At 60.9% G+C, this 226398-nt stretch carries 220 protein-coding genes, 1 tRNA gene and 1 pseudogene (1 of these 222 cut by a window edge); 107 read left to right on the top strand and 115 right to left on the bottom strand.

Annotation, left to right across the window (positions count from 1 at the left end; translation table 11 throughout):
* From J3P97_RS06470 to J3P97_RS06430, 9 genes are all read left to right on the top strand, one after another.
* A protein-coding gene (locus tag J3P97_RS06470; RefSeq protein WP_434673714.1) for a phage tail protein crosses the window boundary here: on the top strand, positions 1-1818 show its 3' portion. The gene continues 150 nt to the left of window position 1, outside the view; the window shows 1818 of its 1968 coding nt (coding positions 151-1968); the start codon falls outside the window, past its left edge; its stop codon occupies positions 1816-1818.
* An 8-nt stretch (positions 1819-1826) separates the two neighbouring features.
* Positions 1827-2246: an ATP-binding protein gene (locus tag J3P97_RS06465; protein ID WP_434673713.1), complete on the top strand. Its 420-nt coding sequence runs from the start codon at positions 1827-1829 to the stop codon at positions 2244-2246.
* A gap of 125 nt (positions 2247-2371) precedes the next feature.
* Positions 2372-3544, top strand: a complete 1173-nt coding sequence (locus J3P97_RS06460; RefSeq protein WP_434673712.1) for a phage tail sheath protein — start codon at positions 2372-2374, stop codon at positions 3542-3544.
* A gap of 49 nt (positions 3545-3593) precedes the next feature.
* Positions 3594-4109, top strand: coding sequence for a phage major tail tube protein (locus J3P97_RS06455; protein WP_434673711.1), 516 nt, complete (start codon positions 3594-3596; stop codon positions 4107-4109).
* Positions 4110-4164: 55 nt separating this feature from the next.
* The gene (locus tag J3P97_RS06450; protein ID WP_434673710.1) at positions 4165-4509 is read left to right on the top strand and encodes a phage tail assembly protein; all 345 of its coding nucleotides are present in this window, start codon (positions 4165-4167) and stop codon (positions 4507-4509) included.
* Positions 4510-4517: 8 nt separating this feature from the next.
* Positions 4518-4637, top strand: coding sequence for a GpE family phage tail protein (locus J3P97_RS06445; protein ID WP_076383311.1), 120 nt, complete (start codon positions 4518-4520; stop codon positions 4635-4637).
* A complete protein-coding gene (locus J3P97_RS06440; RefSeq protein WP_434673709.1) occupies positions 4630-7455 on the top strand; it encodes a phage tail tape measure protein in 2826 nt (941 codons plus the stop codon). Before J3P97_RS06445 ends, J3P97_RS06440 begins: the two co-directional genes overlap by 8 nt.
* 6 nt (positions 7456-7461) lie before the next feature.
* Positions 7462-7902 carry a phage tail protein gene (locus J3P97_RS06435; RefSeq protein ID WP_434673708.1) on the top strand — a complete coding sequence of 147 codons (441 nt, stop codon included), beginning with the start codon at positions 7462-7464 and terminating at the stop codon, positions 7900-7902.
* Complete coding sequence (locus tag J3P97_RS06430) at positions 7899-9188, top strand: phage late control D family protein (RefSeq protein WP_434673707.1); 1290 nt, start codon at positions 7899-7901, stop codon at positions 9186-9188. Before J3P97_RS06435 ends, J3P97_RS06430 begins: the two co-directional genes overlap by 4 nt.
* 308 nt (positions 9189-9496) lie before the next feature.
* On the opposite strand, the gene J3P97_RS06425 is transcribed toward J3P97_RS06430, so the two are convergent.
* The gene (locus tag J3P97_RS06425; RefSeq protein WP_434673706.1) at positions 9497-9853 is read right to left on the bottom strand and encodes a helix-turn-helix domain-containing protein; all 357 of its coding nucleotides are present in this window, start codon (positions 9851-9853) and stop codon (positions 9497-9499) included.
* Between the two features lie 103 nt (positions 9854-9956).
* Between J3P97_RS06425 and J3P97_RS06420 the strand changes: the two genes are divergently transcribed.
* From J3P97_RS06420 to J3P97_RS06365, 12 genes are all read left to right on the top strand, one after another.
* Positions 9957-10157 (top strand): DNA-binding protein, encoded by a 201-nt coding sequence (locus tag J3P97_RS06420; RefSeq protein ID WP_434674513.1) that lies wholly within the window; start codon positions 9957-9959, stop codon positions 10155-10157.
* A 29-nt stretch (positions 10158-10186) separates the two neighbouring features.
* Positions 10187-10660 carry a YmfL family putative regulatory protein gene (locus J3P97_RS06415; protein ID WP_434673705.1) on the top strand — a complete coding sequence of 158 codons (474 nt, stop codon included), beginning with the start codon at positions 10187-10189 and terminating at the stop codon, positions 10658-10660.
* Between the two features lie 77 nt (positions 10661-10737).
* The gene (locus J3P97_RS06410) at positions 10738-11019 is read left to right on the top strand and encodes an ogr/Delta-like zinc finger family protein (RefSeq protein WP_434673704.1); all 282 of its coding nucleotides are present in this window, start codon (positions 10738-10740) and stop codon (positions 11017-11019) included.
* The gene (locus J3P97_RS06405) at positions 11019-11393 is read left to right on the top strand and encodes a hypothetical protein (RefSeq protein WP_434673703.1); all 375 of its coding nucleotides are present in this window, start codon (positions 11019-11021) and stop codon (positions 11391-11393) included. The genes J3P97_RS06410 and J3P97_RS06405 overlap by 1 nt, the downstream gene beginning before the upstream one ends.
* 64 nt (positions 11394-11457) lie before the next feature.
* Entirely contained in the window at positions 11458-11691 is a 234-nt protein-coding gene (locus J3P97_RS06400; RefSeq protein ID WP_076383305.1) for a hypothetical protein, read from the top strand.
* A 2-nt stretch (positions 11692-11693) separates the two neighbouring features.
* Positions 11694-14498, top strand: coding sequence for a toprim domain-containing protein (locus J3P97_RS06395; protein ID WP_434674512.1), 2805 nt, complete (start codon positions 11694-11696; stop codon positions 14496-14498).
* Between the two features lie 40 nt (positions 14499-14538).
* Entirely contained in the window at positions 14539-14847 is a 309-nt protein-coding gene (locus tag J3P97_RS06390; protein WP_434673702.1) for a hypothetical protein, read from the top strand.
* A gap of 37 nt (positions 14848-14884) precedes the next feature.
* A complete protein-coding gene (locus J3P97_RS06385; protein WP_434673701.1) occupies positions 14885-15022 on the top strand; it encodes a hypothetical protein in 138 nt (45 codons plus the stop codon).
* Positions 15023-15091: 69 nt separating this feature from the next.
* On the top strand, positions 15092-15355 hold the full coding sequence (locus tag J3P97_RS06380; RefSeq protein ID WP_434673700.1) for a hypothetical protein: 264 nt from the start codon (positions 15092-15094) through the stop codon (positions 15353-15355).
* A gap of 278 nt (positions 15356-15633) precedes the next feature.
* Entirely contained in the window at positions 15634-16329 is a 696-nt protein-coding gene (locus J3P97_RS06375) for an HNH endonuclease signature motif containing protein (RefSeq protein ID WP_434673699.1), read from the top strand.
* Positions 16322-16555: a hypothetical protein gene (locus tag J3P97_RS06370; protein ID WP_186655062.1), complete on the top strand. Its 234-nt coding sequence runs from the start codon at positions 16322-16324 to the stop codon at positions 16553-16555. Before J3P97_RS06375 ends, J3P97_RS06370 begins: the two co-directional genes overlap by 8 nt.
* A 27-nt stretch (positions 16556-16582) precedes the next feature.
* On the top strand, positions 16583-16765 hold the full coding sequence (locus tag J3P97_RS06365; RefSeq protein WP_189674036.1) for a helix-turn-helix transcriptional regulator: 183 nt from the start codon (positions 16583-16585) through the stop codon (positions 16763-16765).
* Here J3P97_RS06365 and J3P97_RS06360 read toward each other — a convergent pair.
* Both J3P97_RS06360 and J3P97_RS06355 read right to left on the bottom strand, forming a co-directional pair.
* Positions 16762-18000: a tyrosine-type recombinase/integrase gene (locus tag J3P97_RS06360; RefSeq protein WP_434673698.1), complete on the bottom strand. Its 1239-nt coding sequence runs from the start codon at positions 17998-18000 to the stop codon at positions 16762-16764. The genes J3P97_RS06365 and J3P97_RS06360 overlap by 4 nt on opposite strands.
* Positions 18001-18488: 488 nt before the next feature.
* Positions 18489-18965 (bottom strand): Lrp/AsnC family transcriptional regulator, encoded by a 477-nt coding sequence (locus J3P97_RS06355; RefSeq protein ID WP_434673697.1) that lies wholly within the window; start codon positions 18963-18965, stop codon positions 18489-18491.
* 144 nt (positions 18966-19109) lie between these two features.
* Here J3P97_RS06355 and J3P97_RS06350 point away from each other — a divergent pair, with 144 nt between their 5' ends.
* From J3P97_RS06350 to J3P97_RS06340, 3 genes are all read left to right on the top strand, one after another.
* Positions 19110-19739: a LysE family translocator gene (locus J3P97_RS06350; RefSeq protein WP_434673696.1), complete on the top strand. Its 630-nt coding sequence runs from the start codon at positions 19110-19112 to the stop codon at positions 19737-19739.
* Positions 19740-20014: 275 nt separating this feature from the next.
* Entirely contained in the window at positions 20015-20230 is a 216-nt protein-coding gene (locus tag J3P97_RS06345; RefSeq protein ID WP_434569512.1) for a type II toxin-antitoxin system HicA family toxin, read from the top strand.
* Entirely contained in the window at positions 20231-20641 is a 411-nt protein-coding gene (locus J3P97_RS06340; RefSeq protein WP_434569513.1) for a type II toxin-antitoxin system HicB family antitoxin, read from the top strand.
* A 146-nt stretch (positions 20642-20787) separates the two neighbouring features.
* On the opposite strand, the gene J3P97_RS06335 is transcribed toward J3P97_RS06340, so the two are convergent.
* Positions 20788-20934 (bottom strand): hypothetical protein, encoded by a 147-nt coding sequence (locus J3P97_RS06335; RefSeq protein WP_434569514.1) that lies wholly within the window; start codon positions 20932-20934, stop codon positions 20788-20790.
* A 176-nt stretch (positions 20935-21110) separates the two neighbouring features.
* Here J3P97_RS06335 and J3P97_RS06330 point away from each other — a divergent pair, with 176 nt between their 5' ends.
* The gene (locus J3P97_RS06330; RefSeq protein ID WP_305496244.1) at positions 21111-21515 is read left to right on the top strand and encodes a low affinity iron permease family protein; all 405 of its coding nucleotides are present in this window, start codon (positions 21111-21113) and stop codon (positions 21513-21515) included.
* A gap of 51 nt (positions 21516-21566) precedes the next feature.
* On the opposite strand, the gene J3P97_RS06325 is transcribed toward J3P97_RS06330, so the two are convergent.
* The 3 genes from J3P97_RS06325 to J3P97_RS06315 form a co-directional block, all read right to left on the bottom strand.
* Positions 21567-22475 (bottom strand): SDR family oxidoreductase, encoded by a 909-nt coding sequence (locus J3P97_RS06325; protein ID WP_434569516.1) that lies wholly within the window; start codon positions 22473-22475, stop codon positions 21567-21569.
* A 78-nt stretch (positions 22476-22553) separates the two neighbouring features.
* Positions 22554-23057 carry a DUF4142 domain-containing protein gene (locus tag J3P97_RS06320; protein WP_305496246.1) on the bottom strand — a complete coding sequence of 168 codons (504 nt, stop codon included), beginning with the start codon at positions 23055-23057 and terminating at the stop codon, positions 22554-22556.
* Between the two features lie 348 nt (positions 23058-23405).
* Complete coding sequence (locus J3P97_RS06315; RefSeq protein WP_434603032.1) at positions 23406-24755, bottom strand: diguanylate cyclase domain-containing protein; 1350 nt, start codon at positions 24753-24755, stop codon at positions 23406-23408.
* Between the two features lie 233 nt (positions 24756-24988).
* Here J3P97_RS06315 and J3P97_RS06310 point away from each other — a divergent pair, with 233 nt between their 5' ends.
* Positions 24989-26008 carry a DUF4917 family protein gene (locus tag J3P97_RS06310; RefSeq protein ID WP_434673695.1) on the top strand — a complete coding sequence of 340 codons (1020 nt, stop codon included), beginning with the start codon at positions 24989-24991 and terminating at the stop codon, positions 26006-26008.
* 164 nt (positions 26009-26172) lie between these two features.
* Here the strand turns inward: J3P97_RS06310 and J3P97_RS06305 are convergent, their stop codons facing one another.
* The 5 genes from J3P97_RS06305 to J3P97_RS06285 all read right to left on the bottom strand — a co-directional run bounded on the left by J3P97_RS06305 (position 26173) and on the right by J3P97_RS06285 (position 30561).
* Positions 26173-26754, bottom strand: coding sequence for a DJ-1/PfpI family protein (locus J3P97_RS06305; RefSeq protein ID WP_434673694.1), 582 nt, complete (start codon positions 26752-26754; stop codon positions 26173-26175).
* A gap of 219 nt (positions 26755-26973) precedes the next feature.
* Positions 26974-28191 (bottom strand): class I SAM-dependent methyltransferase, encoded by a 1218-nt coding sequence (locus J3P97_RS06300; RefSeq protein ID WP_434569521.1) that lies wholly within the window; start codon positions 28189-28191, stop codon positions 26974-26976.
* Between the two features lie 289 nt (positions 28192-28480).
* Positions 28481-29098, bottom strand: coding sequence for a TPM domain-containing protein (locus J3P97_RS06295; protein ID WP_434673693.1), 618 nt, complete (start codon positions 29096-29098; stop codon positions 28481-28483).
* A 27-nt stretch (positions 29099-29125) separates the two neighbouring features.
* Positions 29126-29863 carry a TPM domain-containing protein gene (locus J3P97_RS06290; RefSeq protein ID WP_434673692.1) on the bottom strand — a complete coding sequence of 246 codons (738 nt, stop codon included), beginning with the start codon at positions 29861-29863 and terminating at the stop codon, positions 29126-29128.
* A gap of 89 nt (positions 29864-29952) precedes the next feature.
* Positions 29953-30561: a LemA family protein gene (locus J3P97_RS06285; protein WP_305496253.1), complete on the bottom strand. Its 609-nt coding sequence runs from the start codon at positions 30559-30561 to the stop codon at positions 29953-29955.
* Positions 30562-30821: 260 nt separating this feature from the next.
* Between J3P97_RS06285 and bglX the strand changes: the two genes are divergently transcribed.
* Positions 30822-33113, top strand: coding sequence for a beta-glucosidase BglX (gene bglX, locus J3P97_RS06280; RefSeq protein ID WP_434673691.1), 2292 nt, complete (start codon positions 30822-30824; stop codon positions 33111-33113).
* Positions 33114-33245: 132 nt separating this feature from the next.
* Here bglX and J3P97_RS06275 read toward each other — a convergent pair whose 3' ends face one another.
* The 5 genes from J3P97_RS06275 to J3P97_RS06255 form a co-directional block, all read right to left on the bottom strand.
* The gene (locus J3P97_RS06275) at positions 33246-34403 is read right to left on the bottom strand and encodes a phospholipase D-like domain-containing protein (RefSeq protein ID WP_434569525.1); all 1158 of its coding nucleotides are present in this window, start codon (positions 34401-34403) and stop codon (positions 33246-33248) included.
* A 1-nt stretch (position 34404) separates the two neighbouring features.
* On the bottom strand, positions 34405-34995 hold the full coding sequence (locus tag J3P97_RS06270) for a YceI family protein (protein WP_434673690.1): 591 nt from the start codon (positions 34993-34995) through the stop codon (positions 34405-34407).
* 117 nt (positions 34996-35112) lie between these two features.
* On the bottom strand, positions 35113-35424 hold the full coding sequence (locus J3P97_RS06265) for an amidase (protein ID WP_434603023.1): 312 nt from the start codon (positions 35422-35424) through the stop codon (positions 35113-35115).
* Positions 35421-36515 (bottom strand): serine hydrolase domain-containing protein, encoded by a 1095-nt coding sequence (locus tag J3P97_RS06260; protein WP_434673689.1) that lies wholly within the window; start codon positions 36513-36515, stop codon positions 35421-35423. Before J3P97_RS06260 ends, J3P97_RS06265 begins: the two co-directional genes overlap by 4 nt.
* 183 nt (positions 36516-36698) lie before the next feature.
* A complete protein-coding gene (locus J3P97_RS06255; protein ID WP_434673688.1) occupies positions 36699-37571 on the bottom strand; it encodes an acyl-CoA dehydrogenase in 873 nt (290 codons plus the stop codon).
* A gap of 151 nt (positions 37572-37722) precedes the next feature.
* On the opposite strand from J3P97_RS06255, the gene olsB reads away from it, so the two are divergent.
* Both olsB and J3P97_RS06245 read left to right on the top strand, forming a co-directional pair.
* Positions 37723-38478, top strand: coding sequence for an L-ornithine N(alpha)-acyltransferase (gene olsB / locus J3P97_RS06250; RefSeq protein ID WP_305496260.1), 756 nt, complete (start codon positions 37723-37725; stop codon positions 38476-38478).
* Positions 38478-39272 carry a lysophospholipid acyltransferase family protein gene (locus tag J3P97_RS06245; RefSeq protein WP_434673687.1) on the top strand — a complete coding sequence of 265 codons (795 nt, stop codon included), beginning with the start codon at positions 38478-38480 and terminating at the stop codon, positions 39270-39272. Before olsB ends, J3P97_RS06245 begins: the two co-directional genes overlap by 1 nt.
* Positions 39273-39389: 117 nt before the next feature.
* Here the strand turns inward: J3P97_RS06245 and J3P97_RS06240 are convergent, their stop codons facing one another.
* Positions 39390-39974 carry an ACP phosphodiesterase gene (locus tag J3P97_RS06240; protein ID WP_434603020.1) on the bottom strand — a complete coding sequence of 195 codons (585 nt, stop codon included), beginning with the start codon at positions 39972-39974 and terminating at the stop codon, positions 39390-39392.
* 152 nt (positions 39975-40126) lie between these two features.
* Between J3P97_RS06240 and J3P97_RS06235 the strand changes: the two genes are divergently transcribed.
* Genes J3P97_RS06235 through J3P97_RS06225 form a run of 3 tightly spaced genes read left to right on the top strand, consistent with a single transcriptional unit; the run spans position 40127 to position 42695 of the window.
* Complete coding sequence (locus J3P97_RS06235) at positions 40127-40429, top strand: ArsR/SmtB family transcription factor (RefSeq protein ID WP_014336977.1); 303 nt, start codon at positions 40127-40129, stop codon at positions 40427-40429.
* A gap of 17 nt (positions 40430-40446) precedes the next feature.
* On the top strand, positions 40447-41613 hold the full coding sequence (locus J3P97_RS06230; RefSeq protein WP_305496263.1) for an MFS transporter: 1167 nt from the start codon (positions 40447-40449) through the stop codon (positions 41611-41613).
* A 32-nt stretch (positions 41614-41645) separates the two neighbouring features.
* Positions 41646-42695 carry an alkene reductase gene (locus J3P97_RS06225; protein WP_434569533.1) on the top strand — a complete coding sequence of 350 codons (1050 nt, stop codon included), beginning with the start codon at positions 41646-41648 and terminating at the stop codon, positions 42693-42695.
* Positions 42696-42939: 244 nt separating this feature from the next.
* Here the strand turns inward: J3P97_RS06225 and J3P97_RS06220 are convergent, their stop codons facing one another.
* Positions 42940-43572 (bottom strand): TetR family transcriptional regulator, encoded by a 633-nt coding sequence (locus J3P97_RS06220; RefSeq protein WP_434673686.1) that lies wholly within the window; start codon positions 43570-43572, stop codon positions 42940-42942.
* Between the two features lie 265 nt (positions 43573-43837).
* On the opposite strand from J3P97_RS06220, the gene J3P97_RS06215 reads away from it, so the two are divergent.
* The 4 genes from J3P97_RS06215 to J3P97_RS06200 all read left to right on the top strand — a co-directional run bounded on the left by J3P97_RS06215 (position 43838) and on the right by J3P97_RS06200 (position 51558).
* Positions 43838-44995, top strand: coding sequence for an efflux RND transporter periplasmic adaptor subunit (locus J3P97_RS06215; protein WP_434569534.1), 1158 nt, complete (start codon positions 43838-43840; stop codon positions 44993-44995).
* A 3-nt stretch (positions 44996-44998) separates the two neighbouring features.
* Positions 44999-48163: an efflux RND transporter permease subunit EmhB gene (gene emhB, locus J3P97_RS06210; protein ID WP_434569535.1), complete on the top strand. Its 3165-nt coding sequence runs from the start codon at positions 44999-45001 to the stop codon at positions 48161-48163.
* Entirely contained in the window at positions 48160-49617 is a 1458-nt protein-coding gene (gene adeC / locus J3P97_RS06205) for an AdeC/AdeK/OprM family multidrug efflux complex outer membrane factor (RefSeq protein WP_434569536.1), read from the top strand. Before emhB ends, adeC begins: the two co-directional genes overlap by 4 nt.
* A gap of 687 nt (positions 49618-50304) precedes the next feature.
* The gene (locus J3P97_RS06200; RefSeq protein WP_434673685.1) at positions 50305-51558 is read left to right on the top strand and encodes an OprD family porin; all 1254 of its coding nucleotides are present in this window, start codon (positions 50305-50307) and stop codon (positions 51556-51558) included.
* A gap of 209 nt (positions 51559-51767) precedes the next feature.
* Here the strand turns inward: J3P97_RS06200 and pcaC are convergent, their stop codons facing one another.
* From pcaC to pcaR, 11 genes are all read right to left on the bottom strand, one after another.
* Positions 51768-52160, bottom strand: a complete 393-nt coding sequence (gene pcaC / locus J3P97_RS06195; RefSeq protein WP_434673684.1) for a 4-carboxymuconolactone decarboxylase — start codon at positions 52158-52160, stop codon at positions 51768-51770.
* A 10-nt stretch (positions 52161-52170) separates the two neighbouring features.
* On the bottom strand, positions 52171-52986 hold the full coding sequence (pcaD, locus tag J3P97_RS06190) for a 3-oxoadipate enol-lactonase (protein WP_434673683.1): 816 nt from the start codon (positions 52984-52986) through the stop codon (positions 52171-52173).
* 12 nt (positions 52987-52998) lie between these two features.
* Positions 52999-54363, bottom strand: coding sequence for a 3-carboxy-cis,cis-muconate cycloisomerase (locus J3P97_RS06185; RefSeq protein ID WP_434673682.1), 1365 nt, complete (start codon positions 54361-54363; stop codon positions 52999-53001).
* A 69-nt stretch (positions 54364-54432) separates the two neighbouring features.
* Entirely contained in the window at positions 54433-55728 is a 1296-nt protein-coding gene (locus J3P97_RS06180; protein WP_434569541.1) for an MFS family transporter, read from the bottom strand.
* A 217-nt stretch (positions 55729-55945) separates the two neighbouring features.
* On the bottom strand, positions 55946-56512 hold the full coding sequence (gene pcaG, locus J3P97_RS06175) for a protocatechuate 3,4-dioxygenase subunit alpha (RefSeq protein WP_305496274.1): 567 nt from the start codon (positions 56510-56512) through the stop codon (positions 55946-55948).
* Position 56513: 1 nt separating this feature from the next.
* The gene (gene pcaH, locus J3P97_RS06170) at positions 56514-57218 is read right to left on the bottom strand and encodes a protocatechuate 3,4-dioxygenase subunit beta (RefSeq protein WP_434569543.1); all 705 of its coding nucleotides are present in this window, start codon (positions 57216-57218) and stop codon (positions 56514-56516) included.
* Positions 57219-57255: 37 nt separating this feature from the next.
* Positions 57256-58458 (bottom strand): 3-oxoadipyl-CoA thiolase, encoded by a 1203-nt coding sequence (pcaF, locus tag J3P97_RS06165; RefSeq protein ID WP_434673681.1) that lies wholly within the window; start codon positions 58456-58458, stop codon positions 57256-57258.
* Entirely contained in the window at positions 58459-59238 is a 780-nt protein-coding gene (locus tag J3P97_RS06160; protein ID WP_420764441.1) for a CoA-transferase subunit beta, read from the bottom strand.
* Positions 59235-60095, bottom strand: a complete 861-nt coding sequence (locus J3P97_RS06155; RefSeq protein WP_434569545.1) for a CoA transferase subunit A — start codon at positions 60093-60095, stop codon at positions 59235-59237. The genes J3P97_RS06160 and J3P97_RS06155 overlap by 4 nt, the downstream gene beginning before the upstream one ends.
* 303 nt (positions 60096-60398) lie before the next feature.
* Positions 60399-61745 carry an MFS transporter gene (locus tag J3P97_RS06150; protein ID WP_305496279.1) on the bottom strand — a complete coding sequence of 449 codons (1347 nt, stop codon included), beginning with the start codon at positions 61743-61745 and terminating at the stop codon, positions 60399-60401.
* A 109-nt stretch (positions 61746-61854) separates the two neighbouring features.
* On the bottom strand, positions 61855-62697 hold the full coding sequence (pcaR, locus tag J3P97_RS06145) for a pca regulon transcriptional regulator PcaR (protein WP_305496280.1): 843 nt from the start codon (positions 62695-62697) through the stop codon (positions 61855-61857).
* 16 nt (positions 62698-62713) lie between these two features.
* Between pcaR and J3P97_RS06140 the strand changes: the two genes are divergently transcribed.
* The 3 genes from J3P97_RS06140 to J3P97_RS06130 all read left to right on the top strand — a co-directional run bounded on the left by J3P97_RS06140 (position 62714) and on the right by J3P97_RS06130 (position 65277).
* The gene (locus J3P97_RS06140) at positions 62714-62974 is read left to right on the top strand and encodes a hypothetical protein (RefSeq protein WP_434603007.1); all 261 of its coding nucleotides are present in this window, start codon (positions 62714-62716) and stop codon (positions 62972-62974) included.
* Positions 62975-63240: 266 nt separating this feature from the next.
* The gene (locus tag J3P97_RS06135) at positions 63241-63441 is read left to right on the top strand and encodes a hypothetical protein (RefSeq protein ID WP_434569547.1); all 201 of its coding nucleotides are present in this window, start codon (positions 63241-63243) and stop codon (positions 63439-63441) included.
* Between the two features lie 360 nt (positions 63442-63801).
* Positions 63802-65277 (top strand): inorganic phosphate transporter, encoded by a 1476-nt coding sequence (locus tag J3P97_RS06130; protein WP_305496282.1) that lies wholly within the window; start codon positions 63802-63804, stop codon positions 65275-65277.
* Between the two features lie 252 nt (positions 65278-65529).
* Here the strand turns inward: J3P97_RS06130 and ccoM are convergent, their stop codons facing one another.
* From ccoM to J3P97_RS06115, 3 genes are all read right to left on the bottom strand, one after another.
* A complete protein-coding gene (ccoM, locus tag J3P97_RS06125) occupies positions 65530-65646 on the bottom strand; it encodes a cytochrome c oxidase subunit CcoM (protein WP_030139315.1) in 117 nt (38 codons plus the stop codon).
* Between the two features lie 144 nt (positions 65647-65790).
* The gene (locus J3P97_RS06120; RefSeq protein WP_434569548.1) at positions 65791-65952 is read right to left on the bottom strand and encodes a hypothetical protein; all 162 of its coding nucleotides are present in this window, start codon (positions 65950-65952) and stop codon (positions 65791-65793) included.
* Between the two features lie 88 nt (positions 65953-66040).
* Entirely contained in the window at positions 66041-66382 is a 342-nt protein-coding gene (locus J3P97_RS06115; protein WP_434569549.1) for an aspartate-semialdehyde dehydrogenase, read from the bottom strand.
* 248 nt (positions 66383-66630) lie between these two features.
* Here J3P97_RS06115 and rapA point away from each other — a divergent pair, with 248 nt between their 5' ends.
* The gene (gene rapA, locus J3P97_RS06110; protein WP_434673680.1) at positions 66631-69477 is read left to right on the top strand and encodes an RNA polymerase-associated protein RapA; all 2847 of its coding nucleotides are present in this window, start codon (positions 66631-66633) and stop codon (positions 69475-69477) included.
* Between the two features lie 836 nt (positions 69478-70313).
* Here rapA and J3P97_RS06105 read toward each other — a convergent pair.
* From J3P97_RS06105 to J3P97_RS06090, 4 genes are all read right to left on the bottom strand, one after another.
* A complete protein-coding gene (locus J3P97_RS06105; RefSeq protein WP_434603005.1) occupies positions 70314-71156 on the bottom strand; it encodes a cache domain-containing protein in 843 nt (280 codons plus the stop codon).
* Between the two features lie 132 nt (positions 71157-71288).
* Complete coding sequence (locus tag J3P97_RS06100) at positions 71289-72170, bottom strand: ATPase (RefSeq protein ID WP_434603004.1); 882 nt, start codon at positions 72168-72170, stop codon at positions 71289-71291.
* A gap of 107 nt (positions 72171-72277) precedes the next feature.
* Positions 72278-73270 carry an NAD-dependent epimerase/dehydratase family protein gene (locus J3P97_RS06095; RefSeq protein ID WP_434673679.1) on the bottom strand — a complete coding sequence of 331 codons (993 nt, stop codon included), beginning with the start codon at positions 73268-73270 and terminating at the stop codon, positions 72278-72280.
* 55 nt (positions 73271-73325) lie between these two features.
* Complete coding sequence (locus tag J3P97_RS06090) at positions 73326-74225, bottom strand: LysR family transcriptional regulator ArgP (RefSeq protein ID WP_434574266.1); 900 nt, start codon at positions 74223-74225, stop codon at positions 73326-73328.
* Positions 74226-74317: 92 nt separating this feature from the next.
* Here J3P97_RS06090 and J3P97_RS06085 point away from each other — a divergent pair, with 92 nt between their 5' ends.
* The 4 genes from J3P97_RS06085 to J3P97_RS06070 all read left to right on the top strand — a co-directional run bounded on the left by J3P97_RS06085 (position 74318) and on the right by J3P97_RS06070 (position 79629).
* Positions 74318-74920, top strand: a complete 603-nt coding sequence (locus tag J3P97_RS06085; protein ID WP_434603003.1) for a LysE/ArgO family amino acid transporter — start codon at positions 74318-74320, stop codon at positions 74918-74920.
* A gap of 174 nt (positions 74921-75094) precedes the next feature.
* Positions 75095-75691, top strand: coding sequence for a superoxide dismutase (locus tag J3P97_RS06080; RefSeq protein ID WP_127929573.1), 597 nt, complete (start codon positions 75095-75097; stop codon positions 75689-75691).
* A gap of 397 nt (positions 75692-76088) precedes the next feature.
* Entirely contained in the window at positions 76089-78140 is a 2052-nt protein-coding gene (locus tag J3P97_RS06075) for a putative bifunctional diguanylate cyclase/phosphodiesterase (RefSeq protein ID WP_434569555.1), read from the top strand.
* Between the two features lie 145 nt (positions 78141-78285).
* The gene (locus tag J3P97_RS06070; protein WP_305496291.1) at positions 78286-79629 is read left to right on the top strand and encodes an imelysin family protein; all 1344 of its coding nucleotides are present in this window, start codon (positions 78286-78288) and stop codon (positions 79627-79629) included.
* Positions 79630-79896: 267 nt separating this feature from the next.
* Here J3P97_RS06070 and J3P97_RS06065 read toward each other — a convergent pair whose 3' ends face one another.
* The 3 genes from J3P97_RS06065 to J3P97_RS06055 all read right to left on the bottom strand — a co-directional run bounded on the left by J3P97_RS06065 (position 79897) and on the right by J3P97_RS06055 (position 82044).
* Positions 79897-81132 (bottom strand): RNA polymerase sigma factor, encoded by a 1236-nt coding sequence (locus tag J3P97_RS06065; RefSeq protein ID WP_434673678.1) that lies wholly within the window; start codon positions 81130-81132, stop codon positions 79897-79899.
* An 85-nt stretch (positions 81133-81217) separates the two neighbouring features.
* On the bottom strand, positions 81218-81562 hold the full coding sequence (locus tag J3P97_RS06060; RefSeq protein WP_434569558.1) for a YciI family protein: 345 nt from the start codon (positions 81560-81562) through the stop codon (positions 81218-81220).
* Positions 81563-81618: 56 nt separating this feature from the next.
* Entirely contained in the window at positions 81619-82044 is a 426-nt protein-coding gene (locus J3P97_RS06055; RefSeq protein ID WP_434673677.1) for a YybH family protein, read from the bottom strand.
* A 140-nt stretch (positions 82045-82184) separates the two neighbouring features.
* Here J3P97_RS06055 and J3P97_RS06050 point away from each other — a divergent pair, with 140 nt between their 5' ends.
* Positions 82185-82673 carry a GNAT family N-acetyltransferase gene (locus J3P97_RS06050; RefSeq protein WP_434673676.1) on the top strand — a complete coding sequence of 163 codons (489 nt, stop codon included), beginning with the start codon at positions 82185-82187 and terminating at the stop codon, positions 82671-82673.
* Positions 82674-82687: 14 nt separating this feature from the next.
* On the opposite strand, the gene J3P97_RS06045 is transcribed toward J3P97_RS06050, so the two are convergent.
* Both J3P97_RS06045 and J3P97_RS06040 read right to left on the bottom strand, forming a co-directional pair.
* The gene (locus J3P97_RS06045; RefSeq protein ID WP_434673675.1) at positions 82688-83176 is read right to left on the bottom strand and encodes a GyrI-like domain-containing protein; all 489 of its coding nucleotides are present in this window, start codon (positions 83174-83176) and stop codon (positions 82688-82690) included.
* 79 nt (positions 83177-83255) lie between these two features.
* A complete protein-coding gene (locus J3P97_RS06040; RefSeq protein WP_434673674.1) occupies positions 83256-83918 on the bottom strand; it encodes a LysE family translocator in 663 nt (220 codons plus the stop codon).
* Between the two features lie 208 nt (positions 83919-84126).
* Here J3P97_RS06040 and alaC point away from each other — a divergent pair, with 208 nt between their 5' ends.
* Positions 84127-85344 (top strand): alanine transaminase, encoded by a 1218-nt coding sequence (gene alaC / locus J3P97_RS06035; protein WP_434569563.1) that lies wholly within the window; start codon positions 84127-84129, stop codon positions 85342-85344.
* Positions 85345-85462: 118 nt separating this feature from the next.
* On the opposite strand, the gene J3P97_RS06030 is transcribed toward alaC, so the two are convergent.
* Together J3P97_RS06030 and J3P97_RS06025 are read right to left on the bottom strand one after the other, a co-directional pair.
* A complete protein-coding gene (locus tag J3P97_RS06030) occupies positions 85463-86815 on the bottom strand; it encodes a GntP family permease (protein ID WP_305496305.1) in 1353 nt (450 codons plus the stop codon).
* Between the two features lie 92 nt (positions 86816-86907).
* Positions 86908-87441: a gluconokinase gene (locus J3P97_RS06025; protein WP_434569564.1), complete on the bottom strand. Its 534-nt coding sequence runs from the start codon at positions 87439-87441 to the stop codon at positions 86908-86910.
* Positions 87442-87657: 216 nt separating this feature from the next.
* Between J3P97_RS06025 and J3P97_RS06020 the strand changes: the two genes are divergently transcribed.
* Entirely contained in the window at positions 87658-88689 is a 1032-nt protein-coding gene (locus J3P97_RS06020) for a LacI family DNA-binding transcriptional regulator (RefSeq protein WP_434602997.1), read from the top strand.
* 434 nt (positions 88690-89123) lie between these two features.
* Positions 89124-89543 (top strand): GNAT family N-acetyltransferase, encoded by a 420-nt coding sequence (locus J3P97_RS06015; RefSeq protein WP_434673673.1) that lies wholly within the window; start codon positions 89124-89126, stop codon positions 89541-89543.
* A 121-nt stretch (positions 89544-89664) separates the two neighbouring features.
* On the opposite strand, the gene def is transcribed toward J3P97_RS06015, so the two are convergent.
* From def to J3P97_RS06000, 3 genes are all read right to left on the bottom strand, one after another.
* Entirely contained in the window at positions 89665-90204 is a 540-nt protein-coding gene (gene def, locus J3P97_RS06010; RefSeq protein ID WP_434569567.1) for a peptide deformylase, read from the bottom strand.
* Entirely contained in the window at positions 90201-91151 is a 951-nt protein-coding gene (locus J3P97_RS06005; RefSeq protein ID WP_434569568.1) for a YihY/virulence factor BrkB family protein, read from the bottom strand. The genes def and J3P97_RS06005 overlap by 4 nt, the downstream gene beginning before the upstream one ends.
* A 171-nt stretch (positions 91152-91322) precedes the next feature.
* Positions 91323-91514, bottom strand: coding sequence for a CsbD family protein (locus J3P97_RS06000; protein ID WP_305496312.1), 192 nt, complete (start codon positions 91512-91514; stop codon positions 91323-91325).
* Between the two features lie 195 nt (positions 91515-91709).
* Here J3P97_RS06000 and J3P97_RS05995 point away from each other — a divergent pair, with 195 nt between their 5' ends.
* A complete protein-coding gene (locus J3P97_RS05995) occupies positions 91710-92087 on the top strand; it encodes a hypothetical protein (RefSeq protein WP_305496313.1) in 378 nt (125 codons plus the stop codon).
* Between the two features lie 88 nt (positions 92088-92175).
* Here the strand turns inward: J3P97_RS05995 and fadD1 are convergent, their stop codons facing one another.
* Positions 92176-93867: a long-chain-fatty-acid--CoA ligase FadD1 gene (gene fadD1, locus J3P97_RS05990; RefSeq protein ID WP_434602995.1), complete on the bottom strand. Its 1692-nt coding sequence runs from the start codon at positions 93865-93867 to the stop codon at positions 92176-92178.
* Between the two features lie 372 nt (positions 93868-94239).
* Positions 94240-95928 carry a long-chain-fatty-acid--CoA ligase FadD2 gene (gene fadD2 / locus J3P97_RS05985; RefSeq protein ID WP_434569571.1) on the bottom strand — a complete coding sequence of 563 codons (1689 nt, stop codon included), beginning with the start codon at positions 95926-95928 and terminating at the stop codon, positions 94240-94242.
* A 224-nt stretch (positions 95929-96152) separates the two neighbouring features.
* Here fadD2 and J3P97_RS05980 point away from each other — a divergent pair, with 224 nt between their 5' ends.
* A complete protein-coding gene (locus J3P97_RS05980) occupies positions 96153-97097 on the top strand; it encodes a lysophospholipase (protein ID WP_434673672.1) in 945 nt (314 codons plus the stop codon).
* A gap of 40 nt (positions 97098-97137) precedes the next feature.
* On the top strand, positions 97138-97608 hold the full coding sequence (locus J3P97_RS05975) for a MaoC family dehydratase (RefSeq protein WP_003227420.1): 471 nt from the start codon (positions 97138-97140) through the stop codon (positions 97606-97608).
* Positions 97609-97773: 165 nt separating this feature from the next.
* Here the strand turns inward: J3P97_RS05975 and J3P97_RS05970 are convergent, their stop codons facing one another.
* The 4 genes from J3P97_RS05970 to J3P97_RS05955 form a co-directional block, all read right to left on the bottom strand.
* Entirely contained in the window at positions 97774-98637 is an 864-nt protein-coding gene (locus J3P97_RS05970; protein WP_434602993.1) for an efflux RND transporter periplasmic adaptor subunit, read from the bottom strand.
* A gap of 10 nt (positions 98638-98647) precedes the next feature.
* Positions 98648-98854, bottom strand: a complete 207-nt coding sequence (locus J3P97_RS05965; protein WP_249873604.1) for a DUF1656 domain-containing protein — start codon at positions 98852-98854, stop codon at positions 98648-98650.
* Positions 98841-100841 carry an FUSC family protein gene (locus tag J3P97_RS05960; RefSeq protein WP_434569574.1) on the bottom strand — a complete coding sequence of 667 codons (2001 nt, stop codon included), beginning with the start codon at positions 100839-100841 and terminating at the stop codon, positions 98841-98843. Before J3P97_RS05960 ends, J3P97_RS05965 begins: the two co-directional genes overlap by 14 nt.
* A gap of 202 nt (positions 100842-101043) precedes the next feature.
* Positions 101044-101508: a PA2169 family four-helix-bundle protein gene (locus tag J3P97_RS05955; RefSeq protein WP_186709209.1), complete on the bottom strand. Its 465-nt coding sequence runs from the start codon at positions 101506-101508 to the stop codon at positions 101044-101046.
* A gap of 206 nt (positions 101509-101714) precedes the next feature.
* Here J3P97_RS05955 and J3P97_RS05950 point away from each other — a divergent pair, with 206 nt between their 5' ends.
* Together J3P97_RS05950 and J3P97_RS05945 are read left to right on the top strand one after the other, a co-directional pair.
* On the top strand, positions 101715-101951 hold the full coding sequence (locus J3P97_RS05950; RefSeq protein ID WP_305496320.1) for a DUF3820 family protein: 237 nt from the start codon (positions 101715-101717) through the stop codon (positions 101949-101951).
* 16 nt (positions 101952-101967) lie between these two features.
* Positions 101968-103155, top strand: a complete 1188-nt coding sequence (locus J3P97_RS05945) for an aminotransferase class V-fold PLP-dependent enzyme (protein WP_434673671.1) — start codon at positions 101968-101970, stop codon at positions 103153-103155.
* 231 nt (positions 103156-103386) lie between these two features.
* Here the strand turns inward: J3P97_RS05945 and J3P97_RS05940 are convergent, their stop codons facing one another.
* From J3P97_RS05940 to zwf, 3 genes are read right to left on the bottom strand one after another with little or no spacing between them, the layout of a single operon-like run.
* Positions 103387-104052 (bottom strand): bifunctional 4-hydroxy-2-oxoglutarate aldolase/2-dehydro-3-deoxy-phosphogluconate aldolase, encoded by a 666-nt coding sequence (locus tag J3P97_RS05940; RefSeq protein ID WP_283556083.1) that lies wholly within the window; start codon positions 104050-104052, stop codon positions 103387-103389.
* 17 nt (positions 104053-104069) lie between these two features.
* Positions 104070-104783: a 6-phosphogluconolactonase gene (gene pgl, locus J3P97_RS05935; protein ID WP_434569576.1), complete on the bottom strand. Its 714-nt coding sequence runs from the start codon at positions 104781-104783 to the stop codon at positions 104070-104072.
* Entirely contained in the window at positions 104770-106242 is a 1473-nt protein-coding gene (gene zwf / locus J3P97_RS05930; protein WP_305496323.1) for a glucose-6-phosphate dehydrogenase, read from the bottom strand. The genes pgl and zwf overlap by 14 nt, the downstream gene beginning before the upstream one ends.
* 196 nt (positions 106243-106438) lie before the next feature.
* Here zwf and J3P97_RS05925 point away from each other — a divergent pair, with 196 nt between their 5' ends.
* On the top strand, positions 106439-107299 hold the full coding sequence (locus J3P97_RS05925) for a MurR/RpiR family transcriptional regulator (RefSeq protein ID WP_171061416.1): 861 nt from the start codon (positions 106439-106441) through the stop codon (positions 107297-107299).
* Between the two features lie 128 nt (positions 107300-107427).
* On the opposite strand, the gene J3P97_RS05920 is transcribed toward J3P97_RS05925, so the two are convergent.
* The 11 genes from J3P97_RS05920 to edd all read right to left on the bottom strand — a co-directional run bounded on the left by J3P97_RS05920 (position 107428) and on the right by edd (position 121138).
* Positions 107428-108282: a D-hexose-6-phosphate mutarotase gene (locus J3P97_RS05920; RefSeq protein WP_434673670.1), complete on the bottom strand. Its 855-nt coding sequence runs from the start codon at positions 108280-108282 to the stop codon at positions 107428-107430.
* A 271-nt stretch (positions 108283-108553) separates the two neighbouring features.
* Complete coding sequence (locus J3P97_RS05915; protein WP_434569578.1) at positions 108554-109900, bottom strand: carbohydrate porin; 1347 nt, start codon at positions 109898-109900, stop codon at positions 108554-108556.
* Between the two features lie 131 nt (positions 109901-110031).
* Positions 110032-111192, bottom strand: a complete 1161-nt coding sequence (locus tag J3P97_RS05910) for an ABC transporter ATP-binding protein (RefSeq protein WP_434569579.1) — start codon at positions 111190-111192, stop codon at positions 110032-110034.
* A gap of 2 nt (positions 111193-111194) precedes the next feature.
* The gene (locus J3P97_RS05905) at positions 111195-112040 is read right to left on the bottom strand and encodes a carbohydrate ABC transporter permease (RefSeq protein ID WP_030139359.1); all 846 of its coding nucleotides are present in this window, start codon (positions 112038-112040) and stop codon (positions 111195-111197) included.
* A complete protein-coding gene (locus J3P97_RS05900) occupies positions 112033-112941 on the bottom strand; it encodes a carbohydrate ABC transporter permease (RefSeq protein WP_030139360.1) in 909 nt (302 codons plus the stop codon). The genes J3P97_RS05905 and J3P97_RS05900 overlap by 8 nt, the downstream gene beginning before the upstream one ends.
* A 144-nt stretch (positions 112942-113085) precedes the next feature.
* Positions 113086-114387: an ABC transporter substrate-binding protein gene (locus tag J3P97_RS05895; RefSeq protein WP_434602988.1), complete on the bottom strand. Its 1302-nt coding sequence runs from the start codon at positions 114385-114387 to the stop codon at positions 113086-113088.
* 116 nt (positions 114388-114503) lie between these two features.
* The gene (locus J3P97_RS05890; RefSeq protein ID WP_434673669.1) at positions 114504-115763 is read right to left on the bottom strand and encodes an AGE family epimerase/isomerase; all 1260 of its coding nucleotides are present in this window, start codon (positions 115761-115763) and stop codon (positions 114504-114506) included.
* A gap of 225 nt (positions 115764-115988) precedes the next feature.
* Entirely contained in the window at positions 115989-117458 is a 1470-nt protein-coding gene (locus tag J3P97_RS05885) for an ATP-binding protein (protein WP_434625656.1), read from the bottom strand.
* Positions 117448-118179, bottom strand: a complete 732-nt coding sequence (locus J3P97_RS05880; protein WP_042730801.1) for a response regulator — start codon at positions 118177-118179, stop codon at positions 117448-117450. Before J3P97_RS05880 ends, J3P97_RS05885 begins: the two co-directional genes overlap by 11 nt.
* Before the next feature lie 176 nt (positions 118180-118355).
* Positions 118356-119315 carry a glucokinase gene (locus J3P97_RS05875; RefSeq protein ID WP_434569582.1) on the bottom strand — a complete coding sequence of 320 codons (960 nt, stop codon included), beginning with the start codon at positions 119313-119315 and terminating at the stop codon, positions 118356-118358.
* Positions 119312-121138 (bottom strand): phosphogluconate dehydratase, encoded by a 1827-nt coding sequence (edd, locus tag J3P97_RS05870; RefSeq protein WP_434569583.1) that lies wholly within the window; start codon positions 121136-121138, stop codon positions 119312-119314. Before edd ends, J3P97_RS05875 begins: the two co-directional genes overlap by 4 nt.
* A gap of 230 nt (positions 121139-121368) precedes the next feature.
* On the opposite strand from edd, the gene gap reads away from it, so the two are divergent.
* The 6 genes from gap (at position 121369) to J3P97_RS05840 (ending at position 130491) form a co-directional block, all read left to right on the top strand.
* Positions 121369-122370 (top strand): type I glyceraldehyde-3-phosphate dehydrogenase, encoded by a 1002-nt coding sequence (gene gap, locus J3P97_RS05865; protein WP_305496333.1) that lies wholly within the window; start codon positions 121369-121371, stop codon positions 122368-122370.
* 178 nt (positions 122371-122548) lie between these two features.
* Positions 122549-123976, top strand: a complete 1428-nt coding sequence (locus tag J3P97_RS05860) for a di-heme oxidoredictase family protein (RefSeq protein WP_434569584.1) — start codon at positions 122549-122551, stop codon at positions 123974-123976.
* Positions 123977-124005: 29 nt separating this feature from the next.
* Positions 124006-125070 carry an imelysin family protein gene (locus tag J3P97_RS05855; protein ID WP_305496335.1) on the top strand — a complete coding sequence of 355 codons (1065 nt, stop codon included), beginning with the start codon at positions 124006-124008 and terminating at the stop codon, positions 125068-125070.
* A gap of 2 nt (positions 125071-125072) precedes the next feature.
* Positions 125073-126170, top strand: coding sequence for a DUF1513 domain-containing protein (locus J3P97_RS05850; RefSeq protein ID WP_434673668.1), 1098 nt, complete (start codon positions 125073-125075; stop codon positions 126168-126170).
* Positions 126171-126302: 132 nt separating this feature from the next.
* A complete protein-coding gene (locus J3P97_RS05845; RefSeq protein WP_434673667.1) occupies positions 126303-127451 on the top strand; it encodes an efflux RND transporter periplasmic adaptor subunit in 1149 nt (382 codons plus the stop codon).
* Positions 127452-127464: 13 nt separating this feature from the next.
* Positions 127465-130491 (top strand): multidrug efflux RND transporter permease subunit, encoded by a 3027-nt coding sequence (locus J3P97_RS05840; protein WP_434569586.1) that lies wholly within the window; start codon positions 127465-127467, stop codon positions 130489-130491.
* A gap of 169 nt (positions 130492-130660) precedes the next feature.
* Here the strand turns inward: J3P97_RS05840 and J3P97_RS05835 are convergent, their stop codons facing one another.
* From J3P97_RS05835 to colR, 5 genes are all read right to left on the bottom strand, one after another.
* Positions 130661-130888, bottom strand: a complete 228-nt coding sequence (locus J3P97_RS05835; RefSeq protein ID WP_305496339.1) for a hypothetical protein — start codon at positions 130886-130888, stop codon at positions 130661-130663.
* Positions 130885-131598, bottom strand: a complete 714-nt coding sequence (locus J3P97_RS05830; protein ID WP_434673666.1) for a lipopolysaccharide kinase InaA family protein — start codon at positions 131596-131598, stop codon at positions 130885-130887. Before J3P97_RS05830 ends, J3P97_RS05835 begins: the two co-directional genes overlap by 4 nt.
* Positions 131599-131603: 5 nt before the next feature.
* Positions 131604-132272, bottom strand: coding sequence for a class I SAM-dependent methyltransferase (locus tag J3P97_RS05825; RefSeq protein ID WP_434569588.1), 669 nt, complete (start codon positions 132270-132272; stop codon positions 131604-131606).
* 123 nt (positions 132273-132395) lie between these two features.
* Positions 132396-133673, bottom strand: a complete 1278-nt coding sequence (locus J3P97_RS05820) for a sensor histidine kinase (RefSeq protein WP_305496342.1) — start codon at positions 133671-133673, stop codon at positions 132396-132398.
* Entirely contained in the window at positions 133663-134346 is a 684-nt protein-coding gene (gene colR / locus J3P97_RS05815; RefSeq protein ID WP_030142512.1) for a two-component system response regulator ColR, read from the bottom strand. The genes J3P97_RS05820 and colR overlap by 11 nt, the downstream gene beginning before the upstream one ends.
* Positions 134347-134666: 320 nt before the next feature.
* Here colR and J3P97_RS05810 point away from each other — a divergent pair, with 320 nt between their 5' ends.
* Positions 134667-135410, top strand: coding sequence for a phosphatase PAP2 family protein (locus tag J3P97_RS05810; protein ID WP_434673665.1), 744 nt, complete (start codon positions 134667-134669; stop codon positions 135408-135410).
* Between the two features lie 185 nt (positions 135411-135595).
* Here the strand turns inward: J3P97_RS05810 and groL are convergent, their stop codons facing one another.
* From groL to J3P97_RS05790, 4 genes are all read right to left on the bottom strand, one after another.
* On the bottom strand, positions 135596-137239 hold the full coding sequence (gene groL, locus J3P97_RS05805; RefSeq protein WP_434673664.1) for a chaperonin GroEL: 1644 nt from the start codon (positions 137237-137239) through the stop codon (positions 135596-135598).
* Between the two features lie 53 nt (positions 137240-137292).
* Positions 137293-137586 carry a co-chaperone GroES gene (locus J3P97_RS05800; protein WP_003204913.1) on the bottom strand — a complete coding sequence of 98 codons (294 nt, stop codon included), beginning with the start codon at positions 137584-137586 and terminating at the stop codon, positions 137293-137295.
* Between the two features lie 261 nt (positions 137587-137847).
* Positions 137848-138324: an FxsA family protein gene (locus tag J3P97_RS05795; protein ID WP_434602980.1), complete on the bottom strand. Its 477-nt coding sequence runs from the start codon at positions 138322-138324 to the stop codon at positions 137848-137850.
* Positions 138325-138390: 66 nt separating this feature from the next.
* A complete protein-coding gene (locus J3P97_RS05790; protein WP_434569591.1) occupies positions 138391-139122 on the bottom strand; it encodes a HugZ family protein in 732 nt (243 codons plus the stop codon).
* Between the two features lie 150 nt (positions 139123-139272).
* On the opposite strand from J3P97_RS05790, the gene J3P97_RS05785 reads away from it, so the two are divergent.
* Positions 139273-140031: an SDR family oxidoreductase gene (locus J3P97_RS05785; RefSeq protein ID WP_434673663.1), complete on the top strand. Its 759-nt coding sequence runs from the start codon at positions 139273-139275 to the stop codon at positions 140029-140031.
* A 160-nt stretch (positions 140032-140191) separates the two neighbouring features.
* Here the strand turns inward: J3P97_RS05785 and apbC are convergent, their stop codons facing one another.
* Positions 140192-141286 carry an iron-sulfur cluster carrier protein ApbC gene (apbC, locus tag J3P97_RS05780; RefSeq protein ID WP_434602977.1) on the bottom strand — a complete coding sequence of 365 codons (1095 nt, stop codon included), beginning with the start codon at positions 141284-141286 and terminating at the stop codon, positions 140192-140194.
* A 311-nt stretch (positions 141287-141597) separates the two neighbouring features.
* Between apbC and metG the strand changes: the two genes are divergently transcribed.
* The 8 genes from metG to J3P97_RS05740 all read left to right on the top strand — a co-directional run bounded on the left by metG (position 141598) and on the right by J3P97_RS05740 (position 148372).
* Complete coding sequence (metG, locus tag J3P97_RS05775) at positions 141598-143643, top strand: methionine--tRNA ligase (protein ID WP_434602976.1); 2046 nt, start codon at positions 141598-141600, stop codon at positions 143641-143643.
* A gap of 129 nt (positions 143644-143772) precedes the next feature.
* Positions 143773-144345, top strand: coding sequence for an Rnf-Nqr domain containing protein (locus J3P97_RS05770; protein ID WP_434569594.1), 573 nt, complete (start codon positions 143773-143775; stop codon positions 144343-144345).
* Positions 144342-145346 carry an electron transport complex subunit RsxB gene (rsxB, locus tag J3P97_RS05765; protein WP_434673662.1) on the top strand — a complete coding sequence of 335 codons (1005 nt, stop codon included), beginning with the start codon at positions 144342-144344 and terminating at the stop codon, positions 145344-145346. The genes J3P97_RS05770 and rsxB overlap by 4 nt, the downstream gene beginning before the upstream one ends.
* Complete coding sequence (locus J3P97_RS05760; protein ID WP_434673661.1) at positions 145333-146319, top strand: RnfABCDGE type electron transport complex subunit D; 987 nt, start codon at positions 145333-145335, stop codon at positions 146317-146319. The genes rsxB and J3P97_RS05760 overlap by 14 nt, the downstream gene beginning before the upstream one ends.
* Positions 146316-146927 (top strand): RnfABCDGE type electron transport complex subunit G, encoded by a 612-nt coding sequence (locus J3P97_RS05755; protein WP_434673660.1) that lies wholly within the window; start codon positions 146316-146318, stop codon positions 146925-146927. The genes J3P97_RS05760 and J3P97_RS05755 overlap by 4 nt, the downstream gene beginning before the upstream one ends.
* Positions 146920-147447: an Rnf-Nqr domain containing protein gene (locus tag J3P97_RS05750; RefSeq protein ID WP_434673659.1), complete on the top strand. Its 528-nt coding sequence runs from the start codon at positions 146920-146922 to the stop codon at positions 147445-147447. The genes J3P97_RS05755 and J3P97_RS05750 overlap by 8 nt, the downstream gene beginning before the upstream one ends.
* On the top strand, positions 147444-148082 hold the full coding sequence (gene nth / locus J3P97_RS05745; RefSeq protein ID WP_434569599.1) for an endonuclease III: 639 nt from the start codon (positions 147444-147446) through the stop codon (positions 148080-148082). Before J3P97_RS05750 ends, nth begins: the two co-directional genes overlap by 4 nt.
* Positions 148083-148189: 107 nt before the next feature.
* Positions 148190-148372 (top strand): PA3496 family putative envelope integrity protein, encoded by a 183-nt coding sequence (locus tag J3P97_RS05740; RefSeq protein WP_135846865.1) that lies wholly within the window; start codon positions 148190-148192, stop codon positions 148370-148372.
* 54 nt (positions 148373-148426) lie between these two features.
* On the opposite strand, the gene J3P97_RS05735 is transcribed toward J3P97_RS05740, so the two are convergent.
* From J3P97_RS05735 to J3P97_RS05725, 3 genes are all read right to left on the bottom strand, one after another.
* On the bottom strand, positions 148427-149053 hold the full coding sequence (locus J3P97_RS05735) for a response regulator transcription factor (protein WP_305496355.1): 627 nt from the start codon (positions 149051-149053) through the stop codon (positions 148427-148429).
* Positions 149054-149569: 516 nt separating this feature from the next.
* The gene (locus J3P97_RS05730; RefSeq protein ID WP_003204943.1) at positions 149570-150787 is read right to left on the bottom strand and encodes an argininosuccinate synthase; all 1218 of its coding nucleotides are present in this window, start codon (positions 150785-150787) and stop codon (positions 149570-149572) included.
* Between the two features lie 128 nt (positions 150788-150915).
* Positions 150916-151923, bottom strand: coding sequence for a flagellar protein MotY (locus tag J3P97_RS05725; protein WP_434569601.1), 1008 nt, complete (start codon positions 151921-151923; stop codon positions 150916-150918).
* Positions 151924-152115: 192 nt separating this feature from the next.
* Between J3P97_RS05725 and pyrC the strand changes: the two genes are divergently transcribed.
* Together pyrC and rnt are read left to right on the top strand one after the other, a co-directional pair.
* Positions 152116-153162: a dihydroorotase gene (gene pyrC / locus J3P97_RS05720; protein WP_434569602.1), complete on the top strand. Its 1047-nt coding sequence runs from the start codon at positions 152116-152118 to the stop codon at positions 153160-153162.
* On the top strand, positions 153159-153836 hold the full coding sequence (gene rnt, locus J3P97_RS05715) for a ribonuclease T (protein ID WP_039591753.1): 678 nt from the start codon (positions 153159-153161) through the stop codon (positions 153834-153836). The genes pyrC and rnt overlap by 4 nt, the downstream gene beginning before the upstream one ends.
* A gap of 209 nt (positions 153837-154045) precedes the next feature.
* Here rnt and J3P97_RS05710 read toward each other — a convergent pair whose 3' ends face one another.
* Positions 154046-154648, bottom strand: coding sequence for a peroxiredoxin (locus tag J3P97_RS05710; protein WP_434569603.1), 603 nt, complete (start codon positions 154646-154648; stop codon positions 154046-154048).
* Positions 154649-154952: 304 nt separating this feature from the next.
* On the opposite strand from J3P97_RS05710, the gene J3P97_RS05705 reads away from it, so the two are divergent.
* Positions 154953-155171, top strand: coding sequence for a bacterioferritin-associated ferredoxin (locus tag J3P97_RS05705; RefSeq protein ID WP_003178704.1), 219 nt, complete (start codon positions 154953-154955; stop codon positions 155169-155171).
* A 199-nt stretch (positions 155172-155370) separates the two neighbouring features.
* Positions 155371-155844 carry a bacterioferritin gene (bfr, locus tag J3P97_RS05700; RefSeq protein ID WP_186635709.1) on the top strand — a complete coding sequence of 158 codons (474 nt, stop codon included), beginning with the start codon at positions 155371-155373 and terminating at the stop codon, positions 155842-155844.
* A 195-nt stretch (positions 155845-156039) separates the two neighbouring features.
* Here the strand turns inward: bfr and grxD are convergent, their stop codons facing one another.
* The 3 genes from grxD to J3P97_RS05685 form a co-directional block, all read right to left on the bottom strand.
* The gene (grxD, locus tag J3P97_RS05695; protein ID WP_305496358.1) at positions 156040-156381 is read right to left on the bottom strand and encodes a Grx4 family monothiol glutaredoxin; all 342 of its coding nucleotides are present in this window, start codon (positions 156379-156381) and stop codon (positions 156040-156042) included.
* Positions 156382-156480: 99 nt separating this feature from the next.
* On the bottom strand, positions 156481-158589 hold the full coding sequence (locus tag J3P97_RS05690; RefSeq protein ID WP_434569604.1) for a molybdopterin oxidoreductase family protein: 2109 nt from the start codon (positions 158587-158589) through the stop codon (positions 156481-156483).
* A 123-nt stretch (positions 158590-158712) separates the two neighbouring features.
* The gene (locus J3P97_RS05685; protein ID WP_305496360.1) at positions 158713-159000 is read right to left on the bottom strand and encodes a hypothetical protein; all 288 of its coding nucleotides are present in this window, start codon (positions 158998-159000) and stop codon (positions 158713-158715) included.
* Positions 159001-159403: 403 nt separating this feature from the next.
* Between J3P97_RS05685 and argF the strand changes: the two genes are divergently transcribed.
* Complete coding sequence (gene argF, locus J3P97_RS05680; protein WP_305496361.1) at positions 159404-160324, top strand: ornithine carbamoyltransferase; 921 nt, start codon at positions 159404-159406, stop codon at positions 160322-160324.
* A complete protein-coding gene (locus J3P97_RS05675) occupies positions 160321-161430 on the top strand; it encodes an ABC transporter ATP-binding protein (RefSeq protein WP_434673658.1) in 1110 nt (369 codons plus the stop codon). Before argF ends, J3P97_RS05675 begins: the two co-directional genes overlap by 4 nt.
* A gap of 138 nt (positions 161431-161568) precedes the next feature.
* On the opposite strand, the gene J3P97_RS05670 is transcribed toward J3P97_RS05675, so the two are convergent.
* Together J3P97_RS05670 and ybaK are read right to left on the bottom strand one after the other, a co-directional pair.
* A complete protein-coding gene (locus J3P97_RS05670; protein ID WP_434673657.1) occupies positions 161569-162351 on the bottom strand; it encodes a PhzF family phenazine biosynthesis protein in 783 nt (260 codons plus the stop codon).
* Positions 162352-162535: 184 nt separating this feature from the next.
* Positions 162536-163006: a Cys-tRNA(Pro) deacylase gene (gene ybaK, locus J3P97_RS05665; protein ID WP_305496364.1), complete on the bottom strand. Its 471-nt coding sequence runs from the start codon at positions 163004-163006 to the stop codon at positions 162536-162538.
* Between the two features lie 323 nt (positions 163007-163329).
* Between ybaK and J3P97_RS05660 the strand changes: the two genes are divergently transcribed.
* The 11 genes from J3P97_RS05660 (at position 163330) to J3P97_RS05610 (ending at position 175968) form a co-directional block, all read left to right on the top strand.
* Positions 163330-164181, top strand: coding sequence for an MIP/aquaporin family protein (locus J3P97_RS05660; protein WP_434602968.1), 852 nt, complete (start codon positions 163330-163332; stop codon positions 164179-164181).
* Positions 164182-164257: 76 nt separating this feature from the next.
* Positions 164258-165763: a glycerol kinase GlpK gene (glpK, locus tag J3P97_RS05655; protein WP_305496365.1), complete on the top strand. Its 1506-nt coding sequence runs from the start codon at positions 164258-164260 to the stop codon at positions 165761-165763.
* A 96-nt stretch (positions 165764-165859) separates the two neighbouring features.
* Positions 165860-166615: a DeoR/GlpR family transcriptional regulator gene (locus tag J3P97_RS05650; RefSeq protein WP_434569608.1), complete on the top strand. Its 756-nt coding sequence runs from the start codon at positions 165860-165862 to the stop codon at positions 166613-166615.
* Between the two features lie 319 nt (positions 166616-166934).
* A complete protein-coding gene (glpD, locus tag J3P97_RS05645) occupies positions 166935-168473 on the top strand; it encodes a glycerol-3-phosphate dehydrogenase (protein WP_434673656.1) in 1539 nt (512 codons plus the stop codon).
* 446 nt (positions 168474-168919) lie between these two features.
* On the top strand, positions 168920-169834 hold the full coding sequence (locus J3P97_RS05640; protein WP_434569609.1) for a glutamate/aspartate ABC transporter substrate-binding protein: 915 nt from the start codon (positions 168920-168922) through the stop codon (positions 169832-169834).
* A gap of 188 nt (positions 169835-170022) precedes the next feature.
* Positions 170023-170769: an amino acid ABC transporter permease gene (locus J3P97_RS05635; protein ID WP_434569610.1), complete on the top strand. Its 747-nt coding sequence runs from the start codon at positions 170023-170025 to the stop codon at positions 170767-170769.
* Positions 170769-171440 carry an amino acid ABC transporter permease gene (locus tag J3P97_RS05630; RefSeq protein WP_014339892.1) on the top strand — a complete coding sequence of 224 codons (672 nt, stop codon included), beginning with the start codon at positions 170769-170771 and terminating at the stop codon, positions 171438-171440. The genes J3P97_RS05635 and J3P97_RS05630 overlap by 1 nt, the downstream gene beginning before the upstream one ends.
* Complete coding sequence (locus J3P97_RS05625) at positions 171437-172171, top strand: amino acid ABC transporter ATP-binding protein (protein WP_014339893.1); 735 nt, start codon at positions 171437-171439, stop codon at positions 172169-172171. Before J3P97_RS05630 ends, J3P97_RS05625 begins: the two co-directional genes overlap by 4 nt.
* A 215-nt stretch (positions 172172-172386) precedes the next feature.
* Positions 172387-174288 (top strand): sensor histidine kinase, encoded by a 1902-nt coding sequence (locus J3P97_RS05620; RefSeq protein WP_434673655.1) that lies wholly within the window; start codon positions 172387-172389, stop codon positions 174286-174288.
* Between the two features lie 44 nt (positions 174289-174332).
* Positions 174333-175613 carry a sigma-54-dependent transcriptional regulator gene (locus tag J3P97_RS05615; RefSeq protein WP_305501337.1) on the top strand — a complete coding sequence of 427 codons (1281 nt, stop codon included), beginning with the start codon at positions 174333-174335 and terminating at the stop codon, positions 175611-175613.
* A gap of 25 nt (positions 175614-175638) precedes the next feature.
* A complete protein-coding gene (locus J3P97_RS05610) occupies positions 175639-175968 on the top strand; it encodes a GlpM family protein (protein ID WP_187293334.1) in 330 nt (109 codons plus the stop codon).
* 9 nt (positions 175969-175977) lie between these two features.
* On the opposite strand, the gene J3P97_RS05605 is transcribed toward J3P97_RS05610, so the two are convergent.
* The gene (locus J3P97_RS05605; protein ID WP_434673654.1) at positions 175978-176592 is read right to left on the bottom strand and encodes an NAD(P)-dependent oxidoreductase; all 615 of its coding nucleotides are present in this window, start codon (positions 176590-176592) and stop codon (positions 175978-175980) included.
* A gap of 194 nt (positions 176593-176786) precedes the next feature.
* The gene (locus J3P97_RS05600; protein ID WP_434673653.1) at positions 176787-177665 is read right to left on the bottom strand and encodes an MBL fold metallo-hydrolase; all 879 of its coding nucleotides are present in this window, start codon (positions 177663-177665) and stop codon (positions 176787-176789) included.
* 112 nt (positions 177666-177777) lie between these two features.
* On the opposite strand from J3P97_RS05600, the gene J3P97_RS05595 reads away from it, so the two are divergent.
* The 8 genes from J3P97_RS05595 (at position 177778) to J3P97_RS05560 (ending at position 187998) form a co-directional block, all read left to right on the top strand.
* On the top strand, positions 177778-178683 hold the full coding sequence (locus tag J3P97_RS05595; protein WP_434673652.1) for a LysR family transcriptional regulator: 906 nt from the start codon (positions 177778-177780) through the stop codon (positions 178681-178683).
* 195 nt (positions 178684-178878) lie between these two features.
* The gene (locus J3P97_RS05590; protein ID WP_434602964.1) at positions 178879-180387 is read left to right on the top strand and encodes a sigma-54-dependent transcriptional regulator; all 1509 of its coding nucleotides are present in this window, start codon (positions 178879-178881) and stop codon (positions 180385-180387) included.
* 454 nt (positions 180388-180841) lie between these two features.
* The gene (gcvH, locus tag J3P97_RS05585) at positions 180842-181225 is read left to right on the top strand and encodes a glycine cleavage system protein GcvH (RefSeq protein ID WP_434561638.1); all 384 of its coding nucleotides are present in this window, start codon (positions 180842-180844) and stop codon (positions 181223-181225) included.
* A gap of 11 nt (positions 181226-181236) precedes the next feature.
* Positions 181237-184086, top strand: coding sequence for an aminomethyl-transferring glycine dehydrogenase (gene gcvP / locus J3P97_RS05580; RefSeq protein WP_434673651.1), 2850 nt, complete (start codon positions 181237-181239; stop codon positions 184084-184086).
* 191 nt (positions 184087-184277) lie between these two features.
* On the top strand, positions 184278-185654 hold the full coding sequence (locus J3P97_RS05575; RefSeq protein WP_434569617.1) for an L-serine ammonia-lyase: 1377 nt from the start codon (positions 184278-184280) through the stop codon (positions 185652-185654).
* Between the two features lie 31 nt (positions 185655-185685).
* Positions 185686-186810: a glycine cleavage system aminomethyltransferase GcvT gene (gene gcvT, locus J3P97_RS05570; protein WP_434673650.1), complete on the top strand. Its 1125-nt coding sequence runs from the start codon at positions 185686-185688 to the stop codon at positions 186808-186810.
* A 392-nt stretch (positions 186811-187202) separates the two neighbouring features.
* On the top strand, positions 187203-187415 hold the full coding sequence (locus J3P97_RS05565) for a cold-shock protein (protein ID WP_003227496.1): 213 nt from the start codon (positions 187203-187205) through the stop codon (positions 187413-187415).
* A 94-nt stretch (positions 187416-187509) separates the two neighbouring features.
* Positions 187510-187998 (top strand): RDD family protein, encoded by a 489-nt coding sequence (locus J3P97_RS05560; RefSeq protein WP_434569619.1) that lies wholly within the window; start codon positions 187510-187512, stop codon positions 187996-187998.
* Positions 187999-188214: 216 nt separating this feature from the next.
* On the opposite strand, the gene nadA is transcribed toward J3P97_RS05560, so the two are convergent.
* Positions 188215-189273, bottom strand: a complete 1059-nt coding sequence (gene nadA, locus J3P97_RS05555; protein WP_305496382.1) for a quinolinate synthase NadA — start codon at positions 189271-189273, stop codon at positions 188215-188217.
* A 316-nt stretch (positions 189274-189589) separates the two neighbouring features.
* On the opposite strand from nadA, the gene J3P97_RS05550 reads away from it, so the two are divergent.
* The 6 genes from J3P97_RS05550 to J3P97_RS05525 all read left to right on the top strand — a co-directional run bounded on the left by J3P97_RS05550 (position 189590) and on the right by J3P97_RS05525 (position 196610).
* Entirely contained in the window at positions 189590-191332 is a 1743-nt protein-coding gene (locus tag J3P97_RS05550; protein WP_434673649.1) for a copper resistance system multicopper oxidase, read from the top strand.
* A 43-nt stretch (positions 191333-191375) separates the two neighbouring features.
* Positions 191376-192245, top strand: coding sequence for a copper resistance protein B (locus J3P97_RS05545; RefSeq protein WP_434674511.1), 870 nt, complete (start codon positions 191376-191378; stop codon positions 192243-192245).
* A 53-nt stretch (positions 192246-192298) separates the two neighbouring features.
* A complete protein-coding gene (gene copC / locus J3P97_RS05540; protein WP_434673648.1) occupies positions 192299-192685 on the top strand; it encodes a copper homeostasis periplasmic binding protein CopC in 387 nt (128 codons plus the stop codon).
* Positions 192686-192740: 55 nt separating this feature from the next.
* Positions 192741-193601 (top strand): copper homeostasis membrane protein CopD, encoded by an 861-nt coding sequence (gene copD / locus J3P97_RS05535; RefSeq protein ID WP_434674510.1) that lies wholly within the window; start codon positions 192741-192743, stop codon positions 193599-193601.
* Positions 193602-193873: 272 nt separating this feature from the next.
* On the top strand, positions 193874-195061 hold the full coding sequence (locus J3P97_RS05530; RefSeq protein ID WP_434673647.1) for a cyanate transporter: 1188 nt from the start codon (positions 193874-193876) through the stop codon (positions 195059-195061).
* A 97-nt stretch (positions 195062-195158) separates the two neighbouring features.
* Positions 195159-196610, top strand: a complete 1452-nt coding sequence (locus J3P97_RS05525) for a hypothetical protein (protein WP_434673646.1) — start codon at positions 195159-195161, stop codon at positions 196608-196610.
* Positions 196611-196780: 170 nt separating this feature from the next.
* Here the strand turns inward: J3P97_RS05525 and J3P97_RS05520 are convergent.
* The 18 genes from J3P97_RS05520 to J3P97_RS05435 all read right to left on the bottom strand — a co-directional run bounded on the left by J3P97_RS05520 (position 196781) and on the right by J3P97_RS05435 (position 210489).
* A tRNA-Lys gene (locus J3P97_RS05520) sits at positions 196781-196856 on the bottom strand.
* Positions 196857-196919: 63 nt separating this feature from the next.
* Entirely contained in the window at positions 196920-197612 is a 693-nt protein-coding gene (queC, locus tag J3P97_RS05515; protein ID WP_305496390.1) for a 7-cyano-7-deazaguanine synthase QueC, read from the bottom strand.
* Between the two features lies 1 nt (position 197613).
* The gene (gene queE / locus J3P97_RS05510; RefSeq protein ID WP_434602956.1) at positions 197614-198261 is read right to left on the bottom strand and encodes a 7-carboxy-7-deazaguanine synthase QueE; all 648 of its coding nucleotides are present in this window, start codon (positions 198259-198261) and stop codon (positions 197614-197616) included.
* A gap of 166 nt (positions 198262-198427) precedes the next feature.
* Positions 198428-199261 carry a tol-pal system protein YbgF gene (ybgF, locus tag J3P97_RS05505; RefSeq protein WP_434569627.1) on the bottom strand — a complete coding sequence of 278 codons (834 nt, stop codon included), beginning with the start codon at positions 199259-199261 and terminating at the stop codon, positions 198428-198430.
* 6 nt (positions 199262-199267) lie between these two features.
* Positions 199268-199765, bottom strand: coding sequence for a peptidoglycan-associated lipoprotein Pal (gene pal, locus J3P97_RS05500; RefSeq protein WP_003178634.1), 498 nt, complete (start codon positions 199763-199765; stop codon positions 199268-199270).
* Positions 199766-199817: 52 nt separating this feature from the next.
* Complete coding sequence (gene tolB, locus J3P97_RS05495) at positions 199818-201119, bottom strand: Tol-Pal system beta propeller repeat protein TolB (protein WP_370870988.1); 1302 nt, start codon at positions 201117-201119, stop codon at positions 199818-199820.
* Positions 201116-202195: a cell envelope integrity protein TolA gene (gene tolA, locus J3P97_RS05490; RefSeq protein ID WP_434673645.1), complete on the bottom strand. Its 1080-nt coding sequence runs from the start codon at positions 202193-202195 to the stop codon at positions 201116-201118. Before tolA ends, tolB begins: the two co-directional genes overlap by 4 nt.
* Positions 202195-202647 carry a protein TolR gene (gene tolR, locus J3P97_RS05485; RefSeq protein WP_162488970.1) on the bottom strand — a complete coding sequence of 151 codons (453 nt, stop codon included), beginning with the start codon at positions 202645-202647 and terminating at the stop codon, positions 202195-202197. Before tolR ends, tolA begins: the two co-directional genes overlap by 1 nt.
* A 23-nt stretch (positions 202648-202670) precedes the next feature.
* A complete protein-coding gene (tolQ, locus tag J3P97_RS05480; RefSeq protein WP_305496399.1) occupies positions 202671-203366 on the bottom strand; it encodes a protein TolQ in 696 nt (231 codons plus the stop codon).
* Positions 203356-203823, bottom strand: a complete 468-nt coding sequence (gene ybgC, locus J3P97_RS05475) for a tol-pal system-associated acyl-CoA thioesterase (protein WP_030140799.1) — start codon at positions 203821-203823, stop codon at positions 203356-203358. The genes tolQ and ybgC overlap by 11 nt, the downstream gene beginning before the upstream one ends.
* Positions 203824-203951: 128 nt before the next feature.
* The gene (ruvB, locus tag J3P97_RS05470) at positions 203952-205013 is read right to left on the bottom strand and encodes a Holliday junction branch migration DNA helicase RuvB (RefSeq protein WP_003178599.1); all 1062 of its coding nucleotides are present in this window, start codon (positions 205011-205013) and stop codon (positions 203952-203954) included.
* Positions 205014-205622, bottom strand: coding sequence for a Holliday junction branch migration protein RuvA (ruvA, locus tag J3P97_RS05465; protein ID WP_434569629.1), 609 nt, complete (start codon positions 205620-205622; stop codon positions 205014-205016).
* A 115-nt stretch (positions 205623-205737) separates the two neighbouring features.
* A complete protein-coding gene (gene ruvC / locus J3P97_RS05460; RefSeq protein WP_305496403.1) occupies positions 205738-206262 on the bottom strand; it encodes a crossover junction endodeoxyribonuclease RuvC in 525 nt (174 codons plus the stop codon).
* Positions 206263-206414: 152 nt separating this feature from the next.
* On the bottom strand, positions 206415-207161 hold the full coding sequence (locus J3P97_RS05455) for a YebC/PmpR family DNA-binding transcriptional regulator (RefSeq protein WP_434673644.1): 747 nt from the start codon (positions 207159-207161) through the stop codon (positions 206415-206417).
* A gap of 117 nt (positions 207162-207278) precedes the next feature.
* The gene (gene aspS, locus J3P97_RS05450; RefSeq protein WP_434625739.1) at positions 207279-209054 is read right to left on the bottom strand and encodes an aspartate--tRNA ligase; all 1776 of its coding nucleotides are present in this window, start codon (positions 209052-209054) and stop codon (positions 207279-207281) included.
* 75 nt (positions 209055-209129) lie between these two features.
* A complete protein-coding gene (locus J3P97_RS05445; RefSeq protein WP_003178589.1) occupies positions 209130-209351 on the bottom strand; it encodes an FmdB family zinc ribbon protein in 222 nt (73 codons plus the stop codon).
* Positions 209352-209469: 118 nt separating this feature from the next.
* On the bottom strand, positions 209470-209811 hold the full coding sequence (locus J3P97_RS05440; RefSeq protein ID WP_434673643.1) for a ribbon-helix-helix domain-containing protein: 342 nt from the start codon (positions 209809-209811) through the stop codon (positions 209470-209472).
* Between the two features lie 204 nt (positions 209812-210015).
* On the bottom strand, positions 210016-210489 hold the full coding sequence (locus J3P97_RS05435) for a Dps family protein (protein ID WP_305496408.1): 474 nt from the start codon (positions 210487-210489) through the stop codon (positions 210016-210018).
* Between the two features lie 397 nt (positions 210490-210886).
* On the opposite strand from J3P97_RS05435, the gene J3P97_RS05430 reads away from it, so the two are divergent.
* Positions 210887-211492: a cold-shock protein gene (locus tag J3P97_RS05430; RefSeq protein ID WP_186611670.1), complete on the top strand. Its 606-nt coding sequence runs from the start codon at positions 210887-210889 to the stop codon at positions 211490-211492.
* Between the two features lie 70 nt (positions 211493-211562).
* Here J3P97_RS05430 and J3P97_RS05425 read toward each other — a convergent pair whose 3' ends face one another.
* Both J3P97_RS05425 and J3P97_RS05420 read right to left on the bottom strand, forming a co-directional pair.
* Positions 211563-211769 (bottom strand): SlyX family protein, encoded by a 207-nt coding sequence (locus J3P97_RS05425; protein WP_217861372.1) that lies wholly within the window; start codon positions 211767-211769, stop codon positions 211563-211565.
* Between the two features lie 3 nt (positions 211770-211772).
* Positions 211773-212198 carry an HIT family protein gene (locus J3P97_RS05420; RefSeq protein WP_434602953.1) on the bottom strand — a complete coding sequence of 142 codons (426 nt, stop codon included), beginning with the start codon at positions 212196-212198 and terminating at the stop codon, positions 211773-211775.
* An 818-nt stretch (positions 212199-213016) separates the two neighbouring features.
* Here J3P97_RS05420 and J3P97_RS05415 point away from each other — a divergent pair.
* Entirely contained in the window at positions 213017-214372 is a 1356-nt protein-coding gene (locus tag J3P97_RS05415; protein WP_434602952.1) for an OprD family porin, read from the top strand.
* 92 nt (positions 214373-214464) lie between these two features.
* Here the strand turns inward: J3P97_RS05415 and J3P97_RS05410 are convergent, their stop codons facing one another.
* Both J3P97_RS05410 and J3P97_RS05405 read right to left on the bottom strand, forming a co-directional pair.
* The gene (locus J3P97_RS05410) at positions 214465-215307 is read right to left on the bottom strand and encodes a mechanosensitive ion channel family protein (RefSeq protein WP_305496415.1); all 843 of its coding nucleotides are present in this window, start codon (positions 215305-215307) and stop codon (positions 214465-214467) included.
* 146 nt (positions 215308-215453) lie between these two features.
* Positions 215454-215939 (bottom strand): YajQ family cyclic di-GMP-binding protein, encoded by a 486-nt coding sequence (locus tag J3P97_RS05405; RefSeq protein WP_003205057.1) that lies wholly within the window; start codon positions 215937-215939, stop codon positions 215454-215456.
* Positions 215940-216082: 143 nt separating this feature from the next.
* On the opposite strand from J3P97_RS05405, the gene J3P97_RS05400 reads away from it, so the two are divergent.
* From J3P97_RS05400 to J3P97_RS05390, 3 genes are read left to right on the top strand one after another with little or no spacing between them, the layout of a single operon-like run.
* On the top strand, positions 216083-217000 hold the full coding sequence (locus J3P97_RS05400) for a putative 2-dehydropantoate 2-reductase (RefSeq protein WP_434673642.1): 918 nt from the start codon (positions 216083-216085) through the stop codon (positions 216998-217000).
* Between the two features lie 46 nt (positions 217001-217046).
* On the top strand, positions 217047-219083 hold the full coding sequence (locus J3P97_RS05395; protein WP_434625749.1) for a sensor histidine kinase: 2037 nt from the start codon (positions 217047-217049) through the stop codon (positions 219081-219083).
* A gap of 2 nt (positions 219084-219085) precedes the next feature.
* Positions 219086-219667: a cob(I)yrinic acid a,c-diamide adenosyltransferase gene (locus J3P97_RS05390; RefSeq protein ID WP_434673641.1), complete on the top strand. Its 582-nt coding sequence runs from the start codon at positions 219086-219088 to the stop codon at positions 219665-219667.
* 123 nt (positions 219668-219790) lie between these two features.
* Here the strand turns inward: J3P97_RS05390 and J3P97_RS05385 are convergent, their stop codons facing one another.
* From J3P97_RS05385 to secA, 4 genes and pseudogenes are all read right to left on the bottom strand, one after another.
* Positions 219791-220735, bottom strand: a complete 945-nt coding sequence (locus J3P97_RS05385) for a Nudix family hydrolase (RefSeq protein ID WP_434674509.1) — start codon at positions 220733-220735, stop codon at positions 219791-219793.
* A 90-nt stretch (positions 220736-220825) separates the two neighbouring features.
* Positions 220826-221365: pseudogene (locus tag J3P97_RS05380) on the bottom strand (glutathione S-transferase family protein); the annotation flags it as partial.
* 134 nt (positions 221366-221499) lie between these two features.
* Positions 221500-222717 carry a bifunctional glutamate N-acetyltransferase/amino-acid acetyltransferase ArgJ gene (gene argJ / locus J3P97_RS05375; RefSeq protein ID WP_434653534.1) on the bottom strand — a complete coding sequence of 406 codons (1218 nt, stop codon included), beginning with the start codon at positions 222715-222717 and terminating at the stop codon, positions 221500-221502.
* Between the two features lie 125 nt (positions 222718-222842).
* The gene (gene secA / locus J3P97_RS05370; protein ID WP_305496429.1) at positions 222843-225584 is read right to left on the bottom strand and encodes a preprotein translocase subunit SecA; all 2742 of its coding nucleotides are present in this window, start codon (positions 225582-225584) and stop codon (positions 222843-222845) included.
* 307 nt (positions 225585-225891) lie between these two features.
* Between secA and J3P97_RS05365 the strand changes: the two genes are divergently transcribed.
* On the top strand, positions 225892-226347 hold the full coding sequence (locus J3P97_RS05365; RefSeq protein WP_053124648.1) for a DUF721 domain-containing protein: 456 nt from the start codon (positions 225892-225894) through the stop codon (positions 226345-226347).
* Positions 226348-226398 lie beyond the last annotated feature (51 nt).

Here is a 226398-nt window from a genome sequence, read left to right as displayed (position 1 = left end):
CAGACGCACCTGATCAACGAGCGCCGGCGCGCGCCGCTGAATCAGCTTAAGGTTGACCCAGCCAACCCAAACATCATCATTGCCGAACAGGTCATCCCCGAAAACATCGGTGGCTGGTGGATTCGGGAGGTGGGGCTGTACGACGCCGCCGGTGACTTGGTGGCTGTTGCTAACTGCGCGCCGAGCTACAAGCCGTTGCTGACACAAGGCTCAGGCCGTACACAAGTTGTGCGAATGAACCTGATCGTCAGCAACACGGCGAATGTCGAACTGAAGATCGATCCCTCAGTTGTTTTAGCGACACGTCAGTACGTTGACTCCAAAATTCTTGAAGAGCTGTACAAGCTCGACAGCAAGCAATCGGTACGCGTAGCCACCACGGCGAACATTGCATTGACCGGGCTGCAGATCGTAGATGGCGTAATGTTGGTTGCAGGGGACCGTGTTCTGGTGAAGAACCAGGCGGCCGCCAAGGACAATGGTATCTACATTGCCGGCGGCGCCGCATGGCAGCGTGCTCCGGATGCTGACAGCAATGCCGAAGTAACGTCAGCAATGATTTTGTCAGTCGAGCACGGCGCTACGCTGGCCGACACTCGATGGCAGTTGGTAACGGATGGGACGATTGTCCTTGGAACCACGTCGCTGACCTTTCAGAACATCACCCAGGGGTTTGCAACCATCAATTCCCCGGCGTTGGTGAACCCCACAGCAAACACTCCGCCTCAGTTTGATAATACGAAGGCGCTGGCCACTTCCGAGTTTGTAAAGAGGATGGGGTTCGAATACGGGGGCTACACCAACTACGTGGCGACGACGACGCTAACCGCCGCCGACATTGGCAAGGTGGCTGCGTTTGGTAGCGCTGGGTCAGTAACCGCCACTCTCCCAACTGGTGGTTTAATTCCACGGGGGGCAGTGGTCAAGATCCTGTGCACCATGGGCACGGTAACGGTAAAGGCCGCATCTGGCGATTCAATCGATGCCATTAGCTTCGTCGGCAACATCTCCATGGCTCAAGGTGATACCGCCGAGTTTATTCGTATCGACTCGCTGTGGCGGTTAATGGGCGGTAGTGTCTCGCTGAAATACGCGGGCGTCATGTCTGGCCCTAACTGGACCACCCCGGCCCAATTTGACAACAGCAAATTGTTGGCAACTTCAGAGTTCGTACAGCGCGAAAAGGGCAGTTTTGCCAGTAGTGCCGGTATCGCCGGTGGAAACGTCGTCCTGACAGCGGCGCACGTTGGCACACGGATTGAAATGTCCGCCAACGGTACGCTGACAATGCCAAAGGCAAGCACGCTGCCCAAGGGGTCGTCGATTCTGATTACGACTTCCAGCGCAGTCGACGCGGCCAAGTTGGCGCTGGTGGCAGGTGACACTCTGGCTATCAATAACGTTTCCGTCTCATCGCCTTACACCATGTCCATGGGGTCGGACATCTTACTGGTGTCGGACGGTGCGATGTGGAGGGCCCACGCCAGCCTTGAGTGTTTGCGATCATCCCCATTGTTTGCGGCCATTTTGGGAAGTAACGGCCACCAAGTTTTGCCCAGCGGCTGGATATTCAAAATTGGACACGCATCAACGGACACCGCAACGGGAACAGTGCCGGTAACGTTCCCCGTCGCATTCCCTAATGCCTGTATGTATGTGGGCGCTATATATGCCGGGGCCAGTACGGCGCCGAATCCAGCCGTTTGTCAGGCAGGAATACCGACCCGTACAGGTTTTACGGGATACATAACTAACGTGACTAACAACACCGCAGCTGTCACCGTGGGCGGTTACAACTGGCTAGCCATCGGCTATTGAGGTTTTCTATGTTCTCTAAATGGATTGAAGAAGACGGTCGATTTGCCTTCGAGGTGATTGATAACGGGGGCATCGAAATATCTGAAGAGGATCACGCGGCACTATTTGAGCCGCGCCAGGTGATCAAGATCATTGGACGGGGGGTGGATGGCCGTCCAGAACTGCAAGATCCGCCACAGCCGACGGCAGATGAGCTCGCCGTCATTGAACGGGCCTGGCGAGATAACCAGCTGTCACTGACTGACGGCGTGGTTACGCGTCATCGTGACGAACTGGAAGACGGTTCAGAGACCACTCTTACAGCAACCCAATACACTGAGCTCCAAGCATATCGGCGTGAACTGCGCACCTGGCCTGAGTCGGGAGAGTTTCCGCTAAGGGAACACCGCCCTATCCCGCCAGCTTGGTTGGGTAGCCACCTCCAATAACGCCAAACCGGGCGTTCCTCTATTCCTATGCCTGTATCGCTGGTCCCTACAAACCCGCGCGCTCGTCCAATCGACGCGCGCGCGTCACCCTGCGTTTCATAGTCACCCACGCGCAGGTTTCCCCCATGGCCACTGATTACCACCACGGCGTCCGAGTTGTCGAAATCAACGAAGGCACCCGCCCGATCCGCACCGTCGCAACCGCCGTTGTCGGCATGGTCTGCACCGCTGAAGATGCTGACCCTATTGCGTTTCCGCTCAACCGTCCTGTTCTGCTTACCGATGTTCTTACCGCCAGCGGTAAGGCAGGTGTGAAAGGCACGCTTGCCAAAAGCCTGGACGCCATCGCTGACCAGGCCAGCCCGGTTACCGTCGTCGTTCGTGTTGCCGAAGGGCAGGACGCGGCCGAGACCACTACCAATGTGATCGGCGGCGTGACCGCTGGTGGTCAGTACACCGGGCTCAAGGCTCTACTGGCTGCAGAAGCGCAACTGGGCGTGCGACCGCGCATCTTGGGTGTACCAGGTCTCGACTCGTTACCCGTGGCCACCGAGCTGGTCCTCACAGCGCAAAAGCTACGCGGATTCGCCTATGCCAGTGCCTGGGACTGCAACACCGTCTCGGAGGTCATTGCCTATCGGGAAAACTTCGGCGCCCGCGAGCTCATGACCATCTGGCCCGACTTCGTGAACTGGGACACCACCCTGAATGCTGATGCGCCGGCGTCGGCGATCGCTCGCGCCCTGGGCCTGCGCGCCAAGCTCGATGAGCAGGTGGGTTGGCATAAAACCCTGTCCAACGTGGCCGTGAACGGCGTGTCCGGACTGAGCCGGGACATCTACTGGGATCTGCAGAACCCTGCCACCGACGCGGGCCTGCTGAACGCAGCTGACGTCACCACGCTGATTCGTCGTGACGGCTTCCGATTCTGGGGCTCGCGCACCTGCAGCGACGATCCTTTGTTCGCCTTCGAAAACTACACCCGTACCGCTCAGGTGCTGGCCGACACCATGGCCGAGGGCCAGTTCTGGGCGGTAGACAAGCCGATGCACCCGAGCCTGGTCCGCGACATCGTCGAGGGCATCAACGCCAAGTTCCGGGAACTGGTGCGCTTGGGTTACCTGATCGGTGGCGAGTGCTGGTACGACGAAGCGGCCAACGACAAGGACACCCTCAAGGCCGGCAAGCTCTACCTGGATTACGACTACACGCCAGTGCCGCCACTGGAGAACCTGGGGCTTCGCCAGCGCATCACCGACCGCTACTTGGTCGACTTCGCCAGCCGCGTCAACGCCTGATATTCATTCATCCGCGCGGCGATGGCCGCGCCAGTAGGAGAGCGCCGATATGGCTCTGCCCAAAAAGCTCAAGAATATGAACTTGTACAACGACGGCGTCAGCTACGTCGGGGCATGCAAGAGCGTCACCCTGCCCAAACTCGCTCGCAAGCTCGAAGCCTTCCGGGGTGGTGGCATGGACGGCGGGGTCAAGGTCGACCTGGGCCACGGGGATGACGGCATCCAGCTCGAATGGACGCTCGGGGGTTGGGATCTGACGGCGCTGCGTCAGTACGGCGCCGTATCTGCCAACGGCGTGATGCTGCGTTGGGCAGGCTCCATCCAGCGCGACGACACCGGCGAAGTCTCGGCAGTCGAGGTGGTCGTGCGCGGCCGGCATGAAGAGATCGACATGGGCGACTCGGAAAGCGGCGAGGACACCGAACACAAGTTCACCACCACCTGCAGTTATTACAAGCTGACCATCGATGGCAATGAAGAGATCGAGATCGACTTGCTGAACTTCATTTTCAAGGTCAACGGCACCGACATGCTGGCTGAACACCGCAAGGCCATCGGCCTGTAAACGAACCTCACCCGCCGGCACGTCCGGCGCACTCGCTTAATGAAAGGACCGCAGCATGAAAACCCCAGAAAAAGACGAAACCGTAACCGCCATCGTTGAAAAAAACCCGAATCGTCCAGTCATCACCCTGGACACCCCGATCGTCCGAGGTTCGACCGAAATCACCGAAATCACGCTGCGCAAGCCGGTTTCCGGCGAACTGCGCGGCGTCACGCTGACCGATCTGCTGCAGATGGACGTGCTTGCGTTGCGCAAGGTCTTGCCACGCATCACCACGCCGACTCTGAACGATCACGAGATCGGCAACATGGACCCGGCCGACCTGGTGCAGATGGCCACCGAGGTCGCCGGTTTTTTGCTGCCGAAGTCGGCGAAGGTGGATGCATCCCTCGTTGCGTAGATGACGCCATGGCGGATATCGCCGTGATTTTCCACTGGGGGCCGGCGGAAATGGATCCGCTCCCCCTGACCGAACTGATGGACTGGCGCGAGCGCGCTCGCAAGCGAAGTGGGGCGAAAGATGACTGACAAGCTGCGGCTGGAATTTCTGCTGTCGGCGATCGACAAGGTCACCGCGCCCCTCAAGCAAATCAGCGCTGGCAGCAACGCTACGTCTCGCGCCTTGAAAGCGGCGCGGGACCAGCTCAAAGAGCTCAACGCCCAGCAGTCCAACATTTCCAGCTATACCAGGCAGCGGGAAGCGGTCCGCCAGTCATCCGAGGAATTGGCCCGGGCACAGGACAAGCTACGCGGCTTGCGCGAGCAGCTGCAGAAGATGGACGCGCCCTCTGCGGCCTTTCAAAAGTCGTTCGTCAACGCCTCGGCCGCTGTTGAAAAACTAACGAATAAACACAACGCTCAGCGATCGGAGCTGCAGCGCCTGATACCCCTTATAAAATCCACCGGTGCAGACACCCGTAACCTGGGGACCACCGAGCGGCGCTTGAAGACAGAGATCGAGGCGGCCAACAGAGCCATCCAGTCGCAGAAAGATCGGCTTACCGCGCTCGCCAAACAGCAAGAGCGCGTCTCGCGGGCGCAGAGAAACTATGCCAAAGGTCGAGAGCTTGCCGGCAATGCGGCTGTCGCCGGCGCGAGCGCCGGTGCCGTGGGGGCCGCCACGGGCATGCCTATCCTCGGCATGGTCCAAAACTATTCCCGCTTCGAAGACGCCATGGCGGGAGTCGCCAAACAGGTCGAGGGCGCCAGAGATGGGAACGGCCAACTTACCCAGACGTATTACGAGATGGCCACCGCTATCAAGAAGATGGCTGAAACCATCCCCATGGCGACCACCGATATCGCCGCCCTGGTCGAGGGCGGCGCGCGCATGGGCATCCAGGGCAAGGATGACCTTCTGGAGTTCGCCCGCGTCGCGGCAACTGCCGCAACGGCCTTCGACCTGCCGGCGGAGGAAGTGGGCGAGAACCTGGCGCGGATCGCGAACCTCTACAAGCTGCCGATTAAAAACGTCAGTCAGCTCGGTGACGCGATCAACTTCCTCGACGACAACGCCATGTCGAAAGGCGCGGACATCATTGACGTAATGCAGCGCACGGCGGGCATCACGGCATCAGTAGGCATGTCCTTCAAGGACGCCGCTGCTTTGGGTTCGACCTTCCTCACCCTGGGCGCGTCTTCGGAGATAGCGGCAACGGCTACAAACGCCATGATTCGTGAGCTCGCGATCGCCACCCAACAACCAAAGCGGTTCGTCGCGGGTCTGAAGTCGATTGGCCTGGAAGCGAAGGCTGTCCAGGACGGCATGTCCAAGGACGCTACGGGCACCATCAAGGCCGTACTCGCTGCCGTTAATAAGCTTCCAAAAAATAAACAGCTTGGGGTAATGACCCAGTTGTTCGGTAAAGAATATGGGGACGACGCGGCGAAACTTGCCGCCAACATGGATGAGTATCGTCGCCAGCTGGAGCTGGTGAATGGGGCGGACAACGCGCCCAAGCGCGACGGATCGATGCAACGCGAAGGTGATATTCGCGCGGACCAGCTCTCTGCTCGATGGGAGATGTCCCAGAACCGCATGTTCAATTTGAGCAGCGCCCTGGGCGCCACGCTGCGTCCAGCGCTGATCGAGCTGATCACCGGCTTCAACGGCGTCCTGGAGCGCGTGAACGCGTGGGCAGCGGCAAACCCAGGCATGGTCCTGGGGATCCTGAAAGTTGGCGCCGGCATCGCCGCTTTGTCGATCGGCTTCAGCACGGTCGCACTCGCCCTTGCGACTACTCTCGGACCGTTTCTCGCCGTCCGTTATGGACTGTCATTGATCGGGATCCGCCTGCCCTCTCTGATCGGTTTGCTGTTCAACTTGGGCTCGAAGGTTCTGCCCATTGTCGGCCAGGCGTTCCTATGGATTGGCCGGCTATTGATGGCGAACCCCATCGGACTGGCGATAACGGCAATAGCGGCCGCTGCGTATCTGATCTACGCCAACTGGGACAAGGTGAAGGCTTATTTTGCAAGCGCCTGGGCCGAGATCAAGCTTGGTTTCAGTGGAGGGATCAGCGGCATCCTGCAGACGCTGGTCAATTTCAGCCCCATCGGCTTAATCTATCAGGCCTTCTCGGCGGTGATGAATTACATGGGCGTCGAGCTACCGGGCCGATTCACGGAGTTCGGCGGCATGATCATCGCCGGACTGGTCAACGGCATCACCAATGCCATGGGATCGGTAAAGACCGCCATTTCAGACGCCGGCAGCAGCACCGTTGACTGGTTTAAGGAGAAACTCGGCATCCATAGCCCTTCCCGCGTGTTTGCCGAGCTCGGCGGCTTCACCATGGCGGGATTGGCCCAGGGAGTTGCGGAAGGTCAGAAAGGACCGATGGAAGCTGTCAAGGCCGTGGGCGAACTGATGACCCAGGCGGGAACCGTGACCATCGGCGCCATCACCAACGCTGGGGCTTTGCTGAACCCGGCTTCTGCTGTACCAGGTGTGGCTGCAGCAGCCCTGACACCGGCCGCAGCTTTGCCCGCAGCAGCAGCTGCTGCAGCACTGAAGCCCGCCGCATCCGTTCCGGGAGCGAAAGCTGAAAGCGGTGGCATGCTCGAATCAATCCTGGGTCTGGGCAAACAACTGGCCCAGGCAGGCGCGATGGCGGTCGGTATCGGCGGCGCCCACCAGGCGATTGCGGTGGATAACCGTCCTCCAATCGCCCCTGCAGTAGCCCCAGCTGCGGTGCAGATGGCACCCGAACAGATCGTGATCAACATTCATCCCGCCCCGGGCATGGACGCCGCCGCGATCGCGCGAGCTGTGTCTGCCGAGCTCGACAAGCGCCGGCATGCGAAACAAGCCAAGGGTCGCAGTGCCCTTTTTGACCAGGAGTAAACGGACATGATGATGTCATTGGGTATGTTCATCTTCAGCCTTGAAACTCTGGCCTATCAGGAGCTGCAACGGCAGACAGAATGGCGTCACGGCACGACCTCGCGCATCGGTACCAACCCATCACGTCAGTTTCTTGGTCGCGGGGATGACTCCATCAGTCTGCCCGGGTTGCTTCTGCCTGCACTCGCTGGAACCCCGCTCAGCCTCGACACACTTCGTGCCATGGCCGATACGGGCAAGGCATGGCCCTTGATCGAGGGCACCGGCCGGATCCTGGGTATCTGGGTGATCGAGAACATTACCGAGAACAAGACCCTGTTTTTCCCGGACGGCGCAGCGCGTCGCATTGAATTCACCATCTCGCTTAAACGGATCGATGACGGCCGCGTCGACCTGCTCGGTGCGGGCATAAGTACCGCTGGCAACATCTTGAGGAACATCCTGTGATCGACCAGGCGCTGAGCCGCATCGACAGTTATCTGAGCGACGCGCAGGCATCCCTTCGCGAAGCCAGGGCCTACCCTCGGCCGACCTGCCGGCTTGTCGTAGACGGGCGCGACATAACAGGGGCGATCGAGAAGCGCCTGATCAACATTGAACTGACCGACAACCGCGGACTCACGGCGGACCAGCTCGATGTCACGCTTTCCGATCATGACGGTCGTCTGGTGATACCTCCCAAAGGCGCGACCCTGCGCCTATGGCTTGGCTGGAGCGATACCGGGTTAGTCGACAAGGGTACATACATAGTCGACGAAACCGAGCACAGCGGCGCGCCGGATCAGTTGAACATCCGGGCACGTAGCGTGGATCTGAGCGCTGGACTGAAAGTGAAGCGGGAGCGAAGCTGGCACGACGAAACGATAGGAACCGTCGTGCAGGCCATTGCCGGTGCTTACGGCCTGGGTCCCTTGGTCAGCGCAGCACTAAGCGCCATCCAGGTGGTACATCTGGACCAGGCCAACGAGTCAGATGCAAACCTGCTTTCACGCTTGGGACAAGAGCACGATGCGATTGCCACAGTGAAAGCGGGCAAGCTGTTGTTCATGCCGATCGGCAACGCCACCAGTGCCAGCGGCTTGGCATTGCCACATATCACCCTCACCCGCCAGGACGGCGATCAACATCGATTCCTTCAGGCGGATCGGGACAGCTACACGGGGGTGCGGGCGTTCTATTACGACGTCAACAGTGCTGAAAAAAAGGAGGCGATCTCCGGAGGCGGCAGCAACATTAAGGATTTGCGCCATTCCTATTCGGACCAGAAAAGCGCTCTGGTGGCGGCCCGTGCCGAATGGAACAAGCTGCAGCGAGGAAATGCGACGCTCAGCTACTCCCTGGCACGCGGTCGGCCAGAGTTAACGCCGGAGCTCACCTACTCGCTGATTGGCATCAAGCAGGAGATCGCGGACGTGGTTTGGCTGGGCGGGAACGTAAAGCACAGCTTCACGCCGGACTCGTTCACGACGAGCTTAGAGCTGGAGTCGATGTTGCCGGATGGAGACGAGGTCGCTGGCCTGGCGGACGACAGCCGCGATTACACAGGGATTGTGGCGTGGTACCGAGACAAGAAAACCGGCAAGCAAATAAAGATCACCGAGGGGGATCAAAGCAAGCCAAAGCGCCTGACACACCTGTACCAGAGCAAGAAATCGGCAGAACGTGCAGTGAAAAGGGAGTACAAGCGGCTGCAGGCCAAGAACGGGAAGAAAAACACAGGCACCCCGACATGATGAGCCGGGGTGCGGTGAGTTGGCCGGAGGCTAATCCGTTCGCGCCATCATTTCCGCAATGCGGTGTAGGTGTTTCTGATCCGTCTCTGACATTTTGCGGTACATGCTCAGCAAGATGCGCTCCAGCTGCGTCAACTGAAGACTGGAAGGCTCCTTGCTCCGAACGTCCTGTTCAAACTGCTCCAAAGCGCCTCGATCCAACATGCTCACTACTCCTAAAAGACGCAGAGGATCGGCTAAATCGCGGTTTTCTGAAGCCTCAGGTGAGCATTCTTTCGTATGGCTGCGGTAAAGAAAGTGACGCAGGCTCACTCCAGGGGGAGCGTGCCCTGAGATTCTCTCGCCGCCGCTTCTGCCAAGCCGGTGGCCACTCGATGAACCACCACCTGGTCGCCAGGACTGAGCGAGCGGAAGCAGCTCAGCACCTCATTTTCGATAGTGGTATGCGTCCTAGCAGCCGTATCCCTCCGACCAAAAAGCACATACATCACGTCCACACCAACTTTCGAAATTGCCAACAGGTAAGCCGTGTCTGGCCTCTGCCGATCGTTCTCGTAATTGCCTTGGGAGTTGCGTTTCACACCGCCTATGTCGGCGAACTCATTCTGATTGATACCAAGTCGGTCGCGCTCTTCCCGGAGCCGCTCACCCAAAGTTTTTTCCAAGGAATCTCCGCTCACACAAATTTTTGGCACGTGCCGCTTTACACAGCCAAATTCTTGGGCATAATGATGGCACACACAACACGATTGAACACACATGAACACTATGCCCGTCCTCCTTACAGCCGAGCAAGCCCGCGCCGAACTTGATCGCAACGGCATAACCATTGCGCAGTTCTGCCGGGTACACGGCTTGAACAAAAATTTGGTCAGCGATTTGTTGAACGGTCGCAAGAAGGGCGTGCGAGGCGAGGCCCGACGAGCAGCTGTGCTCCTCAGAATCAGAGACGGCGTGATCTCAAATTAATGGCAGACGGCCCGGCGAGAAACCAGAAGATGAAACGCACCGTTCTAGAAACCCGCAGGCAGGTCGTAAGCGCAGTGATCTGCGCCTACCCAGGCGGCCGTGATTGCGCGGCTCCGCGTTTGGGCATGTCGGTAAAGAAATTCGACAACCACGCCTACGAGAACGCAGGCAGCCGTCCGCTTACCGACGAGCAGATTTGCTTACTGGAATCACAGACCGGGACCACTCACCTCCCCGACTTTGTCTGCAACCTCTACGGCGGGGTTTTCGTTCCGGTTGTTGAAGCAGAACAGCTCGACAATCTCGACCTGTACGCCCGATCGATCAACACAGCAGTAAAGCGTGGCCTCGTCGACGCCATCATTTCCAAGGCGCTGCAGGACGGCGTCATCCAGGACGACGAGGTGCAAGCCATTCTTGCGGCGCACCGTGCACACGTAGCAGCCAGACATGAAGAGATCACCGCAGTGATCGTTCTGCACCGGGAAAACCCGGGCAGTTAGGAATCGCAACAGGCGCTGGAAGCGTCGACATTTTTTCGGCATCAGCCGAAGGCCGCGGCTAGCGGCGGGGAGAAAAAGTGAGCACTTACAAGCTGGTATGTCCGCACTGCCGGGAGCGAATGCGTATCCGCACCAGTGAAGGCACGCATATTTTTTTGCGTATTGCCTATCTGCAATGCGTCAACGAAGCCTGCGGTTGGTCAGTACGGGCTCAGTTCGAAATGACCCATGAAATGAGCCCTTCGGGTATGCCAAATCCATCCGTTTGCTTGCCGGTGGCCCCTGTCGCAATTCGCCGGCAAGCGATGAAAAAGGAAGGCGAGCAACAGATGGACCTACTTGGACTGGAGACGGCCTGATGAACAATTTGATCAGTGAGCAAAATCCCGAGCGTGAGTATCGCGCCGCCATGCAAGACGCCGCGCGTTGCTACATGCAGCGCCACCAGGCAGAACACCTGGGCAACGATCAGCAGCTGTTTACCCGAACGGTCGCCTACCTGCAGACGACTCTTGAGGTGCCCGTCTTTCTTGCCGAGAACCTGACGGGCTTGGCATACGGACAACTGCGTGCCGGCGCTGGCCAGCGACGCCTTGATCTCAAAAGCAGCAGTGAATCGGTTGCGATCCTTTCCGATCCTGCCAGCGGAAAATCTTTCGCCATACCCGTCGCGCTGATCTTCCAACACCTGGTCGACGCCTCAGGGGCGCGACCAAAAACCCCAAACAACTGACCGAATCGCTCCACCGTTTGCGTGTGGGTTTGGGTGAATTGCGCCCGAAATCAGGGAAAAAGCCATGAGCACAGCACTTTCCATCCAGATGAGCCTGAGCGAAACCCTCGCCGAAGCCTTGCTACAGGAGCTCCGTGAGCGCCTGCGCCTGGGCATCCAGGAGCATTGGTATTCGGATGAATTTCGTCGCGTTCCTGATGGCATGCGCACCGGCGCCATTCTCTCGGCCTACCCCGCTCTGGCGGCTCAAAAGACAACACTCGGCGCCCTCCAGGTCGCCATCAGAAAGCAGGCATGAAGATGGAAGAGAAAATCCGGGCCGACGTACTGACCCGACTTGAATTCGACTACGGCCTGAAACACCGGGTCGGCACCGACTTCATGCGAGGTGGCACCTGCCCGGCCTGCAACAAGAAAGAGCTGTATTCGAACTTCAATAATCCGTGGTTCATCAAGTGCGGTCGCGAGAGCAAATGCGCTCAGCAGTGGCATGTCAAAGAGCTCTATCCCGATCTGTTTGACGATTGGAGCAAACGCGCCCCGGCCACCGAGGACAACCCCAACGCTACAGCACGCGCTTATCTTGAGTTTGCCAGGGGCTTTCGTTTCGACCTGGTACAAGGGACGTTCACACAGGAGTATTTCTACGATCCGGACCTTGGAATCGGCTCCGCGACCGTGCGCTTCCCCCTGCCAAACGGTACCTACTGGGAGAGGCTGATTGATAAGCCCCACCGCTTTGGTAAGAAGAAAGCTCGTTTCACCAAAGGTGGAGGCGCGAAGGGGCACTGGTGGTGCCACCCCCGTATAGGCCTGTCCGACACTAAAGAAATTTGGATCGTAGAGGGGGTATTCGATGCCATTTCCTTGATCCACCACGACATAGACGCGGTCGCCGCAATGTCGTCAAACCAGTTCCCGGAACAGTCGTTGCGCGCGCTGGCCACCGAACGGGCCGGCGACCTGCCGAAGCTGGTCTGGGCCCTGGATAACGAGCCAAGTGCGCACCGCTACACGCGTAAATGGGTGGCTATGGCCCGGGCCATGGGTTTTACCTGTGAAGCGGCTCAGATCCCGCAGCGCGATGGTCGCAAAGTGGATTGGAACGACCTCCACCAGCGGTGGGGCTTCATCGATGACGTGGATGCACGTCGCCGGCGGATCGATGCGGATGTAAAGGAAGCCAGGCACCACGGCGCACTGCTTATTGCGGAGAGCGCGTCCGAGAAAGCACTGCTCATGTATACCTGGCGCGAGCGCGAAGAGTTCCACTTTGGCTTCGATTCCCGGCTGTACTGGTGGAAGCTAGACATCAGCAAGTTCAATAACGCCATGCAGGCATTGGAGAACAGCGACAACCACGAAGAGCAGCTGCTGAACGAGAAGGCGCAACGCGAGAAGGCGCTGCGCATGTCCGGCTGCGTCATCGAAATCGCCAACTGCTACCCACAAGCGCTGTATTTCCAACGCAACGAGATCACCGACGAGTCCTGGTACTTCTTCCGGGTCGACTTCCCTCACGACGGCGGCTCAGTGAAAAACACCTTCACCGGTGGCCAGGTCGCAGCGGCGAGCGAATTCAAAAAACGCCTGCTCGGCATGGCCGCCGGCGCGGTGTTCACGGGCAGCGGCCAGCAGCTCGACAAGATCATGAAGGACCAGCTGTTCGCGATCAAAACGGTCCAGACGATCGACTTTGTCGGGTACAGCAAGGAATACGGCTGCTATGTGTACGGCGACCTGGCCGTGAAAGATGGCCAGGTGGTCGACGTGAATGACGAAGAGTTTTTCGAGTTCGGCAAGCTGCGCCTGAAAACCCTGCAGCGCGCGGTGCCGGTGCGGATCCAGCGCGACCCCAAGGAATACAGCGACGAATGGGCAAAATTGCTTTGGACCTGCTTTGGAGCCCAGGGCGTTGTCGCGCTGACCTTCTGGTTCGGCTCACTATTCGCCGAGCAGATCCGCGCCCGCTACCAGTCCTTTCCCTTCCTGGAAGCCACCGGCGAGGCTGGAGCCGGTAAGACCACCCTGCTCAACCTGTTGTGGAAGCTGCTCGGCCGCGCCGGCTACGAAGGGTTTGACCCATCGAAATCCACCAAGGCCGGCCGCAGCCGGTTGATGGGCCAGGTCTCCGGCATGCCGGTGGTACTGCTTGAATCGGATCGCAGCGGCGACGACAAATCCCATGCGAAGAATTTCGAATGGGACGAGCTGAAGGACTATTTCGGCGGCGGCACCCTGGCGACCAAGGGCGTAAAAACTGCCGGCAACGAAACCTACGAGCCACCGTTCCGAGGCACGATCGCAATCAGCCAGAACGCGCCTGTAATTGCCTCCGAAGCCATCATGACGCGGATCGTTAAGCTCCATTTTGTGCGGCCGAACGTAACTCCTGAAAGCAGAGCCGCGGCTGATCAACTCACCGCCCTGGACGGCAATAAGCTCAGCCACTTCCTATTGCAGGCGGTGAGGCGTGAAAGTGACGTCATGGCTACGCTCGCCGACAAGATTCCAGGCCATGAGGCTCGCCTGCGGCGGCTTCACACCCACTGCATCAGCTGCGACGCCGAATATCCCGCCACCAACGAAAAGGCCGCTTGCCAGCACTGCGGCAATCAGCTGAGAGGCTATATCCGCGTCGAGCGCATCGTTAAGAACCACGCCCAGCTGCTCGGCCTGGTTGACTGTATTCGCTCGTTGGTACCGCTGAGCGATGCCCAGATCAGCGCCACCCAGCGCTGCATCGTCTCGATGGCCATCGAACGCCAGAGCTCGATCAGCGCAGACCATCCGGTTGTTGCCGAATTCTGGGAAGTCTACGAATACCTGCAGGGCCTCGACGCCGAGGGCCCGGTGGTCAACCACAGCAAAAAAGACAACATCATCGCTATCAACCTCAACGAGTTCGTCGAAAGGGCGGCAGAACACCGGCAAAAATTGGCCGATGTCAGCGAGCTGCGTGATCGCCTGAAGGAATCCCGCTGCCGCAAGTTCCTGGAATCGAACAAGGCCGTTGATAGCGCGGTGCGTGCCTATCAGGCGACTCGGAACAACAACACGATCACCAAGTCCCCCACCGTTAAGTGCTGGATTTTCCAGGCGTAGGGCTGCAACCCGCGTCGAACAGCCCTGAAAGGAGAGAACCATGCAGATTCAAATCATCGCCGGCACTGATCGGAGCGACGCGAAGGGATTGCAAGAACGTGTATCCGAATTGCTCAGCGAGCTTGGGAACGACCATCGCAAAACGGTGCAAGCCGACGCCTACGGCGCCAACGGTCTAGTCGACATTTTGGAGGTCAGGGCTACGGACGGTCAGCGCGAAATCATGGTGCTGAACTGCTCAAGACGTCAGATCCAGGCGGTGCTGGACTGGCAATCATGCGTCGAGGACGCCAATGAATTTGAAGACCTGGTGCTGTACCTGGTGCGACTACCAGACAGCGACCTGTAACGCCGGCTGCAACCGGCACCCTTGAAAGGAGAGAACCATGCGAGACACAGAACAACTTGAACAAACCGGACGCGACGCCCTGCTCGGGCAGTTGATCGGCGCGGTCGTGACGATGGCGTTGATCGCCATCGTTGCGGTCCAGGTGCCTGACTTGATGATCTGGATCCTCAACTAACCATCCGAAAAGGTCGGTGCCATGGGGCTGCAACCCCATGGCACCTGCCACCCCTGAAAGGAGAGAACCATGCAAGATCAAGCCCTCAACGGCGGCGCTGCCGAGGCTACCATGAACACGATTAGCATCGGAGACCAGGTCACCTACGTGAAGATGACGGCGACTGCCGGCGGCTACGCCCTTTCCGTCAAAGAAGCCAAAGTAATCGAGCTCAATGGCACCATTGCAAAACTTCGAAGCCGCAACGGCCGCACCAGCATCCAGCCGCTTCACAAGCTCACTGCGGCTGGCCAGCGAAACGCGCTGACCCGTGCATTGCTGGGGGACGCATGATGGCTGTGCAACTCCCTGGCTTCGTAGAATCAGCGTTAGCGGAGGTATCCAATGCCTGAATCGACCACCCGTCTGCGTCCCACCATGGCCAGCCACCGTCTTGACCTTCCCAGCATTTGCGACATTTGCGGGCTTGCTCGATCGATCCGGCGACACGAACGCTGCAGCAAGCAACGTCAGCAACGGAAAACAGAAGAATGGGCTGCCTTGATGGCGGAAAAGCTCGCCGCGAGAGTGGCAAAAGGTGACCGCCGGTCGAGGCATTGAGGATCTAAACCGTGAATACCATCGCACAACAAGCTTTAGAGCGAGCCAGAGCACGCTCTGCCAGCAACCCTTTGCAAAAGCAATCCAACCGCCGGCGTTTCTGGACGACATCCGAAGAGTCGCGGCTGGGGTCGCTGTACGCCACCACCCCGATGTCACAGCTGGTTGAAATGTTTGGCCGTCCGAAGTCCGCAATTTATGGCAAAGCGAAAGAGCTCGGCCTAAAGCGCAGCGCTGAGTTCTTGGCTAGCGAACATTCAGGCCGGCTACGTCGTGACGGCAACATAGGCACGGCGACGCGCTTTCAAAAAGGACATGGCACCTGGAACAAAGGAAAGCCGTTCGTAGCAGGTGGCAGATCCACAGAGACACAATTCACCAGTGGACACCTGCCACACAATCATGTGCCTATCGGCACAGAGGTACTGGCCTCGGACGGGTATCTGAAAATTAAGGTGGCCGAGCCCAACAAATGGGAGTGGACGCACCGTCGCAATTGGGAGGCAGTGCATGGCGCTATTCCAAAGGGCATGGTGCTGGTCTTCAGAACCGCGGACCACACGAACTGCTCTGTCGACAATCTGGAACTGATCACGCGGCGCGAACTGATGAGCCGCAACACGATTCAGCGATTCCCACCAGAGCTCAAGCAAACCATCCGTCTGCTGGGCAAACTGAAAAGAACGATCGAGGCCACCAATGAATAACAAAATGACCGATCTGAGAAATCATCTGTTTGCCACGTTGGAGGCGCTCCAGGACCAAGACAAACCGATGGAGATCGAGCGAGCCAAAGCAATAGCTGAAGTGGGAAAAGTCCTCGTTGACTCCGCGAAGGTTGAGGTGATGTTTCTTAAAGTGATGGATGGCGAGGGGCACAGCACCGGTTTTATTGAGTCGGAAAAACCTCTACCAGCGCTGCAAGGGAGATAGTCGAAGGTGAGTAAGCTGGATCGATTTATGAGGGAACGGGATGTAATCGCCGTTACATCCCTGTCACACGCAACGCTTTGGCGGGCAATGAAAAGCGGACGATTCCCACGCCCGGTTTCGATTTCTCCCGGCCGAGTCGGATGGCGAGAATCTGCAATCGTCGCCTGGCAGCAAAACCCCACAGAATGGAAACCAACTGAGGCCGCTTAAGCGGCCTCATTATTTGGCAGTGTTCCCGTGATTACGTTCTTCTGCAGCCAAAGTGACCACCGCTGCAGGCCGGACTTTTTCTCTTTGAAGTAGGTGTACCGATCGTAATGTTTTGATCCAACATCGCCGAACGCATGCCCTTGAATGCGATCCTTCAATTCCTTATCGAGCCCCGCTACGCCCATCAGGGTTTTGCATGTGCGGCGAATGTCGCGCAGGGTGAAAGGACCGTTGAATTTCTCGGTGTGACGGCCGTAGAGCTTTGTAACCGCCCGGGACAGCGATTGGGTGTGCAGCGCCTTACCATCTGCCTTGCCTATGAAGGGATAGGCACTGGATTCGCTGACTTCATCCATCACCTTCAGACTTTGGCGCATCAGTTTGTTGAACGGCACGACGTGTAAAGACCGCTCCCCCTCGATACCCTTGCCCCCGCTTTTCCCCTTTCTATTCCGGATTATCAGGTGATCCTTGAGGTAGTGGCGCCGCTCGGTTGCCAAAACTTGCTCCGGCCGCTGGCCACCGGATGCGATCAGGAATTTCAGCAGCTCGGATGTCACCAGGCTCAAATGCTCCGGTAATAACTGCCAGAGCGTCGCCAGCTCCTCCGTAGAAAGGGCCCTATCACCAGGCTGTTCCCAGTCGTCCTGAACCGGCACGCTGGCCACCGGGTTACTCACCAGGCCAAACCGCACCTGGACCTTGAGATAACTGCGCGGGTTGTATTCCTGCTCCAACCCCACCTGGAAAGCTGCATGCAGCTGTGACCTGACGCGATTGCAATAAGTGGTAATGCCGGCGTCGATCATCTTTACGATGATGTTGCGAATCTGGACGGGACCAATGAGGGAGGCTGGCTTGCTGACCAGGTCCGGGAACGGATCTGTCACATAGTGCTTGAGAGACCACTTAACATCGCCGGCCGATGCAGCTCCCTCGGTTTCGAGCTTCTTCACATACTGATCAAGCAGATCCTGGAACGTACCAGGTGAGGCTCGCACTCCTTTTTCCTCACGGCATTTATCCCGGGCGATCGTGAGTTTCATTTCCGGCCAAGTACCGAGCTTGGTCATTTTCTTTTTACCAGCGACATGACGTTGGAAATAGAACTCTTTGGTCCCGCTGGGCCGGACCTTAAGCACGAGCACCCCTTCGCCTTTCGCCGTGCGGCCATCTGAGATGACGAAGTCCCTTTCGCGAGGTTTGAGCGCCTGAATCTGCTTTTCCGTGAGCATTGGTGACAGTTCCTGGTGACAGTCGGCCTGATCTAAGGTGATAGCGCGTGAAACAACACGATTGAACACCCCTCTCTGAGAGCCGCGATTCTACTGGGCTACAGACCGAAATTGATATCCCCTGTGACACCCTGAGACTGCACTAGTAAAAGCTTCCCAAGCTGATAACGAGGGTTCGATTCCCTTCACCCGCTCCAATCGAATTCTGGTCCCGCGTCGTGATGGTTTTGACGGGGGATAAAAAAACCGGCTCCTGGTGGCCGGTTTTTTTTGGCCTGATTTTTTGGTTGGCGATGATCTGGAATGAACAGGTCAGCGGCTTTATCCGAAGGCTGTTGCGAGACGTTGCGCACCCTTGACACCGGACCGTTGCAGGAAAGACAGATCATAATCTCAAGAACGAGGGACTCCCGTGGCGAGGGAGCTTGCTCCCGCTTGAGTGCGAAGCGCTCACAAGAGTGGCTGCTTTCGGCATTGCAGCAACAGCCTCACTCCCCCGCCAAATGCCCCAACGGCAACGGGCCCGGAGCCTTCACCGTGTTGATCGCAAAATTACTGCGAATGTCACTTACCCCCGGCAGCTTCAGCAGCTTGCCCGTGACAAATCGGTCATAGGCCCGCAAGTCCGGCACCACCACTTGCAGCAGGAAATCCGACTCGCCTGACACCAGGAATGCCGAGATCACTTCGGGTAGCGCGGTCACCGCCAGGCGAAATGCCTCGGCTCGTTCATCGGTGTGCCGTTCGACCTTGATGCCGACAAAGATCGTCATACCGAGGCCCACTTCATCGCGATCCAGGATGGCTTGATAGCCGCGGATCACTCCCGCTTCCTCGAGCATCCGCACGCGGCGCAGGCATGGCGAGGGGGACAGGCCGATTTCTTCGGCCAGTTGTACGTTGCTCAGCCGGCCGTCCCGCTGCAGTGCAGCGAGAATTTTTCGGTCGAAGGCATCTAGTTTCATGTTTGGCACTTTCCAATTGGATGGCTCGGTTGCTCGGCAGGTTATGCCAATTCCAAGAGCTTTAGAAGCTGATTACGCAAGCACCTGCCCTACCCTTCAGCCATAGACTGGCCTCTCTAATCCATTGATTGCGGGGGTCATGCAATGACAGAGCTCTGGTTGTTTTTCATGGCGTTAACGGTGGCGTATCTGTTGCCCGGGCCGGACATGATCCTGGTGCTGCAAACCGGCGCCCGTCAGGGCAAGGCTGCGGCGCTGGCGACGGCGGTAGGCTTGGGGATTGCCCGGGCATGTCATGTCGCGCTGGCGGCAATGGGGCTCTCGGTGTTGTTCAAGACAGCGCCCTGGACCTTTGATGTAGTGCGCCTGGCCGGGGCTGCGTATCTGGCGTGGATCGGGTTCCAGTGTTTGCGGACCACGTTGGTGCCAAGCTTTGAAGGAGCTGACGCCGAGGTCGGAAAGCGACAGTGGTACCAAGCGATACAGCGCGGCCTGCTGACCAACCTGCTCAATCCCAAGGCGCTGCTGTTTTGCTCAGTGTTGCTACCGCAGTTCATCGACCCACAGGGCGGGCCGGTGCTGGGGCAATTCGCGATGCTCGGTTTGGTGCTGGTCGGCGTCGGCCTGCTGTTCGACAGCGCCTACGCACTGGTGGGCGTCGTGCTCGGACGCTGGCTTCAGCGATCGCCTTCGGCCCAACGTGTGCAGCAGTGGTTGTTTGGCAGCCTGCTGATTGGGTTTGCGGTACGGCTGACGTTTGTGCAGCAGTCGTAGGTCCTGTGGATATGTCTGCGAATCGCTGAAACCGGGGCTGCTTCGCAGCCCAGCGGGAGCAAGCTCCCTCGCCACGGGTTGCGATCCCCCAAATGTTCCTTGCGTCTCACATCTGGAAATAGACCCAATTCGACTCTCCGTCGCCTTGTCCTGCGCCGCTTCTAGACTTCAGGACGTAGATCCCACTCGATCCCGGTCGTCGCTAACGGTGGTTATAGTGTTGATCATTTCTTTCCAGTAGGTATAGTACCTACCACACACACCACGGAGGTGTTGTGAACAGCCGATTCCTGATAAGCCAGATTGTTGCGGATGGTTGGTACCTGGTACGGATCCGAGGCAGTCACCACCATTTCAAGCACCCGACCAAACCGGGACTGGTTACGGTTCCTCATCCCAAGAAGGATCTGCTCAAGAAAACGGCCATCAGTATCTTGCAACAGGCCCTGCTTCAGACGGCCAGTTGCCCAGCTTCCCCGGAGGACGATTGAATGCTTTACCCGATTGCGATTTCCATGGGCGATGAGCACCACGCCTGGGGCGTTGAAGTGCCGGATATCCCTGGTTGTTTTTCCGCAGGCGATGATCTGGACGATGCCATGGCCATGGCGCGCGAGGCCATCGAAGGGCACTTTGAAATTCTTGCCGAAGATGGTTCGCCCATTCCGCCGGCCAACACCGTGACGCTGCACGCGGCCAATCCGAAATATGCCGGGTGCGCTTGGGCATTGGTGGACATTGATGTGACCAGATATCTGGGCAAGGCGCAGAAACTCAACATCACCCTGCCCGGCTACCTGCTGAACCGTATCGATGAATATGTGCTGCATCATCCGGAGGAAAAAAGCCGGTCAGGCTTCCTGGCATCGGCGGCACTCAAGGTTTTGCAACAAGGACGCTGAGCAATACCTGCCGAAACACAAGAACCTGTGGGAGCGAGCCTGCTCGCGAAGGCGTCGGATCATCAACCTAAATTGACTGTTCCACCGCATTCGCGAGCGGGCTCGCTCCCACAGGTTTGTACATAGCCCGGCCTGGGCTATGTCATTTATTTGCTCTCTGACTTGGATTCCTGCATCTGCACCGAAGACTTGGTGCCGTCGGTGTTGTCCTTGGTCTCGTTATCCGAATTGTCAAAGCAGCCCTGCAGTGCGAACAGGCAACAGGCGAGGCAGAAGGTGCGGGTGAGGTTCATGGTGTTCTCCGTCGATGAAGGCTTTAAGGAGTGACCATCAGGCAGAGCAAATGGTTGCGCCAGTCTTCGTCCCGAACGATGAACGTCGACGGAGGTTCGGATTGAAATGTAAGTAGAATTTTCGCCGCTTCGTTGCTGTCACACCAGACAGGTGCATCCACTGAGGAAACACGGCAATGACGTTCGCAAAGATTGCTCAAAAACTGGCCCTGTGGGCAGGAAGTCCCAAGACCTTTCTCGGAGCTATTGTGTTGTTGGCGCTCTGGGCCGCCAGCGGACCGTTCTTCGGTTTCAACGACACCTGGCAACTGATCATCAATACCTCGACCACGATCATCACCTTCCTCATGGTTTTCCTGATCCAGAACACGCAAAACCGCGATACCGATATCCTGCATCTGAAAGTCGACGAATTGTTGCGCGCGACCAAGGACGCGCAGAATGCAATGCTCGGTCTCGAGTCGCTGGACCTCAAGCAACTGGAAGCGTTGCGCAAGCGCTACCAGGACATGGGCAAAGACGAGGCCAAGAGCCTTGACGGCGTGGAACAGGAAAACAAGGTCGACCTGAACCAGTGCTGAAAGCAGATGCGCGAGCGTTGTTGCAACGCTCGCGCATCCGAATGCCGCGCATCAGGGCAACGGATTCCCACCCGTCACGCCAAACACTTCTCCGGTGATATAACTCGACTCCTGCGAGGCCAGCAGCACGTACAGCGGCGCACATTCCGCTGGCTGCCCCGGACGCTTCATCGGAACCTGGGAGCCGAATGTAGGAATCTTCTCCCTAGGCTGTCCGCCGCTGGGTTGCAGCACCGTCCAGATCGGCCCCGGAGCCACGGCATTGACCCGGATTCCCTTGCTGATGACCTGTCCGGCCAACGCCTTGGTAAACGCCACGATCGCCGCTTTGGTGGTGGCGTAATCGAGCAGCGTCGCGGACGGATCGTAGGATTGGATCGACGCGGTATTGATGATCGTCGCCCCGGCCGGCATCAGCGGTATCGCGGCCTTGCAGATCCAGAACATCGCGTAGATGTTGGTTTTCATGGTGTCGTCGAATTGCGCGGTGGTGATGTCCGCAATGTCCTTTTGCGCTTCCTGCTTACCGGCGACGTTGACCAGGATATCCAGGCCATCGAGCTCCTGCTGCGCCATCTTCACCATCTGGACGCAGAACGCTTCGTCCTTGAGATCTCCCGGAATCGCAATGGCCTTGCGGCCTTCGGCCTTGATCAGCTCGATGACTTGCTGCGCGTCGCGTTCCTCGCTGGGCAGATAGTTGATAGCTACATCGGCGCCTTCGCGGGCATAGGCAATGGCCGCCGCGCGACCGATCCCCGAATCGCCGCCCGTGATCAGCGCCTTGCGCCCCTCCAGGCGACCGAAGCCTTGATAGGTTTTTTCGCCGTGATCGGGCTGTGGTTCCATGTCCTGGTCAATGCCGGGAGGAGATTGCGGCTGGTCGGGGAATTCCGGACGAGGGTATTGGGTCAGTGGATTCTGCATCGCGTATTGGTTGGGTTCTCGGCGTGTAGACATCGAGGTTCTCCTTTTCGGCGGGCAAAACAAGCCGGGACGCTGGCGTCCCGGTCCTGAGGTAAAAACAGGTGCGGCAAATCAGCGACTGGCCTGCAGCGCCCTGGCCATCTCGAGATGCGTCTGCAATTTGGGCAGGGTTTCGTCGGCGAACGCCTTGATCTCCGGCACGTTGGTGGTCTGGGCCTGTTGCTGGATCTGCTCGATGGCTTCCTCAGTGGCCTTGACCTGGCTGGCGGCATACGCCGCTTCGAACGACTCGCCCTCGGCCACTTGCGGCATCAAGGTCTTGGCCTTGTCCGCGACTTCTTCCCGGGGCGCGACGGGCAAGTCGAGCTTCTTGGCGATTTTCGCCAGGTGTTGGTTGGCGGTAGTGCGGTCGTTGATCACCATGATGGTGTAATCCTTGACCTCCCTTGATTCCGCCTTCGAATGTGCGGCACGGCTGGCTTCGATGTCAGCCATGCCTTTGGCGGATGCATCGTTGATGAATTCGGCAGGTGACTGGGCCCAGGCACTGCTGGCACCCAGGCCCATCAGCACGACAACACTGGTGGTGCGTAAAAAGGTGGCCATCCGGCTCATGGTCACGCCCTCCTCTGATAGAAAGTTGCGACAGGGTTTCCCCCGCCGCTGAATCAGAACCACCGTTGAATATTCAGCGAGCCGTGCGATCCGGCTTGCGGCCGATCTCAGCCTTCAGCGGACTTTTATCGACACTCGCGGTGGTGGTTCTCCCACTTTTGCGACCCGCTTCAGACACCTTCGTTCGATCATGAGCAGTGTTTCCCGGATAAATGTTGCTTGACCCGCGCATGCTCGAGCCCTCCGTATTGCATGAATGATGGGCATGCCTGCCCCGTATTTCATTTGAAATGAGTCGGCATTCAAGGTTTGGAAAAAGCGCTGGCGCGACGACGAACGGTGAGGTGGTCAGATGCCGAAGGCCCGGTGATTGTGGCGTTTGGCTGCGTACATCGCCTCGTCGGCGTGGCGGAACAAGGTGATGTCTTCCGTGCCGTGTTCGGGGAAACACGCCACGCCAATGCTCGGTTCGATGCTCAGGCAATGACCGTCCAGCCGCAGCGGCTGGGCCAGCGCGTGACGAATCTGCTCCTGCACCCGGTCGGCGTCTGCCACGCTCTGGATGCTATGGAGCAGCACCACAAATTCATCGCCACCGATGCGTGCGACGGTGTCGGTGTCACGTATGCAACCCTTGAGTCGGCTGGCCACCGCTTGCAGCAGCATGTCGCCAACGGCATGGCCGTAGGTGTCGTTGATCTGTTTGAAGCGATCCAGATCGATGTAGAGCAATGCCATCCGCCCCGATGCAACACGGGCCGTGGTCAACGCGGCCTTGAAGCGGTCACGCAGCAACTCGCGATTGGGTACCTGAGTGAGCTGATCGTACTGCGCCATGTGCTGCAACCGGGTATGCAGTTGCTGGCGCTCGATGGCAATCGCAATCTGCACGCAAACATACTGCAGCAATTCCTTGTCCTGCTCGGTGTAGCGCTCGTTATCCGCCGCGCTCTTGACGATCAACGCGCCAATCGTGCCGCTCTGCGAATTCAGTGGCACACCCAGCCAGCACGGCGCGTCCGGTTTCGCCACGAGGTCGTGCAGCTCCACGGGCAACGAGCTGGAGCCGGGCGTCAGCAGGATCGGCTGGCCGCTGCGTATGACTTCGGCACACAAACGCCCGATGGTCGTACCCGGCAGTTCCGGCTGCCGCTCCCGGTCGTCGACGTGATAGGGAAAGTTGAGCTGGGCACATTGCTCGTCATACAACGCCACCGAAAAATTCAGTGCTGGCAGCCACTCGCCGATTATCAAATGGATACGTTTGAACAACGCCAGCAGGTCGGCAGCCGCATGGGCGGCCTCGGAGATCGCGTACAACGCGGCCTGCCGAGACTCCGCCAGCTTGCGCTCGGTGATGTCCCGCGCCACGGCGATCCGCAATTGGTCAGGCTCGGACCAGCGCGCCGACCAGAGGATATGGACGACCCCACCGTCCTTGCGCAGATAGCGGTTCTCGAAATTGAGCTTGGGCTCTCCACGCATGACTTCGCGCGCCGCGTCAAGGGTCCGCTCGCGGTCGGCAGGGTGGACCATATCGATCATCGAACGGCCGATCAGCTCCTTCGGCGTGTAGCCAAAGATCCGCTCGCTGGCGGCACTGACAAACACGAAACGCCCCAGGGCGTCGACGGCGCACACGGCATCCATCAGCAGATCAAGGTAACCGGCCAGCGGCGTGGAGTTTCGAATATCCATGGCACAGAAGCCATCCGGGAATGCAGCAATGAACGAACCGGGAAATCGCCAGGCCAGCGCGCGCCCTGAATACCGGTGAGGATAGCCCAGGCGCCCGATCCGCCGCAGTAAACCGCTCGACCAGAACGCCTTAAAGGTTATCGGCCGGTCACGACGTATCTTGATCTGGCTCAAGACTGGGTCGTGATAAAGTCGGGTCCTGCCCTTTGCCACGTTTTGAGATGACCTTCGCAATGACCGATTTCCAGGAATACGACGCCCGGCTCGACAATTGGGAGACGTTGCGCACCAACACCGCTTTCAGCGGCCTGCTGGTGGGCAATGGCGCGAGCCGCGCCGTGTGGGACGATTTCGGCTATGACTCGTTGTTCGAGAACGCCCGCACCGTCGAGGAAAAACCACTGAGCCCTTCGGAACTGAGCGTCTTCGATGCGCTGCAGACCCGCAGTTTCGAGCAGGTACTGGGCGCGTTGAAAACCACCAGCCGGGTCAACAAGGCCCTGGCCGTCAGCTCCGCCGCCCCGCGCAATCGCTATTACGCAATCAAGGAAGCCTTGATCAACACCGTGCACGCGGTGCATATCCCCTGGCGACTGGTGCAACCCTCGACCCTGGGAAGTCTCAATCAGGAGCTGGGCCGCTACCGCACAGTGTTCACCACCAACTACGATCTGCTCAGCTATTGGGCGATCCAGCATACGCCCGAGACCCTGACCGATCTGTTCCTGGGTGCCGATCACAGCTTCGATCCGAGTCGGACCAGTACAGACAAGCCGCGTCTGTTGTATCTGCACGGCGGCCTGCATTTGGTGCGCAACCAGGACGGCACGGCACGCAAGCTCGCTTCCACCGAAGGCACGCTGTTGGGCAGTTTTGCCATCAACAACACCCTCAAGACCCTCGACGACGTGCCGCTTTTTGTCAGCGAAGGGCCGAGCCAGGACAAACTCAAGACCATCCGCAGCAGCGATTACCTGTCGTTCTGCTACGACCAGTTGCTGCACCACGACGACAATCTGTGTCTGTTCGGCCATGCCTTGGGCGAGCAGGACAGCCATATCGTCCATGCCCTGCGCCAAGCGGCGCCGAGGACGGTGGCCGTCTCGATTTACCCGCGCAGCCAGGCGTTCATCCAGCATCAGAAGCGGCATTACGCCAGATTGTTCGAGGGCCTGGACACGCAACTGCGCTTCTTCGATGCCAAGACCCACCCACTGGGCGATCCGAAGCTGGCGGTGCCGGTGGAGGTCTAAATCCGACGGGGCGGCGCAGAACCGTGGCGAGGGAGCTTGCTCCCGCTCGACTGCGAAGCGGTCGCCATTTACGCGATGGGACCGCTTCGCGCTCCAGCGGGAGCAAGCTCCCTCGCCACAAGAGCTCACTCTATCGGACGAGTGCGGCGCGTAGCCCCTGGCTTCTACAAGGTAATGGCCGTGCCCAGCAGCGTCAGGAACCCCGCCAGCCAGTTCGGATGGGCGGGCCACGCCGGTGCCGTGGCCAGGTTGCCTTGGACATGGGCTTCGGTCACTGGAATATTGATGAACGTCCCGCCGGCCAGGCGCACCTCCGGAGCACAGGCCGGATAGGCACTGCATTCGCGCCCTTCCAGGATGCCTGCCGCCGCAAGCAATTGCGCCCCATGGCACACCGCGGCGATCGGCTTGCCCGCCAGGTCGAAATCGCGCACCAGTTGCAGGACGCTTTCATTCAGGCGCAGGTATTCCGGCGCACGACCGCCCGGTACCAGCAGTGCGTCATAGTCGCTGGCCTGGACGCTGGCGAAATCATGGTTGAGGGCAAACAGATGCCCTGGCTTCTCGCTGTAGGTCTGGTCGCCTTCGAAATCATGGATCGCGGTGCGCACCGTCTGCCCGGTGGTTTTGTCCGGGCACACCGCATGCACTGTGTGGCCGATCATCTGCAGGGCCTGAAAAGGCACCATCACTTCATAATCTTCGACGTAATCGCCGACCAGCATGAGGATTTTCTTCGCGGCCATGGCATGGGCTCCTTTGGGATGCGTGGGGGGAACGCATTAAAGGTAGTCCGCAGCAGCGATCTCCCGAGATTAACTGACGGATTGCACCTTCAGAAATGGCGAATGAACCTGTGGGAGCGAGCCTGCTCGCGAAGGCGGTGTGTCAGCTCAGTAACTACTGGCTGAAATAATGCTTTCGCGAGCAGGCTCGCTCCCACAGGGTTCGGGGCGGGCAAACTGTCAGGCGAGGTAGCCGTCAGCCCGCAGCAGCGTTTCCAGGCAATGTTCGGTGATGTGGTAAAACGCCTTGAGCTCTTCGATCCTGGCAAGAAGTTCGGCAGGATCCACCGGCTCGGCGCGCTTGACCGCCAGGATCATCTTGTTCTTGTTGGTGTGGTCCAGGGAGATGAACTCGAACACCTTGGTCTCGTAGCCACAGGCTTCGAGGTACAGCGCCCGCAGGCTGTCGGTGACCATTTCCGCCTGTTGGCCCAGGTGCAGGCCATATTGCAGCATCGGCTTGAGCAGCGCCGGGCTCTGGATCTGCAGGCGGATCTGCTTATGACAGCACGGCGAGCACATGATGATCGAGGCCCCCGAGCGGATGCCCATGTGGATCGCGTAGTCGGTGGCGATGTCGCAGGCATGCAGGGCGATCATCACGTCCACTTCACGCGGCGCGACGCTGCGCACGTCACCGTGCTGGAACTCCAGGCCCGGATGCTCTAGCCGCGCGGCGGCTTCGTTGCACAGCTTGACCATGTCCTCGCGCAATTCGACGCCTGTCACCAGCCCCTCGGCCTGCAAGGTGTTGCGCAAGTAATCATGGATGGCGAACGTCAGGTAGCCCTTGCCCGAGCCGAAATCCGCGACCCGCACCGGTTTGTCCAGCGCCAGCGGCGAAGACGTCAACGCGTGGCTGAAGACTTCGATGAACTTGTTGATCTGCTTCCACTTGCGCGACATCGCCGGAATCAGCTCGTGCTTGTGGTTAGTCACGCCCAGGTCGGCGAGGAACGGCCGGCTCAGATCGAGGAAGCGGTTTTTCTCACGGTTGTGCCCCGCGGACGGCACTTCCCGCAGCTGCTGGGGCTTGCTCTTGAACAACGAGCTCTTGCCCTTCTTGCTGTACTCCAGCTGCGCCTCGTCAGTGATTGCCAGCAGATGTGCGTTCTTGAACGAGGCCGGCAACAGCGCGGCGACCGTCTCAACGCCTTCGACCAGCGGGAAATTCTTGGTGATGTCGCGCGTCTTGTAGCGGTAGACGAAGGACAGGCACGGCTGATCCTTGACCGTCAGTTGCTTGATGATCAGCCGCTGCAGATCGGCTTCGTCACCGACGTATTTGGCCAGCACGAGCTTGATGAAGGCGTTCTGCCCAAGGCTGGCCTGCAACAGCTCGATGAACTGGGCGTGGTGATCCGGCGCGGGACGGGCGGAAGTTGCAGTGACGGACATGGAAAAGCGGCCTCGGGGCGGGCGGATCGGGAATGGCGGGTATTTTAGGGGGGATGGGAGGCCAGGGCACGGGGAATTTCCCCAACGGTGCAAAAGCGAGAATCCATCTTCATGGTCAGCCAGGCTTTCGTGGCGAGGGAGCTTGCTCCCGCTCGACTGCGAAGCAGTCGCCTGACTCCAGGCCTGACTCAACCTTCAGACCGATGGGGAGCGCTTCGCGCTCCAGCGGGAGCAAGCTCCCTCGCCACAAAGGCGCTCCCGCCACAACGGTGTCCGGCAGAAAATAGTGTCAACCGAGCACCACCAACCGATTCGGCAACTCATTGCGCGCATGGGTCACCGGCACATGCGCCTTGAGCAGTTCGCCGCAGGCTTCAATGCACGTCACAAAGCCTTGCAACGTCTGGCCCTGGCGAACCTGCTGGGTAAATGCCGCGACAATCGCCTCCCAATGCTTATTGTCGAGTCGCTTGGAAATGCCCTCGTCCACCAGGATTTCCACATACCGCTCGGCCTCGCAAACGAAAATCAGCATGCCTGTGCCGTCCACCGTATGGTGCAGGTTCTGCTCGAGAAATTGCCGGCGCGCCAGGTTCGACGCTCGCCAGTGACGTACTGAGCGAGGGATCAGGTACGTGGTGATAGCAGGCAGGCGAAACAGCAGGCACAACCCGATGAAACTGCCCCACTGCACCAACAGCAAGCTGTGCGTGGTCAGCCAGCCCGTCAGGTAATGCGCCACGCCGGGCACCACCAAGGCCAGCAGGCTGGCCCAGAGCAGTGGGATGTAGGCGTAGTCGTCGGCGCGGGCAGCGAGCACCGTCACCAGTTCGGCATCGGTGTCGCGCTCGACCCGGGCAATGGCCTCGGCCACCTTGCGTTGTTCGAGTTCAGTCAGTAATGCCATGTCAAAAATGCCTGCTCATTATTATGCTCACCAGCCGCCCGACGAACCGCCGCCACCAAAACTGCCACCGCCACCGCTGAAGCCACCGCCACCGCCGCCGCCGAAACCGCCACCGCCGCTTCTGGAGCTGCCACCGCCGGAACCGCCACTGCTCGGCAGGATACCAAGCACCTGGCAAACGCCTATCGTCAGGATGAGCAGCATCGCCAGGAAGATTATCAGCCCCGCATGCCGGTCGATGAAGTCGCCCTCACCCTGCCCTCCCACGTCATACGCAGGGGCTGGCTCATCCAGCGGACTGCCGCCCAACACCACAAGCATCGCCGCGACGCCGTCGCTGATGCCCTTGTTGAAATTTCCCGTCTTGAATGCCGGAGTGATGACTTGATTGATGATGACCGAGCTCTGGGCATCGGTCAGCCGATCTTCCAGGCCGTACCCCACTTCGATCCGCAGTTTACGGTCATCGCGGGCGACGATTAGCAGCGCGCCGTTGTTTTTATCCTTTTGCCCGATGCCCCAGTGGCGGCCTAGTTGGTAACCGAAGTCTTCAATGCTGGCGCCCTGCAGGTCCGGCAGGGTGACGACAACCACCTGTTCACTGGTGGCCTGCTCATGGGCCTTGAGTTGCGCATCGAGTTGCGTGCGCACCGAGGGCTCCAGCATCTGGGCGGTGTCCACCACCCGCCCGGTCAATGCCGGGAACTTCAATTCGGCCTGGGCCGTAACTGCGAACACCCAGAGCAACAGCACAAGCAGCGTCAAGCCCCAAGCTCCAAGCCTTGAGCTGCAAGCAGAAGCAGTACGCGTTGCCTGAGCTTGAAGCTTGCAGCTTGAAACTTGAAGCTGCTTCATCAGAATTTCACCTCAGGCGCTTTTTCGGCATTCGGGCTGGTCGCCTCGAAGGTTTCGCGGATCGGCAAGTCGCTGTACATCACGCTGTGCCACAGGCGGCCGGGGAACGTGCGGATTTCGGTGTTGTACTTCTGCACCGCCAGGATGAAGTCGCGACGCGCCACGGCAATGCGGTTCTCGGTGCCTTCGAGTTGCGATTGCAAGGCCAGGAAGTTCTGGTTGGCCTTCAGGTCCGGGTAGCGCTCGGACACCACCATCAAGCGGCTCAACGCCCCGCTCAACTGGTCCTGGGCTTGTTGGAACTGCTTGAGTTTTTCCGGATTGTCCAAGGTATTGGCATCGACCTGGATCGAGGTGGCCTTGGCCCGCGCTTCGATGACTGCGGTCAGGGTTTCCTGCTCATGCCGGGCATAACCCTTGACGGTTTCCACCAGGTTAGGGATGAGGTCGGCGCGGCGTTGGTATTGGTTCTGCACCTGGCCCCAGGCCGCCTTGGCCTGCTCGTCCAGCGTCGGGATGTTATTGATGCCGCAACCGGCCAACAGCGTGGTGAACAGCATCAGGGCCAGCATTTGCAGGCCGCGAAGGTGGTTCAGTCGTGGATTCATCGGATCGAGCGCTCCCTTGCATTGCATTAAAAAAACACCGCCACCTATCTTACCGGCGTCTGGGGCATAATCGCCGCCGCACTGGATTGAATCGGGTCGATGGGCTAAAAGATGCCCGGTGCGAAACTTAGTTCATCCCCATGGGTTCGAAAGTGTGCTGCATTTATCCGGATACACCCGAACAACAATAGCCGCTCCTCACATTCAGGCTGACCGGCGTGTCCTGTTCACCGCCCTTTAGGCTTGCGAGAAAACCATTCATGAAGAAGCTGTGTCTGCTGGGCCTGTTTGTCACCCTGGCCACTCAACCTGTATTAGCCGACAACCTGCCAGCCCCCATAGATAACAAGGACGCTTTCATCAGCAACCTGATGAAGCAAATGACCCTCGAGGAAAAGATCGGCCAACTGCGCCTGATCAGCATCGGCCCGGAAATGCCCCGGGAGATGATTCGCAAGGAAATCGCCGCGGGCAACATCGGTGGTACGTTCAACTCCATCACCCGCGACGAAAACCGTCCGATGCAGGACGCGGCCATGCGCAGCCGGTTGAAGATCCCGATGTTCTTCGCCTATGACGTGATCCATGGCCACCGGACCATTTTCCCGATTCCCCTGGCCCTGGCTTCAAGCTGGGACATGGACGCCATCTACCGCTCCGGCCGTATCGCGGCCAAGGAAGCGGCGGCCGACAGCCTGGACATCACCTTTGCGCCGATGGTGGATATTTCCCGCGACCCGCGCTGGGGCCGCACCTCCGAAGGTTTCGGCGAGGACACTTACCTGGTGTCGCGCATTGCCGGGGTGATGGTCAAGGCATTCCAGGGCAGCGGCGCCAACGCCGCCGACAGCATCATGGCCAGCGTCAAGCACTTCGCCCTGTATGGCGCGGTGGAAGGCGGCCGGGACTACAACACCGTGGACATGAGCCCGGTGAAAATGTACCAGGACTACCTGCCGCCCTACCGCGCCGCTATCGACGCCGGTGCAGGCGGGGTGATGGTCGCGCTGAACTCCATCAACGGCGTGCCGGCCACCGCCAACACCTGGCTGATGCACGACCTGTTGCGCAAGGAATGGGGCTTCAAGGGCCTGGCCGTCAGCGACCACGGGGCGATTTTCGAGTTGATCAAGCATGGCGTCGCCCGGGACGGTCGCGAAGCGGCAAAACTGGCGATCAAGGCCGGCATCGACATGAGCATGAACGACTCGCTCTACGGCAAAGAGCTGCCAGGACTGCTCAAGGCTGGCGAAATCGAGCAGAGCGATCTTGATAACGCGGTGCGTGAAGTGCTGGCCGCCAAGTACGACATGGGCCTGTTCAAGGACCCGTACCTGCGCATCGGCAAGGCCGAGGATGACCCGGCCGACGTCTATGCCGACAGCCGCATGCATCGCGCCGATGCCCGTGACGTGGCGCGCCGCAGCCTGGTCCTGCTGGAAAACCGCAACCAGACCCTGCCCTTGAAGAAGACCGCGAAGATCGCCCTGGTCGGTCCGCTGGCCAAGGCGCCGATCGACATGATGGGCAGTTGGGCCGCCGCCGGTCGCCCGGCCATGTCGGTCACCGTGTACGACGGCATGGCCCGTGCGCTGGGCGGCGAGTCGAAGCTGATCTACGCCCGTGGCGCCAACATCACCGGCGACAAGAAGGTGCTCGACTACCTCAACTTCCTCAATTTCGACGCACCGGAAGTGGTGGATGACCCGCGCCCGGCCCAGGTGCTGATCGATGAAGCGGTGAAAGCCGCCAAGGAAGCCGACGTGGTCGTGGCCGCCGTGGGCGAGTCCCGTGGCATGTCCCACGAGTCCTCGAGCCGCACCGAGTTGAACATCCCGGCCAGCCAGCGCGAGCTGATCAAAGCCCTGAAAGCCACCGGCAAACCCTTGGTGCTGGTGCTGATGAACGGCCGTCCGCTGTCGCTGCTGGAAGAACAACAGCAAGCCGATGCGATCCTGGAAACCTGGTTCAGCGGCACCGAAGGCGGCAACGCCATTGCTGACGTGCTGTTCGGCGACTACAACCCGTCGGGCAAGCTGCCGATCACCTTCCCACGCTCGGTCGGGCAGATTCCTACCTACTACAATCACCTGAGCATCGGCCGGCCGTTCACGCCGGGCAAGCCGGGCAACTACACCTCGCAATATTTCGACGACACCACCGGCCCGCTCTACCCGTTCGGCTATGGCTTGAGCTACACGACGTTCAACCTGTCGGACATGGCCTTGTCGTCCACCACGCTGAACAAGACCGGCAAGCTCGACGCCAGCATCACCCTGGAAAACACCGGCGAGCGTGACGGTGAAACCGTGGTGCAGCTGTACATCCAGGACGTGACCGGCTCGATCATCCGTCCGGTGAAAGAGCTGAAGAACTTCCGCAAGGTGATGCTCAAGGCCGGCGAGAAGAAAGTCATCCACTTCACCATCACCGAAGACGACCTGAAGTTCTTCAACGCCCAGCTCAAGTACGCCGCTGAACCGGGCAAGTTCAACGTGCAGATCGGCCTGGATTCCCAGGACGTGAAGCAGCAGAGTTTCGAATTGCTCTGAGCCAGCCGCACCGCAATGCCCCTGTGGGAGCGAGCCTGCTCGCGAAGGCGATCCTTCAGTCACTGCATCATTGACTGTCGGACCGCTTTCGCGAGCAGGCTCGCTCCCACAGTTGTATCTGTGGTGTCTGGACTAACCCCGTCGATCCAGCAGATTCACCACCAGCCGGTCCACCCATCCCCACAACCGTTGCTTGACGCGCTTCCACAGCGGCCGACGCTGCCAGGCGTCGAGACTCACTTGCAGGCTTTGGTCGAAATCGCGCTCAAAACTGGCCGCCACGGCCTTGCTCAGTCCTGAGTCCAGTGCTTCCAGATTGGCCTCCAGGTTGAAGCGCAGGTTCCAGTGATCGAAATTGCACGAGCCGATGCTGACCCAATCGTCCACCAGCACCATTTTCAAATGCAGGAAACATGGCTGGTATTCATAGATCTTCACACCGGCCTTGAGCAGGCGCGGGTAATAACGGTGGCCGGCGTAGCGCACGGAGGGGTGATCGGTGCGCGGGCCGGTCAGCAGCAGACGCACATCGACGCCCCGAGCGGCGGCCTTGCGCAAGGAGCGACGCACGTTCCAGGTCGGCAGGAAATACGGCGTGGCCATCCAGATACGTTTCTGGCCGCTGTTTAACGCCCGGGACAGTGATTGCAGGATGTCGCGGTGCTGGCGGGCGTCGGCATAGGCCACCCGGCCCATACCCTCGCCCACCGGCGGAACACGGGGCAAGCGCGGCAAGCCGAAATTGGAAGCCGGTTTCCAGGCCCGACGATGGCGGTTGGCGAGCCACTGGCGGTCGAACAGAAGCTGCCAGTCGAGCACCAGCGGGCCGACGATTTCCACCATCACCTCGTGCCAGTCGCTTTGGTCTTCCAAAGGGTTCCAGAATTCGTCGGTGACCCCGGTGCCGCCGACCACCGCCAGGCGCTGATCGACCAGCAGCAGCTTGCGATGGTCGCGGTAAAGATTGCGCACCCAGCGACGCCAGCTCAGGCGATTGTAGAACCGCAGCTCCACACCTGCCTCGACCAGGCGATTGCGCAGGCCCAGGGTAAACGCCAGGCTGCCGTAGTCGTCGAACAGGCAGCGCACGCGAACACCCCGCTCGGCGGCCTGGACAAGCGCCTGGACCATCGCCTCGGCGCAAGCGCCCGCCTCCACCAGATACAGCTCCAGTTCCACCTGCTCCTGGGCGCGGGCGATTTCCACCAGCATGCGCGGAAAGAACTGCGGACCGTCGATCAGCAACTCGAAGCGATTGCCTTCGCGCCAAGGGAATACCGGACCGCTCATGTCAGCGCGCCGTGAAGATCAGCACCGCATTCACCGGCACCGACAGGCTGATAGTCGACAATCCGGCCAGTGCGCGCAGCTTTTCCAGGCCCGGCGCCAGGCCGAAATCCGCCGCGTTGAGCACCACCGGCTCCAGGGTCACGACCTGGAAGCGTCGCTCATCCAGGCGCGTCGCCAGCAGTTGCACGTTGTATTCGTGCTGCTTGCCATGCAGGTCCACCGTTACCGGCAGGCGCAGCTCCAACTGTGCGCCGTTGGCCAGGTCCTGGATCGGCATCAAGTCAAGCTGCGCGGTGACGGTGGCTTCGGCAAACTGCTTGATCTCGAACAGCTCGGCGCGCATGCGTTCGTCCCGCAGCGGGACGCCGCTGTTAATGGACTCCAGCTCGACCTCCAGCCGCGCCAGGCCCTTGGGCTGGACCTGGCCATGAAGCACCAGAAAGCGCTGGACCTCGGACACATTGCCGTTTTTGCTGCTGATAAACGAAAGCCGCGACGATTCGCCGTCCAGGTACCAATCGGCCTGGGCCGGCAATGCGGCGCAGGCCAGCAGCAACGTGATGACAGCGTGGGGGAGAAACCGCTTGAACATACAGACTCGGAGGGCAGAGAAACCTGTGGCGAACCTTAACCGGGACGAGGGCGATTGCAAACTGTCGGTTTCGACAACTGCCTTGGCTCGCCACAAAGGCAGTCCTTGAATCAGCATTCAGGGTTCCAACCGGCACCCCTGCCGCTCGCCGATCCAGCGCGCACTGTGGCTACGCCCCAACCCGCTGACGGTGACGCGTCTGGCTTCAACGGTCTCGAAAAAATCGCTGACGGGAACCGACTGCTTCACGTAGCCCCGGCAATACTCGGCTGGCTGCCGCATCACATAGCGGCACGAGCAATACTCCTTGGCGGTGTACGCGCTGATAATGCCGGGAAAGGCCTGCAGGGCCACCCGTTCCAGCCAGACCCAACCGAACAGGGCAATGAGCAGCACCGACGCCAGGCTGAGCAACACGTTGCGTCTCATGGTCGTACCGCCCCGGCGAAGGCCGCCATGGCGCGCTTGAGCAATTCGTTGTGGCGGTAGCTGCCGTCGCGGTCATCGCCGTAGCGCACGATCACTAGCCTGGCGCTGGGAATGATATACAGCGCCTGGCCCCAGTGACCGAGCGCGGCAAACGTATCCGGCGGTGCGTCAGGCCATGGGCGGAGGGTGGCGTCGGCACCGCGATTGAGCCACCAATGCCCGCCAGGCACGGCTTCGTCCTGTCCCGCCTGGAAACCGGCGAAAGGCTCGCGATTGAATGCTATCCAGTCTTTCGGCACCAGTTGCCGGTCGCCCCAGCGGCCATCGCGCTGCATCAACAAGCCGACACGCGCCAGGTCCTGCGCCGTGAGGTAGGCATAGGACGACCCGACAAACGTGCCGCTGGCGTCGGTTTCCCAGGTCGCGTGGCGGATGCCCAGCGGTTCGAACAGGGCCGTCCAGGGGTAATCGGCATAGCGCGCCGGGCCGACGATGGTTTTCAGCGCCGCCGCCAGCAGGTTGCTGTCGCCACTGGAGTAACGGAACACTTGCCCGGGCGGGCCGAAGCTTGTGCTCGCGGCAGTGAACGCCGCCATGTCGTGGCGCCCCCGCGTGTAGAGCATCGCCACGACCGAGGAGTTGAGTGGCGCGTATTCGTAGTCTTCCTGCCAGTCCAGGCCGGAAGTCCAATGAAACAGATCGGCCAGGGTCATGTCCGGGTGTCGCTGCAGCGGCGGGTAGTACTTGGCAGCAAGATCATCCAGGGCAAACAGCCTTTCGCCGTAGGCCACGCCGAAGATTGTCGCCAGCAGGCTTTTACTGATGGACCAGGTCAGGTGCGGAGTCTGGGCGGTCGTGGGTCCGGCGTAGCGTTCATAGACCAGTCGGCCGTCCTGGATGATCAGGAGCGCGTCGGTGCGGATGCCCTCGCGGGTGCTGTCATCCCTTTGGGTAAAGGCGTATTGCTCCAGCGCTTCGAGGGCCGGCCCAGTGGGCGTCGGGCCGGTTGGCCATTGTTCTGACGGCCACTCTTCAGCGCGGGCTGTGAGGGTCAACAGCAACAGCGGGAGCAACAGCCAGCGTCTGGACATGCGTGGGGCTCGCAGGATTTAACCTGCAGAGCCTAGCCGGGCTTGATGACAGTTTGAGTGTGGAGGGCGCCCGGTGGGAGCGAGCCTGCTCGCGAAAGCGCTGGATCAGTGGCATGGATGCAGGCTGACACTCCGCTATTCGCGAGCAGGCTCGCTCCCACATAGATCCCGTCGCTCCAAAGGCTAGCCCAACGCCTTGGCCAACCGCTTGGCCCGCGCGCCCGCCGCGATGTCCATGACTCCTTTGTCGCGCCCCCACATTTCTCGCCACGACGCCGGCCCAGCAGCCAGTGCCTCATTCAATTCGGCATCAAGCCCCTTGAACTGCGCGAACAGCCCACCCAGCAGCACATGCCCGGCCGCACTGGACGGATTTTGCCGACTCACCTCCGCGCACCCCGCCAGCAAAGCCAACAGACGCAGTTGCAAGGCCTGCGGCCAATCGCACTCCTGGCCCACACCATAGAGCCAGGCAGCCATTGCACTGAGCACATAAAGGTCTTCCAGGGTACGGAACGGTTTGACGTAGGCATCCCAGCCGTCACCTGGCAGCACTTCGCACAACGCGCCATCGAGCAATACCCGAGCATGGCCGATGTCCGGCATCAAGGGGATGGCGGGGAGTTTTTCCAGGTTCACTCCAGGTTCTCCGCCATAGACCACCACCAGCTTCAGCCGCGGTGCTTCGCCGGCCGCTTCGCTTCGGGCCGCGATCAGCAGCCATTCGGCGGCATCGCCCGCGGTGACGAAATCCTTGCGTCCATTCACCCGCAAGTCGCTGAGACGGGTCTGCATATCCGCCGGGCGCAGGCTGCGCTGCTCGGTGGCGCACAAGGCGCCGAGGCTCTGCGGCGCGCTTGGCCAGAGCGCCCGCAGGGCCGCCTGGTAGCCCACCAGGAACGCCAGCCCCGGCGTGGCCATCAACCTTGCGCCGGCCACGGCCAGCTCGAATGGCGTGACCGGCCCCAGCCGTTGCAACAAGCTCGCGTGACCTTCCGCCAGATCCATGAAGGCAGGCAACCGCTCGCCGCGTTCGATCAGGGTTTGCCAAGGCATGGGGGTTCCTCGTGGGCTGTCATATAAGCATCACCAAAGCTTCATGGCGATGACACCGGGGCTACATAGCCTGACTTTGCACACATGGCTGCATAAAGAAAGTCGATTGGCTCACCCCAAGACGGGTGTAAAGCCCGCACGGAGATTCGCTATGACTCAGATCGCCCGCATCAGCGACACCGGCAATGAACGCCGCCTGCAAGCCGAACGCCTGATTGGCGCCAAGGCCTTGCAAGAAGCACAGGCCCTGCGCTTCAACGTCTTCAGCGGCGAATTCAACGCCAAGCTCAAGGGCGCGGAACTGGGTCTGGACATGGATGACTATGATGTTCACTGCGCCCACATCGGCGTACGCGACCTGAACACCGGCCGCCTCGTGGCGACCACCCGCTTGCTCGACCACCAGGCCGCCAGCAGTCTGGGCCGGTTCTACAGCGAAGAAGAATTCAGCCTGCACGGGCTGGTCCATCTCCAGGGTCCGATCCTGGAAATCGGCCGCACCTGCGTCGACCCGGCCTACCGCAACGGCGGTACCATCGCGGTGCTCTGGGGCGAACTGGCCGAAGTCCTCAATGAAGGCGGCTACAGCTACCTGATGGGTTGCGCGAGCATTCCGATGCAAGACGGCGGCATCCAGGCCCAGGCGATCATGCAACGCCTGCGCGAACGCTACCTGTGCACCGAACACCTGCAAGCCGTGCCGAAAAAACCCTTGCCGGCACTCGACGTTCCGTCCAACGTCATCGCCGAGATGCCACCGCTGCTCAAGGCGTACATGCGCCTGGGCGCGAAGATTTGCGGCGAGCCGTGCTGGGACGAGGATTTCCAGGTCGCCGACGTGTTCATCCTGCTCAAGCGCGACGAACTCTGCCCGCGTTATGCCCGTCACTTCAAGGCGGCGGTGTGATGAGCCGGCTGCGGGTGTACGCGCGAATCGCGCGCGTGTTGCTGGTCGTAGCGCTGGGCCTGGCCATGGCCAGTGTGTTCGGGCTGCTGGAACGCCTGGGGCTGGCCCATTCGATGGTGCGCCGCCAGCGCTGGTCGAGGTTTTTCATGGCGCGACTGAGCAATGCCCTGCCCTTTCGCGTCACCGTTCATGGACACCTGCCAAAACAGCCGATGCTGTGGGTCAGCAACCATGTGTCCTGGACCGACATTCCGCTGCTGGGCATGCTCACGCCGCTGTCGTTCCTGTCCAAGGCCGAAGTGCGCACCTGGCCGGTGGCTGGATGGCTGGCGGCCAAGGCCGGCAGCCTGTTCATCCGGCGCGGCTCGGGCGACAGCCAGTTGATTCGCAAACAGATGAGCCGCCATCTGGAGCAAGCGCATCCGCTGCTCATGTTCCCTGAGGGCACGACCACCGACGGACGTTCGCTGCGCACGTTCCATGGTCGTCTGCTGTCGGCGGCCATCGATGCCGACGTGGCCTTGCAACCGGTGGCGATCCGTTACCTGCGTAACGGCGAACCCGACTTGCTGGCTCCCTTCATTGGCGATGATGACCTGCTGTCACATCTGATGCGCCTGTTTGCCAATGACCTGGGCGATGTGGAAATCCACTTGCTGAAGCCCATCGCCTGCCACGGCCAGGAACGCGCGGCCCTGGCGTTCCAGGCGCAACAGGCGGTGCACAAGGCGCTGTTCGGAACGATTCCAGAGAAACAGCAAGCGCCGGTACGGCCTGCGGCGATTGCGGCTTGATCCGAAGCCTCTGAACTCCCACCCTGTGGGAGCGAGCCTGCTCGCGAAGACGGTGTGTCAGCCAATATTTTTATCGACTGATGCACTGTCTTCGCGAGCAGGCTCGCTCCCACAATATCAATTTTGCGGTGTGATCTGATTCTGTGCAAAATCCTGCAACTGCGGATAGAACAACCGAAAATCCTCGCTCAACGGCTCATACAGCCTGACCAACTCCGCCATCGCCCCGGCCAGTTCCTCGGGCCGCGACAGGCGCCGGGAAATACCGCGCAGCACCTGCCCGAGCACGTCGAATTCCTTATAGGAACCCAACCAGTCATCCGCCGCCATGAACGGCGCGATCTGCGCCAGGCGCCCGGGCAGTTGCGCTTCGGCGGCGAGCACCTGGTAGACCCGGGAAGTGAAGTCCAGCAACGGCCCTTCGCCGTACTGCGCCCAGTCGCGGGCCAGGCAATGGTCGAAAAACACATCCAGCACGATCCCGGCATAACGCCGGCGGACCGTGGAGAAGCGCGACAAGGCGATATCCACCAACGGATGGCGATCGGTGTACATGTCGATGCGTCGATGCAGGGCGATCGCCGCTTCGATCTGCGGAGTGAATTGCCCCTGCAGCGGCCCTTTGACGAAATCGCCGTAGAGGCTGCCGAGCAGTTGTTCCCGGCCAGGGCCGCCGAGGTGCAGGTGTGCGAGATAGTTCATGGCGGGCAGCTTACCATCGCCACGCCTATATCGTTATAACCCGATATAGCGATTTGTTGGTCCCTCAGATCAAATACATATTGGTATATCGCGAAGCAACGATTTAAGGTTCGCCTCATCGCGATATAGCGTTATACATAAGAGCTGCCCCAATGACCCTCGACCTCGACGAAATAATAAAAGCCCTGGCGCACCCAGTACGGCGAGACATTCTCAACTGGCTCAAGGACCCCAAGGTCCAGTTCCCCGAACAGTTGCACAACCATGAATTCGGTATTTGCGCCGGCCAGATCGATCAGCGCTGCGGCCTTTCGCAGTCCACGGTATCGGCGCATCTGGCGGTGTTGCAGCGGGCGGGGTTGATCACCAGCCAGAAGGTCGGTCAATGGCACTTCTTCAAACGCAACGAGGACGTGATCCAGCAATTCCTCAAGCAAATGAGCCAAGAGCTCTGACCTGACAAGGATTCGAAATGCCCCTTTCACTCTTGATCCTGGCGCTTAGCGCCTTCGCCATCGGCACGACGGAATTCGTCATCATGGGCCTGTTGCCCGATGTGGCGGCGGACCTCGGCGTATCGATTCCCGGCGCCGGCTGGCTGGTGACCGGCTATGCGCTGGGCGTGGCCATCGGTGCGCCGTTCATGGCAATGGCCACCGCGCGGCTGCCGCGCAAGGCTGCGCTGGTGGCGCTGATGGGGATCTTCATAGTCGGCAACCTGCTCTGCGCCGTCGCCAGCGACTACAACGTACTGATGTTCGCCCGGGTCGTCACTGCCCTGTGTCACGGTGCGTTCTTCGGCATCGGCTCGGTGGTGGCGGCCGGCCTGGTGGCGCCGAACAAGCGCGCTTCGGCCGTGGCCCTGATGTTCACCGGCCTGACCCTGGCCAACGTGCTCGGCGTACCGCTGGGCACCGCACTGGGCCAACAGGCCGGCTGGCGCTCGACCTTCTGGGCCGTGACGGTCATCGGTGTGATCGCCCTGATCGGTCTGATCCGCTTCCTGCCGGCCAAGCGCGACGAGGAAAAACTCGACATGCGTGCCGAGCTGGTGGCGCTCAAGGGCGCAGGCCTGTGGCTGTCGCTGAGCATGACCGCGTTGTTCTCCGCCTCGGTGTTCACGCTGTTCACCTACGTCGCCCCTCTGCTCGGCGAAGTCACCGGCGTTTCGCCCCGTGGCGTGACCTGGACCCTGGTCCTGATCGGCCTCGGCCTGACGCTTGGCAACATCATCGGCGGCAAGCTGGCGGACAAGAGCCTGGCGAACACGCTGATGGGCGTCTTTTTGACCATGGCGCTGGTGTCCACGGTATTGAGCTGGACCAGCGTGGCGCTGATCCCGACTGAAATCACCCTGTTCCTCTGGGCCACCGCCTGCTTTGCCGCCGTGCCGGCCCTGCAAGTCAACGTGGTGACCTTCGGCAAAGCCGCGCCAAACCTGGTGTCCACCCTGAACATCGGTGCCTTCAACATTGGCAATGCCTTGGGTGCCTGGGTCGGCGGCAGTGTCATCGACCATGGCCTGGGCCTGACAGCCGTGCCCCTGGCCGCCGGCGCGCTGGCCGTGCTGGCGCTGCTGGTAACCCTGATCACTTTTCGCCAGGGCGGCAATGCCGACCTGGCCCCTGCCACTCACTGACTTTTAACCCTTCACTTGCGAGGTTGCATTTCATGGCGACAATTTTCGACCCCATCAAACTCGGCGACATCGAGCTGAAAAACCGCATCATCATGGCCCCGCTCACCCGCTGCCGCGCTGACGCAGGCCGAGTACCCAACGCGCTGATGGCCGAGTATTACGTGCAACGCGCCTCCGCCGGGCTGATCCTCAGCGAAGCCACTTCGGTGACGCCGATGGGCGTGGGCTACCCCGATACCCCAGGCATCTGGTCCAACGACCAGGTACGCGGCTGGGCCAACGTGACCAAAGCCATCCACGGCGCCGGCGGCAAGATTTTCCTGCAGCTCTGGCACGTCGGCCGGATTTCCCACCCGTCCTACCTGGACGGTGAGCTTCCGGTGGCTCCGAGCGCCATCCAGCCCAAGGGGCATGTGAGCCTGGTACGTCCGCTGGCCGACTACCCGACGCCGCGCGCATTGGAAACCGCGGAAATCGCCGACATCGTCGATGCCTACCGTGTGGGTGCCGAAAACGCCAAGGCCGCCGGGTTTGATGGCGTGGAAATTCATGGCGCCAACGGCTACCTGCTCGACCAGTTCCTGCAAAGCAGCACCAACCAGCGCACCGACAACTACGGCGGCTCCCTGGAGAACCGTGCACGCCTGTTGCTGGAAGTGACTGACGCGGCGATCGAAGTCTGGGGCCCCGGCCGCGTGGGCGTGCACCTGGCACCGCGCGCCGATTCCCATGACATGGGCGACGAAAACCGCCTGGAAACCTTCAGCTATGTGGCCCGCGAACTGGGCAAGCGTGGCATCGCCTTCATCTGCTCGCGCGAGAAAGAAGGCGCGGACAGCATCGGCCCACAACTGAAGCAAGCGTTCGGCGGCCCTTACATCGCCAACGAGCGTTTTACCAAAGAAAGTGCCAATGCCTGGCTGGCGGAAGGCAAGGCTGACGCCGTGGCGTTTGGCGTGCCGTTCATTGCCAACCCGGACCTGCCGGCACGCTTGAAAGCCGATGCACCGCTGAACGAACCTCACCCGGAAACCTTCTATGGCAAAGGACCGGTGGGTTATATCGATTATCCCGTGCTGTAAACCCGGCGCCGTGTAAGCAAAAGCCCCGACTCGAAAGAGCCGGGGCTTTTTTGTTTGCAAGCGGCGGATGTTAACGATCTGTCATCCGATCCCAACAAATTTCCTACAAATTAGCCGCTTTTGGACCTGTCATCGCGGCAACCATGCGTATATAAAAGCAGCCTTGATTCATACGACACCGCCCGGGAGACGGCGGCAACGTCCTACGCCATTGACATAACCGGTCGCAATTGCACACTTTGTTTCATTTGCGCAGGTTAGGGCTCAGGCGCAGCATGTCCAACCCGATATCCACCCAGCGCTCCGCCTCACCGGCCAGGGCGAAGCTGTCCGGCGCCAGCAGCCACTGATACAGGATCCCGTCGATATAGGCATGGATAGCCACCGCAGCCCTCTCGGGATCCAGGTCATCCGGCATCTGCCCACGCTTCATTGCATTGCGCAGGGACAGCGCGATGCGCACGTTACAGTCAAGGCTGACCTCGCGCCGCTGCTGGCGCAAGTCGCACATTTCATCGGTGAATTCGCACTTATGGAACAGAATCTCATTAATGCGGCGGGTTTTCGGGTCCAGGGCCACTTGTTGGAACAACCTCACCAGCAGCTTGCGCACGCACCCCAGCGGGTCGAGTTCCTCCTCGCTTTCGCTGGCGCGGGCCAGCTCATCGAGCGGCTCATGCAAGGTATCGAGCATGGCCTGGAGCAAATCCGCCTTGTTGCTGAAATGCCAGTAGATCGCACCACGCGTCACACCGGCCAGCGTCGCGATGTCGGCCAGCGTGGTTCGCGCCACGCCGCGCTCGAAGAAGGCCTTTTCGGCCGCTTCAAGGATCTGGTTGCGAGTCTCCAGGGCTTCTTCTTTGGTACGACGTACCATGGCAGTAAACACCTCAATCAGGATGCGTAAGCAATGCGTAAGGATCGGTTGGATAACCTATGAAGCAGTGCCTGTCGGAATGCGTCCCCGGACTGCATCGGCCTTTGTCAGGCTTTTGTAAATACGGATGGTACGCAATTTGGCTGTTTACAAACAACCATGTACGTAAGTATATTTCTTAGCAACCTATTAATTGAATAATGCTGATTTTTTAACCTTCCACTTTTCGAGTGCGCCTGTTGCGCGCCTGGACCCGAGGATTTCCATGCAATTCAAGCCAGCTGTTACCGCTCTGGTCACTGCCATCGCCCTGGCATCGCTGCTCAGCGGATGCAACAAGGAAGAGGCTGCCCCTGCCCCTCCCCCTCCTCAGGTCGGCGTCGTAACCCTCAAGACTCAGCCTTTTACCCTGACCTCCGAATTGCCGGGCCGCACCAGTGCGTTCCGCGTCGCCGAAGTGCGTCCGCAGGTCAACGGCATCATCCTCAAGCGCCTGTTCAAGGAAGGCGCCGACGTCAAGGCCGGCCAGCAGCTGTACCAGATCGACCCGGCCGTCTATGAAGCGAACCTCAAGAGCGCCGAGGCCAACCTGCGATCCACCAAGTCGATTGCCGATCGCTACAAGCAACTGGTCGACGAGCAGGCCGTCAGCCGCCAGGAGTACGACACCGCCGTGGCCAACCGCCTTGAGTCGGAAGCGAACCTGCAGACGGCCCAGATCAACGTGCGTTACACCAAGGTCTACGCGCCGATTTCCGGTCGCATCGGGCGCTCCTCGGTCACCGAGGGTGCGCTGGTGAGCAATGGCCAGACCGACGCCCTGGCGACCATCCAGCAACTCGATCCGATCTACGTCGACGTGACACAGAGTTCCGTCGAGCTGCTGAACCTGCGCCGGGAGCTGGAAAGTGGTCGCTTGCAAAAGGCTGGCGATAATGCCGCCATGGTCAAGCTGACTCTGGAAGATGGCAGCCAGTACCCTCATGAAGGCAAGCTGGAGTTCTCTGAAGTCTCGGTCGATCAGACCACCGGTTCCGTGACCTTGCGCGCCGTGTTCCCCAACCCTGAGCACACGCTGCTGCCGGGCATGTTTGTCCACGCGCAGCTGCAGGCCGGCGTGAACAGCGCCGCAATCCTGGCGCCGCAGCAAGGCGTGACCCGCGACCTCAAGGGTACGCCGACTGCGATGGTCGTGGGCGCGGACAACAAGGTTGAACTGCGTCAGCTCAAGGCCAGCCGTACCGTCGGCAGCCAGTGGCTGATCGAAGACGGCCTCAAGGCCGGTGATCGCCTGATCACCGAAGGGTTGCAGTACGTACGGCCAGGGGTGGAAGTCAAAGCCACCGAAGCCACCAACGTTGACGCAAAGAACCCGGCCCCCGCTCAGGCAGCTGACAAAGCCGCCGGCGGCAAAGGGGAGTAAACCATGTCGAAATTTTTTATCGACCGTCCGATCTTCGCCTGGGTGATTGCCCTGGTGATCATGCTGGTCGGGGCCCTATCGATCCTCAAGTTGCCGATCAACCAGTACCCGAGCATCGCGCCGCCGGCCATTGCGATCCAGGTGACCTACCCGGGTGCATCCGCACAAACCGTGCAGGACACCGTGGTGCAGGTCATCGAGCAACAGCTCAACGGCATCGACAACCTGCGTTATGTGTCGTCGGAAAGTAACTCCGACGGCAGCATGACCATCACCGCAACCTTCGAGCAAGGCACCAACTCCGATACCGCGCAGGTCCAGGTGCAGAACAAGCTGAACCTGGCCACTCCACTGTTGCCGCAGGAAGTGCAGCAACAGGGCATCCGCGTGACCAAGTCGGTGAGAAACTTCCTGATGGTGATCGGCGTGGTCTCGCGCGATGGCAGCATGACTCGTGAGGACCTGTCCAACTACATCGTGTCGAACATGCAGGACCCGATCTCGCGCACCAAGGGCGTCGGCGACTTCCAGGTCTTCGGTGCCCAGTACGCCATGCGGATCTGGCTCGACCCGGCCAAGTTGAACAAATTCAACCTGACCCCGGTGGATGTGAGCAACGCGGTTTCCGCGCAGAACGTCCAGGTCGCGTCCGGCCAGCTCGGCGGCCTGCCTGCCCTGCCCGGCCAGCAATTGAACGCCACCATCATCGGCAAGACCCGCCTGCAGACCGCCGAGCAGTTCAAGGCGATCCTGCTCAAGGTCAACCCGGACGGCTCGCAAGTGCGCGTCGGCGACGTCGCCGATGTGGCCCTCGGCGGCGAAAACTACAGCATCAACGCTCAGTTCAACGGCGCGCCGGCTTCCGGCCTGGCAGTGCGCCTGGCGACGGGCGCCAACGCCCTCGACACGGCCAAGGCCCTGCGCCAGACCGTCGATGATCTCAAGCCATTCTTCCCGCAAGGCCTGGAGGTGGTGTTCCCCTACGACACCACGCCAGTGGTGAGCGAATCGATCAAGGGCGTGATTGAAACCCTGATCGAGGCGGTCGCGCTGGTGTTCCTGGTGATGTTCCTGTTCCTGCAGAACTTCCGCGCCACCATCATCACCACGATGACGGTGCCGGTGGTACTGCTGGGTACTTTCGGGATCCTCGCCGCGTTCGGTTTCAGCATCAACACCCTGACCATGTTCGGCATGGTGTTGGCCATCGGCTTGCTGGTGGACGATGCCATCGTGGTGGTGGAAAACGTCGAACGGGTGATGAGCGAAGAAGGCCTGTCGCCCAAGGAAGCGACCAAGAAATCCATGGGCCAGATCCAGGGCGCCCTGGTGGGTATCGCCCTGGTGCTGTCGGCGGTACTCCTGCCGATGGCGTTCTTCGGTGGCTCCACCGGCGTGATCTACAAACAGTTCTCCATCACCATCGTCTCGGCCATGGCTCTGTCGGTGCTGGTTGCCCTGATCTTCACCCCGGCCCTGTGCGCCACCATGCTCAAGCCAATCCCCAAGGGCGAGCACGGCACGCCGAAACGCGGTTTCTTCGGCTGGTTCAACCGCAACTTCGACCGTGGCGTCCGCAGCTACGAGCGTGGCGTGGGCAACATGCTCAAGCACAAGGCCCCGTACCTGCTGGCCTACGTGATCATTCTGGTCGGCATGGTCTGGCTGTTCACCCGCATCCCGACCGCGTTCCTGCCGGAAGAAGACCAGGGCGTGCTGTTTGCCCAAGTGCAGACACCGGCCGGCTCCAGTGCCGAGCGCACCCAGGTGGTGGTGGACAAGATGCGTGAGTTCCTGCTGCGTCCGAGCAAGGACGGCGGTGAAGGGGATGGCGTGGCCTCGGTGTTTACCGTGACCGGCTTCAACTTCGCCGGTCGTGGCCAGAGCTCCGGCATGGCGTTCATCATGCTCAAGCCGTGGGAAGAGCGAAACGCCGACAACACCGTATTCAAGATCGCCGGCCGCGCCCAGCAGCACTTCTTCACGTTCCGCGACGCGATGGTGTTTGCCTTTGCTCCGCCCGCGGTGATGGAACTGGGTAACGCCACCGGTTTCGACGTGTTCCTGCAGGACCGCGCCGGCATCGGTCACGAAAAACTGATGGAGGCTCGCAACCAGTTCCTGGGAATGGCTTCGCAGAGCAAGGTCCTGACCCAGGTGCGTCCGAACGGTCTCAACGACGAGCCCCAGTACCAGTTGGACATCGATGACGAGAAGGCCAGTGCCCTGGGCATCACCCTTTCGGACATCAACAATACGCTGTCGATTGCCCTCGGCAGTAACTATGTCAATGACTTCATCGACCGTGGTCGGGTGAAACGCGTCTACGTTCAAGGCCGACCGGACGCGCGCATGAGCCCGGAGGACCTGAACAAATGGTACGTGCGCAACAGCGCCGGGACCATGGTGCCGTTCAGCGCCTTCGCCAAGGGCGAGTGGACCTACGGATCGCCGAAACTGGCCCGTTACAACGGCGTGGAAGCGATGGAAGTCCTCGGTGCTCCGGCGCCAGGTTACTCCACGGGTGAAGCGATGGCCGAAGTCGAGGCCATTGCGCAGAAGCTGCCGGCGGGTGTCGGCATCTCCTGGACCGGCCTGTCGTACGAGGAACGCCTGTCGGGTTCCCAGGCGCCGGCTCTGTACGCGCTCTCGCTGCTGATGGTATTCCTCTGTCTGGCGGCGCTGTATGAAAGCTGGTCGATTCCGATCGCGGTCATGCTGGTGGTGCCGCTGGGGATCATCGGTGCCCTGCTGGCCACCAGCCTGCGCGGCCTGTCCAACGACGTGTACTTCCAGGTGGGTCTGTTGACGACCATCGGCCTGGCGGCGAAAAACGCCATCCTGATCGTCGAGTTCGCCAAGGAACTCCATGAACAGGGCCGGACTCTGGTGGAGGCCGCGATCGAAGCCTGCAGGATGCGTCTGCGGCCGATCATCATGACGTCCCTGGCGTTCGTCCTCGGCGTCGTGCCGCTGGCCATCTCCACCGGCGCCGGCTCGGGCAGCCAGCACGCCATCGGTACCGGCGTGATTGGCGGTATGCTCACTGCGACCATCCTGGCAATCTTCTGGGTGCCATTGTTCTTCGTGACGGTGTCGTCAATCGGTCGGCGTAAAAATATCGACCAGGACCACACTCCTGAAACTTCTAAAGAGGCTGGCCAATGAGCAAGTCGCTACTTTCCCTGACCATCGCCGCCGTCGTGCTCAGCGGATGCTCGCTGATTCCCGACTATCAGCGGCCCGAAGCACCGGTCGCGGCGCAGTACCCGCAAGGGCCGGCCTATGAGCCGGCCAAAGCACCCGGCCAGGCCGCCGCCGAGCAGGGCTGGAAACAGTTCTTCCACGACCCGGCACTGCAACAGCTGATCCAGGTCGCCCTGGAAAACAACCGCGACCTGCGCGTCGCGGCGCTGAACATCGACGCCTACGCCGCGCAGTACCGCATCCAGCGCGCCGACCTGTTCCCGGCGGTCTCGGCCACCGGCTCCGGCAACCGCCAGCGGGTGCCGGCACGCGCCTCGCAAACCGGTGAAGCGGCAATCAGCAGCTCCTACTCGGCGACGCTGGGTATCAGCGCCTACGAACTGGACCTGTTCGGTCGCGTCCGCAGCCTGAGCGAGCAAGCGTTGCAAAGCTACTTCGCCACCGAAGAAGCCCGCCGCAGCACCCAGATCAGCCTGGTGGCCAACGTCGCCAACGCTTACCTGACCTGGCAGGCCGATAAGGAACTGCTCAAGTTGACCCAGGATACCCTCGGCACCTATGAGCAAAGCCTGAAGCTGACCTCGCGCAGCGCCGAAGTCGGCGTGGCCTCGGCCCTGGACTTGAGCCAAGCCCGTACGGCGGTGGAAAACGCCCGCGTGCAACTGGCCCGCTACACCCGCCAGGTGGCCCAGGACGAAAACAGCCTGACCCTGCTGCTGGGCACCGGCCTGCCGACCAACCTGCAGACACAACCGCTGAGCGCCGACCTGCTCAGCGAAGTGCCACCCGGCTTGCCCTCGGACCTGCTGCAACGGCGCCCGGACATCCTCCAGGCCGAACGCAACCTGCTCGCCGCCAACGCCAATATCGGCGCCGCGCGGGCCGCGTTCTTCCCAAGCATCAGCCTGACGGCCAATGCCGGCACCCTCAGCCCGGACCTGTCCGGCCTGTTCAAGGGCGGCTCGGGCACCTGGACCTTCGCTCCGCAGATCAACCTGCCGATCTTCAACGCCGGCAGCCTGCGGGCAAGCCTGGATTACGCCAAGATCCAGAAAGACATCAACGTCGCGCAGTATGAGCAGTCGATCCAGACCGCGTTCCAGGAAGTCTCCGACGGCCTGGCCGCGCGCCAGACCTACAACGAACAGTTGCAGGCACAGACCGACTTCGTCGCCGCCAACCAGGACTACTACCGCCTGGCCGAGCGTCGCTACCGCATCGGCGTCGACAGCAACCTGACTTTCCTCGATGCCCAGCGCCAGTTGTTCAGCGCGCAGCAATCGCTGATCACCGATCGCCTTGCGCAACTGACCAGCGAGGTCAATTTGTACAAGGCCCTTGGCGGCGGCTGGAATGCCGAGACGGGCAAGCGCGAACCGATCGCGGAGAAAGCGCCGGAGACAAAGTTGTTTTGATTTGATGCGCTGAAACATGAAGCCCACCGAAAGGTGGGCTTTTTGTTTGCGCCTGATTCCCAGCCCAACACAAATTCCAATGTGGGAGCGAGCCTGCTCGCGAAAGCAATGGATCAGCTTGCACTGATATTGAATGTGCCAACGTCTTCGCGAGCAGGCTCGCTCCCACCCGAGTCGTCTGCGCTCGTCAAATCTGCGTACACCGCCACCTTCCTGTGGGAGCGAGCTTGCTCGCGATAGCGTTGGGTCAGCTTGCACTGATATTGAATGCGCCAACGTCTTCGCGAGCAGGCTCGCTCCCACCCGAGTCGTCTGCGCTCGTCAAATCTGCGTACACCGCCACCTTCCTGTGGGAGCGAGCTTGCTCGCGAAAGCGTTGGGTCAGTTTGCAGGGATATTGAGTTTGCCGACGCCATCGCGAGCAAGCTCGCTCCCACAAGGAATTGCGTTTGTTTTGCCGTTCGATAATCGCCCGAAACCCGCAAATCGCAATTGAACCGATCCCGGGCGGCCCTTCACCATCGCTCGCACAAAACCAATAACAACAGGTTCGACGCCATGCTCCTACGCCCTGCACCGTCCGGCTGATCCTCAGCCACTTTAACCGTCCAGCCCCACCGTACCGCCTGCAACCCAAGGGTTGCGGCAACGACTCGCTTCGTCCACAGAAAAACAAGAGACACGCCCATGAAACCCACACAGCAAGTTTTCCCCAGCCTCATTGCCGTCGCGCTGTCCGGCGTAGCATTGCCGGTGTTGTCAGCGGAATCGGGGTTCGTCGAGGACGCCAAGGCCACGTTGAACCTGCGTAACTTCTATTTCAACCGCAACTTCACCAACGACGCCGCCGCCCAAGGCAAAGCCGAGGAATGGACTCAAAGCTTCATCCTCGACGCCAAGTCCGGTTTCACCCAAGGCACGGTCGGCTTCGGCGTGGACGTGCTCGGCCTGTACTCGGTCAAGCTCGACGGCGGTCGCGGCACCGCCGGCACGCAGTTGCTGCCGGTGCACGACGACGGTCGCCCGGCCGATGACTTCGGTCGTTTGGGCGTGGCCCTCAAGGCCAAGGTCTCGAAGACCGAGCTGAAAGTCGGCGAGTGGATGCCGGTGCTGCCAATCCTGCGTTCCGACGACGGTCGCTCCCTGCCGCAAACCTTTCAGGGCGGCCAGGTCACTTCCACCGAGATCAACGGCCTGAGCCTCTATGGCGGTCAGTTCCGTGGCAACAGCCCGCGTAACGACGCGAGCATGGAAGACATGTCGATGAACGGCCGTGGTGCCTTCACTTCCGACCGTTTCAACTTCGGCGGCGGCGAATATGCCTTCAACGAAAAACGCACCCAGGTCGGCGTCTGGTACGCGGAACTGTCCGACATCTACCAGCAGCAATATTTCAACCTGACCCACAGCCAACCCATGGGCGACTGGACCCTGGGCGCCAACCTGGGCTACTTCACCGGCAAGGAAGACGGCAGCGCCCTGGCCGGCGACCTGGATAACAAGACCGCGTTCGCCATGCTCTCGGCCAAATACGGTGGCAACACCTTCTATGTCGGCCTGCAGAAAGTCGGCGGCGATGATGCCTGGATGCGCGTCAACGGCACCAGCGGCGGCACCCTGGCGAACGACAGCTACAACTCCAGCTATGACAACGCCAAGGAAAAATCCTGGCAGTTGCGCCACGACTTCAACTTCGCCGCCGTCGGCGTGCCGGGCCTGACCCTGATGAACCGCTACATCAGCGGTGACAACGTGCACACCGCCACCGTCGATGACGGTAAGGAATGGGGCCGCGAGACCGAGCTGGCTTATACCGTGCAGAGCGGTGCGCTGAAGAGTCTCAACGTGAAGTGGCGCAACTCGACGATGCGCCGGGACTTCAATACCAATGAGTTCGATGAGAACCGGTTGATTGTCAGCTATCCGATCAGCTTGTTGTAAAAAGCCAAACATGGATGGTGGCTGTACCACCGCCATCGCGAGCAAGCTCGCTCCCACAGGGGATCAGTGCCGAGCAAAAAACTTGTGCTCACCGAAGATCCAATGTGGGAGCGAGCTTGCTCGCGAAGGCATTATTACATCCAACATCGATGCGAGCTGACCTACGCCTTCGCGAGCAGGCTCGCTCCCACAGGGGATTGGGGGTGGTCTCAGGTTCGTGATTCAATGCCCAGTTCATCCCAGACGGATTCGGCCAGGTGGAAGGTGGCATTGGCCGCCGGGATGCCGCAGTAGATGGCGCTCTGCATGATCACTTCCTTGATCTCGCTGCGGCTCACGCCATTATTGGCGGCGGAGCGCAGGTGCAGCTTGAGTTCCTCGTTGCGGTTCATGCCGATCAGCATGGCGATGGTGATCAGGCTGCGGGTATGGCGCGGCAAGCCCGGGCGGGTCCAGATGTCGCCCCAGGCGTAGCGAGTGATCATCTCCTGGAATTCGCTGTTGAATTCGGTCAAGGCATTGAGGCTGCGGTCGACGTGGGCATCGCCCAGCACCGCGCGGCGTACTTGCATGCCTTCGTCGTAACGTTGTTTCTCGTCCACTGAAAACTCCTCAGGCGCGGCCAGTATCAAGCAGGAAATCCAGTACCCGCGCGCTGAACGCGGCGCCGGCCTGGACATTGGACAAGTGCGCTGCATGAAACTCGGCGTATTCGGCACCCTCGACCCGCTCTTGGATAAAACGTCCGCCCGCTGGCGGCGTCACGGCATCTTCGGTGCCAGCGATCACCAGCAGTGGCACACGGATCAGCGATAGCTGCTCACGAAAATCGGCGTCGCGTACTGCGGCGCAGTTGGCCGCATAGCCTTGGGGCGAGGTCGCCGCCAGCATGTCGGTAATTTTTTCCGCCTTCGCCGGATGGGCCTTGGCGAAATCCGGCGTGAACCAGCGGGCAATCGACGCATCACGCAACGCCACCATCGCCGCCTTGCCATCACGCAGCACGGTTTCGATGCGCGGGTTCCACATCGAAGGGTCGCCAATCTTCGCGGCGGTGTTGCATACCACCAGTTTGTGCAGGCGCTCGCCGGCGTTGATTCCCAGCCATTGGCCGATCAGGCCACCCATCGAAAGGCCGCAGAAATGCACCTTGTCGATATCCAGCGCATCAAGCATCGCCAGCACGTCGCGGCCCAGCTGTTCGATGCTGTAGGGGCCCTCGGTGACCAGCGACCGGCCGTGACCACGGGTGTCGAAACGCAAGACCCGAAAGTGTTCACTGAACGCCGCGACCTGCTCGTCCCACATATGCAAATCGGTACCCAAAGAGTTGGATAGCACCAGCACCGGGGCGGCCTGCGGCCCGTCCAATCGCCGTTCATCAAAACAATAGCTCAGATCGCCCTCGGCGAGTTTGACCAATCCCACAACAATCTCCTTTCAGGCATTCAAGGCAAGGTGTTCGGCCACCGCTCGGGCAACCCAGGCCTGGGCTTGTCCGAGGTAGTGGGCCGGGTCGAGCAGATGATCAAGCTCGGTCGCGGATAACTGCGCGGTGACCTGGGGTTCGTCCCCCAGCACCTCGCGCAAATGCCGTTGTTCGGCCACCGCGCGCTTGCAGCATTGCTCCAGCAGATGATGCGCGGTGTCGCGACCCACCCGCTGGGCCAGGACGATGCTGACGGCTTCGGCCAGCACCAGCCCTTGGGTCAGTTCCAGGTTACGGGCCATGCGCGCCGTATCCACTTCCAGCCCTTCGGCCAGCAGTCGCGCCTGTTGCAGCGCGCCGGACACCAGGCAGCAGATGTCCGGCAGGGTTTCCCATTCGGCGTGCCACAGGCCGAGGCTGCGCTCATGTTCCTGGGGCATGGCGCTGAACAGCGTCGACAACAAGCCGGGCACCCGCGTCGCAGCGCCGATCAACACCGCCGCGCCCACCGGGTTGCGCTTGTGAGGCATGGTCGACGAACCGCCCTTGCCCGGTGCCGAAGGTTCGAACGCCTCGCCTGCCTCGGTCTGCATCAACAGGCTGACGTCGCGCCCCAGTTTGCCCAGGCTGCCGGCAATCAAGCCCAGCACCGCGCCGAACTCCACCAAGCGATCGCGCTGGGTGTGCCAAGGCTGCTCCGGCAAGTTCAGTTGCAGCTCGGCGGCCAAGGCTTCGGCCACCGGCAGCGCCTGCTTCCCCAGGGCGGCGAGGGTCCCGGAGGCGCCGCCAAATTGCAGTACCAACAGGCGCGGCTTGAGTTCCCGCAAGCGCTGGCGACTGCGCGTGACGGCCCCCAGCCAGCCGGCGATTTTCATCCCCAGGGTGACCGGCGTGGCGTGTTGCAGCCAGGTGCGCCCGGCCAGCGGCGTGGCGGCGTAACGTTCGGCTTGTCGAGCCAGGGTGACGGCCAGTTGCGCCAGTTCACCTTCGATCAGTCCGAGCGCCTGGCGCAGTTGCAGCACCAAGCCACTGTCCATCACGTCCTGGCTGGTTGCGCCCAAGTGCACGTAGCGTTCGGCCTCGGCGCTCTCGGCAGCGATGCGCTTGCCCAACGCCTTGACCAGCGGGATCGCAGAATTGCCGGCACTTGCAATCGCTTCGCTCAACGCTGAAAAGTCGTACAGCTGGGCGCGACAGGCATTCCCGATCGGCGCCACCGCCTCCTGGGGGATCAGCCCAACCCGCGCCTCGGCCCGGGCCAGCGCCGCCTCAAAGTCGAGCATCGCCTGCACACGCCCCGCATCGCAGAACACTTCGCGCATGTCGCGGGCGGTGAAGTAGGCATCGAACAGCTGATTGCCCGGTCGTTCGCTCATAAACAGTCCTTCGAAAAATGGATGCCTCTATGGCCAGATATTCCCTCGCCACAATGAATCAACCATGCCTTAAAGATCGTGATGTAAATACGCCGGTTGTTTTGGCAGCCGCAGGCTGAACAGGAACGCAACGACCATCATCACCGTGACATACCAATAAAAAGCGTTTTCCACGCCCTGGGCTTTCAGGCTCAAGGCAACGTACTCGGCCGAACCGCCAAAAATCGCGTTCGCCACCGCATAGGCCAACCCTACTCCCAGCGCCCGCACTTCTGGTGGAAACATTTCGGCTTTCACCAGACCGCTGATGGAGGTGTAGAAGCTGACGATCGCCAAGGCGAAAGTGATCAGGACAAACGCCAGGAACGGGTTGCTGGTGCTTTTGAGCGTCAGCAGGATCGGCACGGTGCACAACGCCCCCAGCCCGCCGAACCAGAGCATGGAGTTACGCCGGCCGATCTTGTCCGCGAGCATGCCGAACAGCGGTTGCATGCACATGTAGAGAAACAGCGCGCCGGTCATGATGTAACTGGCGGTCTTGGCATGCAGGCCGGCGGTGTTCACCAGGTACTTCTGCATGTAAGTGGTGAAGGTGTAGAAAATCAGCGAACCGCCGGCGGTGTAGCCCAGCACGGTGATGAACGCCGCCTTGTGATCGCGAAACAACGCGGCGATGCTGCCAGCGTCTTTGTTTTCGCGCATTTCCTTGCTGGTGGTTTCCTTCAGGGAGCGGCGCAGGAACAGGGAAATCAACGCCGCGGCGGCCCCCACCACGAACGGGATTCGCCAACCGTAAGCGCGCAGTTCGTCTTCGCTGAGAAACTGCTGCAGGATCACCACCAGCGACACTGCCAAAAGTTGTCCGCCGATCAGCGTCACGTACTGGAACGAGGCAAAAAAGCCGCGCTGCCCCTTGAGAGCGACTTCGCTCATGTAGGTCGCGGTCGTGCCGTACTCGCCGCCCACCGACAGGCCTTGCAGCAGGCGAGCGAACAGCAGCAGCACCGGCGCCCAGACGCCGATGTCCTTGTAGGTGGGCAGGCAGGCGATGAGCAACGAGCCGAAGCACATCATCATCACCGAGATCATCATCGAATTCTTGCGCCCGTGACGGTCCGCTACCCGGCCGAAAATCCAGCCGCCAATGGGCCGCATCAGGAACCCGGCGGCGAATACCCCCGCCGTGTTGACCAGTTGCACCGTCGGATTGTCCGATGGGAAAAACGCCGGGGCGAAATAAATCGCGCAGAACGCATAGACGTAGAAGTCGAACCATTCGACCAGGTTGCCGGAAGAGGCTCCGACGATGGCGAAGATGCGCTTGCTGCGTTCTTCGCCGGTGTAATGGCTGATTGGGGTGGTCATGGGTTAATCACTCGTTGGGGACTGACGAAGTCTAGACATACTTCGTAACACTCCCGTTCCACAGTCTTGCCACCTGTGGCGAGGGAGCTTGCTCCCGCTCGGCTGCGCAGCAGTCGCAAAACCAGGCCCGGCGCTGTTTTGGATGCACCGCGTCGCCTGCCATGGGCTTGCTGCGCAAGCCAGCGGGAGCAAGCTCCCTCGCCACGGGGGTTTTCACTCAGTAATCGAAGAACACTGTCTCGGCATCCGTGCCCTGGAGAATCACGTTCCACTGGTAAACACCCGATGCATCGGGCCTGGCCACGATGGTGTCGCGACGCTCCTCGGGTACGCAGGCCAGCAACGGGTCAGCTTCGTTGGCGGGTTCGTCGGCGAAATAGATGCGCGTCAACAGATGCTTGACCAACCCGCGGGCGAACACCAGTACAACGAGATGCGGCGCCTGGGTCGTACCGCCCAACCCCGGCACGGTGCCAGGCTTGATGGTGGTGAAGCGGAACCGCCCTTCGGCATCCACTGGCACCCGGCCGAAACCGTCGAAATGCGGGTCCAGCGGTTTGTCCTGATCGTCTTCCGGGTGAGCGTATTTACCGGCGGCGTTGGCCTGCCAGACTTCCAGCATGGCGTCGTTGACGAACTGGCCGTTGCCGTCGATCACTTGCCCGGTGATCGCCACGCGCTGGCCGAGCGTCTGGGCGTCGGTCAGGTCTTCGCGGTTCAGCCACGTCAGGCCGATGTGGTAGTAAGGGCCGACGGTGTGGGACGTAGTGGCGTTGAGCGTCATCTTATTTCTCCATCGGCGTGGCTTCGCGGCCGCGCAAGACGATGTCCCAGCGATAACCGAGGGCGTAGTGAGGAATGGTTTTTTCCAGGTCGAAACTGGCGATCAAGCGTTCCTTGGCACGGCTGTCCGGCACGCAGTTGTAGATCGGGTCGTATTCCAGCAACGGATCACCGGGGAAATACATCTGCGTGACCAGGCGCGTCAGGATGCTCGGCCCGAACAATGAAAAATGGATATGCGCAGGACGCCAGGCGTTGTGGTGGTTGCCCCACGGATAGGCGCCGGGCTTGATGGTCTGGAACTGATACCCGCCATCGGCATCGGTCACGGTGCGACCGGTGCCGGTGAAGTTCGGGTCCAGCGGCGCGTCATGGTTGTCACGGTCGTGGTTGTAGCGACCGGCGGCGTTGGCCTGCCAGATCTCGATCAGGATGCCCGGCACCGGCTCGCCGTGCTCATCGAGCACGCGCCCGTGAATGATGATCCGTTCACCGAGCGGCTCACCGGCATGCTGGGCGGTCAGGTCATGGTCCTTCTCCTGAAGACGATCAGCACCTACGGTCGGCCCGGTGATTTCCGACAATGAATGGGGCAGGTACACCAACGGCTTGGACGGCGAGCGCAGGTTGGTGGACTGGTACGGCGGGTGCAGATACTCCGGCTGAGTGCCCGCTTGAGGGCGACGGTAACCAGGCTTGTCAGTCATGCAGCATTCCTCGGTTTCTTATTGGTAGGACGACCCGTCAGACGCGTTCGATAGCCAGTGCCAGACCTTGGCCGACGCCAACGCACATGGTCGCCAGGCCTTTCTTGCCGCCGGTCTTTTCCAGATGATGCAGCGCTGTCATCACCAGCCGCGCCCCGCTCATGCCCAGTGGATGGCCCAAGGCAATGGCGCCACCGTTCGGATTGACGTGCGGAGCATCGTCCGCCAGCCCAAGATCGCGCAACACCGCCAGGCCCTGGCTGGCAAAGGCTTCGTTGAGCTCGATCACGTCAAAATCGGCGACCGCCAGGCCCAGGCGCTCAGTCAGTTTGCGCACCGCCGGCACCGGGCCGATGCCCATCACCCGTGGCGCGACGCCGGCGCTGGCCATGCCCAGCACTCTGGCTCTGGGGGTCAGGCCGTGTTTCTTCACCGCTTCGGCGGACGCGAGGATCAGCGCCGCCGCCCCGTCATTCACGCCCGAGGCGTTGCCGGCGGTCACGGTCTTGTCGGGGCCGTTGACCGGTTTGAGTCGGCCCAAGGTTTCCAACGTGGTGTCGGCGCGTGGATGCTCGTCCTGCTCGACCACCGTTTCGCCCTTTTTGTGGGCGATGCGAACCGGCACGATTTCCTCGGCAAAAAATCCCGCCGCCTGGGCCGCCGCCGCACGCTGCTGGCTGCGCACGGCAAAGGCGTCTTGATCAGCGCGGGACACCGCGTAGTCATCCGCCACGTTATCAGCGGTCTGCGGCATTGCATCAACGCCGTACCGGGCTTTCATCAGCGGGTTGATGAAGCGCCAACCAATGGTCGTGTCCTCCAGCTTCATGTTGCGTGAGAACGCCGCATCGGCCTTGCCCATCACGAACGGCGCGCGAGACATCGATTCGACGCCGCCGGCGATGGCCAGCTCCATTTCGCCGCTGGCAATGGCGCGGAACGCCGTGCCGATGGCGTCCATGCCCGAGGCGCAGAGGCGGTTGACGGTCACGCCGGGGATGCTCTCCGGCAGACCGGCCAGCAACAAGGCCATGCGCGCGACGTTGCGGTTGTCTTCACCGGCCTGGTTGGCGCAGCCGAGGAACACTTCGTCCACCGCGCGCCAATCCACCGATGGGTTGCGTTCCATCAGCGCCTTGATCGGCACGGCCGCCAGGTCATCGGCACGCACCGCGGACAGGCTGCCGCCGAACCGGCCGATGGGGGTTCGAATCGCATCACAGATAAAAACGTCGCGCATTCAGGCTTCTCCTGGAGTCTGGCCGTGGGCCGCAGCGGTACGGGCCTCAAGGTCGCGCAATGCGCGCAACTCGACCTCGGTCGGTTCGGCGGTGGTCTGCACCTGGTCGGCGAAACGGATCGCCCAGCCGGTGGCGGCAATGACTTGCTCACGGGTCACCCCGGGGTGCAGCGAAGTGACCACGAACTCATGGCTGCCGGCTTCCGGTTCCATGATGCACAGGTCAGTGATGATCCCTACGGGGCCAGCGCCCGGCAGGCCAAGGCGCTTGCGCGAATCACCGCCTTCGCCGTGACCGACCGAGGTGATGAAGTCCAGCTTGTCGACAAACGAACGCGCCGATTGCTTGAGGATGATCAGCACACTTTTCGCCGAGCCGGCGATTTCCGGCGCGCCACCGGCACCCGGCAAGCGGACTTTCGGCTGATGATAATCGCCGACCACCGTGGTGTTGATGTTGCCGAAACGGTCCACCTGGGCCGCGCCGAGAAAGCCGACGTCGATGCGCCCGCCCTGCAGCCAGTAGCGAAAAATCTCACCGGTGGGTACGACGGTGTCCGCGGTTTCCGCCAGTTCACCGTCGCCGATGGACAGCGGCAATACGCTGGGCTTGGCGCCGATCGGACCGGATTCGTAGATCAGGACGACATCAGGCGACGAAGTCAGCCGCGCCAGGTTAGCCGCTTTCGACGGCAGGCCGATGCCAACGAAACACACGGCGTTGTTCTTCAGCCGACGGGCCGCGGCGACGGTCATCATCTCATTGGTGGAATAGGTCATGGTTTCACCTGCGAAGCGGCCGCCAGCCGGGCCTGGAATTCACTGAAGTCCCTGGTGCCATGGATGTACTCGTCAATCCATGCGGTAAATGTCTCACGGTCCCGGGCGATAGGATCCCACGCCTGGTAGAAACGATTGTCACGCTCGGTGTAGCCGTGAGCGTAGGACGGATGCGCGCCACCCGGTACATGACATACCGCGCTCAAGGCCCAGGTTGGCAGCACGCAGGCATTCATCGGCGCGTTCAGGTCGTCGACGATTTCTTCCACGGTGACGATGCAACGCTTGGCCGCCAGGGCCGCTTCTTTCTGCACACCGAGGATGCCCCACAGCAACACGTTGCCCTTGCGGTCGGCCTTCTGTGCGTGGATCACGGTAATGTCCGGTCGCACCGACGGCACGGCGGCAAGCACTTCCCCGGTGAAGGGACAGGTGACGCTCTTGATCAGCGGATTGACCTTCGGCAGGTCGGAGCCGGCGTAGGCCCGAAGTACTGCGAACGGCAGGCCGGAGGCGCCGGCAACGTAGGCATTTGCCAGGTCGGCGTGGCTGTGCTCCTCGATTTCCAGCGGATGCGGCCATTGCTTTTCGACCGCATCGCGCAGCCGGTGCAAGGAACCCACGCCAGGATTGCCGCCCCAGGAAAAAATCAGTTTGCGAGCACAACCGGCGCCGATCAACTGGTCGTAAATCAAGTCAGGCGTCATGCGCACCAGGGTCAGGTCCTTCTTGCCCTGACGAATGATTTCATGACCCGCCGCCGTCGGGATCAGGTGCGTGAAGCCTTCGAGCGCGACGGTATCGCCGTCGTTGACGAACTGCTTCACCGCGTCGTGCAGCGAAAGGATTTCAGCCATGGGGCAGGCTCCCGTTATCCAGTAGACCGACATGAAAAAGAGGCGCGAGGTCCAGCGCCTGGGTGACTGAAGATTAAGCCGGGGAAAAACGCCAAACAATCCGATAATCGACAGAGTGTTCGTTTATCGAACAGATTGTTGCGTAGCTATCGATTTACTCTGTCCTGAAACAACGCAGGGCCTGTGGCGAGGGAGCTTGCTCCCGCTGGGCTGCAAAGCAGCCCCCAAAAAACAGGGCCGCTTCGCGCCCCGGCGGGAGCAAGCTCCCTCGCCACAGGTGCAGATTCAGCTTCAGAGAAAAAGTCAGGTCGCATCCGCATGGCTGACCATGCCTTTGATAACGACCGCCGCGGTCGCCAATGCCGCTGGAATCACCAGCGCGGTCAGGACCTGTTCGAAGTTCCAGCCCAACCCCAACAACGTCGCGCCCATCCACGCGCCAAGAATCGCGCCGAACCGGCCGATGCCCAGCATCCACGACACCCCGGTAGCCCGGCCCTGGGTTGGGTAGAACCGCGCCGCCAGGGACGGCATCGCCGATTGCGCGCCGTTGACGCACATGCCGGCCACCAGCACCAGGGTGGCGAGCAAGGTAATGTTGCCCAGGCTCTGCCCCACCGCGTAGGCAAATACCCCGGCCATCAGGTAGAAAATGCCGATGACCTTGTGCGGATTGAAACGGTCCATCGCCCAACCCACCCCGACTGCACTCAATACGCCGCCGAACTGAAACAGCGCGCCGATGAACGCCGCCTGCTCCATGCTCGCGCCGCTGTCGCGCATCAGCGTCGGCAGCCAACTGGTCAGCAGATAGACAATCACCAGCCCCATGAAATACGTCAGCCACAACAACAAGGTGCCGGCGCTGTAGGTACCGGAAAAGATCACCGCCAGCACGTTGCGCGCTTTTACGGTCTTTTGTTCGGGCACGCTGAAGCTGGCCGCCTGGGCGATGGTCGGCGGGTCGATCGGCGCCAGGGTCTTGCGCACCTTGTCGGTGCCACGGTTACGCACCACCAGGTAACGCGCCGACTCCGGCAGCCAGAACACCAGCACCACCGCCAGGATCAACGGCAGCACGCCACCGATCAGCAGCAAGCTGTGCCAGCCGAACGCCGGTATCAGCTTGGCGGAGATGAAACCGCCGCCGGCCATACCCAGGTTGAAGCCGCAGAACATGCTGGTGACCAGCAGGGACTTCTTGCGTTCCGGGGTGTATTCCGAGAGCAAGGTCGTGGCATTCGGCATCCCGGCCCCCAATCCCAGGCCGGTCAGGAAACGCAGCACCAGCAGTTGGTCGACGTTGGTACAGAAGGCCGAGGCCAGGCTGAAAGCGCCAAACAACACGACCGCCCCCACCAATACGATTTTTCGTCCGAAACGGTCAGCCAATGGGCCGGAACCCAGTGCGCCGAATACCATGCCGATCAGCGCTGCGCTCATCACCGGGCCAAGACTGGCCCGATTGATGCCCCAATCCTGGGAAAGCGCCGGGGCGATGAAGCCCATGGCCGCGGTGTCGAGGCCATCGAGGAAAACGATCAGGAAACAGAGAATGACCACTCGCCATTGGTAACGAGAAATGGGCTGGGCATTGATGAAGGATTGCACATCGAGGCAGGTGCCTACGGAGGTCTGGGGCTGGTTCATTTTATTTTTATTCCACGCAAGAAACGCCAGATGACGCTGCGCGACATTAATGAGCCCGGGCAAATACCGTCAATTCACCGAAGCGGAGTGTGTGCGTTTATCGAACAGCTTAAGTGAACAGTTGCGCGCTCAGGTCCCGGCTGGCCCCGAGCAGGCCAGGCAAAAAGCGCTGCTCCAGCTCGTTGCGGCTGACCCGTCCGGCATGGGTGCTGACGTTCAGGGCCGCCACCACCTGGCCCGAAGCATCGTATACCGGCACGGCAATCGAGCGCAGGCCCTGTTCCAGTTCCTGATCGACAATGCACCAACCCTGCTGCCGGACCTGTTGCAAGCATTCGAGCAACGCCTCGGGCGTGTGCAGGGTGCGGCTGGTCTTGGCCTGCAGGTCGGCATGCTCGAGATAATCGCGCAGCGACGCGTCATCCAGTGCCGCCAGCAGGATCCGGCCCATCGACGTGCAATAGGCTGGCAGGCGGCCACCGACGGACAGGTCCACCGAAATCAGCCTTTGAGTCGTGGCCGACCGGGCGATGTAAAGGATGTCATCGCCTTCCAGCGTCGCCATGTTGCAGGCCTCGTGCAGCTGTTCGCTCATGCGGTCCAGGTACGGTTGGGCAGAAACTGCCAGCGGTGTCGATGACAGATAGGCATGGCCCAGGGTCAGCACTTTGGGCAACAGCGAATAAGTCCGTCCGTCGGTGGTGGCGTAGCCGAGCTTGATCAACGTGTGCAGGCAGCGCCTCACCGCCGCGCGGGGAATTTCGGTGCGGTGGCTGATCTGGGCGATGGTCAGGTGCCGCTTGCGCTCCTGGAATGCCTGGACCACCGCCAGTCCACGGGCCAGCGAGGTCATGAAGTCCGGGTCACCGGTCAGGGCCTGGATCCGCTTGGCCGGCGAAGCGACGATCGGCGGCGCTACTGAAGTGAAGGCGTTGCGCAATTGGTCGTTCATCTCTGGTTCTCCCGGAATGACGGCTATTACAAGCGGCTGCCCGTCGGACAGACAAGTGTCGATCCATCAACACCGTGCGATTATCGAACCGGCGGTCGATAATCGCAATCAGCAGGCGCCTGCCAGTCTTGCTGTTTTTTGCGTTTTTCCAGCAAGCACCTTGGACGACGAACTTGAACAGCGACAAAGAATAATGAACTTGTCATATGAAAATGACGTCAGGATATCGACACTTGTGATGCGTGCCGCACAACTAGCAACACTTATGCAATATTGATTCACACCGGTAACCCGGTACTTTAACTTTGCTAGTGTTATTGCGGCGGACCGCTATAATGCGCGCCAGTGGCGGATCGGCCAATGGATCCACTCCTTCCGCGAGCACAATGGTTTTGTTGTGTCAGCAGCCTGGCCGCATCTCCCGTATCGGCAATATGCGAAACCCTGATGCTACGTCAGCTATCAGCTCTGGTGCCGTGGCCGTCTGCATCGCGTACATGCAGTGCGTATCACCAGATCAATTTCAATTCATTAGGTAATGATGTGACGAAAGACGAACTGCGCGCGGAACTTGAGCGCCAGGAACAACGTTACAAGGAAGTTTACGGCGGGGAAGTCACCACCTACGCCGCGCAACCTGAACCGGAACGCAAACCCTGGCGCAAACGCGCCACTGTTCAGGACCAGGCGTTCAGCCAGGAACTGCAAAAGATGGAAAAAGAACTCAAGGCCGAGGAAGAATGATTCTCCGGGCTTGAGTTCCGTAGCGTGTCCGGCCACACCCCGGTCGGACACCGGTAGCGAGGGCCCGCCAAAAGCGGGCCGTCATTCTCTCCACCATCGGTCGGCGGACATTCACCGCTGATTTTCTTTTTTCAGATATTTCAGGCGCCCGCCCCAGCCCCCCACGCCCTGCGCAGAACCTTGCCAGCCGGCATTTTCATCCCGAAATCAAAGGGTTGCGCAGCCCATTCAAAACCCAGGCCTGCACGGCTTCCTGCCGGTTATTTCGTTGAAGAATGTTACCGATGAGCAGTCGATGCATCGATTAGCGAGGTTTTCTGGCATAATCGCGCCCCCTTATGACCGGGTCAGAAAACCTTCATGATCGATTTATTCAGCGGACTGGATGCTTGGGTGCTCGTGAGCCTCTTGCTCGCCCTGGCTTTTGTCCTCGCCTTCGAGTTCATCAACGGCTTTCATGACACCGCTAACGCGGTTGCCACTGTTATCTACACCAAAGCCATGCCGCCTCACCTGGCGGTGTTCTTTTCCGGTGTGTTCAATTTCCTCGGCGTACTGCTGGGTGGCGTGGGGGTGGCGTACGCCATCGTTCACCTGCTGCCCGTGGAGTTGCTGATCAATGTGAACACCGGACACGGCCTGGCCATGGTGTTCTCGCTGCTCGCGGCGGCCATCACCTGGAACCTCGGCACGTGGTACTTCGGTATCCCGGCGTCCAGTTCCCATACGCTGATCGGCTCGATCCTCGGCGTGGGCCTGGCCAATGCGCTGATCAACGATATTCCGTTGGCCGACGGGGTGAACTGGCAGAAAGCGATCGATATCGGCGCCTCCCTGGTGTTCTCGCCGATGGCCGGCTTCCTGATCGCGGCCCTGGTGTTGCTCAGCCTGAAATGGTGGCGCCCGTTGTCGAAGATGCACAAGACGCCGGAACAGCGCCGCAAGATCGACGACAAGAAACACCCGCCGTTCTGGAATCGCCTGGTACTGGTGATTTCCGCCATGGCCGTCAGCTTCGTCCACGGTTCCAACGATGGCCAGAAAGGCATCGGCCTGATCATGCTGGTGCTGATCGGTATCGTACCCGCACAGTTCGTTCTCGACCTGAACAGCACTACCTACCAGATCGAGCGCACCCGCGACGCGACGTTGCACCTTAGCCAGTTCTACAAGCGCAACAACGAGTCGCTGGGTGAGTTCCTGGCCTTGGGCAAGAGCGTCGAAGGCGACCTGCCGGAGAAATTCCGCTGCAACCCGCAGCAGACCGAACCGACCATCAATGCGCTGCTCGACACCCTCAAAGGCGTGGCGGATTACCACTCGCTGCCGTCGGAAAGCCGCATCGAAGTGCGCCGCTACCTGCTTTGCCTGGACGATACGGCGAAAAAAGTCGGCAAGTTGCCTGGCCTGGCAGCCCGTGAAAAAGACGACCTGAACAAGCTGCGCAAGGACCTGACCGCGACCACCGAATACGCCCCGTTCTGGGTAATCCTGGCGGTTGCCCTGGCACTCGGCCTGGGCACCATGGTCGGCTGGAAGCGCGTGGTACTGACCATCGGCGAGAAGATCGGCAAGCAAGGCATGACCTACGCCCAAGGCATGTCGGCGCAGATCACCACGGCCTGCATGATCGGCGCGGCAAATATCTTCAGCCTGCCGGTTTCCACCACCCATGTGCTGTCTTCCGGCGTGGCGGGCACGATGGTGGCCAACAAGAGCGGCCTGCAGGGCGGCACGGTCCAGACTATCCTGCTGGCCTGGGTGCTGACCCTGCCAGCAACGGTGGGCCTGTCGGCGGCACTGTTCTGGCTGGCGTCTAAGGCCATCGGCAGCTGAGTTTCAGCGGCTCGTGAAAAAGGTGCGTTCCTTGCGGTTCGCACCTTTTTTATTTCCACTTGAATCCTTGTGTGGGAGCGAGCCTGCTCGCGAAAGCGGTGTATCAGCCACTGAGTGGATGGCTGATACTGCGCCTTCGCGAGCAGGCTCGCTCCCACAGTGGTTTTGTGTAGAACTGAAAATTCGCCTCCAAAAAAAAAGGGCGACCGAAGTCGCCCAAATGCCTTGCGTGCTCGTTGTCGCCGGAAAGACCTACGGCTTTTTGCGCTTGTGTGCGTCTTTCCAGATGAATAATCCAAACCCTGCAAAAAACACGAACATGAGGCCGACCGTCAACACACCGGCAAACACCACATTATCGATAAACATGACTGGCCTCCTGGTCTTGCCCCTGTTGCGATGGGATCAAGTTAACCAATCAGGCCTGGAGGAAAATTGACCGGGGTCAATAACGCTCGCGACGGAGCGCAAAGGAAGGGTGATAACTGATCCATATCAATGGATCGAGGGGGTTCAGCGCTTTTTCGGTTTGTTTTTCGATTTTTTCTTCGGCTTGCCCAAGGGCATGGCCTGCTCGAAGGCCTGGCGGACTTCATTGAGACGTTTTTCGTTGAGGTCGTGAACGCGCTTTGCGCGCTCTGCACCGAGATCAATCAGTTTGTCTTCTTGGCTCATGCTGTGTCGACATCGTACGGTGAGTGGCGGATGCGCCCATGATGCGGGTTACCGGTTGCGTTGACCAGCCAGCGACGTCGACGAAACCTCAGATCTGGATATCCACCCATAGGCCCTGGCGCTCTTCGCCCTCGACGAGCGGAACGACCGGCACGGTGTTGTCGGCGTTCAGCTCCGTGCCCGGAACAGCCAGATGCTCCTCGGGATCCTCGTCGGCTTCGCGGCGGCGCCGGTTGCGCTCCTGCTGACGACGCTGCTCTTCGCGCAGCAACAGAGCGGCCTCCTCCGGGTCACCCTTTTGCAGGTCGATGGTGCTTTCGTTGGAGCTTTGTTGTACCGGGACCACGGGAGGAATATCCGGTCGCGGGCGGATCGGATCCTGCTGAGCGGTGATGGGTACGGCGCTCAAGGGAAGCATGGGTGGCAACATAAAGGTCTCCTGTCTTCAGGTTGTCGGCGGCGGCGAGGACAGCTTGAACCGCTGGTCTGAAACTTGTGAGCTGGTTGGCATTACGCGGGGCGAGGACACAAGCTTGTTTGATCGCAGAACACGCTTAAGTTCCGTTGGGCCGGTTGATGGGCGAGCCGTCACGAGCGCTGGTTACGTGCGTAAATCCTTTGGTCTGACGCGTCATTCCGTTAAGATAGCCGGCTTTTTCACGGCGGGAGTCAGGCAGCATGGCGCAGCAGTATCAACCGGGGCAACGCTGGATCAGTGACAGCGAAGCCGAGCTGGGTTTGGGCACCGTTCTGGCACAGGACGGCCGCTTGTTGACCGTGCTCTACCCGGCCACTGGCGACACTCGCCAGTACGCGCTACGGAATGCGCCCCTCACCCGCGTGCGGTTTTCGCCGGGCGACGTGATCACTCACTTCGAAGGCTGGAAAATGACCGTGCGCGAAGTCGATGACGTCGACGGGCTGCTGGTCTACCACGGCCTCAACGGGCAGAACGAAGTCGTCACGCTGCCGGAAACCCAACTGTCGAACTTCATCCAGTTCCGCCTGGCCAGCGATCGCCTGTTCGCCGGGCAGATCGATCCGCTGGCCTGGTTCTCCCTGCGCTACCACACGCTGGAACACACCAGCCGCCAACTGCAGTCACCGCTCTGGGGCCTGGGTGGCGTGCGTGCCCAACCGATCGCTCACCAGTTGCATATTGCCCGTGAAGTCGCTGACCGCATTGCGCCACGGGTATTGCTGGCGGACGAAGTGGGCCTGGGCAAGACCATCGAAGCCGGCTTGATCATCCATCGGCAACTGCTTTCCGGCCGCGCCAGTCGCATCCTGATCCTGGTCCCGGAAAACCTGCAGCACCAGTGGCTGGTGGAGATGCGCCGGCGCTTCAACCTGCAGGTCGCGCTGTTCGACGAAGAACGCTTTATCGAAAGTGATGCCAGCAACCCGTTCGAGGACACCCAACTGGCGCTGGTCGCGCTGGAATGGCTGGTAGAGGACGAAAAGGCCCAGGACGCGCTGTTCGCCGCCGGCTGGGACCTCATGGTGGTCGACGAAGCGCACCACCTGGTGTGGCACGAAGACCAGGTCAGCCCGCAATACGCGCTGATCGAACAGTTGGCCGAGACCATCCCTGGCGTGCTGCTGCTGACCGCCACCCCGGAACAACTGGGCCAGGACAGCCACTTCGCTCGCCTGCGCCTGCTGGACCCGAACCGCTTCCACGATCTGCAGGCCTTCCGTGCCGAAAGCGAGAACTATCGCCCGGTGGCCGAAGCCGTCCAGGAGCTGCTGGACAAGGGACGCTTGTCGCCCGAGGCCCACCAGACCATCCATGGTTTCCTGGGCAATGAAGGCGAAGCGCTGCTGACCGCCGTCAACGATGGCGATATCGAAGCCAGCGCCCGCCTGGTTCGCGAACTGCTGGACCGCCACGGCACCGGCCGCGTGCTGTTCCGTAACACCCGCGCTGCCGTCCAGGGTTTCCCCGAGCGCAAGCTGCACGCCTATCCTCTGCCGTGCCCTGACGAATACCTGGAACTGCCGCTGGGCGAACACGCCGAGCTGTATCCGGAAGTCAGCTTCCAGGCTCAGCCTGAAGCCAGCGAAGAAGAACGCTGGTGGAAATTCGACCCGCGCGTCGAATGGCTGATCGATCAGTTGAAGATGCTCAAGCGCACCAAGGTCCTGGTGATCTGCGCCCACGCCGAAACCGCGATGGACCTGGAAGACGCCCTGCGCGTGCGCTCCGGCATTCCGGCCACGGTGTTCCATGAAGGCATGAACATCCTTGAGCGCGACCGCGCGGCGGCCTACTTTGCTGACGAAGAGTTCGGTGCCCAGGTGCTGATCTGCTCGGAAATCGGTAGTGAGGGTCGCAACTTCCAATTCGCCCATCACCTGGTGCTGTTCGACCTGCCGGCGCACCCGGACCTTTTGGAACAGCGGATCGGCCGTCTGGACCGGATCGGCCAGAAACACACTATCGAGCTGCATGTGCCGTACCTGGAAACCAGCCCGCAGGCGCGGCTGTTCCAGTGGTATCACGAGGCGCTGAATGCTTTCCTCAACACCTGCCCGACCGGCAACGCCTTGCAACATCAGTTCGGCCCGCGCCTGCTGCCGTTGCTGGAAGAAGCCGACGACGGCGAGTGGCAGGCATTGATCGACGAGGCGCGCGCCGAACGCGAACGCCTGGAGGCCGAGCTGCACACCGGTCGCGACCGTCTGCTGGAGCTCAATTCCGGCGGTGCGGGCGAAGGCGACGCTTTGGTGGAGGCCATCCTTGAACAGGACGACCAGTTCGCACTGCCGATCTATATGGAAACCCTGTTCGACGCCTTCGGTATCGACAGCGAGGATCATTCCGATAACGCACTGATCCTCAAGCCGAGCGAAAAAATGCTCGACGCCAGTTTCCCCCTGGGCGACGACGAAGGCGTGACCATCACCTATGACCGCAACCAGGCGCTGTCTCGTGAAGACATGCAATTCATCACCTGGGAGCACCCGATGGTGCAAGGCGGCATGGACCTGGTGCTGTCCGGCTCCATGGGCAACACCGCCGTGGCGCTGATCAAGAACAAGGCGCTCAAGCCTGGCACCGTGTTGCTGGAACTGCTCTATGTCAGCGAAGTGGTCGCCCCGCGCTCGCTCCAATTGGGCCGCTACCTGCCACCGGCCGCCCTGCGCTGCCTGCTGGATGCCAACGGCAACGACCTGGCGGGCCGGGTGTCGTTCGAAACGCTTAACGACCAGCTCGAAAGCGTCCCCCGCGCCAGCGCCAACAAGTTCATCCAGGCCCAGCGCGACCAGCTCTCGCCACGGATCAACGCCGGCGAAGAGAAGATCGCCCCGCGTCACGCCGAACGCGTGGCCGAGGCGCAACGCCGTCTGGCGGCCGACACCGAAGAGGAACTGGCCCGTTTGACCGCTTTGCAAGCGGTGAACCCTACCGTGCGCGACAGCGAACTGGAGGCTCTGCGCCAACAGCGTGAGCAAGGGTTGGCGATGCTGGAGAAGGCTGCGTTGCGGCTGGAGGCGATTCGGGTGTTGGTGGCGGGGTGATTCCCCGGGGCTTTTTGCGTACATATCCTTTTTTCGGTTATGACCACTTAGGGTTTCGCCCTTACGGCGAGTCACTTTCGAAAAGCCCGGAAGCCGGCCCAGTCGAAAGTAACCAAAGCGCTCTTGCCCCACCACTCGGCACCTCGCCTGGGCTCGGTGTGCCCTCGCTCCGGCATTGCTCCGTGGGCCGCCGCGAAGGGCCTTCCCTGGCCCAGCGCGGCTACCTCGGCATCCATGCGAGGTGCCCACTGCGCAATGCCTGCGCTCGGCCAGCGTGGTTAACGGGGCGCTGAGATCACAGTCAAAAGCACAGCAAGAGCAAGAGCCGGCCTGTCTTTGGCGGTTGTACTTCGATCCATCTGTGGGAGCGAGCCTGCTCGCGAAGGCGGAATTCAGTTGATGAAGATGTTGGCCATGCCGGCCTCTTCGCGAGCAGGCTCGCTCCCACAGGAGAAATGCAATTCTAGTAAGAGTCAGGTCGGCTTCAGGCCGCCTCGTGGCGGACGTTGATTTCGGCGCCCCGTTAACCACGCTGGCCGAACGCAGGCATTGTGGAGTGGGCATCCCGGCATGAATGCCGGGATAGCCGCGCTGGGCCAGGGACGGCCCTTCGCGGCGGGCCCACGGAGCAATGCCGGAGTGAGGGCATGCCGAGCCTTAGCGAGGCACCGAGTGGTGGGGCTAAAGCGCTTTGGTTACTTTCGACTGGGCCGGCTTCCGGGCTTTTTGAAAGTGACCCGCTGTAAAAGCGGAACCCTATGCCGCCATTACCGCAGCAACGGATATACACCCAAAACCCAGAAACCCAGAAACCCAGAACCCCAGAACCCCAGAAATCAAGGACTGTAATACCCCACAGCCACCAAGAAATGCCCAGCCTTCTTCAAATAGGCATGCTTGTTCTCGACTTTCCCCGTGACCGGATTCTTCCAGCGATACTCATATTCCCCCGCATCCTGCTTGCCCATCATTGCCAGGATCGGCTCACCCACCGGTTTGCCAGCCGGATCCTTGACCTTGGCAAAATCGGTATTGATCAAACGCAGATTGGTGCCATGACCGACATAACGGCGGGTACCGAGATCAACGACAAAGACGTACAGGTCATCCTGAAGGTAACCGCCCTTGAGGGAATTGATCGCCGTCAGCGTCGCTTTCTCACTCTTCAGCAGGTCCGCCGAAGCCTTGTCCAGTAGCGCCCTGGCCTGTTCGGCAGAAGCCCTTGGCAAGTAATAGCCAACCGCGAGGATATGCTCGCCGACCCGCTGGAAATACACACGCTTGCGCTCGACCTTGCCGTCCGCCCAGTTCTGCCAGCGATACTCGGCCTGCTGGATGCCGCTGGCTTCCGGGGTTTTCAACGCATCCTTGAACGCCTTGCGCAGATCCGGCCCCAATACCTCGGACACGTCTCGCCCGATCAGCGCTGACGATGGGCCGCCGCTGGCAAGCATTACTCCCTGGGTGTCGACCACGAACACGTAGCGGTCCTTGTCGACGAATTCGCCCTGGCGGCTGAAGGCGGCGAACGCATAGTCGCCGTAATCGTGATAGTAGGCCAACGCCCTTTCCAACAGCGCCCGAGCCGCCTGGCCGTCATCCGGCGTAGCGGCCTGTGCGTGGTTCAGCCCCAGCGCCAGCATTGCGGCCAGCCAGGCCAGCCTTCGAATAAACCCCATGGGCACGCCCCTCGTTCTTGTTGGTGTTCCAAGAGCGTAGACGGGGTGGGGCGATGTTGGAGTATTCAGGAGATGGTTGCAGGCGAACTGCAATATCTGTGGGAGCGAGCAGGCTCGCTCCCACAGGGCCCGTTACTGGGCCCGATTGCTCAGCTGCTGTTGCAGGTACTGGATCTGCGATTGCAGGGTATTGATGTTGCGCGTGACCTGGCCGCGGAAGGCATCGAACTCGGCGTTATTGCCGCCCGAGCGGTTCTCCTGCTGACTCTTGAGCACGATCATGTCCTGCTCCAGGCGCTCGATGGCCGAGTTCGAGTTGGCTCTTTTCAAGGCCGTGATGTCGGCACCGATGCTCTTGAGCTGGGCATCCAGCGCGCCGCCCTCGCCTTGGTTCTTCAAGGTTGCAACCTCGGCCGCCAACGCCTTGACCTGGGCCTGAAGCTGGGTGTTGGCCGCTTGCAACTGGGTGTAGGCGTTCTGCTGCTCGGAATCCTGGGCGATCATCTGGGCCAGCTGCTTGTCCAGGTCGGCGGACGGTCCGAACGCGCCTTGCAGCTGCTTGTACTGCTCCATCAACTTGCCGTCGAATTGCCGGCCCTGCTCCTGCAGCTTGCTGTCCAACTGCTTGATCTGCAATTTCAAGGCTTCACTGTCGCTCATCACGTTGGACTGCCCGGCAACCACTTTGCCGGAGATGTCCTGCAGGCGGCCCGCGGCATCCTCACTGATCCGGGCGAAGCTTTCCTGGGTGGCCACCAGTTGCTGCTCCATCAGGGAAATCTGCTGGAAACTCCACCACGCGAGAAACGCCAAGGCGCACAACAAGGCACCGACCAATGCCCACAACGGGCCGGTGCTCGGTGCCTTGACCCTGGCCGCCGCAACAGGCGCCGGACGCGCTTGCACGTGGGGCTGGCGGTTGGTCAGGAAGTCATCGTCATCGGGAATGTCCGCCCGCATCCGCAGGCTCGGTACATCGTCGAAGTCGTCGTTGGCATCGTTGCGCGTGGGCATGGGTTCAACCTTTGGGAAATCGGTAGTGACTCGATGCGGCGAGTATAACCCCCTCGCCCACCGCAGCCATTGACCCCGAACCGGGCACTCGGTTCATGACGGGGCGATCAGCGGGCATATTGGACGCGCCACCAGGCGCAAAATTCATCGAGCGCAGCCCACAGGCCGACTTGCGGATCGTAATCGAGATAATGCCGGGCCCGACCGATGTCCAGGGTGAAATTCCTGTTCATCACCTGCATGCCAAGGCGCGACAACGTCGGCTCCGGGCGCCCCGGCCATAATGCGCAGAACCCTTCGTTCATGGCCGCAACGCTGTAGGCCAGCCCGTAGGAGCGGTAACGCCTGACTTGTGGGACTTCCATCTGCCGCATCACATAATTGACTACGTCCCACAACGGAACGGGCGCCCCGTTACTGATGTTGTAAGCCTTGCCCAGGGCCGAACCGGTGGCCAGCAGGCTGCTGAGCAGTGCTTCGTTGAGGTTCTGCATGCTGGTGAAATCGACCTTGTTCAAGCCGTTGCCGATAATCGCCAGTCGTCCCTTGCGCTGCATCTTGAGCAAGCGCGGAAAAATGCTCATGTCACCGGCACCAGTGACGAAGCGCGGCCGCAGCGCCAACACCTCCAGGCCGAACTCCTGGGCGCCGAAGACCTTCTGTTCGGCCAGGTACTTGGTGGCGGCGTAGGGATGCTTGAAACGTTTGGGCACCTGCTCTTCGGTCAGTCCCAAGTGGTCACGGCCATCAAAATAGATCGACGGTGAGGAGAGGTGCACCAATCGCCGGACCTTTTGCTTGAGGCACGCCTCGACGATGTTTTCGGTGAGCTGGACGTTGCCCTGGTGAAAGTCCTGATAGCGCCCCCACAGCCCCACCGAGCCGGCACAATGCACCACGGCATCGATATCGCGACACAGGTCCAGGGCCAGCATCGGCTCGCTGAGGTCGCCCTGGATGAACTCGGCGCCACGCCGCACCAGATGCTCGACGCTTTCGGCCCGGCGGCCATTGACCCGTACATCCAGGCCCTGCTCAAGGGCGAAACGCGCGAAGCGCCCGCCGATGAAGCCGCTTGCGCCGGTGACCAGAATCTTCATGTAGTGCTCCGATTGCTAGGGTTTTGCATACTTCGTCTAATCCTGACGCTGTCAGTCAGGCCAACGGCACCAGCCACTGCCGGGACGCCTGAATCAGTTGCTCGGTCAACAGACCGAGCAAGTGTCCTCCATTGCGCCAATGATGCCAGTACAGCGGCACATCAATCGGCTTGTCAGGCAACAACTCCACCAGCACGCCCCGCGCCAGTTGCTCGCGCACTTGCAGTTCCGGCACCAGTCCCCAGCCAAGCCCCGCTTCAGCGAGACGGATGAAGCCTTCGGACGACGGGCACAGATGGTGCTCGAAACCGCCCTCGATACCGAGGGAAGCCAGGTAACGGTGTTGCAGGAAATCATCCGGGCCGAATACCAGGGCCGGCGTGCGAGCCAACTGATCGGCGCGCACCCCGCCGGGGAAGTGCCGGGCGATGAACGCAGGGCTGGCAAGCGCCCGGTAGCGCATCGCCCCCAGCAATACGCTGCGGGCGCCGGCCACCGGCCGTTCGCTGGCGCAGACGCAGGCCGCCACTTCCCCGGCGCGCATGCGCTTGAGGCCGACGTTCTGGTCTTCCACCACCAGGTCCAACAAGAGCTGCCGCTCGGCACAGAACGCCCCCACCGCACCGCCCCACCAGGTAGCCAGGCTGTCGGCGTTCAGGGCAATTCGCAGGCGCTCCGGCAACCCGGCCTCATCCAGCGCCGGCACCAGGCTTTGCAGGTCACGCTCAAGCAAACGAACCTGTTGCACATGGTTGAGCAGACGTCGGCCGATTTCGGTGGGCACCGGCGGTGTGACACGCACCAGTACGGGCTGGCCGACACGCGCTTCCAGAAGCTTGATCCGCTGGGAGATGGCCGACTGCGACAGTCCCAACACCTGGGCGGCACGCTCGAATCCGGCCTGCTCGACAATGGCCGCCAGGGCAGACAGCAGTTTGTAATCGAACATCAGAATTCCTAATGAGCAATCAGCAAGATTGGTTTTTCTTATACCGCGCCGGACCGGAGAATGGCCAGCATTGCAAATCCAGCTGGAGAATTGACGTCATGTGGCAAAGTTATGTAAACGGGCTGCTGGTCGCCCTCGGGTTGATCATGGCCATTGGCACGCAGAACGCCTTCGTGCTCGCCCAGAGCTTGCGCCGCGAGCACCATTTGCCGGTGGCTGCCTTGTGCATCATCTGCGATGCGTTGCTGGTCACCGCCGGAGTGTTCGGCCTGGCGACGCTATTGGCGCAAAGCCCGTTGCTGCTTTCGATCGCACGCTGGGGCGGCGCCGCGTTTCTGCTCTGGTACGGTACCCAGGCGCTGCGCCGCGCCTGTTCGAAACAGAGCCTGCAACGCGATGAAAAACAGGCCGCGCGCTCACTGGGAACAGTCCTGCTGAGCGCACTCGCGGTCACGCTGCTCAACCCCCACGTCTATCTCGACACCGTATTACTGATCGGCTCCCTCGGCGCCCAGCAGAGCATGCCCGGTGCCTATGTCATGGGGGCGGCCAGTGCCTCGCTGCTGTGGTTTTCGACCCTGGCCATCGGCGCCGCATGGCTGGCTCCCTGGCTGGCCCGACCCAGTACCTGGCGGATCCTGGACCTACTGGTGGCGCTGATGATGTTCACCGTGGCGCTGCAATTGATCGTCTCGGGGTGATATTCCAAACCGCTCTGGAACCTCTATTCCACACAGTTGTTGCGTGGTTATGCCGCACCCCCGGTGCTATGATCCGACTCCTGCGCCGCAAAGAGTACAAACTCCCCGGCGCTAGTCTGGCCGCCCGTGATCGGCCTTGCGCTCACCGCAACTGACCTGATTAGGAGAATCACCATGGCTTTCGAATTGCCGCCGCTGCCCTATCCTCACGATGCACTGCAGCCGCACATCTCCAAAGAAACCCTGGAGTACCACCACGACAAGCACCACAACACCTATGTCGTGAACCTGAACAACCTGGTGCCTGGCACCGAGTTCGAAGGCAAGACCCTGGAAGAAATCGTCAAGACTTCCTCGGGCGGTATCTTCAACAACGCCGCTCAGGTCTGGAACCACACTTTCTACTGGAACTGCCTGGCGCCAAATGCCGGCGGTCAACCAACCGGCGCCCTGGCTGAAGCCATCAATGCAGCCTTCGGTTCGTTCGACAAGTTCAAGGAAGAATTCAGCAAGACTTCCATCGGCACCTTCGGTTCCGGCTGGGGCTGGCTGGTGAAAAAGGCCGACGGCTCCCTGGCCCTGGCCAGCACCATCGGCGCCGGCAACCCGCTGACCAGCGGCGACACTCCGCTGCTGACCTGCGACGTCTGGGAACACGCCTACTACATCGACTACCGCAACGTTCGTCCGAAGTACGTCGAAGCGTTCTGGAACCTGGTCAACTGGAAGTTCGTGGCTGAGCAGTTCGAAGGCAAGACCTTTACTGCGTAAGTTGTGATGCCAATGAAAACGGCGCTTTTCCGGAGACGGGAAAGCGCTTTTTTTTCGGTTTTACTTTGTGGGAGCGAGCTTGCTCGCGATAGCGGTGGTTCAGACACTGAGATGTTGACGGTACCTTGCTCATCGCGAGCAAGCTCACTCCCCACAACAGCTTCGCAACGTGCAAATGACCTCGCGTCTGAAATCCGATAAATAATCCCGCCAGGCCTCAAGTTGCGGCCCTCCTCAACCGAAACAATGGTCGTAGAGCAAAGACTCTGCAAACACCGTATAACGGCCAGGTTTCAGGCGAAAAGCCTTGTGTTGGATTGTCCCTTTGACTGACATCACAGGATTGCCAATACTCATGGCAACTTGACGCTACCCGCACGGAACAAGGAATCCCTCTTTGAAGCTGGAACTCAAGAACAGCTTGTCTGTGAAGTTGCTCCGGGTCGTGCTCCTTTCGGCATTGATCGTTGGCGTGGTCTTGAGCTGCGCCCAGATCGTTTTCGATGCCTACAAAACCAATCGGGCCGTCGCCGACGACGCCCAGCGCATCCTCGATATGTTCCGCGACCCTTCCACCCAGGCGGTCTACAGCCTCGACCGGGAAATGGGCATGCAGGTCATCGAAGGCCTGTTCCAGGATGAGGCCGTGCGCATGGCCTCCATTGGCCACCCCCACGAAACGATGCTCGCCGAGAAGACCCGGCCCCTCCAGCATTCCGAAAGCCGCTGGCTGACCGACCTGATCCTGGGCCAGGAGCGCACCTTCACCACGCAACTGGTGGGACGCGGGCCCTACAGTGAATATTACGGCGACCTGAGCATCACCCTCGACACCGCCACCTACGGCCAGGGCTTCATTGTCAGCTCGGTGATCATTTTCATTTCCGGAATGCTCCGGGCCCTGGCCATGGGCCTGGTGCTGTACCTGGTTTATCACTGGCTGCTGACCAAACCGCTGTCGCGGATTATCCAGCACCTGACCGAAATCAACCCCGATCGCCCCAGCGCGCACAAGATCCCGCAGCTACGGGGCCATGAGCAGAACGAGCTCGGCCTGTGGATCAACACCGCGAACCAGTTGCTCGAATCCATCGAGCGCAACACGCACTTGCGCCACGAAGCGGAAAACAGCCTGCTGCGCATGGCCCAGTACGACTTCCTCACCGGCCTGCCCAATCGCCAGCAGCTGCAACAACAACTGGACAAGATCCTGGTGGACGCCGGGCGCCTGCAACGTCGCGTGGCCGTGTTGTGTGTGGGACTGGACGACTTCAAAGGTATCAACGAACAGTTCAGCTATCAGACCGGCGACCAATTGCTGCTGGCCTTGGCCGATCGGCTGCGCGCCCACAGCGGACGCCTCGGCGCCCTGGCGCGGCTGGGCGGCGACCAGTTCGCCCTGGTGCAAGCCGATATCGAGCAGCCTTACGAGGCCGCCGAACTGGCCCAGAGCATCCTCGACGATCTGGAAGCGCCATTCATCCTCGACGACCAGGGGATCCGCCTGCGGGCCACCATCGGTATCACGCTGTTCCCCGAAGACGGCGACAGCACCGAGAAGCTCCTGCAAAAAGCCGAGCAGACCATGACCCTGGCCAAGACGCGCTCGCGCAATCGTTACCAGTTCTATATCGCCAGCGTCGACAGCGAAATGCGCCGCCGGCGTGAACTGGAAAAAGACTTGCGCGAGGCGTTGGCTCGCGACCAGTTCACCCTGGTCTACCAGCCGCAGGTCAGCTACCGCGACCTGCGGGTGGTCGGCACCGAAGCGCTGATCCGCTGGCATCACCCCGAGCACGGCCTCGTACCGCCCGACCTGTTCATTCCCTTGGCGGAACAGAACGGCACCATCATCGCCATCGGCGAATGGGTGCTGGACCAGGCCTGCAAACAGTTGCGCGAATGGCACGACCAGGGTTTTGTCGACCTGCGCATGGCCGTCAACCTGTCGACAGTGCAACTGCACCACGCCGAACTGCCCCGAGTGGTGAGCAATTTCCTGCAAATGTACCGCTTGCCCCCGCGCAGCCTGGAGCTGGAGGTCACTGAAACCGGCCTGATGGAAGACATCACCACGGCCGCCCAGCATCTGTTGAGCCTGCGCCGTTCCGGCGCGCTGATCGCCATCGACGACTTCGGCACCGGTTATTCGTCCTTGAGTTATCTCAAGAGCCTGCCGCTGGACAAGATCAAGATCGACAAGAGTTTCGTCCAGGACCTGCTCGATGACGAAGACGATGCGACCATCGTTCGCGCCATCATCCAGCTCGGCAAGAGCCTGGGCATGCAGGTGATCGCCGAAGGCGTCGAAACGATCGAGCAGGAAGCCTACATCATTGCCGAGGGCTGCCATGAAGGTCAGGGCTACTACTACAGCAAACCGTTGCCGGCACGGGAGCTGGGTAACTATCTGAAGCAAGCCGAGCGCATCAACGCCTCGATCATCTGACTGTTTCCCCCCTTCTCCGCGGGCTGCCTGCGCTAGAAATATTACCGCCGCAGCCCTTTACATATAATGCAAATCTTTCGCATTATGTCGCAGTTTTGCGCGCCCTCGCGCCTGTCCCATTCATCACCGAAGCAGGATGTTCGCCATGATTCGTATGCCTCTGGCTACCGCCAGTCTGTTGGCCATCGCTATTTCCCTCGCCGGTTGCGGCGAAGGCAAAGACAAGGCGGCCGCGCCGCAAGCGCCAACGCCGGCCGCCAGCACTGCGGCTCCGGCTGCCCCCGCAGCCGCTGGCAAGATCGACGAAGCCGCTGGCAAGGCCGTTGTCGCGCACTACGCCGACATCGTCTACGCCGTCTACAGCGATGCCGAATCCACCGCGAAAACCCTGCAGACCGCCGTCGACGCCTTCCTCGCCAAGCCGAACGCCGATACTCTGAAAGCCGCCAAGGCTGCCTGGGTTGCCGCGCGCGTACCTTACCTGCAGAGCGAAGTGTTCCGTTTCGGCAACACCATCATCGACGACTGGGAAGGCCAGGTGAACGCATGGCCCCTGGACGAAGGCCTGATCGACTACGTCGACAAATCCTACGAGCACGCCTTGGGTAACCCGGGCGCTACCGCCAACATCATCGCCAACACCGAAGTGCAGGTCGGCGAAGACAAGGTCGACGTCAAAGACATCACCCCGGAAAAACTCGCCAGCCTGAACGAGCTGGGTGGTTCCGAGGCCAACGTTGCCACCGGCTACCACGCCATCGAATTCCTGCTGTGGGGCCAGGACCTCAACGGCACCGGCCCGGGTGCCGGCAATCGTCCGGCTTCGGACTACCTGGAAGGCGCCGGCGCCACTGGCGGCCACAACGACCGTCGGCGTGCCTACCTCAAGTCCGTGACCCAACTGCTGGTGAACGACTTGCAGGAAATGGTCGGCAACTGGAAACCGAACGTCGCCGACAACTACCGCGCCACGCTGGAAGCCGAACCGGCCGAAACCGGTCTGCGCAAGATGCTGTTCGGCATGGGCAGCCTGTCCCTGGGTGAACTGGCGGGTGAGCGCATGAAGGTCTCCCTGGAAGCCAACTCGCCAGAAGACGAACAGGATTGCTTCAGCGACAACACCCACTACTCGCATTTCTACGATGCCAAGGGTGTGCGTAACGTCTACCTGGGCGAATACACCCGCGTCGACGGCACCAAGATGACCGGCGCGAGCCTGTCCTCCCTGGTGGCCAAGGCCGACCCGGCCGCCGACACCACGCTCAAGGCCGAGCTGGCCGACACCGAAGCCAAGATCCAGGTCATGGTCGATCACGCCAACAAGGGTGAGCATTACGACCAGCTGATCGCCGCCGGTAACACCGCGGGCAACCAGATCGTGCGTGACGCCATCGCCGCCCTGGTCAAGCAGACCGGCTCGATCGAACAGGCTGCGGGCAAGCTGGGTATCAGCGACCTGAACCCGGACAACGCTGATCACGAGTTCTGATCAACGCCAGACTAGCCATCGATGCACCTGTGGGAGCGAGCTTGCTCGCGATAGGGTCTACCAGCCGACAGCAATAGTGGCTGATACACCGATATCGCGAGCAAGCTCGCTCCCACATTGGTTTGTGGTGTTTCGATAATGTGAGGTCATTCCTGTGGGAGCGAGCCTGCTCGCGAAGACGGTGGATAAAGCAACAGCGGATGTCGATTATGCTGACGCTTTCGCGAGCAGGCTCGCTCCCACAGGGGGTCGTCGTATTGTTGATTATCAGTCCAATCCCGCAAGCCGTGCTTCAATGAACCGCCGCTCCGGCAGTTGCTGCGTCAATTCAAGCGCCCGTCGGTAGGCGGCCCTCGCCTCCTCCACTCGCCCCAACTGCCGGCAGAACTCAGCCCGCGCCGAATGGGCCAGGTGATAGTCAAGCAGCTCGCCCCTGCCCAGTATCCCGTCAACCAGGCGTAGCCCCTCCTGCGGCCCATCGCGCTTGGCCAGGGCGGCCGCGCGGTTGAGTTCGATCACTGGCGACGGCACGGCCCGCAACAGCACATCGTAGAGGCCGACGATCTGCGGCCAATCGGTCTCCCGGGCGCTCGGCGCTTCGGCGTGCACCGCAGCAATCGCGGCTTGCAGGCAATACGGTCCGAACCGCCGGGTGTTGAGCGCGGCCTCGACCATCGCGCAACCTTCGGCAATCATTGTCTGGTCCCATAGCGACCGGTCCTGCTCATCGAGCAAGACCAGATCGCCGGCCATCGACATTCGCGCGGGCCGCCGCGACTCGTGCAGCAGCATCAGCGCCAACAGGCCCATCACTTCAGCTTCGGGCAGCAACTCCAACAGCAGGCGTGCGAGGCGTATGGCTTCGCGGGTCAGGTCATCGCGGGTCAACTCGGCCCCCATCGAGGCTGAATATCCCTCGTTGAACACCAGGTAGATCACCCGCAGCACGCTGTCGAGTCGTTCAGGCAGCTCCGTGCGGGACGGCACCTGATAGGGGATCTTCGCATCACGAATCTTCGCCTTGGCCCGCACGATGCGCTGGGCGATGGCTGCCGGCGCGGCAAGAAACGCACGAGCGATTTCCTCGGTGGTCAGGTCGCAGACTTCCCGCAGCGTCAACGGTACCTGGGCATCAGCGGCCAGAGCCGGGTGGCAACAGGTGAAAATCAGCCGCAGGCGGTCGTCTTCCACGTCCTCATCACTCCACTCGGCCTGTTCAAGCGCTTCGAGTTGCGCGATCAGCATCGGCTGGGACGCCGCGAAGCGCGCCCGCCGACGCAGGCTGTCAATCGCCTTGAAACGCCCGGCCGACACCAGCCAGGCCCGGGGATTGTCCGGCACGCCGTCGCGCTGCCAGCGCTCGACCGCGACGAAGAACGCCTCGTGCAAGGCTTCCTCGGCGAGATCGAAATCTCCCAGCAGGCGAATCAGCGTCGCCAGGATTCGCCGCGAATCCTGGCGATAAACCTGCTCGACCCGTGCCTTGACCGCTTCGGCCGACATCAGCCGGGAAGGCCTTGGGTGATCGGACTGATGGACAACAAAGCAGGTTCACGGCTCATGGAAATCATCCCGTTGTGATTGTCGTTCAGGGATTCAGCTGGCGTACCGGCCGGACTTCGACGCAGCCGACCCGGGCCGCCGGGATGTGCCCGGCGACCTGAATGGCTTCGTTCAAGTCCTTGGCGTCGATCAGGTAGAAGCCCGCCAGTTGCTCCTTGGTTTCGGCGAACGGGCCGTCGGTAATCGACAGTTTGCCGCCGCGCATACGCACCGTGGTGGCGGTCTGCACCGACTCCAGGGCTTCGGCGGCGACCATGCGGCCGCTGCCCTGGATCGACTCGGCATAAGCCATGCACTCTGCGTCCTCAGGGCTGTCGGGAGAGTTGTGCAGGGCCTGTTCGTTGCTATACACCAGGCATAAATACTTCATGGAAAGCTCCGTGATCGAACCGATCGACAAAGGTGGCAGGAGGAAACCGAAGCCGATCAGGGCTGCAAGTCGAATATCGCCGTACCCGCCATCGGGTCGAATGGCGCCGACCAATGTTCATGGACGATCTTCCACGCGCCGGCCGTACGCTTGTAGCAAGCTGTCACACGCATCCAGCAGGCCTGCTCTTCGCCTTTGTCGTTGGTGCCGCCGCAATAGGCCAGCCAATGGGCGAAGGCGATGTTCTCGGCCGGCGTGATCTGGACCTGATTGAAATCGAACTTGTGCGGGCCAGGGCACATTTCCATGCAGGCTTCCCAGTGCGCGCGGTAAGCGGTCTTGCCCTTGAATTGCAGGGCCTGGATGGCATCGAACGAGACGATATCGTCGTCATAGAGCGCCATGACTTTTTCCACATCCTTGGCCATGACGGCCTGGCGATAGGTGTCGATCAACGCTTGGATTTCGGTTTCGGTATTCATGGTGGTTCTCCGCAGTTTTTTGTTAGAGACAGCCTTAGTCGTCTGGAGAAACAGTGAATCGACAGCCAAACAAAAATAATCCAAAGAAAAAATTTCGCTAGAATCCAGGCCTCATTCTGTCGGCAACAATGGATGTTTTCGTGACTGCTCAGCTCGTACCCTATGAAGACCTGACCGCGCTGCAACGGCAACAGGTCGAAGCCATCGAAATCCACCCCGAACAGATCAGGTTTTCCGGCGATATCCATGGTGCGCTGCATACGCTGCTGTCCAGGCCCGGCCCTGGGGTAAAGGGTTTTGCGCTGCTGGCCGACGAAGTGCCCGTCGCGTTCCTGCTGCTCAAGCGGCCACCCGTACTGCCCGCCTGGGCCAACGAACACAGCGCCACCCTGCACGCCTTGCAGGTAGACCGCCGGGCTCAAGGCAAAGGCTACGGCAAGGCCTGCCTGCAAGCGCTACCCACCGTCGCCCGAGCGGCATGGCCGGAAATAAAGGGGCTTGAGCTTTCGGTGGATGCAGACAACGACGCGGCCATCAGCCTGTACACCCGCCTGGGCTGGGTCGACAGCGGCGAGGCCTACAAGGGCCGAATCGGTTATGAACGGCGGATGGGGTTGGTGTTTGAATAACAGGCTCGCGACGATCAACTCGGCTTGAGGGGTATCCAGATCTCCAGGCTGCCTTCCCCCGTCCGCGGGTTGAAGTCTTCGCTATAGCGCTCGAACTCAGGCTCATCCGCCGCTTCGTGGCCGGATTGTGGCAACCATTCCTTCCAGATGTACTGGAAAGTGTCCGGAAGGCTCTTCAATGGCCCTTTGTGCTCGAATACGGCGTAGGGCCCGGGCTGGATTTCGATCCAGCGGTATTGGTCCGGAAGGTCGTCAAGCCGGCTGATCTCCACGCCGGCAATGTATTCAAAGCCGCCTGTACCGTCCGGGTTGCAACACACGCCGTAGGTCACTTCGTCTTTCTGCCCCGGCACTTTGCCAAGCCAGGGCAAGAACTTTTCCCAGAGCAGCGGGATGTCCTGGGCGGTGTCCTGGGTAAAACGCGCGCCGAAACCGGCGATGAGCTGAAAGCGTCCTTGCTCGAAGCGCGGCTCGGATGCATTAACGCGTTTTTGCGATTCCATTGCTTCGACACTCCGGAAAACTTGAAGTCGGGCTTGGCAGTATAGAACCCAAACGGTGATTGCCAGGCCGTTTCGCTTGTCAGAGTCCAGGCGGGACAGCCGAGGCGGTTGTTCCGACAAACTCGTTGTAGCCAGAAATGATCACGTAGACGGCGAAATAGCAGAAAATCGCCGCTGATGCCCAATAGGAATAACGCAGCAATTTATCCCCCAACAATTTTCCGCCCTGGGTTGCCGCCAGGCACAGGCCGGCGCTCCAGAGCAGCCCGGCGCAGAGGAATCCGCTCAAAAACAGCGCCGAACTGACTACCGTGCCACCCCCTGAGCGGGCAATGAGCGTACCTCCCACCGCCGCGAACCAGAGGATGGCGCTGGGGGATGACATCGCCAGGAAGATCCCGCGAAAAAACTCCTGCCGAGACGAGTTGCCCCGGACCTCGCCGGCCTCGGCCAGCACCGCACTGTGAAAGATCGCCGAATGAACCATCTTCGCGGCGAAATACAGCAACAGCACCGAACCGCCGATCCACAGCACCCACCGCACCGTTTCGTATTGCAGCAGGACAGTCATCCCGGCCAGCGCCAGGACCGCATAGACCAGGTCGCCTACGCAGGTGCCCAGGCCCAGGGCAAAGCCCTGGAAATAGCCGCGCTGCATCGCCAGGGTGATCATCGCGATATTGGCCACGCCGATGTCCAGGCACAAGGAAAGGCTCAGCAGGAAGCCGCTGGAAAATTCCATTATTCATTCCATTACAATTGGGTAAGACAGGTCCGACAAGCCGCTACGGCCACCGCTGGTGGCGCAGCCAGGGCGACAGTGTCGTCGAAAATAGTTCGGCGCGGCTACTGGACAATCCGCCATTGGCCCGATTATCTTGCGCCGCAGGTCAACGCATTGGCCGACGTCGCTCGGACGGTTCCGGGCGCTCACGTATCTCGAGGCAACAATGGCCGAACAAGGTTCGCCGCGCCGCTTTGCGCGCATCGATCGACTCCCCCCGTACGTATTTAATATCACTGCCGAGCTGAAGATGGCTGCGCGTCGGCGCGGCGAAGACATCATCGACTTGAGCATGGGTAACCCCGACGGCGCCACGCCCCCGCATATTGTCGAGAAGCTGGTCACCGTCGCCCAGCGCGAAGATACCCACGGCTACTCCACTTCCAAAGGCATCCCACGCCTGCGCCGAGCCATCTCGCGCTGGTACAAGGACCGCTACGAAGTGGACATCGACCCGGAAAGCGAAGCCATTGTCACCATTGGCTCCAAGGAAGGCCTGGCACACCTGATGCTGGCCACCCTGGACCAGGGCGACACGGTGCTGGTGCCCAACCCCAGCTATCCGATCCACATCTACGGCGCGGTGATCGCCGGCGCCCAGGTGCGTTCGGTGCCGCTGGTGCCCGGCGTGGATTTTTTCGATGAACTGGAACGGGCCATTCGCGGTTCGATCCCCAAGCCGAAGATGATGATCCTCGGTTTCCCGTCCAACCCGACCGCCCAGTGCGTGGAGCTCGACTTCTTCGAGCGGGTCATCGCCCTGGCCAAACAATACGACGTACTGGTCATCCACGACCTGGCCTACGCCGACATCGTCTATGACGGCTGGAAAGCCCCGTCGATCATGCAGGTGCCGGGCGCGAAAGACATTGCGGTAGAGTTTTTCACCCTGTCCAAGAGCTACAACATGGCCGGCTGGCGCATCGGCTTCATGGTGGGTAACCCGGAACTGGTCAGCGCCCTGGCGCGGATCAAGAGTTACCACGACTACGGCACCTTCACCCCGCTGCAAGTGGCCGCCATCGCCGCACTCGAAGGCGACCAGCAATGCGTGCGCGACATCGCCGAGCAGTACCGCCAGCGCCGCAACGTACTGGTCAAGGGCCTGCATGAACTGGGCTGGATGGTGGAGAATCCCAAGGCATCGATGTATGTCTGGGCGAAGATTCCCGAGGCCTATGCGCACCTGGGCTCACTGGAGTTTGCCAAGAAGCTTTTGGCCGAAGCCAAGGTCTGCGTCTCGCCGGGGGTGGGGTTCGGGGAATATGGGGACGATCATGTGCGCTTTGCGCTGATCGAGAACCAGGACCGGATTCGCCAGGCGGTACGCGGGATCCGCGGGATGTTCCGGGCGGATGGGTTGATCAAAAAACCTGAGGCCTGACCCAAAACCAATGTGGGAGCGAGCCTGCTCGCGAAGACGATGTAACAGTCAACACAGATGTTGAATGTCATATCGCTTCGCGAGCAGGCTCGCTCCCACAGTAGGTATTGCCTTAGATTCAGATCACCAACGACAGCAGCAGAATAAAGATCAGCCCCACCACCGACAGGATGGTTTCCATCGCGGTCCAGGTCTTGAAGGTCTCGGCCACGGTCATGTTGAAGTACTGCTTGACCAGCCAGAAGCCCGCATCGTTGACGTGAGACAGGATCAGCGAGCCGGCGCCGGTCGCCAGTACCAACAGCTCACGGTTCACCCCTGGCATCATCCCCACCACTGGTACCACGATCCCGGCACCGGTAATGGTCGCCACGGTCGCCGAACCGGTCGCAATCCGAATCACCGCCGCCACCAGCCAGGCCAGCAGGATCGGCGAAATCTGCGCGCTGACGGCCATGTGGCCAATCACGTCACCCACGCCGCTGGTCACCAGCATCTGCTTGAAACCGCCGCCGGCACCGATGATCAGGATGATCGCCGCCGTCGGCGCCAGGCTCGCGTCCAGCCACTTCAGCATCTGGCTGGAACCGATGCCCTGCTTGTAGCCAAAGGTGTACAGCGACAACAGCAACGCCAGCAGCAAGGCCGAGATCGGGTGGCCGATCATGTCCATCCAGACACGGAACAGGTTGCCGTCCGGCAGCGCCACATCCGCGAAGGTCTTGAGCAGCATCAGGAATACCGGCGACAGCACGGTGATCAGGGTGATGCTGAAGCTTGGCAGTTCGGCGGCGTTCGTCTCGCGGGCCAGTTGGTCCACCAGCTCCTGATTCGGATGACCGGGGATGTGCTTGGCGATGAACGTACCGAAGATCGGTCCGGCAATGATGGCGGTCGGCAGCGCGACGATCAGGCCGTAGAGAATGGTCTTGCCGATGTCAGCGCCAAAGATGCCGATTGCCAGCAGCGGACCCGGGTGCGGTGGCACCAGGCCGTGGACGGCGGAAAGACCGGCCAGCAGCGGGATACCAATCTTGATGATCGACACGCCGGTGCGGCGCGCGACGATGAACACCAGCGGGATCAGCAGCACGAAGCCGATTTCGAAGAACAGCGGGATGCCCACCAGGAACGCGGCGAACATCATGGCCCACTGCACCTTCTCCTTGCCGAAGGCACGGATCAGGGTCTGGGCGATCTGATCGGCGCCGCCCGACTCGGCCATCATTTTGCCGAGCATCGTGCCCAGCGCCAGGATGATGCCGACAAAACCGAGCACGCCACCAAAGCCGTCCTGGAACGCCTTGATGATGGTGCCGGTCGGCATGCCCGACGTCAGGCCGAGAAACGCGGCGGCGATGGTCAGTGCAATGAACGGGTGGAATTTGAACTTGGTGATGAGGACGATGAGTCCGATCACCGTAACCACTGCATCTAGCAGCAGGAACGTCTCGTGGGACATGCCGAACATGGGAGGTGTCTCCTGATTTGTTGTTGTTATTGAAGCAGTTATTTTCAAGCCGTCGGGACAGCGCTATCTTTCTGACGCAAATTGTTCACGCTTCAGCTCGCAAGCTTCAGGCCGTGGGCCAGCCACCAGACGTAAGCCTGGCGGGCCAGTTCATCAACGCTGTGGCTGGACGCATCCAGAGCCAGGGTCAGGGGCTCGCCGACAGGAGATTCAAGGGTGGCAAACTGGCTGTCGATCAGGGTCGACGGCATGAAATGGCCCGGGCGATGGGACACGCGATCAGCGGCTACTTCCGGGGTCAATTCAAGAAATACGAAGCCCAGGCCCGGCAAGGCGCTGCGCAGGCGCTCGCGATAACTGTGCTTGAGGGCCGAGCAGGTCAGCACCGGGCGCGCGCCCATGGCGTCGACACGGCGCAACTCATCGCACAGGCTGTCGAGCCAGCCGGCACGGTCGTCGTCGTTCAGGGGGATACCGGCGCTCATCTTCTGGATGTTGGCCGCGGGGTGGAAAGTGTCGCCTTCAATGGCGCTGGCGCCGCTCAGTTGGCATAGGGCCTGGCTGACGCAGGTTTTGCCGCAACCGGCAACGCCCATGATGACCAGGGCGGTGATTGGATTATTCATGTAACACCTCAGCGCGCAGACAGCGCTACCTTTGCCAGTTATGACACCGCAGCAAAAGCAGAAGTTGCCGACGCCTTCTTGTCATTTTTGTGGTTGCAGCATGTACGTCCACGACGCCAGCGGAGAGGGGATCAGGCAAACCCTGCTCACGCATTTGCAGCCGCGCCGAGACAGCGCTACCTTAGTGCCTTGATTTTTGTTTGGCAAGCCGCCCTGATGACCGCCCCTAAAAACGATAAGAATACTCGCACCACCGGTCGCCCCACGCTCAACGAGGTCGCACGCCTGGCCGGGGTCAGCCCGATCACCGCCTCCCGTGCCCTTCGCGGCGTCAGCACCGTGGCCGTCGAGCTGGTGGACAAGGTCCGCCAGGCCGCCCTGGAACTCAACTACGTCGTCAACCCCGCCGCCCGCGCCCTGGCTTCGGCCCAGAGCCATTCGGTGGTGGTGCTGGTGCCATCGTTGTCGAACCTGTTGTTCATCGACACCCTCGAAGCCATTCATCGCGTGCTGCGGCCCAAGGGCTTCGAAGTGGTGATCGGCAATTACCATTATTCCCGCGATGAAGAAGAGGACCTGCTGCGCAACTACATGGCCTATCAGCCGCGAGGATTGTTGCTCACCGGGTTCGACCGCACCGAAAGCGCTCGACGGATGATCGAGGCCAGCAACATTCCCTGCGTGTACATGATGGAACTGGACCCGGGCGCCGGCCTCAACTGTGTGGGCTTCTCCCAGCTCAAGGCCGGCGAAACCGCTGCCGAACACCTGGTTTCCCGAGGCCGCAAGCGCCTGGCCTACATCGGCGCGCAACTGGACCAGCGCACGCTGTTGCGCGGCGAAGGTTTCCGGCGCGCATTACAGGAGGCCGGGCTCTACGACCCGGACCTGGAAATACTCACGCCGCGTCCGTCATCGGTGGGCCTGGGCGGCGAGTTGTTCCTGCAGTTGCTCGCCAGCCACCCGAACGTCGATGCGATCTTCTTCGGCAACGACGACCTGGCCCACGGCGCACTGCTCGAAGCGTTGCGCAGCGGTATCAGGATCCCCGAGCAGGTTTCGATCCTCGGTTTCAACGACCTTCCCGCCTCGGCCCACATGGTGCCGCGCTTGAGCAGCATCAGCACCCCGCGGGAAGCCATCGGCCGCCGTGCCGCTGAACAGATGCTCACCTTGATGGCTGGCAACCGCATCGCCCAGCCGGTGGTGGACCTGGGGTTCGAACTCAAGGTCCGCGAAAGCACCTGAGCGGCCCCGGCAGGATGCGGTCGAACCATGCCGACGAAGCGCATGCAGGACAAGTCGGCCATGGCGCAAATAGAGAAAAATCAGCAGAGCGAGAAAAAACCTGCCGAGAGCACCGTCCTCGTCACTCTCTGAATCTGGCAGCGTCTCGACATCACCTCAGCGGGTTGGGGCGGAGCGTTGCAACCTCCGCCTCAAACCTGCGACCAACCGAATCGACAGCGTTTCAATGACCGAACAGATTGACCTTCTTGGCTTTTTTGTCGGCGCGTTTTTCATCGGCGCTCTTCGCTGGTTTTTTCTTTGCCGCTTTTTTTGAATCCATGCTTTTGGCCATGATACGCACTCCACTCATACGGGATGTACCTCAGGTATACACCTATCCCTGCAGCCACGTTCTTTTATAATCGCCTCCCCCTCTTCGCCATGACCCAGCCATGTCCGAAATCCGTTATGCAGCGCTCGAAGAATCGCTTTGGCCGTTGATCAACAAATTTTATCGTGCCCACCAATCCTCGATGAAAGCCGTGCGCGACGCGCAACTCTGGGTGGCGCGGCGCGATGAAATCGTCGCGGCCCTGTGCCTGCGACCGGTGTCCGGTGGGTATTGGTTGACGGGGTTGTTCGTCGACCCGGCGTTCCGCGCGCAAGGCATCGCGGCGCGGTTGATAGAAAAGGCGGTGAAAGGCCTGGAGGCGCCGGTGTGGCTGTTCTGCCACCCTGACCTGCGCGGCTTCTATGAGCGACGCGGGTTCGACTTCGATCCGGAACTGCCTTATGCGATGGCTGAACGGCTGAGCCGGTATGCGCGGAGCAAGCCGATGATTGCGATGGGGTTGGTGCCTGCGCAATTCTGAACAACTACACATCCCATGTGGGAGCGAGCCTGCTCGCGAAGGCGATTGATTCAGTAGGTGATTTGGCTGATACACCGCGTTCGCGAGCAGGCTCGCTCCCACAGGTTCGGTGGGTGCGGTGTCAATCGTCGGCCGAGGGATCCAGCTCCGGAAACATCACCTCGGTGAAGCCGAACTTGCTGAAGTCGGTGATGCGCGATGGGTACAAGCGGCCGATCAGGTGATCACATTCATGCTGGACTACCCGCGCGTGGAAGCCTGAGGCGGTGCGCACGATCGGCTCGCCCTTCGGGTCGAAACCTTCATAGCGGATGTGCTGGTAGCGATCCACCGCACCGCGCAGCCCCGGCACCGACAGGCAGCCCTCGAAGCCCTCTTCCATCAGCGGGCTCAGCGGCGTGATCAACGGGTTGATCAGGATGGTCTGCGGCACCGCCTCGGCATCCGGGTAACGCTCGCTGTGCTCGAAGCCGAAGATCACCAGTTGCAGGTCGACGCCGATCTGCGGCGCCGCCAGGCCGACACCGCCGACACTTTCCATGGTCTGGAACATGTCATCGATCAATTGCCACAACTCGGGACTGTCGAACATTTCTGGCGGCACCGGCGGTGCGATGCGCAGCAGGCGTTCGTCGCCCATCTTCAGGATTTCGCGGATCATGGTCGGGCTTCGTCAGTGTGATTGTGAGGAATGGAATGGTCGCGCCCAAGGCCCGATACATGCTGTTTTTCATGCTCGCCGGGGCTCTTTTCGCCATGGTCCTTGCCTTCGGCGGACATGTGCTCGATCACCGCGTTCATCTCAGCGCCGAGCAACAGTACCGCCGCCGAGATATAGAAGTACAGCAACAGCACGATGATCGCGCCGATACTGCCATACATGGCGTTGTAGTCGGCGAATGTCTTGACGTAGAACGCGAAGCCCAGGGACGCGATGATCCAGACCACCACCGCCAATACCGAGCCCGGCGTGATGAAGCGAAACTCCTGTTTGACGTCGGGCATCACGTAATAGATCAGCGCCACCGCGACCATCAGCAAAAACACGATGACTGGCCAGCGCGCAAGCGTCCAGACGGTGACAATGAATTCCTCCAGCCCGATCTGGGCGGCAATCCAGCCCATCACCTGCGGCCCCAGCACCATCAGCGCCGCGGCGGCCAGGAGCATGCCCGCAATGCCGACGGTGTACAGGATCGACAGCGGAAAACGCTTCCAGGCCGGACGCCCTTCGACCACGTCATAAGCGGCATTCATGGCGCTCATCATCAGCCGCACGCCGGCCGACGCGGTCCACAACGCAATCACGATACCGACCGACAGCAGGCCCCCCTTGGACTGCTGGAGCTGGTCGATCACCGGGTTGACCTGCTCCAGCGCCTGCGGCGGCAGCACCAGTTCCGATTGCAGGCGCAGCCAGGAGAAAAAATCCGGCAGGTGCAGAAAACCGATCAGGGCTATCAGGAAAAGAATGAAGGGGAACAGCGAAAACAACATCTGGTAAGCCAGTGCGGAGGCGTACGTCGACATCTCGTCGTCGAGAAATTCGGTTACCGTGCGCATCATCACGCGGTGCAGGGGCAAGCCTTTCAAGGCCGGGAACATCATGTGCGTCTCCTTTCGCCGCAAAAAAGGAAGGTCGCCTGGCGACTCATCGGGTTATGCCAAGACAAAGTAACCTGTTGGCGACTTTGGAACAATTTCCCCCGGTGCAAGTTCGAGTCGACATGAAAACGGCCACCCGCAGATGACCGTTCCGATCACGTTTCAACTGATCGGTTACGCCTCGTCGACGCCTTTCTTGACGGCATCCTTGGCCTTGCCCACGTTTTGCTGGGCTTCACCCTTTTTCTCCTGGACCACGCCCTCGGCGCGCATGCGGTCGTTATCGGTGGCCTTGCCGACGCCTTGCTTGATGTTGCCGACGGCTTCGTTGGCAACGCCCTTCACTTTATCGCTCGTGCTACCCATGGTGTCTCTCCTGTGAATAACCGTAAGAAAAGTCATTACACAAGGGTTGACTGGGACCGTTTGCGGGGAGTTTCATTTTTTCTGCGGCTGATTTCGTCGGCGACTGCAGGTTGCGCTTTATGTTTGCCGATCAACCCCCGAGAATGCCCCACGTATTCAGGCTGCGACCTGAAGCTCCAATTCCGTAGGAACGTTATGAAACTCGATAAAAAGCAGGCCATCGCCCGCAGGAACCAGCAACTGGGCGGCGCCGTCCTGGGCGTCAACAATTGCCATTTCAGCGAACTGAACCGCAATCGCAACATCTTCTGGTTCGACATTCCGGTGGCCCGGCTGGCCATTGGTCAATACGAATGGATTCACCTGCTGCTGCACACCCCCGCCACCGATGAACTGCTGCACCTGAAAGTGCCGACGGTGTTCCTGCGGGAAAAACTGGAAGGCCTGGAAGTACGCAACCAGGGCAAACGCAAGGCGGCCCTGAGCCTGGAACTGAGTGCCGACAAGGATTCCTACCTGCAAGACATGCGGCCGGGTGGCACCAACCTGGATTTTGCGCAGTTTCGGTTGTAGCCCGATCGCCACAACGGCCGCCCCGCGCGAGGCCATAGCCTTGTAACAAAAAGCCCCGCATCAGCGGGGCTTTTCATTGGCGGCGGGTTTATTTCTTCAGCCCCAGCTTCTTCAGTTCTTCATCGCGCAACTCGCGCCGCAGTATCTTGCCCACGTTGGTGGTCGGCAATGCATCGCGGAACTCCACGGCCTTGGGCACTTTGTAGCCAGTGACGTTGGCGCGCATGTGCTCCATCACCTGTTCCTTGGTGAGCGTGGCCCCTGGACGCACGACGATGAAAATCTTGATCGCCTCGCCGGATTTTTCATCCGGTACACCGATCGCCGCGCACTGCAGCACACCCGGCAGGGTGGCCAGTACGTCTTCCAGTTCGTTGGGGTAAACGTTGAAGCCGGAGATCAGGATCATGTCCTTCTTGCGATCGACGATGCGCATGTAGCCGTCCGGCTGGATCAGCGCGATATCACCGGTCTTGAGCCAGCCTTCACCGTCGAGGATCTCGTCGGTGGCCTCCTGGCGCTGCCAGTAGCCCTTCATCACTTGCGGACCTTTCACACACAATTCGCCGATTTCACCGAGTGGCAATTCGACGCCCGCGTCATTGATGACCTTGCACAGCGTCGATGGCACCGGAATGCCGATGGTGCCGACCTGGATGTGCTGGATCGGGTTGACGGTAGCCACCGGGCTGGTCTCGGTCATGCCGTAGCCTTCGCAGATCGGGCAGCCGGTGACCGCCTTCCAGCGCTCGGCCGCTGCCAGTTGCAGCGCCATGCCACCGGACAAGGTCACCTTCAGTGCCGAGAAGTCCAGCTTGCGGAAGGCTTCGTTATTGCACAGGGCCACGAATAACGTGTTGAGGCCGACAAAACCGCTGAACTTCCACTTCGACAGTTCCTTGACCATCGCCGACAAGTCGCGCGGGTTGCTGATCAGGATGTTGTGGTTGCCGATCAGCATCATCGCCATGCAATGAAAGGTGAACGCATAGATGTGGTACAGCGGCAGCGGCGTGATCAACACTTCGCAGCCTTCATTGAGGTTGGAGCCCATCAATGCCTTGCACTGCAACATGTTCGCCACCAGGTTGCGATGGGTCAGCATCGCGCCCTTGGCCACGCCAGTGGTGCCACCGGTGTATTGCAGAACGGCCACGTCATCGCTGGTGGGGTTGGCTTCGTTCACCGGTTGGCCGTGGCCCTTGCTCAACACGTCGTTGAACTTGATGGCCTTGGGCAAATGGTAAGCTGGGACCATCTTCTTGACGTACTTGATCACACTGTTGATCAGCAGGCGCTTGAGCGGCGGCAGCAGGTCGGCGACTTCGGTGACAATGACGTGCTTGACGCTGGTCCTGGGCACCACGTTCTCGGCCAGGTGCGCCATGTTGGCCAGGCACACCAGCGCCTTGGCGCCGGAGTCGTTGAACTGGTGTTCCATCTCCCGCGCGGTGTACAGCGGGTTGGTGTTGACCACGATGAGCCCGGCGCGGATCGCGCCGAAAACGGCCACCGGATACTGGAGAACGTTGGGCAGCTGCACGGCGATTCGATCGCCCGGCTGCAAATCGGTATGCTGTTGCAGGTACGCGGCAAAGGCACCGGACAATTCGTAGAGTTCACCGTAGGTGATCGTCTTGCCGAGGTTGCTGAATGCCGGCTTGTCGGCGAAGCGTTGGCAGGACTGCTTCAACACCGCCTGAATATTCGGATACTCGTCTGGATTGATGTCGGCAGCAATCCCAGCTGGGTACTTATCCTTCCAAAAGTCTTCAATCATGGAAGCCCACTCCTCAGCAACGCGAATTCTTCACCGCATTTGATGCGATTATTATTGGTGTGTGTTTTGTTGGTGAATCTGGCTTGAATCAAGGCCGAGAAGTCACAAAAGCGCGCCGAGAGTAGCAGCTTTGCCAAGGGTCGACTAGAGCCAAAAATGGGCCCTACAGTCACAAATCCGACTCAAGAAAATCTAATGGTCATTTTTAGAGTAAAAATTCTAAGACCGCGTGATTGCATCGACATATAACAACTGTGGGAGCGAGCTTGCTCGCGATAGCGTTGGATCAGCCAACATCTCTGTCACTGATCTAACGCTATCGCGAGCAAGCTCGCTCCCACAGGGTCAGGGGTTTCCATTGAGGCAAGCGCCTCAGGCGATATCGCGCAGCTCCCGCCGCAGGATCTTGCCCACCGGCGTCATCGGCAGCGAGTCACGCAATACGATGTGCTTGGGGATCTTGTAGCCGGTGAAGTTCTCCTTGCAGTAGGCCTTGAGTTCTTCAAGGCTGACGCCCGCCTCACGGGCCACCACGAACAGTTTCACCGCCTCCCCCGAACGCTCGTCCGGCACGCCGATGACCGCGCAACTGGCGACTTTCGGGTGAGCCATGACCACGTCCTCGATCTCGTTGGGATACACATTGAAACCCGAGACAATGATCATGTCTTTCTTGCGGTCGACGATGCGCACAAACCCGTCGGGATCGATCACCGCGATATCGCCGGACTTGAACCAGCCTTCGCTGTCCAGCACTTCGGCGGTCGCCTCGGGCTTGTTCCAGTAGCCCTTCATGATCTGTGGGCCCTTGATGCACAGCTCGCCGCGCTCGCCCAGGGGCAGTTCGACGCCGTCGTCGTTGATGACCTTCATCAGCGTACCCGGCACCGGCAGCCCCACCGTACCCAGGCGCGACTTGCCGCCGTAAGGGTTGGCACTGGCCACCGGCGAGGTTTCCGTCAGGCCGTAGCCCTCGGTGATGCCACAGCCGGTGAGCTGCTTCCAGCGTTCGGCCGTGGCCTTGACCAGCGCGGTGCCGCCTGAGTTGGTGACCTTGAGGTTGGAAAAATCCAGCGTCTTGAAATCAGGATGGTCCATCAGCGCCACGAACAGCGTGTTGAGCCCCAGCAACAGCGAGAACCGCCAGTTCTTCAGCTCCTTGATGAAGCCACCGATGTCCCGGGGATTGGTGATCAACACGTTGTGGTTGCCCGTGACCATCATGCACATGCAGTTCGCCGTGAACGCATAGATATGGTAAAGCGGCAACGGCGCGATCATGACTTCCTGGCCCTCGCGCAACAGCGGCTGGCCGTCATCGCCGATCTGCCCCAGGCACGCCCGGGCCTGCTGCATGTTGGCGACCAGGTTGCCGTGGGTCAGCATCGCGCCTTTTGCCAGCCCCGTGGTGCCACCGGTGTATTGCAGCACGGCAATGTCATCGAGGCTGACGTTCAGGGGCTTGATGCCCTGGCCTCGCCCGAGGCGCAAGGCGCTCTTGAAGGAAATCGCCTGGGGCAGCGAATAGGCCGGGACCATTTTCTTGACCTTGCTGACCAGCGTATTCACCAGCCAGCCTTTGGCGGTGGGCATCAGGTCGCCCATCTTCGCTTCGATCAGAAATTGCAGGTCGGTGTCGGGCAGCACTTCCTGGACCTTCTGCCCGAACAGGTTCATGTACACCAGCGCCCGGGCACCGGAATCCTTGAACTGATGACGCATTTCCCGCGGGGTGTACAGCGGGTTGGTATTGACCACGACCAGGCCGGCGCGCAGGGCACCGAAGACGGCGATCGGGTATTGCAGGACGTTGGGCATCTGCACGGCGATGCGATCGCCCGGCGCCAGGTCGGTATTGGCTTGCAGATAACCGGCAAAGGCCGCGCTGTAGCGCTCCAGCTCGGCGTAGGTGAGGGTCACCCCCATGTTGCTGTAGGCCGGACGGTCGGCAAATTTCTTGCAGGAACGCTCGAACACCTCGACAACCGACTTGTAGGCACCCAGGTCGATGTCCGAGGGCACGCCGGTCGGGCGTTTGTCATTCCAGAAATCAGGCTGCATTGTTTTTGTCCTCTCTACCTGAACGTATCCGGGACCGCTTGCGTATCGCTTGCACAGCGGAGCTCCTCGGACACTAGCAGCTATGGCCAATCAGGCAAATATGGCAACTTGCGTCATAGATCGTGTGAATCTTCCTCCCTTGCCGTGACCTGATCAGGCGAGACGCGACGGATGCGCTATACAATGCAGCGACGCTGCGTCTGACTTTGTGCAAAGGAACCGCCATGATCCACCAAACGTTCTGGCTGACCGCGACCGATCACAGGCGCATCTTCGTCAACCAATGGTTGCCCGAAACCGCCCCGCAGGCCGTGCTCATGCTGGCCCACGGCATGGCCGAACACAGCGCTCGTTATGGGCGCCTGGCCCAGGCGTTGTGCGATGAAGGTTATGGTGTCTACGCACCGGACCTGCGCGGCCACGGCAAGACCGGCGAGGAAACAGTCCTGGGGCATTTTGCCGACGAGGACGGCTGGGCCAAGGTGGTCGGCGATCTCGCGAGCCTCAATCAGCACATCGGCCAGCAACATCCAGAAATACCAATTCTCCTGCTGGGCCATAGCATGGGCAGCTATATCGCCCAGGGTTACCTGCTGCACCACAGCGCCAGCCTGCACGGGGCGATTCTCAGCGGCTCGAATTTCCAGCCCGTGGCGCTGTACCGCGCGGCGCGCCTGATCGCCCGCCTCGAACGTCGACGCCAGGGAGCCACGGGGCGTAGCGCGCTCATCGAGTGGCTGTCATTCGGCAGTTTCAACAAGAAATTCAAACCGGCGCGCACGCCCTTCGACTGGCTCAGTCGCGACCCGACCGAAGTGGACAAATACGTCCAGGACCCGCTGTGCGGCTTTCGTTGTACCAATCAGCTGTGGATCGACCTCCTCGGCGGCTTGCAGCAGATCAGCAAAGCGTCCAATCTCGCGCAGATCGATCCGGGCCTGCCGTTGCTGGTGATTGGCGGCGAATGTGATCCGGTGAGCGAAGGCAAGCGTCTGAAAGATCTGGCCGATGCCCTGCGCGACGCCGGCAATCAACATCTGCAATTGACGATCTACCCGCAGGCCCGGCACGAACTGTTCAATGAAACCAACCGCGATGAAGTGACGGCCGACGTGCTGGCCTGGATTGCCCAGGCGCTGAGCCATCAGCGGCCGCCACGCAGCGAGTAGGTTCGCAGCGTTTTTCCTTTACCTGTTACAGGATCCAGACATGACCCAGGTTACCAACATCCCTTACGAAGCCCTCGAAGTCGGCCAGACCGCCAGCTACAGCAAGACCGTCGAAGAGCGCGATATCCAGCTGTTCGCCGCCATGTCCGGCGATCACAACCCGGTGCACCTGGACGCCGAATTCGCCGCCGCCAGCATGTTCAAGGAACGCATCGCCCATGGCATGTTCAGCGGTGCGCTGATCAGCGCGGCGGTGGCGTGCGAGCTGCCTGGGCCGGGCACCATCTATATCGGCCAGCAGATGAGCTTTCAGAAACCGGTGAAGATTGGCGACACCCTGACCGTGCGCCTGGAAATCCTCGAGAAACTGCCGAAGTTCCGCGTGCGCATCGCCACGCGCGTGTTCAATCAGCGCGATGAACTGGTGGTGGACGGCGAGGCCGAGATCCTGGCTCCGCGCAAGCAGCAGACTGTTACGTTGCCGACGTTGCCGGCGATCAGCATCGGCTGATGATCATGATTCCCCGTGGCGAGGGAGCTTGCTCCCGCTGGGGTGCGAAGCGCCCCTGAGAAAAGCCCACCGCGTTTAATCTGATTAACCGTGATGTTCTTTTTACGACTGCTTCGCAGCCGAGCGGGAGCAAGCTCCCTCGCCACGGAGTCCGCAGTGCGACGGCTATTGCAGCCGCTCTTGCACCTGCACACTCGCCGTCATCCCCGCGCTCAGGCTCACCCCTTCCGGCACTTTGTCGAGCTTGATCCGCACCGGGATCCGCTGGGCCAGGCGTACCCAGTTGAAGGTCGGTTCGACCTCTGCCAGCAATTGCGCATCGGGGTTGGTGTTGCGGTCGGTGATACCGCGGCTGATGCTTTCCACATGGCCGTCTAGCGCATGGTCGGCGCTCATCAACCAGACCTTGACCGGATCGCCCACGCGGATCCTCGGCAGTTTGGTTTCCTCGAAATAGGCCTGCACGTAGAACGTCGAATCATCGATCAGCGCCATCACCGGTTGCCCGGCGTTGACGTAGTTGCCTTCGGCCAGGCGCAGATTGGTGATATGACCACTGCGTGGGGCCAGGACCTGGCTGCGGGCCAGGTTCAGCTCGGCGACCTTGGCCTGGGCCTGGGCCTCGCGCAGTTCGCCACGGGCAATGCCGGCATTGATCTGGGCATTTTCCCGCAGCTCGGCGCTGATCGCCTGAGGCCCCAGGGCGGCGCGGCGGCTGGCTTCGTGCTCACGCAGGCTCAGCTGCTGCTGACGGGTCTGGACCACCGCGCGAGCCTTTTCCAGCGCGGCCTCGAAGCGTTCGCGGTCGATGCTCAACAACAGGTCGCCAGCCTTGACCTGCTGGTTGTCCACGGCCTTGAGTTCGCGCACCCAACCGGATACGTCAGGGGCGACCACCACCACGTCGGCACGGATTCGCGCATCCCGGGTCCAGGGCGTGAGCATGTAGTACTGCCACAGATGAAACCCGGCGAAGATCGCCACGGCCACCACGCCCAGCGTGACGGCGACACGTACGGGTGTACGCATGTTCAGCTCCTTATAACGGTCCGAGGACCAGGGTAATGACAGTCAGGACACAGACGTACAGGGCGCAGTCGAACAAGGCTTCATGCCAGATCCAGCGCCCGACCGGCAACAGGCCGAGCAACAGGCGCAGCGCCCCGGTTGCCAGCAAGGCCAGGACCACATAAATCAGGAACGGGCTGAGCAGCACCCCGCCAATCGACCATTCACGCAAGCCCATGGCTATGTTTCCCTTCTTCGGATTCGTGCTGGCGGCACCAGGCGCGCCAGCTGTTCTGCAATTGCACCACCGCGCCTTGGGCGAGCTTCAGCGCATCGCTGGACGGTTGCTGCGACAGCACCCGCAGATATTCGTCGCTTGCCTGGGCCAAAGCCTCGGCCTGATCGCCGCCGGGGCCGCGTTCCAGCGCCTGCTCCAGGGTTTCGAAATATTCGCGCTGGGCCGGGCTGTCGGGTATCTGGGCGACGGCCAGGCTCAGGCGCAGATGCAGCAACTCGTCACCGACGTCCAGGCCCAGCAAGCCGTCGTCCCAACGGCTGCGCGCCGGCACCGGCAGCTCGGGATAATGCCGCGCCAGTTGCAGCAGCCGGTCAGCCATGCGGCCACCGAACCAGCTTTCAGCACCACGCAGATTGCGATGGGTCAGCCTGACCAGATCGTCCAGCGTCGCGGCCAGCAGCCGACGGCTATGCCAGGCCGGGTTGCGCAGGATCAGCAGCTTGAACGCCAGCACCGCCGCGCCGACGCCGATCATCATCGCCTGGGCGTTGTTGAAAAATGCCGAAACGTCGTACTTCATCGCATTGAGCGGCGAGACCAGCACCACAAAGTGCAGGCAGAACGAGGTGGCCGTGGCGTAGAGCGGCGGCTTGGCCATGCACAGCGCCCCCAGGAACAACGGCACGCCCATGGCCATGCACAGCATGGCGAAACTGCTCCATTGCGGCAGGAAAATCTCGCCAATAACAAACGCCGTCGGCACTGCGAGGAAAATACCCCGCAGGAAACTCATGCCGATCTGCGCACCGTTTTCGCGGCTGGCAAACAGGCTGCACACCACGCAGGTGAGCAACAGCGCACCGGATGCGGCGGGCCAGGCGGTCGCCAGCCAGAAACAGGCTACTGCCAGGAATGCCAGGGCGCTGCGGGCCCCGAATACCATGGCCAGGGACAGATCACGGTGCGGCGCCAGCGTGCGCGGCGGATCGGCGGCGGCCCTGCCCTCCTGCACGGCCGCGAGCGCGGCACAGGCAGCCAGGGCGGTATCGAGCAACAAGGCGAAACGAGCCAGGCAGTAACTTTGCGCCGAGCTGATCCGCAGGTCATGAGAGGCATCCAGAACCCGAGGCCGCAGGGCCTGGAGCGTCGCGCTGTCTGCAGCGAGCGCCTGCTGCACCTCGTCCATCCACGGCTGGAGCGCTTCGGCTTCCTGAGGTTCGAGTTGTTTCCACTGCCGACGCACCGAACGGGAAATACGCAACAGCATCAGCAGTTTCTGGCTCAAGCCGCTGATGGCCCGGGCGCGCTGGCGGCCCAGGCTGCCTTCGAACCAGGCGTGTTCGCGCTGGGCATCCACCGCAACGATCTTGCCGAGGATTTCGAGCAAGCCTTTGCGCGCCTGGGCATCGCCGGCCAACGTTGCACGCGCCGCCTGCATGCCGCTCTGCCAGGCGGCACGGGCCTGATCCGCCAGTTGTCGTTCGACCCGCAACGGCCAGAGCAAGGCACTGGCCGCCGTGGCGCAGGTAATGCCCAGGCTGATCTCGGTGCACCGCGCCACGGCCTGGTCGAAGACCCCAAGTGGATGGGAAAGGGCCGGCAAGGCAATGATCGCCACCGTGTAGCCAGCCAGCACGAAAGAATACGACCAGGCGCTGCGCAACAGCGTCGAACAGCCCGTGCACACACCCAGCCACAGCGCCAGCGCCAGCAAGAACAACCACGGTGCCTGGGCGAATAATCCCATGAACACCACCGACATGATCGTCCCCACCAAAGTACCGACCAAACGCGCCAGGCCCTTCTGTACCACCATGCCGGACAGCGGCTGGGCGACGATGAACGCCGTCATCAATGCCCACGACGGCTGCTCCAGGCCCCAGCGCAACGCCAGCCACAACGCCAGGCCGCCGCCGAGCACGGTTTTGATGGCGAACTGCACGGCGAGGCGGTCAGGGGCGAACAAGGCCTGGAAGGTAATGGGCACGGAAAACTCTTCTGGGGACCGAGGTAATGAACGTAGTCACGAACGTAATAACGATAGATCGCCCGAGGGGCAGCGCAATTATTAGCTAGCTACCTATTCGAGTCCAGAGCAGATTATTGACGGATCTGACAAACACTCTTGCGGTTTCGAGCCCATAAAAAAACGCCAGCAAGCTGGCGTTTTTTTGCGTCACAGGCATGTGTCAGCTGGCACGCGCCTGGTTACGCAGCGCCTTGACCTGGTCGTGGTTGCGTTGCACGCCGTGGTACTGACGCTCAACCAGGTCACGAATACCTACCAGGTTGTGCTTGTTGATCTTCTCGATGGCTTCCTTGTAAGCCTTGAGTGCATGGTCTTCGCCGCGTTCGGCTTCGTTGAGGACCGCCTCTTCATCCTTGCCGGTAAACATCGATTTTACGTCTACCCAACGACGGTGCAGGTCGCCAGCGACGCTGGTGGAGGTTTCCGGATCGCCGCCCAACGAACGCACAGCGGCTTGCAGCTCGGCCGCGGCAGTTGCGCAATCGGCCGCGCGTTTAACGAACAGGGCCTTGAGTTCTGGATGCTTGATGTCTTCAGCGCAGGTCTTGAATCCTTCCTGGCCATCCTTGCTGGTCTCGATCAGGTCGTTCAAGACAGAGATGGATTCTTTATTGATGTCAGTCATTTTTCAGTTCCTTTGCTTGGTGAATAAAAACCTGCAAGGAATATTGCATTGGCCGTGCCAGCCAAAAACAACAATAAAAATACTTTAGATTCAATAAGTTACAAAATACCCAAAAATCTGTATCCGCGTTATTTGCATGATCTGTCATTTGGCCTGCATGCAGAATGCCTGTATTTTGCCGATGGTTCCTATCAAGACAAATCGCCATGAATCCGCAAAAGCTTGAACTGCTGGTGACGCGCCAGATGCCCTTCGGCAAATACAAGGGCCGAATCCTCGCCGACCTGCCGGGCCAGTACCTTAACTGGTTTGCCCGGGAGGGTTTTCCCCACGGAGAATTGGGCGCTTTGCTGGCGCTGATGCAGGAGATCGACCACAACGGTCTGTCGGACCTGCTGGATCCGCTGCGCGCCAAACACGGCCTGCCCAAACCACGCCATTGACCGACTGAATCCGCCCATGCCCGAAAACACCCTGCGCGCCCATGACGAAGCTTTCTGGCAGACCTTCGTCGACCGCTACGACGTCGAGCCCGAGGGCCCGCTCAACCTGGAAAACGGCTACTTCGGGCGGATGTCGCGTACCGTGGTCGAGGAGTACCAGCGCAACATCGAATTCGTCAATCGCAGCAACTCGGTGTACGTGCGTCAGCATTTCGACCGGGAGCACAGCGAGGCCATCCGCCGGCAGGTAGCGCAACTGATTCACGTCCCCTCCTCTACCGTGGCGCTGGCCACCAGCGCGGTGGACGCCCTGCAGACGCTGATTCGCAATTACAACGGCCTCAAGCCTGGCGACCAGGTGCTGATAAGCGACGTCGAGTACGAGTCAGTCAAAAGCGCGATGCGCTGGCTGGCTCGCCAGCGAGGGGCGCAGATCATCGAGCTGGTGCACCCGCATCCCGCCAGTTTCGAAAGCCTGGTAGGCACCTATCGGGAAACCTTCATTCGTTACCCGCGCCTCAAGCTGATGGCGCTGACTTACGTCAACCACCTGACCGGCCTCGTCATGCCGATCAAGGCGATTGCCGAGGCGGCGCGGGAGTTCGATGTCGACATCATTCTCGACGGCGCGCACGCCCTGGGTCAGATCGAGTTCAATCTGAAGAAGCTGGGTATCCAGTTTGCCGGTTTCAACTTGCAGAAGTGGATTGGCGGCCCGCTGGCCCTGGGCTTTCTCTATATCGCTCCAGAGCGGCTGGTCGACATCGATCCGGACATGGACGAAACCAATTACCCCGCCACCGATGTGCGCTCACGCACACCCCACAGCACGCCCAACATCCCTGCCCTGCTGACGCTGCCATTGGTCTTTGAAGAACACCGCACCCTGGGCGGCGCATCGGCCAAAGGTGCCCGGCTCTGCTACTTGCGGGACCTGTGGGTGAACGCCGTGCGGGATGTGCCCGGCATCGAAGTCATGACTCCGGACGACCGGCGGCTCTATTGCGGCATCACCTCGATGCGCTTCACCGCCCACTCCGATCAGCAAGTCATGGCCGATCGGCTGCTGAAAGAACATGGGATTTTTACCGTGGTGCGCAAGACCAGCGTCGGCCCGTGCATCCGCATCACGCCTGGGTTGATTACCTTGGCACGGGATATCGAGCGGTTGACCGAGGCGCTTATCCACCTGAGCAACACATAACCCGTGGCGAGGGAGCTTGCTCCCGCTGGGCTGCGCAGCAGCCCCTTGAACTATCACCTCGGTGAGTCAGGCCAATCTCGTTCGTGCTGATTGGGGCTGTTTCACAGCCCAGCGGGAGCAAGCTCCCTCGCCACGGGGATGCGCAGTGAAACAACAGGCAAAAAAAAAAACGGTGCGCCGACCAAGCGCACCGTAAAGCCGTAGAACACACAACGAAGTTCGGTAAGACAATCAGTCCAGCAGCGCCAGGGCCTCGGCGGTGCACTCCTGGATGCGGGCCCAGTCGCCGTTCTTGATCCACTCCGGATCCAGCATCCAGCTGCCGCCCACGCACATCACGTTTTTCAACGCCATGTAGCTCTTGATATTGGCCGGACTGACGCCGCCAGTCGGGCAGAATTTCACTTCGCCGAAGGGGCCGCCCAGGGCCTTGATGGCAGCCACGCCACCGCTGACTTCCGCCGGGAACAACTTGAAGCGGCGATAGCCCAGCCCGTAGCCTTCCATGATGCCCGAGGCATTGCTGATCCCCGGCAACAACGGAATCGGGCTCTGGACGCTAGCCTCCAGCAAGTCGCGAGTAATACCCGGCGTCACGATGAATTGCGAACCGGCGGCCTCGGCGGCGGCCAGCATATGGCGATCGAGCACCGTGCCAGCGCCGGTCACCAGTTCCGGACGCTGCTCGCGCAGCACCTGGATGGCCTTGAGGCCGTATTGCGAGCGCAAGGTCACTTCCAGCGCCGTCAGGCCACCGGCGGCCAGGGCATCGGCCAGCGGCAGGATGTCCTGCTCACGGGCAATGGTGATCACCGGCAAGATCCGCGCCTTGGCGCAGAGGCTGTCGATCAGCGTTACTTTGTCCGCCATGGAAACGGTCGGGGATGGGTTTGTCATAGCGGCTGATCCTTGGTTCATGGGCACCAGTAAATCTCTAACGTAGGTTGCAAAAACGCGCGGATCGGCATTTCGGCGACGTTGTCACCGGCCGTCGCGGCGTTCAGGGTGGTCAACTTCGATTGACCGGAAATCGACAGCACCTTATGCCTGGCCGAAGCCAGCAACGCGCGGCTCATGGTCAGGCGCTGGTGCGGGACGGTTGGCGCGAGCATCGGCCAGCAACGGCGAGCGCCCTTTTCATCCAGGGCCTCGGCCAGGTTCGGGCTGTCGGGAAACAGCGAGGCGGTATGCCCGTCGTCCCCCATGCCTAGTACCAGCACATCAATCGGCGGCAGCTCGGCCAACAGACGATCCGCCTGTTCGGCCGCGGCCTCCAGGTTGGCGCTGGCGCTGTACAGGCTCAGGAACTGCGCCTTGGCCGCCGCGCCCTGAAGCAGGTAACGCTTGAGCAGACCGGCATTGCTGTCGGCGTGTTCTACCGGCACCCAGCGCTCATCGGCCAGGCTCACCACCACCTTTGACCAGTCCAGCGTCTGCTTGGACAGGTTCTGGAAAAATGCCACCGGGCTACGACCGCCAGACACCACCAAAGTCGCCGCACCGCGAGTGTCGATTGCCGCGCGCAACTGCTGCGCCACGTTCAGCGCGAGGTTTTCCGCCAGCAGCACCGGGCTCTTGAACTCAAGGGCCGTGACGCCCTCGGGCAGTTTCAATTCAGATATCGCCATACCATGACCTCCCATCCCGCGTGATCAGTGCGATGGAGCTCATCGGTCCCCATGACCCGGCGGCATACGGCTTGGGCGCATCACCGGACTTTTTCCAGCCGGCAATCAGCTGGTCGCACCACGTCCACGCGGCTTCGATTTCATCTTTACGGACAAACAGGTTCTGATTGCCATTCATGACCTCCAGCAACAACCGCTCGTAGGCATCGGGAATCCGCGCGCTGCGATAGGTGTCGGAGAAGTTCAGTTGCAGCGGACCGCTGCGCAATTGCATGCCCTTGTCCAGGCCTTGCTCCTTGGTCATCACGCGCAAGGAAATGCCTTCGTCCGGTTGCAGGCGGATGATCAGTTTGTTGCTGATCTGCAGACGCTGCTCGGGGGCGAAGATGTAGTGGGACGGTTCCTTGAAGTGAATCACGATCTGCGACAGCTTCTGCGGCATGCGCTTGCCGGTACGCAGGTAAAACGGAACACCGGCCCAGCGCCAGTTGCGAATGTCGGCGCGCAGGGCGACGAACGTCTCGGTGTCGCTCTGGGTATTGGAATTGGGTTCTTCCAGGTAGCCGGGGACGGCCTTGCCTTCACTGTGGCCGGCGATGTACTGGCCGCGCACCACTTGTGTGGTCAAGCCTTCCGGGCTGATCGGTGCGAGGGCCTTGAGCACCTTGACCTTCTCGTCACGGATGCTGTCGGCCGACAGGTCGGCCGGCGGGTCCATGGCGATCAGACACAGCAACTGGAGCAAGTGGTTCTGGATCATGTCGCGCAGTTGCCCGGCCTTGTCGAAATAGCCCCAGCGGCCTTCAATGCCGACCTTCTCGGCCACGGTAATTTCCACGTGGGAGATGTAATTCTGGTTCCACTGGGTTTCGAACAGGCTGTTGGCGAAACGCAACGCGATCAGGTTCTGGACCGTTTCCTTGCCCAGGTAATGGTCGATACGGTAAGTGCGGTTCTCCGGGAAGAACTGCGCCACGGCGTCGTTGACCTTGCGTGACGATTCCAGGTCCGAACCGATGGGTTTTTCCAATACGACGCGGGTGTTCTCGCTCAAGCCGACTTTCGCCAGGTTCTCGCAGATCGCGCCGTAGACCGCCGCCGGCGTGGCGAAATAGGCGATGACTTGCTGCTGGGCCTGGCCGACCTGCTCGGCGAGCGCGACGTAATCGTCAGCCTTGAGAAAATCCACATGCAGATACGTCAGCCGCGCCAGGAAGCGCTCGATCACGGTTTCGTCGAGGTCTTTTTCGCCCACATAGCGACGCAGCTCGGTCGCGATGAACGTCAGGTGCTGCTGTTCGCTACCAGGCTCGCGGGCCAGCGCGAAGATTCGCGTGTCCTCATGCAACAGGCCGGCACCGTCGAGCTGATAAAGGGCAGGAAACAGCTTGCGCAACGCCAGGTCGCCCAAGGCGCCGAACAAGGCGAAGGTGCACGGTTCAACCGTAATCGAATGCATGATGTTTGTTCTTTTATCAAGTTAAACTACAAATACCTTTTTTCAAGGTATCACTCAAGGAAAAATGTAGTAATAACCACAACATTTTTCGAAAATACCGATTCCGAGTGGTGGTCCGTCGGAGCCATCAGTAGGATAGGCCACCGCCAAGGGTCGTATCAAAGACCCGTTTCTCTAGGAATCTTGTATGGACCGCGTGCGAAATCTACTGGAGCAGATCCAGAGTCGCCTGGAAGACCTGAACAAGGCCGAACGCAAGGTGGCCGAGGTGATCCTGCTCAATCCGCAGCAGGCGACCCGCTTCAGCATCGCCGCCCTCGCCCAGGCCGCTTCGGTCAGCGAACCGACCGTCAACCGCTTCTGCCGCTCGTTCGGCGTCAGCGGCTATCCGGAACTCAAGCTGCAACTGGCCCAGAGCCTGGCCAGCGGCGCGGCCTATGTCAGTCGTGCGGTCGAGGCCGATGACAATCCGGAAGCCTATACCCGCAAAATATTCGGCAGTGCCATCGCTTCATTGGACAGCGCCTGCCAGGCCCTTGATCCAAATTTGATCAGTCGCGCCGTGGATCTGCTGATCCAGGCCCGCCAGATCCACTTCTTCGGCCTCGGCGCCTCGGCCCCCGTGGCGCTGGATGCCCAGCACAAGTTTTTCCGCTTCAACCTGGCGGTGACCGCCCATGCCGATGTGCTGATGCAGCGCATGATCGCCTCGGTGGCCCATACCGGCGAGCTGTTCGTGATCATTTCCTACACCGGGCGTACCCGCGAACTGGTGGAAGTGGCGCGCATCGCCCGGGAAAACGGCGCATCGGTGCTCGGCCTGACCGCCGAGGGCTCGCCGCTGGCCAAGGCGAGCACCTTGAGCCTGAACATCCCTTTGCCGGAAGACACCGACATCTACATGCCGATGACGTCGCGGATCATCCAGCTCACCGTGCTCGATGTGCTCGCCACCGGCATGACCCTGCGCCGGGGCGTGGATTTCCAACCGCATTTGCGCAAGATCAAGGAAAGCCTGAATGCCAGCCGATATCCGGTTGGGGATGAGTTCAACTGATTCGATTCAAAACCTAGGCACCTGACATTCCCTCTTCACGAGCAGGCTCGCTCCCACAGAGGTCTATGTGAACGTCAAAGATCTATTGTGGGAGCGAGCCTGCTCGCGAAGAGGCCGGCACTTCTGAATCAAGCCCCCACCCGCGCCTGCAAACTCAAATGCGCCCGCTCACCCGGCGCCAGGCACAGGCTCCCGGTACCGCCGCTGGCCGCTTCGACGCAGACGAACTCACTCACTTCATCCCAGCTCACACCCAACAGTGGCCGTGCGCCGGGATGCCACACCACCGTATCGGCGCTGTCGCCGGTGTCGATGCGCAGCTCGCGTTGCCAGGCGTGATCCTTGAGCTGCAATTCGCCCTCATGCTGGAACACTCGTTGGCAGCCCCCCTCCACCCGCAACTCGCCTTCCTGCTGGCAAACCGCCCGGTTCAACTGATCGTAACCCTGGGCGCCGTCGAGGCCAGACAGCGCTACCTCGCCAACGTCACCAATACGCCAATAGGCGTGCAAGGCCTGGCTCAACTGGCAGGGCAGGCTGTCCTGATGCTCGGTGCTCAAGCGCAGTTCCATGCGCTCACCAAGGTCGGCATGCAGGTCCACCTGCCAGTCACACAATTGCAATTGCCAATGCAGGTGGACGCCCTCTTCGTCGCTGCTGCTGTCGAGCAATTTCCAGTCGATCAGCCGCGCCCAACCATGGGAGGGCCAGGCGTTTTCACTCGGATGACGGCCATACCATGGCCAACACACCGGCACCCCGCCGCGAATCGCCCCGACTTGCGGCCACCTGGCTGCACACCACAACCACGGCTTCTGCCCGCGCGGCTGGAAGTGCAGCAGCTGCGCGCCCTGGCGACTGAACACCGCCTGGCACAACGGGTGGTCGATCACCAACACATCGCGCTGCTGATAGCGCTCCCACGCAAACACCGGACGCTCGCGCAAGGATCTGAAAAAGCGTTGTAGTGGATGCTCATACATGGGTCGCGGTCCTGGAAATCATTGAGTCGCTCATCTGCCTTTGTGGCGAGGGAGCTTGCTCCCGCTCGGCTGCGAAGCAGTCGTGAACGAGGCACATGCGGTCTGGCTGAAGCACCGCAGTGAATGGCTTTGGGGTCGCTTCGCGACCCAGCGGGAGCAAGCTCCCTCGCCACGGGTTCCGCGCGCAACCAAACGCCCCCCGCAAAAAAAAGCGGACAGCCTTGGCCGTCCGCAAATATGCGCACATAGAGAGGAGCTTATCGCAACAGCGTTAGAACACCGACTGAATTTTCAGGCCGGCCACCAGCGCGTTGTCGACTTCATCGACACCACCCGGGTGAGTCACGTATTGCAGGTTCGGACGCACGGTCAGCCAGTTGGTGACATGGAAGCCGTAGTTGATTTCGTAGTTGTACTCAGTGCTACGCAACGGCGCGAACAGTGGATCGTCGTAGTCGCTGACGCCATTGGCGGCGTTGGTCAGCTCGGCGTTTTTCTTGACGTCCTCGTTGACATGGATACGGGCGAAACCGATACCAACGTCGTCCTTCGGACGCGCATCGAACGGCCCCTTGTACACGAACATCAGCGACTGGTAGTTGTCGACGACGTTGGTGTCCTTGTCGTGGACGGTAGCGTTGGCCGCGATGTTCAGGCCGCGGGAAGCATCGCCATTGTGAGTGGTGAGCTGCTGCTGCACGACGAGCCAGTAGCCATGTTTGCTGCTGTGGCTACGATAGGCGTTGCCAGTGGTCGCGGCGTCATCGCCGTTGATGTCTTCACGCACATCGTCAGCCTTGGCCGTGCTCTTGTAGTAACCGACGCGGTATTCGCCCGGCAGGTTATTGAGCTTCGGCGACCAGACCAACTCGACCGGAATCAGAGTGCCCTTGGTGCCGCTGCCGCTGAGCTTGTAGCGGTTGTTGTTTTCCAGTTGCGAAGGGTTCTGGTTGTAGGCACCAATTTGCGCATAGAGCTCAGGCGTGAGGTTGTATTTAACCCGGATCGCCGCCTGCATGATCGGCCAGTTGTACCAGATGCCGGTCGCCCAGTTACCCGCTTGCGAACCGCAGAACGCCAGGTTCTGGAACTCGCACGGGAAGGTGTTGAAGTCTTCGCCTTCACCGAAGTAACCGGCTTTGACATCCAGCTTGCTGTCGAAGTACTTCTGCTTGATCCACAACTGGGTCAGACGGGTAGTCTGCCCACGGCCCCAGACTTCCTGGGAGGAACTGAGGGTGCCGGCACGTGGATCACCGATACGGTCGTTGGAGATGTTGCGACCGTCCCGGCGAGTGAATTGAATCTTGGCTTCCGTATCGTTCCAGCCTGCCAGTTTCTCCAGGTCAAGAGCTACGCCCAGGCCAAACTGCTGGGACCAGCGCGCGGTCTTGTCATCGTTGTAGCCCCCGTCGAGGTTGGCACCCATCTCACCGACGAAATCCGCCTTGATATCGATACCTTGCTCGATCAGCTTGGTCCGTTCACCGCCCCAGTCGCCCGTCATCCACTTCGAGTCGGCGCTGAACGCGTCGGCTGCGTGTGCGCTACCGGCCAGCATCATCGCCGCAACGGCTGACAACTGGCAGATAAGCTGGGCATTGTTCTTCTTCTTCATCCCTACATCCTCGTCTTTATTGTTATTAACTGTTTTTATCTAACGCGGTTTACAACGATTGCGATGAATGTCCCCACCCATCGCATACTCCTTTTGTGTGGAAGCAGGCTTGCTGCCCCCACCTTTGTTCATCAGCGGCCTTTGAACTGCGCCACATTGTCGGCCCGGGCTTCCATCGACGGTTGCGCGGCCACGCCCAGGCGCTCGCCGGACTTGGCATCGAACAGCAGCACTTTCGATGGATCGAATTGCAACGTCAGGGTCTCTCCCGGCGACGGCGCCACGTCCGGTGCCAGTCGGCAGCAGACCTTGGTGTCGTTGAGATTGACGAACACCAGGGTGTCCGGACCGGTGGGCTCGGTGACCTGGACTTCGGCGCGGATGGTCGGCAGGCCGTTCGGCTCGTTGCCCGCCAGCACGATCTGCTCCGGACGCAGGCCGAGGATCACTTCGCGATCTTCCAAACCGGCGTCCTGCATGCCCAGCGGCAACTCGCAACGGGCCTGGCCGCTGTCGAGCAAGGCCAGCAGGCGACCGTCCTTGCGTTGCAGGCGCAGCGGGATGAAGTTCATCGGCGGCGAACCGATGAAACTCGCCACGAACAGGTTGGCCGGGTTGTTGTAGATGTCCTTCGGCGTACCGAACTGCTGGATGATCCCGTCCTTCATCACCGCCACTTTGTCGCCCAGGGTCATGGCTTCGATCTGGTCGTGGGTCACGTAGACCGTGGTGGTCTTCAGTCGCTGGTGCATCAGTTTCATTTCGGTGCGCATCTCGACCCGCAGCTTGGCGTCGAGGTTGGACAGCGGCTCGTCGAACAGGTAGATCTTCGGCCGCCGCGCCAGGGCCCGGCCCATCGCGACACGCTGCTGCTGCCCGCCGGAGAGCTGCCCGGGCTTGCGGTTGAGCAAGTGCTCGATCTGCAACAGCTTGGCCACTCGCGCCACTTCTTCGTTGATGTCCGCCTGTTTCATCTTGCGAATCTTCAGGCCGAACTCGATGTTCTCGCGCACGCTCATGGTCGGGTACAGCGCGTAGGACTGGAACACCATGGCGATGTCGCGATCCTTCGGGCTCATGCCGCTGACGTCCTGGTCGCCGATCATGATCGCGCCGCCCGTGATGGTCTCGAGGCCGGCGATGCAGTTCATCAGGGTCGACTTGCCGCAACCCGAAGGGCCGACCAGAATCAGGAATTCGCCTTCCTTGATCGACAATTGGATGTCTTTCAAGGTGTCGGGCAGGCCCGCGCCGTAGGTCTTGTTTACATTGCGAAGTTCAAGCGTAGCCATGATTACCCCTTGACCGCGCCAGCCGTGAGGCCGCGCACGAAATACTTGCCTGCGATCACATAGACCAGCAGGGTCGGCAGCCCGGCGATCATCGCCGCCGCCATGTCCACGTTATATTCCTTGGCCCCGGTGCTGGTGTTGACCAGGTTGTTCAACGCCACCGTGATGGGCTGGGAGTCACCGCTGGAGAACACCACGCCAAAGAGGAAGTCGTTCCAGATCTGGGTGAACTGCCAGATCAGGCAGACCATGATGATCGGCGTCGACATCGGCAGGATGATCCGCCGGAAGATCGTGAAGAACCCGGCCCCATCGAGGCGCGCAGCCTTCACCAACGCGTCGGGAATGCTCACGTAGTAGTTGCGGAAGAACAGCGTGGTGAACGCCAGGCCGTAGACGACGTGGACAAACACCAGGCCGGTGGTGGTGCTGGCCAGGCCCATCTTGCCGAGGGTGAACGAGGCCGGCAGCAGCACGGTCTGGAACGGCAGGAAGCAACCGAACAGCAACAGGCCGAAGAACAACTGCGAGCCACGGAAGCGCCACATCGACAGCACATAACCGTTCAACGCGCCGATGGCGGTGGAAATCAGCACGGCCGGCACGGTGATCTTGATCGAGTTCCAGAAGTAGCCGTTGACCGTGGCCCAGGCCTTGACCCAGCCGATGCCGCTGACCACGGTCGGCCAGCTCAGCAAGTTACCGGTGCTGATGTCTTCCGGCGTCTTGAAGCTGGTCAACAGCATGACCACTAACGGCACCAGGTAAAGCAGTACCGCGAGAATCAACACTGCGTAGATCGCGATGCGGCTCAGGCTGATGGAAGGTTTCGCAGCGAGACTAGTCATGACGCTTGGCCCTCAGCTCGGAATACAGGTAAGGCACGATGATCGCGAGGATCGCACCGAGCATCAGGATTGCACTGGCCGAGCCCATGCCCATCTGGCCGCGACTGAACGTGAAGGAATACATGAACATGGCAGGCAGGTCGGAGGAATACCCCGGACCACCAGCTGTCATCGCCGCCACCAGGTCGAAACTCTTGATCGCGATATGCGCCAGGATCATCACGGCACTGAAGAACACTGGACGCAGGCTTGGCAGCACCACTTTCCAGTAGATGCGCGGCATGCTCGCGCCATCGATCTGCGCGGCACGGATGATCGATTGATCAACGCCCCGCAGGCCGGCCAGGAACATCGCCATGATGAAACCCGAGGCCTGCCATACGGCAGCGATCACCAGGCAGTACACCACGCGATCGGGGTCGATCAGCCAGTCCAGGCGAAAGCCTTCCCAACCCCAGTCGCGCAACAATTTGTCCAGGCCCATGCCCGGGTTGAGCAGCCATTTCCAGGCGGTACCGGTGACGATCATCGAGAGCGCCATCGGGTACAGGTAAATGGTGCGGATGAACCCTTCGCGGCGAATACGCTGGTCGAGGAACACCGCCAGCAGCACGCCGATCACCAGGGTGATACCAATGAACATGCCACCAAAGACTGCCAGGTTCTTGCTCGCCACCCACCAGCGGTCGTTGTCCCAAAGCCGTGCGTATTGCGCCAGGCCGGCCCATTTATAGGTAGGCAGGAAGGTCGACGTGGTGAACGACAGGACGAACGTCCACAAGATGTAGCCATAGAAGCCCACCAGGACGATGAACATGCTCGGCGCCAGCACCAGTTTTGGTAGCCAGCGCTGCAATGCATCGAACGGCGAGGCCTTGCTGAACACAGCAACAGAACTCATGGGAAAATCCAAAAACTAGGTTACAAGGGCCTCCCTTTGTGGGAGCGAGCTTGCTCGCGATGGCAGTGTGTCAGCTCACTCATTTGCTGCCTGACACTCCGCCATCGCGAGCAAGCTCGCTCCCACAAGGGACCGCGGCGCTAATTACTTCGCAGACTGAACCGCTGCGCCCAATTTCTTGGCAGCATCGGCCGGGTCGGCTTTCGGGTCGTTGATGTAGTTGGTCACGACATCGAAGAACGCGCCCTGCACCGCCAGCGTGGTCGCCATGTTGTGCGCCATGCTTGGTTGCAGGCCGCCGCTCTTGGCATCTGCCAGGAAGTCCTTGGCGGCGGTCTGGGCGCACGAGTCGAAACCGTACTTGGCCATGTCGCCCAGCATGTCGTTACGCACCGGGATCGAGCCCTTGTTGATGCTGAAGACTTTCTGGAAGTTCTCACCCAGCACGACCTTGGCGATATCTTGCTGCCCCGCCGAAGTGCCTGCGTCCTTCTGCTTGAACACCGCCAGGGAGTCGATGTTGTAGGTGAAGGCTTTGTCGGTGCCCGGGAACGCTACGCACTCGTAGTCCTTGCCGGCGACTTTCTTGGCCGCGGTCCACTCGCTCTTGGCCCAGTCACCCATGATCTGCATGCCGGCCTTGCCATTGATGACCTTGGCCGCTTCCAGGTTCCAGTCCTGGCCCTTGCCATCGGGATCCATGTAGGTCGCGACCTTTTTCAGCTCGGTCAGCGCCTTGACCATTTCCGGACCGGTCAGCGCCTTGTTGTCCAGGTCGACCAGGGCTTTCTTGTAGCCATCGACGCCCATCACCGAAAGCACCACCGCTTCGAACACGGTGCTGTCCTGCCATGGCTGGCCGCCGTGGGCCAGGGGAATGAAGCCCGCGGCCTTGAGCTTGTCACCGGCAGCGTAGAATTCTTCGAGGGTGGTCGGGTTCTTGGTGATGCCGGCTTTCTTGAAGACTTCCGGGTTGATCCACAGCCAGTTGACGCGGTGGATGTTCACCGGCACGGCGACGTAATCACCTTCGTACTTCACGGTGTCGGAGACTTTCTTGTCGAGCAGGCTGTCCCACTTCTCCGCTTTGGCAACGTCTTCCAGGATGTCGGTATCAAGCAGGCCGGTGGACGCCCATTCCTGGATGTCCGGACCTTTGATCTGGGCTACGCCCGGTGGGTTGCCGGCCACGGCACGGCTCTTGAGCACGGTCATGGCGGTGGAACCGCCGCCGCCGGCGACAGCGCCGTCCTTCCAGGTAAAGCCGTCTTTTTCTACCTGGGCCTTGAGCACATCGACCGCGGCTTTTTCACCACCCGACGTCCACCAGTGGACGACTTCCACGGAACCTTTCGATTCGGCGGCCAGGGCGCTGACGGGGAATGCTGCGACGGGAAGCAAGGAAGCAAGAGAAATGACAGTAGCGAGGCGAGAAATCGCATTCATCTAGAAGTACCTTTCTTGTTGTTATGCATGCAAGTCTGGTGCTTGCGCTGCATGGATTCTAATCAGGGGCAATCCCTTCGCAGGTAACGAAGGGACGCGTGTATGTCACGACATGGTTACACAGGTGCAGGATCGGATAATCGCGCCAGGGCCGACGCCATGCTCGGCGCCAATGGCAAGCGTGGTATCAGCACCGCTTGCCAGGCGTGATAAAGGTCCGGTTTGCCCGGCCAGATGTCGGCGCTGGGGCGGTTCTGCGGGTCCAGCTCGTGATGCCAGCTGCCGTTGCAGCGGTCGATGAAATGTTTGTCACAAAACTCCCAGAAGCGCCGGTACCAGACTTCGTATTGCGCCTCGTCGGTACGTTTGAGCAAGGCACTGGCCGCCGCTGCCGCTTCGGCGTGCACCCAGTGCAGGCGATGGCGAACCACGGCGCGATTGTCCCAGTCCAGCGTGTAGACGATGCCGGGCGCGCCATCGATGTCCCAGCCATGGCGGCAATTCTGATCGAAAAGTTTCTGCGCATCCTGGGCCAGCCAGCCCGGTGTCAGCATGCCGATCTGCACGCGCGCGGCTTCCAGATGCAGCAGCAGCCGCGCCCATTCGAAACCATGACCGGGCGTGGTGCCGTAGGGGCGGAAGCCATCGGCGGGATTGTCCTGGTTGTACTCGCGCAGCGGTTGCCAGTCGCGGTCGAAATGCTCCACCACCATGTAGTCGTTGGCGGCCGCATGACCATGGATGACCCGCTCGACGATACGCAGCGCGCGGGCCAACCAGCGCGGGTCGTCCGTGGCGTCGGCCAGGGCCAGGAAGGCTTCGGTGGCGTGCATGTTGCTGTTGGCGCCGCGATAGGCTTCCTCCTCGCTCCAGTCGCGGTTGAAGGACTCGCGCAGGGCGCCCTCTTCTTCACACCAGAAATGCTCGTCGATAACCCGCACCGCTTCCTTGAGCAATGCCTCGGCGCCGGGGCGTTGGGCGACTACCGCGGAGCTGGCGGCCAGGGCCACAAAAGCATGCAGGTAAGCCGCCTTGCCGGTGTCGCTGGCATCGGGATCAGCCATGGCGAACCAGCCGCCATGTTCGGCATCGCGCAGCGGGCCGCCGAGGGCCTGGACGCCATGATCCACCAGCTCGGCGAACCCCGGCAGGCCCTGGATGTGGGCCATGGCGAAGCTGTGGGTCATGCGTGCGGTGTTCATGGTCTCGGCCCGCGCACCGGCCGGCAGGCGACCCAGCTCGTCCAGGTTGCCGAAACCGTCCGGCAGCTTCGAAGCCTTGGCGAACGCCAGCAGCCGCAAACCTTCGGCGGCGAGCCACTGCTGATGGGCAGGCGCATTCAGCCAACTGCTGAACGCCGGTTGGAAGGTGTCCATCGAGGTACCTTTTTTGTTGTTTTGACGCAAGGAGTCTAAACAAGGCGGGATGGGCGACAGGTAACGAAAGGGGCGAGTTATGTCACCGGCTTGTGACATTCAGCTGAGAGAAGTATCGAGACGACTGACGCCTTCGCGAGCAGGCTCGCTCCCACAGGGGATTTGTGAACGCCGAAGATCAATGTGGGAGCGAGCCTGCTCGCGAAGAACGATGACGCGGTGCCGCTAATCCACACTGCGAGGCAACTGCAACGTCACCCGCAACCCGCCCTCGCGCAGGTTCTGCAGGCTCACCTCGCCGCCATGGCTGTGGGCAATGTTGCGCGCGATGCCCAGCCCCAGGCCATATCCCTGCTGCTGCCCGGCCAGGCGAAAGTGCGGTTCGAAGACCTGTTCGAGGCGTTGTTCCGGTACGCCAGGGCCTTCATCGTCAACGTGCAGGATGAAGGCGTTTTCATCATCGTCGATGTGCAAGTGGGCCCTCTGCCCGTATTTCAAGGCGTTGTCGATCAGGTTGCCGATGCAGCGCTTAAGGGCCAGCGGTTTGCCGGGGTACGGTGCCAACGCCCGGCCATCCTGGGTCACCCGGCCGTTGCCGTGGGGCGCCAGGTAAGGCTCCACCAGGCAATCGAGCACGTGATTGAGGTCGACCGGCTCGATGTTCTCGTGGATATCGGTGTCCTTGACGCATTGCAGCGCGCCCTTGACCAGCAGCTCCAGCTCGTCGAGGTCGCGGCCGAACTTGGCCTGCAGATTTTCATCCTCCAGCAACTCGACCCGCAGCCGCAGGCGGGTGATCGGCGTGCGCAGGTCATGGGAAATCGCGCTGAACAACTGGCTGCGCTCGGTCAGGTAGCGGCTGATACGCTCGCGCATGGCATTGAACGCACGCCCCACCTCCACCACTTCGCTGCCGCCGCCCTCGGCCACAGGCTGCACTTCAGCGCCCAGGGACATGTCCCGCGCGGCACGGGCCAAGCGCTTGAGCGGCCGGCTCTGCCAATGCACCAGCAAGCCGATGAACAACAGCAACAGGCTACTGGTGAGCACGATGAAGCCCACCTGCTGCTTGGGCAGGTCCTGCTCTTCGAGACTGGTATAGGGTTCGGGCAGCAGCGAGGCGATGTACAGCCATTCGCCCGGCGCCATCTGGATCTGCGTGACCAGTACCGGCGGGTTCACCGGCTCGAGCGTCAGGGCGTAGTGAGCCCACGAACGGGGAAGCTCATCAAGCTTGAGCCCGCCGTTGAAGATCCGCAGGTCTTCGGGGCTGACAAACTTGACGGAGATGTCGGCGTTATTGCCCAGGGAGCGGCGCAGCACATCGTCCACGGCCTTGAGCACCGCCAGTTTGCGCGGCGTGACCGGCAGCACATCCATGCCCAGCGGCTTGTCATTGAGCGTAACGACAAACCGCGTGCCGCCCATGCTGCGCAACTGGTCCAGCACCAACGGCCGATAGGCCACCGGCAGCGAACGCAAGTAGGTCACGGTGGCGGTCATCGAGTGAGCCAGGCTGCGGGCGCTGGTGACCAGGCCTTCGAGCTGCGTGGCGCGCAGTTGCGAAACCCAGATCAGGCTCGACAGCGTCTGGGCGAACAGCACCACCAGCAGCGTCAGCAGCAGCATCCGTCCGAGCAACGAGCGCGGCACGGGCACCCGTCGGGCAATCTTGCGGATTCCCTCAATGACCATTGCTGGCAACCACACTGGCCGCCAGTTGATAACCGCTGCCGCGCACCGTGCGGATCAATCGGGGCGGCTTGTCGGTATCGCGCAGGCGCTGGCGCAAGCGACTGACCGCCATGTCGACAATCCGGTCCAGCGGCATCAATTCACGCCCTCGGGTGGCGTTGCCGATGGTGTCGCGGTCGAGGATTTCCTGTGGATGATCGAGGAACAGCTTGAGCAAGGCAAAATCGGCACCCGACAGGATGACCTCTTCGCCATCGGCATGGAACAGCCGGTGGCTGACCATGTCCAGCCGCCACTCATCAAAGGCCAGCACTTCGCCGCCGGATCGCTCCTGGCCGAACTGCGCCCGTCGCAGCAAGGCCTTGATGCGCGCCTGCAATTCGCGAGGACTGAACGGCTTGCCCAGATAATCATCCGCCCCCAGCTCCAGGCCGATGACCCGATCGGCCTCGTCGGAACTGGCGGTGAGCATGATGATCGGCACATGGGCCTGGCGTGGATGCTGGCGAACCCAGCGGCAAAGGCTGAAGCCGTCCTCGTCGGGCAGCATCACGTCGAGGATCACCAGGTCGCTCGGCGCCTCGTTGAGGGCCTGGCGAAACCCGGCGCCATCGGGGGTGGTACGCACCTGGAAACCCGCGCGACTGAGGTAAGTGTCCAGCAGTTCGCGAATTTCCTGGTCGTCGTCGACCAGCAAAATCGATTTGTTCACTGAACTCACGGGGCCTCGTCCTTGTTGTTTGAATTGGGGGCGATTATGCCTGATGGACGGGATCTGCAAACACACCACACCCCCTGTGGGAGCGAGCCTGCTCGCGAAAGCGGTATGTCAGTCGCCATAAATGCTGGCTGATACACCGCTTTCGCGAGCAGGCTCGCTCCCACAAGGGCTGCATCTCAAACTGCGGAGGACTGCTCCAACGCCACGCCCGCGCCCATCAGGCCGGAATACGGCGCCGTCACCAGCCAGACCGGAATGCCTTTGAAATAATCGCTCATGCAGCCCTTGTCGGCGAAGCATCTGGCGAAGCCGCTCTCGACAAAAAAATCGGCAAAGCGCGGGACCACGCCGCCGACGATGTACACGCCACCACGCCCGCCCACGGTGAGCACATTGTTGCCCGCCACGCGCCCCAGCCAACGGCAGAATTGTTCGAGCACCTCCAGGGCGACCGGGTCGCCGGCCAGGCCGGCGGCGGTGATCGACTCGGGGGTATCAAGCACCGGCTCATGGCCGTCCACCGCGCAGATCGCCCGGTACACACGAGGCAGACCGCTGCCGCTCAGTGCCGTTTCGGCGCTGACGTGGCCGATTTCGTTGTAGATGTGCTGCCAGAGCTGGGTCTCGCGCGGACTGCTCATCGGCAGGTCGACATGCCCGCCCTCCCCCGGCAACGCCGCGAAACGGCCCTCGCCCAGGTCCAGCAGCGTACCGACGCCCAGCCCCGTGCCCGGGCCGATCACCACCGCCGGGCGCATCGGCTCCGGCGTGCCCTGGCAGACGACCCGGTATTCATCGGGACGCAAGCAGGTCATGCCCAGGGCCATGGCGGAGAAATCGTTGACCAGCAGCAGCTTCTCCACCTGCAAAGTCTTGCAGAACGCCAGGTTGCTCAAGCGCCAGTGATTGTTGGTGAAGCGAAACTCATCGCCACTCACCGGACCGGCCACCGACAGGCACACCGAGCCGATGGAACCCGGCGCCATGCCCATCCCGCTCAGGTAAACCTTGATGGCATCTTCCGGGCAGGCGTAATCCGCCGTCGCCAGCACCTGGATGTTTTCCAGGTTGTGGTTCTTCCACAACGCGAAACGTGCGTTGGTCCCACCGATATCACCGACCAAAGCCAGTTTCAATTAAGCGTCTCCAGGGCAGAAGTGAAGGCGCTGGCGCCCTGCTCTGCCGAGCTGAAGGCCATGCGCATGAAACCGAACAGCTCGCGACCGGTGCCAATGTTGTTGCCCAACAGGCCCTTGGCCGGTTCGCGCGCGGCGAATTCCTCGGCGTCCACCTTCAATTCCAAGGTGCCTTTGACGCCATCGACACGGATGATATCGCCCTCGCGCACCCGAGCCAACGCGCCGCCGACATAGGCTTCGGGACTGACATGGATGGCCGCCGGGATTTTTCCCGATGCGCCGGACATGCGCCCGTCGGTGACCAGCGCCACCTTGAACCCGCGATCCTGCAGCACGCCGAGAAAGGGCGTCATCTTGTGCAGCTCCGGCATGCCGTTGGAGCGTGGGCCCTGGAAGCGCATCACCGCGACAAAATCCTTCTCCAGCAGACCGGCCTTGAACGCATCGGCCAGGTCCTGCTGGTCCTGGAACACCATGGCCGGGGCTTCGACGACCTGGTTTTCCAGAGCCACGGCCGAGACCTTCATCACGCCCCGGCCCAGGTTGCCTTCCATCACCCGCAACCCGCCTTCCGGCGAGAAAGCCCGGGCTACCGGACGCAGGATGCTTTCGTCGAGACTTTCGGTCGGGCCATCGCGCCAGACCAGTTCGCCGTCCTCCAGGAACGGTTCCTGGGTGTAACGGCTCAGGCCATGGCCCATCACGGTGTTGACGTTTTCGTGGAGCAGGCCGGCTTCCAGCAGTTCGCGAATCAGGAACGACATGCCGCCCGCCGCCTGGAAGTGGTTGATATCGGCCTTGCCGTTCGGGTAGACGTGGCTCAGGGTCGGCACCACTTCGGAGAGGTCGGCCATGTCCTGCCAGGTCAGCTGGATGCCCGCCGCCATGGCAATGGCCGGCATGTGCAGGGTGTGGTTGGTGGAGCCACCGGTGGCGTGCAGCGCAACGATGGAGTTGACCAGCGAACGCTCATCGACGATTTCGCCGATGGGCATGAAGTTGCCGCTCTGCATGGTCAGGCGCGTCACCTGAAACGCCGCTTCGCGGGTCAGGGCATCGCGCAGCGGCGTGTTCGGGTTGACGAACGAGGCGCCCGGCAAGTGCAGGCCCATCACTTCCATCAGCAACTGGTTGGTGTTGGCGGTGCCGTAGAACGTGCAGGTACCTGGGCTGTGGTAGGACTTCATCTCCGACTCCAGCAGCTCTTCGCGGGTCGCCTTGCCTTCGGCGTAGCGCTGGCGCACATCGGCCTTTTCCTTGTTGGAAATGCCCGAGACCATCGGCCCGCCAGGCACGAAGATCGTCGGCAGATGACCGAAGCGCAGCGCGCCCATCATCAGGCCCGGGACGATCTTGTCGCAGATGCCCAGCATCAAGGCACCGTCGAACATGTTGTGGGACAACGCCACCGCCGTGGACAACGCGATCACTTCGCGGCTCGGCAGGCTCAGCTCCATCCCCGCCTCGCCCTGGGTCACACCATCGCACATGGCTGGCGTACCGCCGGCGAACTGGCCGACCGAGCCGATCTCGCGCAGGGCTTTCTTGATTTGTTCCGGGAAGGTTTCGTACGGCTGGTGGGCCGATAGCATGTCGTTATAGGACGACACGATGGCGATGTTGGCGGCGTTCATCATCCGCAGGTGATGTTTGTCTTCAGTGCCGCAACCGGCAACGCCATGGGCGAAGTTGGCGCATTGCAGCTTGCCGCGCATCGGACCGTCGCTGGCTGCACCGCGGATCAGTGCAAGGTAAGCCTCGCGAGTAGCGCGACTGCGGGCGATAAGCCGTTCGGTGACCTCAAGTACGCGGGGATGCATGTGTAGAACTCCAGGCTAACGGATGTGGCGACCTGATTGTCTATGCTGGTCAGAAGCCCGTTGCACACCGCGGCAAAGACAGGGCGACAGACGGTTTCTGACCAATCGGACCAGTTGATTCAGGTCACTCGTTGTAGATAAAACAAAATATTGCCACTAAAAAGGCTTGTTTTCTATTTTTATGCGAATAATCTTGTAATTCCAACAACAAATCGACGGCGGCGCAGTTAATGACTCTTCGAATCGCAATCAATGGTTTTGGCCGCATCGGCCGCAACGTCCTCCGTGCACTGTATACCCAAGGCTATCGTCGCGACTTGCAGATCGTCGCCATCAACGACCTGGGTGACAGCGCGATCAATGCTCACCTGCTCAAGTTCGACACCGTCCACGGCACCTTTGATGCCGACGTGCAGCACGATCACGAGAGCCTGACGGTCAATGGCGACCGCATCGCGGTCAGTGCCATCCGCAACCCGGCCGAACTGCCCTGGGCCGCCGAAAAGATCGACGTCGTGTTCGAATGCACCGGCCTGTTCACCGACCGCGCCAAGGCCGCCGCGCACATCAGCGCCGGCGCCCGCAAGGTGATCATCTCGGCCCCGGCCAAGGGCGCCGACGCGACCGTGGTGTATGGCGTGAACCATGACATCCTGCGCCAGTCCCACCAGATCATTTCCAACGCTTCGTGCACCACCAACTGCCTGGCCCCGGTGGCCCAGGTGCTGCACCGCGAGCTGGGTATCGAAAGCGGCCTGATGACCACCATCCATGCCTACACCAACGACCAGAACCTGACCGACGTCTATCACAGCGACCCGTACCGCGCCCGTTCGGCCACCCAGAACATGATCCCGAGCAAGACCGGCGCCGCCGAAGCGGTAGGCCTGGTGCTGCCGGAGCTGGCGGGCAAGCTGACCGGCATGGCCGTGCGCGTGCCGGTGATCAACGTGTCGCTGGTGGACCTGACCGTGCAGCTCAAGCGCGAAGCTTCGGCCGATGAGGTCAACGCGCTGCTCAAGCAGGCCAGCCAGCATTCGAAGATCCTTGGCTACAACACCCTGCCGCTGGTCTCCAGCGACTTCAACCACAACCCGCTGTCGTCGATCTTCGATGCCAACCACACCAAGGCCAGCGGCAAGCTGCTCAAGGTACTGGCCTGGTATGACAACGAATGGGGTTTCTCCAACCGCATGCTGGATAACTGCCTGGCGCTGTGCAACGCCGAATAATCCCCGATAGCTGCGTGTGCCTCGACTATTGCTCCCTTGGGGGCGATAGTCGAAAAAGGCCGTCCACCGCCACGCGGTTGAAACATCTGCCTCGAACCAAACGATAATTCCTCTTATTCAAACTCCCCCACCCTGTTAGACTTTGCGCCCGCGTTTCACTCGTCCCGCAGGATTTCCAATGCTGTCGTTGCCTCTTCGCTTGTGCGCTCTGTTCATGGCCCTGGGCCTGACGGCTTGCGATGACGCCCCGCGTTTTACCCAGGCCGAGCCCGGCGAAGCCAGATCCGGCGGCAGCGCGACAGTACGCAAGGCCGACCAGAACGCCTTCTCGCTGCCCTCGGCCAATCTGCCGCCTTCGCGGCGCGTGGACTTCAGCGTCGGCAACAGTTTTTTCCGCAGTCCCTGGGTCATCGCGCCCTCGACCACTACCGCCCGGGACGGCCTCGGCCCCCTGTTCAATACCAACGCCTGCCAGAACTGCCACATCAAGGACGGTCGCGGCCATCCGCCGGCACCGGATGCCAGCAGCGCGGTGTCGATGCTGGTACGCCTGTCGATCCCCGATGCGCCGCCCTACGCCAAGCTCATCGAACAACTCGGCGTCGTACCGGAGCCGGTCTACGGCGGGCAATTGCAGGACATGTCCGTGCCGGGCGTCGCGCCGGAAGGCAAGGTCAGGGTCGATTACTCTCCCGTCCCGGTGCGCTTCGAGGACGGCACCGTCGTCGAATTGCGCAAGCCGAGCCTGCAGATCACCCAGCTGGGCTATGGCCCGATGCACCCCGACACACGATTTTCGGCCCGTGTCGCACCGCCGATGATCGGCCTGGGTCTGCTCGAGGCCATCCCCGATGCAGCCATCCTGGCCAATGCCGAGTCACAGGCGCGGGAGAACACCGGCATCGCCGGTCGCCCGAACATGGTCTGGGACGACGTCCAGCAAAAAACCGTGCCGGGGCGCTTCGGCTGGAAGGCCGGACAACCGAACCTCAATCAACAGAACGTCCATGCGTTCTCCGGCGACATGGGCCTGACGACCAGCCTGCGGCCCTTCGACGACTGCACCCAGGCCCAGCTCGATTGCCAGCGCGCGCCCAACGGCAACGGCCCTGAGGGCGAACCGGAAGTCAGCGACAACATTCTGCGGCTGGTGCTGTTCTACAGCCGCAACCTCGCCGTGCCGGCCCGCCGCGAGGTGGGTTCGGCCCAGGTGCTGGCGGGCAAGAACCTGTTTTTCCAGGCCGGTTGCCAGTCCTGCCACACCCCCAAGTACACCACGTCCGCCGATGCCGCCGAACCCGAGCTGGCGAACCAGGTCATCCGTCCCTACACCGACCTGCTGCTGCACGACATGGGCGAAGGCTTGGCGGACAACCGCAGCGAATTCAAGGCCAGCGGCCGCGACTGGCGGACCCCGCCGCTGTGGGGCATCGGCCTGACCGAAACCGTCAACGGCCACACCCAGTTTCTCCACGACGGTCGCGCCCGCAACCTGCTCGAAGCCGTGCTCTGGCATGGCGGCGAAGCCCAGGCGGCGCAGCGACAGGTTCTAGCATTCAACGCCGAGCAGCGCGCTGCGCTGTTGGCTTTCCTGAACTCTCTTTAAACGCACTTTCCGAAAAACGGGAGCCCGACATGTTCCGTCCCAAGCTGTTGTTCACCAGCCTCGCCGCCATCGCCCTGGGTGCCTGCTCGCCCCAGGACCCGCAAGCGGTCACCTCGGCCGCCATCGCCAAGCAGGTGATCCTGCCGACCTACAGTCGCTGGGTCGAGGCCGACCGCCAACTGGCGACTAGCGCCCTGGCGTTCTGCCAGGGCAAGGAAAACCTGGAAACCGCCCGCGCCGATTTCCTCAAGGCACAAAAAGCCTGGGCTGAACTCCAGCCGCTACTGATCGGGCCGCTGGCGGAGGGCAACCGCGCCTGGCAGGTACAGTTCTGGCCGGACAAGAAAAACCTCGTGGGCCGCCAGGTCGAGCAACTGGTCAACAGCCAGCCGCAGATCGACGCCGCCGGCCTGGCCAAGTCCAGCGTCGTCGTGCAAGGGCTCTCGGCCTACGAATACCTGCTGTTCGACGCAAAGATCGACATGGCCGACAGCGCCCAGAAAGCCAAGTACTGCCCGCTGCTGATCGCCATCGGCGAACGCCAGAAGCAACTGGCCGAAGAGATCCTGTCGCGGTGGAACACCAACGACGGCATGCTCGCCCAGATGAGCAAGTTCCCGAACCAGCGCTATGCCGATTCCCATGAAGCGATCGCCGACCTGCTGCGGGTCCAGGTGACCGCCCTGGACACCCTGAAGAAAAAACTCGGCACGCCGATGGGCCGCCAGAGCAAGGGCGTGCCGCAACCGTTCCAGGCCGATGCGTGGCGCAGCCAGTCGTCGTTGCAAGGGCTTGAGGCCAGCCTGAGCGCCGCCCGGACCGTTTGGGTTGGCGTCGACAACAAAGGCTTGCGAGGTTTGTTGCCAAGCGAGCAGAAGCCGCTGGCCGACAAGATCGACGCCGCCTACGACGCCTCGTTGAAACTGTTCGCCAGCAGCCAGCGCTCACTGACCGAAATGCTCGGTGACGACGCCGGGCGCCAGCAACTCAACGATTTGTACGACAGCCTCAACGTCGTCCATCGCCTCCATGAAGGCGAACTGGCCAAGGCGCTGGGCATTCAACTGGGCTTCAACGCCAACGACGGTGACTGATCATGTTTCGACGTCAGGCTCTGACGCTGGGCAGCTTGCTGCTCGGTGCCATCACCCTGGGCGGCTGGACGCTGTTCAAGCAAAAGGACAAGAGTCCATTACTGCTGTCGGCACGGGACGATGCCGACGGCAAGCACTACGCGGTCGGCTATCGACTGGACGGCACACGGGTGTTCGCCACCCAGGTTGGCCAGCGCTGCCATGACATCATCAATCACCCGGCGCTGCCGATCGCCCTGTTCGTCGCCCGCCGCCCGGGCACCGAAAGCTATCTGGTCGACTTGCGCGACGGCACGCTGCTGCAAACCATCACCTCGCTGCCGAACCGGCATTTCTACGGTCATGCGGTGATCCACAAGAGCGGCGAATGGCTCTACGCCACAGAAAACGATACCAGCGATCCGGGACGCGGCCTGCTCGGCGTGTACCGTTTCGAAGGCGAACGGCTGGTGCACAGTGGCGAACTGTCCACCCACGGCATCGGCCCTCACCAAGTGTCGTGGCTGCCCGACGGTGAGACGCTGGTGGTGGCCAACGGCGGCATCCGCACCGAGGCCGAAAGCCGGGTCGAAATGAACCTCGACGCCATGGAGCCGAGCCTGGTGCTGATGCACCGTGATGGCACGCTGTTGAGCAAGGAAACCCTCGCCCAGCAGATGAACAGCGTGCGCCATATGAGCATCGCCAGCGATGGCACCATCGTCACCGGCCAGCAGTTCATGGGAGCGGCCCACGAATCGTCCGAATTGCTCGCGATCAAGCGTCCGGGCCAACCGTTCAAGGCGTTCCCGGTACCTGAATACCAGCTGCAAGCCATGGGGCATTACACCGCCAGCGTCGCCGTGCACAGCGACCTGCGCCTGGTAGCCCTGACGGCGCCACGGGGCAACCGTTTTTTCATCTGGGACCTGGACAGCGGCGAGGTTCGCCTCGACGCGCCCCTGCCGGACTGCGCCGGGGTCGGCGCGGTAGCCGACGGGTTTGTCGTGACGTCGGGCCAGGGACGTTGCCGCTACTACGATTGTCGGCAGCCACAACTGGTTGCAAAGCCGCTGGATCTGCCGGCGGGGCTCTGGGACAACCATCTGCATCTGGTCTGAGCTGCAAGCGCAGAGGGCCCAGGGAAAAACCTTACACATTGCCGACAAACACCGATTGGAATCCTCCGGGCACTCAAGGTAAGGTGCCCGCCTGTCTGTATTTCTCTCGGCTATTTTCCAAGGAAGTGGAACATGCTGCGACGCCGCATGCTGATCATGTTGGGTGTTGTCCTGTTGGTGGTACTGGCGCTGGCGGGCTACAAGGCCTATTCCGTCTATCAGCAGATCCAGATGTTCTCTGCGCCCAAACCTGCGGTCAGCGTCGCCGTGGCCAAGGCCGTCGAACAGCCATGGCAAGCCCGCCTGCCCACTGTCGGCAGCCTCAAGGCGTTGCAAGGCGTCGACCTGAGCCTGGAAATCGCCGGCACCGTGCAAAAGGTCCAGTTCGAATCCGGCCAGAAGGTCAAGGCCGGGCAACCGATCCTGCAACTGGACAGCGAAGTCGAAAGCGCCCTGCTGGAAACTGCCCAGGCCGACCTTGGCCTGTCGCAACTGGATTTCGGCCGTGGCCGACAACTGGTGGGCAGCCAGGCAATTTCCAAGGGCGAGTTCGACCGGCTTTCGGCCCAATTGAAGAAGAACCAGGCCACGGTCAACCAGCTCAAGGCTTCGCTGGCGAAAAAACACATCGTCGCGCCGTTCAGCGGCACCATCGGCATCCGCCAGGTGGATGTCGGCGACTACCTCGCCAGCGGCACGGTGATCGCGACCCTGCAGGACCTCAGCAGCCTGTACGTCGACTTCTACGTTCCTGAACAGACGGTGCCCCGGCTGACGGTTGCCCAGCCAGTCAACGTCAGCGTCTCGGCCTATCCCGGCCAGACCTTCGTTGGCACCATCAGCGCAATCAACCCCAAGGTCGAGGACAGCACCCGTAATGTGCTCGTGCGCGCCACGCTCGCCAACCCCGACGGCAAGCTGTTGCCCGGCATGTTCGCCAACCTGAACGTCATCCTGCCGGACGTCGCTGTCGGTATCGTCGTGCCGGAGAGCGCCGTGACCTACACCCTCTATGGCAATTCCATGTACGTGGTCACTCAGAAAAAAACCGCCGATGGCAGTGTCGAGAAGGATGACAAGGGCCAGCCGATCCTGATTGCCGAACGGCGCTTTGTCGAAACCGGTGAGCGCCGTGACGGGCAGGTCCTGGTGACCAAGGGCGTGCAGCGCGGCGAAGAAGTAGTGATTGCCGGCCAGATCAAGCTCGACAACGGTACGCCCATCGCCATCAGCGACGACAAGACCCTGACCGAACAGAACAGCCCACCGCGCGCGGACTGATCAAGGAACCCCCATGGCCTTTACCGATCCGTTCATCCGCCGCCCGGTGCTTGCCACCGTGGTCAGCCTGTTGATCGTGCTGCTGGGCTTCCAGGCCTGGAGCAAGCTGCCCCTGCGCCAGTATCCACAGATGGAAAATGCCCTGATCACGGTGACCACCGCCTACCCCGGGGCCAACGCCGAGACCATCCAGGGTTACATCACCCAACCGATGCAGCAAAGCCTGGCCAGTGCCGAGGGCATCGACTACATGACTTCGGTCAGCCGCCAGAATTTCTCGGTCATATCGGTTTACGCGCGCATCGGTTCGAACAGCGACCGGCTCTTTACCGAACTGCTGGCCAAGGCCAACGAGGTGAAGAACCAACTGCCCCAGGACGCCGAGGACCCGGTCCTCAGCCGCGAGGCAGCCGATGCCTCGGCGCTGATGTACATCAGTTTCTTCAGCAAGGAGCTGAACAACCCACAGATCACCGATTATCTGTCGCGCGTCATCCAGCCCAAACTGGCAACGCTGCCGGGCATGGCCGAGGCCGAGATCCTCGGCAACCAGGTGTTTGCCATGCGCCTGTGGCTGGACCCGGTCAAGCTCGCAGGCTTCGGCCTGACCGCCGCCGACGTGACCAACGCCGTGCGCCAGCACAACTTTCTCTCCGCTGCTGGTGAAGTGAAAGGCGAGTACGTGGTCACCAGCATCAACGCCAACACCGAACTCAAATCCGCCGAGGCATTCGCCGGCATCCCGCTCAAGACTGACGGTGACAGCCGCGTGTTGCTGCGGGACGTGGCGCGGGTGGAGATGGGCGCCGAAAACTACGACACCATCAGCTCTTTCGGTGGTACCCCTTCGGTGTACATCGGGATCAAGGCAACCCCTGGGGCCAACCCCCTCGATGTCATCAAGGAAGTGCGCAAGATCATGCCGGAAATGGAGGCCCAGCTGCCGTCCAACCTCAAGGCCGAGATCGCCTACGATGCCACGCTGTTCATCCAGGCCTCCATCGACGAAGTGGTGAAGACCCTGTTCGAGGCGGTGCTGATCGTCATCGTCGTGGTGTTCCTGTTCCTCGGCGCCCTGCGCTCGGTGCTCATTCCGGTAGTGACTATTCCGCTGTCGATGATCGGCGTGATGTTCTTCATGCAGTTGATGGGCTACTCCATGAACCTGCTGACGCTGCTGGCCATGGTATTAGCCATCGGCCTGGTGGTGGACGACGCCATCGTGGTGGTGGAAAACATCCACCGGCACATCGAGGAAGGCAAGACACCGTTCGACGCCGCGATTGAAGGCGCGCGGGAAATCGCCATGCCGGTGGTCTCGATGACCATCACGCTGGCGGCGGTGTATGCACCGATCGGCCTGCTCGAAGGCCTGACGGGGGCGCTGTTCAAGGAGTTCGCCCTGACCCTGGCCGGCGCGGTGGTGATCTCTGGAATCGTCGCCCTGACCCTCTCCCCAATGATGTGCGCGATGCTGCTGCGTCATGACCAGAACCCCTCGGGGCTGGCCCATCGGCTGGACGTGATCTTCGAGCGCCTGAAGGCCCGTTATCAGCGCATGCTTCACGGCACGCTCAACACTCGGCCGGTGGTGCTGGTATTCGCCGTGCTCGTGCTGTTGCTGATTCCGGTGCTGATCATGTTCACCAAATCCGAACTGGCGCCCGACGAGGACCAGGGCATCATCTTCATGATGGCCAACGCCCCGAAGACCACCAACCTGGACTACCTGAACGCTTACACCGATCACTTCATCACGATCTTCAAGGAATTCCCCGAGTACTACTCTTCGTTCCAGATCAACGGCTACAACGGCGTACAGTCGGGCATCGGCGGCTTCCTGCTCAAGCCCTGGAACGAACGCAGCCGCACCCAGATGGAAATCCTCCCGGAAGTCCAGGCCAGGCTGGAAAGCGTGCCCGGCCTGCAGATCTTCGGCTTCAACCTGCCCTCGCTGCCCGGCACGGGCGAAGGCTTGCCCTTCGAATTCGTCATCAACTCGCCGAAGGACTACACGACGCTCCTGCAGATTGCCGAACGGGTCAAGAAGCGTGCGCTGGAGTCCGGCAAGTTCGCCTTCATGGACATCGACCTTGCGTTCGACAAGCCTGAAGTCGTAGTGGACATCGATCGCGCCAAAGCCGCCCAGATGGGCGTCTCGATGCAAGATCTCGGCGGCACGCTGGCGACACTGCTGGGCGAGGCGGAGATCAACCGCTTCACGCTGGAGGGGCGTAGCTACAAGGTCATCGCCCAGGTCGAGCGGCCATTCCGGGACAATCCGGACTGGCTGAACAATTATTACGTAAAGAACGCCCAGGGCGAGTCGCTTCCGTTGTCGACGCTGATCAAGGTCAGCGACCAGGCACGACCGCGGCAACTGAACCAGTTCCAGCAGCTCAATGCTGTCACGATCTCGGGCTTTCCCACGGTAAGCATGGGCGAGGCCATCGAGACGGTTCGCCAGATAGCCCTTGAAGAAGCGCCGACAGGGTTCGCCTTTGATTACGCCGGAGCTTCGCGTCAGTTCGTCCAGGAAGGCAGCGCGTTATGGGTCACCTTTGGCCTGGCCCTGGCAATCATTTTCCTGGTGCTGGCGGCGCAGTTCGAAAGCTTCCGCGACCCGCTGGTGATCCTGGTGACGGTGCCGTTGTCCATTTGCGGCGCACTGATTCCGCTGTTCCTCGGCTGGTCGAGCATGAACATCTACACCCAGGTGGGGCTGGTGACCCTGATCGGCCTGATCAGCAAGCATGGCATCCTGATCGTCGAATTCGCCAACCAGCTGCGCAAGGAGCAAGGCTTGAGTCCGCGAGACGCAGTGGAACAGGCCGCATCGATTCGCCTGCGTCCGGTGCTGATGACCACTGCCGCCATGGTGTTTGGCATGGTGCCGTTGATCCTCGCCACCGGTGCCGGCGCAGTGAGCCGCTTCGACATCGGCACGGTCATCGCCACCGGCATGTCGATCGGCACCTTGTTCACGTTGTTCGTGCTGCCGTGTGTCTACACCTTGCTGGCCAAGCCGGACAAAGCCTGAGGGCATGAGGGTCGGGGTCCCGTGGCGAGGGAGCTTGCTCCCGCTGGACCGCGAAGCGGTCCCGACTGGATTCCGGATCAGGCTATTCGTCGTATGGATGACGACTGCTTCGCAGCCGAGCGGGAGCAAGCTCCCTCGCCACAGCCCCCGTGTTTCGGCTTCCTGACACTCAACTCTGCGGTCGCATGCCCTGGGACAGACTGAACATGAACAGCAACAGGTCGTCGTCCGGCTGGATCGCCTCGCTGGCCTTGGCCACCCGAGGCACCGGGCAATGTGCGCCGACAGTGGAGGCACTGAGGATCTGCGAGCGTGGCTGCTCCCACACCACCAGCGCCAGGGATGCAACTGCCAGGGCTCCGACTAAAAACAAACCTCTAGCAATTTCTAGTTTCATCGGGATAAACCTTTGATAGCGCTGCCAAACGCCGCCTCGTAAAAATAGACGAGTTTTCCCCAGTCGCAATCCTGGAACGACGAATGGCGCCGCAACTGGTTCATGTCATGGAACGCCGCGCGGCGTGCGGTCAGCCGTTGGCGACATTTCTCAAGATCGAGTAACGCCACTTCGGCCTTGGCCGACTCGCCCTCTCCGGTTACTCGTACGAATACATGCTTGATGTAGAGGCAACTGTGCTGCCAGCGTCCCTTGTGCATGCGGGCGAGGTTCTCGGCCAGGGCCTGGAGGAGACGATCATGGACCGCCTCGCCATGACGCTCGCGGCCGCCTGCGGCATACCAGTGCCCGATTTCCTCGAAGCCGTCCAGAGCGCGGGTGACCAGCAGCGCGCGCCACTTGTGGACCGGGTCTCTCTGCGCGCCGCAAAAGACCACTTGGGGTACCGTGACGCCGAGTTCCGCCAGGGCCAACAGCGCTCGCTCTTCACGCAACACGGTCGGACGGCCGAACGGGTGCAACAGACTACGGTAAATGTGTCCGGTCTGGCGCTTGGAATAAAACAGCTCGCCATCATGGCTGATCCGCTGCACACCGCTTTCGCCGCCACGCCGGGTATTGGGCGCTTCCACCCACTCGCCACGCTGATTCCAGATCTGGTCAAAGCAACTACGAGAAGCCGCCTGGGCTCCTGCTACCTGTACAACCATGCCTGCTACCCCTTGCGTAATACATAAACTCGCCACATGGCATAGAGCGGCAGGAAATCCAACTGTTCCTCAATGCGAAACCCGGCCTGCCGAAACTCTTCTTCGACTGTAGCGACCGGTAACACAAATCGGTTCTGGTAGTCTTTCTGCCCACGGGTGCGCTCCAGGCGCTTGCGTTTCCAGGCCTTGAAATTGCCGTCGACCCACAATGAAACGATTACGCTGTCACGGGTGACACGCTCGAATTCCCTCAATATCGCCAGTCGGTGCGCGGGTTCGCCGATGTGGTGCAAGAGGCGCATGCAAAAAATGCTGTCGACGGCGTTATCAGGCAAGGCGATGTCGAACGCAGATGTGTGCAAAGGTTGTACCCGTTTTACGACATCGGCTGGTTGTGCCTTCAATGCCGTCTGGAGCATGGCGGTGGAATTGTCCGCGCCGATGATCACCCGGCCGGCTTTCTCGGCCAGCAGCGGCCAGAAACGCCCGGCTCCGCACGGCAGGTCCAGGACCAGGCCCGGGTCGCCCGCGAGCATCAAGGCGCGCCGGGCCAGTTGTTCGTCCCGATGGTGGGAAAGACGGCGGCTCAGCCCCGTCTTGTGTTTGCGCAGGTACTGCTGGGCATGTCGCTCGTCGTACTTGGCGGAAAAAGCTAGCTTGATGGGATTGGACATCGATGGCGCCTCCAGAGTTGATGGCGCCACCTTAGGGATCGGCTTGTAGCTGCCAGGTCATCCCTTTGTGAAAACTTCGTCATGTAAACGGCTGAATGTTTTCAAGATTTTTCGCCGCCGATCTCAGGACTTCGGGTTCAACTCCACCTCGAAACGGCATCCGTTGGGTTCCATCGTGCTGAGGCTCACGGTCCAGCCCTGGTCCTCGCAGATCCGCTGCACCAGTGACAGCCCCAGCCCCAGTCCCTCGCCACGCTTTTCGTTACCGCGCACGAACGGCTCGAACATCGCCTCGCGCTTCTCCTCGGGAATGCCTACGCCGCTGTCCTCGACGACAAATCCCGTGGCGGTCAGCGAGACGCGGATAAAGCCCTGATCGGTGTAGTGCAAGGCGTTACGCAGCAGATTTCCCATGACGGCAGTCAGGAACGTGGCGTTGTACTGCGTATCGGTGGTTTGCCCTGGTTCGAAAATCAAAGTCAGGCCCTTGGATTCGATCGGCGCACGCCACACCCCAAGGAGGTTTTCCGCGACCTGCCCCAGCGTCGAGCGAGGCGACATGCCGTTGTCCTCGCGTTGGGCCCTGGCAAGCATCAGGAAGGTCTGCACCAGTTCGCGCATTTCTTCGCTGGCGCGGTTGATGCGCTCGACCTGGGTGCGACCACGCTGGTCCAGCGCCGGATTCTCCAGCAACAATTCGCAGGAGGTGGCGAGGATCATCAACGGCGTGCGCAGTTCGTGACTCACGTCGCTGGTGAACAACCGTTCCCGGGTCAGGGCCTGGCGCAACCGGCCCAGCGTGGCATCGAACGCCACGGCCAGCTCGCCCACCTCATCAGCGGCATAATCCGGCGCCAATGGCGGGGCGAGCCCGAGCAACTGGTCGCGATGCCGTACCTGCCGGGCCAGACGTACCACCGGCGCCATCACCCGGCGTGCCAGGACCCAGCCCAGGAACACCGCGAGCGCCAGACTGAGGACGAAGCCCACCAGCACCACGGCAAACAGCACCCGCTCGCGCTCCTCAAAATCGCTCTGGTCCTGCAACAGCACGTAATGCCGACCGTCAACAATCTCTACCATCGCGTGATAGGACAGCTGTTCGCGAAAGACTTCGTGAAAGCCACGTTGCAGGTGACGAAGGTCCCTGGGCAACTCGAAGTCCCCCGGGCCGCCGCTGAAATAGAACAGCTGGTCGGGTTCCGGACGATGACTCCAGTCGGAAACGCTGTCCATCAACAGCAGGCGTTGCAGGTCGCCTCCGAGCCCGGCGGAAATCAGTTTTTCTTCCACCAGATGGACCGTTGCCACGATGCCCAGTGCAAACGCTCCCGCCACCAATGCGCTCATCAGCGCAAAAGCGATGATGATCCGTTGCGCAAGGCTTTGCTTAAACTCCATCTCGGCCCTCGGCCAACCGGTAGCCGACGCCGTGCACAGTGTGCAGCAACGGTTTTTCAAACGGTTTGTCGATCACCTGGCGCAATTGGTGGACATGGCTGCGCAGGCTGTCGCTATCCGGGCAATCATCGCCCCACAAGGCTTCCTCAAGGATCTCGCGCCGCAGCACGTGGGGGCTTTTCTGCATCAGTACCGCCAGCAACTTGAGGCCCACGGGGTTGAGCTTGAGCAGTTTGCCTTCCCGGGTCACTTCCAACGTATCGAGGTCGTAGCTCAGGTCGCCGACTTGCAACGCGCGTCGGCCACCGCCCTGGGCACGCCGCATGACCGCTTCGATCCGCGCCGCCAGCTCCGACAAGGCAAAGGGCTTGACCAGATAATCATCCGCCCCGGATTTGAAACCCTGCAAACGATCATCCAACTGGTCCCGCGCGGTGAGCATGATCACCGGTGTATCGCGCCGGGCGTCTTCGCGCAGGCGCTTGCACAGCGTATAGCCGTCGATGCCCGGCAGCATGATATCCAGCACAATCAAGTCGTAGTGTTCGGTCGCGGCCAGGTGCAGCCCTGACAAACCGTCCTGTGCGCAATCGACCGTGTAGCCCTTGAGGCCCAGGTAGTCGGCCAGGTTGGCCAGGATGTCACGGTTGTCTTCAACCAACAGAATTCGCATGGGCATCTCCTCTGCGCACGGGGCAATCGTCGTGGCCCGCGCAGCTTAAGGCCAAGCGTGGCTTACGGCTAGGGTTGTATACGCAGTGCGAGTCACTGTGGGAGCGAGCCTGCTCGCGAAGGCGGTGGAACAGCCGCCATCCAGGTTGAATGTGCCGCCCCTTCGCGAGCAGGCTCGCTCCCACGAAGGTCAAGAGCCCTCAGCAGCGGGGCTGCGCGGGTGTTGACGAGTTTTTCACCCAACCTTCACACCGCCCGAACGCAACGCAGACCAGACTGTGCAACGCGCTGATCACGAAAACTCCCATCAAAGGTACTGCCATGGTTTCCACTGCCGTCCGCCCCGCTTCCAGGCCCCTGAATCTATGGGTCGCCCTGGGCCTGCCCGCCGTGGTCGCAGCCATTCTGGTGTTGCTGGAACTGACCACCCTGGACATGAACGTGGCCAAGCTGTTTTACGATCCGACGGCGGGTGGGTTTATCGGTCGACACAGTTTTTTCCTGGAAGACATCCTGCATGACCGGGCCAAACAACTGGTCATCGGGTTTTCCGTGCTGGCGGTCGTGGGGTTTGTCGCCTCGTTTTTTATCGCTCGGCTCAAGCCGTACAAACGTGAGCTGGGTTGCCTGGTCCTGTCGCTGGCATTGGCGACTGCGTTTGTCACGCCTTTGAAGGCAGTGACGGCAGTGCAATGCCCATGGAGTCTCAAGGAGTTCGGTGGCAAGGAAACCTACAGTGAGCTACTGAGCCCACGCCCGGCTACCGACAAGCCCGGCAGATGCTGGCCCGGCGGGCATGCCGCCACCGGCTTCACGCTGTTCGCGTTGTTTTTCGTACTGCGTGACCGTCGCCCACGCCTCGCACGCCAGGCGCTGGTGTTCGCCTTTGCCCTGGGCACTGTGTTTTCCGTGGGACGCATGATGCAAGGAGCGCACTTTTTCTCCCACAACGTCTGGACAGCGGTGTTCTGCTGGCTGATTTGCCTCGGGTGTTATTACTGCGTTCTGTACCGACCAGTTTCCACACCTGAACGTATGAGCGTCACCCGCTCCGTCAATGCCTGAACATAATTTTCAATGTGGGAGCGAGCCTGCTCGCGATAGCGTCGGATCAGCAACATCAATGTTGATTGTTATACCGCTTTCGCGAGCAGGCTCGCTCCCACAGAGTTTGGTGCCGTTATTCAGGGCAATAAAAAACCCCGCCTGCTTTCACAGGCGGGGTTTTTCGCTACAGGGGTAAGGCTGGCTTACATCATGCCGCCCATGCTACCCATGCCGCCCATGTCTGGCATGCCGCCGCCAGCTGGAGCGTCGTCCTTGATTTCAGCGATCATCGCCTCGGTGGTGATCATCAGGCTGGCAATCGACGAAGCCGCTTGCAGAGCCGAACGAGTCACTTTGGCCGGGTCCAGGATACCCATTTCGATCATGTCGCCGTATTCGCCGGTGGCAGCGTTGTAACCGTAGTTACCCGAACCCTGCTTGACCTTGTCGACCACTACGCTTGGCTCGTCGCCGGAGTTGGCAACGATCTGGCGCAGAGGTGCTTCAACAGCGCGACGCAGCAACTGGATGCCAACGTTCTGGTCATCGTTGTCGCCTTTCAGCTCGCTGATGGCTTGCAGGGCACGAACCAGTGCCACGCCGCCGCCAGGCACCACGCCTTCTTCGACGGCTGCGCGGGTTGCGTGCAGGGCGTCTTCAACGCGGGCTTTCTTCTCTTTCATTTCAACTTCGGAACCGGCGCCAACCTTGATCACCGCAACACCGCCAGACAGCTTGGCCAGACGCTCTTGCAGTTTTTCGCGGTCGTAGTCGGACGAAGTCTCGGCCACTTGTGCGCGGATCTGGGTGACACGAGCCTGGATATCGGCATCGTTGCCAGCACCGTCGATCACGGTGGTGTTTTCCTTGGACAGGATCACGCGCTTGGCGTTACCCAGGTGCTCCAGGGTGGTGCTTTCCAGGCTCAGGCCGATCTCTTCGGAGATAACGGTACCGCCGGTCAGTACGGCGATGTCCTGCAGCATGGCCTTGCGACGGTCGCCGAAGCCTGGAGCCTTGACGGCTGCAACCTTGACGATGCCACGCATGTTGTTCACGACCAGGGTCGCCAGGGCTTCGCCTTCGACATCTTCAGCCACGATCAGCAGAGGGCGGCCGGCTTTGGCAACGGCTTCCAGCACTGGCAGCATTTCGCGGATGTTGGAGATCTTCTTATCGACCAGCAGGATCAGCGGGCTGTCCAGCTCGGCAACCATGGTGTCCGGCTTGTTGACGAAGTATGGCGACAGGTAGCCACGGTCGAACTGCATGCCTTCTACAACCGACAGTTCGTTTTCCAGGCCCGAGCCTTCTTCAACGGTGATCACGCCTTCCTTGCCGACTTTTTCCATGGCTTCGGCAATGATGTCGCCGATGGAGTTGTCGGAGTTGGCGGAGATGGTACCTACCTGGGCGATAGCCTTGGAGTCAGCGCAAGGCTTGGCCAGACCCTTCAGTTCCTTGACGATGGCGATGGTCGCCTTGTCGATGCCGCGCTTGAGGTCCATCGGGTTCATGCCGGCAGCGACGGCTTTCAGGCCTTCGTTGACGATCGACTGAGCCAATACGGTCGCGGTGGTGGTACCGTCGCCGGCGTCATCGTTGGCACGGGAGGCAACGTCCTTGACCAGCTGCGCGCCCATGTTTTCGAAGCGATCTTTCAGCTCGATTTCCTTGGCTACGGAAACGCCGTCCTTGGTGATGGTCGGAGCGCCGAAGCTCTTCTCGATGATCACGTTACGGCCTTTCGGGCCGAGGGTCGCTTTTACTGCGTCAGCCAGGACGTTGACACCGGCGAGCATTTTCTTGCGGGCGGAATCGCCGAATTTAACTTCTTTAGCAGCCATGATCGATATTCCTTAAATACTTTGTAGTAGTAGCGGGAAAATGAGCGGGGAAATCAGCCTTCGAGAACGGCGAGGATTTCGTTCTCGCTCATTACCAACAGGTCTTCGCCGTCGACTTTCACAGTGTTGCTGCCGGAGTAAGGGCCGAACACAACCTTGTCACCCACTTTCACGGCCAGCGCACGTACTTCACCGTTTTCCAGAGCCTTGCCCGGACCTACAGCGAGAACTTCACCGTGGTTGGCTTTTTCAGCAGCCGAACCTGGCAGGACGATACCGCCAGCGGTTTTCTTCTCTTCTTCGCTGCGACGGATGACGACGCGGTCATGCAGAGGACGAAGCTTCATTGTCGATCTCTCCTAATTTTGGTTTTCATCGGCCGGTGTAGTCCCGGCGGGTTTAACAAAAGCCGGCGGAGCCGGGGTGCGGTTCGTCAAGCGAACCGCGGAAGTCTGTCCGGTGTCGCCACCGGAAACCTTGCGGTGACCCATACATAAGGGCGTGCAAGTCGATTACAAGGGTCGAGGGTGAAATTTTTTACTGAACGAGCGCTAAAACGAACACGGCACCCGAAGGTGCCGTGTCGCTGGCTACCGTGTCACTGAAAGCTACTTGGGATCGCGGTGTTCGAATTCGCCTTCGATCACGTTGGGCTCACGGCCCACCGGTTCGCGCGGGGTCGGACCGCCACGGGGCTGGAGGTCATCGGCGAAAGCCCGCTGGCGCATCGCCTGTTCTTCGGCGCGCTGGCGCATCTTGTTGGCCAGCAACCGGCGCGTGAAGGGCAGCAGCAAGACCAGGCCCAGCACGTCGCTGATGAAGCCAGGCAGGATCAACAGACCACCACCCAGCGCGAGCATCAGGCCTTCGAGCATGGTCTGGGCGGGCAGTTCGCCACGGGTCAGGCTTTCACGGGCACGCAGTGCCGTGGCCAGGCCGGCGATGCGCAGCACGAACACGCCGAGCATCGAGCCGAGAATGACCAGCAGCAACGCCGGGAAGAACCCGATCGCACCGCTGACCTTGACGAATACGAACAGCTCCAACACCGGGAACAGCAGAAAGAGCAATAAAAAAGGGCGCATCAAATGGTTCCTCAACGCAAGAATGCCTTGCTATGAAAACCTAAATGACGTCGCCCTTTCGTGAATTCAAGCATCAACCTCGGCATTTTTTGGCCATTGCTCGGCGTGAGCCAAGTAAACCAAGGCTTCGCGCACTTGTGTCGGGGTATTGCAAGGCCCCGCAAACGGCAACCAGTGCAGGCCTTGCCCAATGCGCAGGTGCATGCCTTCGCTGTCGATACCGACCAATCGCGCGGGTTGGTTTTTTGGCAGGCCACTCAATTCGACGTAGTGGGCGATGGCTTTGGCATGGTCGGCATTCATGTGTTCGACCATGCCCGCCTCGGCTTTGCCGGCAAAGGGATTGGCCAGGGTGATCTGGTCGATCCAGTGAATCGCGCCGAAGCCGCCGATATAACGATGGCGCACCGGGTGGAGAACCCAGAAATCGAAATCGTGGGCCTTATGGTAGTTCTGCGATTCGGGGAAATAGCGGTAATAACGCTCGGCGGCGGCCTCGATGGCGGCGCTGTCCTCCAGCTTCTGCGCCTCGGCCAGATAGGTCAGGCGCCCGACGGCCTGAACATCCTCGGCGCCCCGCTCTCCCACCAGCATTGAGCATTTAGGGTCTTTTTGCAGATTGTGGGTGTGCTGGGCGATGCGGCTGATGAGTATCAGCGGCAGGCCTTGCGCGTCCAGGCAATACGGCACAACGGAGCCGAACGGAAAGCCGGGCATCGATTTGGAATGGGTGGAGAGCATGCCCCGATATTCCTTGAGCAGCAGTTCGCGGGCATGCTTGGCAGCTTCAACGCTCAATTTATGACTCCTTTAATAAAATTCGTCTAGAAAACGGTCGGTTGAGTGGAGTAATGTTCTGACGCACCTTCGGGCCTGTTTGCTCGCGCAGCCGCGCTGCAAATCGAGACGCGCCCAACCCCTCCACCGCTGCGCCACCTGGACATGAGAATGCAACTCACTGACAAAGTAATCATTATCACCGGCGGTTGCCAGGGCCTGGGTCGCTCCATGGCCGAGTATTTCGCCGGCAAGGGTGCAAAGCTCGCGCTGGTGGACCTCAATCAGGAAAAACTCGACGAGGCGGTCGCCGCCTGCGCCGCCAAGGGCGTCGAGGCGCGTGCGTACCTGTGCAACGTGGCCAATGAAGATCAGGTGATCGACATGGTTGCCCGGGTGGCCGAGGACTTCGGCGCGATCCACGGGCTGATCAACAATGCCGGTATCCTGCGCGACGGCCTGCTGCTCAAGGTCAAGGACGGTGAAATGACCAGGATGAGTCTGGCCCAGTGGCAGGCGGTGATCGACGTCAACCTCACCGGTGTATTCCTGTGCACCCGCGAAGTGGCGGCAAAAATGGTCGAGCTGAAGAACAACGGCGCGATCATCAATATTTCCTCGATCTCCCGCGCCGGCAATGTCGGCCAGACCAACTATTCGGCGGCCAAGGCCGGCGTCGCGGCCGCTACCGTGACCTGGGCCAAGGAACTGGCGCGCTACGGCATCCGCGTGGCGGGGATTGCTCCGGGCTTCATCGAAACCGAAATGACCCTGGGCATGAAACCCGAAGCCCTCGAAAAAATGACCTCGGGAATTCCGCTCAAGCGCATGGGCAAGCCCGAAGAGATTGCGCACTCGGCGGCGTATATCTTCGAGAACGACTACTACACCGGGCGGATCCTGGAGATGGATGGCGGGTTGCGGATCTAAACCCCATCGCATAACAAAATGGACTGACCCAAAAATGTGGGAGCGAGCTTGCTCGCGATGGCGTCGGGTCAGTTTGCATCAATGTTGAATGTAAGACCGCTATCGTCGGATCGCCGCCCGGAGCAAGCTCGCTCCCACAATGGGATGTGTTACCGCTTATTCAATCATCGCTGATAGTAATGTTCGGCATCGCCGGCGACGCAGCCTCCTGCAACACGATCCGCGCGCCCACGTGGCGGGCCAGCTCCTGATAGACCATGGCGATCTGGCTGTCCGGCTCGGCGATGACGGTCGGCTTGCCGCCGTCGGCCTGCTCGCGGATCACCATCGACAGCGGCAACGAAGCCAGCAACTCGACACCGTACTGGGTCGCCAGTTTTTCACCGCCGCCTTCACCGAACAGATGCTCGGCGTGTCCACAGTTCGAGCAGATGTGCACGGCCATGTTTTCCACCACGCCCAGTACCGGGATGTTCACCTTGCGGAACATCTCCACACCCTTGCGCGCATCCAGCAGGGCCAGGTCCTGGGGCGTGGTAACGATCACCGCGCCGGCCACCGGGACTTTCTGCGCGAGGGTCAGCTGGATGTCGCCAGTTCCCGGCGGCATGTCGATCACCAGGTAATCCAGGTCGCCCCAGGCGGTTTGCGTGACCAGTTGCAGCAAGGCGCCGGAGACCATCGGCCCGCGCCAGACCATTGGTGTGTTGTCATCGGTGAGGAAGGCCATGGACATGACCTCCACGCCATGGGATTGCAGCGGTACGAACCACTTCTGGTCCTTGACCTGCGGTCGGGTGCCTTCGGCGATGCCGAACATGATGCCTTGGCTCGGACCGTAGATATCCGCGTCGAGGATACCGACCTTCGCCCCTTCGCGAGCCAGGGCCAGCGCCAGGTTGGCGGCGGTGGTGGACTTGCCTACGCCGCCCTTGCCCGAGGCCACGGCGATGACGTTCTTGACGTTCGCCAAGCCCGGCACCTGGGCTTGGGCCTTGTGGGCGGAAATCACGCTGGTGACCTGGACTTTGGCGCTCGCCACGCCGTCCAGGCCTTCGACCGCCATCTGCAGCATTTGCGCCCAACCATTCTTGAACAGATCGGCGGCATAACCGATCTCCAGTTCGACGCTGACACGATCGCCTTGGATATCGATGGCTCGCACGCATCCGGCGCTGACCGGATCCTGGCTCAGGTAGGGGTCGGTGTACTGGCGAAGGACGGCTTCCACCGCTGCGCGATTGACGGCGCTCATGGGCAACTCCGATAACAAGACTTGAAAACAGGCCGCTATCCTACGCCGCACGCTCTCGCGTGGCGACCCGATTAAAAGCGACGACCGCTCTTGTGGCGAGGGACCTTGCTCCCGCTCGGCTGCGCAGCAGTCGCAATGAAGCCGACGCTGTCGACCAGCAAGGGCATAGAACCATTTTTGGGGCGGCTTCGCCCCCCGGCGGGAGCAAGCTCCCTCGCCACGGATTCGGCGGGAAACAGGCCCGCGGGGTGAAATATATTTCCCGGCGCTTTATAGTGGCCGACCTCCGTTTCATCAAGTAGCCGAGCCCCATGTCCGAGCCACGCAAGATTCTCGTCACCAGCGCCCTGCCCTATGCCAATGGTTCGATTCACCTTGGCCATATGCTGGAATACATCCAGACCGATATGTGGACGCGCTTTCAGAAGCATCGCGGCAACCAGTGCATCTACGTCTGCGCCGACGACGCCCACGGTTCGGCCATCATGTTGCGCGCGGAAAAGGAAGGCATCACCCCGGAACAACTGATCGCCAATGTCCAGGCTGAACACAGCGCCGACTTTGCCGAGTTCCTGGTGGACTTCGACAACTTCCACTCCACTCACGCCGAAGAAAACCGTGAGCTGTCGAGCCAGATCTACCTGAAGCTGCGTGACGCCGGGCATATCGCCACCCGTTCGGTCACCCAATATTTCGACCCGGAAAAGAAAATGTTCCTGGCCGACCGCTTCATCAAGGGCACCTGCCCCAAATGCGGCACCGAAGACCAGTACGGCGACAACTGCGAAAAATGCGGCGCCACCTACGCACCGACCGACCTGAAAGACCCGAAATCGGCGATTTCCGGCGCGACGCCGGTACTCAGGGATTCCCAGCACTTCTTCTTCAAGCTGCCGGATTTCCAGGAGATGCTGCAGACCTGGACCCGCAGCGGCACGCTGCACGACGCGGTGGCCAACAAGCTCGCCGAATGGCTCGACTCCGGTTTGCAGGAATGGGACATCTCCCGCGATGCGCCGTATTTCGGCTTCGAAATTCCTGGCGAGCCCGGCAAATACTTCTATGTATGGCTGGACGCGCCCATCGGCTACATGGCGAGCTTCAAGAACCTTTGCGATCGCACCCCGGAGCTGGACTTCGACGCGTTCTGGGCCAAGGACTCCATGGCCGAGGTGTATCACTTCATCGGCAAGGACATCGTCAATTTCCACGCGCTGTTCTGGCCCGCCATGCTCGAAGGCGCCGGTTTCCGCAAGCCGACCGGCATCAATGTCCACGGCTACCTGACCGTCAACGGCCAGAAGATGTCCAAGTCCCGTGGCACCTTCATCAAGGCGCGGACGTACCTGGATCACCTGTCGCCGGAATACCTGCGCTACTACTACGCGGCCAAGCTCGGCCGTGGCGTCGACGACCTCGACCTGAACCTCGAGGACTTCGTGCAGAAGGTCAACTCCGACCTGGTGGGCAAGGTCGTCAACATCGCCAGCCGTTGCGCCGGGTTCATCCACAAGGGCAACGCCGGCGTGCTGGTGGCGGGTAACGCCGCGCCGGAACTCACCGACGCTTTCCTGGCTGCCGCGCCAAGCATCGCCGAGGCCTACGAGAGCCGCGACTTTGCCCGCGCCATGCGTGAAATCATGGCCCTGGCCGACCGCGCCAACGCCTGGATCGCCGACAAGGCCCCATGGTCGCTGGCCAAGCAGGACGGCAAGCAGGACGAAGTCCAGGCCATCTGCGCCTTGGGCATCAATCTGTTCCGCCAGTTGGTGATTTTCCTCAAGCCGGTGCTGCCGTTGCTGGCCGCCGATGCCGAAGCGTTCCTGAACGTTGCGCCGCTGACCTGGAACGACCACCAGACCCTGCTGAGCAACCATCAACTGAACGCGTTCAAGCCGTTGATGACCCGCATCGACCCGGCCAAGGTCCAGGCCATGATCGACGCGTCCAAGGAAGACCTGGCCGCCAGCCAGACCGACACCGGTGCCCCTGCTGGCAACGGCGAGCTGACCAAGGACCCGCTGTCGCCGGAAATCGATTTCGATGCCTTCGCCGCCATCGACCTGCGCGTGGCGCTGATCGTCAAGGCTGAAGCCGTGGAAGGCGCCGACAAACTGTTGCGCCTGACCCTGGACATCGGCGATGAGCAGCGCAACGTGTTCTCCGGCATCAAGAGCGCCTACCCGGATCCGGCCAAGCTCGAGGGCCGGCTGACGATGATGATCGCCAACCTCAAGCCACGCAAAATGCGCTTTGGCATATCCGAAGGCATGGTCATGGCGGCCGGTCCTGGCGGCGAAGAAATCTACCTGCTGAGCCCCGACAGCGGCGCCAAGCCGGGTCAGCGGATCAAATAACGCGACTGCACGCTGCACCGATCCCACAGTCGCTGTCGAGCGGCTGTGGGATTTTCATATCTGGCCCGCCCTCGCGGCGTGCCGGATAATGCCTGATCTTTCAACCGGCTCCCCTGTTGCCCCATGCCCATGACTGACATTCTTCTCTCGCTGTTCAGCGCTGCCCTGATCAACAACCTCGTGTTGCACTGGCCGCTGGGCGTCGATCCGCTGCTGGCGGCCAAGGGGAGGAGCCGGGTACATGCACTGGGCCTGGCGACAGCCTGCCTGATGCTGGTTGTCGGGGCCCTCGGTTATCTGCTCGACCGCTGGCTGCTGGTTCCGGCGCAGCTGACATCGCTACGGTTGTTCGTATGGCTGCCCCTGAGCGTGCTGCTGATCAGCCCGTTGCTGCGCCTGCTGACGCATTGGCTGCCGTCGCAGCCGTTCGATGGCTTGTGGCCGCTGCTGCTCGGCAATGCCGGCGTACTGGGCGTCACGCTGCTCAACAGCCGGAACGACCAGGGCCTGGGCCAGGCCATGGCCTTCAGCCTGGGCGCCGGGCTGGGTTTCTGGCTGGTGCTGAGCCTGTTCGAGGACTTGCGCCAGCGAGTCCAGGATAACGATATTCCCTTGCCTTTTCGGGGCCTGCCAATCCAGTTGATCAGCGTCGGATTGATGGCGGTGGCATTTCTCGGATTGCGCGGGTTGGTCAAGACATGAACCTGATTCAACGTATCGATGCCCTGCTACCGCAGACCCAATGCGGCAAGTGCGGCCATCCCGGCTGCAAGCCTTACGCCGAAGGCATCGCCCAGGGCGAACCGATCAACAAGTGCCCCCCCGGTGGACGCGAAACCATCGCTGCCCTGGCCGAGCTGATGACCGTGCCGGTACTCGAACTGGACGCCAGCCGTGGCTCGGCCCCGGCGCAGATCGCATACATCCATGAAGCCGAATGCATCGGCTGCACCAAGTGCATCCAGGCGTGCCCGGTGGACGCGATTGTTGGCGCGGCCAAGCTGATGCACACCGTCCTCATCGATGAGTGCACCGGCTGCGACCTCTGCGTGGCGCCTTGTCCGGTGGATTGCATCGAGATGCGCCCACTGCCGATGGCAACCGTAACGCCGGTCATCGGTGGCCTGGCCTCCAGCATCGAAGAGCAGCAGGCGCGGACCGCCAAGCGCAATCACGCCCGCCGCCGCTTCGAGCTGCGCAATGCGCGCCTGCGCCGCGAAGAAGAGCAGCGCCAGGCCGAGCGCCTGGCCCGAACACAGCGCAACGCTCAACCAGCCCAGGCCCAGCCATTTGATCCGGTGCAGGCTGCGCTGGAACGAGTGCGCGCGCAAAAAACCGCCAGCGCCGACGCCGCCCTGAAAAAAGCCAAGGTCGACCTGGCCATGAGTCGGGCACAGCTGAATAAATCCTTGAAAGCGTTCGGCCATCCACCGACCTTCGAACAACAATCACAATTGATCGTGCTGCAACGCCAATTCGAAGCGGCAGAGCAGGCCCTGGCCAGACTGGAAGGCAGCGCGGCGCCCGCCGCCCCGGCACCGGCGCAGAGTGCTGAATTGAAGCGGGCCAAGATCCAGCTGGCGATGCGTCGCGCCGAACTCGGCAAGGCCCGCGCTGCCGCGGCGTCCGCCGAACAGCTGCAGGCACTGGAACAAGCGGTGGAAGACGCCCAACGGCAGGTGGACGCCCATGCTACGCCCTGATCCGGTGGACGAGCGACTGCGGCAAGCGATGCGACGCGTGCTGCTGGCGATGCTGCCCGGCGTGCTGGCGATGGTCTGGTTTTATGGCTGGGGCGTGGCACTGAACCTGCTGTTGTCGGCCCTCGCCGCGCTGGCTGTCGAGGCGCTGGCGTTGCGTCTGCGACGACGTCCCCTCAAGCCCGGCCTGAGCGACGGCAGCGCACTGGTCAGCGCCGCGCTGCTGGCCATGGCCTTGCCGGCGTATTGCCCATGGTGGCTGACCGTCACGGCCGCTGCCTGCGCCTTGCTGTTCGGCAAGCATTTATGGGGCGGGCTCGGCAGCAATCCCTTCAATCCGGCGATGCTCGGGTATGCCCTGGTGCTGGTGGCGTTTCCCCAGCACCTGAGCCAATGGCCCGCGCCCCATGACATGGACTTTCTCGAAGGTCTGCGACAAATCGCCGGCATTGCCCAGGCGCCCGACGGCTGGGCCGGCGCCACGGCGCTGGACAGTCTGCGAATCAACACAAGCCTGACCGTCGACGAACTGTTCGCGAGCAATGCGGCGTTCGGTCGTTGGGGTGGACGCGGTGTCGAGTGGGTCAACCTGGCCTTCCTTGCCGGCGGCTTGTTCCTGCTGCAACAGCGCGTGTTCAGTTGGCACGCGCCGGTGGGCATGCTTGCCAGCCTGTTCACCTTGAGCCTGCTGTGCTGGAACGGCTCGGGCTCGGACTCCCATGGCTCGCCGCTGTTTCATCTGTTGACTGGGGCAACCATGCTGGGCGCATTTTTCATCGTCACCGAACCGGTGTCAGGCGCCAAGGCCCCGCTCGCCCGACTGTTGTTTGGTGCCGGCGTGGGCGCGCTGGTCTACCTGATTCGTACCTGGGGCGGCTACCCGGACGGCGTGGCGTTTGCCGTGCTGCTGATGAACCTCGGCGTGCCTGCGCTGGATCGTCTCGCCGAGGCACGACAAAGGCGAGCGCTGACATGAAAAGACCCGGCGGCGTGCTGATCCTGATCGTCCTGGCCGGCCTCGGCATCGGCGCCACGTACCTCATGCAGATCAATCTGGCCGGACGCATCGAAGCCCAACGGCAAGCATTGGCCGGCAGGACCTTGCTCGAGGTATTGCCCTCCGAGCGTTATGACAACCAGCCGTTGGCGCAACCAGTCATAACGACGCCGGTTGAGTTGAGCCACAGCCGGTTGCTGGGCGGTTACCTGGCGACCCGCAACGGCCAGCCCAGCGCGGTGCTGTTGCGCAGCCAGGCGTTGGGCTATGAGGGCAGCATCGAATTGATGATCGCCATCGATCCCAGCGGCCGCCTGCTTGGCGTTAAAACCCAGCGCCAGTCGGAAACACCCGGCCTGGGCGCGGTAATCGCCGACTGGCCGAATGCCTGGCTGCGGACATTCACCGGAAAGTCGCGCCAGGCGCCGACCGATGATGGCTGGGCCTTGAAAAAGGACCAGGGCCAGTTCGATCAATTGGCCGGCGCGACGGTGACCTCGCGCGCGGTGCTCCAGGCGATCCACGATGCGCTGCGTTATTTCGATGAGCACCAGGCCCACCTGACCGGAGCGAGTGCCAATGAATAAGCCGGTATTGACCCGTGGCCTGCTGCTCGTGCCCTTGGTGGGTGCAAGCAGCTCGCTGACGAATGCACTGGGGGTGTGGCTGGCCTGGGTTTTGATCAGCTTCGGCCATGGCTGGGCCATGACGCTGGCCGGGCCACGCTGCACGACTTATCAGCGGCTGGTTGCCGCTATCCTGCTGGCCGCAGCCTTGAGTGCTTGCGCAAGCCTGGTCACGCAGGCCTGGCTGCCGGAGTGGTATGCATCGTCAGGCCTTTACCTCGGCTGGATCGCCTTGAGCTGCGTAGCGCTGGATCAAGCGTCAGTGGACGAATCCCGGGTAGCTGACCGCCTCAGGCTTGCGGGCCAGTCTGGCCTCCTGATGGCCATTCTGAGCGCCCTGCGCGAATTGATCGGCAATGGCGTCCCACTGGCCCTGCTGGCTCCGGGCGGGTTCATCCTGCTCGGCCTGCTGCTGGCGGCCCACCAGGCCTGGACGGCCAGCAAACCCCATCCACCCCTAGAGGAAACGCCGCGCCCATGAACGCCGCAAAACGCCTGGAAATATTCCGTCGCTTTCATGAAGACAACCCGGAGCCGAAAACCGAACTAGCCTACTCCTCGCCCTTCGAGCTGCTGATCGCGGTAATCCTGTCGGCCCAATCCACCGATGTCGGCGTCAACAAGGCCACGGCCAAGCTGTTTCCCGTGGCCAATACGCCGCAAGCGATCCACGCCTTGGGGGTCGAAGGGCTGTCGGAATACATCAAGACCATCGGGTTGTTCAACAGCAAGGCCAAGAACGTCATCGAGACCTGCCGCCTGCTGATAGAGCGTCATGGCGGCGAGATCCCGCAGACCCGCGAAGAGCTGGAAGCCCTTCCAGGCGTCGGCCGCAAGACCGCCAACGTGGTGCTCAACACCGCGTTTCGTCAGCTGACGATGGCAGTCGACACGCACATTTTCCGCGTCAGCAACCGTACCGGGATTGCTCCGGGCAAAAATGTCGTGGAAGTGGAAAAGAAATTGATGAAATTTGTCCCCAAGGAATACCTCCTGGATTCCCACCACTGGCTCATCCTCCATGGACGTTACGTCTGCCTGGCGAGAAAGCCCCGTTGCGGCAGCTGCCGAATCGAAGACCTGTGCGAATACAAGCACAAGACATCTGACGATTGAGGCGCTATTGCTTTCTTTGATCGAGCGATTGAAAAAATCTTTTTTACCCGCCGCAGGTTTATCGCTATAAGGAGCGCCAATGGCAGTCTTAGCCTGGAGTCGAACCCATGAGCGCTGGCAAAGAACAACTGGATGTAGAAGACGATTTCATCGCCGTCGAGGCTGACGATGCGGAACCTGTGGTCGTGGAAGTGGCGAAAACCAACCTGAGCAAACGTCGCACCATCGATAACCTGCTGGAAGAGCGTCGCTTGCAGAAACAATTGGCCGACTATGATTTTGACCTCTGACTCGTAAAAGCCTCCCTGACGGAGGCCTTTTACCGAGCACGTGGGGCTGTGGACTTACACCAATCCGTTACGCTGTGCCAGCTCGATCAGGTCGACCAGTGAGCGAGCATTGAGCTTCAACAACAGTCGGGTCTTGTAGGTACTCACTGTCTTGTTGCTCAGGAACATCCCGTCGGCAATCTCCTTGTTGGTTCTCCCACGGGCCAGCTGCTGCAGGACCATCATCTCTCGTCCGGACAAACGATCGACCATATCCGACTCGCTGGCGTTGCCCAGGCTCGAACGCACGGTATGCAACGCCTGGTTGGGAAAATAACTGTAGCCCGAGAGCACCGCTTTAATTGCACTCAACAACTCGGTCAGGTCCTGTTGCTTGCACACATAACCGGCCGCTCCCATCTGCATGCATCGCATCGAGAAATGCCCTGGCGACTGAGAGGTGAGCACCAGCACTTTCAGGGGCGAAGGATTGGTGGTCAGGCGCGCGATAACCTCCAGTCCGTCCAACTTCGGGATCCCGATATCGAGAACAACGATGTCGGGCATTTTATCGCGCGCCAGCTGTAACGCATCGACGCCATTGTCTGTTTCCGCGATGACTTCATATCCATGGCGCTCCATTAACAAACGTACAGCAAGACGAATGACGGGGTGATCATCCACGATCAGCACTTTATTCATGGGCAAATCCAACTTAGCTGTTCGAATTTTTAGAGCACGCACAATAGCGTAGTCATTTCACCCGTGGGATGCCGCTGTAGCAAGCCGTTCGCACCGAAAGACAAAACTTACAAGCAATGCAGAAAAATCCTACAAATAACCCGTAACATAACGCGCCATGATTTTTTCCATCGCAGCGATGGATTGATTCTGACGCGCCACGGCTCCCCGATAACAGCTCGGCTTCGGCAAAAAACACACCTGACCTGTTATTAGACGTGGGACTTTTCTCATACAAAGTAATTGATTTATTCATGCACAAACGCCTGCCTCCTACAGAAAAAACTTCCATGGAAGAGAAAGCAGCACAATAACGTTATTTCCGAAGCCTATTTGCGTTACTCAATTCAAAAAATTTACTTTGGTTATAAACCAGGGAAAGCGATCAATGATATTCCTCGGCAATAACATTATTCAGGACGAGACAATGCGCAAAAAAAAGGCCTGCGCAGGGCAGGCCTTTTTTAAGCAGCCGGGTCAGAACAGCTTGCGACCCTTGTTCGCCGCGATGCGCATGCGCAGGGCGTTGAGCTTGATGAAGCCGGCCGCGTCGGCCTGGTTGTAGGCGCCACCGTCTTCTTCGAAGGTCGCGATGTTTGCATCGAATAGCGACTCGTCGGACTTGCGCCCGGTCACGATCACGTTGCCCTTGTACAGCTTCAGGCGCACGACGCCGTTCACGTGGGCCTGGGAAGCATCGATCATCTGTTGCAGCATCAGACGCTCCGGGCTCCACCAGTAGCCGGTGTAGATCAGGCTGGCGTACTTGGGCATCAACTCGTCTTTCAGGTGAGCCACTTCGCGGTCCAGGGTGATCGACTCGATCGCCCGGTGAGCACGCAGCATGATGGTGCCGCCGGGGGTTTCGTAGCAGCCACGGGATTTCATGCCGACATAGCGGTTTTCAACGATGTCCAGGCGACCGATGCCGTGTTCGCCGCCGATACGGTTCAACGTCGCGAGGACGGTGGCCGGGCTCATTTCCACGCCGTCGAGGGCAACGATATCGCCGTTGCGATAGGTCAGCTCAAGGTATTGTGGGGTATCGGGAGCCTTCTCGGGGGAGACGGTCCAACGCCACATGTCTTCTTCGTGCTCGGTCCAGGTGTCTTCCAGCACGCCGCCTTCGTAGGAGATGTGCAGCAGGTTGGCATCCATCGAATACGGGGATTTTTTCTTGCCGTGACGCTCGATCGGGATCGCATGCTTCTCGGCGTAGTCCATCAGTTTTTCACGGGACAGCAGGTCCCACTCGCGCCACGGGGCGATGACTTTGACGCCCGGCTTGAGGGCATAGGCGCCCAGCTCGAAACGTACCTGGTCGTTGCCCTTGCCGGTAGCACCGTGGGAAATGGCGTCGGCGCCGGTTTCGTTGGCGATTTCGATCAGGCGCTTGGCGATCAGCGGACGGGCGATGGAGGTACCCAGCAGGTACTCGCCTTCGTAAACAGTGTTGGCGCGGAACATCGGGAACACGAAGTCGCGGACGAACTCTTCGCGCAGGTCATCGATGTAAATCTCCTTGACGCCCATGGCCTGAGCCTTGGCGCGGGCAGGCTCAACTTCTTCGCCCTGCCCCAGGTCAGCGGTGAACGTCACCACTTCACAGTTATAAGTGTCCTGCAGCCACTTGAGGATCACCGAAGTGTCCAGGCCGCCGGAATACGCCAGAACGACCTTGTTTACGTCCGCCATGCCATCACTCCACGGGTTGTACGGAAAGCCGGGAAGTCTAACGTCCAGCGCGGATAATTTACAGAGGCGCGACAGCTTATGACGACGAAGCGACAGATTATGTCGATGGCGCGACGATCAGAATGGCCTCAGGAAGTTCTTGCAGTCGCCGCTGCGGGCGCCACGGCCTTGGTGGGGGCGACCGGCGCCGGAGCCTTGCCGGGTGCCGCAGCGGGCGTCGCCGCAGGCACAGCTGGCGTTGCTGGCGGGGTTGGCGTGGTGGGCTGGGCCGCTGGCGCCTGAGTGGCCGCCACTCGATCCAGTTGCACCACCACACGCCGGTTCTTGGCGCGATGGGCAGCGTTGTTATTAGGCACGAGCGGATAACGCTCACCGTGGAAACGCACAGTGAACTGCGATTCCTGGAAGCCATTGGCCTTGAAGAAATCCATGACCGCCAGCGCACGGCGGCGCGACAGCTCACGATTGGTCAAGCGGTTGCCGCTGTTGTCGGAATGCCCATCGAGTTCGACATGGTTGACGCTCGGGTCAGCCTTGATGAAGTCGAGCATGACCTGCAATTGAGCCTTGGCCTGGGCGTCGAGCTCAACCCCCTCGCCAGGAAAGCCGATCTGGGTCTGCTTGATCTGCTCGAAATTCTTCGGCAACAGTTTCGCCACGCAGCCCTGGTAGTCGCTGAAGGCCTTGTTGAAGCGCACAGGCAACAGGCGAACTTCCGACACCCGGCCATCCTCGGCATTACGCCGGACCACGGGGCTGCGCCCTTCCATCAACCCACTGATCAGGCGTCCCGCCTGGACTTGGGAGCTGTTGAACAACACGTCGCCGCTGCCGATTCTGACCGACCCCAGGTTGATGTCGCCCCGCCCCGGTTGCCACGGCGCAGCGGCCGCCAGCAGCGTCGCGGAACCGCCACCCAGCACCGGGTTGTAGGCCTTGAGTCGGAACGTGGCCTGCTCGCCCGCCCGGCGGACGAACTCGCCGCTACCAAAATCGGCGATCGGCTGGCTCAGCCGGCACTCGAACTTGTCGCCTTCGACCGTCCACTCGATGCTCTCCAGACGAGTCTGGAACGTGAGCGCCATCGCAGGAAGGCTGGCAAACAAGCTGAGCAAGGCTAGATAACGCTGGCGCACGGGAGGCTCCACTGGCTTTTTACTTACGGAAATCGAAAAACACCGGGCATGACGCCTGTACGAGACACCGCACGGATTCGTGGCACACCTGAAGGGGCTATCGGTAACTTGTGGCAAAACTTGATAGCGGGTGCCCGCATCGGTCTTTTCCGGTAGCATTCCCCAGAGTTTGACCCGCCTGGAAGCCCCCCAATGTCCGACCGCCTGACCCTGCTGCGTCCCGACGACTGGCATATTCATCTTCGCGATGGTGCTGTGTTGACCCATACCGTCGCCGATGTCGCGCGCACCTTCGGGCGCGCCATCATCATGCCTAACCTGGTTCCGCCCGTACGCAACGCTGTCGAGGCCGATGGCTATCGCCAGCGCATCCTGGCCGCACGCCCGGCCGGCAGCCGCTTCGAACCGCTGATGGTGCTTTACCTCACCGACCGCACCCAGCCCGAAGAAATCCGCGAGGCCAAGGCCAGCGGCTTCGTCCACGCGGCCAAATTGTACCCGGCCGGTGCCACCACCAATTCGGACTCCGGCGTCACCAGCATCGACAAGATCTTCCCGGCGCTCGAAGCGATGGCCGAGGTCGGGATGCCGTTGCTGATCCACGGTGAAGTCACCCGCAGCGATGTCGACGTGTTCGACCGCGAGAAAATTTTCATCGACGAGCACATGCGCCGCGTCGTGGAGCGTTTCCCGACGCTCAAGGTGGTGTTCGAACACATCACCACCGGCGATGCCGTGCAGTTCGTCAACGAGGCCCCGGCCAACGTCGGCGCGACCATTACCGCGCATCACCTGCTTTACAACCGCAACCACATGCTGGTGGGCGGGATCCGGCCGCACTTCTATTGCCTGCCGATCCTCAAGCGCAACACCCACCAGGAAGCCTTGCTCGACGCCGCCACCAGCGGCAGCGCGAAGTTTTTCCTCGGCACGGACTCGGCGCCCCATGCCCGCCATGCCAAGGAAGCCGCCTGCGGTTGCGCCGGTTGCTACACCGCCTATGCCGCCATCGAGATGTACGCCGAAGCGTTCGAGCAGCGCAACGCGCTGGACAGGCTCGAAGGTTTTGCCAGCCTGCACGGTCCGCGTTTCTATGGCCTGCCGGTGAACACCGATAGCATTACCCTGGTCCGCGACGAGTGGACTGCCCCCGCCAGCCTGCCGTTTGGCGAACAGACTGTCATCCCGCTGCGCGCCGGTGAAAAACTGCGCTGGCGCCTGCTGGAGGAAAACGCGTGAGTGAAGATCATTTCGACGACGAACTGGACGGCAACGGTGGTTCCGGCGGCGCTCGCCACCCCATGGCAGCCCGTTTCCGGGGTTACCTGCCGGTCGTGGTCGACGTAGAAACCGGCGGTTTCAACTCGGCCACCGATGCGTTGCTGGAAATCGCCGCGACCACCATCGGCATGGACGAAAAAGGTTTTGTTTTCCCGGACCACACTTATTTCTTCCGCGTTGAACCGTTCGAAGGCGCCAACATCGAAGCAGCCGCGCTGGAATTCACCGGGATCAAGCTCGACCACCCGCTGCGCATGGCGGTCAGCGAGGAAACGGCACTGACCGATATCTTTCGTGGCGTGCGCAAGGCCCTGAAGGCCAACGGTTGCAAGCGCGCGATCCTGGTCGGTCACAACAGCAGCTTCGACCTGGGCTTCCTTAACGCCGCCGTTGCGCGATTGGACATGAAGCGCAACCCATTCCACCCGTTTTCCAGCTTCGATACGGCGACCCTGGCCGGCCTGGCGTACGGCCAGACCGTATTGGCCAAGGCCTGCCAGGCCGCCGACATCGATTTCGACGGCCGCGAAGCCCACTCGGCCCGCTATGACACCGAGAAGACTGCCGAACTGTTCTGCGGCATCGTCAATCGCTGGAAGGAAATGGGCGGCTGGCAGGATTTCGACGACTGATATCGGCACTGACTCCAGTGCTCTTGTGGGAGGGAGCTTGCTCCCGCTGGGCTGCGTAGCGGCCCCAAAAGCCTGCGACCGCTGCGCAGTCGAGCGGGAGCAAGCTCCCTCGCCACGGTGTTCAGTGCGAAAAGTCCTGCGTTGCAGCTTATAACCCGCCCATAAAAAACCGGCCCATCAAGGGCCGGTTTTTTTATGCCTGAGTGCGCTTACAGCTTGTCGCTGTGTTCGCCCAGGTAAGCCGCTACGCCTTCAGGCGATGCGGTCATGCCCTTGTCGCCTTTTTTCCAGTTGGCCGGGCAGACTTCGCCGTGCTCTTCGTGGAATTGCAGAGCGTCGACCAGACGGATCAGCTCTTCCATGTTACGGCCCAGCGGCAGGTCGTTGATGATCTGCGAACGGACCACGCCTTTGTCGTCGATCAGGAACGCGCCACGGAAGGCCACGCCGCCTTCGGACTCAACGTCGTAGGCCTTGGCGATTTCGTGCTTCATGTCAGCGGCCATGGTGTACTTCACCGGGCCGATCCCGCCGTTGTTGATCGGGGTGTTGCGCCAGGCGTTGTGGGTGAAGTGCGAGTCGATCGAAACCGCGACCACTTCAACGTTGCGCGCCTTGAAGTCGTCCATGCGGTGATCCAGTGCGATCAGCTCGGACGGGCAGACGAAGGTGAAGTCCAGCGGGTAGAAGAACACCAGGCCGTATTTGCCTTTGATGGCCGAGGACAGGGTGAAGCTGTCGACGATTTCGCCGTTGCCGAGGACGGCTGGAACGGTGAAGTCAGGGGCTTGTTTGCCTACGAGTACGCTCATTGGATATCTCCTGGTGTAGTAACGTGAAAACCGGGTCCGCGCCAGCCTGCCACCCTCAGGCGACAGCCCTGTGACACGAACCCGCTTTGCAAGGACCGACCATCATACACCGCGCGTTTGGACTGTCCTCAACGGTTTTTCGGGGATCACGGAAATCCGCGACGTCTCATGGCCCACCGGGAAAAAACCGTTCGTCAGACCGAGGCAGCTCAAGGCAGGGACTATCAGAAACCACTTTGACAATCATTCTCGTTAACATTAAGATCCGTCTCAATTGAGTCACAACCAGCGACGGTTCTCACTTATGTATGTATGCCTCTGCACTGGCGTCACCGACGGACAGATCCGCGAAGCGATCTATGAAGGTTGCTGCAGTTATCGGGAAGTCCGCCAGGCCACCGGCGTAGCCAGCCAATGCGGTAAATGTGCCTGCCTTGCCAAGGAAGTGGTGCGTGAAACCCTGGCCAAAGTGCAGACCGCCCAGGCCTCGATCCCTTATCCGGTAGAATTTACTGCCGCATAAATCCAGCTTTTTGAAGAACCGGACTCAATGTCCGGTTTTTTTATGCCGGTAAATCAAGTGCTTAGCTTCCAGACGCGGAACACAAACATTCTTATTCCGATTAATTTTCATTTATTATTCAATAACTTAGGTTTGACACTGGTAATTGCGCGGCTCAAACTCTGCCGTATACACAGCTATTACAGGGCAGGCCCTCACCATGAAAGGCGACATTACAGTCATCCAGCATCTCAACAAGATCCTCGCCAATGAGCTGGTCGCGATCAATCAATACTTCCTGCATGCGCGCATGTATGAGGATTGGGGCCTGAACAAGCTGGGCAAGCACGAGTACCACGAATCCATCGACGAGATGAAACACGCGGACAAGCTGATCAAGCGCATCCTGTTCCTCGAAGGCCTGCCGAACGTCCAGGACCTGGGCAAGCTGCACATCGGCGAACACACCCGGGAAATGCTCGAATGCGACCTGCGCATCGAACGCACCGGCCACGCCGACCTGAAAGCCGCCATCGCCCATTGCGAAACCGTCGGTGACTTCGGCAGTCGCGAGTTGCTCGAGGATATCCTCGAGTCCGAAGAAGAGCACATCGACTGGCTGGAAACCCAGTTGGGCCTGATCGACAAGATCGGTCTGGAGAACTACCTGCAGTCGCAGATGGGCGAAGAATAAGCTTCTCTAGTAGCAGGCCACTAAAAAGCCCCGCCCTCTTTCGAGAGGCGGGGCTTTTTATTGCCTGGATTCCAGGCTCACCTAGATTCCTTGTGGGAGCGAGCCTGCTCGCGATAGCGGTGTGTCAGTCACCATCAAATTGACTGACACGCCCTCATCGCGAGCAGGCTCGCTCCCACATTGGTTTGGGGTGAATCAGGCTTCGGTCTTGTTCGCCGCCGCTGCTTCCACAGCTGCCTTGATCGTGGACTGCAGCGAACCGTCCGCGGCCATCTCGGTCATGATGTCGCTGCCGCCGATCAGTTCACCGCCAACCCACAACTGTGGAAAGGTTGGCCAGTTGGCGTACTTGGGCAGATTGGCGCGGATTTCCGGGTTCTGCAGGATGTCCACGTAAGCGAACTTCTCGCCACACGCCATCACCGCCTGAGCAGCCTTGGCCGAGAAGCCGCACTGAGGGGCATTCGGCGAGCCTTTCATGTAGAGCAGGATAGTGTTGTTGGCAATCTGGTCTTTGATCGTTTCGATGATATCCACGGAGCACCTCGGCTTGAACTTTGCGACTACAGATGTCGACACGGTGGCGCATTGTAACGGAAAGCCGAGCACCCTGCTCGGTCCGGCCCAAGGACAATTCTACGCAGCCGCCACTTTCACCGGAACCCCATTAAGCGCCGCATTGCCGGACAACTCATCGAGCTGACATTCATCGGTCAGGTCGTTGGCGCTGGAACCAGGCTGGCCGCTGGCGATCGTCATCTGCACGCCCGGTCGGGCGTGGCCCCAGCCATGGGGAAGGCTGACCACGCCTTTCATCATGTCCAGGCTGCCTTGCACCTCCACTTCGATCACGCCCACCCGTGAACTGACCTGCACGCGCTGGCCATCGACTAAACCGCGACTGGCGAGGTCTTCAGGATGCATCAGCAACTGATGGCGCGGCTTGCCCTTCACCAGTCGATGAAAGTTATGCATCCAGGAATTGTTGCTGCGCACATGCCGACGGCCAATCATCAGCAACTCGTCCGATGCCGGCGCTCGCAGCGCGGCAAAGCGCGCCAGATCCGCGAGGATCACCGCCGGCGCGGCCTGCACGCGGCCATTTTCGGTTTTCAAGCGCGTCGTCAGGTTGGGCTTGAGCGCACCGAGGTCAATGCCGTGGGGATGGTCGAACAGCGTCGCCAGCGACAACTTGTGTGGCGAGGCATCCCCATACCTTCCAGCGCGCAGGCCAAAATCAATCATTTGCGCGGGCGGCATGGTCGGCTTGAGTTCCTTGCCAGTCCGCGCGGCGAAGGCCTTGGCCAGGCCGACAAAAATCTCCCAATCGTGCAGTGCCCCTTCGGGCTTGGGCAGGATCGCCCGATTGAAACGGCTGACGTTACGCACCGCGAACAGGTTGAACGTGGTGTCGTAGTGATCGTTTTCCAAAGCCGAAGTCGATGGCAGGATCAGATCGGCATAACGCGTGGTCTCGTTGATGTACAAATCGATGCTGACCATGAACTCCAGCCCATCCAGCGCCTGTTCGAGCTGCCGCCCGTTGGGCGTGGACAGTACCGGGTTGCCGGCCACGGTGACCAGCGCACGAATCTGCCCGTCGCCCTCGGTCAGCATTTCTTCGGCCAAGGTCGACACGGGCAGCTCGCCGGCATATTCGGGACGCCCGGACACCCGGCTCTGCCAACGGTTGAAATGGCCACCCGAGGTGGTCGCCACCAGGTCCACCGCCGGCTCGGTGCACAATGCCCCGCCCACCCGATCGAGGTTGCCGGTGACCAGATTGATCACTTGGATCAGCCAGTGGCATAACGTGCCGAACGCCTGGGTGGACACGCCCATTCTGCCGTAGCAGACCGCTGAAGGCGCGGCGGCAAAGTCGCGGGCCAACTGCCGGATCTGCGGCGCCGGCACCGCACAGAGGGGGCTCATCACCTCGGCGGTAAAACCTGCCACGGCCTGGCGCACCTCTTCGAGGCCGTCCACCGGCAAATGGCTGTCGCGGCTCAGACCTTCGCTGAACAGCGTATTGAGCAGGCCAAACAGCAGCGCGGCATCGCCACCGGGACGCACGAAAACATGCTGGTCGGCAATCGCCGCCGTTTCGCTGCGCCGTGGATCGACAACCACGACTTTGCCGCCACGGGCCTGGATTGCCTTGAGGCGCTTCTCGACGTCCGGCACGGTCATGATGCTGCCGTTGGAAGCCAGGGGATTGCCTCCCAGGATCAACATGAAATCGGTATGGTCAATGTCCGGTATCGGCAGCAGCAGGCCGTGACCGTACATCAGGTGACTGGTCAGGTGATGGGGCAGTTGGTCCACCGACGTCGCCGAGAAGCGACTGCGTGTCTTCAGCAGGCCGAGGAAATAGTTGCTATGGGTCATCAACCCATAGTTATGCACGCTGGGGTTGCCCTGGTACACGCCCACCGCGTTCTGGCCGTGGCGCTCCTGGATTGCCGCCAGGCGTTCGGCGACCAGGGCGAAAGCGTCATCCCAGGCAATCGGCTGCCACTCGCCGCCGACTCGCTGCATGGGTTGGCGCAGCCGGTCCGGATCATTCTGGATATCTTGCAGGGCGACGGCCTTGGGACAGATGTGCCCACGGCTGAAACTGTCCAGCGGATCGCCCTTGATCGAGGTGATCGCCAGGCCTTGGCCTTCAGTTTCGGTGGTTTCGAGCGTCAGGCCACAGATGGCCTCACATAGATGGCACGCACGGTGATGAAGAGTCTTGGTCATGGCCAGTCTCTGTTTTATTCGTAGCGGGCACTTTCGGCCGCGGGAACAAAACTATGGCGCGGGATCCTCCACCGCGCCAGCGACGTTCGTCCTGTGAATCGCCGGGCATCAGGCCAACCGATTTCAGGGGTGCTCGGGAGGCGGCGCCAGCAGCTGGATTTCCTCGACGGTTTCCACTTGTTCCTGAGCGATGGGCACTCCGGTCAACTCGCCGATCAATCGCCAATGTTCGTCGAGGCCGCTGCTGATGGTAGCCATGCGGTCGATCATGCGGCGGCCGGCAGCCTTGGTCACTTCGTCTTCGCTGCGCAACAATTCGAATGACATGGAGGTCACCGAAGCGGTCAGGTGCGTCAGGGAGCGTGCCGTCAGCCCCAGCAGTTCCATCAGTTGTTGCTCTTTCGAATCCATTTCGGGGCTCCTGCGTCTAAGGGTTCATTTATAACCCAGGCCCTTGCATTAAGAAATCTCACATCCGATGACAGACACACGAAATCAATTGCACGCTGGCCAATAAAACGCCGTTTGTCCTCCGGCGCCCGTCCGGCTTGTTTGCCAAGCGCCGCAGCGCCAGTGTACAAATGGGGTCGCTGCTGTCAGGAAACCGGCTTCAAACATGTCATCGCAGTCCTGCCATGACCTCGTTGAAATCCCCTAAAACCGTAGCCCTATTGGTAAGACGCGACATTTAATGTCAATATCGCGCCCTCCCCTAATTTCGTCGCCCCGTGCGGCTTTTGCCGCAGGTCTCGCCCGTTTTTCCATTAAACAAGGCTTTGAGCATCTGCGGTCAGTTACAAAAAGGTAGTCAATCATGAGCGCAAGGCACTTTCTCTCCCTGATGGATTTCACGCCCGAAGAGTTGCTCGGCGTGATCCGTCGAGGCGTGGAGCTCAAGGACCTGCGTAAGCGCGGCGTACTGTTCGAGCCCTTGAAAAACCGTGTGCTGGGGATGATCTTCGAGAAATCCTCCACGCGCACGCGCATTTCTTTCGAAGCCGGCATGATCCAGCTCGGCGGCCAGGCGATTTTCCTGTCGCCCCGTGACACCCAGCTGGGCCGTGGCGAACCCATTGGCGATTGCGCCATCGTCATGTCGAGCATGCTCGATGCGGTGATGATCCGGACTTTTGCCCACAGCACGCTGACCCAGTTCGCGGCGCATTCTCGCGTGCCGGTGATCAATGGCCTGTCCGACGATCTGCACCCGTGCCAGTTGCTCGCCGACATGCAGACTTTCCTCGAACATCGCGGCCCGATCCAGGGCAAGACCGTGGCCTGGATCGGCGATGGCAACAACATGTGCAACAGCTATATAGAAGCGGCGATCCAGTTCGACTTCCAGTTGCGCATCGCCTGCCCTGAAGGCTACGAACCCAACCCGCAATTCGTCGCCAGGGCCGGCGACCGGGTGACAATCCTGCGCGATCCGAAACAGGCCGTCGCCGGCGCGCACCTGGTGAGCACCGACGTCTGGACATCCATGGGCCAGGAAGAAGAAACCGCCAAGCGCCTGGAGTTGTTTGCGCCCTTCCAGGTCAATCGGGCACTGCTCGACCTCGCGGATGCCGAGGTGCTGTTCATGCATTGCCTGCCAGCCCACCGTGGCGAAGAAATCAGTCTCGACCTGCTCGATGATCCCCGCTCGGTGGCGTGGGACCAGGCAGAAAACCGTCTCCATGCACAGAAGGCCCTGCTTGAATTCCTCGTCGAGCCGGCGTACCACCACGCATGAGTGCTCCATTGTTATTGAATCTGCACAATCTGGCCTGCGGTTATCAGGACCAGCGGGTCGTCCAGAACCTCAACCTGCACCTCAATGCTGGTGACATCGGTTGCCTGCTCGGCTCTTCCGGGTGTGGCAAGACCACCACCCTGCGGGCCATCGCCGGTTTCGAACCGGTGCATGAAGGCGAGATCCAGTTGGCTGGGGAAACCATTTCCCGCGCGGGGTTTACCCTCGCTCCGGAAAAACGCCGCATCGGCATGGTGTTCCAGGACTACGCGCTGTTCCCGCATTTAAGCGTCGCCGAAAATATTGCGTTCGGCATCCGCAAACATCCGGACAAGGATCGCGTGGTCGAAGAACTGTTGGAGCTGGTCAACCTGAAAAGCCTGGGCAAGCGTTTTCCCCACGAGCTGTCGGGAGGCCAGCAACAGCGCGTGGCGCTGGCCCGCGCACTGGCACCGGAACCCCAACTGCTGTTACTCGACGAGCCGTTCTCCAACCTCGACGGCGAGCTGCGACGCAAGCTCAGCCATGAGGTGCGGGACATTCTCAAGGCCCGCGGCACCAGCGCAATCCTGGTCACCCATGACCAGGAAGAAGCCTTTGCGGTGAGTGACCATGTCGGTGTGTTCAGAGAGGGTCGCCTGGAACAGTGGGATACGCCCTACAACCTGTATCACGAACCTCTGACGCCCTATGTCGCCAGTTTCATCGGCCAGGGTTACTTCATCCGCGGTCAGCTCGACAGCCCGGAATCGGTGCAGACCGAACTGGGCATGCTGCGCGGCAACCGGGCGTACACCTGGCCCATCGGCAGTGCCGTAGACGTCCTGCTGCGCCCGGACGACATCGTCCACGCGCCGGACAGTCCGCTCACGGCAACTATCGTTGGCAAGACGTTCCTCGGTGCTTCAACTCTGTATCGCCTGCAACTGCCGACCGGCGCACAACTGGAATCGATTTTCCCAAGCCATGCCGACCATCAGGTCGGGGCTACGGTCGGTATCCGCGTGGCGGCTGAGCACCTGGTGCTGTTCCAGGCATCGGGCAGCACGGCGGCGCATTTGCCGATCGGGGAAAGTGGTGTGCGGCGGTATGGCGCTGCAAGCTAATAGCTGAAGGAATGCAAACCTCTGTGGGAGCGAGCCTGCTCGCGATGGCGTAGGCACATCCAGCGATGGTGCAAGCTGAGCTACCGCTATCGCGAGCAGGCTCGCTCCCACATTTGATCCATTGGCTTGAGTGCAGATTCACCCCAGCGTCAGCGTACCACTAGCCACCAACGTCGCATCCCCGCCAATCTTCACCCGCTCACCTTCCAATCGGCAAAACAATGCCCCGCCCCTCGCCGAGCATTGATAGGCCGTCAGGCCATGTTTGTTCAGGCGTTTGGACCAGTATGGAATCAAGCTGCAATGAGTCGATCCGGTTACCGGATCCTCGTTGATGCCGATCGCCGGGGCAAAATAGCGCGAGACAAAATCGTGCTTGCTTCCCGGTGCGGTAACGATCGCGCCCGGCCACGGCAGCTTCGCCAGGGCCGCCATGTCCGGCTTGCAATCGAGCACTGCCTGCTCCGACTCCAGCACCACGAACAATTCGTTGCAACTGAGCACATCCACCGCCTCGACACCCAAGGCGCTCTGGACCGCCAGGGAGGCGCCCAACTCAGTCGGCACGATGGCCGGGAAATCCAACCACAACCGATCGCCTTCACGAGTGACACTCAACGCTGCGGACTTGCAGATGAAGTCGAGTCGCTCGGCCGGTTCGTGGTAGACCTCGAACAAGACATGGGCGCTGGCCAATGTCGCATGCCCACACAGCGGCACTTCGGTGGTGGGCGTGAACCAGCGAATGTGCCAACGCTGATTCTCACGTACCAGAAAAGCGGTCTCGGCCAGGTTGTGTTCGGCGGCAATTTTCTGCATCAGTTCATCGGCAAGCCAGGCATCGAGCCGATAGACCATCGCCGGGTTACCGCCAAACGGCCGGTCACTGAACGCATCGACTTGATGAAACGCGAGCTGCATGGCACTTCTCCTTTTTTATGGATGCGCGAGCATGAGCTGCCCGGACATCGTTTAGCCAGTGACAGATCAGCAGAATTTTCACCCTACAGCGCACATGAAATCTGACGCCCAATCGATCTTGAAGATTCAAATCATTCTGGCGAGGGAGCCTGCTCCCGCTTGGGCGCAGCGGCCTCCAACAGGCTCAGGCACGCCCGATATCAGCAAAGATCGCTCCGGTATGCTCCGCCAGTACCGCAGGCGCCAGTTCCACTTCCAGCCCGCGCCTCCCCGCGCTGACGAACATGCTGGCCAACGGCTGCGCAGAATTGTCGATAAACGTGCGAAGACGCTTTTTCTGACCCAGCGGGCTGATCCCGCCCAGCAAATAGCCGGTCGAACGCTGCGCGGCGGCCGGATCGGCCATCTCGACTTTTTTCACTCCGGCCGCATGAGCCAGGCCTTTCAGATCCAGGCTCCCGGCCACCGGCACCACGGCCACCAGCAATTCGCCTTTTTCGCTGGCCGCCAACAGGGTCTTGAACACCTGCGCCGGATCCAGACCGAGTTTTTCAGCCGCCTCCAGCCCATAGGAGGCAGCCTTCGGGTCATGTTCGTAACTGTGGATGCGATGTTCGGCGCGCACTTTTTTAAGCAGGTCCAATGCGGGGGTCATGACGGCTCCTGACAAGGAAAAAGCAAAAGAGTGGCGCGGATTCTAAGCGATCGGCAATGAAAAGGCGTCGTGAGCCTACTGGGATGATCTCCCTGCAGGGAGCACAGCGAAACATTCACGTGACGAATAATCCAAATATGACCGACGGTTCACTTTCGACCTTTGACACCAGCGTTTCTTGTCTATATTTTTTCGAAACTGAAAGCCGATTTACCTGTCTCAAGCAGCACCCGAGACCCGGATGGGGATCCTGGTCTCGGCGAAGAATGTGTCTTCAAGGTTTATCGAAGGCACCAGACAAGAACAAAAACACCGAGGTTTGCATGACTACCGCTTTACAACAGCCCACCCTTTCCAGCCAATGCCTGGCCGAATTCCTCGGTACCGCCCTGCTGATTTTTTTCGGTACCGGTTGCGTCGCGGCGCTCAAGGTCGCGGGCGCGAGTTTCGGGTTGTGGGAAATCAGCATCATCTGGGGTGTCGGGGTCAGCATGGCCATCTACCTCAGCGCGGGTATTTCCGGCGCCCACCTCAACCCCGCCGTCAGCATCGCCCTGTGTATTTTTACCGATTTCGAAAAACGCAAATTGCCCTTCTATATTGTCTGCCAGGTGGCGGGGGCATTCTGTGGCGCGCTCTTGGTCTACACGCTGTACAGCAATCTTTTCTTCGATTTCGAACAGTCCCGGCAAATGATTCGTGGCACCCAAGCCAGCCTCGAACTGGCTTCGGTATTCTCCACCTACCCGCACCCGGCGCTCTCCACCGGCCAAGCCTTTCTGGTGGAGGTGATCATCACTGCAATCCTGATGGGCGTGATCATGTCCCTGACCGACGACAACAATGGCCTGCCTCGTGGTGCGCTTGCGCCGCTGCTGATCGGCCTTCTGATCGCCGTGATCGGCAGCTCGATGGGACCGCTGACAGGCTTCGCGATGAACCCGGCGCGGGACTTCGGTCCAAAATTGATGACTTTCTTCGCTGGCTGGGGTGAAATTTCCCTCACGGGCGGGCGTGACATCCCTTACTTCCTGGTTCCGATTTTCGCGCCGATAGTGGGTGCGTGCCTGGGCGCTGCCGCGTATCGCGGATTGATTGCCCGACACCTGCCGGGTGCCAAGGCTGCTACAAAGGATGCAGAACCGGCCATTGACGGCAAGCCAAGAACTTCCTGAAACAATGGGCGCATGCCACTGCCCTTCAAGCATGCGCCATGGCTTCATCCCAAACACACGTCCCAAGGCAATCGACATGACTGACTCAGAGAACAAAAACTACATCATTGCCCTCGACCAGGGTACGACCAGCTCACGCGCCATTATTTTCGACCGTGACGCCAACGTGGTCTGCACCGCCCAACGGGAATTCGTCCAGCACTATCCGCAACCGGGCTGGGTCGAGCATGACCCCATGGAAATCTTTGCCACGCAAAGCGCGGTGATGGTGGAAGCCTTGGCTCAAGCGGGTTTGCATCACGACCAGGTCGCCGCAATCGGCATTACCAACCAGCGCGAAACCACCGTGGTCTGGGACAAGTCCACCGGCCGCCCCATTTACAACGCGGTAGTCTGGCAATGTCGACGCAGCACCGAAATCTGCCAGCAACTCAAGCGCGATGGCCACGAGCAGTACATCAGTGAAGCCACTGGCCTGGTGACCGACCCCTACTTTTCCGGCACCAAGCTCAAGTGGATCCTCGACAACGTCGAAGGCAGCCGCGAGCGCGCGCGCAACGGTGAATTGCTGTTCGGCACCGTGGACAGCTGGCTGATCTGGAAATTTACCGGCGGCAAGGTCCACGTCACCGACTACACCAACGCCTCTCGCACCATGCTCTTCAACATCCACACGCTGGAGTGGGACGCGAAGATGCTCGACATCCTCAACATCCCTCGCGAGATGCTGCCGGAAGTCAAATCATCCTCGGAAATCTACGGCCGGACCAAAAGCGGCATCGCTATTGGCGGCATCGCCGGCGACCAACAGGCCGCCCTCTTCGGCCAGATGTGCGTGGAACCGGGCCAGGCGAAAAATACCTATGGCACCGGCTGCTTCCTGCTGATGAACACCGGTAACAAAGCCGTCAAATCCAACCACGGCATGCTGACCACCATCGCCTGCGGTCCTCGCGGCGAAGTGGCCTACGCCCTGGAAGGCGCCGTGTTCAACGGTGGCTCTACCGTCCAGTGGCTGCGCGATGAACTGAAAATCATCAACGACGCCCTCGACACCGAATATTTCGCCAACAAGGTCAAGGACAGCAACGGCGTTTACCTGGTGCCAGCCTTCACCGGCCTCGGCGCACCGTACTGGGACCCCTACGCCCGTGGCGCGCTGTTCGGCCTGACCCGTGGCGTGCGTGTCGATCACATCATCCGGGCCGCGCTGGAATCCATCGCCTACCAGACCCGCGACGTACTCGACGCCATGCAACAGGATGCCGGCGAACGCCTCAAGTCCTTGCGCGTGGACGGTGGCGCCGTGGCCAACAATTTCCTCATGCAATTTCAGGCCGACATTCTTGGCACGCAGGTCGAACGCCCGAAAATGCGCGAAACCACTGCGCTCGGCGCGGCATACCTGGCTGGCCTGGCATGCGGTTTCTGGGGCAGCCTGGAAGAGTTGCGTGGCAAAGCGGTCATCGAGCGCGAGTTCGAACCGCAGCTGGATGAGCAAGCCAAGGAAAAACTCTACGCAGGATGGAAAAAAGCCGTCAGCCGCACGCGCGATTGGGAACCCCACGAAGACGCTGAATGACAGCTGAGCCGAGGATGATGAGGATCTGAAACTGGTCGGGAAAGGATTCCTGCGGCATCATGGGCAAATTTTGTACGGCAGCCCAAAGGAAGCCCCATGAATCTGCCTCCCCGCCAGCAGCAAATCCTTGAACTGGTCCGCGAACGCGGCTATGTCAGCATCGAGGAAATGGCGCAGCTATTTGTCGTCACCCCGCAGACCATCCGCCGCGACATCAATCAACTGGCGGAAGTGAACCTGCTGCGCCGCTACCACGGCGGCGCCGCTTACGATTCCAGCGTGGAAAACACCGCCTACGCCATGCGCGCCGATCAGATGCGCGATGAGAAGCAACGCATCGCCGAAGCGATCGCTGCGCAGATTCCCGACCACGCCTCGCTGTTCATCAATATCGGTACCACCACCGAATCCATCGCCCGGGCGCTGCTCAATCACAACCATTTGAAAGTCATCACCAACAACCTGCACGTGGCATCGATCCTCAGTGCCAAGGATGATTTCGAAGTCCTGATCGCCGGCGGCAACGTGCGCCGTGACGGCGGCGTGGTCGGTCAGGCCAGCGTCGATTTCATCAGTCAGTTCAAAGTCGACTTCGCCCTGGTGGGCATCAGCGGGATCGACGAGGACGGCAGCCTGCTGGATTTTGACTACCAGGAGGTCCGGGTCTCCCAAGCCATCATCGCCAACGCCCGGCAGGTATTGCTGGCGGCGGATTCCAGCAAGTTCGGCCGCAACGCCATGGTCCGCCTGGGCCCGATCAGCCTGATCGATTGCCTGGTGACCGACCAACAACCGGTGCCGGCCCTGGCGCAGTTGTTGAGCCAGCACAAGATTCGCCTGGAAGTGGTCTGACTTCACCCCCGATCCCCTGTGGCGAGGGAGCTTGCTCCCGCTCGGCGGCGTAGCCGTCGCAAATCGGCCTGATGGGGTTAGCCTGAAGAAAAACGCAGGCCTGCTTGGGACGGCTTCGCCATCCAGCGGGAGCAAGCTCCCTCGCCACAAAAGCCCTCCTCAACTCCTTTTTGTTCGAAAATTTTCCTTTCAGCGTACTTCGATCAGTATTTTCAATCGGATTCGACTGGCTGTTGCTGTGCTTATGGGCTAGTATTTTCGCAAATGAACATTTATGTTCGAATTCAAATATTTCGAAAAAAGAACCCGAGGCCAGCCGATGCCCAATTCCACCTTGCCTATGCCCCCTCTCGCTGAAATCTATGACGTCGCCGTCATCGGTGGCGGTATCAATGGTGTAGGGATCGCCGCGGATGCTGCCGGTCGCGGTCTTTCGGTGTTCCTTTGCGAAAAGGACGATTTGGCCAGCCACACCTCTTCGGCCAGCAGCAAGCTGATCCATGGCGGCCTGCGTTATCTCGAACATTACGAATTCCGCCTGGTACGTGAAGCACTCGCCGAACGCGAAGTGCTGCTGACCAAGGCTCCGCACATCGTCAAGCAGATGCGCTTCGTGTTGCCCCATCGCCCGCACCTGCGTCCGGCCTGGATGATCCGCGCCGGCCTGTTCCTTTATGATCACCTGGGCAAGCGCGAGCAGCTCGCCGGCTCCCGGAGTCTGAAATTTGGCGCCGACAGCGCATTAAAAAGCGAGATCACCAAAGGCTTCGAATACTCCGATTGCTGGGTCGATGACGCCCGGCTGGTGGTGCTCAATGCCATGGCGGCGCGAGAAAAAGGTGCGCATATCCACACCCGCACCCGTTGCGTCAGCGCTCGGCGCAGTAAAGGCCTGTGGCAATTGAACCTGGAACGTGCCGACGGCAGCCTGTTTTCAATCCTGGCCAAATCGCTGGTGAACGCCGCCGGCCCATGGGTCGCCAAGTTCATTCGTGATGACCTGAAGATGGAATCGCCCTACGGCATCCGTCTGATCCAGGGCAGCCACCTGATCGTGCCAAAACTCTACGAAGGCGAGCATGCGCACATTCTTCAAAACGAAGACCAGCGCATCGTCTTCACCATCCCGTATCTGAATCAATTCACCCTGATAGGCACGACCGACCGCGAATACACTGGCGATCCGGCCAAGGTGGCAATTACCGAGGGCGAAACCGACTACCTGCTGAAGGTCGTCAATGCGCACTTCAAGAAACAGATCAGCCGCGACGACATTCTGCACAGCTATTCCGGTGTCCGGCCTTTGTGCAACGACGAATCCGACAACCCTTCCGCCGTGACCCGGGACTACACCCTGGCGCTGTCGGGCGGTGGCCAGGAAGCTCCGTTGTTATCGGTGTTCGGCGGCAAACTGACCACGTACCGCAAGCTTGCCGAGTCGGCGATGGCCCAGCTGGCTCCGTACTTCACCCAGATGCGCCCGAGCTGGACGGCCCTGGAGACCTTGCCCGGCGGCGAGAACATGACCACGCCACAGGCTCTGTGCTCGGCAATCCGCGACAAGTTCGACTGGCTGCCCACCGATATCGCCCGCCGCTGGGCCACTACCTATGGCAGCCGCACCTGGCGCATGCTCGAAGGCGTCCACAGCCTTGCCGACCTGGGCGAGCACATCGGCGCGGGCCTGTATACCCGGGAAGTCGACTATCTGTGCAGCGACGAGTGGGCCATCGACGCCGAGGATATTCTCTGGCGTCGCAGCAAGCTGGGCTTGTTCACAACCGCCGCTGAACAGGAAAAGCTTCGCACGTATCTGGACAAGGTCGAGCACAACCGGCGCAAGATCGAAGCGGCCTGAGTGCGACCCGCGAAACCAGAAAGCCCCTGAATCCTACGATTCAGGGGCTTTTTATTGCCTGGAATGCACCGCAACTCCCCTGTGGGAGCGAGCCTGCTCGCGAAGAGGCCATCCGCTTCACAACTGATGCAACTGAGAGACCGCCTTCGCGAGCAGGCTCGCTCCCACAGGGGTCGATGGGTTCTCAAGCCATTCGGTTTTCCGAACACGACCCGACGGTCAGTTCGGCAAACCGGATAAACAATCGGCCAAAAACCTGAAACAAAACATTAATTTCTTTTAAAAACATAGTGTTAACCAATCGCCACTGGCCTGGCACGAGTCATGCTCTACACTCGTGGAGACGAACGCCTGTACGCCAACACAACAGGAGCTTCCAGGCATTCGAAGCACTCAGGGCCGGTGAACCGGCCGAATACAAAAAAAACAATGTCGAGGAAACATCGATGCGCATCGTTCCCCATCTTCTGGGCGCAGCCGTTGCTGCCGCTCTGATCAGCACTCCGGTCTTCGCCGCCGAACTGACCGGCACACTGAAAAAGATCAAAGAGTCCGGCGTCGTTACGCTCGGCCACCGCGACGCCTCCATTCCGTTTTCCTACATCGCGGACGCTTCCGGCAAACCGGTCGGCTACTCCCACGACATCCAGCTGAAAGTCGTCGAAGCCCTGAAAAAAGAGCTGGATGTGCCGAACCTGCAGGTCAAGTACAACCTGGTCACCTCGCAAACCCGTATCCCGCTGGTACAGAACGGCACCGTGGACCTGGAGTGCGGCTCCACCACCAACAACGTCGAGCGCCAGCAACAAGTCGCCTTCTCCGTTGGCATCTTCGAGATCGGCACCAAGCTGCTGTCCAAGAAAGACTCCAAGTACAAGGATTTCGACGACCTCAAGGGCAAGAACGTCGTGACCACCGCCGGCACCACGTCCGAGCGCCTGCTCAAGGCCATGAATGCCGACAAGCAAATGGGCATGAACGTCATCTCGGCCAAGGACCACGGCGAGTCCTTCCAGATGCTGGAATCGGGTCGTGCCGTCGCGTTCATGATGGACGACGCGCTGCTGGCCGGCGAAGCCGCCAAGGCCAAGAAGGCCGATGACTGGGCCGTCACCGGTACTCCGCAATCCTACGAAATCTACGGCTGCATGGTGCGCAAGGGCGACGAGCCGTTCAAAAAGGTTGTCGATGACGCTATCAAGGCCACCTACGCGTCGGGCGAGATCAACAAGATCTACGAAAAATGGTTCATGCAACCTATCCCGCCAAAAGGCCTGAACCTCAATTTCCCGATGAGCGACGAACTCAAGAAACTGATCGCAGAACCGACCGACAAAGCGGCTGACGAAAAGAAATCCTGATTTCTGACTAACCTTACCTCCTGGAAGGGCCCGGCCCTTCCAGGAGTGTGTCATTCCCTGCTGGAATCAAAGGAAACACTCGAAACGGCGAGTCGAGCCGAGAGTGTGTGCCCGATCGTCAAGATTGGGCGGGAAAGGACTTCCCCCTGCAGATATTTGTACATCGATCGATCTGAGGGGAGACCCTGATGAATTACAACTGGGACTGGGGCGTGTTCTTCAAGTCCACCGGCGTGGGCAGCGAGATCTATCTCGACTGGTACGTGGCCGGCCTGGGCTGGACCATTGCCATCGCCGTCGTCGCCTGGATCATTGCCCTGCTGCTGGGCTCGATCCTGGGTGTGATGCGCACCGTGCCGAACCGGCTGGTGTCGGGCATCGCGACTTGCTACGTGGAACTCTTTCGTAATGTGCCGCTGCTCGTGCAGCTGTTCATCTGGTACTTCCTGGTGCCGGACCTGCTGCCCGCCGACATGCAGGAATGGTACAAGCAGGACCTCAACCCGACCACCTCGGCCTACCTGAGCGTCGTCGTCTGCCTGGGCCTGTTCACTGCCGCACGGGTTTGCGAGCAGGTGCGCACCGGCATCCAGGCGCTGCCACGCGGCCAGGAAGCCGCCGCCCGCGCCATGGGCTTCAAGCTGCCACAGATCTACTGGAACGTGCTGCTGCCCCAGGCCTACCGGATCATCATTCCGCCGCTTACCTCGGAATTCCTCAACGTCTTCAAGAACTCCTCCGTGGCCTCGCTGATCGGCCTGATGGAGCTGCTCGCGCAGACCAAGCAGACCGCCGAGTTCTCGGCCAACCTGTTCGAAGCCTTTACCCTGGCGACGCTGATCTACTTCACCCTGAACATGAGCCTGATGCTGCTCATGCGCATGGTCGAGAAGAAAGTCGCGGTGCCCGGCCTGATCTCCGTGGGGGGTAAATAATGGAATTCGACTTCACAGGCATCATCCCGGCCATTCCCGGTTTGTGGAACGGCATGGTGATGACCCTCAAGCTGATGGCCCTGGGCGTCGTTGGCGGGATCATCCTGGGGACGATCCTGGCGCTGATGCGCCTGTCCCACAACAAGCTGGTCTCCAACATCGCTGGCGCCTACGTCAACTATTTCCGCTCGATCCCGTTGCTGCTGGTCATCACCTGGTTCTACCTGGCGGTGCCGTTCGTGCTGCGCTGGATCACCGGTGAAGACACGCCGATCGGCGCGTTCGGCTCTTGCGTCGTGGCGTTCATGATGTTCGAGGCGGCTTACTTCTGCGAAATCGTCCGGGCCGGCGTGCAGTCGATCCCCAAGGGCCAGATGGGCGCGGCACAGGCACTGGGCATGAACTATGGCCAGGTCATGCGCCTGATCATCCTGCCCCAGGCGTTTCGCAAGATGACCCCGCTGTTGCTGCAACAGAGCATCATCCTGTTTCAGGACACCTCGCTGGTCTACACCGTCGGCCTGGTGGACTTCCTCAATGCTTCGCGGGCCAATGGCGACATCATCGGCCGCTCCAATGAGTTCCTGATCATCGCAGGTCTCGTGTACTTCACAATCAGCTTTGCCGCCTCGCTGCTGGTCAAGCGTCTGCAAAAAAGGTTCGCCGTATGATCTCTATCAAGAACATCAACAAGTGGTATGGGGACTTCCAGGTACTGACCAATTGCAGCACCGAGGTCAGCAAGGGTGAGGTTGTGGTGGTGTGCGGGCCGTCGGGTTCGGGCAAGTCCACGCTGATCAAGTGCGTCAACGCGCTGGAGCCGTTCCAGAAAGGCGACATCGTGGTCGATGGCACCTCCATCGCCGACCCGAAGACCAATCTGCCGAAACTGCGTTCGCGGGTGGGCATGGTGTTCCAGCACTTCGAATTGTTCCCGCACCTGACCATCACCGAAAACCTGACCATCGCGCAGATCAAGGTGCTGGGCCGCAGCAAGGAAGAAGCCACCAAAAAAGGCCTGCAACTGCTTGAGCGCGTCGGCCTGTCCGCCCATGCCCACAAGCACCCGGGCCAGCTTTCCGGCGGCCAGCAACAGCGTGTGGCGATTGCCCGTGCGCTGGCGATGGACCCGGTGGTGATGCTGTTCGACGAACCGACCTCGGCCCTCGACCCGGAAATGGTCAACGAAGTGCTGGACGTGATGGTGCAACTGGCCCACGAAGGCATGACCATGATGTGCGTGACCCACGAAATGGGCTTCGCCCGCAAAGTGGCGAACCGGGTGATCTTCATGGACCAGGGCCAGATCATCGAGGATTGCGAGAAGGAAGAGTTCTTCGGCGACATCAGCGCCCGCTCCGAACGCGCACAGCATTTCCTTGAGAAAATCCTGCAGCACTAAGCGTCGCCTTCTTTAGACGCGCTTGCCCTTGTGGCGAGGGAGCTTGCTCCCGCTGGGTCGCGTAGCGGCCCCAAATCCGGCAAATGCGATGTATCAGGCATACCGCATTAGCCGTTTTGCGACTGCTTCGCAGCCGAGCGGGAGCAAGCTCCCTCGCCACGGGACCGCGTTTGAAGGGCAATCGCCGCCTCACTGGTTGACCCAAGGCTTCTGTGATGAAATGCGACCCCACCCTCTATCGCGCCGCGCCGCCATCACTCGCCGTGAAACCCCGCCTGATCCGCCACCTGTTCCTGCCGCCGCTGGTCATTGCCCTGATGATCGGCCTGGGTTACCTCGGCTTCTGGATCAGCGAGCACTACGGCATTCGCGGCCTGGCCGAAAATGGCGAGCGCCAGCTGGAACTGCATGCCCGGGCGGTGGAAAGCGAGATCAGCAAATACACCTATCTGCCCAGCCTGCTGGAGCTTGAATCCAGCGTCTCGAAACTGCTCGACGACCCGACACCCGAGCACCGCAAGACCGTCAACGAGTACCTCGAGGGCCTGAATCGGCGCAGCCGTAGCCGGGCCATCTATGTCATGGACACCACCGGCCGGGTGATGGCCACCAGCAACTGGCGCGACGTCGACAGTTACCTGGGCGAAGACCTGTCATTCCGCGCCTACTTCCAGAACGCCGTTCGCGGCCAGCCGGGACGCTTCTACGGCATCGGCAGCACCAACGGCGAGCCGGGCTACTACCTGGCCCATGGGCTGGAAGAAAGAGGCAAGATCATCGGCGTGGCCGTGGTCAAGGTGCGTCTCGAAGCCATGGAGGAACGCTGGCAGCGAGCACGCCTGGAAGCCTTCGTCAGCGACGAGAACGGCATCATCATCCTCTCCAGCGATCCAGCGCGACGGCTCAAGTCCGTACGGCCGCTGAGCGACGAAACCAAGGAACGCCTGGCCCGCAGCCTGCAATACTACTGGTTCCCGCTGAACGAACTGATCCCCTTGGCCCGCGAGCAACTGGCCGAAGGCATGGAGAAGCTGACCTTCCCCGCCAATACCGAAATCGCCGCCGACCAGCAGGCCACCAGCTACCTCTCGCAAACCCGGCCGTTGAGCGACACGCCGTGGAATTTCACCTTGCTCACCCCGCTTGAAGACCTGCGCCGCCAAGCGATCAACCAGGGCATCCTGGTGGCCGTGGCGTTTGCCCTGGTGGCCTTCCTGCTGATCGCCTGGAACGAGCGGCGCAAGGTGATTGCCACCCGCCTCGCCGCCCGCGAAGCGTTGCAGGAAGCCAACAACCAGCTCGAACGTCGGATTACCGAACGCACCACCGATCTGCGGGCCAGCAACGAGCGGCTCAAAGGCCAGATCCGCGAACGCCGGCAAGCGGAAGAGACCCTGCGCCGCGCCCAGGACGAACTGGTACAGGCCGGCAAGCTGGCGGCCATCGGCCAGATGTCCACCAGCATCGCCCATGAACTCAACCAGCCGCTGGCTGCGTTGCGTACGTTGTCCGGCAACACGGTGCGCTTCCTGGAGCGCGGCCAGCTGGACATTGCCAGCGCCAACCTCAGGACCATCAACGACCTGATCGACCGCATGGGCCGGATCACCGCCAGCCTGCGTGCCTTTGCCCGGCGCGGTGACGACAAGGGCCGGGCCAGCCTGGGCAAGGCCGTCGAGGCCGCGCTGCAATTGCTCGGGGCGCGTCTGGAAAAGCTTGGGGTCCAGACACAGACAGCTTTCGAAGACGTCCAACTGCAAATCGACCAGACACGCCTGGAGCAGATCCTGGTGAACCTGATTGGCAACGCCCTGGACGCGATGCAAGTCCAACCCGAGCCAAAACTGTGGCTCGCCGGTGAGATCAGCGATGGCAAATACCGCCTGCGGGTGCGCGATAACGGCCACGGCATCGATCCACAGGCACGCAAGCATCTGTTCGAACCTTTCTTCACCACCAAGCCCGGCGAACAAGGCCTGGGTCTCGGCCTGACGCTTTCGGCGAGCCTGTGCGCCGCCGCGGGCGGGCACCTGGGCGTCGAGCACCCGGACGATGGTGGCACCACGTTTGTCCTCAGTTTACCGTTGGTAAGCCTTTCACCTGCCGAGCCGCTATGAACAACGACCTGAGCGTTCTGATCGTCGAAGACGACCCCCATGTCCTGTTGGGCTGCCAACAGGCCCTGACCCTGGAAGACATTCCCTGCGTGGGCGTGGGCAGCGCCGAAGAGGCCCTGGAACGGGTTGGCGATGATTTTGCCGGCATCGTCATCAGTGACATCCGGCTGCCGGGCATCGATGGGCTGGAACTGCTGACCCGGCTCAAGGCCCGCGACCGCAGCCTGCCAGTGGTGTTGATCACCGGCCACGGCGATATCTCCATGGCCGTCGGCGCCATGCAGAAAGGCGCCTATGACTTCATGGAAAAACCCTTCTCTCCCGAACGCCTGGTGGACGTTGCCCGCCGCGCCCTGGAGCAACGCAGCCTGGCCCGGGAAGTTTCAACGCTGCGCAGGAAACTGGCCGAACGCGATTCGCTGGAAGGCCGGATCATTGGCCGCTCGCCGGCCATGCAGCATTTGCGAGCGCTGATCGCCAACGTCGCCGACACCTCGGCCAACGTATTGATCGAGGGCGAAACCGGTACCGGCAAGGAGCTGGTCGCCCGCTGCCTGCATGATTTCAGCCGACGCCACGACAAACAGTTCGTCGCGCTGAACTGCGGGGGGCTGCCGGAAAACCTGTTCGAAAGCGAGATTTTCGGTCACGAGGCCAACGCCTTCACCGGTGCGGGCAAACGCCGGATCGGCAAGATCGAGCACGCCGATGGCGGCACGCTGTTTCTCGATGAAGTGGAAAGCATGCCCCTGCCCTTGCAGATCAAGCTGCTGCGGGTGTTGCAGGAACGCACCCTGGAGCGCCTGGGCTCGAACCAGAGCGTGGCCGTGGATTGTCGCGTGATCGCCGCCACCAAGTCCGACCTCGACGAAATGGGCCGGGCCGGGCAGTTCCGCAGCGACCTGTATTACCGCCTCAACGTGGTCACCCTGGAACTGCCGCCCCTGCGCGAACGGCGCGAGGACATCCTGCAACTGTTCGAGCATTTCCTCCAGCAATCGTCCCTGCGCTTCGACCGCACGGTGCCGGAGCTGGACAACCAGACCCTGTCGAACCTGATGAGCCACGACTGGCCGGGCAACGTACGTGAACTGCGCAACGTCGCCGAGCGTTATGCCCTCGGCCTGCCGGCTTTCAAGAAGTCCGGCGCGAGCGCGGGCAGCCAGGGCCTGGCTTTCGCCGAAGCAGTGGAAGCCTTCGAGCGCAACCTGCTGGTGGACGCATTGCAACGCAGCGGCGGCAACCTGACCCAGGCCAGCCAGGAACTGGGCATGGCCAAGACCACGCTGTTCGACAAAGTCAAAAAATATGGCTTGAGCCACTGACCGGGGACGCGAACCTGTGGATCTGATTTTCAAGGCGGCGCTTGGCGCAGCCGTAGTGGTCATCCTGGCGATGCTCGCCAAGACCAGGAATTATTACATTGCCGGGCTGGTGCCGCTGTTTCCGACGTTCGCCCTGATCGCCCACTACATTGTCGGCAAGGGCCGCTCGGTGGACGACCTGAAGACCACCATCGTGTTCGGCATGTGGTCGATCATTCCGTACTTCGTCTATCTTGCGACGCTGTACGTGATGGTCGACCGCATGCGCCTCGAAGCTTCATTGGCCGTAGCAGCCGTCGCCTGGCTGATGGCGGCGACGGTGCTGGTCAGCGTCTGGGTGCGGCTTCACGGCTGATCCCCGCGATCAATAGCCGACGGTAAACCGCGTCCGTGAAAACTGCGGCGTTTCGATTTCATCGATCATCGCAATGGCGTAATCGGCAAAGCTGATCCAACTGCGTCCGGCCTGGTCGAACAACAAGTGATCCTTGCCGACACGGAAATGCCCGGTGCGCTCGGTTTCGACGAACTCCGCCGAGGGCGAGAGGAAGGTCCAATCCAGGTCCTGTTCCTTGCGCAACACGTCGAGGAACAATGCACCGGCGCTGGCTTCGGCCAGGTATTCCTCCGGGAAGCCCTCGCTGTCGATCACACGGCTGTCATCCGGCAGCAACAACGAACCGGCACCGCCCACCACCAGCAGACGCTTGACCCCGGCAGCTTTCACCGGAGCGATGACCTTATCGGCAGGCACGGTGGCAAAGTGCGCGGCGCTGATTACCACGTCATGGCCGGCGACTGCTGCGGTCAACGCCTCGCTGTCCAGTACGTCCAGTTGCTTGCTGACCACGCCGGCCCGCTCGCCGATCTTGGTCGTATTGCGGGCGATGGCCGTCACGCTGTGGCCGCGTCGCAGGGCCTCTTCCAACAGCTGGCTGCCGGCCCGGCCGGTGGCGCCAATGATTGCGATTTTGCTCATGGTGTTCTCCTATGGTTATTCGTAGGGATTACTTCAACGTGGCGAGGGAGCTTGCTCCCGCTCGGCTGCGAAGCAGTCGCAAAAACGGCTCATGCGGTGTGTCAGGTACTTCTCATTTGTTGCTATTGGGGCTGCTGCGCAGCCCAGCGGGAGCAAGCTCCCTCGCCACAAAAGCCCCGGTCAAAGGTTGAGGGTCACCACTTCATCTCGCCCTTCGCGACCTTGGCGCTGAGTTCCAGCGAACTGTCCTCCCCCAGGTTGGGATAGCGTAGTTTCATCGCGGCGATCAGCGCGGCGGAATCCTTGGCCTTGGCGGTCTCCTCGTCGAAGGCCTTGATGTAGTCGGCGGTGAAGCGCACCGGCTTCAGGGAGCGGGCACTTTCACCCAGGTAATGGCCGGGGATCACCGTGGCCGGTTGCAGTTTTTCAATGCCCGCCAGCGTCGCCAGCCAGTCCTTGTGGGATTGCGGCGTCTGGGTATCAGCCATCCAGACGTGAATGTTTTCTGCCACCACCACGCCGCCAACCACTGCCTTGATCGATGGAATCCAGACAAAGCTGCGGTCCGGTTGCGGGCCGTCGAGGCCGATGATCTGCAAGCGCTTGCCCTCCAGCGTCAGGCTGTCGCCCTTGAGTACCTGGGGCACGAGCGTCTTGGCCGGTGCATCGGCCTTCAGGATCGGCCCCCAGTATTTCAACTTGCCGTCGGCGGTGTGCTGGATGTGCTCGACGGTCGCTGCCGACGCGAGCACCTTGGCTTCAGGGAACGCTGAGGTCAGGGTTTCGAGGCCGAAATAGTAGTCCGGGTCGCCGTGGCTGATGTAAATCGTGGTCAGCCGTTTGCCGCTGGCGCGGATTTTCTCCACGACCTGCTCGGCCTGGGCCTTGCCAAACTGGGCGTCCACCAGGATTGCCTCCTTGTCGCCGCTGACCAGAACCGAAGTCACCGGGAAAATCGCCGCGGCGCCGGGGTTATAGACATCGAGCGTCAAGTCGCCCGCCCAGGCCTGGGCGGTGAAGGCCAAGGCGGCGGTCGCCAGCAGCAGGCGTTTGATTGGGGTGAATCCGGTCATGTTGTGCTCCGTCGTCCAAGGGTCCGCAAGGGAATGGACAGAGCTTAGTTGCCTGACTCGTTACAAAAAATGCGATGCTGGGACATAGTTTGTTTCTGAAAGCGGGCAAATCATGGATCGTCTACAAGCTATGCGGGTGTTCGTAACCGTGGTGGACCTGGGCAGCCAATCGGCGGCGGCCGAGCACCTGGACCTGTCGCGACCGGTGGTGTCGCGCTACCTGGCGGAGCTGGAGGACTGGGTCGGTGCTCGGCTCATGCACCGCACCACGCGCAAACTGAGCCTGACGGCCGCCGGCTCGGAGATTCTGCCGCGCTGCCGACAGATGCTCGAGCTGTCCGGCGACATTCAAGCCGCCGTCAGCACGCCGGAAGACGCGCCCCGGGGCATGCTGCGCATCACCGCCAGCCCGTCGTTCGGCCAGTCCCAGCTGGCGTCGGCCATGGCCGAGTTCGTCAAGCGCTACCCGGGGGTAAGCGTCGACCTGCAGATGCTCGATCGCACGGTGAACCTGGTAGATGAGCGCATCGACCTGGCGATCCGCATGAGCAACGATCTCGATCCCAACCTGATCGCCCGGCGCCTCACGGTGTGCCGCTCGGTAATCTGCGCCTCGCCCCGTTACCTGCGCGAGCAGCCGACACCGCAACGGGTGGAGGACTTGAGCCGACACAACTGCCTGACCCATTCCTACGTCGGCAAGAGCTTGTGGCATTTCGAGCAGGACGGCGAACAGATCGCGGTGCCGGTGCAGGGCAACATCAGCGCCAACGAAGCCAGCACGCTGCTCCAGGCAACGATCGCCGGCGCTGGCGTCGCGATGCTGCCCAGCTACCAGGCCGGCCCTTATCTGCGCAGTGGTGAACTGGTGCGCCTGCTGGCCCACGCCGAACCGCGGCTGATGAACATGTATGCGGTGTATGCATCGCGCAAGCACATGCCCCCGGCGCTGCGTTGCCTGGTGGATTTTCTGGTGCTGAAGTTTCCCGAGACGCCTGAGTGGGATGACGGGCTATAAGCCCGGTGGGGAGCCTGTGGGAGCGAGCCTGCTCGCGAAAGCGGTGTCTCAGTCAACATCAATGCTGGCTGACATACTGCTTTCGCGAGCAGGCTCGCTCCCACAATGGAAATCGACGCATGACCGGGATTTCACCAACAGCCCGGCCCAAGGCATACTTGCCACCCTTCGTAATCCAGAACCCGAAACCGCCCCATGCGCATCCACGTCAGTTTCATCGACCGCGTCGGCATCACCCAAGAAGTCCTGGCTTTGCTCGGTGGGCGCAATTTGAACCTGGATGCGGTGGAGATGGTGCCGCCCAACGTCTACATCGATGCCCCGACCCTCAGCCCGCAGGTGCTCGACGAACTGCGCGAGGCACTGTTCAGTGTGCGCGGCGTGCAGGCGGTCACCGTGGTGGACATTCTCCCGGGGCAACGCCGACACTTGCAGCTCGATGCCTTGCTCGCCGCCATGACTGACCCGGTGCTGGCCCTCGACAGCGCCGGCAAGGTGCTGCTCGCCAACCCCGCGCTGATCGCCTTGTACGGTCGGGAACCGGCCGGGGAAAGCGTGGCCGAGCTGTTCGGCGACGCGGCGCTGCTCGACGCCCTGCTGGAAAACGGCTTTCGCTTGCCGCTGCGGGAAATCACCCTCAACGGCCAGACCTTGTTGCTGGACGCCACGCCCATCACCGATGCCGGGGCGCTGCTGACGCTTTATCAGCCAAACCGCATCGGCGAACGCCTGTCGGCGCTGCATCACGACCACGCCGAGGGTTTCGACGCGCTGCTGGGCGAATCCCCGGCGATCCGCACGCTCAAGGCCCGGGCCCAGCGCGTCGCGGCCCTGGATGCGCCGCTGCTGATCCAGGGCGAGACCGGTACCGGCAAGGAACTGGTGGCCCGCGCCTGCCACGCCATCAGCGCCCGCCACGGCGCGCCATTCCTGGCTCTGAACTGCGCCGCGCTGCCGGAGAACCTCGCCGAAAGCGAACTGTTCGGCTATGCCCCCGGCGCCTTCACCGGCGCCCAGCGCGGCGGCAAGCCGGGGCTGATGGAACTGGCGAACCAGGGCACGGTGTTTCTCGATGAGATCGGCGAGATGTCGCCGTACCTGCAAGCCAAGCTGCTGCGTTTCCTCAATGACGGCAGCTTTCGCCGTGTGGGTGGCGATCGGGAGATCAAGGTCAATGTACGAATCCTCAGCGCCACCCACCGCAACCTGGAGAAAATGGTCAGCGAAGGCTCGTTCCGCGAAGACTTGTTCTACCGCCTGAACGTGCTCAACGTCGAAGTCCCGCCGCTGCGTGAGCGCGGCCAGGACATCCTGCTGCTGGCGCGTTATTTCATGCAGCAGGCCTGCGCGCAGATCCAGCGCCCGGTCTGCCGGCTGGCCCCCGGCACGTATCCGGCATTGCTGGGCAATCGCTGGCCGGGCAACGTTCGGCAGCTGCAGAACGTGATCTTCCGCGCCGCCGCCATCTGCGAGAGCAGCCTGGTGGACATCGGCGACCTCGACATCGCCGGCACCTCCGTGGCGCGCCAAGGCGATGTGGAAGTCGAAAGCCTGGAGCAAGCTGTCGAAGCGTTCGAGAAACAATTGCTCGAATCGCTGTATGCCAACTACCCCTCTACTCGCCAGTTGGCCAGCCGCCTGCAGACCTCCCATACCGCGATTGCCCATCGGTTGCGCAAGTACGGTATTTCCGGGAAGCCATAGACCCGCCACACCACATCCCTTGTGGGCACACCCTCTGTGGACACCTGCCCCCTGTGGGAGCGAGCCTGCTCGCGAAAGCAGTATGTCAGCCCGCATGGATGATGACTGATACACCGCTTTCGCGAGCAGGCTCGCTCCCACAAGGTCTGACGGCACATCTAAAAACGACCTCCACTGTACTGAAAGCGCTACAGTGGAACGATATCGCTACAGTCGCCGTCAGCCTGCGCATCGTAAGGCTCTGATCCCATAACGATTTTATCTGGCCCAGGTGCTGTAGCGATTTCGCTACAGCGCTGAAGACTATCGCCGCGCGAAAATCCTTTAACTTATTGATAAATAACGAATTTTGTATTATTGGCCACGTTCTTGCTAAGGCTTTAGCCATTCGGCCGGGCCAAGCCCCGCGCCTTTCTTCGCGTCCACCAGACGAAATCTGGCCCCAGGAGTTTCCATGAGCGAGTTGCGTTTTACTGAAGATCACGAATGGCTGCGCACCGAAGCAGACGGCAGCGTCACCGTAGGCATTACCGCCTTCGCGCAGAACGCATTGGGCGACGTGGTTTTTGTGCAACTGCCTGAATTGCAGTCCTACGCCAAGGGCGACGAAGCCTCCACGGTTGAATCGGTGAAAGCCGCCAGCGGTGTGTACATGCCCCTCGATGGTGAAGTACTTGAAGTGAACGACAAGCTCGGCGACAGCCCGGAACTGGTCAACGAAGATCCGCTGGGCGACGGCTGGTTCTTCCGCTTTAAACCGACCGACGCCGACGCAGTGGCTAAGCTGTTGGATCAAGACGCCTACGATCGCCTGATCAAAGCCAACGCCGAAGCCTGAGGAGCCACGACATGACCGTAAATCTCGGCACCGCCAACGAATTCATCGCCCGCCATATCGGCCCTCGGGCCAGCGACGAGCAAGCCATGCTCGAGCGCCTGGGTTTCGACTCCCTGGAAGCCCTGAGCGCCAGCGTCATCCCGGAAAGCATCAAGGGCACCAGCGTGCTGGACATGGGCGACGGCCAGAGCGAAGCCGATGCACTGGCCTCGATCAAGGCCATCGCCGGCAAGAACCAGCTATTCAAGACCTACATCGGCCAGGGTTACTACAACTGCCACACCCCGGCGCCGATCCTGCGCAACCTGCTGGAAAACCCGGCCTGGTACACCGCCTACACGCCGTACCAGCCGGAAATTTCCCAGGGCCGTCTCGAAGCGCTGCTGAATTTCCAGACCCTGATCAGCGACCTCACCGGCCTGCCGATCGCCAACGCCTCGCTGCTCGACGAAGCCACCGCCGCTGCCGAAGCCATGACCTTCTGCAAACGCCTGAGCAAGAACAAGGGCAGCAATGCCTTCTTCGCCTCTCGCCATTGCCACCCGCAGACCCTCGACGTGCTGCGCACCCGTGCCGAACCCCTGGGTATCGACGTGGTGGTCGGTGATGAACACGAACTGAGCGACGTCAGCGGCTTTTTTGGCGCACTGTTGCAATACCCGGCCAGCAACGGTGATCTGTTCGACTATAGCGAGCTGACCGAACGCTTCCACGCCGCCAATGCCCTGGTGGCCGTCGCGGCTGACCTGCTGGCCCTGACGCTGCTGACCGCCCCCGGTGAATTCGGTGCAGACGTGGCCATCGGCAGCGCCCAGCGCTTTGGCGTGCCACTGGGTTTCGGCGGCCCGCACGCGGCGTATTTCTCCACCAAGGATGCGTTCAAGCGCGACATGCCGGGCCGTCTGGTCGGCGTTTCCGTAGACCGTTTCGGCAAGCCGGCCCTGCGCCTGGCGATGCAGACCCGCGAGCAACACATCCGCCGCGAGAAAGCCACCAGCAACATCTGCACCGCCCAGGTACTGCTCGCCAACATCGCCAGCATGTACGCGGTGTATCACGGCCCCAAAGGCCTGGTGCAGATTGCCAACCGCATCCACCACCTGACCGCGATCCTCGCCAAGGGCCTGGGCGCGCTGGGCCTGAGCGTCGAGCAAGAGAGCTTCTTCGACACCCTGACCCTGCACACCGGCGCACAGACTGCTGCCCTGCACGACAACGCCCACGCCCAATGCATCAACCTGCGCGTGGTGGATGCAGAACGCCTGGGCCTGTCCCTGGACGAGACCACCAGCCAGGCTGATATCGAGGCATTGTGGAGCCTGTTGGCCGACGGCAAGGCCCTGCCGGACTTTGCCGCCCTCGCCGCCAGCGTGCAAAGCCGCATCCCGGCCGAACTGGTGCGCCAATCGGCGATCCTCAGCCACCCGGTGTTCAACCGCTACCATTCCGAAACCGAGCTGATGCGTTACCTGCGCAAGCTCGCCGACAAGGACCTGGCCCTGGATCGCACCATGATCCCGCTGGGTTCCTGCACGATGAAACTCAACGCCGCCAGCGAAATGATCCCGGTGACCTGGGCCGAATTCGGTGCCCTGCACCCGTTCGCCCCGGCCGAGCAGAGCGCCGGCTACCAGCAATTGACCGACGAGCTGGAAGCGATGCTCTGCGCCGCCACCGGCTATGACGCGGTGTCGCTGCAACCCAACGCCGGTTCCCAAGGTGAATACGCTGGCCTGCTGGCAATCCGCGCCTACCACCAGAGCCGTGGCGAAGACCGTCGCGACATCTGCCTGATCCCGTCCTCCGCCCACGGCACCAACCCGGCCACCGCCAACATGGCCGGCATGCGCGTGGTCGTGACCGCGTGCGATGCCCGTGGCAACGTCGACATCGAAGACCTGCGCGCCAAGGCCATCGAGCACCGCGAACACCTCGCCGCGCTGATGATCACCTACCCGTCCACCCACGGCGTGTTCGAGGAAGGCATCCGCGAAATCTGCGGCATCATTCATGACAACGGCGGCCAGGTATACATCGACGGCGCCAACATGAACGCCATGGTCGGCCTCTGCGCTCCAGGCAAGTTCGGCGGCGACGTGTCGCACCTGAACCTGCACAAGACCTTCTGCATCCCTCACGGCGGTGGCGGCCCGGGCGTCGGCCCGATCGGCGTCAAGTCGCACCTGGCACCGTTCCTGCCCGGCCATGCGAACATGGAGCGCAAGGAAGGCGCGGTGTGCGCGGCGCCGTTCGGCAGTGCGAGCATTTTGCCGATCACCTGGATGTACATCCGCATGATGGGCGGCGCCGGCCTCAAGCGCGCCTCGCAACTGGCGATCCTCAACGCCAACTACATCGCCCGTCGCCTGGAAGAGCACTACCCGGTGCTCTACTCCGGCAGCAACGGCCTGGTGGCCCACGAATGCATCCTCGATTTGCGTCCGCTCAAGGACAGCAGCGGCATCAGCGTCGATGACGTCGCCAAGCGCCTGATCGACTTCGGCTTCCACGCCCCGACCATGTCGTTCCCGGTAGCCGGCACATTGATGATCGAGCCGACCGAAAGCGAATCCAAGGAAGAACTGGACCGCTTCTGCGACGCCATGATCTGCATCCGGGAAGAAATCCGCGCGGTGGAGAACGGCAGCCTCGACAAGGACGACAACCCACTGAAAAACGCCCCGCACACCGCGGCGGAACTCGTCGGCGAGTGGACTCACCCCTACAGCCGCGAACAGGCCGTGTACCCGCTGGCGTCGTTGATCGAAGGCAAGTACTGGCCGCCCGTGGGCCGGGTCGACAACGTGTTCGGCGACCGCAACCTGGTCTGCGCCTGCCCGTCGATCGAAAGCTACGCTTGATCTGTGAAGGGGGACGGTCCATCCGTCCTCCGAACTTCCCTTGTGGGAGCGAGCCTGCTCGCGAAGGCGACATGTCAGCCAATCAGATGTCAACTGACACGCCGCCTTCGCGAGCAGGCTCGCTCCCACAGGGAATCTGTTTTCAAACCTTGTAAACCGTCGATCCCATAAAAAGAAACCGGAGAAACACCATGTCGTTAAGCGTGTTCGACCTGTTCAAGATCGGCATCGGCCCTTCCAGCTCCCACACGGTTGGCCCGATGCGTGCCGCGGCCCGGTTCGCCGAAGGGCTGCGCCGTGATGACCTGCTCAAGACCACTGCCAGCGTCAAAGTCGAGCTGTATGGTTCGCTCGGTGCCACTGGCAAGGGCCATGGCAGTGACAAGGCCGTGCTGCTGGGCCTGGAAGGCGAGCACCCGGATACCGTGGACACCGAAACGGTATCTACCCGGCTCCAGGAGATTCGCAGCAGCGGTCGCCTGAACCTGCTCGGCGAACACCCCATCGAATTCAACGAAAAGCTGCACCTGGCGATGATTCGCAAACCGTTGGCCTTCCACCCCAACGGCATGATCTTCCGCGCCTTCGACGCCGCCGGGCTGCAAGTGCGCAGCCGCGAGTACTACTCGGTGGGTGGCGGTTTTGTGGTCGACGAAGGCGCCGCCGGTGCCGACCGTATCGTCGAGGACGCAACGCCCCTGACCTTCCCGTTCAAGAGCGCCAAGGACCTGCTCGCCCATTGCACCACTTACGGCCTGTCCATCAGCCAGGTGATGCTGACCAACGAAAGTGCCTGGCGCCCCGAAGCCGAAACCCGCGCCGGCCTGCTGAAGATCTGGCAGGTCATGCAGGATTGCGTGGCGGCCGGCTGTCGCAATGAAGGGATCCTGCCGGGCGGGCTGAAGGTCAAGCGACGGGCCGCCGCGCTGCATCGCCAGCTGTGCAAGAATCCCGAAGCGGCATTGCGTGATCCGTTGTCCGTGCTCGACTGGGTCAACCTGTATGCCTTGGCCGTCAACGAAGAAAACGCCTACGGCGGACGCGTTGTCACCGCGCCTACCAACGGCGCGGCAGGCATCGTTCCGGCCGTACTGCATTACTACATGCGCTTCATTCCCGGGGCCAACGAAGATGGCGTGGTTCGGTTCCTGCTGACCGCCGCCGCCATTGGCATCCTCTACAAGGAAAACGCTTCCATCTCCGGCGCCGAAGTCGGCTGCCAGGGCGAAGTCGGCGTGGCCTGTTCCATGGCGGCCGGCGCACTGTGCGAAGTCTTGGGCGGCACCGTGCAACAAGTGGAAAACGCCGCCGAAATCGGCATGGAACACAACCTCGGCCTGACCTGCGACCCCATCGGTGGCCTCGTCCAGGTGCCCTGCATCGAGCGCAACGCCATGGGCTCGGTGAAAGCCATCAACGCGGTGCGCATGGCCATGCGCGGCGACGGGCATCACTTCGTCTCCCTCGACAAAGTCATCCGCACCATGCGCCAGACCGGCGCCGACATGAAAAGCAAATACAAGGAGACCGCCCGCGGCGGTCTGGCGGTCAACATCATCGAATGCTGATACGCGCCACTTTCATTTTCCAGGAGCTGATATGTCCACCGAACAATTGATGAAAACCCCGCTGCACGCTCTGCACCTTGAGCTGGGCGCGCGCATGGTGCCATTTGCCGGCTACGACATGCCCGTGCAATACCCGCTGGGCGTCATGAAAGAACACCAGCACACCCGTGATCAGGCCGGGCTGTTCGATGTGTCCCACATGGGCCAGATCCGCCTGACCGGCGCCGATGCCGCCAAAGCCCTGGAGACACTGGTGCCGGTGGACATCATCGACCTGCCGGTGGGCATGCAGCGCTACGCCATGTTCACCAACGATAACGGCGGCATCCTTGACGACCTGATGGTCGCCAACCTGGGCAATGGCGAACTGATCCTGGTGGTCAACGCCGCCTGCAAGCATCAGGACCTGGCCCACCTGCAAGCGAAAATCGGCGACCGGTGCAGCATCGAACCGCTGTTCGAAGCCCGCGCCCTGCTCGCCCTGCAAGGCCCGGCCGCCGTCAGCGTACTCGCGCGCCTGGCGCCAGACGTGGCGAAAATGACCTTCATGCAGTTCCAGCGCGTCATGCTGCTGGGCGTGGATTGTTTTGTCAGCCGTTCGGGCTACACCGGCGAAGACGGTTTCGAAATTTCCGTGCCGGCCGCCGACGCAGAGAAACTCGCCCGCGCCCTGCTGGCCGAACCGGAAGTCGCGGCCATTGGCCTCGGTGCCCGCGACTCCCTGCGCCTGGAAGCCGGCCTGTGCCTTTATGGCCACGACATGAACACCGAAACCACGCCGATCGAAGCCAGCCTGCTCTGGGCCATTTCCAAAGTACGCCGTGCCGACGGTGCCCGCGCCGGTGGGTTCCCCGGGGCTGAGACCATCTTCGCCCAACAACAGAGCGGCGTCAGCCGCAAACGCGTCGGCCTCCTGCCCCAGGAACGCACACCGGTGCGCGAAGGCGCGGAGATCGTCAACGAAGCTGGCGAGACCATCGGCACCGTATGCAGCGGCGGTTTTGGCCCGACGTTGGGCGGTCCGTTGGCCATGGGCTATCTGGAAAGTGCCTACGTGGCAATGGATACACCGGTCTGGGCCATTGTGCGTGGGAAAAAGGTGCCCATGCTTGTAAGCAAAATGCCATTTGTTGCACAGCGCTACTACCGTGGTTGATTGGCTGTTTCTATAAGTAACGCGGTTGCGTTAAACGTGCACTAATGTGTAACGCAACCGCCATAAAAAGGTGCATGTTTGATATTCAACCGGCTTATAACGTCGAGGAACTATTGGACTAGCCTTTCGAATAAGCCTTCTCCAGCGAAACATCTAAATCGCCAGCAAGCTGAGCAAATCCGGGCCCTTGAGGGGGGTTGTTTTTTCATTGGAAGTTGGCGTAGAGTTTCGTCACTGTGTTTGCATGGGTCGCTTGGATCGTGACCTGGGCAGTAGCCTACGAAGTTAGCTACATCCCGTTCGACGTCATCTTACTTTCCTGCAACCCAGCCCCAGTACTCTTTCGCGTTGAAAGAGGCTGTCATTAATTTAGCGTCAAGGAAATTAAGAAAATGTCTACTCGTCAGAGCGGTACCGTCAAGTGGTTCAACGACGAAAAAGGTTTTGGTTTCATCACCCCTGAAAGCGGTCCGGACCTGTTCGTGCACTTCCGCGCCATCCAGGGCAACGGCTTCAAGAGCCTGAAAGAAGGCCAGAAAGTCACTTTCGTCGCTGTGCAGGGCCAGAAAGGCATGCAGGCTGACGAGGTTCAAGCCGAGGCCTGAGGCTTTCGCAAACTAAAAAGCCCCTGATTGATATCAGGGGCTTTTTTATGGGCGCAAATCCGTAAAATGGCTTCTTTTTTCAGCCGAGGCCGTCATGCCGAAACACCTGCTCACTCCCCAGGGCGATTTCCCCCCCGTCGGCCTGGGCCGTCGCCTGGCAGCGATGTTTTATGACTTCCTGCTGTGCACGGCACTGCTGATCGTGACCGGTGGCGTCTACAAGATGATCCAGATGGCGATCATCGGCGAAGAAAAGATGCGCGCCCTCACCGACGCCGGAGCACTGGACGGTGACCCGCTGCTGTCCACCGTATTGCTCTTCGTGCTGTTCGGTTTCTTCGCCAAGTTCTGGACCCACAACGGCCAGACCCTGGGCATGCAGGTCTGGTGTATTCGCGTGCAGAACGCCGATGGCACGGCCATCAGCCTGTGGCAGGCGCTGTTGCGGTTCGTGGTGTCGATTGCGTCGTTGCTGTTGCTGGGGCTGGGCTTTATCTGGGCGCTGTTCGACAAGCGCAAGCGCGGCTGGCATGACATCTACTCGGATACGCAACTGGTGCGGATTCCCAAGAAGACCAAGTAAAGGAACAACCACTGGTCTCGTGGCGAGGGAGCTTGCTCCCGCTCGGCTGCGCAGCAGTCGTAAAAGGCCTGTTTGGTTTATCTGAAGATATGCGGTGCTGGCAGGAGGGGGCTGCTTCGCAGCCCAGCGGGAGCAAGCTCCCTCGCCACAAGAATTCCCCAGGTATCAAGACCTCTCAAAGCTTCAAGCCCTTCAGAGGTCTCAAGACTCCAGGAATCAAGCATTGCCCGCCAATTTCATCCGCGCCGCCTGGGTGAAGTCCAGCATGCGCTTGAGCGGGCGGATCGCCTGGGGGATCAAGGCCGGATCGACGAAGATTTCGTTGCTGCCATCCTTCAGCGCCTGGAGCGTGCGCTCCAGGGTGTTCATCGCCATCCACGGGCAATGCGCGCAACTGCGGCATGCCGCGCCGTTGCCCGCCGTAGGGGCTTCGATGAAGACTTTGTCGGGGCACAGCTGCTGCATCTTGTAGAAGATGCCGCGGTCGGTGGCGACGATCAGCGTCTTGTTCGGCAAGCTTTGCGCCGCAGCGATCAACTGACTGGTGGAGCCCACGGCATCCGCCAGCTCGATCACCGAGGTCGGCGACTCCGGGTGCACCAGGATCGCGGCGTCCGGGTACAGCGCCTTCATGTCTTCCAGTTGCTTGGACTTGAACTCCTCGTGGACGATGCAGGCACCGTCCCAGAGCAGCATGTCGGCGCCGGTCTTGCGCTGGATGTAGGTCCCCAGGTGCTTGTCCGGGCCCCAGATGATCGTCTCGCCGTTGTCCATCAGGCTCTCGACGATCTCCAGTGCGCAGCTGGACGTCACGACCCAGTCGGCCCGGGCCTTTACCGCCGCCGAAGTGTTGGCGTAGACGACCACGGTGCGCTCCGGATGCTGGTCGCAGAACGCCGAGAACTCATCCACCGGGCAGCCCAGGTCCAGGGAGCAGGTGGCTTCCAGGGTCGGCATCAGCACGCGTTTTTCAGGGTTGAGGATCTTCGCGGTCTCGCCCATGAACTTGACCCCGGCCACCACCACGGTCTTGGCCGGATGGGCGTTGCCGAAGCGGGCCATTTCCAGGGAGTCGGAAACACAGCCCCCGGTCTCCTCGGCCAGGGCCTGGATGATCGGGTCACAGTAGAAATGCGCAACCAGCACCGCGTCCTGAGCCTTGAGCTCGGCGGCGATGGCGGCGCGGTACCAGGCTTCTTGCTCGGCCGTCAGCGGCTTGGGCTGCTTGGCATCGAGGTGGGCCTGGACCAGAAGGCGTTCGGAAATCTGCGTCATGTTCGCAAGACCTATGGGCGCGTTTTGCGCGAAAGTCGAGTATACACCCGGCTCCGGACCACTCGGGTACCGCCGGGAAAGTGGGTATCAATCAGGCACGGGACAGCATGAAGCCGGCAAGGCTACAGAATATCCCGCCGTTGCAAAAGATCATTCTGACCTGTGCCCGGCCACTGCAACGCACCCGTTCCCTCGTGGTGCCAAGCTGACTGAAATGTAATCACCCGCCGCGTCCGGCTGTGTCATCTTCTTTTCAACCCGCACAGGGGCCAGCTCCTGTGCCTGCTTTGAATCGAGCGATGGATTTTCAAACGTCATGCAATCGAAAACTTCCCGGCGAACCTTCGTCAAGGGCCTGACTGCCGGCGGCATCCTTGGTGGCCTGGGCTTGTGGCGCTCGCCCGTCTGGGCCCTTACCAGCCCGGGCCAGCCCAACGTACTGAGCGGCACCGAGTTCGACCTGTTCATCGGCGAAAGCCCGGTCAATTTCACCGGCAACCCGCGCACCGCCCAGACCATCAACGGCGGCATTCCCGGGCCGTTGCTGCGCTGGCGTGAGGGCGACACCGTGACCTTGCGCGTACGCAATCGCCTGCAAGACAGCACTTCGATCCATTGGCACGGCATCCTCCTGCCGGCCAACATGGACGGCGTCCCCGGGCTGAGCTTCAAAGGCATCGAGCCCGGCGGCCTGTATGTCTACCAGTTCAAGGTCCGGCAGAACGGCACCTACTGGTACCACAGCCATTCCGGCTTCCAGGAGCAATCCGGGGTCTATGGCCCGCTGGTCATAGACGCCAGGGAACCCGAGCCTTTCCAGTATGAGCGGGACTACGTGGTCATGCTCACCGAGTGGAGCGATGAGGACCCCACCCAGATCATCCGCAAGCTGAAGAAACAATCGGACTACTACAACTACAACAAACGCACGGTCGGCGACTTCATCGACGATGTCGGCAAGAACGGCTGGGCCGCCACCGTGGCCGATCGCAAGATGTGGGCCGAGATGAAGATGAATCCCACCGACCTGGCCGACGTCAGTGGCGCCACCTACACCTATCTCATGAACGGCCAGGCACCGGACATGAACTGGACCGGCCTGTTCAAGCCGGGTGAACGCATCCGCTTGCGTTTCATCAATGGCTCGTCCATGACCTATTTCGATGTGCGTATCCCCGGCCTGAAAATGACCGTCGTGGCCTCTGATGGCCAGTACGTCAAACCGGTGAGCGTCGATGAGTTCCGAATCGCCGTGGCGGAAACCTACGACGTCATCATCGAGCCGACGCAGCAAGCCTACACCCTGTTCGCCCAGTCCATGGACCGCACCGGCTACGCCCGCGGCACCCTCGCGACCCGGGCCGGATTGGCGGCGCCGGTACCGCCCTTGGACCCTCGGCCACTGGTGACCATGGACGACATGGGCATGGCCGGCATGGATCACGGATCAATGCAGGGCATGGACCATAGCCAGATGCAGGGCATGGATGACATGACCGGCATGGACCACGGCACCCTGCCAGGTATGGGCGGGATGCAAACCCATCCCGAAACGGAGAACGACAATCCGTTGGTAGACATGCAGGCCATGAGCGTCAAACCCAAGCTCGACGACCCAGGCATGGGCCTGCGCAACAATGGCCGCAAAGTGCTGACCTACGCGGACCTGCGCAGCACCTTTGGCGACCCCGACGGCCGCGAGCCGGGCCGCACGATCGAGCTGCACCTGACCGGGCACATGGAAAAATTCGTCTGGTCGTTCAACGGCGTGAAGTTCAGCGACGCCGCGCCGCTGCTGCTCAAGTACGGCGAGCGCCTGCGCATCGTCTTGATCAACGACACCATGATGACCCACCCCATCCACCTGCACGGCATGTGGAGCGACCTGGAAGACGAAAACGGCCAGTTCATGGTGCGCAAGCACACCATCGACGTACCGCCCGGTTCCAGGCGCAGCTATCGAGTGACCGCCGACGCGCTTGGCCGCTGGGCCTATCACTGCCACCTGCTGTTTCATATGGAAATGGGCATGTTCCGCGAAGTCCGGGTGCAGGAATGAGGAGCCGACCATGATCAGTTTGTTTAAATCCCCCACCCTGCCCATGGCCGCGCTTGCCCTCGGCACCAGCCTGTCAGCCTGGGCAGCAAGCGACACGATGCAAGGCATGGATCACAGCCAGATGCCGGCGATGGACCACAGCCAGATGCAAGGCATGGACTCGATGCAGGGCATGGATTCCATGCAAGCCGCGCCCACCAGCAGCCGCACACCGATCCCCGAACTGACCGCCGCTGACCGCGCCGCCGTCTATGAAGACCACGGTGGCCACGCGGTGCACGACAGCGCCATCAACTCGTTCTTCCTGATCGACCAGCTGGAGTGGCAAGACGCCGATGACGGCAGCGCCCTTAGCTGGGATGCCTCCGGCTGGATCGGCGGCGACATCGACCGCTTGTGGCTGCGCTCCGAAGGCGAACGCACCCATGGCAAGACCGAAGAAGCCGAACTCCAGGCCCTCTGGGGCCACGCCATCAGCCCTTGGTGGGATGTGGTGGCTGGCGTGCGCCAGGACTTCAAGCCAGGTGACTCACAGACCTGGGCAGCATTCGGCGTACAAGGCATGGCGCTGTACAACTTCGAAGCCGAGGCCACCGCCTTCATCGGTGAAGATGGCCAGAGCGCGGCGCGCCTGGAAGGCGACTACGACATTCTGCTGACCAATCGGCTGATTCTGCAGCCCACCGCCGAAGCCAACTTCTACGGCAAGAATGACCCTGATCGGGGCGTCGGCTCGGGGTTGTCCGACACCGAAGTGGGGCTGCGGCTGCGCTACGAAATCCGCCGTGAGTTCGCCCCGTACGTTGGCGTGACCTGGAACCGCGTCTACGGCAACACCGCCGACTACGCCCGGGACGAAGGCGAAGACCGCAGCGAGGCACGCCTGGTAGTGGGTGTGCGCCTGTGGTTCTGAGGCATTGGCCCTGCTCCATCAATCACTGAAAAACAAGCTGTAGGAGTCCTTGCATGTCATTCATCAAAACCGCTGTCATGGCCGCCGCGCTGTCCACCGGCCTGTTGGCCAGTGGCCTGGCCCAGGCCCATCCGAAACTGCTCTCCTCCAGCCCCGCCGAAGGCGCTGAGGGGGCATCGCCAGCGAAGATCGAGCTGCACTTTTCCGAAAATCTCGTGACCCAATTCTCCGGCGCCAAGCTGATGATGACCGGGATGCCCGGCATGTCGGCGCACGCCCCCATGCCCATGCCGGCCAAGGTTTCCGGCAGCGATGATCCGAAAACCATGGTTATTGTTCCCAATGCACCTCTCACCGCCGGCACCTACCAGGTGCAGTGGCGCGCGGTATCGTCAGACACGCACCCGATCACCGGCAATATCACGTTCAAGGTGAAGTGAGTTGACGAGCGACTCGATCAACATCGCGCTGCGCTTTGCCCTCTACCTGGATCTGATGTTGCTGTTCGGCCTGGCTGCGTTTGGCCTTTACAGCCTGCGAGGTCGGGAGCGGGCGTCAGGCGCGGTGTTGCCTTTCGCGTCGTTGCTGGCGACTACGGCCATGCTTGGGATGCTGCTCTCCCTGGGTGCCATGGCGTGCATGACCTGGGCCATGAGCGGAGCTTCGGAGTGGGCGGAGCTGTGGCCGCACTTCGAAATGATGGTGCTGGAAACCGATGTCGGTTTGAGCTGGACGCTGCGCATGGCGGCGTTGTTGCTGGCCGGTTTCGCCGTGACGCTTGATAGCCGCTCGCCAACCGTCAGCCTGGTCCTGGCCATGCTGGGCGGAGCCGTGGCTCTGGCGACGCTGGCCTGGGCAGGGCACGGCGCCATGGACGAAGGCGCACGCCGGAGCTGGCATTTCATCAGCGACTTCCTGCATCTGTGGGCAGCGGGTGGCTGGGTCGGAGCCTTGGCCGCGTTTGCCCTGCTGCTTCGGCAAGCCGAACCTCAGCTGGCGGTACTGGCCCGGACCCTGAGCGGATTTGCCACGGCCGGTGCGGTGATCGTGGCAGTCATCGCTGTGACAGGACTCGCCAATTATCTGTTCATCGTCGGCCCGAACTTTGCGGGGTTACTCGACCGCACCTATGGTCAGCTGCTGATGCTGAAACTCGGCCTGTTCCTGGCCATGCTGGGGTTCGCCGCGCTGAACCGTTTTCACCTGGGCCCGCTGCTGGAACAGACCCGACAGACCGGCGAGCACCGAGCCGCGGTGAGGGCCCTGCGGCGCAGCATGCTGCTGGAGCTTGGTGTAGCGGTGGTTATCCTTGGATTGGTGGCGTGGCTGGGGACGTTAAGCCCAGGGATGGAATAAAGCCCCTCTCACGGCACTCACCGAACCCGTGGCGAGGGAGCTCGCTCCCGCTGGGGGGCGAAGCCGCCCCAAAACCGCCGCACTCGGCCCCCCCAGATGCATCGCGCCCATTCTTTTTCAGGTCTGCTTCGCAGCCCAGCGGGAGCAAGCTCCCTTACCACGAAGGGCGACTGGGTGAGGAATTTGATTATTCGATAAGCCCCGCCGTTTTTCAGTTTGCCCAATGCAGGCCGCCGTAGCCTAAATGTGCTTTGTCTTAGCAAGGCCCCATCATGGAAAACGTCCAAACCACCAGCACCCGCGCCGTCTGGCTGATGGTCAGTATCGTGCTGGTAGGGCTGAACCTGCGCCCCTCGATGGCCGCGGTCGGGCCGCTGCTGTCAGCCATTCGCGGCGAGGTGCCCCTGAGTTTCAGCAGCGCTTCACTGCTGACCATGCTGCCTGTCATGGCGATGGGCGTGGCCATGTTCCTGGGCATGCGCATCGCCCTGCGCATCGGTGAACACCGTACCGTCGTCCTGTCGCTGCTGATCATTGGTACCGCCACGGCATCGCGCTTGTATCTGGACAGCGCCGCCGGGTTGGTCACCAGCGCGGTGGTGGCCGGGCTCGGAATCGCCTTGATCCAGGCCGTGATGCCCGCACTGATCAAGGCGCGCTTCGCCGACAGCGTCTCGCTGCTGATGGGCTTGTATGTCACCTCAATCATGGGCGGCGCGGCGCTTGCCGCCTCGTTTTCACCCTTTGTCCTGGCGCAGACCGGCAGTTGGCGCATCGGCCTGGCGATCTGGGCCTTGCTGGCGCTGGTCGCCTTGGGCTGCTGGTGGGTCCAACGCTGGAGCGTCACGCCCCTGCCCCAAGCCGCATCCCAGCGCCACCAAGCGTTTTTCGGCAACGCCCGGGCCTGGCTGCTGGCGATTTTTTTTGGCTTGGGCACCGCCTCCTATACCTGCGTACTGGCCTGGCTGGCACCGTATTACGTGGAAAAAGGCTGGAGCGAACAGCACGCCGGCCTGCTGCTGGGATTTCTCACGACGATGGAGGTGTTGTCCGGCCTCATCACTCCGGCGATCGCCAACCGCAGTCAGGACAAACGTAAAATCCTGATCGTTCTGCTGGTCATGATCATGGCCGGCTTCTGCGGCCTGATTCTCAATCCGGAGCGCCTCAGCCTGTTATGGCCGAGCCTGTTGGGGCTGGGTATCGGCGGGCTGTTCCCCATAAGTCTGATCGTCTCCCTCGATCACCTGGACAACCCACGCCGCGCCGGGGGGCTCACTGCATTCGTGCAGGGCATCGGCTACCCCATCGCCGGGCTGTCGCCGCTGATTGCCGGGATGATCCGCGACCGGCTGGGGAGTTTCGAATGGGCCTGGTGGTCGCTCGTGGTGGTCATCGCGCTGATGATGGTAATGGTATTGCGCCTGGACCCGAAACATTACGCAAAGCACATCCGCTAACGATTTCAGGTAGGAGATTTACAGGTTGAAGCTTTAGCTCTCGCTTCCTGGCGCTACTATACCTGCCAGGAATTTTACCTTGTAAGGGAGCTACGCCTTGTCCGTCAGACCTGACAGAACCTTCGCTGAAGTACTCAAGCACACCGTCAGACGCATTCTTTCCTATTGGACCCAGATCACAGTCACCTTAGGCCTGCTCGCAACAGGGCTAGGGTTCATCACACTGTATCTCTATACCCGCACGATTGGACGAATCGATCTGTTCATGCCGTCCATCGATGTGAAGTCCGCACTGTTGGTCTGGGTCGTACTTGTTTTACTGCTGATGCTTTCGTACCTGTTCATCCTCGGAGCAACAACCTGGATGTTCGGCTGCTCGGTTTCGCTGTTTTCAAACCTGAAGGATAACCAGCCGAAGATCGTTTTTTATCTGGCGTTCCCCACTGTCGTTGGATTTAGCGCATTCATCCTGACCACTTTTTTCCTGCCCGCATTAAACGCATGGTCGACATTCGCGGCGTTATTCGTGATCGTCTTCGTGGCGTGCTTTCTCATGTACGCCTTCACGCCGTTCAAAAAAGTCATCAGGAAAAGCATCCTTGTCCAAGCCAGGCTGGATCGAGCCCGCCTGAAACGCCTGGCGCACCATCAGCAGATAAAGCAAAAAAAACAAAAGCCGCAGAAGGTAGCCCGCGCCCCAAAGGCCCGGCTGCCAAAACGGCTTACTGATTCGTGGCGGGCATTCAAAAACAGGATGACGCCAAGGTGGTTATGGATGACAGGAGAATGCCAGCGGCTGTGGTCATGGGTATGGGCTCGCAAAGGATTCTGGCTCGTCTCCCTGCTCTCGCTCTCCATATTTGTCACTGTGATCTTCGCCGCTTTTCCAATCCTGTTGACGATACGTTCGTATATGGAGAGGGAAACGCCGGACACCGTCCCCTACGTGGCGGGTCTGTCTTGGTTGACACTCATCTTCACCCTGCTGCCAGTCATCATCTTTTATTGTTTCAAGGGGGACATCTACAGGCGTACCTTCAATGGCCTGATGGCAATGATCCTCGCATTCTGCGCCTTCACAATGCTTTCACCAGGCAGTTTGAGCCACATTACCTATATCGCGGCAGAAAGCTTGTCAGTCCGGCAAAAAACGGCAGAACGATATGCGTTGCCAGAAGACATGGAGCTGCAGGACCTGAGCGCCACCCTGTGGAAAACACGTCAGGTTGCCGCGAAAAAAATAGAGGTCGAGGCGTTCCAGTTGTATTCCTTTGGGGACGTACTGCTGCTGTGCCCGAAAGACATGCTGTCGCTTGAACTCAAGGAGCTGAAAAACTACTCGAAGTTCTGTGTCAGCACGCTCAACAGCAAAGTCGTACGAAAACCTCTGTTGCCGGCATTCGCCAGGAAGGCGCCAAATGAACGGTCCTGCCGGGTACCATCATGGCAAATCCACGCAGGACGTTGGCTAGGTTGGGAAGTGCTGGTTCCAGGTATCCATCGCTCCGCTTGGGGCGAGAAGAAAGCGCCAGACCAGGTCAGGTCATAGCGTATCGCTCGCACTACTCGTCGCAGAGCTGGCATGCGTCCGCCCTGCGACCGTCCAGCCGCAGCACCTGACTCCTCGCTTCTGCGCGGGGAGATACTTTATTCCAGGCAAAAAAAAATCCGGAAATCCTCACTTACGTGGGCCTTCCAGACTTTTAAAACTACAGAAAATGGTGGGTCGTGTGGGATTCGAACCTACGACCAATTGGTTAAAAGCCAACTGCTCTACCAACTGAGCTAACGACCCTCTGTGTGGTGGCGCGTATAATACTGATTTCTAAGGACTATTCAACACTTAATTTGAAATAAATCAAAAATAAGGGGTTGGATCGCTCACGCCGGCTGCCGCGAAGCCTTCAGCACGCAGACGGCAGCTGTCGCACTTGCCACAAGCACGCCCTTGATCATCGGCCTGATAGCACGAGACGGTAAGGCCGTAGTCCACGCCCAGCTTCACCCCCGCCTTGACGATGTCAGCCTTGCTGAGATTTTGCAGCGGCGCCTGGATACGAAAGCCTTGCCCTTCTACACCGGCCTTGGTCGCCAGGTTGGCCATGCGCTCGAAGGCTTCGACGAACTCCGGGCGGCAATCCGGATAACCGGAATAATCCACCGCATTGACACCAATGAAAATGTCACGTGCCCCCAGTACTTCGGCCCAGCCCAACGCCAGGGACAGGAACACGGTATTGCGCGCCGGCACGTAGGTCACCGGAATCCCCTCGCTCGGTGCTTCGGGTACGTCGATGGAACTGTCGGTCAACGCCGAACCGCCGATGCCGTTGAGGTTCAGGCCGATCACCTTGTGTTCGATTACACCCAGGTCTCGTGCCACTCGCTCGGCAGCATGCAGTTCGGCACGGTGGCGCTGGCCATAATCGAAGCTCATGGTGTAGCAGCGATAACCTTCGGCACGGGCCATCGCCACGACGGTCGCCGAGTCCAGGCCACCGGACAGCAGGATGACGGCACGTTTTTCAGAAGTGGTTGATTGTTCAGTCATGTCAGCGCCCCGGCTCGTCGTTCCAAAGATATTTATGCAGCTGCAATTGCAGGCGCACCGGCAAGTTGTCCGCTACCACCCAGTCGGCCAGATCCCGGGCGTTCAGGTCGTGGTGACTCGGCGAGAACAATACCTCGCCGGCGCGCTGATCGAGTCCGTACTGGATCAGCTTGGACACCGCCCAGTCGTAATCTTCCCGCGAACAGATAACAAATTTGACCTGGTCGTTGGACGTCAACAGCTCCATGTTCTCGTAGCGGTTACGATGCGCCTCCTTCGAACCAGGGGTCTTCAGGTCCACGACACGACTGACTCGCGGATCGACAGCCGAGATATCCAAGGCGCCGCTGGTCTCCAGCGAGACCTCATAGCCGGCATCGCACAGTCGCTTGAGTAAAGGAATGGCATTGGGTTGTGCCAATGGCTCACCGCCAGTGACGCAAACATAGCGCGGACGAAAACCTGCGACTTGTTCAACGAGGTCATCGAGGGTGCGCAAGGTACCGCCGCTGAAGGCGTAGGCGCTGTCGCAGTATTGGCAACGCAGCGGGCAACCGGTGAGGCGCACAAAAACAGTGGGCAGCCCGGCCGTCCGCGTTTCACCCTGCAACGAGTAAAAAACTTCGGTAATTCTCAATGTGTCTTGCATAGTCGCCACGGGCGTAACAGCTAAACAGGCTGTCCGCCTCCGTCAGGCACTTCAAGCAACCCCGCCAACGCGTAGATCCCAGGAAGCGTGTTTCAGAAAAAGGGCGTGAATTCTAACGAAAAAACCCGCGACAGGCGCGGGTTTCTTCAAAACGGGTCAAACGGCCTTACATGCGTTGCAGATCGCGCTGGGCCAACTGAGCGGCGGAGGTACCCGGATATTGGGCCACCACCTGCTGCAGAATGCCTTTTACCTTGTCGGTATGACCGAGGCGGCGCTCGACATCAGCGAGCTTGTACAGCGAATCCGGCACTTTGGCATGCTTGGGATACAGCTGCGAGACCTTGGCGAACGCCTGGCCTGCGCCTTGCAGGTCGCCCTTGGCCAGGTTCACTTCGCCCAGCCAGTATTGGGCATTACCCGAATACTGACTATTGGGGTATTTACGCAGGAAAGCGCCGAAGGCCTGGCTGGCCTTGTCGAAATCCTTGGCTTTGATAAGGTCGAAGGCAGCATCGTAATAGAGCTTTTCCTTCGCCGGGTCAGCCGGCTCGCCACCAGCGGCAGGTGCTGCTGGGGCACTTGCCCCGGCGCCTGCGGCTGCACCGGGGGCGTTCAAGTCGCCACCGGCTGGAGAATTCTCAGGAGTCGCGGCAGGTGCAACGCCGGTTCCTATGCGCCGATCAAGATCCTGGTATCGCTCCAGGTTTTCCTGCTTCATGCGCGATACTTCGTTTTGCAGAACTTCAATCGCGCCTTGCTGGCGTGACAGTTGATCCTGCATTTGCTGCAGTTGGTTGAACAGCTCGCCCTGTGCCGAGACAGGGGCCGAAACCCCTCCCCCGGCATAGGCGCCGTTCGTACCGTAACCTGCAGGCGGATAACTGCTCCCGCTATTGTTATAGCCGGCATCGTTATCGACCACAGGAACCGCAGCCCACGCCGCAAGCGGCGCGAGGCTGAGAGCCAGAACAGTTACAGCACGACGGCACGTTCGCATGACGAATTACTTACGCAGTTCGACGCGACGGTTTTGAGCCCAGGACTGCTCGTCGTTGCCGGTAGCAACTGGACGCTCTTCGCCGTAGGAAACCAGTTCCAGCTGAGCTGGGGAAACACCTTGCAGTACCAGGTAGCGCTGAACGGCTTTCGCACGACGCTCGCCCAGTGCCATGTTGTACTCACGAGTACCACGTTCGTCGGTGTTGCCTTCCAGAACAACGCGAGCGCCGTTTGCTTTCAGGTCTTTGGCGTGAACGTCCAGAGCGCGCATGGCTTCTGGCTTCAGGTCCGAGCTGTCGTATTCGAAGTAGAAGGTGGTGATTGCGCGCAGAGCAGCTTCTTCGCTCAGGGAGCCATCAACTGCACCAGTGTTAGCGCCGTAACCAGCGTTTGGATCAACAGCGCCTTCACCGGCGTTGTCGCCGCCTTTGGACGAGCAACCTACAGCTACAGCCATGGCCAGAGCCAGCGCAGCAAATTTACCAAACTTCAGCATTTCCATCGTGAAACTCCTAATGAACCCCAGTGTGTTAAGTAAAACGTATTGCGCCGCGTCAGTTCAGGTAAGGGGACCAGGACGGTTCTCTGACTTCGCCTTGAGCGGTAGGAAGCGGGAGCCTCACGCGTCCATTAATGGACACGAGCATCAAGACTCCCCGGCCCTGCTGGCGGGTGGCGTAGATTACCATGGTGCCGTTGGGCGCAACAGTAGGTGACTCGTCCAGAGTGCTATCAGTGAGGATTTTTACGCTACCGCGCTGCAAATCCTGGGCCGCCACCTTGAAATTGGTGAAACCGTCCTGGCGATGGATCATCACCAGAGTCTTTTCGTCCGCCGAAAGCTTAGGGTTGGCGTTGTAGTTACCGACGAACGTCACGCGCTCGGCACCACCGCCACCGGCGCTGGTCTTGTAGATCTGCGGCTTGCCGCCACGGTCCGAGGTGAAGTAGATGGTCGAGCCATCCTTGCCCCAGAACGGTTCGGTGTTGATGCCCGGGCCGTTGGTCACGCGGGAGATCGAGCGTGAAGCCAGGTTCATCACGTAGATGTCCGGATTACCGTCCTTGGACAGCACGAACGCCAGCCGCGTACCGTCGGGCGACCAGGCAGGCGCGCCGTTCAGGCCTTCGAAGTTGGTGATCTGCTCGCGGCGACCGGTGTCGATGTGCTGGACGAAGATGCGCGGGCGCTTCTGTTCGAACGACACATAGGCGATGCGCTTGCCATCGGGGGCGAAACGCGGCGACAGGATCGGCTCGCGCGATTGCAGCAGGGTCACCGCGCGGGCGCCGTCATAGTCGGAGCGCTGCAGGGTGTAGCGGGTATTTTTCTCGGAGAAGCGTTCGGCGGTCACGTAGAGCATGCGGGTCGAGAACGCGCCCTTGATGCCGGTAAGTTTCTCGAACGACTGGTCGGCGATGTAGTGGGACATGTCACGCAACTGGTCAACGCTGCCCGACACGCTGCCGGTCAGCACTTGCTGCTCGGTGGCGACGTTGAACAAGGCGTACTGCACCTGCAGGCGGCCACCGGCCGGAACGATGCTGCCGACCATGATGTACTGGGCGCCAAGAGCCTTCCAGTCGCGGTAGATGACTTCGCTGGCCTGGGTTGGCAGGCTGATCATGTTCTGCTTGGGAATCGGCGCGTAGTAGCCCGAGTTGCGCAGGTCGTTGCCGATGATTTCCGCCATGTCGTCCGGCAGGACGCTGCCGCCCTGCCAACCGAACGGAACGACGGCGATCGGGGTCGCACGGTCGCTGCCGCTGGTGACCAGGATGTTCTTTTCCTCTGCTACCGCTATCCCTGCCAGGCAGCAGATAACGACAAGCATTGATCGAAGAAGGTTTCTCACAAGGCTAGATCCTCAGGTGTGAATGTCATCTTGAACGAACGATAGGGAGCAAAATCGCTCGGCTTCATTCCTTGCATTTCCGTCAATCGCCCAATGTTCTTGACCGCTGCGACCGCCGAAGCGTCGAACGGACCATCGCCACTGGACTTGGCCACGCTGACCGAGGTAACCGTACCGTCGGGCAACATGCCGATTTGCAATACTACCGTCATGCCTTTGCGCGCCGAAGGAGGACGAGCCCAGCCTTCCGCCGCCCGGGCGCGAATCAGATCGTCGAAGCTGCCGGCGACTTCATCGCCCTGCTCGTCGGCCAAGGCCTGCTGACGCTCCGGCGTGTCGGAAAGCAAATCTGCCAGGGCCTGGGCCTTTTTCTCTTCGGCGGATTTACGCGCTGCGTCCTGGGCCTTCTTCTTGGCGGCGTCGGCGGCGGCTTTCTTCTTCGCGTCTTCGGCGACTTTCTTTTTCGCCTCTTCAGCTTCAGCTTTCTTCTTGGCGTCTTCGGCCGCTTTTTTCTTCGCGTCCTCGACAATTTTTTTCTTCGCTTCTTCAGCGGCCGCTTTCTTGGCCTCTTCTTCAGCGGCTTTCTTGGCTTCTTCTTCGGCTTTCTTCTTGGCTATATCAGCCAATTGTTTCTCTTCTGCCTTTTTCGCTTCGGCGGTTTTCTTCGCCTCGTCGGCTTTCTTGGCTTCGTCGGCCTTTTTGGCCTCGTCCGCTTTTTTCGCCTCATGGGCCTTCTTGGCTTCTTCGGCCTTTTGAGCAGCTTCCTCTTTCTTTTGTTCCGCTGCTCTCACCGCTTCCTGCTCGACCTTCTTCTGCTCCATCTGCTCGACTTCGGTCTGGCGCGCGGCGGATTTCTTCGCCTCGCCGGCAAGCTTCTGGTTGGTCTGCGTGGTGGCCTGGCTTTTCGATTTGAGCTGGTACAGGGTCGCCTGCACGATCGGCTTGGCCGGCGGCAGCTCCGGTGTCATGGCAAAACTGACGAACAGCATGCCGAATACCAGCACATGCAGGCCGATTGCCAGGACACTAGGCCAGAAGTAGCTTTCCGAGGCGGACGGCTCTCGCTGTTGCTGCATCAGGGCGCCTCGGTGATCAAGCCAACATTACCGACCCCGGCTTTCTGCAGGCCGCCCATGGCGCCCATCACGGCACCGTAGTCGACGGTCTTGTCGCCGCGAATGAAGACCTGGGTGCGCTTGCCGTTGCCGTTGCCGGCATTGATGATCTTGGTCACCGCATCGGTCATCTGCGGCAGGGTCATGGCCCGGTCCTGCTGCTTCTCGGTGTCGACTTCGCTGCCAAGGTTCCAGTAATAAGTCTTGTCGGCCTTGATCGAAATGGTCAGGACCTGGGTGTTGTTGTCCTGCGGCAAGGCTTCGCTGGAAACCTTGGGCAGATCGACCTTCACGCCCTGATTGAGCATCGGCGCGGTCACCATGAAGATGACCAGCAGCACCAGCATCACGTCGATGTAAGGCACCACGTTCATCTCGGCAACCGGCTTGCGCTTGTTTCGGGCTCGAGCGATTAAAGCCATCGGGAAATACCTGCTTATTCTTCGCTGGTGTGCACTTTGCGGTGCAGGATCGCCTGGAATTCATCGGCGAAGGTGTAGTAACGGCTGGTCAGCGTTTCGCTGCGAGCCGCGAAACGGTTGTAGGCGATCACGGCCGGAATCGCCGCGAACAGGCCGATGGCGGTGGCGATCAGCGCCTCGGCGATACCTGGGGCGACGGTAGCCAGCGTCGCCTGCTGGGCGGAAGCCAGGCCACGGAACGAGTTCATGATCCCCCACACGGTGCCGAACAGGCCGATGTACGGGCTGACCGAACCGACGGTAGCCAGGTACGGCAGGCCCTGTTCGAGTTTTTCTTCCTCGCGGGATATGGCGACGCGCATGGCGCGGGCCACACCTTCCATCACCGCTTCAGGGTCTACGCCCGGCTGCTGGCGCAGACGGGAGAATTCCTTGAAGCCTGCACGGAAGATCTGCTCGACGCCGGAATCCGGGTCCGGATTGCTGCCGGCCTGGCGATAGAGTTTGGACAGGTCGATGCCGGACCAGAAGCGCTCTTCGAAGCTCTCCAGGGCACGGCGACCGGCACGCAGCATGTTGCTGCGCTGAAAAATCATGATCCATGAGGTCACCGATGCGGCTACCAGGATCAGCATTACCAGTTGCACCACGACGCTGGCATTGCTGACCAGGCTCCACATGGAGGAATGGTCGACGACGTTAGCTTCCACGCTTTATCTCCTGCTCTGAGTGTGTACCCGCGCCGCTCACGCCGGCAAAGGCCGCGCGTAGAGCTTCGGGAATGGCCCGGGGTTTCAAACTATGGGTGCGCACACAGGCCACCAAAAACTGCCCTTCGCAGAGCAGCACATTATCCGCAGCCCGCCTGACCTGCTGCTTGAAGCGCAGGCTGACGCGGTTCAATTCGATGACATCGGCAGTCACCACCAGCTCGTCGTCCAGTCGCGCCGGCGCGTGGTAGCGCGCTTCGCTGGAATGCACGACGAATAACAGGTCCTCCCCTGCCAGCGCGGATTGGGCAAAACCCAGTTCCCGCAGCCGTTCGGTTCGAGCCCGTTCCATAAACTTGAGGTAATTGACGTAGTAAACGATGCCGCCGGCATCGGTGTCCTCGTAATAAACGCGACAGCGATGTGCGAACGACTCAAGCCCGTTTTGCGCGCGCATACTCTAGTGCTTACTCCTCGGGTTGCCAATCCGGCCAGGCAACTGTTTTTTCATTCTTGAACGCATTGACGCTCCAGGCGTGGTCTGGGACAGCACGAAGCGGAAAAAAGTCGGGATACAGAGCGGGTTCAATCGTCCACCGCATCGAGAAATTCGTCTACCACCGGCATCTCACCCATTCGTGTCGGGATGTTTAAGCCGAAGTGCAGATAAGCATGACGGGTCACCACGCGTCCGCGGGGCGTGCGCATGATATAGCCCTGCTGGATCAGGTACGGTTCCAGCACGTCCTCGATGGTGTGGCGCTCTTCGCTGATGGCGGCCGCCAGGCTGTCCACGCCCACCGGGCCACCGTCGAATTTCTCGATCATGGTCAGCAGCAGGCGCCGGTCCTGGTGGTCGAAGCCGCGCTCGTCGATGTCCAGCAGGTTCAAGGCCAGGTCGGCGATCGGCTTGGTGATGTGGCCCTTGGCCCGGACTTCGGCAAAGTCGCGGACCCGACGCAGCAGGCGGTTGGCGATCCGCGGCGTACCCCGGGCACGCCGGGCAATTTCATAGGCCCCGTCGGGGTCCAGCGGTAACCCTAGGATACCCGCCGAGCGGCTCACGATCGTTGCCAGGTCAGCGTTGTTGTAGAACTCCAGGCGCTGGACGATACCAAAACGGTCCCGCAGCGGGTTGGTCAGCATCCCGGCGCGGGTGGTGGCGCCCACCAGGGTAAAGGGCGGCAGGTCCAGCTTGATGGAGCGCGCCGCCGGCCCTTCGCCGATCATGATGTCGAGCTGGAAATCTTCCATGGCCGGGTATAGCACTTCCTCGACGATCGGCGACAGCCGGTGGATTTCGTCGATGAACAGCACATCATGCGGCTCAAGATTGGTCAGCAGCGCCGCCAGGTCACCCGGCCGTTCGAGAACCGGGCCGGACGTGCTCTTGATCGACACGCCCATTTCCTGGGCAATGATATTGGCCAGGGTGGTCTTGCCCAGGCCAGGCGGGCCGAAGATAAGTGTATGGTCGAGCGACTCGCTGCGCCCGCGTGCCGCCTGGATGAACAGCTCCATCTGCTCGCGCACGGTCGGCTGGCCAATATAATCGGCGAGGCTGACGGGACGAATCGCACGGTCCTGGATTTCCTCGCGGTCACGGGGCGCGCCCGTGGCGGCGATCAGACGATCGGCTTCAATCACTTAAATCATTCCCTTCAGGGCCCGGCGAATCATGTCTTCGGTACTCAAGCCTTTTTCCTTGATCGCGGAGATCGCCTTGCTGGCTTCCTGCGGCTTGTAGCCCAGGGAAATCAGCGCGGTGACCGCATCGTTTTCAGCGCTGACCGCCGGCATCGGCGCATCCGGCTGGTTCGGCACCAGGGCGAACATTGCCGGCACCGTTTCCCAGGCCTTGAAGCGATCCTTGAGCTCGACCAACAGGCGCTCGGCGGTTTTCTTGCCGACTCCCGGCACCTTGGTCAGCGCCGAGGTGTCCTGGGACTGCACGCAACGAATCAGTTCATCGACTTCCAGGCTGGACATCAAGGCCAGCGCCAGCTTCGGGCCGACGCCATTGAGCCGGATCAGCTCGCGAAAGAAATCCCGCTCGCGCTTGGCGAAGAAACCATAGAGTAACTGGGCATCTTCACGCACGACCAGATGAGTGTGCAGCGTCAGTGGCTCACCGACCGACGGCAAGCGATACAGGGTGGTCATGGGCACTTCCAGCTCATAACCGAGGCCGTTTACATCCAGAATCAGGTGCGGCGGCTGTTTTTCAGCCAGGGTGCCGCGCAAGCGTCCAATCACGTTTCAGATCCTTGGGCGTTGGCCAGCCCGCTGGCTGGCGAATAACAGCCCAGGCAGGAAGGCCGACGACACAGGCGCAACTTGCATGGGCTGATGAATGAATGCGCTGATGCTATCAGAGACGCAGGCGCCCGCCACGACTGCGTGCGCTTCCCAGACCATGAGGCAGCAGGCTGGAACGGGTATGCGCATGGCAAATGGCGATGGCCAGGGCGTCGGAGGCGTCGATCTGCGGCTTGCTGACCAGTTTCAACAGGTGCATCACCATCATCTGCACCTGTTCCTTGTTTGCCGCGCCGGTGCCTACCACGGCCTGCTTGACCTGGGTCGCGGTGTATTCGGCGATCTCCAGGTTTTCCTCGGCGCCGGCCACAATGGCCGCGCCGCGGGCCTGCCCCAGCTTCAGGGCGGAATCGGCGTTGCGGGCCATGAAGACCTTTTCGATGCCCATGGTCACCGGGCCGTAGGTCTGGATGACTTCGCGCACGCCGCGATAAACGATCTGCAAGCGCTCGTGCAACTCGCCCGCACCGGTGCGGATACAGCCGGAAGCAACGTACACGCAGCCACGCCCGGTATCGCGAACCACGCCGTAGCCGGTGATGCGCGAACCGGGGTCGATACCAAGGATTAAAGTCATAACGCCTGCGGTTTGAAGGGGGCTAACTGGACCTGTGGGAGCGAGCCTGCTCGCGAAGAGGCCGTCACATCCGACATCAAGGTCGGCCGACACACCGCATTCGCGAGCAGGCTCGCTCCCACCCTGGCACTCATGCTATTCGATAAAGACCATCAGCCCAGTTGCTCAGCCACCGACTCCGGAATATCGGCGTTGGAATAAACGTTCTGCACATCGTCCAGGTCTTCAAGCATGTCGATCAGCTTGAGCACCTTCTCGGCGCCTTCCAGGTCGAGTTCGGAACTGGTGGTCGGCTGCATGACGATTTCCGCGTCGACCGGTTTGAAACCGGCAGCTTCAAGGGCATTACGCACGGCATAGAAGCTGGCGAACGAGGTGAACACGTCGAGCGAACCGTCTTCGTGGCTGACCACGTCATCGGCATCGGCTTCCAGCGCCGCTTCGGTCAGCGCATCTTCATCGATGCCTGGCGCGAAGCTGATCTGCCCCTTGCGCTCGAACAGATAAGCCACCGAACCGTCGGTCCCCAGGTTGCCACCGCATTTGCTGAACGCATGGCGCACGGCCGCAGCGGTGCGGTTGCGGTTGTCGGTCATGCACTCGACCATGACCGCCACGCCGCCCGGGCCGTAGCCTTCATAGGCGAGCTCTTCGACGTTGTCGGCCTCCGTGGCACCCGCGCCACGGGCAATGGCCCGGTCGATGATGTCGCGGCTCATGTTCGCGCCCAGCGCCTTGTCCAAGGCGAGGCGCAAGCGCGGATTGGAACCCGGATCGCCACCACCCTGGCGGGCCGCGACCGTCAGCTCACGGATCCACTTGGTAAAGATCTTGCCCCTCTTGGCATCCTGACGTTCTTTGCGGTGCTTGATGTTCGCCCACTTGGAATGACCTGCCATAACTCGCTCCGGTTTTTCTTTGAAACATTGCCCGCCCCGCTTGCGCGGCAGCCAGCAATCGGAAATATCGACCCCAATGAAAAGGCGCATCCGAAGATGCGCCCTCAGGTGCCGGCCTTACTCAGCCTTTGGCTGTTCGCGCAAACGGATATGCAACTCGCGCAGCGCCTTGGCATCCACCACGCCCGGAGCCTGGGTCATGACATCGGCCGCGCTCTGGGTTTTCGGGAATGCGATCACTTCGCGGATCGACTGGGCGCCGGTCATCAGCATCACCAGGCGATCCAGGCCGAAGGCCAGGCCACCGTGGGGCGGCGCACCGTACTTCAAAGCGTCCAGCAGGAAACCGAACTTCTCTTCCTGCTCGGCTTCGCTGATACCCAGCAGACGGAACACTGCCTGTTGCATTTCCTTGCGATGGATACGGATCGAACCGCCGCCCAGCTCGGTGCCGTTGAGGACCATGTCGTAGGCACGGGACAATGCGCCGGCCGGGTTGGCCTCCAACTCTTCAGGCGAGCACTTCGGCGCGGTGAACGGGTGGTGCAAGGCAGAGAAGCTGCCGTCGTCGTTTTCCTCGAACATCGGGAAGTCGACGACCCACATCGGCGCCCACTCGCAAGTCAGCAGTTTCAGGTCGTGACCCAGCTTGATGCGCAGCGCGCCCAGGGCTTCGCTGACGATCTTGGCCTTGTCGGCGCCAAAGAACACGATGTCGCCATCGACCGCGCCCACGCGATCGAGGATCACGTTGAGGTTGGCTTCCGGGATGTTCTTGACGATCGGCGACTGCAGGCCGTCGATACCGGCGGCGCGCTCGTTGACCTTGATGTACGCCAGGCCCTTGGCACCGTAGATGCCGACGAACTTGGTGTAATCGTCGATCTGCTTGCGCGGCATGCTGGCGCCGCCTGGAACACGCAGGGCGGCGATACGGCATTTCGGATCGTTGGCCGGACCACTGAAGACCTTGAATTCGACTTCCTTGAGCTGGTCCGCGACGTCCACCAGTTCCAGCGGGTTGCGCAGGTCAGGCTTGTCGGAACCGTAGCGACGCATGGCCTCTTCGAAGGTCATGTGCGGGAATTCGCCGAACTCAAGACCCAGCACTTCCCGGAACAGGTTGCGGATCATGCCCTCGGTCAGGCCCATGATGTCCTTTTCGTCGAGGAAGCTCGTCTCGATGTCGATCTGGGTGAATTCAGGCTGCCGGTCGGCACGCAGGTCTTCATCGCGGAAGCACTTGGCGATCTGGTAGTAGCGGTCGAACCCGGCCACCATCAGCAACTGCTTGAACAATTGTGGCGATTGCGGCAAGGCGAAGAAACTGCCGGGGTGGGTACGGCTCGGCACCAGGTAGTCGCGGGCGCCTTCCGGCGTGGCACGGGTCAGGATCGGCGTCTCGACGTCGAGGAAGCCGTTCTCGTCCAGGTAGTGACGGATGCTGGTGGTCATGCGCGAACGCAGGCGCAGCTTCTCGGCCATTTCCGGGCGACGCAGGTCGATGAAACGATAGCGCAGGCGGGTTTCCTCGCCTACGTCGGAATATTCGTTGAGTGGGAACGGCGGGGTTTCCGCTTCGTTCAGCACTTCCAGCTCGTAGCCCAGCACTTCGATCATGCCGGACGCCATGTTGGCGTTGCCGGCGCCGGCCGGACGCAGGCGCACCTTGCCGGTGATCTTGACCACGTATTCGCTGCGCACGCGGTCGGCGGTGGCGAAGGTTTCCGCGCGGTCGGGGTCGAACACTACCTGGGCCAGGCCTTCACGATCACGGATATCGAGGAAAATCACCCCGCCATGGTCACGGCGACGATGAACCCATCCGCAAAGAGTAACTTCCTGACCTTCCAGGCTTTCGTTCAGTTGGCCGCAATAATGGCTGCGCATCATGGTAGTGGTTTCACTTCTCGTAATTCGAAATTCGGTTGGAGGCCCTGCCCGTGCAAGAACCCGCGCGTGTTCAACTCAGTCAGCCTTGTCGCCACCGGCCAGGTTCTTCTTGGCACCGGTCTTGAAGTCGGTTTCATACCAGCCGGTGCCGCCGAGGCGGAAACCTGGCATGGACAGCATCTTTTTCAGCTCCGGCGCCTGGCAGGCAGGGCAATCGACCAGCGGTGCCGCGCTGATTTTTTGAATGGCTTCCATCTGATGACCACAGGAAGCACATTGATAGTCATACATCGGCATGGGGGTTGTCTCGGCAATCAGGTTATTCACGCAAAACCCGGGCTTTGCGGCAAAGAGCGGGATTATATCCATTAAATGCGGCCTGTGCAGCCGTAAGACCGCACAGGCGGTGAGAGGGCTAGGCCTCGCGATGATCGGTGCCCATATCCTTCAGGCTGTGCACCACGCAGACAACACGCACCAGCCCGCTGAAATTGCGCACGCCGCCGTGACGCAACTGCACCTCCCGATCCACATGGGAGAGCAAGGTACTGACGGAGCAACTGTTGAGCTGGGCCATATCGCCGAGAATATCCCAATAGACTTGCTCAAGGCGTAAACAGGTGGCGAACCCGTTAAGCCGGATGGAGCGGGCCAGGGGCCGGGCCAGTTGCATATCGAACCCCCTGACGAACGGGTCGATGCTGACGGACTTGAGACGCCCGCCTGCACCGCCCCTGGGTGCTTTTCCTTGAATCATACCGTTGACACTCCTTTGCCATACGAGCCTCAGTCAGGCCAAGCGGCCTGTGGCTCTATGGAAGCTCAACTCGAGCCCAAGCTCCAGATGACTTTTTGCCCATCAGCGTAGGAGATGACAACAGTAGCCCGAGGACGAATGACTCCGTCCTACCCCGGACCGCAGGCGATGATGCCAATGGCGGCACCATCACCCGATTGCGGATTACCGCTCGTCCAGCAGCGAACGCAGCATCCAGGCGGTTTTTTCATGAACCTGCATGCGCTGGGTCAGCAGGTCGGCGGTCGGCTCGTCGCTGACCTTGTCCAATAAAGGAAAGATGCCGCGGGCGGTACGTGTCACCGCCTCCTGGCCTTCGACCAGTTGCCGGATCATGTCCTCGGCGCCAGGCACGCCTTCCTCTTCCTTGATGGAAGACAGGCGCGCATACACGGAGTAGGCACCCGGCGCCGGAAAGCCCAGGGCACGGATTCGCTCGGCGATCAGGTCCACCGCCAGCGCCAGCTCGTTGTACTGCTCCTCGAACATCAAGTGCAGGGTCCGGAACATCGGCCCGGTGACGTTCCAATGGAAATTATGGGTCTTGAGGTAAAGCACGTAGGTGTCCGACAACAGGCGCGAAAGCCCGTCGACGATGGACTTGCGATCTTCTTCGCTGATACCGATATCAATTGCCATGTGTTTGATCTCCTGACGGTGATGAATTCGACAGCGGCCATTGCACTCTAGCGGGTGTCGCCATCTGTAGCCTGCGACTAATCGCCAGCCCTCCTGAACCGACAAGCCGGGATGGCGGAGGGTTCCGGCGCAGCGGAAAATTCAAGCTCCTTTGCCGAGAACCTTCAAGCGCCCCGCCGGCGCTTTTCGGCCGACGAACAGCGTGTCACGGGCCCGTAACGAGTTTGAGAAGGCCGGGGCTTTGCTGTTAAATAGGCAGTGTGTCGCTACGCCTATTTTTCCGGGCGTCGCGCATAGGCTGATTCGGGTACGTGTTCCTACGCCTCTCATTGTTCTGAAGCGAACCGCCCCCGACCAGCTCTTCCTTGTGATCTGTCTTAACCGTGAGCCAATCAAAATGTTGAAAATCGTCCACTTGCTAATGGGCGCAGCTGCCCTGCTGCTGTCCTTCATCCCTAGCCTGGGTTCCGAAGCCACACCTTACCTGCAACATCCCGACGCGCTGTACCTGGCCTTTTTCGGCCTGCTCAACCTGACCCTGGCACCCGTCATCCCTTACTGGAACAAAGGTCCACGTCATCAACTGCAAAACCTTGTCAGCGCCCTGCTGGTGCTGGCCGTCGCCCTGCAAACACTGACCCTGCTGGCGCCCATGCCGGAAATCGGCGGCCAACCCGCCATTCTTTCCAGCCTGGCCGCCGCGTTGCTCGCTGTGTTGCTGCACCTGGCCGTCAGCTTCTACAAGAAGTCGTCGCCGGCCGCCGCACCGCAGAACTACGACATGTCCAACCGTGATACCGGTACCGTGAAGTGGTTCAACACCTCCAAGGGGTTCGGCTTCATCTCCCGCGACTCTGGCGATGACATTTTTGTGCATTTCCGGGCCATTCGTGGCGAAGGCCATCGCGTCCTGGTCGAAGGCCAGCGCGTGGAGTTTTCCGTCATGCACCGTGACAAAGGCTTGCAGGCCGAAGATGTGATCGCCGCGCTGCCGCGCCGCTGATCCAGGCTTAAAAAAACCGCGATGCAGCCAGGCTGCTCGCGGTTTTTTATTGCCTGCCGTTCGGCCCCGGTCAGTAATGCGGTGGCGGCGCTTCTTCTTCAAAGGATTCGAACTGGCCGGCCATTTCCTCCTGACGCTTGAGCAACGCCGCCATCTGCAGCTGCAGACGTTCGACAACTCGCTGCTGCTCCACCAGCACGTCGTTTAATGCCTGGATGGTGTCGTCCTGAAACGCCAGGCGGCTTTCAAGGTCGGTTACACGCTCTTCAAGGTTCATGGTTCAGCCCTCCAGGAACTTGAAATCATCGGTCAGGACCGCTCGCAAGCGTTCACGAATGAGGCTGACCTGCTCGGCAGCATAAGGCTGTGCCGGATGCTTGCCCCACACCGGCGCAGGCCATGCGGCATCCTCTCGCTTGCGCACGATCACATGCATGTGCAATTGACTGACAACGTTACCCAAGGTTGCAACATTCAATTTATCGGCGTCGAACGAGTCCTTGAGGGTTTCAGCCAGTGCCGTGGTTTCTTTCCACAACTGTTGTTGATCGGCGTCATCCAATTGAAACAATTCACTGATATTTTCCCGGCGCGGCACGAGGATGAACCACGGGTAATTGGAATCATTGGACAACAGCAAACGGCACAGCGGGAAATCGCCGATAGGCAATGTGTCTTGTTGCAGTCGTGGATCTAGGGCAAACACCGCGCGTACTCCTCGCTCATTAATCGATTGCGATCGAGCTGGCAGCCCGCAGGCCCGCCCGAGCACAGGGGGCCAGCATACCTGTGAATGCCGGAACGTTCACTGCGCACCGTCTTTGCGCACCAATAGCGCGCACCGGTACTTTAACGGCGCACCTCGAGCTGAGCAGACACAAGCCCTGTGCGGTTTTCGTACAGCTGGAAGATTTTTTGCACCAAAACAGCACAATGCGTCTACGCTCTGTGCACGAAGCATCCGCGTTTTACCCACTGAAGGGGTGAACCGGTAACGTTTTTGGTTGTCCGGCGCGGTTTACCCGCTTCAAACATGGCAGCTGTCCAGCAGTCAACCCCATTTAAAACAAGGCCTTTGGAGCCCGGTTTCATGAGGTTTCACCGCAACCGCAGCTAAAATGTGAAAAAAATGTAAAAGAAAACCGGATTTGTGCATGCTTGTTGCATTCATCCCAACATCGTCTACAGGGTATCGCCGGAAGCGAAACCTGCAGGCTCGAAAATTAAAGTGGCAAGGCTGCCCTCAGGAGCATCAAGCGTAGCAATCAGGGACTCTTTACACCGATGGCGAACCCAATAGAACAACTCTGAAGTTGTCAGTTCGGACGCCTCGGTTCAGCTGAAATGCGACATGGATCGAGCCATTGGCGACATGGTCGTAAAGAAGCTGAAAGGTTGAATGGGCAAGTGTCGCCAAAGAATGTCGGCGTGATATAAGTTTGCGCCGACACAAAAAGAAAGAGCCGCCCAGATAAAAAAACAGGTGGGACGGCAGTACTCTTAAAACCAAAGGAGCAAATCACGATGCGCGTGATGAAGTGGAGCATGATCGCACTGGCCGTTGCTGCAGCAGCCAGTACTCAAATGGCTACGGCCGCACCTTTCGTAAGTGACCAGTCTGAAGCCAAAGGCTTTGTTGAAGACGCCAAGTTCGATTTGCTGCTGCGTAACTATTACTTCAACCGTGACCGCAAAGACGGTAACAACGACCAGAAAGACTGGACCCAAGGTATCTGGGGCAACTTCAGCTCCGGCTACACCCAAGGTACCGTAGGCGTCGGCGTTGATGCATTCGGTTACTTGGCGGTCAAGCTGGATGGTGGCGACGGTACTGGCGGCACTGGCAACATGAGCCGCGACGCCGACCGCGACGGCGATGCCGATGCCGACGGCCATGTCAACGACAGCCAGGGCAAAGCCGGCGCAGCCATCAAGTTCCGCGTCTCCAAGACCGAGCTGAAAATCGGTGACATGCAGCCAAGCACTGCGCCAGTGTTCGCGATTGGCGGTTCCCGTGTCCTGCCTCAAAGTGCCAGCGGTTTCCAACTGCAGAGCAGCGAAGTCAAAGACCTTGACCTCGAAGCCGGTCACTTCTACTCGGGTACCAGCCAGGACCGTAACGCACGTGATGGCGGCCTGTGGGCAACCTACGCTGGCGTGGAAGCCAACTCCATCGACTACGCAGGCGGCAAATATGCCATCAGCGAAAACCTGAGCGCATCGGTATACGGCGCCCAGCTGGAAGACATCTGGAACCAGTACTACGGCAACCTGAACTACACCATCCCGATGGGTGGCGATCAGTCGCTGAACCTGGACGGTAACATCTACCGTACCACCGACACTGGCAGCGCCAAGGCTGGTGACATCAGCAACACCACCTTCTCACTGGCAGCGGCGTTCTCGTTCCTGAAAGCGCACACCGTTACTGTTGCCTTCCAGAAGGTCAACGGCGATACCCCGTTCGACTACATCGGTGTAGGCACGAACAACCGCGGCGGCGACTCGATCTTCCTTGCCAACTCCATCCAATACTCCGACTTCAACGCGCCTAACGAGAAATCTGCCCAGATTCGTTATGACATCAAGATGGCTGAGTACGGTGTTCCTGGTCTGAGCTTCATGACCCGTTACGTCAAAGGTTGGGACATCGACGGTTCCAAAGTGGACGCCAGCAGCCCATACGCCGCTTTGGATTATGGCGACGATGGCAAACATAACGAAACCAACTTCGAAGCCAAGTACGTTGTTCAGTCTGGCCCGGCCAAAGATCTTTCCTTCCGCGTTCGTCAAGCCTGGCACCACGCCAACGCCGACGAAACTGAAGGCGACGTTAAAGAGTTCCGCCTGATCGTCGACTACCCGATTTCGGTTCTGTAATTGCCGAAAGTCAGTTTGCGGTAATCAAAAAAAGACCCATCTTCGGATGGGTCTTTTTTATTGCGCTGAAGCTTGAACAAAAATCAGATCGATCAGGCCGATGCAGATTCCTGAACCACCCGGATCACACGCTGTGGAAACGGAATATCGATACCGGCATCTTTCAAGCGGTCGCGCGCCTGTTCATTGAGCATGAACATCACGTTCCAGTAGTCCGCCGTCTTCACCCAGATGCGCAGCGAAACAGTGATCGAGCTGTCGCCCAAGGTGGAGATCACCGCTTCAGGTGCAGGATCGGTCAATACACGCTCATCCTTGGCCAATTCCAGTAACACCTCCCGAGCCTTTTGCAGGTCAGCCTGGTAATCCACGCCCACGTCGAACACCACTTTGCGGGTCGGCTGGCGATTGGTGTTGGTGATGATGCCGTTCGACAGGTTGCCGTTGGGCACGATGACCGTCTTGTTGTCACCGGTACGCAGGACCGTGTGGAAGATCTGGATGCTGTCGACCGTTCCGGCTACGCCTTGGGCCTCGATCCAGTCACCGATGCGAAACGGACGAAAGAGCAGGATCAGCACGCCGCCGGCGAAGTTCGCCAGGCTGCCTTGCAAGGCCAGGCCAATCGCCAGGCCTGCCGCACCGATGGCCGCGACGAAGGACGTGGTTTCCACACCAATCATCGAGGCGACGCTGACGATCAGCAGGATCTTCAGGATGATGTTTGCCAGGGTACTGATAAACCCTTGCAGCGCGAGGTCGGCGTTACGCAGGGCCAGCAGCGCCCCGAGCTTCTGCGTCACCTTGTTGATCAGCCACCAGCCGATGGCCAGGGTGACAATTGCCAGCAACACGCGGCTGCCGTACTCCATGATCATCGGTATCCAGGCCTGGGAGGCCTTGACCAGGTGGTCTACTTCAGCGTTCAAGTCCATCTAATTCTCCTTTGTTCCTGTTGTGCGCGGCATTTGTGGCGAGGGGGCTTGCTCCCGTTTGGGGGCGCAGCACCCACCAAAGGGGCCGCTACGCAGCCCAGCGGGAGCAAGCTCCCTCGCCACAGGGTTTCCCTATAACCGAGGGGTCAGTCGCGGAAGTTGTTGAACTGCAGCGGCATGCCGAATTCCTTGCCCCGCAGCGCGGCGATGGCTTCTTGCAGGTCGTCACGCTTCTTGCCGGTGACGCGCACCTGCTCGCCCTGGATGGCGGCCTGGACCTTGAGCTTGGCGTCCTTGATATGAGCGACGATTTTCTTGGCCAGTTCCTTGTCGATGCCTTCCTTGAGCACGGCTTCCTGCTTCATCAGCTTGCCGGAGGCGTAGGCGTCCTTGACCTCAAGGCATTGCACGTCGATCTTGCGCTTGACCAGCGCCAGCTTGAGGATCTCGATCATCGCCTCGAGCTGGAAATCGGCCTCGGCGGTCAGGTTGACGGTCAGGTCCTTTTCCTTGAACTCGAAACTGCCCTTGCCCTTGAGGTCATACCGACGGTCGAGTTCCTTGACGGCGTTTTCAACGGCGTTGGTGACTTCGTGCTTGTCCAGTTCGGATACCACGTCGAATGACGGCATGTAGTGTTCTCCAAATAAAAAGGCGCGCTCATGACAAAGGCGCGCACTTGGCTTGTGGTTGAAATCGGGCTCATTATAACGGGTCTTTTCCCGTCGTTACCGCGAGCGCCTCAGATGCCTGCGCCAAACCGAGTAAAAAACTGATGTCCACCACCTGGCACGTCCTGGGCGCCGGCAGCCTCGGCACCTTGTGGGCGACGCGCCTGGCCCGGGCCGGCCTGCCGGTGCGGCTGGTGTTGCGCAATGAACAGCGGCTGCAGGCTTACCGGGAGGTCGGAGGGTTGACGCTGGTGGAACAAGGCCAGGCGCAGTGTTACCCGGTGCCAGGCGAAACCGCGCAGGGCCTCGAACCGATAAAACGCTTGCTGCTGGCCTGCAAGGCTTATGACGCGGAGGCGGCTGTGGCTTCGGTCGCCCATCGCCTGGATGGCGAGAGCGAACTGATCCTGCTGCAGAACGGCCTCGGCAGCCAGGACGCCGTGGCGAACCGCGTCCCCCAGGCCCGCTGTATCAGCGCCTCCAGCACCGAAGGCGCGTTTCGCGACGGTGACTGGCGCGTGGTGTTCGCCGGCCACGGCTACACCTGGCTGGGCGACCCCGCCCAGCCGGTGGCGCCGGTCTGGCTGGATGACCTGGGCATGGCCGGCATTCCCCACCAGTGGAGCGCCGACATCCTCACCCGCCTGTGGCGCAAACTGGCGCTCAACTGCGCAATCAACCCACTGACGGTACTGCATCAATGCAAGAACGGTGGCTTGCAGGAACACCGCTGCGAAGTGGCAACCCTTTGTGCGGAGCTCGCCGATCTGCTCGAACGCTGCGGCCAGCCGGCGGCGGCCGAGGATTTACAGTCGGAGGTGGAACGGGTGATCCAGGCCACAGCCGCCAACTATTCCTCCATGTACCAGGACGTTGCCAACCGGCGACGTACCGAAATCGGCTATCTGCTCGGCCATGCCTGCGCCGTCGCGCGGCGCCATGACGTGGCGGTGCCGCATCTTGAACAGATGCGCCAGCGCCTGATTGCCCACTTGGACAACCTCGGATTGCCCAGCGACTGAGCAGCGGCTACGCTGGCCCTCGTGTTCCCTTTCAGCGACGAGTCAGATGCCATTGCGCCAGCGCCTTGAAAATCTCCCGGTCGGCCAGAAACTGCTGGCGGCCCTGTTGGTATTGTTGACCACGGTTCTGCTGGTGGCCAACCTGACCTTCATCAGCGCGGCCTATTACATTTCCCAGGAAAGCATGGCGCCTCAGGCCTTGCAGACCATCGGCCGACTGGTAGCCAACCCGAGCCTGATCTCCGACGCGTTGCAATCGCCGCAAAGCGCCAAGCGTCTGCTCGATGAACTCAACAGCTATGCGCCGCTGCGGGCAGCGGCACTGTATGACGGTGACGGCGTACGCCTGGCCCAGTTGCAACAGGGCGAGAAGCTCAAGTTGCCGGACCATTTCCGTCATGTGCAGGCGTGGCAGGCCGGGGAGTTTCGCAGCAACCAGGTCATTACCCTGCCCCGCCCCGGCACGGCGCCCGGCCATCTCCTGCTGGTGGCTAGCAGCGAACTGCCCACCGCGTTCTACACCGGCACCCTGACGGCCAGCCTGGGCATCCTGATTTTCAGCGTGCTGTTGTGGCTGGTCATTGCCCAGCAGATCAAGCGGCTGATCACCCAGCCGATCCATCAGCTCGAAGAGTTGTCGCGCCAGGTCACCCGCGAAGAAAACTATTCCCTGCGCGCCGCCCGGGGCAACCACGACGAAATCGGCAGCCTGGCCGAGGCGTTCAACACCATGCTCTCGCGGATCGAAGCCCGGGAACAGCAGCTCAAGCGCGCGCGGGACGATTCCCAGGCCGCCTACGACCAGGCCCAGGGCCTGGCGGAAGAAACCCGTCACACCAACCGCAAGCTGGAGCTGGAAGTCCAGGTCCGCAGCAAGATCGAGAAAAAACTCACCGGCTTCCAGAACTACCTCAACAGCATCATCGACTCCATGCCGTCGGCGCTGATTGCCCTCGACGAACAGCTCTATGTCACGCAATGGAACCAGGAGGCCAGCGCCCTTTCCGGCACCCGGCTGGATGAGGCGCTGAACCAGCCGATCTTCCTCGCCTTCGAGCCGCTCAAGCCGTACCTGCCGCAGCTCAAGCAGACGGTGGAACAGCACACAGTGGCCAAGATCGAGCGCGTGACCTGGACCAAGGACGATGAAGCCCGGCATTACGCCCTGACTTTTTATCCTTTGATGGGCGGTGCCGGGCGCGGCGTGGTGATCCGCATCGATGACATCACCCAGCGCCTGTCGCTGGAGGAAATGATGGTGCAATCGGAAAAAATGCTCTCGGTAGGCGGCCTCGCGGCGGGCATGGCCCATGAGATCAACAATCCGCTGGGGGCGATCCTGCACAACGTGCAGAATATTCGCCGACGCCTGTCTGCGGAATTGCCGAAGAACCTTGAGCAGGCCGAGCAGTTGGGGATCGATTTACCGGTGGTCAACCGCTACCTGGAAAGCCGGGAGATCCCGCAGTTGCTCGATGGCATCCAGCAGGCCGGCGCCCGGGCAGCGAAAATCGTCACCCACATGCTCAGCTTCAGCCGCCGTAGCACAAGGCAGATGGCGCCTTGCGACCTGCCGGCACTGATCGACCAGGCCGTGGAAATTGCCGGTAACGACTTCGACCTGGCGATCGGTTTCGACTTCAAGGGCCAGGCGATCATCCGCCAGTTTGACCCGAACCTCGGCCCGGTGCCCGGCACCGCCAACGAACTGGAGCAGGTATTGCTCAACCTGCTGAAAAACGCCGCCCAGGCCATCCATCAACGCCAGGACGACAGCGAGCCCGGCCGTATCATCCTGCGTACACGGCTGAATCCGCCGTGGGCGGAAATCCAGGTCGAGGACAACGGCATCGGCATGAGCGAGAACGTGCGCAAGCGTACCTTCGAGCCGTTCTTCACCACCAAGGAGATCGGCCAGGGCACCGGGCTCGGATTGTCGGTGTCGTATTTCATCATCACCAACAACCACAAGGGCCAGATGGAAGTGCAATCAGCGCCGGGCCAAGGCACTTGCTTCACCCTGCGCCTGCCACTGGCGGGCACTTCGATGGTGGCGCAAGAACACAAGCAAGTGGAGCGCTGAACATGGGTTTTCGTCTGTCGAAGATTTACACCCGTACCGGGGACAAAGGTGAAACCGGACTGGGGGATGGTCGCCGGGTGGCGAAGGATCATCCGCGGATCGAGGCCATCGGCGAAGTGGATACGCTGAACAGCCAACTGGGCTTGTTGCTGGCCGGGCTTGCCGCCGAAACGGAACGGTACCCGGCGTTGAAGGAAGTAACCGAGATACTGACGCCTTGTCAGCATCGGCTGTTCGACCTGGGCGGCGAGCTGGCGATGCCGACCTATCAGGCCCTGAACGATGCAGAAGTGGCGCGCCTGGAAGCGGCCATCGATGTATGGAATGAAGAGTTGGGGCCGCTGGAGAATTTCATCCTGCCCGGCGGCTCGACCCTGATCGCCCAGGCCCATGTGTGCCGCAGCCTGGCCCGCAGCGCCGAGCGCCGTTGCCAGCAACTGAACGCGGTGGAACCACTGGCCGGGCCGGGGCTGGCGTATATCAATCGGTTGTCGGACCTGCTGTTCGTGGCGGCGCGGGTCATCGCCCGGCGCCAGGGTGTGGCGGAAGTGCTTTGGGAGGCGGCGGCAAAGCCTGGGAGTTGAAGCATAGGCGTCTGTCAGGGCCTCTTCGCGAGCAGGCTCGCTCCCACAGAGGTTTTGTGAACGCCGAAATCCAGTGTGGGAGCGAGCCTGCTCGCGAAGCGGCCAGCAGACACACCCACAGAATCAAGCGTCAGGCCAGAACGCCCGAATCCCCGCCACCCCTTGCGCCCCGGCTTCCCAGGCTTTCTGCCGCTGATCGGGGCCTACCCCGCCCAACAGATACACCGGCCTGTCGAACCCCTCGATCAGTCGCGCAGCCTCTTCCCACCCCAATGGCTGCGCATCGGGATGGGTCTGGGTCGGTTGCACGGGTGACAACGTCACGAAATCCACGCCCATCTGCTGAGCCAGGGAGAGTTCCTCGGCGTTGTGGCACGAGGCCGCCAGCCAGCGATCGGTGCCGAACGGCCGACCCGCCGCCGCATGCTTGCGCAGTTGCGCGGCGGTGATATGCCAGCCGGCAGACGGAAAGTCACCCAGCCATTCGAACGGGCCCTTGAGCATCAATTGCGCCTTGCCGGCACACAGCCCCACCGCGTCCACTGCCAGGTCACGGTATTGCGGGTCGTAACCGCTGGGCGCGCGCAGTTGCAGCAGCTTGATCCCGCCAGCGACAGCTTTTTGAATGCCACGCAACAAGGCGGGCGTTTCAAGGCCTTCAGGGGTGATCAGGTACTCGCCCGGCAAACGGGCCGCCGCGACGATCGGCTGATTGGCCGCTGGAAACTCGTAGTTCGTCAATTCACGGGCCGTCACCCAGGCAAGCGGCTGGCCTTCGGCGCCATGGGGCTCGCCGCTGAACGCCGAGACTTCCCAGACATCCAGCAACACCTGCTTGTCCGGATAATCGTGGCGCACCTTGATCAGTGGCCGGGCAGCGCTGACGACAATGCCCAACTCTTCGAGAAGCTCCCGGGCCAGGGCCGTTTCGACCGACTCATCAGCCTCGACCTTGCCCCCCGGGAATTCCCACAGGCCGCCCTGGTGCTGGGAATCGGCCCGGCGGGCAATCAGGATCTTGCCGGCGGCGTCGCGAATGACTGCCGCCGCTACATGTACGCGTTTCACCGGGCGATTTTCCTCCAGGCCAGCTTGCTGCCATGCTTTGAAGGCCGGCCATTGATAAAGGGTTTCAACGTAGGCCGCGTCGACTTCCGGCAGTTCCACCTGGTAGGTGCGCAAGCGCACGGCAATCGGCGCAAAAAATACGTCAGCCAGGCTCAGGGTACCAAACAGGTAGGGACCGGCTTCGGTAGCCGCCGCGCGGCACTCTGCCCACAACGCCAGCATCCGCTGGATTTCCGCCTGCACATCCGCCGGAATCGGTGACAACGGCGCATCGCGGCCCAGGTCGAACGGCATGTGGGTGCGGATGGCAAAAAAACCACTGTGCATCTGTGCACAGGCCGAACGAGCCTGGGCCCGTGCCGCTACATCCTTGGGCCAGAGACCGGCCTCGGGAAACTGCTCGGCCAAGTACTCGGCAATGGCCAGGGAGTCGGCGATCACGCCGAACTCGGTCTTGAGCAGCGGGACCTTGGCCGTGGCCGAATACTTCAGCAGTTTTTCGCGGGTGTCGGGCTGGCCGAGCCTGACCAGTTCTTCGGTGTACTTCGCGCCGGTCAACGACAGGGCCAGCGCGCCCCGCAGAGACCAGGAAGAAGCTCGTTTATCGCCGATTATCAGGTGCAGGCTCATTTGGATTCCTTTCTTGTGGTTCTGGGGGTATTTGTACTGCCGCCTTCGCGAGCAGGCTCGCTCCCACACTGAATCTGCGGCGTTCACAGAATCCCTGTGGGAGCGAGCCTGCTCGCGAATGAAACGACTCGGTTTTAAGTCCGATACTCAGCGTTGATCTTGACGTACTCGTGGGACAGATCGGTGGTCCAGATCGTTTCGCTGCAATCGCCACGCCCCAGCTCGATGCGGATGGTGATTTCCTCCTGCTGCATCACCGCCGCGCCCTGCGCCTCGGTGTAGGTCGTCGCCCGGGCGCCCTGGCTGGCGATGCAGACCTCACCGAGGAAGACGTCGATCTTGCTCACGTCCAGCTCAGGCACCCCGGCGCGGCCGACAGCGGCGAGAATACGACCCCAGTTCGGGTCGGAAGCAAACAGTGCGGTCTTGATCAGAGGCGAATGCGCCACGGTATAACCGACGTCCAGGCATTCCTGGTGATTGCCACCACCGTTGACCTGTACCGTAACGAACTTGGTCGCGCCTTCGCCGTCGCGGACGATGGCCTGGGCCACTTCCATGCACACCTCGAACACCGCCTGTTTCAGCGCCGCGAACAGCGGACCGCTGGCTTCGGTGATCTCCGGCAGGTTGGCCTTGCCGGTGGCGATCAGCATGCAGCAGTCGTTGGTCGAGGTGTCGCCGTCGATGGTGATGCGGTTGAAGGACTTGTTGGCGCCGTCGAGCATCAGGTCCTGCAACACCTGGCGGGAGACCTTGGCGTCGGTGGCGATGTAACCGAGCATGGTCGCCATGTTCGGGCGGATCATGCCGGCGCCCTTGCTGATGCCGGTCACGGTCACGGTCACGCCGTCGTGCTGGAACTGGCGGCTCGCGCCCTTGGGCAGGGTGTCGGTGGTCATGATGCCGGTGGCGGCCGCGGCCCAGTTGTTTTCCGAGAGGTCATCAAGGGCGGCTTGCAGCGCGCCTTCGATTTTTTCGACCGGCAGCGGTTCACCGATCACACCCGTGGAGTACGGCAGCACCTGGCTGGCGTCAACACCGGTCAGTTCAGCCAGCCTGGCGCAGGTGCGCTCGGCGGCGGCCAGGCCTGGCGCGCCGGTGCCGGCGTTGGCGTTACCGGTGTTGGTCAGCAGGTAACGCACCGGCCCTTGCACGCGTTGCTTGGCCAGGATCACCGGCGCGGCGCAAAATGCATTGAGCGTAAACACGCCGGCCACCGTCGAGCCCTCGGCGCAACGCATGACCACCACATCCTTGCGCCCGGGACGCTTGATGCCCGCCGAGGCGATACCAAGTTCAAAACCGGCAACCGGGTGCAACGTTGGCAACGGACCAAGACCAACAGCCATGAATGCGCTCCTAAATGAGATGTCTATCGACGCCGTCCTCATCGAGACGGCGATTAAAAATGGCAAAACGCCGCGACGGATAGAATCCGGTCGCGGCGCGGGTGCTTCAGCGTTGAAACGGGGGGTTATTGGATCTGCCCGTGGCAATGCTTGTATTTCTTGCCCGAGCCGCAATAGCACAGCTCGTTTCGGCCCAGTTTCTGCTCGTTGCGTACCGGTGCGGTGGCCAGGGCCACGTCCACATCGACGCCCTCTTCCATCGCCTGGACCACTTCCAGGCCCGGAGCTTCGGCGTGCTCGAACTGCATGCGCGCGGCCAGGGCTTCGGCCTCCTGGCGCAGGCGGGCTTCTTCTTCGACCGGATCTTCGCGGCGAACCTGAACGTGGGACAGGACCCGGATCGAGTCGCGCTTGATCGAATCCAGCAGCTCGGAGAACAGCGTGTAGGACTCGCGCTTGTATTCCTGCTTCGGATTCTTCTGCGCGTAGCCACGCAAGTGGATACCGTGGCGCAGGTGATCCATGGTCGACAGATGGTCTTTCCACAGGTCGTCCAGCACCCGCAGCACGATTTGCTTCTCGAACGAGCGCAGCGCTTCGGCGCCGGCCTGGTCTTCTTTCTCGTTGTACGCGGCGATCAGTTCGGTCAGAAGTTTCTCGCGCAGCGTTTCTTCGTAGAGGTGATCGTCCTCGTCGAGCCACTGCTGGATCGGCAACGACACGCCGAAATCACTGCGCAGGGAGGCTTCCAGACCAGCAACGTCCCACTGCTCCGGAAGCGACTGCGGCGGAATGTGTGCGCTGACAGTGGCGTCGAGCACTTCGCGGCGGAAATCGGCGATGGTTTCGCCAATGTCGTCTGCGGCCAACAGGCTGTTGCGCATGTGATAGATCACTTTGCGCTGCTCGTTGTTGACGTCGTCGAATTCAAGCAACTGCTTGCGGATGTCGAAGTTGCGGCCCTCGACCTTGCGCTGCGCCTTCTCGATGGCGTTGGTCACCATGCGGTGCTCGATCGCCTCGCCCGGCTGCATGCCCAGGGCCTTCATGAAATTCTTCACCCGATCAGAGGCGAAGATGCGCATCAGGCTGTCTTCCAGGGACAGGTAGAAGCGGCTGGAGCCGGCGTCGCCCTGGCGACCGGCACGGCCACGCAGCTGGTTGTCGATACGGCGCGATTCGTGACGCTCGGACGCGATCACCTGCAAGCCACCGGATTCGAGCACCTGCTGGTGACGCTTCTGCCAGTCGGCCTTGATCTGCGCGATCTGCTCGGGGGTCGGGTTTTCCAGCGAAGCCACTTCGACTTCCCAGTTGCCGCCCAGCAGGATGTCGGTACCACGGCCGGCCATGTTGGTGGCGATGGTCAACGCACCCGGGCGACCGGCCTGGGCGATGATCTCGGCTTCCTTCTCGTGGAACTTGGCATTGAGGACCTTGTGCTCGATACCTTCCTTGGCGAGCAAGGCGGACATGTGCTCGGAGGTCTCGATGGTCGCGGTACCCACCAGGATCGGACGGCCCTGGGCCATGCCTTCCTTGATGTCGTTGATGATCGCCGCGTATTTCTCTTCGGCGGTCAGGAACACCAGGTCGTTGTAGTCCTTGCGCGCCAGCGGCTTGTTCGGCGGAATCACCACCACTTGCAGGCCGTAGATCTGGTGGAATTCGAACGCTTCGGTGTCGGCGGTACCGGTCATGCCGGACAGTTTGTTGTACAGGCGGAAGTAATTCTGGAACGTGGTCGAGGCCAGGGTCTGGCTCTCGGCCTGGATGTTCAGGCCTTCCTTCGCTTCGATGGCCTGGTGCAGTCCTTCGGACAGGCGACGGCCCGGCATGGTGCGGCCGGTGTGTTCGTCGACCAGTACGACCTGGCCGTCCTGGACGATGTATTCGACGTTGCGATGGAACAGCTTGTGGGCACGCAGGCCGGCGTAGACGTGGGTCAGCAGGCCCAGGTTATGGGCCGAGTAGAGGCTTTCGCCTTCAGCCAGCAGGCCGACGCGGGTCAGCATCTCTTCGATGAACTGGTGGCCGGATTCGTTGAGCTCGACCTGGCGGGTCTTCTCGTCGACGGTGTAGTGGCCGGGCTGGGTCACTTCGCCTTCGACTTCTTCGACGTGCAGCTGAAGCTGCGGGATCAGCTTGTTGATCTCGATGTACAGCTTGGAGCTGTCTTCGGCCTGGCCGGAAATGATCAGCGGCGTACGGGCTTCGTCGATGAGGATGGAGTCGACTTCGTCGATCACGGCAAAGTTGAGTTCGCGCTGGAATTTTTCTTCCATACTGAACGCCATGTTGTCGCGCAGGTAGTCGAAACCGAATTCGTTGTTGGTGCCGTAGGTGATGTCCGAGGCGTAGGCGGCGCGCTTCTCTTCCGGCGGCTGGAACGGCGTGACCACGCCGACCGTCAGGCCGAGGAATTCATAGAGCGGGCGCATCCAGTTGGCGTCGCGGCGGGCCAGGTAGTCGTTGACCGTCACCACGTGCACGCCCTTGCCGGACAGTGCGTTGAGATATACCGCCAGGGTCGCCACCAGGGTCTTGCCCTCACCGGTGCGCATTTCGGCGATCTTGCCTTCATGCAAGGTCATGCCGCCGATCAACTGGACGTCGAAGTGGCGCATGCCCATGACCCGCTTGCCGGCTTCACGGCAGACCGCGAAAGCTTCGGGCAGGATCTGGTCAAGGGTCTCGCCCTTGGCGATGCGGTCCTTGAATTCGGCGGTCTTGGCGCGTAACTGATCGTCCGAAAGGGCCACCATTTGCTCTTCGAAGGCATTGACGATCTGTACCGTCTTGAGCATGCGTTTGACTTCACGCTCGTTCTTGCTTCCAAAAAGTTTCTTTAACAAAGGCGCAAACATATCGGCAGGATCTTCCACACTAAAGGGATGGAGGGCGGCCCCATGAGTCGCCCGTGCAGCCCTCATGGCCGCATGCGAACGAGCATTCTACCCGGAAACGATGGAGAGGAAAGTGGCGTTATTCCACGATGCTGGCACAGCGCTGTGACGGGGCCTCCCTAAAATAAGGGCTTTTGCGCGAACTTCAACCCACAAAACGCAGAAGTTACTCATTGATTATGCGAGTAAAAGCCTCCGGGCAGCAGGGCTCGGGCGTATCCGGCGCTTTCTGCTACCATGGCGCCTTTGTCACTTGCGGTAATCAACCATGGCCTTTCGCCCTCTTCCAGCCAAGGCGCCCGCCGTTCTGCTGCGCGAAGCCAAGCCGCTGAAAGCCATCTTCGGCCACGCCAGACGCCTGGGGCACTTGCAACGCCTGCTCGACAGCCAGCTACAGCCCGCTGCGCGCGAGCATTGTCACGTAGCGTCCTGGCGGGAAGGCAGTTTGTTGCTGATCGTCACCGATGGTCACTGGGCCACGCGTTTGCGCTACCAGCAAAAGCGCCTGCTGCGCCAATTGCAGGCATTCGAGGAGTTCGCCAACCTGACGCGAATCCTGTTCAAGGTCCAGCCGCCCACGGTGCAAGTCGGCGCCAAGGGTCATACGCTGGATCTGTCTACCGACGCTGCCGCCACCATCCAGGCCACGGCCGATGGCATCAGCGACCCCAACCTGCGGGCAGCGCTGGAGCGATTGGCGGCGCATGCGCGGCCCAAGGATTGAGATTTTTTTCGGCTGTTGAATAGCCTTCGCGAGCAGGCTCGCTCCCACAAT

The organism is Pseudomonas sp. R1-15, assembly GCF_051132085.1.
Taxonomy (GTDB): Bacteria; Pseudomonadota; Gammaproteobacteria; order Pseudomonadales; family Pseudomonadaceae; genus Aquipseudomonas.
Note: the sequence above shows the minus strand (reverse complement) of the source record. Positions and strands in the feature narration are given on the sequence as shown.

What these genes read in the sequence shown, in the direction of transcription:
- J3P97_RS06465 (WP_434673713.1), top strand. Translation starts at nt 1,827, where the DNA reads ATGTTCTCTAAATGGATTGAAGAAGACGGTCGATTTGCCTTCGAGGTG.
- J3P97_RS06460 (WP_434673712.1), top strand. Translation starts at nt 2,372, where the DNA reads ATGGCCACTGATTACCACCACGGCGTCCGAGTTGTCGAAATCAACGAA.
- J3P97_RS06455 (WP_434673711.1), top strand. Translation starts at nt 3,594, where the DNA reads ATGGCTCTGCCCAAAAAGCTCAAGAATATGAACTTGTACAACGACGGC.
- J3P97_RS06450 (WP_434673710.1), top strand. Translation starts at nt 4,165, where the DNA reads ATGAAAACCCCAGAAAAAGACGAAACCGTAACCGCCATCGTTGAAAAA.
- J3P97_RS06445 (WP_076383311.1), top strand. Translation starts at nt 4,518, where the DNA reads ATGGCGGATATCGCCGTGATTTTCCACTGGGGGCCGGCGGAAATGGAT.
- J3P97_RS06440 (WP_434673709.1), top strand. Translation starts at nt 4,630, where the DNA reads ATGACTGACAAGCTGCGGCTGGAATTTCTGCTGTCGGCGATCGACAAG.
- J3P97_RS06435 (WP_434673708.1), top strand. Translation starts at nt 7,462, where the DNA reads ATGATGATGTCATTGGGTATGTTCATCTTCAGCCTTGAAACTCTGGCC.
- J3P97_RS06420 (WP_434674513.1), top strand. Translation starts at nt 9,957, where the DNA reads ATGCCCGTCCTCCTTACAGCCGAGCAAGCCCGCGCCGAACTTGATCGC.
- J3P97_RS06415 (WP_434673705.1), top strand. Translation starts at nt 10,187, where the DNA reads ATGAAACGCACCGTTCTAGAAACCCGCAGGCAGGTCGTAAGCGCAGTG.
- J3P97_RS06405 (WP_434673703.1), top strand. Translation starts at nt 11,019, where the DNA reads ATGAACAATTTGATCAGTGAGCAAAATCCCGAGCGTGAGTATCGCGCC.
- J3P97_RS06400 (WP_076383305.1), top strand. Translation starts at nt 11,458, where the DNA reads ATGAGCACAGCACTTTCCATCCAGATGAGCCTGAGCGAAACCCTCGCC.
- J3P97_RS06395 (WP_434674512.1), top strand. Translation starts at nt 11,694, where the DNA reads ATGGAAGAGAAAATCCGGGCCGACGTACTGACCCGACTTGAATTCGAC.
- J3P97_RS06390 (WP_434673702.1), top strand. Translation starts at nt 14,539, where the DNA reads ATGCAGATTCAAATCATCGCCGGCACTGATCGGAGCGACGCGAAGGGA.
- J3P97_RS06385 (WP_434673701.1), top strand. Translation starts at nt 14,885, where the DNA reads ATGCGAGACACAGAACAACTTGAACAAACCGGACGCGACGCCCTGCTC.
- J3P97_RS06380 (WP_434673700.1), top strand. Translation starts at nt 15,092, where the DNA reads ATGCAAGATCAAGCCCTCAACGGCGGCGCTGCCGAGGCTACCATGAAC.
- J3P97_RS06370 (WP_186655062.1), top strand. Translation starts at nt 16,322, where the DNA reads ATGAATAACAAAATGACCGATCTGAGAAATCATCTGTTTGCCACGTTG.
- J3P97_RS06365 (WP_189674036.1), top strand. Translation starts at nt 16,583, where the DNA reads ATGAGGGAACGGGATGTAATCGCCGTTACATCCCTGTCACACGCAACG.
- J3P97_RS06360 (WP_434673698.1), bottom strand. Translation starts at nt 18,000, where the DNA reads ATGCTCACGGAAAAGCAGATTCAGGCGCTCAAACCTCGCGAAAGGGAC.
- J3P97_RS06355 (WP_434673697.1), bottom strand. Translation starts at nt 18,965, where the DNA reads ATGAAACTAGATGCCTTCGACCGAAAAATTCTCGCTGCACTGCAGCGG.
- J3P97_RS06350 (WP_434673696.1), top strand. Translation starts at nt 19,110, where the DNA reads ATGACAGAGCTCTGGTTGTTTTTCATGGCGTTAACGGTGGCGTATCTG.
- J3P97_RS06340 (WP_434569513.1), top strand. Translation starts at nt 20,231, where the DNA reads ATGCTTTACCCGATTGCGATTTCCATGGGCGATGAGCACCACGCCTGG.
- J3P97_RS06335 (WP_434569514.1), bottom strand. Translation starts at nt 20,934, where the DNA reads ATGAACCTCACCCGCACCTTCTGCCTCGCCTGTTGCCTGTTCGCACTG.
- J3P97_RS06330 (WP_305496244.1), top strand. Translation starts at nt 21,111, where the DNA reads ATGACGTTCGCAAAGATTGCTCAAAAACTGGCCCTGTGGGCAGGAAGT.
- J3P97_RS06325 (WP_434569516.1), bottom strand. Translation starts at nt 22,475, where the DNA reads ATGTCTACACGCCGAGAACCCAACCAATACGCGATGCAGAATCCACTG.
- J3P97_RS06320 (WP_305496246.1), bottom strand. Translation starts at nt 23,057, where the DNA reads ATGAGCCGGATGGCCACCTTTTTACGCACCACCAGTGTTGTCGTGCTG.
- J3P97_RS06315 (WP_434603032.1), bottom strand. Translation starts at nt 24,755, where the DNA reads ATGGATATTCGAAACTCCACGCCGCTGGCCGGTTACCTTGATCTGCTG.
- J3P97_RS06310 (WP_434673695.1), top strand. Translation starts at nt 24,989, where the DNA reads ATGACCGATTTCCAGGAATACGACGCCCGGCTCGACAATTGGGAGACG.
- J3P97_RS06305 (WP_434673694.1), bottom strand. Translation starts at nt 26,754, where the DNA reads ATGGCCGCGAAGAAAATCCTCATGCTGGTCGGCGATTACGTCGAAGAT.
- J3P97_RS06300 (WP_434569521.1), bottom strand. Translation starts at nt 28,191, where the DNA reads ATGTCCGTCACTGCAACTTCCGCCCGTCCCGCGCCGGATCACCACGCC.
- J3P97_RS06295 (WP_434673693.1), bottom strand. Translation starts at nt 29,098, where the DNA reads ATGGCATTACTGACTGAACTCGAACAACGCAAGGTGGCCGAGGCCATT.
- J3P97_RS06285 (WP_305496253.1), bottom strand. Translation starts at nt 30,561, where the DNA reads ATGAATCCACGACTGAACCACCTTCGCGGCCTGCAAATGCTGGCCCTG.
- bglX (WP_434673691.1), top strand. Translation starts at nt 30,822, where the DNA reads ATGAAGAAGCTGTGTCTGCTGGGCCTGTTTGTCACCCTGGCCACTCAA.
- J3P97_RS06275 (WP_434569525.1), bottom strand. Translation starts at nt 34,403, where the DNA reads ATGAGCGGTCCGGTATTCCCTTGGCGCGAAGGCAATCGCTTCGAGTTG.
- J3P97_RS06270 (WP_434673690.1), bottom strand. Translation starts at nt 34,995, where the DNA reads ATGTTCAAGCGGTTTCTCCCCCACGCTGTCATCACGTTGCTGCTGGCC.
- J3P97_RS06265 (WP_434603023.1), bottom strand. Translation starts at nt 35,424, where the DNA reads ATGAGACGCAACGTGTTGCTCAGCCTGGCGTCGGTGCTGCTCATTGCC.
- J3P97_RS06260 (WP_434673689.1), bottom strand. Translation starts at nt 36,515, where the DNA reads ATGTCCAGACGCTGGCTGTTGCTCCCGCTGTTGCTGTTGACCCTCACA.
- J3P97_RS06255 (WP_434673688.1), bottom strand. Translation starts at nt 37,571, where the DNA reads ATGCCTTGGCAAACCCTGATCGAACGCGGCGAGCGGTTGCCTGCCTTC.
- olsB (WP_305496260.1), top strand. Translation starts at nt 37,723, where the DNA reads ATGACTCAGATCGCCCGCATCAGCGACACCGGCAATGAACGCCGCCTG.
- J3P97_RS06245 (WP_434673687.1), top strand. Translation starts at nt 38,478, where the DNA reads ATGAGCCGGCTGCGGGTGTACGCGCGAATCGCGCGCGTGTTGCTGGTC.
- J3P97_RS06240 (WP_434603020.1), bottom strand. Translation starts at nt 39,974, where the DNA reads ATGAACTATCTCGCACACCTGCACCTCGGCGGCCCTGGCCGGGAACAA.
- J3P97_RS06235 (WP_014336977.1), top strand. Translation starts at nt 40,127, where the DNA reads ATGACCCTCGACCTCGACGAAATAATAAAAGCCCTGGCGCACCCAGTA.
- J3P97_RS06230 (WP_305496263.1), top strand. Translation starts at nt 40,447, where the DNA reads ATGCCCCTTTCACTCTTGATCCTGGCGCTTAGCGCCTTCGCCATCGGC.
- J3P97_RS06225 (WP_434569533.1), top strand. Translation starts at nt 41,646, where the DNA reads ATGGCGACAATTTTCGACCCCATCAAACTCGGCGACATCGAGCTGAAA.
- J3P97_RS06220 (WP_434673686.1), bottom strand. Translation starts at nt 43,572, where the DNA reads ATGGTACGTCGTACCAAAGAAGAAGCCCTGGAGACTCGCAACCAGATC.
- J3P97_RS06215 (WP_434569534.1), top strand. Translation starts at nt 43,838, where the DNA reads ATGCAATTCAAGCCAGCTGTTACCGCTCTGGTCACTGCCATCGCCCTG.
- emhB (WP_434569535.1), top strand. Translation starts at nt 44,999, where the DNA reads ATGTCGAAATTTTTTATCGACCGTCCGATCTTCGCCTGGGTGATTGCC.
- adeC (WP_434569536.1), top strand. Translation starts at nt 48,160, where the DNA reads ATGAGCAAGTCGCTACTTTCCCTGACCATCGCCGCCGTCGTGCTCAGC.
- J3P97_RS06200 (WP_434673685.1), top strand. Translation starts at nt 50,305, where the DNA reads ATGAAACCCACACAGCAAGTTTTCCCCAGCCTCATTGCCGTCGCGCTG.
- J3P97_RS06185 (WP_434673682.1), bottom strand. Translation starts at nt 54,363, where the DNA reads ATGAGCGAACGACCGGGCAATCAGCTGTTCGATGCCTACTTCACCGCC.
- J3P97_RS06180 (WP_434569541.1), bottom strand. Translation starts at nt 55,728, where the DNA reads ATGACCACCCCAATCAGCCATTACACCGGCGAAGAACGCAGCAAGCGC.
- pcaG (WP_305496274.1), bottom strand. Translation starts at nt 56,512, where the DNA reads ATGACGCTCAACGCCACTACGTCCCACACCGTCGGCCCTTACTACCAC.
- pcaH (WP_434569543.1), bottom strand. Translation starts at nt 57,218, where the DNA reads ATGACTGACAAGCCTGGTTACCGTCGCCCTCAAGCGGGCACTCAGCCG.
- pcaF (WP_434673681.1), bottom strand. Translation starts at nt 58,458, where the DNA reads ATGCGCGACGTTTTTATCTGTGATGCGATTCGAACCCCCATCGGCCGG.
- J3P97_RS06160 (WP_420764441.1), bottom strand. Translation starts at nt 59,238, where the DNA reads ATGACCTATTCCACCAATGAGATGATGACCGTCGCCGCGGCCCGTCGG.
- J3P97_RS06155 (WP_434569545.1), bottom strand. Translation starts at nt 60,095, where the DNA reads ATGGCTGAAATCCTTTCGCTGCACGACGCGGTGAAGCAGTTCGTCAAC.
- J3P97_RS06150 (WP_305496279.1), bottom strand. Translation starts at nt 61,745, where the DNA reads ATGAACCAGCCCCAGACCTCCGTAGGCACCTGCCTCGATGTGCAATCC.
- pcaR (WP_305496280.1), bottom strand. Translation starts at nt 62,697, where the DNA reads ATGAACGACCAATTGCGCAACGCCTTCACTTCAGTAGCGCCGCCGATC.
- J3P97_RS06140 (WP_434603007.1), top strand. Translation starts at nt 62,714, where the DNA reads ATGACGGCTATTACAAGCGGCTGCCCGTCGGACAGACAAGTGTCGATC.
- J3P97_RS06130 (WP_305496282.1), top strand. Translation starts at nt 63,802, where the DNA reads ATGATCGATTTATTCAGCGGACTGGATGCTTGGGTGCTCGTGAGCCTC.
- ccoM (WP_030139315.1), bottom strand. Translation starts at nt 65,646, where the DNA reads ATGTTTATCGATAATGTGGTGTTTGCCGGTGTGTTGACGGTCGGCCTC.
- J3P97_RS06120 (WP_434569548.1), bottom strand. Translation starts at nt 65,952, where the DNA reads ATGAGCCAAGAAGACAAACTGATTGATCTCGGTGCAGAGCGCGCAAAG.
- J3P97_RS06115 (WP_434569549.1), bottom strand. Translation starts at nt 66,382, where the DNA reads ATGTTGCCACCCATGCTTCCCTTGAGCGCCGTACCCATCACCGCTCAG.
- rapA (WP_434673680.1), top strand. Translation starts at nt 66,631, where the DNA reads ATGGCGCAGCAGTATCAACCGGGGCAACGCTGGATCAGTGACAGCGAA.
- J3P97_RS06105 (WP_434603005.1), bottom strand. Translation starts at nt 71,156, where the DNA reads ATGGGGTTTATTCGAAGGCTGGCCTGGCTGGCCGCAATGCTGGCGCTG.
- J3P97_RS06100 (WP_434603004.1), bottom strand. Translation starts at nt 72,170, where the DNA reads ATGCCCACGCGCAACGATGCCAACGACGACTTCGACGATGTACCGAGC.
- J3P97_RS06095 (WP_434673679.1), bottom strand. Translation starts at nt 73,270, where the DNA reads ATGAAGATTCTGGTCACCGGCGCAAGCGGCTTCATCGGCGGGCGCTTC.
- J3P97_RS06085 (WP_434603003.1), top strand. Translation starts at nt 74,318, where the DNA reads ATGTGGCAAAGTTATGTAAACGGGCTGCTGGTCGCCCTCGGGTTGATC.
- J3P97_RS06080 (WP_127929573.1), top strand. Translation starts at nt 75,095, where the DNA reads ATGGCTTTCGAATTGCCGCCGCTGCCCTATCCTCACGATGCACTGCAG.
- J3P97_RS06070 (WP_305496291.1), top strand. Translation starts at nt 78,286, where the DNA reads ATGATTCGTATGCCTCTGGCTACCGCCAGTCTGTTGGCCATCGCTATT.
- J3P97_RS06065 (WP_434673678.1), bottom strand. Translation starts at nt 81,132, where the DNA reads ATGTCGGCCGAAGCGGTCAAGGCACGGGTCGAGCAGGTTTATCGCCAG.
- J3P97_RS06060 (WP_434569558.1), bottom strand. Translation starts at nt 81,562, where the DNA reads ATGAAGTATTTATGCCTGGTGTATAGCAACGAACAGGCCCTGCACAAC.
- J3P97_RS06055 (WP_434673677.1), bottom strand. Translation starts at nt 82,044, where the DNA reads ATGAATACCGAAACCGAAATCCAAGCGTTGATCGACACCTATCGCCAG.
- J3P97_RS06045 (WP_434673675.1), bottom strand. Translation starts at nt 83,176, where the DNA reads ATGGAATCGCAAAAACGCGTTAATGCATCCGAGCCGCGCTTCGAGCAA.
- J3P97_RS06040 (WP_434673674.1), bottom strand. Translation starts at nt 83,918, where the DNA reads ATGGAATTTTCCAGCGGCTTCCTGCTGAGCCTTTCCTTGTGCCTGGAC.
- alaC (WP_434569563.1), top strand. Translation starts at nt 84,127, where the DNA reads ATGGCCGAACAAGGTTCGCCGCGCCGCTTTGCGCGCATCGATCGACTC.
- J3P97_RS06030 (WP_305496305.1), bottom strand. Translation starts at nt 86,815, where the DNA reads ATGTTCGGCATGTCCCACGAGACGTTCCTGCTGCTAGATGCAGTGGTT.
- J3P97_RS06025 (WP_434569564.1), bottom strand. Translation starts at nt 87,441, where the DNA reads ATGAATAATCCAATCACCGCCCTGGTCATCATGGGCGTTGCCGGTTGC.
- J3P97_RS06020 (WP_434602997.1), top strand. Translation starts at nt 87,658, where the DNA reads ATGACCGCCCCTAAAAACGATAAGAATACTCGCACCACCGGTCGCCCC.
- J3P97_RS06015 (WP_434673673.1), top strand. Translation starts at nt 89,124, where the DNA reads ATGTCCGAAATCCGTTATGCAGCGCTCGAAGAATCGCTTTGGCCGTTG.
- def (WP_434569567.1), bottom strand. Translation starts at nt 90,204, where the DNA reads ATGATCCGCGAAATCCTGAAGATGGGCGACGAACGCCTGCTGCGCATC.
- J3P97_RS06005 (WP_434569568.1), bottom strand. Translation starts at nt 91,151, where the DNA reads ATGATGTTCCCGGCCTTGAAAGGCTTGCCCCTGCACCGCGTGATGATG.
- J3P97_RS06000 (WP_305496312.1), bottom strand. Translation starts at nt 91,514, where the DNA reads ATGGGTAGCACGAGCGATAAAGTGAAGGGCGTTGCCAACGAAGCCGTC.
- J3P97_RS05995 (WP_305496313.1), top strand. Translation starts at nt 91,710, where the DNA reads ATGAAACTCGATAAAAAGCAGGCCATCGCCCGCAGGAACCAGCAACTG.
- fadD1 (WP_434602995.1), bottom strand. Translation starts at nt 93,867, where the DNA reads ATGATTGAAGACTTTTGGAAGGATAAGTACCCAGCTGGGATTGCTGCC.
- fadD2 (WP_434569571.1), bottom strand. Translation starts at nt 95,928, where the DNA reads ATGCAGCCTGATTTCTGGAATGACAAACGCCCGACCGGCGTGCCCTCG.
- J3P97_RS05980 (WP_434673672.1), top strand. Translation starts at nt 96,153, where the DNA reads ATGATCCACCAAACGTTCTGGCTGACCGCGACCGATCACAGGCGCATC.
- J3P97_RS05975 (WP_003227420.1), top strand. Translation starts at nt 97,138, where the DNA reads ATGACCCAGGTTACCAACATCCCTTACGAAGCCCTCGAAGTCGGCCAG.
- J3P97_RS05970 (WP_434602993.1), bottom strand. Translation starts at nt 98,637, where the DNA reads ATGCGTACACCCGTACGTGTCGCCGTCACGCTGGGCGTGGTGGCCGTG.
- J3P97_RS05965 (WP_249873604.1), bottom strand. Translation starts at nt 98,854, where the DNA reads ATGGGCTTGCGTGAATGGTCGATTGGCGGGGTGCTGCTCAGCCCGTTC.
- J3P97_RS05955 (WP_186709209.1), bottom strand. Translation starts at nt 101,508, where the DNA reads ATGACTGACATCAATAAAGAATCCATCTCTGTCTTGAACGACCTGATC.
- J3P97_RS05950 (WP_305496320.1), top strand. Translation starts at nt 101,715, where the DNA reads ATGAATCCGCAAAAGCTTGAACTGCTGGTGACGCGCCAGATGCCCTTC.
- J3P97_RS05945 (WP_434673671.1), top strand. Translation starts at nt 101,968, where the DNA reads ATGCCCGAAAACACCCTGCGCGCCCATGACGAAGCTTTCTGGCAGACC.
- J3P97_RS05940 (WP_283556083.1), bottom strand. Translation starts at nt 104,052, where the DNA reads ATGACAAACCCATCCCCGACCGTTTCCATGGCGGACAAAGTAACGCTG.
- pgl (WP_434569576.1), bottom strand. Translation starts at nt 104,783, where the DNA reads ATGGCGATATCTGAATTGAAACTGCCCGAGGGCGTCACGGCCCTTGAG.
- zwf (WP_305496323.1), bottom strand. Translation starts at nt 106,242, where the DNA reads ATGCATTCGATTACGGTTGAACCGTGCACCTTCGCCTTGTTCGGCGCC.
- J3P97_RS05920 (WP_434673670.1), bottom strand. Translation starts at nt 108,282, where the DNA reads ATGTATGAGCATCCACTACAACGCTTTTTCAGATCCTTGCGCGAGCGT.
- J3P97_RS05915 (WP_434569578.1), bottom strand. Translation starts at nt 109,900, where the DNA reads ATGAAGAAGAAGAACAATGCCCAGCTTATCTGCCAGTTGTCAGCCGTT.
- J3P97_RS05910 (WP_434569579.1), bottom strand. Translation starts at nt 111,192, where the DNA reads ATGGCTACGCTTGAACTTCGCAATGTAAACAAGACCTACGGCGCGGGC.
- J3P97_RS05905 (WP_030139359.1), bottom strand. Translation starts at nt 112,040, where the DNA reads ATGACTAGTCTCGCTGCGAAACCTTCCATCAGCCTGAGCCGCATCGCG.
- J3P97_RS05900 (WP_030139360.1), bottom strand. Translation starts at nt 112,941, where the DNA reads ATGAGTTCTGTTGCTGTGTTCAGCAAGGCCTCGCCGTTCGATGCATTG.
- J3P97_RS05895 (WP_434602988.1), bottom strand. Translation starts at nt 114,387, where the DNA reads ATGAATGCGATTTCTCGCCTCGCTACTGTCATTTCTCTTGCTTCCTTG.
- J3P97_RS05890 (WP_434673669.1), bottom strand. Translation starts at nt 115,763, where the DNA reads ATGGACACCTTCCAACCGGCGTTCAGCAGTTGGCTGAATGCGCCTGCC.
- J3P97_RS05885 (WP_434625656.1), bottom strand. Translation starts at nt 117,458, where the DNA reads ATGGTCATTGAGGGAATCCGCAAGATTGCCCGACGGGTGCCCGTGCCG.
- edd (WP_434569583.1), bottom strand. Translation starts at nt 121,138, where the DNA reads ATGCATCCCCGCGTACTTGAGGTCACCGAACGGCTTATCGCCCGCAGT.
- gap (WP_305496333.1), top strand. Translation starts at nt 121,369, where the DNA reads ATGACTCTTCGAATCGCAATCAATGGTTTTGGCCGCATCGGCCGCAAC.
- J3P97_RS05860 (WP_434569584.1), top strand. Translation starts at nt 122,549, where the DNA reads ATGCTGTCGTTGCCTCTTCGCTTGTGCGCTCTGTTCATGGCCCTGGGC.
- J3P97_RS05855 (WP_305496335.1), top strand. Translation starts at nt 124,006, where the DNA reads ATGTTCCGTCCCAAGCTGTTGTTCACCAGCCTCGCCGCCATCGCCCTG.
- J3P97_RS05850 (WP_434673668.1), top strand. Translation starts at nt 125,073, where the DNA reads ATGTTTCGACGTCAGGCTCTGACGCTGGGCAGCTTGCTGCTCGGTGCC.
- J3P97_RS05845 (WP_434673667.1), top strand. Translation starts at nt 126,303, where the DNA reads ATGCTGCGACGCCGCATGCTGATCATGTTGGGTGTTGTCCTGTTGGTG.
- J3P97_RS05840 (WP_434569586.1), top strand. Translation starts at nt 127,465, where the DNA reads ATGGCCTTTACCGATCCGTTCATCCGCCGCCCGGTGCTTGCCACCGTG.
- J3P97_RS05835 (WP_305496339.1), bottom strand. Translation starts at nt 130,888, where the DNA reads ATGAAACTAGAAATTGCTAGAGGTTTGTTTTTAGTCGGAGCCCTGGCA.
- J3P97_RS05830 (WP_434673666.1), bottom strand. Translation starts at nt 131,598, where the DNA reads ATGGTTGTACAGGTAGCAGGAGCCCAGGCGGCTTCTCGTAGTTGCTTT.
- J3P97_RS05825 (WP_434569588.1), bottom strand. Translation starts at nt 132,272, where the DNA reads ATGTCCAATCCCATCAAGCTAGCTTTTTCCGCCAAGTACGACGAGCGA.
- J3P97_RS05820 (WP_305496342.1), bottom strand. Translation starts at nt 133,673, where the DNA reads ATGGAGTTTAAGCAAAGCCTTGCGCAACGGATCATCATCGCTTTTGCG.
- colR (WP_030142512.1), bottom strand. Translation starts at nt 134,346, where the DNA reads ATGCGAATTCTGTTGGTTGAAGACAACCGTGACATCCTGGCCAACCTG.
- J3P97_RS05810 (WP_434673665.1), top strand. Translation starts at nt 134,667, where the DNA reads ATGGTTTCCACTGCCGTCCGCCCCGCTTCCAGGCCCCTGAATCTATGG.
- groL (WP_434673664.1), bottom strand. Translation starts at nt 137,239, where the DNA reads ATGGCTGCTAAAGAAGTTAAATTCGGCGATTCCGCCCGCAAGAAAATG.
- J3P97_RS05800 (WP_003204913.1), bottom strand. Translation starts at nt 137,586, where the DNA reads ATGAAGCTTCGTCCTCTGCATGACCGCGTCGTCATCCGTCGCAGCGAA.
- J3P97_RS05795 (WP_434602980.1), bottom strand. Translation starts at nt 138,324, where the DNA reads ATGCGCCCTTTTTTATTGCTCTTTCTGCTGTTCCCGGTGTTGGAGCTG.
- J3P97_RS05785 (WP_434673663.1), top strand. Translation starts at nt 139,273, where the DNA reads ATGCAACTCACTGACAAAGTAATCATTATCACCGGCGGTTGCCAGGGC.
- apbC (WP_434602977.1), bottom strand. Translation starts at nt 141,286, where the DNA reads ATGAGCGCCGTCAATCGCGCAGCGGTGGAAGCCGTCCTTCGCCAGTAC.
- metG (WP_434602976.1), top strand. Translation starts at nt 141,598, where the DNA reads ATGTCCGAGCCACGCAAGATTCTCGTCACCAGCGCCCTGCCCTATGCC.
- J3P97_RS05770 (WP_434569594.1), top strand. Translation starts at nt 143,773, where the DNA reads ATGACTGACATTCTTCTCTCGCTGTTCAGCGCTGCCCTGATCAACAAC.
- rsxB (WP_434673662.1), top strand. Translation starts at nt 144,342, where the DNA reads ATGAACCTGATTCAACGTATCGATGCCCTGCTACCGCAGACCCAATGC.
- J3P97_RS05760 (WP_434673661.1), top strand. Translation starts at nt 145,333, where the DNA reads ATGCTACGCCCTGATCCGGTGGACGAGCGACTGCGGCAAGCGATGCGA.
- J3P97_RS05755 (WP_434673660.1), top strand. Translation starts at nt 146,316, where the DNA reads ATGAAAAGACCCGGCGGCGTGCTGATCCTGATCGTCCTGGCCGGCCTC.
- J3P97_RS05750 (WP_434673659.1), top strand. Translation starts at nt 146,920, where the DNA reads ATGAATAAGCCGGTATTGACCCGTGGCCTGCTGCTCGTGCCCTTGGTG.
- nth (WP_434569599.1), top strand. Translation starts at nt 147,444, where the DNA reads ATGAACGCCGCAAAACGCCTGGAAATATTCCGTCGCTTTCATGAAGAC.
- J3P97_RS05740 (WP_135846865.1), top strand. Translation starts at nt 148,190, where the DNA reads ATGAGCGCTGGCAAAGAACAACTGGATGTAGAAGACGATTTCATCGCC.
- J3P97_RS05735 (WP_305496355.1), bottom strand. Translation starts at nt 149,053, where the DNA reads ATGAATAAAGTGCTGATCGTGGATGATCACCCCGTCATTCGTCTTGCT.
- J3P97_RS05730 (WP_003204943.1), bottom strand. Translation starts at nt 150,787, where the DNA reads ATGGCGGACGTAAACAAGGTCGTTCTGGCGTATTCCGGCGGCCTGGAC.
- pyrC (WP_434569602.1), top strand. Translation starts at nt 152,116, where the DNA reads ATGTCCGACCGCCTGACCCTGCTGCGTCCCGACGACTGGCATATTCAT.
- J3P97_RS05710 (WP_434569603.1), bottom strand. Translation starts at nt 154,648, where the DNA reads ATGAGCGTACTCGTAGGCAAACAAGCCCCTGACTTCACCGTTCCAGCC.
- J3P97_RS05705 (WP_003178704.1), top strand. Translation starts at nt 154,953, where the DNA reads ATGTATGTATGCCTCTGCACTGGCGTCACCGACGGACAGATCCGCGAA.
- bfr (WP_186635709.1), top strand. Translation starts at nt 155,371, where the DNA reads ATGAAAGGCGACATTACAGTCATCCAGCATCTCAACAAGATCCTCGCC.
- J3P97_RS05690 (WP_434569604.1), bottom strand. Translation starts at nt 158,589, where the DNA reads ATGACCAAGACTCTTCATCACCGTGCGTGCCATCTATGTGAGGCCATC.
- J3P97_RS05685 (WP_305496360.1), bottom strand. Translation starts at nt 159,000, where the DNA reads ATGGATTCGAAAGAGCAACAACTGATGGAACTGCTGGGGCTGACGGCA.
- argF (WP_305496361.1), top strand. Translation starts at nt 159,404, where the DNA reads ATGAGCGCAAGGCACTTTCTCTCCCTGATGGATTTCACGCCCGAAGAG.
- J3P97_RS05675 (WP_434673658.1), top strand. Translation starts at nt 160,321, where the DNA reads ATGAGTGCTCCATTGTTATTGAATCTGCACAATCTGGCCTGCGGTTAT.
- J3P97_RS05670 (WP_434673657.1), bottom strand. Translation starts at nt 162,351, where the DNA reads ATGCAGCTCGCGTTTCATCAAGTCGATGCGTTCAGTGACCGGCCGTTT.
- ybaK (WP_305496364.1), bottom strand. Translation starts at nt 163,006, where the DNA reads ATGACCCCCGCATTGGACCTGCTTAAAAAAGTGCGCGCCGAACATCGC.
- J3P97_RS05660 (WP_434602968.1), top strand. Translation starts at nt 163,330, where the DNA reads ATGACTACCGCTTTACAACAGCCCACCCTTTCCAGCCAATGCCTGGCC.
- glpK (WP_305496365.1), top strand. Translation starts at nt 164,258, where the DNA reads ATGACTGACTCAGAGAACAAAAACTACATCATTGCCCTCGACCAGGGT.
- J3P97_RS05650 (WP_434569608.1), top strand. Translation starts at nt 165,860, where the DNA reads ATGAATCTGCCTCCCCGCCAGCAGCAAATCCTTGAACTGGTCCGCGAA.
- glpD (WP_434673656.1), top strand. Translation starts at nt 166,935, where the DNA reads ATGCCCAATTCCACCTTGCCTATGCCCCCTCTCGCTGAAATCTATGAC.
- J3P97_RS05640 (WP_434569609.1), top strand. Translation starts at nt 168,920, where the DNA reads ATGCGCATCGTTCCCCATCTTCTGGGCGCAGCCGTTGCTGCCGCTCTG.
- J3P97_RS05635 (WP_434569610.1), top strand. Translation starts at nt 170,023, where the DNA reads ATGAATTACAACTGGGACTGGGGCGTGTTCTTCAAGTCCACCGGCGTG.
- J3P97_RS05630 (WP_014339892.1), top strand. Translation starts at nt 170,769, where the DNA reads ATGGAATTCGACTTCACAGGCATCATCCCGGCCATTCCCGGTTTGTGG.
- J3P97_RS05625 (WP_014339893.1), top strand. Translation starts at nt 171,437, where the DNA reads ATGATCTCTATCAAGAACATCAACAAGTGGTATGGGGACTTCCAGGTA.
- J3P97_RS05620 (WP_434673655.1), top strand. Translation starts at nt 172,387, where the DNA reads ATGAAATGCGACCCCACCCTCTATCGCGCCGCGCCGCCATCACTCGCC.
- J3P97_RS05605 (WP_434673654.1), bottom strand. Translation starts at nt 176,592, where the DNA reads ATGAGCAAAATCGCAATCATTGGCGCCACCGGCCGGGCCGGCAGCCAG.
- J3P97_RS05600 (WP_434673653.1), bottom strand. Translation starts at nt 177,665, where the DNA reads ATGACCGGATTCACCCCAATCAAACGCCTGCTGCTGGCGACCGCCGCC.
- J3P97_RS05595 (WP_434673652.1), top strand. Translation starts at nt 177,778, where the DNA reads ATGGATCGTCTACAAGCTATGCGGGTGTTCGTAACCGTGGTGGACCTG.
- J3P97_RS05590 (WP_434602964.1), top strand. Translation starts at nt 178,879, where the DNA reads ATGCGCATCCACGTCAGTTTCATCGACCGCGTCGGCATCACCCAAGAA.
- gcvH (WP_434561638.1), top strand. Translation starts at nt 180,842, where the DNA reads ATGAGCGAGTTGCGTTTTACTGAAGATCACGAATGGCTGCGCACCGAA.
- gcvP (WP_434673651.1), top strand. Translation starts at nt 181,237, where the DNA reads ATGACCGTAAATCTCGGCACCGCCAACGAATTCATCGCCCGCCATATC.
- J3P97_RS05575 (WP_434569617.1), top strand. Translation starts at nt 184,278, where the DNA reads ATGTCGTTAAGCGTGTTCGACCTGTTCAAGATCGGCATCGGCCCTTCC.
- gcvT (WP_434673650.1), top strand. Translation starts at nt 185,686, where the DNA reads ATGTCCACCGAACAATTGATGAAAACCCCGCTGCACGCTCTGCACCTT.
- J3P97_RS05565 (WP_003227496.1), top strand. Translation starts at nt 187,203, where the DNA reads ATGTCTACTCGTCAGAGCGGTACCGTCAAGTGGTTCAACGACGAAAAA.
- J3P97_RS05560 (WP_434569619.1), top strand. Translation starts at nt 187,510, where the DNA reads ATGCCGAAACACCTGCTCACTCCCCAGGGCGATTTCCCCCCCGTCGGC.
- nadA (WP_305496382.1), bottom strand. Translation starts at nt 189,273, where the DNA reads ATGACGCAGATTTCCGAACGCCTTCTGGTCCAGGCCCACCTCGATGCC.
- J3P97_RS05550 (WP_434673649.1), top strand. Translation starts at nt 189,590, where the DNA reads ATGCAATCGAAAACTTCCCGGCGAACCTTCGTCAAGGGCCTGACTGCC.
- J3P97_RS05545 (WP_434674511.1), top strand. Translation starts at nt 191,376, where the DNA reads ATGGCCGCGCTTGCCCTCGGCACCAGCCTGTCAGCCTGGGCAGCAAGC.
- copC (WP_434673648.1), top strand. Translation starts at nt 192,299, where the DNA reads ATGTCATTCATCAAAACCGCTGTCATGGCCGCCGCGCTGTCCACCGGC.
- copD (WP_434674510.1), top strand. Translation starts at nt 192,741, where the DNA reads ATGTTGCTGTTCGGCCTGGCTGCGTTTGGCCTTTACAGCCTGCGAGGT.
- J3P97_RS05530 (WP_434673647.1), top strand. Translation starts at nt 193,874, where the DNA reads ATGGAAAACGTCCAAACCACCAGCACCCGCGCCGTCTGGCTGATGGTC.
- queC (WP_305496390.1), bottom strand. Translation starts at nt 197,612, where the DNA reads ATGACTGAACAATCAACCACTTCTGAAAAACGTGCCGTCATCCTGCTG.
- queE (WP_434602956.1), bottom strand. Translation starts at nt 198,261, where the DNA reads ATGCAAGACACATTGAGAATTACCGAAGTTTTTTACTCGTTGCAGGGT.
- ybgF (WP_434569627.1), bottom strand. Translation starts at nt 199,261, where the DNA reads ATGCGAACGTGCCGTCGTGCTGTAACTGTTCTGGCTCTCAGCCTCGCG.
- pal (WP_003178634.1), bottom strand. Translation starts at nt 199,765, where the DNA reads ATGGAAATGCTGAAGTTTGGTAAATTTGCTGCGCTGGCTCTGGCCATG.
- tolA (WP_434673645.1), bottom strand. Translation starts at nt 202,195, where the DNA reads ATGCAGCAACAGCGAGAGCCGTCCGCCTCGGAAAGCTACTTCTGGCCT.
- ybgC (WP_030140799.1), bottom strand. Translation starts at nt 203,823, where the DNA reads ATGCGCGCGCAAAACGGGCTTGAGTCGTTCGCACATCGCTGTCGCGTT.
- ruvC (WP_305496403.1), bottom strand. Translation starts at nt 206,262, where the DNA reads ATGACTTTAATCCTTGGTATCGACCCCGGTTCGCGCATCACCGGCTAC.
- J3P97_RS05455 (WP_434673644.1), bottom strand. Translation starts at nt 207,161, where the DNA reads ATGGCAGGTCATTCCAAGTGGGCGAACATCAAGCACCGCAAAGAACGT.
- aspS (WP_434625739.1), bottom strand. Translation starts at nt 209,054, where the DNA reads ATGATGCGCAGCCATTATTGCGGCCAACTGAACGAAAGCCTGGAAGGT.
- J3P97_RS05445 (WP_003178589.1), bottom strand. Translation starts at nt 209,351, where the DNA reads ATGCCGATGTATGACTATCAATGTGCTTCCTGTGGTCATCAGATGGAA.
- J3P97_RS05440 (WP_434673643.1), bottom strand. Translation starts at nt 209,811, where the DNA reads ATGATTCAAGGAAAAGCACCCAGGGGCGGTGCAGGCGGGCGTCTCAAG.
- J3P97_RS05435 (WP_305496408.1), bottom strand. Translation starts at nt 210,489, where the DNA reads ATGGCAATTGATATCGGTATCAGCGAAGAAGATCGCAAGTCCATCGTC.
- J3P97_RS05430 (WP_186611670.1), top strand. Translation starts at nt 210,887, where the DNA reads ATGTTGAAAATCGTCCACTTGCTAATGGGCGCAGCTGCCCTGCTGCTG.
- J3P97_RS05425 (WP_217861372.1), bottom strand. Translation starts at nt 211,769, where the DNA reads ATGAACCTTGAAGAGCGTGTAACCGACCTTGAAAGCCGCCTGGCGTTT.
- J3P97_RS05415 (WP_434602952.1), top strand. Translation starts at nt 213,017, where the DNA reads ATGCGCGTGATGAAGTGGAGCATGATCGCACTGGCCGTTGCTGCAGCA.
- J3P97_RS05410 (WP_305496415.1), bottom strand. Translation starts at nt 215,307, where the DNA reads ATGGACTTGAACGCTGAAGTAGACCACCTGGTCAAGGCCTCCCAGGCC.
- J3P97_RS05405 (WP_003205057.1), bottom strand. Translation starts at nt 215,939, where the DNA reads ATGCCGTCATTCGACGTGGTATCCGAACTGGACAAGCACGAAGTCACC.
- J3P97_RS05400 (WP_434673642.1), top strand. Translation starts at nt 216,083, where the DNA reads ATGTCCACCACCTGGCACGTCCTGGGCGCCGGCAGCCTCGGCACCTTG.
- J3P97_RS05395 (WP_434625749.1), top strand. Translation starts at nt 217,047, where the DNA reads ATGCCATTGCGCCAGCGCCTTGAAAATCTCCCGGTCGGCCAGAAACTG.
- J3P97_RS05390 (WP_434673641.1), top strand. Translation starts at nt 219,086, where the DNA reads ATGGGTTTTCGTCTGTCGAAGATTTACACCCGTACCGGGGACAAAGGT.
- argJ (WP_434653534.1), bottom strand. Translation starts at nt 222,717, where the DNA reads ATGGCTGTTGGTCTTGGTCCGTTGCCAACGTTGCACCCGGTTGCCGGT.
- secA (WP_305496429.1), bottom strand. Translation starts at nt 225,584, where the DNA reads ATGTTTGCGCCTTTGTTAAAGAAACTTTTTGGAAGCAAGAACGAGCGT.
- J3P97_RS05365 (WP_053124648.1), top strand. Translation starts at nt 225,892, where the DNA reads ATGGCCTTTCGCCCTCTTCCAGCCAAGGCGCCCGCCGTTCTGCTGCGC.